Below are 191,131 nucleotides of genomic sequence, written 5' to 3'. Positions count from 1 at the left end.
CTTCTCCCAGACGACGGCCGGGGCCTTCCACGGCAAGGGCACCGGCGACCTCGTCGCCCGCGACGACTCGGACGGGCACCTGTACGAGTGGGCGGGGCGGGGAGACGGGTCCTTCGCGGCCAGGACCGACCTGACGGCCGGCTGGGGCGCGTTCTCCCAGACCACCGCCGGTGATTTCCGGGGGACGGGTCATGCGGATCTGATGGCGAGGGAGGACGCGACGGGCAACCTGTACATGTGGCGGGGTAACGGGGACGGTACTTTCGCCGGTCGTGTGCTCGTCACCGACGGGTGGGGTCCGTTCTCGCAGACGGTCGCCGGTGATTTCCGGGGGACGGGTCGTGCGGATCTGATGGCGAGGGAGGATGCGACGGGCAATCTGTACATGTGGCGGGGTAACGGGGACGGTACTTTCGCGGGCCGTGTGCTCGTCACCGACGGGTGGGGTCCGTTCTCGCAGACGGTCGCCGGTGATTTCCGGGGGACGGGGCACGCGGACCTGATGGCGAGGGAGGACGCGACGGGCAACCTGTACATGTGGCCCGGTAACGGGGACGGCACCTTCGCCGACCGGGTGCTCGTCACCGACGGGTGGGGTCCGTTCTCCCAGACGGTCGCCGGTGACTTCCGGGGCACCGGCCGCGCCGACCTCATCGCCCGCGACGACACCTACGGCGTCCTCGACGAATGGACGAACACGGGCGGAGCCTCCTTCTCCCGCGCCTTCCGGCTCACCGACGGCTGGTGACCGGCCGGTCGGCCCCGTCCAACTCCTCCGACTCGTCCTGCCCGGCCAATGCGCTTGCACGGGACCACCGTTCGCAGCGGCGGCCAACCGGGCGGGGCGGCTCGCCGACGGCGAGGAGGGCGGCCACCACCGCACCGACCCCGGCGCGGCGGTGGCCGCCCTACGCCCGACGTGGAACGGGTCGCCTCCCAGAGGAAGGCCCTGGCGGACCTCCAGAGCAAGGCGGGACGCGTCCTGTCCGGAGAGAACGCCGACCGCCTGGCCTCCGCCGTACAGCACCTGGTCGCCGTGCTGACCGCCGCCGGCATCGACTGGCGGCCGCCCGAGCCCCCGACGGGCGAGAGCAAGAACCTGGCCACGGCGGCCCTCAAGCCGAACGAGATCGGCGCGGTCCTCGCGCTGTTCGCCGGTGCCCGGGCCGAACCGAGTTGGTGATCGCCGACTGGTGCCGTACAGTCGGGACCACGACGCGGGGTGGAGCAGCTCGGTAGCTCGCTGGGCTCATAACCCAGAGGTCGCAGGTTCAAATCCTGTCCCCGCTACCACGAATGCCGAAGGGGCGGACACAGTCACGTGTCCGTCCCTTCGGCGTTCCTCGCGCTCTACTGAAGGCGCCGGTTCTTCGGTGCGCCAGCACGCCGGTTGACCTGTTGATCGGGGGATTCCAGCCGGTTCCGGACGCGGCGCCGGAGATTGCCGATGGCGAGACGCCGAGCCGCTCGGCCAGGTCGGTCGGCGAGTGATTGCCCCGGCCGAGCTCGTCGTTCCGGTAGGTGTCGCGGGCGATCGTTCCCAGGTCGACAATGGCCCACGTCGCCAGTACCCGGTAGCCCTCCCGCACCCGGAACTGGGCTTCGATCGCCCGGATTCCCGAGGGTGCGGCCGGCGGCGAACGGGGTTCCGGCGGCGTCGGGAGGCGCCGTGAGCGGGCGGTTGCGCTGGACGCTGCCGCCGCGACCGGGGAGGAAGCGGCGGCCGGCTCCCGTGCTCGGGCTGCGCGACATCGGCCGGTTCGCCGTGGCGGGTTGCGGGTACCGGTTGACCTGCTGCGGCGGGAAGAGTGCCCTCCCTCCGAGGGGCGGTGGCGAGGTGTGCCCCGGGCGGGCCGGGGCACACCTGCGGGAGTCCGGTGTCAGCAGGCCACCACGGTGGAGACGGTGGCGGTCGAGGCGGGCCAGCCGGGCTGGTTCACCGAGAAGGTGTTGCTGACGGTGGCGCCGCACGGGGCGCTGGAGAAGACGCTGCCGACCTGGTTCGAGCCGGCCTGGACGAGGACGGTCGGGTTGACGGGGGCGAGGGGGGCGCCGCCGACGACCGTGCCGGAGACGGCGAAGCCGACGGACTGGGGCTGCCAGGACGGGTCACCGGCCGTGGCCACCCCGTAGAAGCGGACCTGGTTGCCGGTCACCTCGACGCAGGCCCGGGTCAGCAGTGGACCGGGCGCGCCAGGGGTGCCGCAGGTCACGACCGCGCCGACCGGCCCGGCCGGCGCGGCGGCGGCCCCCTGGGCGGTGGCCAGGGTGGTCAGGGTCGCGGCGGCGGCAACGACGGCGATGACGGTGGTCTTCATGGGTGTCTCTCCTCGGGGCAGGGATAGGAGGATGGGCGGAATGTGAAATGTCACATTCCGCTGGTGCCAGCATGGCAGCCCCCCGCACCCTGGGGTGCGGCATCCGGGAAGAAGGCGACCTTCCGCGGGTATCGGCCACCGAATGACCGGAATGGCCTGTCGGTGATCGCGCAAACCCCTGGCCCGACCCGCCCGGGCGGCCGAACCCCCTACCGGGAAAGCAGGGTTCGGCGCCGACGGGTGCGGGGCACGTAGCCCTCTCGCACCCGCACTGCACCGCGGCCGGAGCGGGCGCCGGCGACGGCGGTAGCCGCCAGTGTTCAACTCTCTTGCTTAGGAAGGGACTTGCCGGCCGGGCTGGGCATCGCCTTGCGAGATCGCCGCGTACAAGTCCGCCGGCCGCTCGGTGCCCGGCCGGCTCGCGGCCAGCGCCGACCCCACCCCGTACGACGGCTAACTGCGCGGGTACATGGCCGCGGTGGGCGTCGCCCGCGGTAACGGCGGGGGAGTGGTGGTGGTGTGAGAGTCCCGTCGGATCGGCGCCGCCCCCACGGCCTGCCCGTCGTCCGGGAGCCGCCTGTCCAGACCGATGCCTGGGCATCGCGCTGCACCCGGTCCGGGTGAGGGTGGCATGAGGGGTCAGGGGTCGGACGGTGCCGGCCGTGTTCCCCCGGGATTTGCGAAGGCCGGGGCGCCGTCGAGGGCGGCGTGGCAGGATCGGCGGCACAGTCACGTTGAGGGAGGGTTTTGTGGCTCTGAGTCACGATGAGTGGGTGCTGCTGGAGGCCGTCGCTGCCGAGAGTTCGGGCTGGCTGGCCGGGGAGCTGCCCCTACAGCGCCGGATCGCGGAGCACGGGACCGTGCGCCGGCTCGTCGGAGCGAAGGTGTGCGAGTTCGCGAGTCCCGAACTGCTCGACGGTCTCGCCGTCGGCGAAGCCCGCCCGGCGTGGGCGGTTCGCGTAACCGGCCTGGGGCAGGACCTGCTGCGCTACCGGGCCCTGCGGGACCGTCCAGCCGAGCAGCCCGTCGTACCGGTGGACGACTGCGTGCCGGACACCACGATCAGCGTGCGTGCCTTCGACATGCCCCTTCTCCACGCCGTCCGCGAGGACGCGAAGGCCGGCCTCCTCCCTGGGGTCGACGCCGACCTGCTGGGCGCGGCGATCGCCAGGGCGCGGACCGTAGAGGGCTCCAGCCGGCGCAGCGTGGACGTCACCGAGGCAGAGCTCGCCGTGATCCTGAAGGTGTTCTATCTGGAGTCCCTGCGGGGCGGCGGTGCTGCTGGCTACCGGCACGTCCTGCGCTCGTCGCCTCTGGCAAACGCCTTGAGGCCCGATCCGTACCGCCCGGAGGCGACCGTTGTGCGGCCTCGCGCCGCTGATTCCGCCGCGCTGGCCCGCTAGGGCCGGGTGGGTTTCTCCGTGATGCCGATGCCGGTGGCGACCCGGGCGAGGACGTCTTCGGCCTGGTGGTCGCCGACGTAGGCCGGGACGGTGGTCGCCGCGTTCCGGACGGGTGTGCCCAGGTCCTCTCCCAGGCCCTTCGCGGTACCGCGGATGCCCGCAGGTCCGCTGGTCGGACCGGCGGGCACGGGTGGAATTCAAACAGAATGCCGGACCCTGTTGACCGTGGGACTGATGTTATTCGAGGCTTTTATTCGCCGATTCTAAACATTCGCACCGGTGTTTAAATTGCCGCTTCCTGTTTCTATTCTCCGGATATGGCGAACGGAGTTTTCCACACCGCGTACGGCATCGAGATCAACCTGACCATGCCCGACCTCGGCCATCCGGGTCGGCCCGGCCTGCTGGAGGAGGTCACCACCCCGATCGACCGGCGCGAGCGCGAGCTCCTGGAGTGCCTGGAGCACCACCGCGACGGCGCCTGCCAGGCCGAGGAGGACGGCCGGTCCCCGTGGATGACGATCCGCCGCCGGACGGTCGGCGGCCGCACCGTCTGGGTGGCCGCCCACCTGCCGGTGCGCCACACCCCCACCCCGGAGGAGAGCGCGAAGCACCAGGCGATGAAGGAGCGGATCGCCCGGGCCGCCGAACGCCACGGCCACCGGGCCGAGATCGGAGCCCGCGCGACCGACGGCCGGATCCGCACCGACGTCCTCGTCACCGGCGACGACGGCCGGCGGATCGGATGGGAGGCCCAGTACTCGCCGATCACCGCCGACACCGTCCGCCGCCGCTCCCGCGCGGCCGCCGAGCACGGGATCGTCCCGCTGTGGGTGACCGACACCGACCGCTCCGCCGTCGTCGAGCGGGCACCCTGGGCCCGGGTCGACGACTTCAGCTGGAAGGAGATCGCCTCCCCGCTCGCCATGGTGGTGCGCGCCGGGGTGCGGCACCTGCAGCAGTGGAAGTGCCTGCCGAGCAGCGTGCGGCCCTGCCCGGTCAACGGCAGCTCCTGCGGGCGCTTCCACGCCGAGTGGTTCCTGCCCGCGCTGTGCCTGCCCGCGAAGGCGCCCACCGAGGTCGACCAGCTCGTCGTCGCCAGCGCGGACGGCGAGTTCGTTCCGATGCGCATCCCCGACCAGCGCGACCCGCGCTCCGTCTCCCGGATGTGGGTGCCCGCAGTCGATCGGGACCGCTGGCACGACATGTTCGGCCCCGACGAGGACGAGGACTCCCCGGCCGAACCCGGGGCCGGGGACGCCGGCATCACCTACACCCGCCAGGAACTCGACGCGACCTGCCGCTACGGCGAGGAGACCTTCACCTTCAACGACCCCCGGCCCCGGCGCGGGAACTCCGCGGGCACCGGCCTGCACACCTTCGACGAGGTCCCCGAACGGCTGTTCACGGTGCCCCGGCAGGACCGCCGGCTCGACGCCACCGAGACCCAGCGCCGCGAAGCCGCCCTCGCCCACGGCTGCGAGCCCTGGCAGATCGGCCCGTGCGCCGGCTGCGGGACACCGATCCGCCGCTACGGCGACACCGGCGTCCACGCCTGCGAGGCCTGCCGGGCGAGGACTGCCCGACGGTGAGCACCAGGACCAGCACGGTCGGCTTCCACAGGACCGCCCGGGGACTCGGGGGCACGGGGCGGGCGGGGCGAGGCCGTCCCTCCGCCACCCGCCGCCCGGTACCACCAACCGGGCGGCCGGCCCCCTCGGACGGGCCGTAGTCGCCGCCGGTGCGGGCGACGCTCTCCCGGGCCCCGCGCCCGCCGAGCAGCGCGGCCCGGGTGGCGAAGTCCGGCAGCAGCAGGCGCAGCGCCCGGCGTCAGTACAGCGCGGTCAGCAGTCCTGCCCCGTCGGGCCCCGGCGGTGTGCCACCTGGCGCTGCCGCCGCGTTCAGGGGGTGTCGGCGGCGCAGCTCGCGCAGCAGTCGGTGTCCGGCGAGGGTGCGGGCCGGGGCGCAGAGCAGTCGAGTGGGAGTACGTGGTCGGTGACGGAGCGGTGCGGTATCCGTGAAGTTCGACCTCCCGATCCCCAGTAGCCATCGGACGATAGGGTTCCGTCCATGGAGTTCCAGGTCCTCGGCCCCGTGTCGGTCAGCGGGAGCGACGGGCCGTTGCCGCTCGGGCCCGCCAAGCGGCGCAGCCTGCTCGCGATGCTGTTGCTGCGGGCCAATGTCGCGGTCTCGGTCGACACGCTCACCGAGGCGCTGTGGGACGACGAACCTCCCCTGCACGCGCGCACCGTGATCCAGGGCCATGTCTCGCGCCTGCGGGCACTGTTGGCGGGCGTCGACGCATCGGCGTACGGCGTCGAGCTGAGCACGCGCGGCTCCGCGTACCACCTGGAACTGCCGGAGACGCTGCTCGACGCCCACCGCTTCGACGGCCTGGTGGCGCTCGCCCGCCGTGCCACCGACCCCGGTGACCGGGCCGCGCTGCTCACCGAGGCGCTCGCCCTGTGGCAGGGCCCCGCGCTGGCCGGCGCCTACCCGTCGCCGCTGCTGCGCTCCGCCGCGCACACCTTGGACGAGGCGCGGCTCGCCGCGGTCGAGCTGCTCGCCGACACGTACGTCGCGGGCGGCGAACACGAGCGCGCTGTCCAGCTGTTGCGGCCGGAGACCGGGGCCCATCCGCTGCGCGAGCCGCTGGCCGCCCGACTGGTCGAGGCGCTGCACCACGCGGGGCGTTCCTCGGAGGCCCTGGACGCCTACCACCGCGCCCGCCAGGTCCTCGCCGACCAGCTCGGCGCCCGCCCGGGCGCCGAGCTGACCGCCGCCTTCACCGTCGCTCTCGGCCCCGAAAGCGCCCCCGCGGTCCGGGCAGATGCGCCCCAACCCGTCCTGGAGTCAGTGCAGTTCCGGCCCAACCTGCTGCCCCGTACCCCGCGCGGATTCCACGGCCGCACCGTCGAGAGCGCCGCGCTGACCGCGGCCGCGGCCGGACCTGACGGGCCGGTCGTCGTGGTCACCGGGCCCGCCGGAGTCGGCAAGACCGCGCTGGCCGTGCGCTGGGCGGCCGACCGGCACTCCGACTTCCCCGACGGGACGCTCTACGCCGATCTGCGCGGGTTCAGCGACACCTCGGACCCCGAACCGGCCGAGCTGCTGCGGGAGTTCCTCGTCGCTCTCGGCGTTCCACCGCGCCGGATGCCCGAGTCGGCGGACGCCGCCGGTGCCCTGTTCCGCTCGCTCACCGCCGAACTGCGCCTGCTCGTCGTCCTCGACAACGCCCGTACCTCCGCCCAGGTGCGTCCGCTGCTGCCCACGGGACCCGGCTGCGTCACCGTCGTCACCAGCCGTGCCCGCCTCGCCGGTCTCGTCGCCTCCGACGCCGCCCGCGTCCTCGCCCTCGACGTCCTCGCCACCGACGACAGCGTGGCCCTGCTCACCCGTCTCCTCGGCGAGCACCGCACCGCCGCCGATCCCCAAGCGGCCCGGCGTACAGCCGAGTTGTGCGGCGGGCTGCCGCTCGCGCTGCGGGTCGCCGCCGCTCGGCTCGTGGAACTCCCCGCCCTCGGCCTCGCCTCCTTCGCCGACCGGCTCGCCGACGAGCGCCAGCGGCTCGAGCTGCTCGCCGCCGAAGACATCGGCGTCGCCTCCGCGCTGCGGCTCACCACCGCCCACCTCCCCGCCGACGCGGCGCAGCTGTTCACCGCGCTCGGCCATCACCCGGGCACGCACGTCGACCGGTTCAGCGCCGCCGCGCTCGCCGGCACGACCCCGCCGGACGCGGCCCGCGCCCTCGACTGCCTGGTCGCCGCGCACCTGCTCACCGAGACCGCCCCCGGCCGCTACGTCCTGCACGACCTGGTCCGGCTCTACGCGCGTGGCCAGAGCCGCGACCCGGCCGCCCGTGCCGCGGCCCGGCTGCGCCTGTACGACCACTGCGTGGCGACCGCGCTGTCCGCGTCCGAGGTCGCGGAACCTGGCGGGGAGCCCGCCTTCGTGCAGCCCGATGACTTTCAACAGCCGCCCGCAGTACGGGACTTCACCAGCCGGGAGGAGGCGATCGGCTGGTTCGCCGCGGAACGCGACGACCTCGCCCTGATCGCTGCCGCGGCCAGCGCCGAGGACCGGCCCGAGCGGGCCTGGCGGATCGCGGTGACCCAGTGGCCGCTCGTCGTCTGGCGGGTCCTCGCCGACTGGGCGCCCACCCTGGAGGCCGCCCTCGCCGACGCCCGCTCCTGCGCCGACCCCTATGCGGAGGCCCGCGTCCTGACCCTGCTCGGCTGGGTACTCGCCGAGGAGGGCCGCACCGCCGAGGCCGTCCGGCACCTGCGCGTCGCACCCGAACTCGCGGCCTGCGCAGGCGACGTACTCGGCGAGGCCACCGCCCTGGTCAACCTCGCCGCGGCCCTCCCCGACGACGAACCCGGCGCCGCCGAAACGGCCTGCACCCGAGCCCTCGCGCTCGCCACCGAGGCCGACGACGCACACACCCGGATGCTCGCGCTCCAGCACCTGGCCCGCATCCACCTCGGCGCGGGCCGCCACCGGCAGGCGTACGAGGCGGCCGAGGTGGCGCTCGGCCTCGGCCCGGAGCACGAGGCGGTCGCCCGGCGGGTGCTCCTGCGCACCTGGCAGGGCGAGGCGCTGGCCGGGCTCGGCGACACCGTGGCCGGGCGGCGCTGCCTCGCGCGGGCCGCGCTCGAGGCCGAGCGGACCGGCTACGACGCGGGCGCCGTCACCGCGCTCGATGCCCTGCTGCACATCGCCGACCAGGACGCACTGCCCGAACTGCGGCGCCGGCACGCGGCGGCACACGCCAGGATCCGGGCGCGTTAGCCAGGCGTTAGGACCGCCGCCGCGCTCGTTAGTGATCTGCCAGCGCGCCGCAACACCCTCGTTCCTGCAAGGGGAAGCGACCTCGTACAGGATCGCGACCCACGAACGAGAATCGGGGGAACCAGCCATGCGCACCACCACCCGTCCCACCCTGCTCGCCGTCGGCGCCGTCGCCGCGCTCGCCCTGTCCCTGACCGCCTGCAACGACGTCAGCGGCACGCAGGACAGTGGCGCCGCCGGCACCAGCGCGTCAGCAGCCGCCCCGTCGGGTTCCACCTCGGCGTCGGCGTCGGCGCCGGCTGCGGCCTCGGCATCGGCTGCGGCCTCGGCGCCGTCCGGGGGCAAGACGAGCACGAGCGGTGGAGGCAAGACGTCCTCCGGCGCCGGTAAGGGCGGCGTCACCGCGGCCTGCACGACCAAGAACACCTCGGTGGCGTTCCTCCAGTCCTCGGGCCACGCCAGTGACGCGCAGCCCGCCGCCGCGACCCTCAAGATCACCAACAGCTCGGGTGCCCCCTGCACCATCGTCGGCCCGACGACCGTGGTCGCCGCCGACGACCAGGGCAAGGCGAGCCCGGTCTCGGGGGACAACTCCACGGCCGGCTCGGCAGCGGTCGACATCCCGGCGGGCGCCGCGGTGGTGGCGGACGTGCTGTACAACGACGTGAACGGCGAGGGCACCGCGTCGGCCCGTTACACCTGCCCGGTGCAGGCGTCCCACGTCAAGGTCGCGCTGCCCAAGGACGCGGGCACCACGGTGAACGTCATGAAGGCGAACGGCTCGCCGGGCGGCGTCTTCAGCGTCTGCGGCACCGAATTCAAGGTCGGGGCCTTCGCGGCACGGTAGGGCCTGGCGCGGCCCCGTCCGTTCGCGCGATCCTCGGCATGACGGCGTGGATCAGGCGCCGGTGTAGGCAGGTGCAGGTGCCAGGCCGGGGCCGGCCTGCTCGTCGGGTGGCGGGGGAGAACCGGCGGGCCGTGCCGGCGTGATCGGCCGGCGACGTACGACAGGGACAGGGCGGGCGGGATGAGCGAGCACGGCCGACGACGGCCGCACCGCACGGTGGACCGGGTCGTGTGGATCCTGGAGGCCGCCGCGCGGGCTCCGGGCGGGGTGACCGTGGCCGAGTTGGCGCGGGCGGCCGGGGCGCCGGCGAGTTCGGTGCAGGACCTGGTCAACGGGCTCGTCGCGACGGGGTTCCTGCTGGAGCAGCGCCGGCGCTACCGGCTCGGGCCCGCCCCGCACGTCCTCAACCTCATCGCCGGCCGGGTCGTCCCGCGGATCGGCCAGGCCGAGCTCAACGAACTGAGCCGCGTCGCGGGTACCCCGGTGCTGCTCACGGTGCGGGTCGGGCTCGACGCCGTGCACCTGGCGCGCGGCGGCGAGGACGAGATCCCCCGCCTCCTGCCGCTGGCCGACGAGCACATGGCCCGGCCGCTCCTGCGCACCGCCGCGGGCCGTCTGCTGCTGGCCCTCACCGACGAGGCGGAGCGCCGCGGGCTGCTCGACGAGCTCGCCCGCCACGACCCCGAGGCGGTCGCCGAGTTCCGCCGCGCTCTTCCGGGGATCCGGGCGTCGCGGATCAGCCGCAGCGAGGGTCTGGCCGATCCCGAGGTCAGCGCGCTCGCGATCCCCGTCACCGACGGCCCCGTCGTCACGGGCGCCCTCGTCCTGACGCACCGGCGTCGTGGCCGCTCGGAGCGGCTGAGTCTGGACCGGGCGGCGGCCCGGCTCCTCGCGCACATCCAGGAGGGGCGGACGTGACGTCCGCACCGGTTCACGGATATCCGTGAACGCGGGCGCTCGTGCCGTGTCGGGAACGAACATCCCGGCATGACTTCGAACCCGCTGACCACGGCCGGGCCGACGCCTCCGCCGTCCACCGCCGAGATCGTCCTTTGGCTGCTGCACACGCTCGGCGACCCCGATCCGGCCCGGGGGGCCGAGGACGTCACCGTCGTCGGGGCGGATCCCCTGGTGCCCTCGGTGCACCGCCTCGCCGACGCCATGTCCGCCGCGATCGGTGTCTTCGGGCGGCAGACGGCGGCGGTCGGCGAACAGCGCGGCCACCCGCACCAGAGGGTCGAGGTGCAGGCCGGGGCCGCGATCGACCAGCTCATGGCGACGTACCACACGACGCTCTCGGGACGCCCGCTCCTCTCCCTCCTCGACGACCCGACCCTGCTCGGCAACAGCGACTTCTACCGGGCGCGCGACGGCCGGTGGATCTTCATCATCACCACCTATCCGCATCTGCGGGACGCGGTCCACTCCGTGCTGAGGTGCGGGCTCGACAAGGTGGGGATCGCGCAGGCCGTGGCCGGCTGGGACGCCTTCACGCTGGAGGAGGCCGTCTGCGCGCGGGGCGGCGTCGCCTGCGCGGTGCGCAGCCGGGACGAGTGGCTCGCGCACCCCGCGGGGCGGTACGTCGAGCAGCGCCCGGTCGTCGAGATCGAACGTGTCGGCGACGGACCGGTCCGGCCGCTGGAGCTGATCGGTGCGGCCGACGAGGCGCTCGCGGGCGTACGGGTGCTCGATCTCACCCATGTCATCGCAGGCCCCGTCGCGGCGCGGCTGCTCGCCCAGTTCGGCGCCGACGTGCTGCACCTGTCGCGTCCCGACCGCCCCGACCCGATCCCGATGATCGCGATGACCGGCGGCGGCAAGCGCAACGCCTACTGCGACCTGCGCGACGACCACGACCGTGCGGCCTTCCACGACGCGCTCCAGGACGCGGACGTCTTCGTCCACGCCTACCGGGGACTTGCCCGGCACGGGGCGTCGACCGAGGAACTCGTCCGGCGCCGCCCCGGACTCATCACCCTCGAATACCACGCCTGGGGCGCCGACGGTCCGTGGGGCGAGCGCGGCGGGTTCGACCAACTCGCCTGCTCGGCAACCGGATTCGCCATCGAGGAGTGGACCGACCGGCCGTCGCTGCCGCCGACGTACCTGCTCAACGACTACCTCGCCGCCTACCTCGGGGCCGCCGCCGTCGCAACCGTCCTGCGCCGGCGTGCGGCGGAGGGCGGCTCGTGGCGGATCCGCGTGACCCTGGCCGGGGTGTGCCACTGGGTGCGAGAACTCGGTCTGCTCGCGCGGGAGGACGTACTCGGCCTGCCCCGGCCCGGGCGCGCGCCGCTCGCCGCGCTGTCGACCACGGAGACGGACTTCGGCCCGCTCACCGAACCGGCGACACCGTTCGCGTACAGCGGGCGCACGGTCCCCCAGCCCGGCCGGCGGACCCCGCTCGGGTCCGCTGCGCTCCAGTGGCGCTAAGCCACTTCTACGCGACCAGCCCTGGCAACCGAAACCGCCGCCCCCTGCCGACCGATGCGGCGAGTCCTTTCGCATCCGCCTCGTCGGCGCCACGCGTCCGCCGCCGCCCGTACCGCACCACCGTTCACCCACCCCACCCGACACCCCAGGAGGCACAGCCCGATGTCCGAGCAGCCGAGCGGCCCGTCCGGCCGCCGGCGCCCCGGTCAGCGCCCACTGGGTCTCCGACCGGCAGGCCGGCCCGTCCGTCCTCCAGCACGGCACCGAGGAGCAGCGCCGCTTCTTCCTGCCCCGGATCGCCGCAGGGCAGTGCTTCTTCTCCATCGGCATGAGTGAGAAGAGCAGCGGCTCCGATCTCGCCTCGGTCGCCACCCGTGCCGAACGGACCGCCGACGGCTGGCGGTTGACCGGTACCAAGATGTGGACCGGCGGCGCTCACGTCAACGACTACGCCATCGTCCTCGCCCGCACCGATGAGGCCGAGGACAGGCACGCCGGCCTCAGCCAGTTCATCGTCGACCTGCGCGCCCCGGGCGTGCGGGTCGAGCCGATCCGGCTGATGAGCGGCGAGCACCGCTTCAACGCCCTCCACCTCGAAGGCGTCGACGTCCCCGACGGCATGCTGCTCGGGCAGCGGGGCGACGGCTGGAAGCAGGTCACCGGCGAACTCGCCTTCGAACGCAGCGGCCCCGAACGCTACCTGTCCACCTTCCCCCTGCTGGTCTCCCTGCTCCGCGAACTGGAGCGGCGCCCCGCGACAGCCGAACAGCTCACCCAGGTCGGCGTTCTGGCGGCGCGTCTGCACGGCATCCGCCGACTGTCCCTCGGTGTGGCCGCCGCCCTGGACACCGAAGCCTCGCCCGACACCCAGGCCGCCCTGGTCAAGGACCTCGGCACCCGCCTGGAGGGCACCCTGGTCGACACCGTCCGCAGCGTCCTGCCGACCACCGCCGACCCGCACGCCACCCCCGGCAGCCACCCGGAACTGCTCGCCTTCGCCCTGCTGCACAGCCCCGGCTACACGCTGCGCGGCGGCACCAACGAGATCCTTCGCGGCATCATCACTCGCGATCTGGAGCAGCACTGATGAACACCCACACGATCGACACCAGCACCCCCGTCATCTCCGCCGACGCCTACGACACCACCGCCTTCCACGCCGACGCGGACTCCATCGCCGCCGTCACCAACACGACCGCCCCGGACGCCGTGGCCCTCCCCGCCCCGGACGCCCCGACCGCCGAACTCCTCGCCGCCGCCCAGGAGGCAGGACGCCGCGCCGTCCCCGCCCCTCTCGCCGAGACCGCCCTGGTCGCCCGCCCGCTGCTGCGCCGGGTCGGTCTCCCCGTCCCCGACGGCCCGCTCAGCTACGCCATCGCGCCCGAGCTGACGATCCGCTACGCCCGTCCGGCCGCCTCCCCCGTCGGCTCGGCCGGCTGCCTGGGCGACGACGACACCCTGCTGGTCACCGGCACCCTGCGTCGCGTCCCCTGGGCCCGCACCGCCACCGCCGTCACCGTCCTGGCCGCCGCCCCCTCCGGACCCGTCCTGTTCACCCTCGCCCCCGACCGGGCCGTCCTCACCCCCGGCGGCAACCTCGCCGAGGAACCCCGCGACGACCTGCACCTCCCCGCTCTCGAGATCCCCGCCTCGCAGGTCCGCCGGATCTCCCCGGAACTGCTCGACGAGGCCCGGCTCCGCGCAGCCCTGGCCCGGGCCGCCCTGATCGCCGGAGCCGCCGAACGCTGCGTGGAACTGACGGTCGCCCACACCACCGCCCGCACCCAGTTCGGCCGTCCGCTCAGCCGCTTCCAGGCGGTCAAGCAGGAGGAGGCGCGGCTCATCGAGGAGGCCGCCCTGGTACGCGCCGCCGTCCAAGCCGCGGCCACCCCCCTGGACACCGGCGGGGTGGCCGCCCACTTCGCCGTCGCCGCCGCCAAGACCCAGGCATCCGCCTCGGCCGCCGAGATCGCCCGCATCGCCCACCAACTCCACGGCGCCATAGGCATCACCCGGCTCAACCCGCTCCACCTCGCCACCACCCGCCTGTGGTCCTGGCGTGACGAGGACGGCGACGAAACCACCTGGGCGCCCGCCCTGGCCCGGTCCGTCACCGCCGCCACCCTCTGGCCCACCCTCACCGCCACGCCCTGACCCCTCGCCCCGCGCCTGTCGTCATTCGCGGTGGTCGACAGGGTGGAGTGCCGCCCACGACTCGTCCCGTCTCCCCGTCGAGCACGGCGTCCGGGGCACCGCCGGAGTTGCCGACCAGCACCGGCAGGCCGGCCGCCGCCGCTTCCAGGAACACGATGCCGAGCCCCTCCACGGGGAGGGCGTTGTCGAAGGCGGCGGCGCCCGGGGTGGAGGACGTGTAGACGACGACGCCGTCCGGGGCGAAGCGTTCCGTCATCGCGTGGACGAAGGTCTTGATCCCTCCCTGTCGGGGCGGGAAGTCGTTGGTGACCACGAGTGTGCGCGGCACGGTTCAGGCCCGGCGGCCCAGTCGCCGGAGCAGGGCGTGGGTCCAGCGCAGTCGGCGTCGGGGGGCGTGACGGCCGGTGGGGTGTTGCCGGGGGACGGCGACGGTGCGCATGCGGTCTCCTGGATCGAGGGAATCCGGGCGGAGCCGGACCCAGCCGACCAGGACGAACGGCACCACGAGGTAGCCGAAGCGGGTGGCCGGGGCCAGACAGATGGCGAGGGCCAGCCCGAGGGCCAGCCGGTCGGAGGCGGCGACGACGGTCCGGGGCGGGTGGGTCAGGAGCGAGGTGCCCACCGCGGCCGCGGCCAGCGCCAGGAGGGCGAGGGCGAGCGCGCGGCCCCCGGGCACGTGGGCTGCCAGGAGATGACCGGGCAGCGGGCTGTCCGCGGGGGAGGCGGTGACGCCGGCGCCGGTGGGGAACAGCACCGTGTGCTCCAGGAGGGCATTCGGGGTCGCCAGTACGGACGGGATCACCACCGTCCCGGCGACGGCGACGGTGACGGCGAGGGCCCGCAGCGCCGCGCTCCGTCCCCGGACCGTCGCGAGCAGTACGAGCGCGACCGGGACGAGCGGCCAGGCCGTCCACTTCAAGGAGGCCGCCGCGCCCAGCGCCAGTCCGGTGCCGCCCGGCCGCCCGGTCCCGGCCAGCGCCAGCGCCAGGCACATCAGCGCGCTCACCGGCAGGTCCACCCCTCCGACGGCCAGTGGGAGGGCGACGGCGGGGAAAGCGGCGAGTGCCGCCAGCCCCACGCTTCCGCGACGCCCCGCGGTGATGCGGGCCGAGACGGCGATCACCGCGAGGAAGGACAGCGTGAACCACCAGCGCGCGTCGCCGGCGACCACGTCGCCCAGCAGCGCGTGTGGCAGGCCGAAGACCGCCATGCCGGGAAGGTAGGGGTTGTAGTCCGCGAGGGCGGCGGGCCGGTCGAGGTACGGAACGCCCGTGGACAGCAGTCGCTCACCCGAGCGCTGGACGACGTCGAGCTCCAGTTGCCCCTGGCCACGCAGGACCAGCAGGACCAGCGGGACCAGGACCGACCCGGCCGCGGCCACCTGGACCGCCCGGCGCCGCCACACCCCCTGCCCGAGTCCGCTGAGCAGTGCGGCCGCCAGGTACCCCCCGGCCGCGGTCGCGCCCCACACCCGGTGAGGGCCGAGGGTCGATGCCAGGCCCAGTCCTCCGGCGAAGAGCGCGCACAGCGTCCAGGCGACGACGGGCGGCAGCCGGTGTGCCCACCAGGCACCGGGCTCGGACGCGGTGGTGGAAACGGTGCGGTGCGTCAGCAGACGTGGTGCGCTCAACCGGCCCAGCCTCCTTGGTCGGGATGTGCACACCAGTCTCGGGATCCGGGAGGCCGGGATCGTCAAACCGGGATGCGATCCCGGGCGTCAACCCGTGGTATGACGCCGACCCCCGCTATCAACCCGTCAGTTGACGACGATCACCGTCCTCTCCCGCAGAATCGGGGCATGAGTCCCGTGTGGCGCTCCGCGTTCGCCCACCTGCAGGCCCGGAGCCGTTCGGCCGCGTTCCCGTATGCCACCGGGGTAGTACCCGCGGTGGTCGCGGTCGTCGAGATCACGTCCGCCGGCATCGGCTCCATGACGGTTCTGGTCACGGCGGCGTGCGCGGTGGCACCGTTGCCGTGGCGCCGCAGCACCCCCGGCTCGCGCTCGTCCCGATGGCGGGGTTCCTGTTCGACTTCCTCTTCCGCCCCGAGCTTCTGCTGTCCGTCGCACTCGCCGGTCTGATGAGCCTGTATGCCACGGCTCTCGACGACGACCCCGACGACACCGTGGCCGACCCGCACGGCACATCGCCGGCCCACCGCGACGACTACGACTTCGGCGCCGGCACGGACATGTTCTTCCAGGACACCGACGTCCTCATGCTCTACAGCTCCCGCTTCGACGGCATCGAGGACCCCGACGGCGACGCCAACCGGCAGCCCGGTGTGGGGGACCTGCGCGCGGGGGCGTGGTTCGAACCGTTCGGGAACGTCACGGCCCGCGACCCCCACCGGGGCTTCCGCCGCTGAACGGCCGGCCCTGTGCCCCGGCTCGGGGGTGCGGTGGACCCGGGCGCCGCACCCCCGATTGCGTAACGCGCGGGTCAGCGGGCGTTTCCGCGGGGCTTGAGGGGGAGGCCGGGGAGTTCGGGGGCGGGGAGGCGGTCGCCGGGGTAGCCCTGGACGGCGCCGAAGCGGTCGGTGGCGGCCTGCCACTCGTCGCGGGCCTGGACGATGTCCTCGTGGGATCGGCCGATGAAGTTCCACCACATGACGATCTGCTCCTCGAAGGGCGTGCCGCCGAGCAGGACCAGGCGGGCGTCGGTGTCGCCGGTGTTGGTGAGGGTGAGGGTGTCGCGGCCGGGGGCGGCGTAGCCGAGTTCGGCGGGGCGCAGCGGGGTGTCGAGGAGACGGACGTGTCCGCTGTCGACCAGCAGGCCGTGTTCGAAGGCGGGGTCGACGTCGAGGGTGACGGTGGCCCCGGGGTGCAGGGTCAGCTCGGCGCCGAGCAGCGGGGTGAAGGTGGGGACGGGGGAGGTGTCGCCGGCGAGGGTGCCGAGGAAGACCCGGGCCTCGCCGCCGTCCAGGGCGACGGGGGCGGGCACGTGGTGGTGGAAGTCGCGCCCGGTGTGCCGGTGCTCCTCGGGCAGGGCGACCCACAGCTGGACGCCGTGGAGGACGGTGGTGGCCGGGGTGGAGACCTCGGAGTGGGCGATGCCGCGGCCGGAGGTCATCAGGTTGACCTCGCCGGGCCGGACGTACGCGTGGACGCCGAGGCTGTCGCGGTGCTCGATCTCGCCGGTGAAGAGCCAGCTCACGGTCTGCAGTCCGGTGTGCGGGTGCGGGGCGACGTCCATGCCGCCGGTGCTGGTGACGTCGTCGGGCCCGTAGTGGTCGACGAAGCACCAGGCGCCGATCGTGCTGCGGGAGCGCTGGGGCAGGGTGCGGCGTACGGTCATCGCGCGCGGGCCGCCGAGCGGCACGTCCCGGGCGGGCAGGACCTCCACCCGCGGGTCGGCGGCGGGGGTGGCGGCGCGGTCGGTCTCGGCGGTGCTCACGGGGGGTCCCTCCCAGGTGCAATTAGTTCTATATTCAACTATCATGCCATGGCAGAGTGGCGCACGACAGCCTGATCAGCCTAAGGAGTCCAGGTGAGTGATGTGGCGGCGGTTCCGACGGACCGGCGGGTGTTCATCGACAAGCAGAGCCCCCAGGCGTACAAGGCGTTCCTGGCCGCCGCCGAGGCGGCGCGCGAGGTCGCGGCCGCGGCCGGACTGGACCGCCGGCTGATCGAGCTGGTCAACCTCCGGGTGTCGCAGATCAACGGCTGCGCCTACTGCCTGCACGTGCACACCAGGGCCGCGATCCGCGAGGGCGAGACCGCCCAGCGCCTGGGCGTGCTCGCGGCCTGGCGGGACACCGAGGTGTTCAGCGACCGCGAGCGCGCCGCGCTCGGGCTGGCCGAGGCGACCACCGCCCCGGCGGACGCGGCGCTCCAGGAGGCCGCGTACGGCGTGGCGCGCGAGGTGCTGAGCGACGAGGAGATCTCCGCGGCGGTCTGGGTGTCGATCGCCATCAACGCGTTCAACCGGGTGTCGATCCTGAGCAAGCACCCGGTCCGTCCGGCCCCGGCCCGGTAGCCGCGCGCGGTGGCGGCGCCGGCGGGGATGTACGCCTTCCGGTGGACGCCCTCCGTTGTCCGGTGTACGACCGGCTCCTCCCGGCGGGGGATGACGGACCGTCAACGGTGCGGCGAGGCTGGGCGACGAAGGCGAGGAGCTGCTCGCCGACTGCGAAGGTGGGTCGCATGGCACGTCGTACGTTTGTTTCCGCGCTGGTGGGGGCGGTCTGTCTGACACTGGCCGGGCCGGTGGTCTCCGCGGGTGCCGCCGGGGCCTCCGGGGCCGCCGACGCGCGGCCGGGCTCCGGCGACCCGAGGGCGGCGGCCCTGCGGGCGGTCACCGGTGCGGGCGCGGTCGGGGCGATCGCGGAGGTCAGGGACGGGAACGGGGTCTGGCGCGGAGCGTCCGGCGTCTCCGACCTGGCCACCGGCGCGCCGGTCCGCGCCGACGGGCGGTTCCGGGTCGGCAGCGTCACCAAGGTGTTCGTCTCCACCACGGTGCTCCAACTGGTCGGGGAGGGGCGGATCGGCCTGGACGAGCCGGTCGAGCGGTACCTGCCCGGGCTGGTCCCGAACGGCGACCACATCACCGTCCGTCAACTGCTCAGCCACCGCTCCGGGCTCTGGGACTCCACCAACGAGAAGGGCGGGGTGTTCCCCGACTGGACGGACGCGGCGGTCGTCCGGAACTGGCTGGACCAGGGCGGCCTGACCCGGCAGATCACCCCGGCCCAGGTGGTGGCGGCCTCGCTGGCGCACGCGCCCGACTTCCCGCCGGGCACCGGGTACGGCTACTCCAACGTCAACTACACCCTGCTCGGCATGATCATCGAGAAGGTGACCGGGCACGCCTACGCCCAGGAGGTCACCGCGCGCATCCTGCGCCCGCTCGGCCTCACCGACACGTACTTCCCGGGCACGGCCACCGGCATCCGGGGCCCGCACGCGCACGGCTACTGGACGGTGCCCGAGGGCCCCGGCCCGGCGGACCACAGCGACCGGGACGTGACGGTGGCGAGCGTCACCTGGGCGAACGCGGCCGGCGAGGCGGTCTCCACCCTCGGCGACCTGAACCGCTTCGACAAGGCCCTCCAAGGCGGCCGGTTGCTGCCGCCCGCGCTGCTGAAGGAGATGAACACGACGACCCCGATCGAGGTCGAGGGCGTGCCGAGCGGGCTGGGCTACGGGCTCGGGATGGCCAGCTGGCAGCTCTCCTGCGGTCCGATCTACGGGCACAACGGCTCGGTGTCCGGGTACAGCTCCGAGCTGTGGAGCTCGGGCGACCGGCAGGTGTCGATGTCCGTCACCCCGCGTGGTGGCGATGCGGAGCTCGTCGCGCAGATGCGGGCGGAGGTCGGCTTCCTGGAGCAGGCCTTCTGCGGCACCGGGAAGGCGACGGGCTCGGCGGTGCAGGGGCCGGCCGCCGTGATGCCGAAGCTGGGCTGACCGTCTGCCGCCACGTGGTTCCACCGCTCCGGCTCGTCCGCGCAGGTCCTCGACCGGCGTCGGCGGGTCGGAGCGGTGCGGTTTCCGCCGTGCGCCGTCCGGAAGCGCCCTGACTCGGGCCGCGCGGCGCGGTTCCGTCGGGTAGTCGTGGACGGGTGCGGCGCGGCGCGGCGCGGCGGGGCGAGGTCGGTGGGGAGGTGGCCGGCCCTGACGGTTTCCGTCAAGTCCCGGCCGGATCGGCCGTGGGCGTCGACACCGGTGCGGACGCAGGTGCGGACGCGGGCACGACAGCGCGGGCCAGGCGGCGCAGGGCCTGTTCGTCGTCGGAGCCTGGGACGGCGGTGTACACGGCGATCACCTCGTCCGGGTGTCCTGCGACGTAGAGGGCCTCGGCGGAGAGGCTGAGGCGGCCCACCGGCGGGCAGGCGAGCAGGAGCTTCGTGTGGTTGGTCTCCTGCACCACCTGCTCGTCCCAGAGTCGGCGGAACACCGCGCTGCGCGCACTCAGTTCGCCGATCTCCCGGGCGAGGCCGGGGTCGTGCGGCCACCTGCCGACCTCGGTGCGCAGATAGGCCACGGTCTCGCGGGCCTTCTCCTCCCAGTGCACGTACAGCCGCCGGGCGCGCGGGTCGGTGAAGACCAGCCGCCCAACGGTGCGGCGGTCCGGGCGGACACGGGAGAAGTCGGCGAACACGGCTGCCGCCAGCCCGTTCCAGGCCAGGATCGTGCCACCCCGGCCGACCAGGTAGGCAGGCGTGAGAACCATCGAGTCCAGCACGTGCTGCATGTTCGACCGCCGGTCCGTGGGGAGGGCGGCCTCCTCGATGCCGACCGGACGCGCAAGACTGCGCAGGTAGCGGCGTTCCCCCGGGCTGAGCCGTAGGACATCGGCCACCGCGGCGAGGACGGCGTCCGAGACCCGCGACGCCTGTCCTCGTTCCAGCCGCGTGTAGTGCTCCACGCTCATGGCCGCCAATGCGGCGACCTCCTCGCGGCGCAGGCCGGCCACTCTGCGGACGCCGTGGGCAGGTAATCCGACCTCCTCGGGGCGAAGCCGCGCCCGGCGGGAGACCAGGAAGTCACGAAGAGCTTCGGCGATGTCCATACCGACGATTGTCAGCATGCCCACCACGGTCCGCCCATACGCCCCGAGACCGACACCGTCCGGCGGGACTCCGACCGTAGCGGTACCCGACCCCTACGGCGGACGGCCCTACGGCGGACGGCCCGACGGCGCCGGGGCCGCGACCGGTCGCACAACCACGGCCGGTCCGCCAGGGCACACTCTGCCCTCCCTCGGGGGCGAGGCCGCGGCGCATCCTCGTCCTACGCCCTCCGGCCGGAGGGCGCAGGGGCGGCGGAACCCACGATCGGGGACGCACTCCTGCCTCGCATCACCCAGCCGGCACAGCCTCCTCGGCGAGGCCGGCCCACAGGAAGAGGAAACCAGCCATGGCCACCAGGACCACCACCGCACGCACCGGTAAGCGGCGCGCGGCCACCGCGCTCGCCGCACTCGTCGCGCTGGTCGGCATCACCGCGGGAACGGCGGGCACCGCCTCGGCGTCGGTCGCGCACAAGAAGTGCACCATCGAGGTCTGGTACGAGGACCACTGGGTCACCGTCTCGACCGCCTGCTGACACCTCCCCGGACCTGCGGCCCCGCCGTCCTCGGATCTCGGGCGGAAATCATCCGGGCGAGGTGGGGCCGCCGGTCCGGTCAGGGGGGACAAACAACACAGACCTTGGAGGTCGGCATGGCTCGGCAGGGGGCGCTTCGGCGCGGGTTCGGTGCGGTGGCGGTAGCCGCTGCGATGGCGATGGGCACGGTGACGGCGGCCGCGGCGGCCGATGTCCAGGGAGAGCACGGCGGCGGGCACGGTGCGACGCGGACCGCGATGGCGGACCTCGTCCGGGCCGAGAGCCTCCCCGGGACGATCGCGGGCGTCCGAGAGGGTGACGACAACTGGTCGGCGGCCGTCGGGACGGCCGACACCGCGACCGGACAGCCCCGGTCGCCCCGGGAGCGGTTCAGGATCGGCAGCGTGACGAAGACCTTCACCGCGACCGTGGTGCTCCAGCTCCAGGCCGAGGGCCGGCTCGACCTGGACGACACGGTGGAGAAGTGGCTGCCCGGCGTGCTGCAAGGGGTCGGGAAAAAGGGATCGGCGATCACGATCCGGCAGATCCTCGGGCACACCAGCGGACTGTTCTCCTTCGATCAGGATCCGCTGATGCTGAAGCGGCTCGCCTCCCCGGACTTCCTGAACCACCGCTACGACACCTACCGGCCCGAGGACCTGGTGCGGCTCGCGGTCCGCCACCCGCTGCTCTTCAAACCGGGGAAGCAGGTCAAGTACTCCAACACCGACTACCTCCTGGCCGGGATGATCATCGCCAAGGTGACCGGCCGCCCGTACGGCGAAGCGATCGAGCAGCGGATCATCCGACCGCTCGGCCTCTCCGCGACGAGCCTGCCCGGCACCGCGGTCGACCTGCCCCGGCCGCACGCGCTCGGCTACTCCAAGCTGTTCGGCGGCTCCACGACGCCAGTGGAGACCACCGAACTCAACCCCTCGTGGGCCGGGGCGGCCGGGGAAATGATCTCCACCACCGCTGATCTGACCAGCTTCTACTCCGCCCTGATGCGCGGACAGTTGCTGCCGAAGGCCGAGCTGGACGAGATGCTCCCCGCCACCGCCACCGGCGGCCCCGGGCTGGGTATCGGCGATGTGAAGCTCAGCTGTGGGATCACCCTCTGGGGCCACACGGGAGGCATCCACGGTTCGTCGACGGTGGCACTGACCACCCGGGACGGACGGCACGCGGCGGTGTTCAACACCAACGCCGACTGGGTGGACGGCGAACGCAAGCTCGCGGAGGCCGAGTTCTGCCACTGAGCAACGGGGCAGTCGGCGACGGGCAGTACTGCCGCGAGTACGTCGCCAGGCTCAGGACGGTGGCCGGGCTGGTGGCCGCGCTCCACCTCCCGTCCGCGATCTGACCGGCGGTCCGGCGGCCGGCGGCCGGCAGTCGGAGCCCCGCCCGCCCTCGACAACAGGGGGTCGGGCGGGCTACGGAGTTCCGGTGGGCGGCTCGGGTGCGTACGGTGATCCACACAGATCATCGGAGAGGGGTGCGCGCCATGGCGGGGACGGAACCGGGCTCGGAGACGGTGCTGACCACCGAACGACTGGTGGTGCGTCAGTGGACGGTGGCGGACCAGGAGCGCGCGTTCGACATCTACTCCCGCTGGGAGGTCGCTCAGTGGCTCGGCCGGACGCCGCGCGCCCTGGCCCACCCCGAGGAGGCCCGCCAGTACATCGAACACTGCCGTGAGCGCTCCACCGGCCCCCGGTACGGGGTCTGGGCGGTCGAACGGCGGGACACCGGCGTGGTCGCGGGAGCGGTCCTGCTGCTTCCCGTGCCGGACGGGGACGGCGAGGTCGAGATCGGCTGGCACCTCCACCCGGACAGCTGGGGCCGGGGCATCGCCACCGAGGCCGCCCGGGCCGTCCTGGCCAAGGGCTTCGCCGACGGCCTGACCGAGATCCGCGCCATCCTCGCCCCGGACAACACCCGGTCGGCGGCGGTCTGCCGGCGCCTCGGGATGACCAGTACCGGACTGACCGACCGCTGGTACGGCCGGGAGCTGGCGGAGTTCCGCATCGGCCCGGCCCAGGGCGGGCAGGCATGACAGCGGGGGGAGGAGCGGCGGACGTGACGCTCAACCTCTGGCGCCGCCCGCTTGATGAGGTGCCGGCCGAGGTGTGGGACCGGACCGAGCTGACCGTGCTCATCCTCGCCGAGACCGGCATCCGGGAACTCCCGCCCGGCATCGGTCGGTTGACCGGGCTGCGGATCCTCGACCTCGGGCACAACCGGCTCGCCGCGCTACCGGTCGAGCTCTGCGACCTCACCGGGCTCCGGGACTTCCTCTACCTTCACGACAACGCGCTGACCGCCCTGCCCGAGGAGCTCGGCCGGCTCACCGCGCTGCGCTACCTCAACGTCGGTGAGAACCGGCTCACCGAACTCCCCGCCACCATGGGCGAATTGGCCTCGCTGGTCGAGCTGCGCGCCCAGCAGAACCGGCTCACCGCCCTGCCGGAGTCGATCGGCGGACTCGGTGCGCTGCGTGAACTCTGGCTGCGCGGCAACGAGTTGACCGGACTGCCGGACTCGGTCGGCGGCCTCGTGGAGCTGCGCGAGCTGGAACTCCGGGAGAACGCCCTCACCGAACTGCCCGCCGTGCTCGCCGGGCTTCCCCGGCTGCGCCGCCTCGACCTGCGCGGCAACCGGATCACCGAACTGCCCGACTGGCTGGCCGACCCGGGGGCGCTGCCCGCGCTGGAGAAGCTGGACCTCCGGTGGAACGAGGTGCGGCCGTCGGCCCGGCTGCTGGTGGCGCTGGCCGCACGCGGGTGCGTCACGCTCTTCTGAGCCGCCGGGCCGGGATCCGGGCCCCGATCCCGCTTCGGAAAAGATCACCGTCGGCGGACCGGAGCTGTTACCGTGGAACGTATGAAGCGCGCTGCACTCGCCACGACGACGCCGGAGAGAGTCCCGGCGCGCTGACTGCTGACCTAGTCCGAAGCCCCGGGGCGAGTGCCCCGGGGCTTCGCCGTTTCCGGTCCCACTCGCCCGCAGACCGAGTGGAGACCACCATGCGTAACCAGCCCTCGCACGACAACGCGGCCCACGACCACCGCAAGCTCGGCCGTGAACTCGACCTCTTCGACACCGACCCGCTGATGGGCTCCGGCCTGCCGTACTGGCTCCCCGACGGCGCCGCGATCCGGCACTCCCTGGAGGAGTTCATCCGCGACCGCGAGCGCCGGGCCGGCTACCGCCACGTCTACTCCCCGGTGCTCGGCAAGCGCGAGCTGTACGAGATCTCCGGCCACTGGGCGCACTACCGCGAGGACATGTTCCCGCCCATGGAGCTGGGCTCCGAGGAGATGGTGCTGCGCCCCAGCCTCTGTCCGCACCATGCGCTGATCTACCGCTCACGCTCCCACAGCTACCGGGAACTGCCGCTGCGCATGGCCGAGTTGGGCGGCATGTACCGGTCCGAGCTGTCCGGGGTGCTGGGCGGGCTGACCAGGGTCCGGGCGATCCAGCTGAACGACGCCCACATCTTCTGCACCCCGGAGCAGGCGGCCGACGAGGCCGTCGCCGCACTGGAGCTGATCCGCGAGGCGCACCGGGCACTGGGCGTCGTCCCGGTCCGCTACCGGCTCTCGCTGCCCGGCGCGGGCGGCAAGTACGTCGCCGACCCGGCGCTCTGGGAGCGTGCCGTCGCCCTGCTCACCGAGGTGCTGGAGCGCTCCGGGGTGCCGTTCGAGGCGGCGGAGGGCGAGGCGGCGTTCTACGGTCCCAAGATCGACGTGCAGATCGCCGACGGCGCCGGGCGCGAGTTCACCCTCTCCACCGTGCAGATCGACTTCCACCAGCCCGAGCGGTTCAACCTGCACTACATCGGCGCGGACGGCGCCAAGCACCGCCCGGTGATGGTGCACCGCAGCGTGATCGGCAGCGTCGAGCGCGTGGTCGCCCACCTGATCGAGCTGTACGGGGGCGCGTTCCCGGCCTGGCTGGCACCCGTCCAGGTGGTGCTGCTGCCCGTCTCCGAGGCCGAACTGCCGCAGGCCGAGCGGTTCCGGCAGCGCTGCCTGGACCTCGGGCTGCGCGCCGAGGTCGCCGGTCCCGAGCACGGCAGCCTCGGCGCCCGGATCCGCGCGGCCCGGCTGGTGCCGTACCAGGCGGTGATCGGGGCGAAGGAGGCCGTCGACGACCGGGTCGCGCTGCGGCTGCGCGACGGCCGCCGGCTGGAGCCGCTGCCGGGCGAGGAGGCGTGGGCGCGGATCGGCGCGCTGGTGGCGGCGTGCGACGCGGAGCTGTGGCCGGAGGGCGCCTCCGGGCGGCCGGAGAGCTGATCGCCGGGGCGGCGGCCGGGAACGGGGAGGTGGCGGCCGTGATCGAGGGGGTGGCGGCCGTCGGCTCCGTCGGCCGCCGCGCCGGTGGCGTACGTACGACTAGTGCGGTGCACGGTGTGTCGGCCGGGCCGCGGGTGGCGGCCGCCCGTCGAATGGGCCGGGCGGCCGAGTTCACCGCCGCTGTCCCCACCCGTCCGGAGGTACCCCGATGCGCATTCCCCGCGGCCTCGCCGCTCCCGTCCTGGCCGGCTCGCTCGCCCTCGCCGGGGCGGTGGCCGCCACCCCGGCCGGCTCGGCCGAGCTGCGGCCGCTGCCCAGCCCCGCCGTCCAGTACTGCGCCGCCGTACTCGGGCACGTCCCGGGCGCCGATGCCGCTTCGCAGGCCCTCGGGCGGGCCTGCTCCTCGGACTACCGGGCCGAGCAACTCGCCCAGGCCGAACGTGACTTCGCGGCGTCCGGGCCGGCGGACCGGCCCTCGCTGCCGATGGAGTAGGCCGGGCCGGGGCGTTCCGTCGACCGGCCCGCGCCGCAGGAGTCCGAGGCCCCGCGCGGCGCGGGCCGGTCAGTAGGACTGGAGCTCGACCAGGCGGCCGTCCGGGTCGCGCAGATGGGCGCTGCGCAGGGTGGGGCCCCACTCCGGGCGGTCGGTCGCGGGTGCGAACGGGGTGCCGCCGTGGCGCAGGCAGAGATCGAGGGCGGCGTCCACGTCGGCCACCCGCAGGACCAGCATCGCGGCGTCCTGCGCGAGGGCGGCGGGCGCGGCGGGTGAGCCGGTGTGCCCGGGCGGCTCGGCGGCGCCGAGGGCGGCGGCCATCGCGGAGCGGTCGAAGAGGGCGAGCAGGGCCTGGTCGGCGAGGTCCCAGTTGGCGTACGGGCCCTCGGGCGAGCCCTTGACCAGGGTGGCGCCGGTGAGCGGCGGGAGGACGGCGCGGTAGAAGCCGAAGCACTCGGCGAAGCGGGTGGCGAGCAGGCGGGGGTACAGGGCGTCCACGGGCGAACTCCTGGCAAGGGGACGGAGGATGCTGATTAGTGGGTTGGCACCCACTATAGGGATGGACCCTAGACTGTCGCCATGGCCTCTGAGAACCCCCAGCCCGCCTCTGTGAACCCCCAGTCCGCCGCCGGGCTCCCCCCGACCCTGCTGGACCTCACCACCTACCTGCTCTCCCGGGTCGGCAAGGCGGCGCGCGGCCGGTTCGCCGAGCGGCTGGCCGAACGCGGCCTGCGGCTCTGGGACATGGCGGTGCTGGCCGCGCTCGCCGACTTCGGCCCGCAGGCCCAGCGGGACCTGGTGCGGCGGCTGGCCATCGACCCGAGCGACCTGGCCAAGGTCGCCGACCAGCTCGCCGCCGCCGGGTACGTCGAGCGCGCCAGGGACCAGGCCGACCGGCGGCGGGTCTCGGTCTCCGTCACCGACGCCGGACGGGCGCTGCTCGCCGAACTCGACGCGCAGGCGCGGGCGGTGCGGGACGAGGTGCTCGCGCCGCTGGACGCGGGGGAGCGGCGGACGCTGCAGGAGCTGCTGCTGCGGGTGCACCACGGGATGGGGGAGCGGCGCGGCGGCCTGTGAACAGCCGGTCGGCTTGACCGGCTCAGGCGGTGGGCTGACCCGGGCGGCGGGCACCGGCGAACTCGCCCGCCCAGCGCGGGACGTCGAGCACGTTCTCGACCCGGGCGACCAGGGTGCCGGTCCGCTCGGCGTGGATCATCGCGCCCTCGCCGACGTGGATCCCGACGTGGTGCAGGGGGGCGTCGGGGCGGGAGAAGAAGAGCAGGTCGCCCGGGGCGAGCGCGTCGCGCTCCACCGGGGCGCTGAGGTTGAACTGGGCGACGGTGTAGTGCCCGAGCTCCACGGTGCCGTGGCTGGCCCGGTACCAGCAGTAGAGCGACAGGCCGCTGCAGTCGAAGCCGACCGTCTTCTCGCCCATGCACACGCCGTTCAACCAGCCGTTGTCCTCGTCGCAGAAGCCGAGGCTCGCGCCCAGCCGGTCGCCGCCACCCCAGGCGTACGGCACGCCGAGCTGGCTCGCGGCCACGGCGGCGACCCGGCGGCCCAGCGCTGCGGCCGGCAGTGACCCGCCCGTCTCCGGCGGGGTGTCGGACGCCGCCTGGGCCGCCGGACCGAGCGCCGGGACGAGGCCCGCCCCGAGCGCGAGTCCGAGCATGCGGCGCCGACGGACTCCGGAAGCCTGGTCGCGGCCGGACGGTTGGGGCTCCATGGCGGTGCCTCCCGGGGCTGGAGGTGGATGAGCGCCCGGGGGCGTGGTCCCCGGGCGCAAGTACCAGGATGGCGCTCCGGCGGGCCGGTCCGCCATCCCCCGCAACGGTGAATCGTGGACGCAGGAGGCCCGGAACGGAAGGGAGTTCACCGGTTAAATGGTTTGACGGTCGCTCAGGAGAGGCCAACGATGGGCGCGAACGTTCGGTCGGGACCGTCGGAGGACCACATGAGCAGCGCCGTCAAACTGATCCGCACCACGCGGCTGACCAGGGCGGTGGACTACGCCTACGCGGCGGAGGTCGACGCCCCGGTCCGCTCGCTCTGGCTGGCCGGGGCCTGCCCGCTCGACGAGGAGGGCCGGACGGTCGCCGTCGGCGACTTCGAGGCCCAGGCCCACCAGGTGATGCGGAACCTGATAACCGTGCTGGAGGAGTCCGGCGCCTCCCTCACCGACATCGCCCGGACGACGGTCTACGTGGCCTCCGCCGACCAGGCGGACCTGGTGAAGGTGTGGAACGTCTACCGCGCCTACATGGGGGAGCACGACGCCCCGAGCACCCTGCTCGGCGTCGCCGTGCTCGGGTACCACGACCAGCTGGTGGAGGTGGAGGCCGTGGCCGTCCTGCCCTCCTGAGTCGTCCTCATCCGACCGGAGTCGACCGGTGCCGACCGGAGTCGACGGGGCCGGCGGGCCCCGACCAGCCGTCCCGGCGGAGGAGGGCCGCGGCGGCACCGGGGCGCCCGCGGCGTTGTCAGAGCGGCTTGGCAGGATGCTCCCCATGCTCCTGACCCGTTCCGACCAGCGCCGTGACGACCGGCCCGCGCCTCCCGACGTCCGGGGCGACTTCGAGGTCCACCTGACCGTGGAGCCCGGAGCCGCCGAGGCGCTGGCCGCGTGGGCGCGGGGCCACGACGTGAAGTTCACCCACATCCTGCTGGCCCGCGGTGCGGCGCCCTCGCAGCCGATGCTCACCCTGCGCGCCGACGGCACGCTGGCGGAGGTCGCCGCGGTGACGTCCCGGACGGCCGAGGGGCTGGCCCGAGCAGGGTTCACCGTCCTGCGGGCGAAGATCGAGGCAGCGCCGTGGGCACACGGCGTCCCGGCCTCGGACGAGGACGCCGTGCCGCACGGAGCCGGCCGGTACTTCGAACACCACGTCAAGCTGCTGCTCCCGGGCCCGGTGCCCGAGGCGGACCACGCGCGCCTCGCCACCCTCACCGAGCTGGCCGTCCGGCACGGTGCGCACCTGTCGCGCAATCCGCGCCGGGTGCGCGCGGACGGCCGGTACGAGTGGTTCGTGACCCAGCGGTGCCGCTCGGTGGGCCTGGACACCGCTGGCCGCCGGCTGGAGGCGCTGCTGCGGGACCTCGCCGCCGACGGCCGCGAGGTGGTGTCCGTGGAGCGTGAGTTCGTCGTCGTGGACAGCCACGAGGACCTGGACGCGGGATGGATCAGCGAGCACGGGCACGGCGCCCGGCCGTACGGAGACGGAAAAGGAGAGCAGGGATGACCGAGGGCAAGTCCCCGTCGCCGGTGGCGTGGGAGGAACTGCAGTGGGGGCCGTGGCAGAACGTGGTGCTGCCCAAGCGGCCGCCGTCGGAGGACGTCCGTGAGGACCGGGACCTGCCCAGGACCATCCGGCCGGTCGACGACGAGGCGGTCAGCCAGCAGCCGGTCTTCGACCCCGCCCTCGCCGGGTACGCCCGGGCCCTCCGGCCCAGCGAGCCGGCCTTCGCCGACCCGCGGCTCGCCGAACGCTGGCTCGCCGCGCGGCGCGAGGCGCTGGCCACCGTGCTCTCCGCCGTCGCCGACTCGCCGTGGGCCGACCACCTGGTGCTGCGCGGCAGCGTCCTGCTGCGCGCCTGGTACGGCGAGCAGGCGCGGGAGCCGGGCGACCTCGACTTCGTGGTCCGCCCGACGGACTGGGAGCTGGCCGACGAGCGCACTGGCCGGATGTTCCGGGAGCTCGCCGCCGGCGCCGAACGGCTCTCGGGCACCGTGCGGGTGCACGCCGACCAGGCGGTCAGCGACGAGATCTGGACCTACGACCGGGTGCCCGGGCGCCGGCTCGTCCTGCCGTGGACGGCCCCCGGTGTCCCGGGTGGGTCGGTCCAGCTCGACTTCGTCTTCACCGAGCACCTGCCCGTCCCGCCGCAGCCCTACCTGCTCCCCGGCGTCACCGGCCCGCTGCTCGGCGCCACGCCCGAGCTCTCCCTCGCCTGGAAGATCCTCTGGCTCGTCTCGGACATCCACCCGCAGGGCAAGGACCTGTACGACGCGGTCCTGCTCTCGCGCACCGCCGAGGTCCCCTACGAGCTGCTCCGGGAGGTCTTCACCCAGTCCGACCCGAACTGCCTGTACTGGCCGGTCTTCCCGGAGCAGATCACCGGACTCGACGTCGACTGGGACGAATTCGCCAAGGACTACCCGCAGTTCGCCGAACCCGTCGAGGAGTACCCCGCGCAGCTCCTCGCCCGGCTCCACCCGACCTTCGCCGACCACGGCGAGTACGCGCTGCGCGCCCGCTGGCTCGCCCCGCTGACCGAGGAGCTGCGGCAGACGCTGGCGGACGTCGGCATGGACGAGGTCCAGCGGCGGATGTCCGGACGCCGCATGCTCCCGGACAACACCCTGGTGATCACCGGCGAGCTGCTCGGCGGGGACCTCGACGGTGCCCACCGCATCGTCTCCGGCCACCTCGGCAGCCAGGTGGACCGGATGACCCACCAGCTCGCGGAGGCCGCCGACCGCTACGCCGCCGAACTCGCCGACGGCCACGGGACGGGAGGCGGTTCCGACAGCTGACACCCCGCCGCCACCGCCGCCTGACACCGCGCCGAGCCGTACGACCGACCGTCAGGACAGGCCGCCCGGCCGCCGGGGCCGCCGCACGGGACGCGGCCCCGGTACGGCCGGTACGGCGGCAAGGCCGGCGCGGCCCGCTCCGCGGTCAGTCGATGTAGCCGGCCGTGCGGTAGCCGCCGCGGGCGGTGCGGTCCACCTCGTCGGCGCCCCAGGTGTGCGGCACGGCCAGCTTCCAGCGGGCGCGCAGGACGGCGTGCTCCTCACGGTTCCTGGTCACGTACCACTGCCCCATGCGGCACCAGGCCAGCGGCTCGTCGGCCTCCGTGGCCACCGCCCGCACCAGCTGCGCCGCGTGCCGGGCCACCTCGCCCTCCAGCGCCTCCAGGTACTGGTTCATCCGGTAGGTGGCCTGGTCGCCGTGCTGGAACATGGCGTACTCGGAGCCGCCCGCCATGTGCAGCCGGCCGTGCTCCATGGCCACCTTGCCGCTGCGCACCACCTCGCCCTCCTGGGCCGTCCCGGCGATCCCGGCGTTGAGCCGGTCCAGCAGCTTGGCCTTCTCCGGGGTGGCCTCCGGGATCTGGCCGCCGCCCGTGCCGCCCTGCGCGGAGTAGACCTCGTGCAGGTCGTAGTCCCCGGTGTAGAGGTAGCGCTTCCAGTGCGGATCGGCCTTCAGCTGAGTCAGCGCCGGGCCGCCGTCCTGTGTCCGTAGGTCGATCGGCACGTACTGCTCGCCCCCGGGGCCGGTCTGCACGATGCCCAGGTCCAGGACGGACTGGGGCGGGCGGTCGATCCGGATGCCGGCCAGGCCCTGCTCGTTCCAGTGGCCGACGAAGCCGCTCAGGTCCTGGGCCTGCAGCCAGCGCAGCACCGTCGCCGGGTCGCCCTCGGCCTGCCCGGGCCCGGTGCCGTACTTCTTGCGGACGGAGGAGGGCTTGATGGACTTCTCCAGGATGGTGTGCGGCTTGGGCTTGGCGCCCTCCGCGATGCGCCGGATCGAGTGCTCCCCGGTCTCCCGCACGGCGATGGTGTACTTGTGCTTCCGGCACACTTCGGAGATGGCGGCCCAGTGGTCTTCCCACACGATGTTCCGCAGGTCGGCCGCCCGTCCGCCGGAGGCGGCCTGTCCGTCGGGCGTGGCGGCCTCGCAGATCCTCAGCACGTTGTTCTGGTCCAGCTGCACCCGGGGCCGGCGCGGGGCGGCCTGGTCGCCCGGTGCGCGCTGGAGTCCCACGGCCGCCCGGCGGTCGTCCCGGCCGGTGCCGTCCCGCTGCTCCGCGATCATGCGCGCCGTCGCCGCGTTGCCGACGGTGCGCTGCAGGGCCGCGGCGCCCCGCGCGGGCGCGTCCCCTTCGGAGCGTGCTCCGGTGCCGGGGCGCCGGGCCGGGCTCGCGTCGCGCTGAGGCTGCCCGGCCTTCTGCGGCTGTTCCCTCGAGTGCATGCTGCGACCTCCTCGGTCCCCTCCGTCCCTTTATACAAGGGGAGTTCGCCGATGTCGGAGGAAAGCTCAGACGGTGCCCTCCCGGTCCGCCGCCCCGGGCCCGGAGGGCCAACCGGTCGTGCACTCCAGGACCCGGCCGTCGGCCGTGCCGACGAGCAGGCGGCCGGGCCCGGTGGCGGTGAGCGCGGTCGGGACGACGGGGACACCGGCGACGGTCAGCCGGTGGCGCCGGCGGAGGGCGCCGGTGCGGAGGTCGAGGGCCAGGAGTTCGCCGTCGCGGTAGGCGACGTGGGCGGTGTCCGGGTCGGTGTCGAGGTCGAGGGCGACGTGGTCGGTCCGGAACACCCAGCGCGGCGTGCCGTCGGTGCCCGAGCGGCGGACGACGAAGGAGCCGCCGGGCTGCAGTCCGTGGCCGCTGTAGACGGTGCCGGCGTACACCAGGTCGCCGTCGGCGGTCTCCACGCCCGGGCCGGGGAAGTGCGTCTCCCCGGGCTCCCAGGAGAACGGGAACAGGGGTTGGAGGTCCGCCCCGTCGGGGGAGCGCACCGAGAGCACGTACGGCTCCGTCTCCCGACGGCCCGGCGGCGGGGCCTGGTTGACGTAGTCCCGGCTCCCGCGCCGGATCCGCAGGCGGTCGTGCACGTCGAGGTACGGGACGGTGCGGTGCCGGAGCAGCAGGCCGTCGGGGAGCGTGGTGCACCCGGGCTGCTCCGGGGCGTCGTCCTGGTCGCCCTCCTCGTCGTCCTCCTCGCGGGCGAGGGTGGCCAGGACCGCGCCGTCCGGTCGTTCCTCGACGGCGAGGACGTGCCGCCGGGGCTCCCAGTTGGGGCTCAGGGCGGAGAGCGCCCGGTGGGCCTCCTCGCGTCCGTCGGCCCGCGGGGCCGGGACCCGCGGGCCGGCCAGGTCGTCGAAGGTGAGCGAACGGGGCGCGGCGGTGCGCCAGTCGGGCCGACGTACGACGGCGACGTGGCCCTCGACGTGCGCCTTCCGGTCCTTCCAGTCGTCCGGCGGTGACATCAGCACGCGCAGGGCCTGGTCGTCGAGCCAGGTCAGTCCGAGGACCCTGCGGCCGAAGTCGTGCTCGATGAGCGAGGTGGTCGTGCCCGTCTCCCAGTCGAGCAGGAGCAGCTCGCCCTCGAAGAAGTAGCCGCCGTCGTACGCGCCGGTGCCGACGGCGAGAAGGGGCGCGGTGGGGTGGAAGGCCAGCGCGTGTACCGGGAAACGCGTCCGGAGCACGGCCCGGCAGCCGAGGTCCCCCGTGCCGTACACCCCCACCGCCGCGGTTCGGGCGAACGCGCGCTCGCCCGCGACGGCGAGCAGGCCGCGCGCCTCGTCGGGCACGGCGAGGACGGGGCGGCCGACCTCGGCGAACGGGCGGTCGCCGAGGACCCGGAGGACGCGGACGGGGTGGAGCGGGGAGGTCATGCGGAGATTCTCCCAGTCGGCGGCGACGGTCCCCGGGCGGGTCCAGCCGATCGGGGCGGCGGCCGCCGCAGCGTCAACGCCGATTGACGCCTACCATGCCCAGCGGGCCGTGTTTGCAAGGAAGTTGGCCGGTCCGCCCCTACCCTTGGGCCATGAAACAGCACATCGTCACGCTGGTCCTCGCGGGCCTCCTGCTCGGCATCGTCGCGTTCGGTGCCGGCTGGTTCGCGGCGGACTCCCGGCAGACCGCTCCGGCGCCGACCTACATCACGGTCACGCCGGAGCCGGTCGCCACTGGCGCGGTCTCGCCCCCGGCCTCGGCTGCCTCGGCCGGTAGCCGGTAGCGGGCGGTCGTTGTCCGGAGGCGGGGGCGGCCGTTACTGCCGGACCGCCCAGAACCGGTCGGCCATGTTGTCGTACGCGACCGACGCGGACAGTGACTCCGCCGGCTCCTTCCAGAGCATCTGCCACTGGCCGTCGCCCGGGTCGTTGTCCACGATCACCTCCAGGCCGCGTGCCGTGTTCACCCAGCTGCTCGCCTGGTCGCGGAAGCCGTAGTCGGTGAAGTACACGGCGGCGTCCTCGTGGAAGAGGTTGAACTGGAGCCGGCGGCCGCCCCAGTTCCGGTCGGAGTAGAAGCAGTAGTAGGACGGCTCGCTGACCGGGGTGGGGCAGTGCTTCCAGTCCGGGCTCCGGACGGTGCGGCGGCGGTGGTCGCCGCTCCACGGCGGCGCCTGCGCCTGCCCGGGCAGCGGGAGCACCAGCACCGCTCCGTCCGGGAAGGTGATCTCGTTGGCGGCGGTCTGCCGACCGCCCTTGCCCGCGGCGAGCTGGGCGTCCACCGCCTGCTGCAGCACGTCGCGGTCGCCGTCGCTCAGGGAGGTGATGATGGCTCTCTGGTCCCCGGCCTGGCTGGGCGCGGCGGCGGCCTGCGCCCCGAGGGGAGCGACCAGGAGCACGAGGGCCCCGGCGGTACGGACGAGGAGTCGGCGGACTCGAGAGTGCGTCATATGCCAAACGTAGCCGCGCACATACCGCCGGTAACCTTGCTTTCTCGATCAGACGGCGCGTACGCGGCAGCGGTGCGCCGGTGCGTACGCGCCCCCGGATCGGGCGTGCCCGCGACCCGCTACCCGTCACCCGCTACCTGCTACCCGCTACGCCTCGCCGAGCGGCCCCCGAGGAGCACGGTCGGCGGGGCCCGGCACGAGGGGCGCGGTGACGCGCTGGGTCGGGGCGGTGCTGTCGTTGTCGTCGCTGTCGTCGTCGTCCGAGTTCACCGAGGCGGTGATCGAGCCCGTCAGCGAGGAGGCCAGCCCGAGGAGCAGGAAGAGGACGAGCAGGCCGCGCGCGGCACCGCCCAGGACCAGCGGGCGGGTGGCCGAGATCGGGCCCGCAGGCTCGCTGCCCGGCTCGTCGCCGAACAGGCGCTTGGGGTAGGCGGACGAGATCATCGTCAGATAGGCGGTGTAGCGCACCCGGTAGCGCAGGATCGCGGCCGTCGCCTCGTACAGCGGCTGTGGCATCCGGCCGAGGACCAGCACCACCAGCCAGAGGACGAACGACACCGTCCACCACCCCGCGTACACCAGGCCCTGCACGATCGAGGCCGGGATGACCAGGATGATGCGGAACAGCACGGCCAGCCGGTTCAGCTCGCCCGGCCGCAGCTCGACCTGCACCGGGTACTCGGGCACCTCGAACCGGAACGGCGGATAGCGGTCCACGGTGAGCATCAGGTACGCGGTGACGCGGGTGTCGTACGGGACGAACACGGTGAGGTAGTCCGCCACGAAGTCGGGCAGCCGGCCGAGCACCAGCGCGCCGAACCAGCCGACGACGGTGACGAAGAACGCCACCACCGACAGCACCCAGACCACCACGAACTGGGGGATCAGCAGCAGCGCGCGCAGCAGCACCGTCCAGCGGTTCTGCGGGGCGGGCGCCGGCATGTCCAGCACCGGGAGCCACTCACGGCTGACGGGGGCGGGAGGAGCCTGCCACATCCGGGCCTCCACGGTCTCGGGACGACGGGACCCGGCCGTCGGGCGGCGACCGGGTGCCCTCCGAAGATCGCAGCACCCCGCCCGCGGCGCGCGCCACGCTGCGCCGGACGGGGCAGCCGCAGGAGCGGCGGGGATGCTCCAGCGGCTGTCAGGCGAGCTTCGCGCAGAGCGGTTCGGCGGAGCCGTGCCTGAGGGTCAGCGTCTTGTAGCCGGTGGAGCTGATGTCGATGGTGTAGACGCCGTCGACGAGGTAGAGGTCGCGGGGCAGGTTGCCGCCGTTCGGGCCGACGCCGAGCAGGACCGGGCCGTGGGCGTGCCAGGTCTGGGACCTGTCGGCGCGGTAGTCGACGACGGCCCGGCCACCGGCGTCCGCGACGTACGAGGCGCCCGTCGTCGTGTTGGTGATCCGCAGGACGAGGGCGCCCCGGAAGGCGGCGCGCCGCACGGTGGTGCCGTCGGGGGCGTACTCCAGCACCCGCCGCTGCCCCTCGTCGACGACGGGCTCCAGGTGCACGGGGAAGTCGCAGCGGGAGCCGGCCGGGAGGTCGGAGGCCGGCGTGGGCCACGCCTCCCACCCGCCCTGACCGGCGACGGCCCCGGGCGCGTCGGAGGAAGCGGCGGAGGCGGGCGGGACGGTAGCGGCGCCGGCCGGAGCGGCCGCCAGACCCGTGACGGCGGCCAGCGCCGTGGCCGCGGCAGTGAGCAGGATTCGTCGCATGATCGGTCCTCCTGGCGAGGTGTCGGACGTGCGGGGGCCCAGCCTGGCAGGCGCCCCCGACCGGATTCTCACCACGATCCCCGGGCCGCCGCCGCCCGAAGCCTCCCGCTGGGCGATCCGTGTCCCGAGCCAGTGCTCGCTCTCCGGTTGTTCACCCGTGGGGCAGGAGGGACGGCGTCAGGTCCATCGGTAAGCGTTTGACGACCTCCTCCTGGACGCGAGCGGCCGGCGGCGCCGGTGCGGGTTGGCGACCTGTGGGGTCCGTCGGGCCTTCTGGTTCGCCCGTGCCGGCCGTCGCCGGATCGCGGGCTTTCCGATGTCTTGACGAACCCATGACACTGGCGGACCATCAAGCTGGCGCGCGCCGAACCTCCTCCACCGTTCCGCCCCACACGGACCCCCACAGGAGGACAGTCATGCGACTGCCCCGCCGAGGGAAGCCCGCCGCGGCCACCGCCGTCCTGCTGGCCCTCGCCCTCGCCACCCCGATCACCGCCAGTGCCGCCGACGCCGGCACCCCCGCCCCGTTCACCGTCGGTGCCGCCGACAACGACGGCGCGCGGCAGTACCGGCTCGACGGCCCCCGCACCGTTGCCGAGCGCACCGCCGTCGCCGCGACCGGTGCCTCCGTCGACGCCGTCCTGCCCGACGCGGTGGTGGTCACCGCCACCCCCGCCGAGGCCGCCCGGCTGCGGACGCTCGGCTGGTCGCCCGTCGCGCTGCCCGGCCCCCGCTACGGCGACGGAGGCGGCGCGGGCCTGGCCGGGCCGGAGTACGACTTCCCGCCGGCCGACTCCGGCTACCACAACTACGCCGAGGCCACCGCCGACATCGACGCCGTCGTCGCCGCGCACCCGGACATCATGAGCAAGCGCGTCATCGGCACCTCCTACGAGGGCCGACCGATCGTCGCGGTGAAGATCAGCGACAACGTCGGCACCGACGAGGACGAGCCCGAGGTGCTGTTCACCGCCCACCAGCACGCCCGCGAGCACCTCACCGTCGAGATGGCGCTCTACCTGCTGCACGAGTTCGGCGACAAGTACGCCACCGACAGCCGCATCGCCAACGCCGTCAACAGCCGCGAGATCTGGGTGATCCCCGACCTCAACCCGGACGGCGGCGAGTACGACATCGCCACCGGCCGCTACCGCAGCTGGCGCAAGGACCGCCAGCCGAACTCCGGCAGCAACAGCGTCGGCACCGACCTCAACCGCAACTGGAACTACAAGTGGGGCTGCTGCGGCGGCTCCTCCGGCTCCACCTCCAACGAGACCTACCGGGGCAGCGCCCCGGAGTCCGCCAAGGAGACCAAGGTGGTCGCCGACTTCGTCCGCAGCCGGGTCGTCGGCGGCAAGCAGCAGATCACCGCCGCCATCGACTTCCACACCTACAGCGAACTGGTGCTCTGGCCGTTCGGCTGGACCACCGCCGAGACCGTCCCCGGCATGACCGCCGACGAGTACAACACCTTCGCCGCCATCGGCCGGGACATGGCCGGCACCAACGGCTACACGCCCGAGCAGTCCAGCGAGCTCTACATCACCGACGGCGCGATCGACGACTGGCTGTGGGGCGCCCAGCGGGTCTTCGCCTACACCTTCGAGATGTACCCCGGCCCGAACGGCAGCAGCGGCTTCTACCCGCCCGACGAGGTCATCGGCCGCGAGACCGCCCGCAACCGCGAAGCGGTCCTGCGTCTGGTGGAGACGGCCGACTGCGTCTACCGCGCGATCGGCAAGCAGCAGCAGTACTGCGGCGTCTCCGCCTGAGCAGCCGCCCTCGGCACGCGAGCTCCGGGTGCCACCGCCCGGCGCCGGCTGCGGGACCACCCCGCAGTCGGCGCCGGGCCGGCCATCTCCGTGAGGGAGCACACCGGTTGACCGATGACCCGGTGGCTGCATGACGCTTCCCCTCGCGGAACAGGCTCAGCCCCAGAACTCCCGCAGGGCGGCGTTGACGGCGGCTGGCTCCTGGGTGTGCGGGTAGTAGCCGGGCACCCGCAGGAGGCGGCCGTCGAGGGAGTCCGTGAGGGACTCGGCCACGGCCATGAGGGGGAGCCCCACGTGCTCGCGGTACGCGGCCGGCGCGTGCTCCCACGTTCCGCAGATCACCAGGACCGGCAGGGCGGCTCGCCGGATCGGCTCCAGCGGGATCCGCGCCTCCCAGACGGGCCGTTCCCCCATGGAGGTGGCGACGGCACGGAGCCGGCGCGGTGTGGGCTCGGGCATGGCCATCCCCAGGCCCTCGGTGGACGCCCGCAGGTACTGCTCCGGCGTGACGTCGTCCGGGATGCCCGGGGCGCCGTCGCGCACCCGGCCGAGGAGTTCGGCGACGACCGGGTGGTGCGCGGCGGCGGTGAAGGCGGAGGGCTGGACGAGGGTGAGGGAGCGGACCAGGTCGGGTCGGCGCGCGGCGGCGATGAGCGCGGCGACGGCGCCGTTGCCGTGCCCCACGAGGTGGGCGCCGCCGAACCCCGCGGCGGAGGCCCCGTCGCCGAGCAGCCCCTCGATGTCCTGGGCGTCGACGTCGAAGTCGCCGCGCGCGGTGTCCGGGCTGTCGCCGTAGCCCCGGCGGTCCATCAGGAGGAGCCGCCGGCTGTCCGCGAGGGGCCGCTGCCCGGCGAACCCGTACGCGGGGTCGCTGCCCCAGGTGAAGATGTTGTGGACGAAGAGGGCGGGGACGGCCGTCGGGGCCGCCGGGGCCTCCGAAGCTGTCGGGGCCCGGCCTCCGCCGACCCGGTCGCGGTCATCCCAGACGGTCACGTGCACGGCTGCCATGGGGCATCCTCCCGAAGCCGAGGAACGTCAACTCCCGTGAGCCTAGACCTCGATCCACTGTTGACGCCTGTGCCGGGGTGCCACGGGGCAGCGTGCCGTGCGGCGCGGGGAGGCGTGCGCGTGCGGTGGGCACTCGGCCAACCCGCCCGGCGTCCGGTAGATTCTGCGCCCGGTTGATCGGCACACGAAGTGGCCGGGTGCCGTGGGTTCGACGCAGGGGGGCGACGGGTGCGGAGCGGGGACGGGCGCGTGGGGGGTCTGCTGGAGTGCTGGCGGGCCGTTGAGTTGTTCAGTCCGCCGCCGATTCCGGAGGTGCCGCGGAAGCGTCGGGCGGGTCGCCCTCGGGCGTCGGACGCGGTCGTCGTCGATGTGACGCCGGTGGCCGGGCAGGCGGCGGTGCTGTTGCCGTGGGCGCCGGAGCACCCGGAGACGGCGGCGCGGCGGGCGCCGCGGGGGATGGTGTGGCGGCACGAGGTGTACGGCGGGGTGTACGACCTGGAGCTGCTGCGCCAGGCGATGATCGCCGTGCTGCCGGAGGGGACCGACCCCGATCCGGGGGTGCCGGACGAGGAGTTGGTGCTGTCGGGGCGGAGCGCGATGTTCGCGCTGGTCCTGGACGAGCACGGGCGGCCGGTCGAGGACACCTCGGTGGTCTCCGCGTGCGGCTGGGCGGCGGGTCGGCTGTTCGACCCGGGGCCGTCGGTGGCCGGGTGGCTGGACGGGTTCGAGGAGTTGGGGGAGGCGTTCGAGGTCGCGGTGGGGCGGCTGACCGCCACGCCGATTCCGTACGCGCCGGGGCCCTCGCCGCTGCCGAACCCGGTGACGGTGGGGGAGGAGGCCGTCCGCGGCTGGCGGCAACTGATCGCGGAGATCCTGGGCGGCGCGGCGGTGGCGGCGGTCGGTGCGCTGTTCGGCGAGGTCGCCGGGGCGGCGGTGCGCGGGGCGACGGAGCCGCTGGTGCGGCGCGTCGCGGACTGGTCGGCGGCCCGTCGTCCGGACGAGGAGAGCGCGACGGGGGAGCCCGCGCCCGTGCTGCCGGAGCCGCCCGCTGACGAAGTGGCGCAGGATACTGGCCCGCGCCCGGTCGGGCTCGCCGACCTGGTCGCCCTGACCGCCCAGATCGCCCACCTCTGCGGTGTCGAGGAGCACCTGGACCCGCGGGTGATCCGGGTCCGCAGCCGGCTGGTCCACCGCCCGCGCGACCCGAAGGCCAAGCCCGCCGCCGCGCAGCCGTTCCTCAACAGCCTGCTGCCGCCCGACCTGGCCCGGGTCCGCGCCGCGCTCGACGACGGCCTCGGCCCCGCGCTGGAGGCCTACCTGACCGGCCGCCGGGACATCCCGGTCGGCGCCCGCACCGATCTGCGCGAGGACCGGCTCACCGTCCTCGACGGCGTCCACCCGGCCCTCGTCCCCGCCGGGCGCTGGCCCGCCAAGGCGCGGTACCCGCTCGCGCTGAGCCAGCAGTTCGCGGTCGACCGCATGCTCGCCGACCGCACCGCCGCGGACGCCGACGCCGGCGGCCTGTTCTCCGTCAACGGCCCGCCCGGCACCGGCAAGACCACCATGCTGCGCGACCTCGTCGCCGCCCTCGTGGTCGAACGCGCCGCCGTGATGGCCGGCTACCGGCGGCCCGAGGAGGCGCTCGTCGGCCGCCCCTGGCGGGGCAAGGACCGCCAGGGCGTCCACGCGCGCTTCGTCTCCGCCCTCGACCCGCGGCTCACCGGCCGCGAGATCGTGGTGACCTCCTCGAACAACGGCGCCGTGGAGAACATCACCGCCGAACTGCCCGGCGCCGACGCCTTGGACGAGCACTGGCACGACGGCCCCGACCACTTCTCCGACCTCGCCTCCGCCCTGCTCGGCGGCGCCCCCGCCTGGGGGCTGGTCGCCGCCGTGCTCGGCAACAAGTCCAACCGGACGAGGTTCACCGAGCGCTTCTGGTGGGGCCGGCTGCCCGAGGACGAGACCGCCGCCCGCGACGCCGCCGGGCTCCCGCCGCTGCGCGGCATGAACGCCGTCCTCGGTGACTGGGTCCCGCCCAGCACGCCCAGACCGGCCCGCACCACGAGCGACCGTCGCGCCGCCCCGGGCACCGGTACGGCCGAGGCCACGACCGCACCCGCCGCCACACCCACCGTCCCCGCCACGCCCGCCGCCCCCGCCCAGCCCGTCCCCTCCTGGCCCGAGGCCGTCGCCGCCTTCAAGGCCGCCCAGGCCGAGGTCGAGCGCCTGCGCGCCGAACGCGTCCACCTCGCCGCCGCCCTGGCGGAGGCGGCCTCGGGCGAGGCCCAGCACCGCCTCGACGCCCTGCGCGCCGCCATCGCCCGCGCCGACGACCGCGCGGCGGCCGCCGAGGCCCGTCAGGCCGCCGCCGTCACGGCCGGCGAGACGGCCCGCACCGCCACCCGTGCCGCCGAGGCCGCCCACCGGACCGCGGTCGAGCACGTCCCCCGGGCCCGCGAGGCCCTCGCCGACGCCCGGGCCGCGCTGGCCGCCGCCCGCGAACACGCCGACGGGCACCGCCGGCAGGTCGACGTGCTGACGGCCCTGCACGACGAGCCGCCCGGCGCCCAGCCGGGCCTGCGCGCCGGGCTGCGCCGGCTGCTCCGGAGCGGCGCCGAACGCGAGGCCGCCGAGCAGCACCGCGAACAGAGCCGGGGCGAACTCCTCGCCCAACTCGTCCAGCAGCGCACCGTGTTGGAGGCCGCCCACGCCCACATCGCCCGCTGCGCCCAGGCGGAGGACGCCGCGGCCGGCCTGGACACCCGCTCCACCTCGGCCGTCATGGAGGCCGAGGCGGCCGCCGGCCGCGCCCGCGCCCAGGAGGCCGCCGCCCGAGCCGCGGAGTCCACGGCCCGTACGGACGCCGAGCGGGCCCGGCAGGAGGCGTGGGCCGCCCGGCGCGAACTGGAGGACGCCACCGCCGAACTCGGCGCCGCCCACCAGGCTCTGCGCGCGGCCGCCGCCGACCTCCCGTCCCTGCCCCTCGACTGGCCGCGGCTCCCCGACCACGAGCAGGAACTCGGCGCCCCCTGGGCCGACGAGGCCTGGAGCACCGCCCGCAGCGACCTGTTCCTGCGCGCCCTCGACCTGCACCGCGCCCTCGTCGCCAACACCGCGAAGCGGATCCGCGGCAACCTCCAGGTCCTGGTGGAGCTCATGGCCGGCAACAGCGGGCCCGTCCCCGAGGAGCAGGTCCTGCACGCCTGGCAGACCCTCTTCCTCCTCGTCCCCGTCGTCTCCACCACCTTCTCCTCCATCGGCAGCATGTTCGCCCGCCTCGGCCAGGGCTCCATCGGCTGGATCCTCGTCGACGAGGCCGGCCAGGCCACCCCGCAGGCCGCCGTCGGCGCCCTCTGGCGGGCCCGCCGCGCCGTCCTCGTCGGCGACCCGCTCCAGCTCGAACCCGTCGTCACCATGCCGACCGCCCTGCAGCGCCGACTCCTGCTCGCGTACGGGGTCGACGAGGAATGGCTGCCCTCGGCGACCTCCGCCCAGGCCGTCGCCGACCGCGTCAACCGCTACGGCACCTACCTGCCCGCGCCCACCGGCGCGGAGGAGGACACCGTCTGGGTCGGCTCACCGCTGCGCGTCCACCGCCGCTGCGAGGAGCCCATGTTCACCGTCAGCAACGAGGTCGCGTACGGCGGCCTCATGGTCCACGGCACCCACCCCCAGCCCTTCCCCGACCCCGACCACGACGGCCTCCTCCCCAGCCGCTGGCTCGACACCCCCGACCCCGACCGCCCCGCCGACGCCCCCTGGGGCGAGCGCGACCGCCGCGCCCTCACCTTCCTCCTGGGCCGCCTCGACCACCACGGCGTCACCGTGGAACGCCTGCGGATCATCGCCCCCTTCCGCGCCCTCGTCGCCGAGGCCCGCGAAACCTGCCGCACGCTCCCCGGCTGGACGGCCGAACTGCTCGACGAGCGCTGCGCCACCGTCCACAAGGCCCAGGGCAAGGAGGCCGACGTCGTGATCCTGCTCCTCGGCGCCGGCCGCCCCGGCGCCCGCGCCTGGGCCGCCGGCACCCCGCACCTCCTGAACGTCGCCGCCAGCCGCGCCAAACGCCGCCTCTACGTCATCGGCGACCGCGCCCTGTGGGCCCCGCTGCTCCACTTCGACGTCCTGGCCGCCGAAGTCCCCGCCTACGACCACGTCCACGACCGCGCCACCTGGCCCCTCGACGGCCCCGCCGGCTGACCCCGGCAGCTGCGGGGAGGAGACGGACGTGCGGGCGCGCGAGAAGTCGGATCGGCCGACTTCTCGCGCTGCCCCGGAACGCTCAGCGGTACCAGGTACGGATCGCGGCCGCGGTCTCCCGGACGTCGGCGTCGCCGGCCCGGATCCGGGCGGCCAGCTCGACGGCCTGCTTGGGCTCGGCGGTGACGATGACCCCGGAGGCGCTGAGGTAGGAGGCGGCGACCACGGCGGCGAAGTGCTCGTTGGCGGAGTCCAGCGCCGGGACGCGGATCAGCTGGTGCATCAGGGCTGCCGCGCGCTGGTGCGCGGCCCCGTACACCGGTACCTCCATGACGGTGTCGGCGTGCCGGGCGACGGCGGCGGCGAGGGTGCCGTAGTCGGTGACGTCCGGGTCGCTCGGCAGGAACTGGTGGGCGATGTCGAGCAGCCAGGCCCGGTCGATCCGGAGGATCACGCGGCGTCCGCCTCGGCGGCGCGGGTGCTCAGGGGATAAGGCCCGAACTCCTCCTCGAAGGCGGGCCCCCAGGTCTGGGCGAAGTGCGCCGCGGCGGTCAGGAACCGTTCCCTCCGCTCGTCCGCCTCCTCGGCCAGCACCTTGCGCGCGTAGTCCGGCAGGCTCATCCCGGCGGCCTCCGCGCGCTGCTCCAGGGCCTCGTGCACGGTGTCGTCCAGTCGGACGTTCAACTGCTTCATACCGGCGAGCGTAGCGACTGGTAGGGGGTGCTACAAGAGCAGGGCCCACAGCGGGCCCCCGCGCCCGGGTGTCAGAACACCGGGGGCCGCCCCAGTCGGGTCATCCGCCAGACCGTGGCCCAGCGCATCGGGCGGCGGGGTGGGCACGGGGTGCGGACGCCCTCCAGGAAGCCGGAGTACCAGGCGCGCAGTCCGGCGGCGGGTGGGTGGCGGGAGAGGGTGTACACCGACCGGGAGGCGAGGTACGGCGGGACCAGGACGGCGGGCAGTCGGCGTTTGGTCGGCCAGACGCGGTTGCGGGCCGTCAGCCGGTAGTAGGCGGCGTGCCGGGCGGGCTCGGTCCGGGGGTGCTGGAGCAGGAGGTCGGCCCGGTAGCGGATCGACCAGCCGGCGTCGAGGACGCGCCAGGCGAAGTCCGTCTCCTCGTGGGCCTAGAAGAACCGCGAGGGGAAGCCGCCGACCCGGTCGATGGCGCTCATCCGGATCGCGTGGCCGCCGCCCAGGAAGGTGGTCACCTCGCCGGAGCGCAGGGCACCGGAGGAGCCCGGGCGCGGGACGTGGCGGCGCTGGGTGTGCCCCGTCCCGTCGGCGACCCGGAAGCCGACGACGCCGAGGAGCCGCTCCCGCTCGAAGGCCTCCCGGACGAGCCGGAAGGTGTCGGTGCGGGGGAGCAGGCCGTCGTCGTCCAGGTTCACCACCACGTCCACGCCGCCGAGTTCGCGCAGTCGCCGGGCGCCGAGGTTGCGGCCGCCGGGGATGCCGAGGTTCTCCGGCAGTTCCACCGCGTCGACCCAGTCCGGGAGCGGCGGCAGCCGCACGCCCTGCCCGATCACCACGACCCGGGCGGCCTCGCCCTCCTGGGCTGCCACCGAGTCGAGGAGCGCGCCCAGCTCCCGGGGCCGGTCGCCCATCGTCAGTACCACCACGCCCAGCCTGAGGCCCATCCGCACCCGCTTCCGTCGAGGAATCCCGCAGATCCGGTGCAACGACCGGCCCGGGTCGGAGGTCACGTACGGATGGGAGCGAATGTTGGTACGAAGGCGAACGCCTGGAAGAAACCGTTCGTTCGGTATTTTGGGTGCGGGAGGCGGTGCGCCGGAGGTCGATCCACCGGGGCGGTGGGGCCTGACGGGGTGTGGGGAGGGGGAGTGGTTGGCGGGATTCCTCGGCATCGTCTTGTCGGTCGTGGGTGGGGCGAAGCTAAGATACGGGGTGTTTGGTTTTGTTTTCCGGGAGCTCAGGGCGGGGTGGTTTCGGTGGTACGGCAGGAACGGGCGCTCCGGACACGTCGGCTGATCCTGGAGGCGGCGGCCTCGGTCTTCGACGAGTTCGGGTACGAGGGCGCGACCATCGGCGAGGTGGTCTCCCGGGCCGGTGTGACGCGCGGTGCGGTGTATTTCCATTTCGCCTCGAAGCGCGATCTGGCGCAGGGCGTGGTGGAGGAGCAGTTCGTCCAGGACGGAGTTCCCGAACGGAGCTGCAAGCTCCAGGAGTTCGTGGACACCGGGATGGTGGTGGCGTACCTGATGCCGCGCGACCCGCTGCTCAGCGCGGGTGCCCGGCTGTCGCTCGGGCAGGACCTCTTCGACGATCTGGGCGGCGGCGCCATCCCCGGCTGGATCACCCGGTTCGAGACGCTGCTGGTCGCGGCCGGCGAGCGCGGCGAGCTGCTCCCGCACGTCGTGCCGGCGGACACCGCGTGGCTGCTCGTCGCCGCGTGGACGGGGGTGCAGATCCAGTCCCAGAAGCTCTGCGGCCGGGCCGACCTGGAGCTGCGGGTGTCCGCGCTGTACCAGCACCTGATGCCGAGCATCGCGGTGCCGGGCGTGCTCGGCTCGCTGCAGATGGGGCCGAACCGCGGTGCCCAGGTGGTGGCCGAGGCGGCGGCGGCCCGTGCGGCGGCGGAGGGCGACTCGAAGGGCGACTCGGAGGGCGGAGACCTCGACGGCGGTCCGGATGGTGCGGGCGGCGCCGTGCGCGCCGAGGTGCAGACGGAGGTCGGGGTGGGCTGACGGCGGCTCACCGCCCGACCCACCTGCGGGAATCCGGGTGGGCGAGGGCGGCGGGGGCGGGCGAATCGGCGGCGACGGGACCACGGGGGTCCGGCGCCGCCTTTGGTTTGCCCGGGCCCGGTCACGCGGCGCGGCGGTGGCACTGCCGAGGGTGGCGGGCCGCAACGTCCGCGCAAAACAAACAGCACGTTCGGTTTTGTATTGACAAACCGCGCGTCCTGTTTTTGACTGGTAGCAGTTGACCCAGGGTGTCGACCCGGGTGCCGGCCGTGGCCGTGGAGGCTGCGGCGTTCCGTGTGATTGGGGTGGTCATCGTGGAAATTCGGGTGCTCGGGGCGCTGGACGTCCGGGTGTGCGGGATATCGGTGGTGCCGTCGGCGCCGAAGCCGCGGCAGGTGCTGGGACTGCTGGCGCTGCGGGCGGACCAGGTGGTGTCGGCCGGGGTGCTGGCCGACGAGCTGTGGTCCGGCCGTCCGCCGCGCAGCGCACGCACCACCGTGCAGACGTACGTGCTCCAGCTGCGCGACCTCATCGACCGGGCGCTCGCGACGGCCGGTACGGCGCGGGGGGTGTCCTGCGCCAAGGACGTCCTGGTGACCTCGCCGGGCGGCTACATGCTCAACAGCGGCGGCGGACTGACGGACCTCCGGGAGTTCGAGCGCCTGGCCGGCACCGGCTACCGGGCGATGGACGCCGAGGACTACCCGGGGGCGGCCCGGCTGCTCGGCGAGGCGCTCGCGCTGTGGCGCGGGCCGGCCTTCGCGGACGTCCCGGTCGGCGGCCAACTCGCCGTCGAGGTCAGGCGGTTGGAGGAGACCCGGCTCTGCGCGCTGGACCAGCGGATCGAGGCCGACCTGCGCCTCGGCCGGCACCGCGTACTGCTCGCCGAACTCACCGTCCTGGTCGACCGCTACCGCACCCACGAGAGCCTGCACGGCCAGTACATGGTCGCGCTGCACCGCTCCGGCCGCCGGGGCGAGGCGTTGGAGGCGTACCAGCGCCTGCGGAACACCCTGGTGCGGGAGTTGGGCATGGAGCCCTCGGTCGGATTGCGGCGGCTCCAGCGCTCCATCCTGCTCGCCGGTCCCGAGCGTGTGTCCGAGCGCGGGTCGGAGCGTGCGGCGGATCGCGAGCCCGCCGGTGTGGCCGTCGGTGCGGCCGCCGGGCCGGAGGCGGCGGCCCGGTTCAGCCGGGCCGGCTGAACCGGCCGGTTGTCCGGGTCGTGGGCCGGGCCGTCCCGGTCGGTGTCGCATCGGCGGCACCGGCCGCGGACGGCCGTCGGAGGCCGGGGCGTCCGTCGTGGGGCGGCCGCGGTCTGGTCGGAACCTGCTTGTCGTTGTGAGGGGTTGTGGGACGGGTGGTCCAGGAGAGGTCGGAACGGACGCGCGGGCGGCTGGTGGAGGCGGGGGCGGCACTGTTCGACCGCCGCGGCTACGCCGGTGCCACCCTCGGCGAGATCGCCGCGGCCGCCGGGGTGACGAAGGGGGCGCTGTACTTCCACTTCGCCTCCAAGGAGGAGCTGGCCAGAGCGGTGTCCGTGCAGGCCGAACGCTCGCTGCGGTCGGCCTGCGTGGAGCTGCGCGCCGCGTCGTCCCCGCTCCAGGGGCTGATCGACGCGGGCTACTGGCTGGTCGAGGCCCTCGGGACGGACCCGGTGATCCGGGCGGCCTTCCGCCTGGGCCGGGAGGACGGCGGCTGGCAGGTTGCGCCGACCACGGCTGCGCCCGCCACGGTTGCGCCCGTACCCGCGACGACCAGGCCCGCCGCGGCCGACCCCGGGCAGCAGGCCTTCGCCGACATCCGCGGCTTCCACAGCGTCTGGGCCGGCGTCGTCCGCGACCTGCTGGCCGGCGCCCGCCGCGCGGGCGAGCTGCGCGACCGCTCGGGCGGCCTCGGCCCGGAGACCCTGGTGGTGGCCGCCGCCTGCGGCCTGGAGGTGGTGTTCGCCGACGGCTGCCCCGCCGGGGAGCGCGCCCGCCGGGTCGGCGCTCTCTGGGACTGGCTGCTGCCCTGCCTGGTGCCCCCGGGCCGGGGCGGCGGCTACCGCACCAGGCCGCCGGCCCCGCAGCCCGCCTGAACCCGGTCCGATCAGGGTGGCAGCCCCGGTCCGGACACGGAACCGCCCTCGGTGCCCGCAGGCACCGAGGGCGGTCCGTCGACCGGTGGACGGCGGGGATCAGGCGGTGATCGGGGCTGCTATGCCACGAACCGACCGGCGGCCGCGCGCCGCCGGGCCCGGTAGAACAGCGCCCCACCGAGGGTCACCAGCCCGCCCCCGGCCAGGCCGAGGACGGCGACCGGCGCTCCGGCCTGGGGCAGCTCGCCGCCGGGGCCGCCCTTCTGCGGCGGAATCGGATGGTGGCCCGGACGGCTCGGGCAGCCCTTGCCCCCGCCGCCCTTGTGGTCGTGCCCCTTCGGCGGGCAGGGCGCGACGGAGATGCAGAGCTCGACCGGCGGGCTCTGTACGGTCTGCCCCTGCGGGTCGCGGGCGGAGGCCTGGGCGGTGTTGGTGACGCTGCCCGCCTGCGCGTCCGCCTCCGTCACCGTGTACGTGCCGTGGCAGGTGGTGCTCTGCCCCGGGTCGAGGGTGGTCTGCTCGCAGGTCACCTGCCGGACGCGGTCGTCGCCGACGGTGAGGCCGGTCAGCGTGGTGCTCCCGGTGTTGGTGACGGTGTACGTGTAGGTGACGGTGTCGCCCGGGTACACCGTCCCGGCGGCGTCGGACCGCTTGGTGACGGCCAGCGAGGAGGTGGCGGTACCGACCGTCACCGTGGCCTGGACCGGCGCGCTCTGTACGGGCCGGCCCTGGGGGTCGGTGCCGTCGGCGTGGGCGGTGTTGGTGACGTGCCCCGCCTGGGCGTCGGCCGCCGTCACGGTGTACGTCCCGTGGCAGGTGGTGTTCTGGCCGGAGGCGAGGGTGGTCTGGTCGCAGGTGACGGACGAGACGTGGTCGTCGCTGACGGTGATGCTGTTGATCACCGTCATCCCGGAGTTGGTCACCGTGTAGGTGTAGTGCACCGTGTCACCGACCTGGAACGGGCCCGCGCTGTCGGCCTGCTTGGCGATGATGAGCGCGGACACCGGGGTGACGACGTCGACGGTGGCCTCGACGGGCGGGCTCTGCACGGGCTGGCCCTGGGGGTCGGTGCCGTTGGCGTGCGCCGTGTTGGTGATGTGCCCGGCCTGGGCGTCGGCCGCCGTCACGGTGTACGTCCCGTGGCAGGTGGTGTTCTGGCCGGGCTCCAGGGTCGTCCGGTCGCAGCTCACGGACGAGACGTGGTCGTCGGCCACGGTCAGGTCGTCGATCACCGTCGTCCCGGAGTTGGTCACCGTGTAGGTGTACGCGACGGTGTCGCCGACGTGGAACGGCCCGGCGCTGTCGGCCCGCTTCGTCAGGTCGAGCTTCGGGACGCCCGCCACCGGCAGCGTCACCTGGGCGATCGGGCTCTGCACCAGCTCGCCCAGCGGCCCGGTGCTGTCCGCCTGGGCCGTGTTGGTGACGTGGCCGAGCTGCTCGTCGGCGGCGGTCACCGTGTAGGTGCCGTGGCAGGTGGCGGCCTGCCCCGCGAGCAGGGTGGTGTGGTCGCAGGTCACGTTCTGGACGTGGTCGTCGGCCACGCTCACGTCGGTCAGCGTGGTCGTGCCGGTGTTGGTCACCGTGTAGGTGTAGGTGACGGTGTCCCCGGCGTGGACCGGACCAGGGGTGCCGGCCTGCTTCGTCAGGGAGATCGAGGACGGGCCGATCACCGTGACGGTGGCCTGGGCCTCCGCGGTGACCGGCCGGCCGTCCGAGGTCCCGTTGGCCGTGGCGTGGTTGAGGACCTTCCCGTCCTGGGCGTCGGCCGCCGTCACGACGTAGCTGCCGTGGCAGACCGTGCTGTCCCCGGGGCTGCCGGCCGGTGCCAGGACGGTGGAGTCGCAGGTGATCCCGGTGGCCTTGTCGTCCGTCACCGAGAGCGCCGTCACCGGGCTGCCGCCGGTGTTGGTGACCACGTAGCTGTACGGCACGGTGTCGCCGACGTGGAACGGCTCGGGCGCGTCGACGTGCTTGGTCAGCGTGATGCCCGGCGGCGCCACCACCGGCAGGGTGACCGTGTCGGGCGGCGACGTGACCGGGCCGACGTCGGTGGTTCCGGTGGCCTGGGCGGTGTTGGTCACGTGGCCCTGGGCGGCGTCCGCGGCGGTGACCAGGTACGTCGCCGTACACGTCACCGTCTCACCGGGCGCCAGGGTGCTCACCGGGCAGGTGACCGGCCCGACCGTCGGGTCGTTGACGGCCAGGTTGGTGATCGGCACGTTCCCCGAGTTGGTGACCACGAAGTCGTACGGGATCGGGGTGCCCACCGTCAGCAGCCCGGGCAGCGGCTCGTGCGGCTGCTTGACCAGGTTCAGCTCGGGCAGCGGCTGGTCGGTGTAGATCACCACGTTGCGGATCAGGTGGACGTCGGTGAACAGGCCGGTGGAGCCGGCGAAGCCGAACTTGTAGGTCGAGGGCACCGGTTCCGGTGCGGGGGTCTGGAGCACCTGGTGCGAGCCGGTGCCGTCGTTGAAGTCGACGGAGACCGTCAGCACCGGGGAGGGCGCCGGCGTCAGGTGCACGTTCACCCGGCGGCGCGAGGGCTCCAGCAGGGTCTGGGCCTCAGCTGGGGTCACCCCGGCCGGCAGCGTGGTGAGCGGGCCCTGGAGCTTGCCGGGCAGGGTGGAGGGCCACGGGCCGTTGGTGGTGAAGTTGCCGGTCGTCGCGGTGAGGAAGCAGTAGCCGGTGGTGCCGTCGCCGGGGCCGCGGACGGTGACCATGTTGGCGCCGGGCGCGGGCACGCGGAAGGACGTACCGGCGGGGGAGCGCTGGGAGCATCCGTTGCCGCGCTGCTCCCAGTCGCCGAAGTAGTTGCCGAGCACGTCGAGCCCGACGCCGAGGTAGCCGCGGTCGACGCCGGACAGGAAGCCGAGGTTCGGGTTGTCGTCGGGCAGCTTCTGGGCGTAGCCGAGGCTGCCGCCGAACGCGCCGGGGTGGGTGAGCGAGACGTCGCCGTTCACCAGGAAGAACGAGATGCCGTCGGCCGGGGTGTTCGGCGTGGTGCTGCCGTACTGCCACTGGTCGAAGGTCACGTCCAGGCCGTTGCCGGCGGGCAGGGCCTGGTCGAAGAGCACCGCGCCGCTCTGGTCGTTGCCGGAGTCGGTGATCCGCAGGTAGCCGAGCGGCGCGGAGTCCAGCGGCGGCACCGGGCCGGTCTCGGCGGCGGGGCAGCCGCCGAGCGGGTGGTCGCCCGGCCCGGGCTGGGCGGGGGCCGCGCCGGTGAGGCAGGCGGAGCCGACGGCGATGAAGCGCGAGTCGGTGGTGGCACCGGTGAAGGCCTCCTGGAGCAGGGGGGTGCCGGTGGCCCGGACCCGCTCCGGCAGCGGCGCGGCGGGGTGGTGCGCGGGCGTGACGGCCTGGGCGAGTGGGGCGAGCGGGGCGGCGAGGCCTGCGCCGAGCAAACCCAGCGTGGCCGCGGCGCTGATGAAGCGGGCCGTTCGGGCGCGAAGCCGTGACGCTCCGCGGGATTGTCTCGTCATAGCGTCACTATGGGTGGCCATCGCGATCCGCTACAAGCTGTGTACTGTCAGTGGAGCTATCGAATAGCTCGGATGAACGAGCGTGAGGCACGGCGCGCGCCAGGGCGGGTTCGGCGGGGCCGGTGGACATTGTTCGACCGTTCCCGACTGACGGTGCGGTAGGGTGGCCGACGCCGAGTATGACCGCGACTCAGGGAGGTGAGCCCCATTTACGGAATGTCCGAGCGGGTGCTCCCGGAGCGCGGCCGCGTGGGCGCCTCGCGCGCATAGCGCGAACGGCGCGCCGATGCGGTGTCGGCCCCCGCGGGAGCCCTGACGGAGTCGTCAGCTCTCCCGTCTTCCCCCAAGGGGTTTCTCTTGTCGGTCTTCTCCTCCGCCTCCCTCCGTTCCTCGGTGGTCTCCCGGCTGCGCGCCGCCGGGTGCGTGTTCGCCGAGGACGAGGCGCGGATCCTGCTCTCCGCCGCCGCCTCGCCCGCCGACCTGGCCGCCATGGTCCGCCTCCGTGCCGACGGGCGGCCGCTCGAACACGTCGTCGGCTGGGCCGAGTTCGCCGGTCTGCGGATCGCCGTCGACCCGGGCGTCTTCGTCCCGCGCCGCCGCAGCGAGTTCCTGGCCGCCGCCGCCACCGCGCTGACCGCCCCGGGTGCGGTGGTGCTCGACCTGTGCTGCGGCAGCGGCGCGCTGGGCGCCGCCGTGGCGGCCGCGGCCGCGCACCCGGTCGAGCTGTACGCGGCGGACATCGACCCGGGCGCGGTCCGCTGCGCCCGCCGCAACCTGGCCGGCGTCGCGGCGCGGGTCTTCGAGGGCGACCTGTTCGCCGCCGTCCCGGTGGAACTGCGCGGCCGGGTGGACGTGCTGATCGCCAACGTCCCGTACGTCCCGACCGGCGACCTCGGCCTGCTGCCGCCCGAGGCGCGGCTGCACGAGGCGCGGCCGGCGCTGGACGGCGGGGCGGACGGGCTGGACGTGCTGCGGCGGGTGGCCGCCGAGGCGCCGCGGTGGCTGGCGCCCGGCGGGTCGCTGCTGTTCGAGACCAGCGAGCGGCAGGTGTCGGCGGCCCTCGCGGTGACCGGGGCGGCCGGGCTGGCGGCCGTGGAGAGCCGGCAGGAGGACCTGGACGCCACCGTGGTCACGGCGACGCTGCGCTGACCGGCGGCGTCGGTCCGAGGCGCTGACCGGGTGCGTTGACCCGAAGCGCTGACCGGGTGCGTCGACTCGCTGCGCTGAACTCCCCGGCTCCAGAAGGGGTTTGCGGCCCGGCCACCGTTCCCCCGTGACGGTGGCCGGGCCGGGCGGGGCCGGTCAGATGCGGGTGCCGTACACGTGGTCGACCGGGATGGTGAGGAGCACCCGGCGGTCGGCGACCATGGTCTCGCGGTACTCCGTCCAGTCCGGGTGCTCGCCGGCGGCGCGTCGGTAGTAGTCCACCAGCGCCTCCACCTCCGGCCCCTCGGGGTCGGTGCCCGGCCCGGTCAGGGTGGCCACGCCCTCGGCGGTGGTCCAGGAGCGGCCGTCCGGCCCGGTCACCTCCAGGCTGACGCGCGGGTCCCGGCGCAGGTTGGCGGTCTTGGCCAGCCCGTCCCGGGTGGAGACCAGGATGGCGTTCGCCTCCCGGTCGTAGAACGGCATGACGGGGGAGAGCTGCGGCCGGCCGTCCGCCTTGATGGTGGCGAGGATGCCGAGGCGGCTCTGCGCGAGCAGCTCGTACGGGTCGAAAGGAGTGGCGGTCATGGGAGCATCATCGGCCTTCACACCGGTGTGAGGGCAAGGTCCGCCACGCGTGTTGGGCGAGGAGGCCGCGCATGGTGGCACGGGCCGGCGGGTCGGTACGGGATGTTCGGAAATCGGCCGTGGTGTCCGGTGCGAGCCGATAAGGTCGGTGGCGAGAACGGTGACGGTGTGTCAGTGTGCGTGCACCGTCCGAGCCGAGGGGAAACGCCGCACGATGGCACGCGTACGCAAGCAGGTGGAACTGCTGGAGTTCGCCGACGACCTCCACACCGACGACGTCTCCCCGCTGCGGGCCTTCCTGGCCGCCCGCATGAGTGAGCTGGTCGAGGCCCAACCCGAGGGCACCAGCGCCCGGTTGGCCGCCGCGCGACTGGCGGAGGTCACCGCCAGCGACTGCATCTTCCTCTCGGACGTCCTGGTGGCCTGGGAGGAGGTGGTCCTGGAGGGCCGCAAGGACGAGCCCGGCTGGACGCAGCGGATGCGCCAGGACGCCATGCTGTGGTGGAGGCGGCTGTGCGTGACGGCGGAGATGTTCGGCGACCACCCCGACCACCGCTCCCGCTGGCGCCCGCTGCGGTACATGAACCTCGCGCACGCGGAGCTCATCGCGGAGCTCACCGACGAGGCGGGCGGCGTGTACGGGGACGGGGCGCACCCGTGAGCCCGGACGGCTGGGGGCAGTGGCCGTAGGGCTGTCCCGCCACCCTCGCGGTTGTGTCGGTGGCGGCTGGTACGGTCCCGCGCATGAGCAATCGTGTGCCCTTCACGGGTGGGGAGAAGGAAAGCCTCCGGGCGGCGCTGGACCGGCACCGCGAGGCCGTGCTGTGGAAGCTGGAGGGGCTGGACGACGAGCAGCTGCGTCGTCCGATGACGCCCTCCGGGACCAACCTGCTGGGGATGGTGAAGCACCTCGGCGGTGCCGAACTCGGCTGGTTCCGGGGGACGTTCGGCCGGGAGATGGGCCCGCTGCCGTTCGACATCGAGGCCGATGACGACTCCGACATGCGGGTGGATCCCGGCGAGTCGACGGCGGACGTCCTGGCGTTCTACGCCCGGGCCAGGGCCGACGCCGACGAGACGATCGGGGAGCTCGCGCTGGACGACCTCGGCACCTCCTGGTTCGGCAACTCCGTCTCGTTGCGCTGGGTGCTGATCCATATGACCACGGAGACGGCGCGGCACGCCGGGCACATGGACATCCTGCGCGAGCTGATCGACGGCGGGACGGGGGACCACAAGCGGAGCTGAGGCCGACCCGGAGCCGGTACCGGCCGGAACTGACACTGGCCGGTGCCGGCTCCGACCGGTGCGTCCGCTCAGGCCGTCAGCTTCCGGACGGCCCGGTCCAGCGCCTCCGCCGTCCGCCGGACGTCCGCCCCGGTGGTGCGCCAGTTGCTGAACGCCGCGCGCAGGGCGGGCCGTCCGGCGTAGCGGGTGGGCGTCAGGAAGGCCTCGTCGGCCAGCTCGGCGGCGAGCGCGGCCAGCCGCTCCGGGGTCGGGTCCGCCGTCAGCGAGAAGCAGACGACGTTCAGCCGGACCGGGGCGAGCAGCTCCAGCCCGTCGATCCGCGCCACCTCCGCGCCGAGCGCCCGGGCGCCGGCGACGCAGCGCTCCACGATCTCCCGGTGCCCGGCGCGGCCGTACGCCCGCAGGGTGAACCAGGCGGCGAGGGCGCGCAGCCGGTGGGAGTTCTCCGGCGTGAGGTGGACGAGGTCCGGGTGCTCGCTCAGCGGGCCGAGGTAGGCGGCGGCGTTCTGGAAGACCCGGGCCTGGAGGTCCGGGCGGCGGGTGAACTGCACGGCGCTGTCGTACGGCACGTTGAGCCACTTGTGCAGGTCGACGCAGACCGAGTCGGCGAGGTCCAGCCCCGCGACCAGCTCCGCGTGCTCCGGGGACAGCGCGGCGAAGGCGCCGAACGCGGCGTCCACGTGCAGCCAGAACCCGTACCGTTCGCGCAGCGCGGCGATCGCGCGCAGGTCGTCGAAGTCGACGGTGTTGACCGTCCCGGCGTTGGCCACCACCACGCACGGCCCCGGGGCCTCCGCCAGCGCCCGCTCCAGCGCGGCCACGTCCACCGCCTCCCGTCCCGGCAGGACGGGCACCGTCCGCAGCGCCGTACGGCCCAGGCCGAGCACCGACAGCGCCTTGGCGACACTGGAGTGCGCACTGCCCGACAGCACCCGGACCGGCCCCAGCGCGCCGACCCCGTCCTCGGCGACGTCCACACCGAGCCGCTCGCCCAGCCACTCGCGGGCGATCGCCAGCCCCACCGTGTTCGACATCGTCGCGCCGCTCACGAAGGTGCCGCGGTGCGCCGCCGAGAGCCCGAACAGCTCGCCCAGCCAGCCGACCGTCTCCCGCTCCAGCTGCTGACCGGCCGGGTCCAGCGAGGAGTTGGAGTTCTGGTCCACGGCCGAGGTCAGCCAGTCGCCCGCGAGCGCCGCCGGCGTCGCCCCGCCGGTCACGAACCCGAAGTAGCGCGGCCCGGCGCTCGCCGAAAGCCGGGGCTCCCAGCGCTCCGTGAACTCCGTGAGCGCGGCGTGCGCCCCGCCGCCCTCCTCGGTGAGCGGGGCGACGGCGGGCGGCCCGGCCCGCTCGACCACGGGCCGTTCGTCGAGGCCCGCCAGGAAGGCGAGCGCGCGCTGCCGGGTCTCCTCCAGGATCTCGGGCAACCGGCCGAGGTCGGCGGCGAGTTCGGGGTGCATGGGGGCTCTCCGTTGATCGACTGTGCGGTGCGGCCGAGGCTAGCCGCCGGGGCGGACGGCGTCCCGGTCCAATCCGGTCCGGGTGGCCTGGAACGCGGCTTCGGGGAACATCGGTACAGCGGTGGCCGATGGAGGTCAGGCCGGAGCGCGGGTCCACGCGGGCGTCGGAGGGCCTGCGCTGGATGACGGCCCAGCGCATCGAGGTCTCCGGCGGCGCCCTCCTCTGAGCGACCGGGTGGTGTTCCCCGGGGCCGGAATGCGCGGGCGGTGGGGGAATTCACGCCGTGCGGCTCAAAATCACCCCGGTGGTGCAATTCCAGCCGATCCCTTGACCTCTCCCGATCCGTCGGACGATGATCACCGTGCACCGCGAGCGAATGAACGTTCCAATACCGGGCTGATTTCCGGTCCGAGACTTCAGGGAGGTGCGGGGCCGTGCGTTCCATCAGCGCTTCCACGACGGCGCCCGTGGCACGGGGGTGGGTTCCACTGCTCGGCCACCTGCCGCAACTCGCCGTCAAACGGGTGGAGTTCCTCCAGTCGATCCGGGCGCAGGGCGGCATCGTCAGGATATTCCTGGGCAATCGGCCGGTGTTCGTCCTGAACTCGCCCGAGGCCGTCCACGAGGTTCTCCTGACGCAGAGCCGGAAGTTCGGCAAAGGCCTGCTGTTCGACGTCGCACGGCCTTTCATTGGCAACGGCATCATCACCTCCGAGCACGACGTCCACCTCCGTCAACGGCGCGCGCTCCAGCCCGCGTTCCGCCGGGACACCATCGCCGGCGGCGTCGCCACGATGACCGGCATCGCCGAGGAACAGGTGTCCTCCTGGCGCCCCGGCGAGGTGATCGCCATGGACGTGGTGCTGCGGCGGACGGTCACGGCCATGCTCGTGGCCACCCTGTTCAGCACCGAACGCCCGGACGGCGCCCGGGCCGTCGCCGAACTGGGGGAGCGCGTCGCCGAGCACCTGAACACGGTGATGCGCGGGGTCCTCGTCGGCACCCTGCTGCCCGCTCCCCTCGCCTCCTCACCCGCACTGGGGCACCGCCGGTACCTGGCCGCGGCCACGGCGCTGCGCGAACTCGCGGACGCCGCCGTCCGGCAGGCCCGCCAGGACCCGGCCGACCGCGGCGACCTGCTGTCGATCATGTTCACCGCTACCCCGGGCAATCCGCGGGGGATGACCGACGTGGAGGCCCGCGACGAGCTGCTGTCCCTGCTCATGGCCGGTGCCGAGACCACGGCCACCACCCTGGCCTGGGCGCTCCACGAGATCGGACGGCGTCCCGAACTCACCGAGCGGATCAAGGCCGAGTGCGACGCCCTGCCCGCCGACGTCCCGCCCGGCGCGGCGACGCTCCCGTTCACCGAGCGGTTCCTCCGCGAGGTGCTCCGGCTGCACCAGCCCAGCTGGCTGCTGATGCGGCGCGCCCTGGGGCCCGTGCGGGTCTGCGGGGTCGACCTCCCGCAGGGGGCCGAGCTGATCTACAGCGCGCTGACGATGCACCGGGACCCGGCCCACTACCCGGACCCGCTGCGGTTCCACCCGGACCGGTGGCTCGACCGCCCCGAGAAGGACCTGCCGCCGGGCGCCTACGTCCCGTTCGCCCTGGGCAACCGGAGGTGCATCGGGGACCACTTCGCGATGACCGAGATGCTGGTCGTCCTGCGCGCGATCGTCTCCCGGTGGCGGCCGCGACCGGTGGCGGGCCATCAGGTCCGGCCGGTGGCCCACGCGCTGATCCGGCCCAACGCGCTGCCCATGCGCGTCTCACCCTGGCCGGGCGACTGAACCAGCCCCGTTCCGTACGGCTCCGATCCGTACGGCCCGGTTCCGCGCGGCTCCGTTCCGTACGGCTTCGTTCCGCGCTGCCCCGACCCTGACCCGGCCCCGTTCCTGTTCCCGTTCCCGGAGGTGCACCTCACCATGACAGCCACGGCGGAGACCCTCTCCCCGGGCCCGCAGGCCCCGGCCCCCGACCCGATCCCCTTCCCGAGCCGGACCAGCCCGGACTTCCGGGCCGCCCACGACCGCCACCTCGACTGGCCGCGGTCCTTCGGCTTCCTGGCCACGGACGCGGAGCGGGACCACCACCTCAAGGGCCAGTTCCCGCTGATCGCGGCCATGTTCTACCCGAACGCGACCGGGGCCGAACTGGACATCGGCGTCGACCAGCAGAGCTGGTACTTCCTGTTCGACGACGAGCTCGACGAACAGTGGGGCGGCACGCCCGAGCGGGTCCGCCACCTCGTCGGACTCGTCCAGGAGGGCGTCACCGGGCAGGCGTCCCCGCTGCCGCTGGCCGCCGCCTTCGCCGACATGCGGCGGCGCAGCTGCCACGGCATGCCGGAGGACTGGATCCGGCGCTCGGCGGCCCACTGGTCCTCGTACCTCGACCACCACGTCCACGAGGCGCGCAGCCGGCAGTCCGGTGCGCCGATGCCGTTGAGCACCTACCTGCGGGTCCGGCGCCACACCATCGGGGTGGCACCGGTCGTCGACCTCGCCGAGCGGCTGTCCTCCTGCGTCCTGCCCGACCACCTGTACGCGCTGCCGCACCTGTCCGTCATGCGCGAGATGACGAAGACCTTCATCATCTGCGACAACGACATCGTCTCCCTGGAGAAGGACGCGGCTCAGGGGGAGCGGAACAACCTGGTGCTCTGCCTGGAACGGGAGCACGGGCTCTCCCGGGCGGAGGCGCTCGACCGGGCCCTGCGCCGCCGCGGCGAAGCCCTGGAACTGTTCACCGGCGCCCACCGGGCCCTGCTCGCCGGCTCGGCGGCGGACCACCTCACCCCGGCCGAACGCGACCTGCTGCGGCGCTACTGCACCGAGGCGCTGCAGACCACCATCCGCGGCGCCCACGACTGGCACCACGCCTCCACCCGGTACCACGGCTAGTCCGACGCCTCCCCTTCCCCTTCCCTGTCGCGCGACCGCGCCCCCGGACCGATCCAGCTGAGGAGCCCGCACCATGCCCGATCACCGCTCGGCGTCCTTCGTCGCCTCCGAACGGGACCGGACCTGCCCGTTCGACCCGTCGCCGGACCTCCGCCGGATGCGCGAGGAGGACGGCCTGCCGCGGCTGCGGGTGACCCATCCGGTGCGCGGCGAGATCGACGCCGTCGTCATCACCCGGTACGGCGACGTCCGGGCCGCCTTCGCGGAGGAGCGCCTGGTGACGGGCAACGGCATCGACCCGGCACTTCCGCGCACCCTGTTCAACCACCCGGGCTTCCTGCCCGCGTACAGCGGCCCGGAGCACGCCCGGCTGCGCCGGATGCTCACCGGCAGCTTCACCGTCCGTCAGGTCGAGCGGCTGCGGCCCGCGATCGAGGCGATCGTCGCCGAGCACCTCGACGCCATGGTGGAGCAGGGGCCGGTCGTCGACCTGGTCGAGGCCTTCGCCCTGCCGATCCCCTCGGCGGCGATCTGCGAACTGCTCGACGTCCCGTACGGGACCAGGGCGATGTTCCAGCGCTGCTCCCAGGTGATCATGGACGGGACCGCCGAAGCAGGCCAACTGGTCGCCGCCTCCGACGAGTTGAACGCCGCCATGGCGGACATCGTCGCCCGCAACCGGGCCGCCCCCGGGGACGGCGTGCTGGGCGCGGTGGTGCGGCAGCACGGCGCGGAGCTCACCGACGCGGAGCTCATCGGCTTCGGCATCACCCTCCTGGTCGGGGGCCACGAGACCACCGCGACCCAGCTCGCCCTGAGCGTGCTGGCGCTGCTCCGCCACCCCGACCAGCTCGCCGCCCTGCGCGACGACCCCGCGGTCACCGGTACGGCGGTGGAGGAACTGCTGCGCCATCTCGCCATCCCCGCACCGCTCCTGCGCACCGCCGTGGCCGACGTCGAGGTCAACGGCCACCGGATCGCCGAGGGCGAGTACGTCCTGCTCTCCCCGCTGACCGCGAACCGCGACCCCGAGCTCGTCCCCGAACGGCCGGACGACCTCGACCTGCGCCGCCGCCCGGTCGCCCAGCTGTCCTTCGGCTTCGGCGCCCACCAGTGCCTTGGCCAGCAGCTGGCCCGGCTGGAACTGAAGGTGGCCCTGCCGGCCCTGCTGCGGCGCTTCCCGGCCCTGCGCCTCGCCGTTCCCGAGGCGGAGCTCCGCTTCCGAGAGGGGTCGACGGTCTACGGCGTCGAGGCGCTCCCGGTCACCTGGTGACGGGTCGGCGGGGTCTGCCGGGCCGGTGTCCGCACCCGGTGCTGGGGGCTCAGCGGGAGGCCGCGCGGGAGAGTTCGGCGCGGGGGAGTTCCGCGCGGCGGACGGCGGGGGAGGCGAGGGCGAGGGCGGCGCCGAGGCAGGAGAGGGCGCCGCAGCCGACGAAGACCGGGGCGGTGCCCCAGAGGCCGATGGCGGCGCCGACCACCGGGTAGCTGAGCGGGGCGAGGCCGACCAGGGTGAGCATCACGACGGAGGTGATCCGGCCCAGGTAGGCGGGGTCGGCGCTGGTCTGGATCAGGGTGCCGTTCAGGCTGCCGAAGACGCCCGCGCCCAGGCCGGTCAGGGCGGCCAGGACGGCGGCGGTCCACAGCTGCGGCACCAGCGCCATGGCGGCCGCGCCGATGCTGCCCGCCAGCAGGGTGACGGCCATGGTCAGACCGGCCCGGGGAATCCGCCCGACGACGGCGAGCAGCGCGGCACTCGCGGCGGCCCCGGCGCCGAAGCAGCCGACGATCCAGCCGTAGCCGGACGGACCCCAGCCGCGTTCGGCGTTGAGGAGGACCAAGCCGACGTTGAGGGTGCCGGTGAGGCCGAGTTCGCAGACGGCCCCGACGGCGACCAGCGGTCCGATCAGCGGGTGGCGGCGGATGTAGCGCAGCCCGTCGAGGAGTTCGGCGCGCGCGGTGCCGGGCCGGGGCGGGGTGCCGGCGCCGGACGGGGCGTCACCCGGAGGGGCTTCGAGCGGACTGATCCGGACGGAGAGCAGGAGCGGCAGGGAGAGCGCGAAGAGCAGCCCGGCGACGGCGAAGGCGGCGGCCGGTCCGCCCAGGCCCATGGCCAGGCCGCCGAGCGGCGGTCCGGCGATCTGGCCGAGGCGCACCGCAAGCGAGCGCAGGCCGGTGACCCGGGCCAGCTGGTCGGGGCTGGTGATCCGGGGCGGGAGGGCGCCGACGGCGGGGACGAACAGGGCGTCCACGGCGCCGAAGACGAGCGCCACCGCGACCAGCAGCCAGAGCGCGGGCGTGGTCAGCGCGATGGCGGCGGCCACCGAGAGGATGAGCAGACAGCGCACGGCGTCGCTGCCCAGCACCACCCGGCGCGGGTCGAGTCGGTCGGCCAGGACGCCGCCGCCGAGCATGAGCAGGGCGCGCGGGGCGGCGCCGGCGGCCATGACCAGGCCGACCTCGGCGGGGCCGGCGGACCGCTGGGCGGACCAGCCGAGGGCGGCGAAGTACACGCTGTCGCCGATCAGCGAGGCGGTGTAGGCGGTGAGCCAGCGCAGCACGTTGCCGTCGCGGTGGGCGGGCGGCGCGGCGGCCCGGCGGGAGAGGGGCGGTTCCGTGAGGACCATGGGGACTCCGGAGGTCGGGACACGGCGGCGCCGGCGGCCGGGGACCGGCCTGCGCCGGTGCTCGGGGCCGGCCTGTGCCGGCGTCAGGGGCGGAAGGGGAACCCGTACAGGTGGACGGACACGTGCTCGCGGCCCGCGGTGTCCCCGGCGGCCTTGGCGGCGTTGCCGCGCTCCCGCCAGCGTCGGGCGAGGGCCTGCAACTCCTCGCCCAGCTGGGCGAGTTCGTCGGGCCTGAGGTCGAGCAGCCACTCGGAGCTGAAGGCCGCGTCGGTCCACTCCCCGCCCCAGGCGGCGGTCTGGTCGAGGTAGGCGCGGTACTGGGCGACCCGGGAGTCGACCAGGCCCCTGGTCACGGTGCTGACGGCGGCCGCGCCCTCGGGCGTGCCGGCGAGGTCGGACGCGCGGAAGCCCCAGCCCTCCTCGGAGGCGACCTGCCACCACCGCTCCCGCCCGTCGGTGCTCCGGCCGCTCGCCGCGGTGACGAAGCCCTGCTCGGCGAGCTTGCGCAGGTGGTAGCTGACCAGCGACGGAGCCTGGTCGACCTGTTCGGCGAGCTGCGAGGCGGTCGCGCTCCCGGCGGCGAAGAGCAGGCGGTAGAGCTGCATCCGCAGCGGGTTGGTGAACGCCTTCAGGCGGGACAGGTCGGTGATCCGGTCGGGCCGGGGCTTCTCGGGCATGCGTCGACGATAGATCTGAAGGAAAAATTGCGCAATAAAAATTTCAGATCTTCATGTCGGATCGTCAGGACGGCTGCGGCTGTCAGTGAGAGGCGTCAACGGTCCTGTACCCGCCTGCCATTGTCGAAGCCGGTTCCGACGGGAGAGCCCCGATCAGGTCAGGAGTCCTGGACGAGCAGCCTGCCCTGGGCGCCGTCCTCGGACACGAAGGCGAACAACCTCGGCGACGAGCCGAGGTTGAGGTGGAAAGGCACCCAGTTCGAGTCCAGCTGCAGCAGCAGCCGCCAAGGGCCGCCTTCCGGCCACTCGTCGCCCTGGAAGAACAGCGGTGTTCCGCCGATCTTGTCGCCGTCCATCAGCTCGATGCAGCGGTCCCGGTCGGCGGAGGGCAGGGAGTCGAGTTCCTCGTCCGTCATGGAATCGGGCTCGTCGGCGGGGCGGAGGTCGACGGTGAACTCCACCTCCGACCCGTCGACTCCGTACAGCCCGGGGCCGGTCAGCAGTGGGCGCACCGGGCCGGCATAGCCGCCGCCCGGCTGCACGATCACCGCGTTCTCGCCGCCGTCGGGGTCGATGATGTCGGGGTCGAAGAAGTGCTCCTCGTGATCGGCGTGGGTGACGAACACGTAGGCGACCTTTCCGTCGCCGGCCGCTCCGATCACCGGGCCCAGCTCGATCTGACCGACGAACCGCATCGGCCGGTCCCATGCCGCGCTGATCGGCCACTGCGGGCCTGCCAGCCACACGGGCTGGCCGCCGAACTTGGTGGTCGGCGTGGAGATCGGCCGGCCGGTCGCGGAGAAGCCCTTGATGCGCTGTGTTCTCACCATGCCGGGCATCATGCCAAGTGACAGCGACATCACTGCCGCAGGTTGCCTGGCCCGCCGCCGCGGGGCCGTCGCCCGGGTCCCGGTGCTCACCGGCCGGGTGCCCGGCGGCCTGGTCCAGGCCCTGCTGAGCATCAACCGCGAGCCCGTCAGGTGAACGGGGCCGCGGTCATCGGGGCCCCGTACTCCTTCGCCGTCTCGACCATGCCCCGGCGTCGTCCCGCAGAGGCGAGTCCGAGGACAGGCCCTACGCCAGGCGCGCCGCGGCCAGGGCCAGGGCGCGGTCGAGTGCCGTGTCGGCGGCGCAGGGGACGTCGGGCTGGACGCCGACGCCCTCCCAGTTGGTGCCCGAGACCGGGTTGACCGCGCGGGCGAAGGGCACGCTGAGCTCCAGGTGCGGGTGCACCGTAAAGCCCTCGCGCGGGTGGGCGCCGCCGCGGGTGACCTCCCCGACGACCTCGGCGCGGCCGAGCTGCTGCAGGTCGTAGGCGAGTTCCTCGCCCCCGGAGAAGGTGTCCGCGCTCGTCAGCACGTAGATCGGCTTGGTGCCGCCGAAGCGGGCGCCGGGGACGAACGGGGGCGTCCAGGACTGCGCGCCCACCTCGTCCTTCCGCGAGAACATGGTGTTCAGGTGGGTGCGGCCGTCGAGCAGGTAGGCGCAGACGAAGGCGACCGTGTTCGGGTCGCCGCCGGTGTTGCGGCGCAGGTCCAGGATGAGGCCGCGGGCGGGGGCCACCAGGGAGAGCGCCGCGGTCAGCGGCGGTGCCGCCCAGTCCAGCGGGAACAGCTTGGGGCCGATCTCCAGGACCGCGACGCCGTGGTCGAGGAGTTCCACGCGGGGAACGCCGTTCAGGAAGGTGTCGAACTCCCTGCGCACCATGGCGAGTACCGCCGCGCCCGGCTCCGGCGGCACCGGCACGGCGTGGTACTTGAGGCCCAGGTGCAGGTCGCCGTTGACGGACCGCAGGTCCGCGGTGACCGCTTCGGACAGCTCCTCGGCGGATTCGGTCCGGTAGGCGCCCTCGGCGCTCCGGCGCCTCAGCAGGTCCGCCAGCTGCCCGGCGACGTCGGGGAAGACGTAGTTCTCACGGACCAGGTCGGCTATCGACTCGACGAGGGTGACGGTGTCCAGGGCGGACGGCGTTGTGGTGGAGGTCATGGAGAGGCAGTAGACCAGCGACTTGCCAAAGCGTCAACCGTACTTAACGCTTGATCAGATGAGTCACCGACCGGACGAGACCGTCCAGCAGATCAGCGCGCCGCTGCAGCACGCCGCGCTCGCCCACCCCCTGCGCCAACGCCTGCTCTTCGCCCTGAGCAGCCGTCCGTCGACGATCAGCCGGCTCGCCGCGCAGCTCGGGGCGAACAAGGGCAGCGTCTCGCACCACCTCAGGGTGCTGGGCGAGGCGGGGCTGGTCCAGGACGCGGGAACGCGACGGGTGCGCGGCGGCACCGAGAAGTACTACCGGCGGACCGCCGATCGCTTCTTCGTCGCCGAACCGCAGGTCGAGGGGACGGCCGCGCTGTTCGGCGCCGTCGCCCAGGAGTTGGACCGCTCGCCCGTCGACCACCTCCTGGCGCTGCGCCACCTCCGACTCAGCCCGGCTAAGGCGGCGAGGCTCGTCGAGGCGCTGGCCGGACTGGTCGACGAGACGGAGGAGGACGCGGAGGGCGAGCCGGTGTACGGCCTCCTGGTGACGCTCTACCAGCAGGCCGGGGTGTAGGGGCGGCCCGCTCAGGCCAGGAGGGGGCGAGGGGCCGGGGGGCCGTCAGCGCAGGGTGACCTCGCGGGGGCCGTTGAAGGGGGCCAGGGACAGGACGGTCTTCGGGGTGCGCAGCGCGTCGTGCTCGGAGAAGAGCCGGCGGACGGCGGGGAGGTCGACCGGGCCGACGGTCAGGTGGGCGACCTCGTCGTACGGGGCGTGGGGGGTGTTGGTGGAGCCGGTGCCCCAGGTGTCCCAGAGGAGGGTCTCGACCTTGTTCAGGGCCGCGAGGTCGAGCCGGGTGGAGTGGGCGACGAACCACTCGCCGTTGAGCGGGCCCTCCTCGGGCGGGTGGACGCCGAAGGAGCCGGCGGTGGACCGGTCGGCGCGGATCGTGCGCCAGGCCCGGCCGGCGACCAGGAAGCGGTCGCGCGGGACGTCCATCGGGTCGAAGTCCACCCGCCAGGCGGCGGCGACCTTCGGGTCGGCCAGCTGCGGGTCGGCGAGCAGCCAGCCGCGCCGGTCGTCCCAGTACTCGGTGGCCACGTGGTCGCAGTGGAAGCCGTCCGGGCCGAGGTAGCCGGCGAAGCCGCAGCGCAACCGGGCCGGTACGCCGACGTGGCGGAGGAAGGAGCAGAGCAGCAGCGCCAGGTCCCGGCAGACGCCGACGAAGCGGTCGGCGGGCGCGCGCGGGTGGTTGAGCGGGGCCGGGTCGCGGTCGGTGATCAGGTGCAGGATGTCGTCGAGGTAGCGGGTCTCGGCGTCGTGGTGGAGCCGGTTCGCCGGAATGGGGTGGTGGAACAGCCAGCCTTCGAGGCGGTGGATGATCAGGTCGCGGGCGATCCGGGCGAGGCGGCGCGGATCCTTGGGGAGGTCGGCGTAGCGGGGGAGGTGGGCGCCGGGGTCGGAGAAGGTGCTCTGCCCGAGGTAGAAGGCGGGGAAGTCGGCGGAGGGCACGGGGAACTCCCATGGGGCTTCGGCCGCATGATCGATGACTGGGCCGCTGGTCCTCACCGTGGCAAATTTCGGGGGCGATTGTCCAGAAGAGACCGATGGGCAGGGGTGGTTCGGCCCATCGGGGTGGTCGGGTCGGTCCAGCAGGTGGGGGTGGTCCAGGCGGGAGGGGTGGTCCAGGCAGGAGGGATGGTTCAGCGGGTCGGGGTGGGAGCGCCGCCGCCGTCGACGTGCTCGACCCGGACGCCGGGCAGGGCCCGGGACCAGGCCTTGGCGAGCGGGGCGAGCCGGGCGGCGGAGAGCGGGTCGGGGCCGAGGCCGATCGGGAGGTGGAAGCGGCCGTCGGCGGTCCGGTACGGGTGGGGCCAGGCGTGCAGCCGGGTGGCCCCGGCCTCCTCCAGGGCGGCCAGCAGGGCGCGGACGCGGCCCCGGGCGAGGCCGAGCGACTCCTCGTCGGCGCTGACCACGGCCCAGGCGGCGTGCCGGCGGTGCAGCGGGGGAGCGGCGAGCAGGGCGGGCCACGGGGGTTCGGCGGCACCGGGCGTCTGGGGTGCCTCGGGCGCGTTGGGAGCCTTGGAGGAGCTGGCGGCCTCGGTGGCCTCGGTGGTGAGTTCCCAGGCGCGGTAGAGCTCCTCGGTGAGCAGGTCACGGGTGTCGGCGCTGACCTGGGTGGTGCAGCTGCGGACCGGGGCGGAGGGGGTGAGGACGGTGAGCGGGCCGGAGGAGGGCGGCGTCGGACCACCCGTGAGGACGACGGGCCGGCGCCAGTCCCAGCCCGCCCAGGTCTCGGTGAAGCGCTGGAAGAGGTCGTCCTCGGGGCCGTCGGGCGCCTCCAGGACCGTCCGGGCGGCCAGCACCGACCAGGCGAGCGAGGGCAGTTGGCCGAAGGGTGCCGAGTCCAGGCCGCGCGCCCGCGCCCAGGCCTTGACCTGGCGGGCCAGTCGGATGAAGCGGGCGTGGCGGTCGCCGAGCGCCGCCAGGACCGCCTCGGCGTCCGTGACGGCGCTCAGCGCGACGGCCTCCGCCTCGCCCAACTCCCCACGGTGGTCTACGGCTTGGGCCGGATCGAGGGCGCCGGTGAAGACCACCACGAGGTCGACGGACAGGCCGTCGGCGGTCAGCCGGAGCCCCGGCACCCGGGCACCGCGGACCTCGCGCAGCCGCCGGGCCTCCGGCAGCGCGGCTGCAACCCGGGCGCGGACGGCGGGCAGATCGGCGGCGCCGGGCAGCGCCACCACCAGGTCCAGGTCGCCTCCGTCCAGCTGGCAGCCGAGCCGCCGGGAGCCGACGGTGTGCACCACGCCCTCGGGCAGGGCCGCCGCGATCCGGCGGGCCAACTCCGTTGCTGCTGAAGCGTGTTCGGGCGGCTCCGGGGCCGGTGAGGCGAGCGGTTGCTCGGGCACCGGCCGCACCTCGCCGGTCCCCAGTGAGACCACGGCGCGCGGCCGCATCGGCTCGGTGCCCCGGCGGGAGAGCACCACCAGCTCGCCGACCCGGGCCGAGGCCCCGGTCAGCCGGGCCGCGCAGTCGGCGGCCACCCGCTGCGGGGCGGCGCTGCGCCCGAGGCTCAGGTGCGGGGTGAAGCCCTCGGCCCGACCGCGGCAGCGCGGGAAGCGCCGTTCCAGCGCGTGCCGCAGCGCCGACCAGGGCGCGGCGGAGGCGGCGGCCGGGTCCAGCCAGACGGTGGCGTCCTCGCGGTGCCCGAAGGTGTGCACGCCCTCCAGCCGGGCGGTGAACGGCGCCACCTCGGCGGCGGCCGCGCCCAGCAGCGGCAGGGCGCGGTCGAACTCGGCCTCCGGGACGAAGCCGAACAGCAGGTTGACGTGCGGGGGCCAGCGGCGCACCTGCGGGTCGTACGCCTCGCGCAGGCGCTGGATCGGCGGCCAGAGCTCCTCGGGCGGCAGCCAGGCGACGGCGGTGCGGGCGGTGGGCGCGGCGTCGAGGGCCGCGGCTCCGTCGCCGTCGCCGCTTTCGAGGAGGAGGTCGACGGCCACGCCGTAGTGGTCGGAGGGCAGGAGCCCGTCCTCGTCCGGGCGGTCGCCGAGCAGGACGGCCGCGGTGGCGCGGGTGCCGTCGGTGCGGTGCAGGACGCGGTCCAGCCGGCCCGGTCGGCCGGTCAGCGAGGAGACCGCGGCGAGCGGGTTGGCCGTCGGGTCGAAGGTGGGGGTGTCGTCGCCCGGCCCGTGCACCTCGGCCCAGGCGTCCCGCAGGCCGAGCGCGGCGGCCGGGCCGGCCGGGCCGGAGCGGCCGTCGTTGAAGTCCCCGAGCAGCAGCAGCTCGCCCTCCACGCCCGCCAATCCCTCGGCGAGCCGGGCGAGTTCGGAGCGGCGGCGGTCGGCGCCGTCCGGGGAGTGGTCGCTGCTGAGGTGGACTGCGGCGACGGTCAGCGGAGCGCCGGAGGTCCGTACCGCGAGGGCCGTGACGGCCTTGTGCGGGCCCAGCGCGTGCCGCCCGGCCGCCAGCACCGGCAGCCGGCTGAGCAGCAGCAGGCCGTGGTCGTCGACCTCCGGCCCGAGCGGGTCGGCGCCGAGGGTGTACCCGGCGCGGACCCAGGGCGCTGTCAACAGCAGGGCGATCAGCTCCGGCTCGACCTCCTGGAGGGCGATGACGTCGGCGTCGGCGGCCGCCAGCGCGGCGAGCAGCAGCGGGCGGCGCCGGGCGGTGGCGATCCGGTCGGCGTCGTAGCGGTCCCACAGGGTGTTCCAGGTGACCACGCGCAGGCCGGTGGTCGTCGGGGTGCCCTCGGCGGTCTCGGTGGTCTCGCCGGTCCGGGCCGGCCGCCAGCCGCCGTCCGGGTGCCAGGCGTACGGGGTGGTCGCGGTGAAGAAGGGCGCGGGCAGGAGCGGCGGGTCGGTGCGGCGCCCGGCCTCGGTGCGGTCGAGCAGGTCCACGCCCGAGGCGCGGTCCCAGACCCGTACGCCGTCCGCCTCGACCCAGTGCACCCGGTGCCAGGGGATCTCGCCGGAGGCGGTGAAGGCCTCCAGCGGGACGCGCTCGGTGCGGTCGTCGCGGTGGCGCACGCCCAGGGAGAACCGCGCCGGGTCGAAGCGGGCGTCCCAGCGGATGCGCTGGCAGATCTGTTCGATGGGGCGCATCAGTCCTCCTGCTCGTCGAGCGTGCCCGCGGTGTCCTCCACGGTGCCACCGGGGCCGACGTACCAGGTGCGGTGCGCCTGGCCGGGGTAGGGCGGGCCGAAGCGGTGCAGCTGCGCGGTGAGCACCTGGCCGGGCACCGGGTTCGGGCGGACGGCGTTGCGGCGCAGCAGCTCCTCCTCGCCGACCACCAGCACCACCTGGGTGACCAGGGCGTCGCGGCGCTGGGCGACGGCGTGGACGTGGGACCGCTGCTGGCGGTTGAGCGAGGTGGCGTCCCAGACGGCGGTGGCGCCGGTGGATCCCGCAGGGTCACCGGTGGATTCTCCAGGGCCGGGGGCTGGTGCGGCGGCCAGGGCGGCGTCCAGCCGGGCCAGGCCCTCGCGCAGCACGTCGGCGTTGTCGCGCTGGTCGGCGCGCGAGCCCCGGGCGGCGCGCAGGTCGTCCAGGCTGATCCGGGCGGTCACGCCGGTGAGCCCGGCGGCGAAGCTGCTCTTTCCGCTGCCGGAGGGGCCGCACAGGTGGACCAGCCGGGGGAACCGGCCGTCGCGCCAGCGCCAGGTGGCCGCGACGGCCTCCTCGGCGGTGGCGATCCGGCCGAGGGCGTACGCCTCGCGGGCCTGGGCCCAGCAGCGGTCGGCGGCGTCGTGGTCCAGACCGGCCAGCGCCGTCCGCAGCTCGGCCCGCAGCCGGGCGAGCGGCGCCTCGGCGAGCAGCCCGGCGTCCTCGGCGTACAGCGCCGACCAGGCGACCTGCTCGTGCTCCGCCCGTCCGGGGGCGGCGGTCGCCGCGACGGCGTGCAGCACTCCGAGGTCGGCGGCCGCCGAGAGCCGGACCAGCCCGGCGCGGCGCTCCTCGTCCGGGTACGGGTGCTGGAGGGCGGGGTGCAGCCCGACCAGGTCGGCGACCCGCCGGGCCAGCGGCAGTCCGAGCGGCCCGGCCAGCAGCGGTGCCAGCGACTGGCGGCGGGCGGTGCGCAGCGCGGTGGCGAGCACGCCGGCCAGCCGAGCGTCCCCGCCCCGGCCCAGCTCGTCCAGCCGGGCCGACACCTCGGCCAACTCCTCCGGGGAGCAAGATAGTTCGGGTATGTCCAAGGCCGCCGCGAGGGCGGCCGGCTCGGGCAGCGCACCGGAGCGCACGGCCCAGAGCGCGGAGCCCGGGGCGAGCCCGTTCTCCACCACCGCGGCGTGCATCCAGTGGGTGTCGGTACGCACGTGCCGCGGGCGGACCCACTTGGCGACCCGCTCGCCGAACTCGGCCCGGGAGAAGCCCCGGACCGTCCGCACCACGTACCCCTCCTGCCGGTCGAGGTCCAACCGCAGGGCGCGCAGGGCCCGTTCGTCGTAGCGGCCGCGCCACAGCACCCGGGGGACGGGCACGCCGAGGCGGCGCAGGAAGCGGACGGTGTCGTCCCAGTCCAGGCAGTGGTCGCCGTCGAGGTCCCCGCCGTCGGTGCCGCCCGTCCAGACCGAGAAGCCGTAGAACCAGCTCTCCAGGTCGGTGTACGGGATCGAGTGCCGGGCGAACAGGTTCTCGCCGCAGATCCGCCAGCCGTCCGGGACGCGCGGGGCGATCCGGCTCTGGAGGCCCTTCACCCAGGCGCGGGAGGGGTGGTGGGCGGAGTCCAGCGAGCGGGCGTGCAGGCCGTCGCGGTAGAGCGTGGTGTTCTCGCCGTCGAGCTTCTCGGTGACGACGACCTCGGCACCGGCCAGCGCGGACAGGTCCCCGGCCCGTACGTCGTCCGCCGCGGCGCCCGGTGACCAGGGCAGATGCGGCGTCCGGGGGTAGTGCACACGCATGTCCGGCTCCCTGGGCGTTCTTGATCAGGCGGACACTGTAGGAGCCGCCACGGGCGCCGGGCCACCGATTAAACGGGGCCTGGCGGTCGCGGAGCGGCGTGGACGACACGCGGGCAGGAACGTCCCTGCACCCCCGCGCCGCCGCCCCGGGGTGCAATGGGCGCCACCTGGCACACCGTCAACAGGGGAGGCCGACAGGTGGAGACGACGACGAGGGACGCGGACCCGGTCCGGGTCCTGGACGTGACGAGCGCCGACTACCGCCGGGCGTTCGAACTGTTCCTGGCCGGGACGGACGAGAAGCCGATCACCCACGCCCGGCTGAGCGAGATCGTGGCCACCCTGCCGCACCGCCGGGTCCTGCTCGACCTCGGCGCGGGCGACGGCCGCACCACCGCCCACCTGAGCCGCTCCTTCGACCGCACGATCGCGGTGGAACCCAGCGCCGCGATGCGCGAGAAGCTGGGTGTGGCCTGCCCCGACGCCCTCGTCCTCCCGGAACCGCTCGACCGGGTCCACCCGCCCGAGCAGGCCGACCTCGTCCACCTCTCCCACGTGCTCTACTACGTGCCCGAGGCGGACTGGTTCGGCACCGTCAGCCGCGCCCTGGACTGGACGGCCCCCGGCGGCACCCTCCTGGTCGTGCTCCAGAACCCGGAGAGCCCGTGCATGCGGATGGCCGCGCACTTCACCGGCGTCCGCTACGACCTCGCCCCGCTCGCCGACCGCCTGCACGAGCGGCACCCGGAGCACGACTACGCCCTCGAAACCCTCGACCTCCACTACCGCGCGCCCGACCTCGCCGAGGCGGTGGACGTCGCCGAGTTCATGGTCAACGTCGCCGACCTGGCCACCCTCGACCCCCGCCCCTCCCGCGCGGCCCTGGCCGCCTACGTCCAGGAGCACTTCGCCCTTCCCGGCGGCGGCTACGGCATCGGCCACACCCAGGACATGCTCGTCATCCGCCGGGCCGACCGGGTCTGAGTCGCTCCCCCCCTCTGCCCTCTCCCGGCAGCCCTCGTGTGTGACGATCACTGCGGGCAGAACGACCCGCGCGGCGGGTGGCGCCGCGACACCACGGGAGACCCCGCATGGCCGACCACTATCCGTACCGCATGGCGACCAGGAGCGGGGACCTGACGGTGATCTGGCGGCCCGGCGAGGGCGACGCACCCGATGAGCTCCTCGTCGACGACCTCGGAGGACTCCTCGTCTTCCGGGACATCGAAACGCTGCGGGACCACTGTGACCGCAACGGCCGGGAGCTCGTCTGGGAGGGCGAGGGCACGCTCGATCTGGCCGCCGTACGGCGATGGGTCGAGCACCCCGAGCCCGGCCCGGTGCCGGCAGGACTGCTGCTGGAGGCGTGGAACTTCTTCGAAGACCTCGCCCACAGCGTGACGGCCGGCCCGCCCCTTCCCTCCCAGGGGCCGGTCCACGACAGCGCCTACGAGAAGGTCTTCGGCGGCGACACCCTCGAACCGGCCGCCGACGAGGAAGCCCTGACGGACGAGGAGACCGCGGCCGTACGTGGACTCCTGCGAGCCGGGCTGGACCTCTGGGAGGACGCCGTGCGTCGGTCCGGCGCCGGCTGACCGGTGGGGTGGTGGTGGGCCGCTCAGGGCCGTCCGGAGGGCGCGTCGAGCACCGCGATGCCCGTCGGGGTGGCGACGTGGGCGGCCGTCTGGCGGTCCCGGTGGGTGGCGATCAGGCCCGCGTTGCGCAGCGTCGTGGCGTGCTCGCTGGCGCTGGCCATGGAGATGCCGACGAGCGCGGCGAGCTGCCGGGTCGAGCAGCCCGGGTGATTGGCGACGGCGCCGAGCACCGCAGCCCGGGTGTGGCCCAGCAGGGATCCGACGGCGCCGACCGCCGGCGGCGACTCCCGATGGCCGCCGGACGGGAGGGCCGGGAACAGCGGCGTGGCCGCACCCTCCTGGAGCCGGGCCACCGGATAGGTGAGGACGGGCTGCGGTACCGCGTCGAGGTTGACGATCGGGGCCTCGACGGCGAACACCGACGGCTGGAGCAGCATCCCCTGCCCGGCCAGGTGTACGTCGGCGTCCAGACCGGAGACCGTCGCGATCTCCAGCACGGGCGCCCGCCAGCGGACCCGCCGCGGGTTGACGCGCGCGAGCAGCGCCTCGACGCCGCCGCCGAGCAGCTGGCGGGACCGCACCGCCGCGTCGGCCGCCGTCAAGGCCTCGACCTCCCGCCAGTGCGGGACGAGGGCGTGGCCGGCCACGTGCTCCAGGCTGTCGCACAACTGCCGTAGCAGCAGCGGGTCGTCGGGCAGCCGGCGGGCCCACGAGGGCAGGGGCTGGTGCCTGGCCGTGTTCTCCAGGCTGGCCCGTACGCGGCTCCGGGGTGTGGCACGGATCTGTTCGATCAGCTCGGCGGGCGTCGCGGCGTTCGCGCCGCTCAGGAAGTCGGTGATCCGCCCGCGCGAGGGCATGAGGGCGAGGACCATGCGCGAGGCGGGCTGCAGGGCGGACAGGGTGCGGTGGCGCCAGGCCCCGAGCCGTACCGGCTGGGTGCGCTCCTGCAGCTGCCGTGCCGCGGTGCTCAGCTCGATGCAGGGCGCCGGTCCGTCGGCGACGCGGGTCCGCGCGAGGTCCTCCATGGTGAAGTGGATGCGTAACGGCACGTCGTCGCCCTCTCCCCAAGCCCGACCGGCGCCTCCGCCGGTGCTGCCGTCCTCCTGCGCTCGACGGCCATCCTCGTCGAGGGCGGGCACGCGGGCCAGTAGGGGGACGGGCCGGAACCGGGACCGGGTCGCCGGCCCCGAACGGTTGATCAGGTGCTGTGCCGTCAGGCGACCGGCCCAGTTCCGCGAGCGCCCAGGAGGCCGGACTGGTGAGCTGTACCGGGAGTCCGCGGCCCGACCGGCCTCCCGCCGCCCCTGGAGGAGGAATCCGTGCCGGACCCGACGACGTCCTACGCCGACCTGCGCGCCCTGGTGATCAACTGCACCCTGAAGCGCTCCCCGGAGCGCAGCCACACCCAGGGACTGATCGACGTCAGCACCGGCATCCTGGAACGCCAGGGTGTCGCGGTCGACGTCCTGCGGGCGGTGGACATCGACATCGCCACGGGCGTCTGGCCTGACATGACGGAACATGGCTGGGAGACCGACGAGTGGCCCGTCATCTACTCCCAGGTGATGGCCGCCGACATCCTCACCCTGGCGGGGCCGGTCTGGCTCGGCGACAACTCCTCCGTCATGAAGAAGGTCATCGAGCGGCTCTACGCCTGCTCCTCGATCCTCAACTCCGAAGGCCAGTACGCCTACTACGGCCGGGTCGGCGGCTGCCTGATCACCGGCAACGAGGACGGCGCCAAGCACTGCGCGATGAACGTCCTCTACAGCCTCCAGCACCTCGGCTACACCATCCCGCCCCAGGCCGACGCCGGCTGGGTCGGCGAGGCCGGCCCCGGACCGTCCTACCTGGACCCCGGCTCCGGCGGCCCCGAGAACGACTTCACCAACCGCAACACCACCTTCATGACCTGGAACCAGCTCCACCTGGCCCGCATGCTCAAGGACGCCGGCGGCATCCCGGCCCACGGCAACCAGCGCTCCGAATGGGACGCCGGCTGCCGCTTCGACTTCGAGAACCCCGAGCACCGCTGAGCCGCCTGTCCGGGAAGGGCGACATCGTCGTGTTCTCCGATGGTCGGTGTGCAGTGACACGAGTGCTAGGTTCGTCGGTGCCGTGGACTCGGGAGCCCACCGTCGATCCGACGCCTGATCGTTGGCTGCAGCCGGTTCGGCAGCGTTCCGGACCGGCCGACCTCAGGTGGAGTCGAGGGCTGATCGGCTGGCAGGTTCGGATGACGAGGGGCCCGCGCGGAACGCGCGGTGGTGGCCTGGACATGCTCGACGGTCGGGGCGCTCGCGAATGTGTACTCGCGAGCGGCGGCGACGTGGCACGGATGGCCTGGAACGCGGTGGGGTTCTCGGCGTAGGCGGTCTGGAGCGCGCTCGCGGTTCGGGTGATCCGGTCGAGGTCGTCGCAGGCCGGGACGTGGCCGGGCCGGGCCGGGCGACTACATGCAGACGGTCCTGGTGTACGGCAGTTGAGTTGGACACCACGACGAGGTGGGCCCGCAGCCTGTGATTCGCTATGCGAAGGGCAGTGGGTTCTCGACCGGGAGACGGACCGAAGCCTTCTCCAGCTCGTCGACGGGCCGGCCCCAGGCTTCCTCGATCATCGTGTTCGCGCTGTTGAGGCGGGGGTATAGGGCTGACTTCCAGGGCGCCGGTGGTATAGCTGGGTTGATGGTAGCCAGTGCCGTGCAGAGCGGTCCTGTCGGATCCAAAGGACGAGCAGGACCGCTCTGGGCTTATCGATCGTTTCAGAAGGATCTTTGGAGTCGTCGGAGGCAGATGATGCGGGCGGCGAGTTCGAGTGTGGCCAGACGCCGGCCTTGGTCCAGTCCCGAAGCTGGCGCCAGGCAGTCACCCCTGAGCAGCCCACGGCGTCCGCGGGAACGTCGTGTCAGACGACACCGGTTCGCAGTAGGTACATCACACCCGCGAGTGCTGTCCGGTCCGGAACGCGCAGTTGCCGGGGATGGCGCCGGCGCCGCTCGGGAGGGGGTGGCAGCAGCGGAGCCACACCCTCCCACAGATCGTCCGGAACAAGATCAGCACGCACCTGGCTGCCCTGCCGACCAAGACCGCCCGAGCTCAAAACCTTGAGCCGAAGTGATTCTGAAACGATCAGTTAGTGCGCAGAGAAGAGCTGGTGGAGTGGCACCACTGCCAACGCCCCGGTCGGCACCGCGTCGATCAGCCAGGTGGTGCCCCCGGCGTAGCGGCATTCGAGGCCGTGGGCGGCCGGGTCGTGGACCGACAGTAGTACGGCGGGACCGTGTCGCCGTCCGGCGAGAAGCGCCGTTCGAGGATGGGTAGTGAGGTGGACGGCCTTGCGTGCCATCGGCCGAAGGCCCTGGCGGAGTTGGAAGATGTCGCGCAGGTTCACCGATGCTGTGGCGTGGTACAGGACGCCGTCCGGTGTCCCGACTGCGTGGTCGTCGGGTGCGGTCGTGGTGTGGCCGTAGCGAGCGCGGATCAGGTCGTCCCAGACTTCGAAGCGCGGCTCGTCCAAGGCCTGGGCGACGGCCAGTACCTCTGCGGACGACGCGGGTTGCCCGGTCTCCGAGAGGGCGGACAGGAGGTCGTCGAGTCGAGCCCAGCCCTGAGGGTTCGTCGGCAGGTGCGGGTTGTGACGCAGTTGGTAGGCAAGAGCCTTGCTGATTCGCCGTTTGCGTCCGAGGTTGAGCTCCCGCAGTGGCGCGCCCCCTGGGGCGCCGCGCCGTTCAGCCCAGGCGTCGCGCAGGGAGACGGCCACCTCGTGGACGGATCCCCACTCCGGGTGGGCGCTGATCTCGTCCAGCAAGGCCTCGCCGTGCCGACGGAGCGCGGGGTCGCCCGTTCGATCCGTCAGACAGCGCACCGCCCTGACGACAAGGGAGGCGCGATAGACGGCCCAGATCCGTTTGACCTCCGCATCATCGTACGGCTCACCCGTGCACTCGCGCAGCGCTTCGACGTAGCTTTCGAACACTTCACGGCGAAGGTCCCAGGACCCGGGTGACAGGGCTGGCACGTCGTCCGTCAGCTGGGCCAGTTCACACCCGACCGGTTCGTGGCCTGTTGCCTCCAGGTCGATGGCGACGATCTTTCCGTTGTCGGTGACGAGCCAGTTGAATGCGTGTGCGTCCCGACGGGGAAGTGTGGGTGCGTCGGCCAGCAGCGCCCACCAGCTGTCGAAGGCCTGGTCGACAAGTTTGTCCGCGCCTTTGGGGAAGACGTCGCGGAGCCACATCCGCACCCGACCGCGCACCTTGGCACGCACCTTGGTGGGCTTGGCATCGCCTGGCCGGGGAGCGGCGTGGATGTAGGCGAGGAAGGAGGCCGCCTGCTTGAGCAGGTCCGCGGATGCGTCTTCAGTCTCGGGGGAGAGCAGCTCGGCGAGTACCTTTCCGTGCTCGAACCTTCGGACGGTGATCACGTTCACGCTGGATGCGAGGCCGGAACGGCTGCTCAGCTTGTCCGCGTCCAGGGTGGTGATCAGGTCACTGGTGCGGAAGCGGGTGCTGGCGCCCACGCGGTCGAGCGTGGTCTGTACGGCCTGCGCTGTACGGGTGTCGCGTTCGACGTTGTCCGTGTGCGTGGGCTTGAAGACCAGGGTCGACGAGGCGAAACCCAGGTGGTCCTCGACGGTGACTACATTGCTGCGGCCGCCGAGGTTGCGCCGGGTCACGTCTGGGCTGGTCATTGCGCGGGTGGCCGCCCGAGTGTAGTAGAAACCCGAGTCACCGTGGGCGAGTGCATGGACCCAGGAGGCGGGATCCGAGACGAGGCCAGTCAGACGGGCTTCCAGCGTGGCACGGTCGGCGGGACTGACACTCCGCCGGAGTTCGGCCTCCCGGCCCAGGACGACCAGGGGCACACATGTCGACGGGTCGTCGGCAGCCTCCCGCACGAGCCGTACCACCCCCTCGGTCCAGTACTGGGGCGAGGCGCTCAGCGCCGCCACATGGAGCAGATCGTCGGCGTACCGCATCCGGCTCGGGGTGTCCGTCAGGGCGGTACCAGCCGTGCGGCCCTCCAGGAGGTCGAGGACCGTACGGCGCAGTTCGAGCCGGGTCGGGGTCGGGTGCTCGACGAACTGTGCGCACGCTCGGTGCCAGTCGGCGAGAAGACGCCTGATCAGCGGCTCTCCTGAGCTGTTGAACCGCTCTGTCAGGGCTCCGAGGACCAGCACCGGGAACGACGATGCCGGGGCCCCAGCAGCGACGAACCGCTGTACCTGCTGTTCGAACCCGAACTGGCTCGGCAGGCCCCGCAGCGCGAGCTGGACGGTCGCCGATTCGGGTACCGCGCGTGCCTGGGCGACGATGGTCAGCAGGAGTGTGTGGCGTATGGCCTCCCCACTGACGAAGTTTCGGATGACGTCTAGGGTGGCGACAGCCTGATCAAGGTAGTGAGCGGTCCGTTCGTCCATTGGGCGCCCGTCGGCCAGCCGCAGCCACGCCTCGGCGACGTGCAGCCGCCAGGCAGCGCTCTTCTCGGCGTCGGTGAACTCCCGGTGCGCCTCGATGATCTGGCCCAGGTACCTGCGGTCGCCAGTACTGTCGTGCAGGCGGAGGAAGCCTTCCAGCAGGTACGGCACGGCGTCGGTGACCTTGTTGCCCTCCTCGATCGAGCGTCGGATCAGCCCGACGGACCGCGACAGCTCGGCCGTGCCGACTGGTTCGAACCTGCTGAGCAGCACCGCGCCCTGGCCGAGTCGTCCGCTGAACTGGTGGCGGGCGTTCGCGCTGGTCAACTCGCTGTCGCTCACCACGGCGTCCAGGTACACCTCGGCCAGACGCAGCGCGCGTGAGAACACCGTGGGCCGCTGCCAGGTCACGTCAAGCGCGTGCTGGTGCAGCTTGGTGCCGATCCGCTGCCGGACCACGTGGAGCGTCTTCGCGAAGTGCATTCCGGGTGGAAGCCCCTGCGACGTCGCGGCCGGCCGACAGAAGCCGTGCTCGAACACCAGCAGCTCGAGTAGCGGACGGCTGTCATCGCCGAGGAACTCCTGCCAGAGTTCGAAGATCCGGCGGGCCGGCGTCTGCAGGTTCACGATGGTCGACACCCACGGTGCTCCGCGGAATTGGATCCACTCGGAGAGCGTTTCGTCGAGCGAGCACCCGAGCCAGTGCAGAAGGGTGACGAGCTCGGGACAGTGCTTCTCCAGCGCGAGGCGGATCTCCGCCTCGGAGAGGCCAGACACCGGAGGCGGCGTCCGGCGTGCAAGGTCCAGCGGCGTGACTCTTTTATCCACGTTCACCCGGGGAGTCTAATCGGTTCTCCTGACAGATCGTCGGATGGGCTGCAGGTCCTCGGCCAGTGAGCGCGCTGGCGGTCAACACCGCCGATCAGGAAGCATGTTGACGGCTTGGGCCGGTCGGTGAAGCTTGAGGAATCCGTCGGTTCCGGTAGAAGGGGCGTCCTGGTATGCGCGTTAGCTTGTGCCCGACCTCGTACGCGCGAGCTCTGGGCGTCGGGCTGCTTCGGGCAGGACCCTGTGGTGTTCACATGAGAGCGTGTTCGCCGGGCGCGAGGCGGAGCCCGCGGCGCTGCAGGTGACACTGTGCATCAGCTACAGGCCGTACGGTCGTTGCCGGGCCCGCCAGAACCACGGTGACCGTACAGCGGAGCTGTTTCGCCGTGGGCGAGGGCGCTCGTTGCCAGCCCGGGCCGGAGGGGTCATCGGCGAGTGGCTTGCCGCACGCTGTGACGTGGATCGGCGGCCAGTAGTTCCAACACAGTCCGCACATCGTCCGGCGAGCATGCGGACGCGCGCATCGCTGCCGCTGCCAGGGTGCGGCGTACCCGGAAGTCGTCGTCGTGAGCAAGACGTAGAACCGTACTCCGGTGGAGTCCTGGTCTGAGCATGCACAGAATCGCGCTGGCCTCGCGCACGGCGGAGTCGCCATGCGTGGACAGCAAGTCGACATCTACATGCTCGGTGGTCTCCTCCGGAAGTCGCGCGAACACCGAAGCTGCCGCACGAACCTCGGCCGGGTCATCGCTGCGGAGCAGACCCACCGCTCGCTTCGCAACCCAGGCATGCTCTTCATCGGTTGTTGCGGCCGCCCCAGCGAGTTGAAGTCCGTGCCCCTTCAGTGAGGCCGACCCTAGGCTGATCTTGAAGGAGCTGAGACGGTGCGCTTTGCCGGTGAATTTGTCCTGAGCGCTTCCGTTGCGATCACCGACGACGAAGCTCCTGCTGGCCAGGAATACATCGCGCTTCACCGGCTTGCTCTGCTGCGTCACGAGATTACGAAGTGCCGTCAGAGCATCCTGCCTCGTCGAAGCTGTCTCCCGGTTGTCCTCGGCGATCGTCTGCAGCTTGGCGAGGCAGGCCTTCTGGTCCTCAACGCCAAGGCTGCAGACCAGATAAGAGTCAGTGACGATCGCGGTACCGAATTCGGTGCGGCAGGGATCAGGCTCGGGTCGATCCAGAATTCGATCACGTGCCTGCTCTGCCTGCTGGTGCGCCGACAGATGCTCCGGATTGAGCTCGTGGCGGATGACGCCTGCGAGATAGTGGCCGCGTGCGTCCAGTCCGAGTGCACGGACGTGGAGCGCGGTTCGCTGGTCGTCAGTCAGTGAGATGCTTTCGTCCCCTAGCCGATGGGCAGAGCTGTCCATTCGCTCCACTCCCAACGAGCTCAGGACACGATCGTCTAGCGTGATTGCGACAGCTTTCTCCACGCCGAGATCGGCAAGGTCGAGAAGGCGGGAGAGTGCTTCCATCGCCACGTTTGGGTGGGCCAAGGCGATCTCAAGGCAAGCGGCGGCGTGTTCGTCATCCGTCACCTGAAAATGGTTCGGCTCGCGAGGTACGTCAGGAGAGAGCAGCTCGAGTAGGGTGCGAGCCTGTTCCGGTGTGCCGCGTCCGGCAAGGGCGCAGGCAGTCTTCGCAGCCTGCGTGGTGAGGGCGAGGATCGGGGAATCCGTGAGCTCACCGCGTCGGCCGCGGGAGGCGAGCTCGGTGAGTTCCTCCAGTAGCACCGGGGCCGAATCGTCGTCGACCAGGTCCACTTGGGCTGAGACGAGGACGGCACGGGCACGCAGCTCCCACCAGGGCCCTTGGCTGAGGGTCTGCACCGCGAGAAGCCGGTCCCCGGCCGCAGCGGCCAATTCCTTCACCTTCGCGGTGTCGCCCGCTCGCTGGTAGTACGTCGCGGCGAGAGCCGGTTCGGAGCTCTCTGCATAGCGGTCGCCGAGGAACGAGAGGGCCGAGAACTCGTCCGACCAGCTTCCGGTCACCACGCTCTCAGTGAGCCACCTCCGACCCGCGTGCACGGCCTCGACGGGTCTTTCGGCCACCAGAGCGGACATCGCCCGTTCCCGAGGATCGCGCACGTGGTCGAGCAGACGAGCTGTCGCGGTTCCCCGGAGAGCCTGCGCGAGGCGGTGCTCCTCGTCGATCTCCGTGGTCAAAGGGCCGTACTGGACGTTGAGTGCACGAATGGCGTAAAGCCAGTCTGCAGCTTCTTCGGAAAGTCCGGCCAGAATGGCGTCGGAGACGGCCTCGCGCCAGTACTCCAAAGCCTCCTCGGCTCGTGCACCTAGCGCCAGACGCCGAGCTTCACGCGCATAGATCAACGCCCGGTGACGGCCTCCAACCTTACGGAGCCGGGCTGATCGCAGAAGCGCAAGCCGCTCGTCGGTGTTGTACTCAGCCCGCACGAGCCGAAGGCGGAGCGAAATCTCCTCCGCGCCGGCCCCCAGGCCAGCCCCTTCCTGGATCTGGCTCACAGCACGACGGAGGAGCGGATCCAGACTCTCGACCTGATCGGGTTCGGTGGCCAGCGTGGCCTCGGCGAGGTTCAGGACCAGGAACGGCCGGTACCCGTCCTCCTTCGGATGCTCGTCGTTGAGAACAGCACGCAGATGCGAGGACTCTCCGAACGGATGCCCGTCGTGCTGGATCGCGGCGTTGACCAACCAGATGTCGCGCTGTACCAAGGGGGCCTGTACCAGGTCCATCTCGGTCGCCGTTCGGGACAACTCCTGCAGCACGTGGAGAAGCCGCCTCGCCTCGTACCAGTCCGCGTGGTGAAGTGCGACCGCGGCCAGCTTAGCAGCAAGCCCAGCCGCCTCTTCCAGCTGTCCCGCCGTTCTGAGCGCGTCGAGCTGTCGACCGGTCAGCGCCATCGCGTGCCCCCGGAAACCGGCCTCGGTGAAGCGAGAGGCCAAGAGTCCGTATAGTCGGGCGGCTTCGGCTGGCTCAGCTGTCTGCTTTGTCTCAGCTTCCCGGAGAAGCGGTTTCACATCCTCCGTGTTCAGCGGGCCGAGAAGGATGCGGTCGGCCTGCGCCTGCCGATCAGGAGGAGGCGCCGGAACGCCGGGTAGAGGCGCCGCTGTGGAGAACACCGCTGCCGTCTCACGAGTCCAGAACCGGGCGACGACATCACCCTGGTAGCGTAGGTACTCGTTGATCTGTTCGGCCCCCCAGAGATCCAGATCGAGATCCGGATGCTCCGTCCGCAGGGTCGCAAGTTCCTCCGCGACCTGTGTGGCCAGGGTCGGGGCGGAGGTCGCAACGATGAGGCGGTCGGCACCGAACGGCCGCACACCACTGGCAAACAGCTTGACTGCTGCACGCAGGTCGGTCGCTGTGAACCGTTGGTAGTCCTTGCACTGGACTACGGTGTAACTTCCGTCGGGTTCACGCCCTGCGAGATCGATGCCGTGCTGCGCCTGCCCCTGCACCCCGTAACGGCGGAACCTGGTTTCACGCAGACCGCGGGCACCCTGCACAACCGCCAACAAGAGTTTCTCGAAGCGGTCCCACCCGATTCTCAGGCTGAGGTCCTCCCCTGGTGGCACGTTGCCTGGAGTCCCGGGGGCCGGCGGCATCCGGAGGTTGGGGTCAGCGGAGATCCGACTCCACTGGTCCACGACCGCGTCGGTTGCATGTTCAGCTTCCTTCATATCAACCTCGACTCCCAGGCGCTATCCATCACCGGTGTCCAATTGTCGCAAGCTGGTTGCGCCAGGCACGGCACCAGGGACCACGTCAACAAGCTGACCGAGCTGACCGCGCCGGACCTGCTGGGCGCAGTCCTCAGGGCGGTGGTATCCGACGAGCATGTCGGACGCCTCGTCTGGGCCACGCTCTACCAGTGGGTCGATACGAGCAGCAGTGCGCCCGTCGTGGTGTCCACCTGCCGCCTCGTCCTGGCCGACCCCGAGGCGAGCTCCGCCGTCGCGAAGATGGCGGTGGTCCGGTTGCGGCGGGTGGCCCAAAGAACCGCTGACCCGGCCGTACGGCAGAGCGTGCTCACGGCTTTCGAGGAGCTCGCCCGCCAGCCTGCCGGCCAGGCACGGCTGGCCACCGAGGTTCGGAGCTGGCAGCAGGCGAAGGGCTCGTCCTGGAGTGGGATCCTGGCCTTCCTCGCCCTGATGTCGGTGGACGGCCCGGGGTTGCCGTGGTTGCTCCTGGGCGACCCGCCGGAGATAGATGTGCATCGGGCCTTGGCAGAGCGGCAGGCTCGGATGCAGTGCGCGCCCGACGAGGTCGAGTAACTCCTCCAGCGCCATCTCCAGGAGACGGAGGTCCGTCGGCCTGAGCCGTAGAGACGGGTCTCCATCCCGGACGGACGGCGTTGGGGTCATGTCAGGCGGACACGGTTGGCGGAGGCTCATTGGTTGCGTCCTGTTGCCTGCGGCAATTGGGACGCAGTCACGAGCGTCCGAACGCCCGGACAGGGAAGGGCGTTGGACCTGTCCGACATAGTGGCTGGTCAAATAGGGTGCCAGAGTGTTCCGCCGATCTGGCTCGGCGACAACTCCTCCGTCATGAAGAAGGTCATCGAGCGGCTCTACGCCTGCTCCTCGATCCTCAACTCCGAGGGCCAGTACGCCTACTACGGCCGGGTCGGCGGCTGCCTGATCACCGGCAACGAGGACGGCGCCAAGCACTGCGCGATGAACGTCCTCTACAGCCTCCAGCACCTCGGCTACACGATCCCGCCCCAGGCCGACGCCGGCTGGGTGGGGGAGGCGGGCCCCGGACCGTCCTACCTGGACCCCGGTTCGGGCGGCCCGGAGAACGACTTCACCAACCGCAACACCACCTTCATGACCTGGAACCAGCTCCACCTGGCCCGCATGCTCAAGGACGCCGGCGGCATCCCGGCCCACGGCAACCAGCGCTCCGAGTGGGACGCCGGCTGCCGCTTCGACTTCGAGAACCCCGAGCACCGCTGAACCGCCGTCCACGGCTCGGCCGCGCGGAACGCGTGCGGGGTAGGCCCTCGTGGGGCGAACGATCCTCGCCGTCGTGAAAACGTCCTCAGCACAGCCGATGCAACCGCACCCGGGCCCGATCCTCGCATGGTTTGAACTGCGGCTTCGTGCTCCGGCCGGCATCGACCCCATGAGGACGAGCCCCGCGCTGTGCGCCGGCGCGGGGTAGCGGGCTCCCTGCCGCACCGGGAGCACGGGAAGTCGACCGGTCCGACGTCCCGTGCCCCCGCACGAACGGGCAAGGCAGGGCGAGGCGGCCGGCGGAGCGGATCCGCCGGACGTGGAGCCGGTAAGGTGCGCCGCCACCCCCGCCGATGGGCGGGGTGGGACCCGGGAGTACGGTGCCGGGCGAGGGTGGGAGCGGGAGTGCGGTCCCCGTTCCGGTGGGTGACGCCGGGTGACGGGTGGGCTCTGTAGCGTCGGGGGCGTGACCTGGTGGTTCGTCCGCCGTCACCGTCGACTCCCGTTTCCCGTGCCGCCCCGTGGGGCCGCTGTCCAAGGAGCCTGCCCATGGCCGATCGTCACTTCCTCCACCGCTTCGACTCCTCCGCTGCCCCCGGCGACGGCGGGCCGGGGTACGGGCCGGCCCGGTGGGGCCGGCAGGAGGCGGCAATGGTGGACAACGGAGGGGCGGGTCTGTCCCGGCGGCGGGTGCTGACGGCGGGGGCGCTGGCCGGGGCCACGCTCCTGGGTACCGGTCTGTCGGGGGGCAGGGCGTCGGCCGCGTCAGCTCCGGCGATCTTCTACTCGCCGCACCAGGACGACGAGGCGCTGGGTCTGGCCGGGTCGATCCTGGAGCACAAGGCGGCCGGACGGCCCGTGTACCTGGTGCTGGTGACACGGGGTGAGAACGACGGGCTGGCGAGGCGGATGAACACCGATCCCTGTCCGATGACCACAGAGGACCGCCGGCATCCGTGCGTGGCCCGCGGCCACCACGGGCTGAACTGGCCGACCATACCTGCGAGCGCCAGTGACAGCGTGATCGTGCCCGCCCGGACCGCCGAGTTCATGGCCTCGGCGGCCCGCCTCGGCGTCGACAAGGTGATCAACCTCAAGCTCCCCGACTCCGCGTGGGGCGGGGACGACGCCTTCAAGAAGTTCACCAGCACGGTCAAGTCGAAGATCGCGTCCATCGCGGATCAGTACCCGGGCGCCTCGCACAAGTTCACCGCGGGCTGGCTGGAGGTCAGCGCGACCCACAAGGCGATCACCGACGCGGCCGTGCAGCTGGCGAGGGAGGGCAAGCTCACCGATGTGCGCTTCAACTTCGTCTACGCCTACGACCACGAGCTCCCCGACCGCAGCAGGGGCGCCGCCTACGTGTTGAACATCCCCGACGCCCACATGAAGACCAAGCTCAAGGCCATCGCCTGCTACAACAGCTGGGATCCGTCCAAGAACCTCTACGCGCTCGGCTACCACAGCGTCCCGGAGAAGCTGGAGGGCGCAGCGGCCGACCCGCACGAGTACGTCTTCGCCCTCCCCAACAACAAGTACCAGTACGGGGACATCGGCCTCGAGGACGGCCCCTACGGTGCCAAGCCGCAGTGGGGGTGGTCCTGACGGGGCCGCCGGGCGCGGTCCGGCGCCCGGGACGGTCGGTCGCCGACCGCCCCGGGCGGTTCGTTTCCTGACCGCCGGTCGGGACTGCGAGGTGATGATCGCCGACCCCGGTCGGACGCACTGTCGCACCCTCGACGAGGCCCGCGCCGTGCTGGGGTCCGCCTGGCTCTTCGCCGGGCTCTACCTGTGTCACGAGCGGTGTTGCAGACTCAGTGGCGGATCCAGCCCGGGATCCCCCCTTCGGCGTTGCGGCCCTTCTCCAGGAACGCGATGTTGCGGTAGAGGTGCATTCCGGCCAGGGACGGACCGACTCCGCCGGTGGTCTTCAACGGCTGCTCCTCGTAGTGCAGGTCGTCGACGAGCCGTTTGACGAGGCCGAGCGTGGTGCTGTCGCACGCCTCCGGGTCCTCGTTTCCGCCGAAGCCCGGGGCGTAGGAGGTCCACAGGTCCTCGATGACGTAGAGGCCTCCGGCGCGGACGTGGGGGAACAGCGCCCGGAATGTTGTCCTGACGTGTTCGTTGATATGACTTCCGTCGTCGATGACGATATCGAACGGACCGTGCTGTTCGGCGATTTCGATCATCTGGGCGGGGTCGCTCTGATCCGCCTTCAGTGTGTGCAGGCGCTGTTGATCGAGGCCGCTCTTGTCGTACAGGTCGACGCCGAATACCAGACCGCGCGGGAAGTAGTGTTTCCACATCTTCAATGACCCGCCACCCAGGGTGGGGTGGTCGTATCCGCCGATTCCGATTTCGAGCACTCGGACGGGTTGGTCGCGCAGCTGACGCAGGTGGCGTTCGTACAGTGCGGCGAACCAGTGCAGGCCGCCCCACTTGTCCGAGTCGTGGCGCAGGGCCAGCCGGGCGAGTCCGGGGTGGTCGGAGGAGCAGCCGGTGAGGATGGTACTGGCCGCCGCCATGATCGAGCCGAGCGGGCGAACACCCTCCACTGTCATGGACTCCGGGACGAACCGCAGCTCGGTCCGTCGGTTCGCCGGCCCGCCGGGCGCGAATGGCCCGAACAACTCCCTTGCCAGGTCGAGCACATCGTATTCGATGCGGAAGAGTGCGGCCGGGCCGTCCGCACCGTGCAGGCCGACCGGTCGACCGGCTTGGACGAGAAAGGAGGTGCTGACCCGCTCCTCGCCGCGCGTGACGTCCAGGACGACGGTGACCGGATCGGCGTTGCCCGGTGGATCGCAGCGGAACAGGATCTCGTCGACCAACACGGCCGTGAGGTCGGCCAGTTCGAAGGAGTGGACGACGGAGTGCAGGGAGCGGGTGTCGTCTCCGGCCAGCCTGAGACATTCGATGGGTGTGGCCGAATCGACTTTCCTGTCCGCCATGGGATCCGAGAATGTGCTCATCACATGAAATCCCTTTGTCCGAACTCTGTTGGAATGACCGTCGCGTGACACGTTCTCGTGTCCGTTGCTTCCGGTCAAGCTCCCCCGGAATGCGCGTGCCAGGAAATCCGGTGCGATCGGTCCCGGGGTGACGGTCCCGGCCCGGCGTACTTGAATACGGTGCGGCCGAGCTGGACAATCCCAACGAATCACGCCGAATTCGGCGGTCCTCGATGCCTCCAGCCGGTTAGGAGCACTTCGTGCGCATCTTGTTCGTGGTGGCACCCGGGGTCGGCCACCTCATGCCCGCGGTGCCCACCATGTGGGCGGCGCAGTCGGCCGGCCACGAGGTACTCGTGGCCGCGACCGGACCGAGCCTGGACATGGCCGCGCGTTCGGGCCTGGCCGCCGTGGACGTATCCGACGGCGACGCCGCCGACGCCTACCACCGGCTCGGTGTCCGGGTCACGAAGAACCGGCCGGACCGGTACGACCTGTCCGACGCCTGGCGCCGGTTCACCGGTGCGGCGGACCGGCCGGGCCCGACGGCCGCCGATCGGCCGGACCCCGCGCGCGAGGACGTCGCCGCCCTGGTCCTCGGGGTGGGAGGCCGGATGGTGGACGGCACCGTGGACCTGATCCGCCGGTGGCGCGCGGACCTCCTGGTCTTCACGACCTTCCTGGCCGGCGGTCAGCTCGCCGCCGAGGCCACCGGAATCCCCTGTGTGATGCACGGGATCGGGCTGCCCTACCCGTCCTTCGCCGCGGTGCTGAGCGCGCTGGAGGACGTGCGGGCACGCCACGGGATCACCGGTGCGCTCACCGGTCCGGTGGCGACGGTCGACCTGTGCCCGGAGAGCCTGCGCCCTCCGGACGCCAAGGCCGGATGGCCGATGCGGTACGTGCCGTACAACGGCGGTGCCGTGCTTCCCGACTGGGTGAGCGCCGCGCCGCGGCGCCCACGCATCTGCGTCACCTGGGGATCGGTGCTTCCCGCGGTCGGTGGAACCCCGGTCCTGCGGGACGTGGTCGACGCGCTGGCCGCCGAGGACGCCGAGGTCGTCCTCACCACGGGCGGGGCGGATCTGTCCGGCCTGGGGCCGCTCCCGCCGAACCTCCGTGCCGTCGACTGGGCGCCGCTCAGCGCTCTGCTGCCCAGCTGCGCCGCCGTCGTCCATCACGGCGGGTCGGGCACCACCTTCACCGCACTCGCCAACGGGGTGCCGCAGCTGGTCCTGCCCCAGGTGGCGGATCAGCCGGTGAACGCACAAGCGGTGGTGGAGCGGGGGGTGGGGGTGGCGTTCCCCGACCGGGACATCGACCCCGCGGCACTCGCCGACGGCATCCGCCGCGCACTGACCGACCGGCGGATCCGAGAGGCCTGCCGGCAGGTCCGGGAGGAGATCAAGGCCATGCCCGGCCCCGAGCAGGTCGTCCGGCAGCTGGTCGAGGCCGCGTCATGACCCGCACCGGACCCGGCCCGGTCGGCGCCCCGACCTCGGCACCGGCCGGCGACGCCCCCGCGGGCGCGGCGGCCGGCCCCGGCTGGCCCGCGATCGAACCGCTGCTGCGCGCGGCGGCCGACGAGCACCGGCTGGCGCGGGCCGTCGCCGACCTCGGGCTCGACCGGGTCGCGGAGGTCGTCGTCGAGGAACTGGCCGTGCGGTGCGATCCGGTGCCGGTGGACGGCGCCGCGCACCTCGCCTTCGAGCTCACGTCGGGCGGTGAACGGGCCTGTCGCCTCCTCACCGTCGACCGCGACGGGCTGACCTCGAAGCGGGACGGCTGGCAGGCGGCGCCGGTGCGGATCACCCATGACGCCGTCGACCTCCTGCGCGGCCTCTACGGCCCCGGCACCGATCGTCGGACCAGTCGGCGGGTCACCACCTGCGCCGAGCTGAATGCTCCAAACCCGGCCCCCGGTGGGCTCACCGCGATCGTCCGCGAACGCCAGCGGCTGGCGGTCGCGGTCCAGGCGGTCGTGGCCGCCTGCCAACGGCACCCGGTCGACCTCGGCGGGCTCTCGACCCGGTTCGGCTCGGACAAGTGGGCCGACCTCCACTGGTACACCCAGCACTACGAGCGGCACTTCGCCCGCTTCCGGAACGCGCCGGTCCGAGTGCTGGAGATCGGGATCGGCGGCTACGACGCACCCGACCAGGGCGGCGCGTCACTGCGCATGTGGCAGCGCTACTTCCCGGCGGGACTGGTCCTCGGGCTCGACATCGTCCCCAAACCCGGTGTTCGGGGCCCCCGCATCGCCACCGCCGTCGGGGACCAGGGCGACCCCGGACTCCTGGACGACCTCGGCCGTCGGTTCGGGCCGTTCGACATCGTCATCGACGACGGCAGTCACCTCAATGCCCATGTGCGAGCCTCCTTCACCGCCCTGTTCCCGCACGTGCGGCCAGGCGGGCTGTACGTCGTCGAGGATCTCCAGACCGCCTACTGGCCCGGTTACGGCGGCACCGCCGGCCCCGTCGCCGGGCCCGGAACCTCGGTCGGCCTGCTCAAGCAGCTCGTCGACGGCCTGCACCACCGGGAGTGGGTGCCACCGGCGGCAGCGCCCGGACCGTCCTACGCCGACCGGCATGCCGTGGCTCTGACGGTCTACCACAACCTCGCCTTCGTCGAGAAGGGCGTCAACTCCGAGGAGGGCGCTCCCGACTTCATCGACCGCGGGTGGTCCGCACCACCAGCGTGACGTCCGCCAAGCCCTCCGGACCGATCCAGACCGATCCGATCCAGACCGATCCGGACCAGAACCGACCTGCCAGGGAGACAGCCAGTGGATGACTGCGACAGTGACGGGCACCTCTACCTGGACCTCATGAAGAAGGTCCTGACCAATGTCATCTACCAGGACGGTGGGCTCACTCCGGACGGACCGACCGGCTACCAGGCCGAGGAGCGGCACGGAGGGTTGGACTGGCCCGCTGCCGCGCACACGATGATCGGAAGGGAGCGGCTGGACAACCTGCACGACTGCCTGGAGCGGGTCGTCGCGGACGGCGTCGACGGCGATCTCATCGAGACCGGCGTCTGGCGCGGCGGGGCCTGCATCTTCATGCGTGCCTTCCTGAAGGCGCACGGCATCACCGACCGCCGCGTGTGGGTGGCCGACTCCTTCACCGGCATCCCCGAGGTGGGCGCGGACGGGCACCCCCTGGACCGCGAACTGGCCCTGCACGAGGCCAACGGGGTACTCGGCGTGCCCGAGGAGGAGGTGGCGGAGAACTTCCGCCGCTACGGGCTGCTGGACGACCACGTCACCTTCCTCCCGGGCCGGTTCCGGGACAGCCTGCCCCAGGCGCCGGTCGAGAAGCTGGCACTGCTCCGGCTCGACGGCGACCTCTACGAATCCACCTGGGACGCCCTGACCCACCTGTACCCCAGGCTGTCCACCGGAGGGTTCGTGATCATCGACGACTACGTCATCCCGGCGTGCCGGGCCGCTGTGCACGACTTCCGTGAGGAGCAGCGGATCGACGACCCGATCCGACGGATCGACGTCTGCGGCGCGTACTGGCGGCGGAGCCTGTGATCGCGGTCCCGGCGGAAGCCGTCACGGTCCACCCGCTCAACGAGCAGTCGCGGGAGATCCTCGACACCGGTGAGGCCGCGGTGTTCGGACTGAGCCCGTTCAACGGGTTCTACCGGCCCGCGACCGTCGAGACCCTGCTGGCCTGGGCCGCCGGAAGGTTTCGGCACGTCGAAGCCGTCCTGCCCGGCTACGAGACGGCCTTCGGCCTCATCGCCTGCGGGCGGGCACCCCGGGAGGCCGCACAGAGCGCGACCCGGGCCGTGCGCAGGATGCGCGCGGCGGCACGGCGCGCCCTCCACGCCTCCGGCCCGAACCCGCACGACCGGGTCAACAGCTGGACCCGGCTCATCAACCGGAAGCGCTACCGCGAGCTGCGCGCGCAGGTCGAAGACGCCTTCCGCTCGGACGGCCGGTTACGGGAACTGTGCCGGGAAGCGTCCCGCGGCTACCTCATGACGGTCCTCGGCGGCGAACCGACCCCGGCGCAGATCGAACTCAACCTCGGCTACGTCCTCGCCGAACTCCCGCTCGTCCTGGACCTGCCCGGCATCACGGGGACCCGGACCGCCCTCCTCCTCTACAACCGTCCCTGGCCCTTGCAGCTCGCCCTGTGGAACGGCGAGGTCCCGGCCCTGGCGCCGGCGCCGGGCCACGGCTTCGCCACCATCGCACTGGCCGTCGAGCCGGCCGTGGCACCGGCCGTCGAGCAGGCCGCGCCGCCGAACGCCGGTACCAGAGGAGCCCAGTCGTGACCCTGTCGGACACCGACATCCTCCAGTGGCCGCTGCCCGCGGGGGAGCACGGGACCCCGCCGCCGCTGTACGCCACGCTGCGGCGGGAGCGCCCGGTCTGCCCGCTGCGCATGCCCAGTGGGCAGACCACCTGGCTGCTGACCCGCCACGACGACATCACCGGAGTCCTGACCGACCCGCGCTTCTCCAGGGACCTGGTCTACCCGGGCGCGCCGCGACTGATCGGTGAGGACTTCAACTCCGTGCCCGGGGGCATCTTCAACCTGGACCCGCCCCGGCACACCCGGGTGCGGCAGATCCTCAACCCGCTGTTCAACCGGCGAGCCGCCGAACGGTACTCCACCGCCATCGCGGCGCACGCCGAGGACCTGCTGACGGCGATGGCCGCGGGAAGCAACCCCGCGGATCTGGTCAGCGCCTACACGGCTCCCCTCGCTCTTCGGGTCAGCTGCGGGCTGCTCCGCATCCCGGCGGACCGGCGCCAGGCGCTGCACGGCTGCTTCCGTGAGCAGACCAGCCAGAACGCCGACCGGACGGACGTCTCGGCCGCCACCGAGCAGATCGGCGCGCTGGCCGCCGAGATCGTCGCGGACAAGTGGTCCGCCCCCGACCCGACCGAACCGATCGGCGCCCTGATCGCGGCCCGCCAGGCCGACGAGATCACCTCCGACGAGCTGCACGGCACCGTCAGCTACCTGCTCGTCACCGGGATCGAACCGCTCGTCTCCTCGGCGTCCACGGGCATCGTCACCCTGCTCAGGCACCCCGAGGAGCTGCAGAGCGTCCTCGAAGACCCGCGGCTGTGGCCCGCCGTCGTGGAGGAGGTCCTGCGGTTCCACCACAACGGCTACCTGTCCAACCCGCGAGTCGCGTTGGAGGACACCGAGATCCGCGGCGTGCCGATCCGCGCGGGGGAGTCGGTCGTCACGCCGATGATCGCGGCGACCTGGGACCCGGATCACTACAAGCACCCCCACCGGTTCAACATCCACCGCCGTACGGACGGATCGAGGACCTTCGGCGCCGGCCCGCACTTCTGCCTGGGCGCCTCACTGGCCCGGGCGCACCTGCGGATCGCTTTCGAAGCACTCTTCACCCGGTTCCCGAGGCTCATCCTCGCGATCGACGCGGACGAACTCCCCTGGGACGAGGACAACCTGTTCACCCGCCCGCTCGTCCTGCCGGTCGCCTGGTGAGGGGGGCGACAGCGCACGGGCCGGGGTCGGCGGACGACCAGCGCGTCGTGCGGGTTCGAGCGGACCGCGACCGGCTCGGTCACGGTCCGCTCGGAGGCCCTGGGCGGGGGAGGGCGTAGCACCGATGCCGCACCACGGCCCGGCGTCCGGGGCCCGCATCGCGCAGTGCGCGGCGCGGGCCCCGGACGGTGAGGCGGGCCCGGGATCAGGCGAAGGTGTTGGTGGACCAGATGGCGTTGCCGATGCCTTCGCCGCCGTCGGCCTTGTAGACGACGAGGTTGCCGTCGTCCTGGAGCTTCAGGAAGGCGCCCGCCGACCAGAAGGTGCCGGAGGCCCAGAGGCTGCGGCTGCCGTCCGCGGAGTAGACGACGGCGTTGCCGTCGGGCTGGATCCGGAGGAAGGCGTTGCCGTTGCCGGCGGTGTTGCTGTGCCACAGGACCGCGTTGTCGCTCAGGCGGTAGAGGATGAGGTCACCGTCCCACTGCATGGCCAGGCGGGTGGTCTTCGCGTACACCTGCTGGCCGGCCACGAGCTGGGTGCCGGAGCGGAAGGTGGTGGCGCTCCAGACGGTGTTGGCGACCGTCTCGGCGGCGTTCTTCTTGTAGAGCGCGAAGGTGCCGTCGTCCTGGAGCTTGAGGAACGCGCCGCTCTGGCCCCAGGTGTTGGAGCCCCACAGGGCGCCGGTGCCGGCGGCCGGGTTGCCGTCGCTCTTGTAGAGGACGAAGTTGCCGTCCGTCTGCACGTACGCCCACGCCCCCTTGTTCCCGGAGGTGTTGGTGTTCCAGGTGGGCTCGGCGTCGGCGCGGCGGTAGCGGACCAGGTTGCCGTCCGCCTGCATCTCGACCACGGCGGTCTGCGACTGGAACCACTGACCGGGCTTGATCTTGGTGTCGCTGTTCAGCTTCTGGTCCAGGCGGATGGTGCCGGCGGACCACAGGACGGAGCTGCCGTCGGCCTTGACCATGGCCACGTTGCCGTCGTTCCGGAGCTTGAGGAACGCGCCGTTCTGGCCCCAGGTGCCGGAGGCCCACAGGGCGCCGGTGCCGGCGGCCGGGTTGCCGTCGCTCTTGTAGACGACGAGGTTGCCGTCCGGCTGGATGTACGCCCAGGCGCCGTTGTTGCCCGAAGTCCCGCTCGACCACAGGATCCCGTTGTCGACCTGCTTGTGGGTGACGACCAGGTCGCCGTCCGGCCGCATGGTCAGCTTCAGGTCCGCGCCGACGATCGACTGCCCGGAGGTCAGCTTGGTGTCCGACTTGACCGACACGCCGCCGGCGGCCACGGTCGAGGAGACCCATCCGCCGAGGTCGTCGACGCGGGTGGCGGTCGCGCCGGTGCGGGTCTCGGTGGCCGGGGTGTCGAGGCAGCCGCCCTGCCAGGAGCGGGAGGCGACGGCGACGAGTTCGGCCTTGCCGCCCGTCTCGCGGATCGTGGGGGCGCCGGTGTCGCCCTTGCAGACCGCCGCGCCGCCGGTGCCGGTGACGCTGATGCCGGTCGCGCTCACGGTGCCGAGGGTGAAGGAGCCGGTGTGGGGCTTCAGCGGGGCCCACTCGTCCTTGGTGCGGCCGTACCCGGCCACCCGCAGGTTCTCTCCCGAGGTGGGGGCGGTCGTGGCGAACGCCGGCGGGGTGATGCCGTCCACGGCGGTGGCCAGGCGGGCCATCACCAGGTCGCGCTCCTGCCGCGGCACCAGCTCGGCCACGTCGGCGGACTTGGCGCCCACCGTGACGGTCGTCTTCCACTTCGGCGCGCCGGCCGCCAGCGCCTGCGGCTGAGCGGGGTCGTCGGAGAAGCAGGACGCGGCGGTCAGCACCCAGTAGTGGTCCACCAGCGTGCCGGTGCAGCCGCGCAGGGCGTCGCCGACGACGATCCGGGCGGTGTAGGCGTACGAGCCGTCGGCGGCGGCGTCGCCGGTCACCGCGCCGGCCGGGGTGAAGGAGGTCATCGTGCCGGCGGCCGCGGCCGCGGCCGCTACCAGCACGCCCGCTCGTCGGGAGCGGGGCGAGGAGTTGCGAGGCATGAACAGGGTTCCCAACGATAAGAGGTGAATTCGGGTAGCGATCGGTCCGACGTGGTCCGGCGGGTTTCCCGCCGGCGTCTTCGCCGACGATCGCGAAGCGCTGTCCTGGAGCGCGGAGGGCCTGCGGGGCAGGTCAGCGGTGAGGCTGACCCGGCAGTTCGGGCCCGTGGTCGCAGAGGCCGGGGACGAGTGAGCCGCCCGCGTCCGACGGAGTCCGCGATCGTGCGGCCTCTGATGGGCCGCCAGGCCGTCGCCCTGCACCCGCTCGGCGGCCTGGAGCGGTACGAGCGGCAGGCCTGCAGCCGGCTCGCCGGCCTGTGCGGCCGGTGGCCCACCGCCGAGCGACGGCAGCCGGTTGCCGAGGAACTCGCAGCGCAGGCACGGCCGTTCGGCGTCCTGGCGCTCGGAGTCCCGCTGTGCGGCCCCAGTGGACTTCGTGGCGTCGGCCGCCGTCTGCGGGGTGGACGCGGAGGGCGTTCGCACCGCTCGCGGGCCGCGGCGATGCGGGCCGCTCGGATGGTTCGGGTCCCGCTGGTCCCGGTCCCGCCACTCGCGCGGCGGGGCCGGGGCCGGGGGATCAGGCGTGCGTCAAACCGCCTGATCGGAGCCTCACTTGGAGGTGGTGAGCTCCAGCAGGGTGAACGGGCGCTGCTGCGGGTCGGTGAGCTCGCCGACCTTGTTCCAGGTGTTCGGCTTCAGGTCGTGGATCTTGGTCTCGGTGCCGTTCACCATGACCACGTGGACGGAGTAGTCGGAGGTGGAGACGGCGTAGGTCGACGGCAGCTCCAGGCTGAGCCGACCGGACGTGCCGGTGGTGGTGAAGCAGAAGCGGCCGCCGCCGACCTTGTCGGTCTCCGCCATGTTCCGGGCGTCGACCTCCAGCAGGCCCGGGGCGCAGGGCACGAGGACGATGTGGCCGTCACCGCTCTTCAGCCGGATGCCACGGTCCGCGAAGATCTGGTCCGCGCCGGGGTAGGCGAAGTCCTCCACGGCCGGCGGCGGAGTGTCGTCGGCGGTCAGCGCCTTCGGAGCGGCGGCGGTGCCGCCGGGCGCGGCGGCGCTGCGGTCAGCCGCGACGGCGCCCACGATGCCGGACACCGCGACCGTGCCGGCGACCGCGCCGACGATGACCATCTTGGTGATGGAACGCATGAATAAAACCCCCTGATTAGCCGTCAATTGCTGCTGGTTCGCAGCGGACCTGCCGAGTCGGTGCACGTACCGGCAACCTGGTCGAATGGCGTTTCCGGCCACCCCCGGCCACCCCCGGCCCCGACCGGCACCATTGCTATCACGAGCGGGTCGACTTCCGGAAGATCGTTTCCCGCTTCGGAAGCATCTGGAATTCCACTATGTTCGCATACGGTCTATATGGCCGGGGAGAAGGTTGTCGCGGGCGGGTGAGCCGTGGACCGAGCCGCTACCGGGTGGTCCAGATCGCCGCGGTCCCGAAGACGACCAAGGACACGAAGACCTGCGCCATCATGGCGGGCGGCCACGTGTTGTCCTCCGACTCGCCCCTCTCCTTCGCCTCCATCAGGCGCTGCGCGAACTTCCTGCGGTGGCCGACCATTCCCACCGGGAAGGCCACCACCGCGAACGAGTACATGGCGAGCACCGCGGCCGCGTCCATGTGCTTCGCGTAGTAGCTGCCGAGGCCGAAGACCACCATCGCGGCCGGCGCCAGCGCCATGCTGATCCGGTGCGTGCGCGTGGGCATTCCCGGTACCAGGACCGCCCAGAACACCGCGGTCGCCAGAATCGCGAGCCACCACCACGAAACGACACCAAGCCCCAACGGATACACCGCACACCCCCCTCGTTCCGGCTGTGGAGCCCGCGTCGGACGCGGGCTCCACAGCCACTGTTCTGTCACGGCCATTCGAACACGGCCGATCACTCACTGCCTAGCGATCACGTGATCAGTCGTCGCTCGAGAACCAGCTGACGACGGACGAGACGGCACTGTGTCCGGCCTTCACCAGCCTCTCGCCGACCTTCTCGGTCACCTTCACGCCGAACTTGGCCGCTTCCGCCGCGCCCTTCTCGATCGCGCCGACCACTCGGCCACCGATCAGGGAGAGGCCGACGGATGCCACCGAGCCGATGAACTTGTCGCTGCTGAAGCCGTAGCCGATCCCGGTGTACAGGGCCGAAGCCACACCCGTCACCAGCGAGAACGTGCCGACGGCGGCCGCGAAGGGCTGACCACCCGGAATGAGCATCAGGCCGGCCGCGACGAACCCGCTCCAGGTGCTGACACTGCCCAGGAAGTCTCCGTAGTCCTTGAACAGCTGCTTGTCGTCCTTCGGCGGAGAGCCCGGAGCGGGCTTCTCGGGAGCCGGAGCCGGAGTGGTCACCTTGTCGTTGGCCGGCGTGTTCACCGGGTCGACGTGGTTGGCCTCGTTGGCCTTCGCCTGGGCCGCCGCGGCGGCGGCAGCGGCGGCCTGCTCCTGCGCCCGCTTCTGGGCGGCGATGGCGTGGGCGTCGCTCGCGGCCTGCGACGCCGTGGCGGCGTCCTTGCCCGCCGCGCTCGCGCTGGCCGCGGCCTGCGCCGCCGAGGCCCTCGCGCTCGCCGCCGAGTTCACGGCCTGGTTCGCGGAGGTGGTCGCCTGGGTGGCCGAGTAGTTGGCCTGCCGGTTGGCCGTCTGCGCGGTCGCCGCCGCACTCTTGGCCTTCTGCGCCGAAGCGGCGGCGGCTGCCGCGGAGGCGTCGGCGGCGGCGGACTTGGCCTTGGCGTCGTCCGCGTACCCCTTCGCCTGCTGGGCCGACTGCCCTGCCAGGCTCGCCCAGTGCGCGGCCTCATCCGACGCGTGGCGCGCGTCCGCGGCGATCTGGTACGCCCGCTGGGCGCTCTCGCTCGCGGTGGCCGCGTCCTTCGCGGCGTTGGCGATCATGCTCAGCACGGACGACACGTGCGCGTCGGTGTCCGCGTCCTTCTGCGCCGCCGTGAACTGGGTCTTGCGGACGAACTCGTGCTGCATCCAGGCCGGTCCGGCCAGGGCGACCGCGCCCGCGGCCTTCACGTTGGGCCCGCCGCCGTCCGTGGCGACCACCACGGCCACCCGGTCGTCCTCGGCCAGGGCCTTGGCGTAGCCGTTGGACAGGAAGGCGGCCAGGACCGACACCCGGCCGTCGGCCAGTGCGGCGCCGCCGTCCCGCTGGACGGCCTTGCCGCCGTCCGAGACCAGGGAGACGGTCCGCACCCGCAGGTCCTCGGCCTGGGCCTGGAGCGCCCCGCCGCTGAGGAACTTCTCGACCGCGGTCGGGTCGGTGCTCTCCAGCGTCTTCTGCGCCTCGGTCGCCAGCTTGGCGTTCGCGATGCTCGTGACGGCCAGGATCTTCTCCCGGTCGTCGAGCTGCAGGCTGCGCTGGTAGTCCGACTTGGCCCAGGACACCACGGCCTCGTCGGTGCCGGAGAGCGCGGCCTGCGCCGACGCCCGGGTCCAGGAGCCGGTGGACTTCAGCAGGTTGACCGCGGCCTTGCGGCCGGCCTGGGCGGCCGTCGCCGTGGCGGTTCCGGTCGCCGCGGCCTGCTTGACCAGGTCCTTCGTCGCGGCGTCCTGCGAGGCGGCCTCGGTCTGCTGCTGGTTGAAGTCCGCCTGGGTGGCCTGATCGTCCTTCAGCAGCAGGTCGGCCTGGGTGACACCGAGCTGCTTGTCCGACTCCAGCTGCACGGCCTCGGCGTCACGGGCCAGCTTCTCGAGCGTCTGGGCCTTCGCCACCGCCGAGGCCGCGGTCTCGGCGGCGACAGCGGCGGCGTCCGCGTGCTGCCCCGCGATCTTCGCCCAGTCCTGGGCCTGGCCCGCGGCGGCGGCCGCGGCGTCGGCTGCCGCGGCGGCCTTCTCCGCGTGGTCGGCGGTGCGGTTGGCCAGATCCTTGGCCTCGCCCGCCGCGGCGGCGGCCGCGGTGGCGAGGTTCTGGGCGCGGGTCGCGGCCGTGCTGGCCGCGTTGGCCGCGTTGCGGGCGGTGGTGGCCGCGTTGCGGGCGCGGGCCGCCTGCTCGGTGGCCTGGCCGGCGGAACCGGCCGCCTGGGCGCTGGCCTCGGCGGCAGCGGCGGCGTTGTTGGCGGCGCGGGCCGCGGCGGAGCCGGCCTGGCCTGCCCGGGCGCTCGCGTCGGCGGCGGACGAGGCGGCCGACGCCGCGTCCCGCGCACCGGCGGCGGCGTTGCGCGCCAGCACAGCGGCGTCGCTCGCCGCCTTGGCCTGGGACCGGTCGCCCGCGGCGGCGGCAGCGGCGTTGTACGCGCGGCTGGCGGCCTGGCCGGCGGCGGCCGCGGCCGAAGCGGCCGAACGCGCCGCCGTGGCAGCCGTCTTGGCTGCCGCCACCGCCGTGTTGGAGGCGTCGATCGCGGTCTTCGCGGCCTCCGCCGCACCCTGGGCGGCCTCGGCGGCCCGGTTGGCCGCGGCGCCCGTCTTCTCGGCGTCGTCCTTGGTCTTGGCAGCCTCGTCCGCGGCCGTCAGCGCGGCCTGCTTGGCCGTCTCGGCGGCCTTCTCGGCCCGGGCGCCCGCCTCCTGGGCGGCGGCCGTCTCCTCCAGGGCCCGCTTGGTGGCGTCCTTCGCGGTCTGGGCGAGCTGCTTGACGTCGAGCGTCTCCTGGTCCCTCGCCTGGGCGAGGAGCTGGCCGTTCTCCAGGAACCCGCGGATGTCGGCGGGTGTGCCGCTGAGCGCCCGGCCGGCCTGCTTGGTGAACTCCGGGCCGGTGTAGACGTCCATCAGTCGCAGGACGGCGACCCGGTCGTCCTCCTCCTGCGCCTTGAACCGGCCGGTGGTCAGGAAGGCGTCCATGGCCTCGGCGGTGCCGTCGCCGAGCGCCTTGGTCCCGGCCGTGCGGACGGCGACGTCGGCGCCGTCGACGATGGTGACGATCGCCGCCCGGCGGTCGTCCATCATCGGGTTCTGCCAGCCGCTGGTGACGAACGCGTGGAGGTCGGCGTCCGACCCGCTCAGCGCCTTCGTCGCGGCGTCGCGCACGCCCTTGCCGGTGCTGCTCAGCATCTTGATGACGGCGAAGCGCTCGTCCGACGCCTGAGCACGGCTCAGCGTGCTGGTCAAGAACGTGGTGATGTCGGCGTCCGAGCCGACCAGTGCCCGTGCGGCCGCGTCCTTCACCGCGGTGCCGCCGCCCTGCCAGGCTTCGACCACCTGCGCGCGGTAGTTGGCCGGCAGCGGCTCCGGGGCCGTGTCGGACGGAAGTGCTTGGGCGACCGTCGTCCCCATGACGGTCGCGGCCAGCATCATGGCCGTGGCGGACAGGATCCTGGCGCGTGAGCGCCGTGCCGACCCTGCCCTCATTGGCGAGTTCGCCATTTCCCCCTCTTCTTCCCCAATCTCCTGGCCCGTCAGGGCCAGTGTTCACCAGGACAGTTGTCCTGATGCCGCAGGAATCCTAATGCCGGAGAAGGCGGATCGACGGGGCGGAATGATTTTGTCTGGATCGCATGCCAACTGGCTGAATCCCCGTCGGTTTCGGCCACCGATCGCATAGGCCTGCAATGGATTCACCCAAACGGCGGCAAAGGACCGGTTCATCACCCTCGTCCGGTTCACGTACATCCCCCCTGCGCCCCGAATGTCAGAGTGACTGACCGTCAGTATGGCGGCCAGTCACTGAAAGTGATGGCAGGATAGGGATTTGCCAAACCAGGAAAAATACAGGAAGGGCACAGGAAGAACACAGGAAGAGTGCCGCTCCGGGGGCGCGAGCATCCGATCCACCGGGGAGCAGCGAACACCACCGTGGTGTTCGCCGAAGCTCGCGAGGTTGCTGAAGGTTTCCGGGGTCGAGTCGATCGGTGCGCCGGCCGCTGTTCCGGAGAAAGGGCGACGGCCGGGCGCGGTGGCGCATCAACTAGCGCACGCCGATGGGTATTTCGGCGGGGTGTCGTCCTGCTGGGCGGGCGGGAATCCGTCATCACGCACCTGTGTTTCCGTGATCACGTGGTCATCCGAGGGTGGTGTGTCGATCCTTGGGTTCGCCACCGTTTGCCGTGAGGGAAGCGGTTCGCCGGCGTGCGATCGACGCCTTCCAGGCCGCCACCGCACTGGCCTGCTTCCTCCACGTTCCCGATCTCGCCGCGCGCTTCTCGAAGGAGGACCGCGGCGGCGGGTGGCGGCTCCCCGAGAACCCGGCGCCGACGGGCGCGGTCCGAGAGGGCGGCATGTGGCGTGAGGGAACGTGTGGGATCGCCGCAGCTCGGCTGTCCACGGAGGCGGTCACCCGGCGGAGTGGAGAATGGGCGAATCCCGGGCGGGGGCGCTCCGGCGGGCAGTACGGTGCCCGCATGACCGTGCTCGTCCGCCGTCGTCACATCGACTTCGGCCGCATCCACTCCACAGGCTGTCCGGTCATCGTCTGATCGCCCGTTCCAGCCGCCCGGCCGTGTCGTTCCGTTGCGCTCTTCCGTTGCGCTCCGTTCCGAACGGCACCGCCGTGGCGGCCGTCGTTCGCTGCCGCCGCGAGGGTCGGCCGTCGCCCCGGTCGACGGACCCTCCGAGCGGCGCTCCGGACGCATCCGGCGGGACGCGCTCACCCGCTGCTCCGTGCCGCCCGCTCCGTGCTGCCCGCAGCACGCACCCGCGGGTGGGACGGGGCGCTCCCGCGCGTCCCGGCCGACCACGATCCGACCGCACCGAGAGGACAGCCGTCCACCATGACCGACACCGCCACCGACCACTACCTGCGCAACAACGCCGACTACGCCGCGGCCTTCGACGGGCCGCTCCCGCTCCCGCCGGCCCGTCGCACGGCCGTCCTGGCCTGCATGGACGCCCGGCTCAACGTGTACGGCGCGCTCGGCCTCGCCGAAGGCGACTCGCACGTGATCCGCAACGCCGGCGGGGTGGCCACCGACGACGCCATCCGCTCGCTGGCGATCAGCCAGCGGCTGCTCGGGACCCGGGAGATCATCCTCATCCACCACACCGACTGCGGCATGCTCACCTTCGGCGACGACGCCTTCCGCGAGTCGATCCGGGAGGAGACCGGCGTCAAGCCCCCGTGGGCCGCCGAGGCCTTCGCCGACCTGGAGACGGACGTGCGCCAGTCGGCCGCCCGGATCCGCACCAGTCCCTTCGTCCCGCACACGGACGCCGTGCGCGGCTTCGTCCTCGACGTCGCGACCGGCCTCCTCAAGGAGGTCGTGCTCTGACCTGACGGCGTCCCGGTGCGGCGGTCGGACGGGGCCGCCGCACCGGGGCCCGGCCGGCCCGTACGGGAGAGTCGAGGGCGGCGCCGGCCGTCGACTACCCTCCCCCCTCGTGGACGATCACCCCGATTCCCGGACCCTGCGCGTCTTCGTGGCGCTCGCCCCGCCCGACGACGCCAAGGACGAACTGGCCAGGGCCCTGCGACCCGCCTATGCCGGCTACCCGCGGCTGCGGTGGAACCGGATCGAGGACTGGCACATCACCCTGGCCTTCCTCGGCGAACAGTCGTCCGCGGCGGTGCCGCTGCTGCGGTCGGCGCTGGCCGCCGCGGCCCCGTCGCGCCCCGCCCTGCGGCTGGGCCTGCGCGGCGGCGGCTACTTCGACCAGCGGCTGCTGTGGACCGGCGTCGACGGTGACCTGGAGGGACTGCACCGGCTCGCCGCCGACGTCCGGGACCTCGCCAGGTCCTGCGGGATCGACTTCAGGGAGCGGCCGCTGAACCCCCATCTCACCCTGGCCCGCTCCCGCCGCGACGACTCCGTCAGCGTGCCGCTGGCGGCGGCCGGGCTCACGGGGTTCGTGGGCCGGCCGTGGCGGACCGAACGCCTCCACCTCGTCGGCAGCAACATCGGTCGCGGCCCCGGGCCGATCCACTACCGCGACATCGAGGCGTGGCGGCTCGGCATCGCCGCGGCCCCGGCCTGAGGCGCCCGGGGGGCCGGGTGCCCGTACCGGTCGACGGGTACGTGCCTACGGGTACAGCTCCGTTCGATGTCGCACGGTTTTCCGCCGTCCGTGATCGATCGACGGATGTGACATCGGCCACACGCGTGCCGGCCGTCGGTCGGCCCTCGTTCGCAACACGCCGATCCGCAGGTCGAATTCGCGACTCGGAGTCCCCGGCGCGCCGGGTGGGCGTCCGAAACGATCTCGCTGCTGACGGTGGATTGGCCCTAGCCTGCCGGGCATGTCCCAGAACACGAACATCCCCGGTTTCCCCGGGGGGCCGACCGCTGCGGTCGGCGACTCCGCCAAGGTGCAGCGCCAGGTACGGCAGCAGGCGGGCGTCGGACCGGTCTACGGTGGCGGCGGCACCCTCTTCTCCGAGCCCGTCCTGGTGGTGAACCAGAAGGCCAAGCTGATCGAGCTGACCAACGAGTACTCGGTCTTCGACCAGCAGGGCGCCACGCTGGGCTCGGTGGTCCAGGTCGGCCAGAGCGGCCTGCGCAAGGTGGTACGGCTGCTCTTCTCCATCGACCAGTACCTGACCCACAAGCTGGAGATCCGCGACGCGCAGGGCACCCCGGTGCTGCTGCTGACCCGTCCGGCGAAGTTCATCAAGTCGCGGGTGATCGTGCAGCGTCCGGACGGCCAGGAGGTCGGCCAGATCGTTCAGCAGAACGCCATCGGGAAGATCAACTTCTCGCTGGAGGTCGGCGGTCAGAAGGTCGGCGCGATCAAGGCCGAGAACTGGCGGGCCTGGAACTTCTCCATCGTCGACGGCACGGACACCGAGATCGCCCGGATCACCAAGACCTGGGAGGGTCTGGCGAAGACGATGTTCACCACGGCCGACAACTACGTTCTCCAGATCCACCGTCCGCTCCCCGACCCGCTGCTCAGCCTGGTCGTGGCGACCGCGCTGACCGTGGACACCGCGCTGAAGCAGGACGCCCGCGGCCTCGGATAGCCGCGAACCGGGGAAACCGGGGACTGACGGGCAGGCCGCCCGAGCGTTGCGGGCGGCCTGCCCGTCCCCGGGTTCCGGGTGGTCCCCGGTGCGTGCACTCCGGGCGGGAGGCACCCGTAGGCGATGCCCGGGGGCGGGCCGCCCCCCGACTCAGACGAAGGCGATGACGAGCAGGACGGCCGCCAGCAGGAGAACGACCGTCAGCGCCGGGGCGCCGGTACGCCCGCCGGCCTCGGAGGTGACGGCGATCAGCGAGACGGCGGGGACCGCCAGCGAGAGGAAGACCGCCAGCCACCTGACGGTACCGATGGGAACCCCGGCGACCATGGCCCCCCAGACGGTCGTGAACATCACCGCGAGCCAGCCCGTCGCGGTCAGCGCCGCCCAGGTCGCACGCGCGGTCCACCGCTCGACCGGGTCGGCCGAGCGGAAGTTGGTACGGGTCATCGTGAAGATCCGGGTCAAGTTCGCCACCTGAGCATCCTTTCGAACAACGCGGCCGGGCACCAGCGACGGAAGCACACGGCGACCCGGCGTCCGGGGGTGCGGGTGACGTCGCGTCGGGCCAGGTCGGCGTGGACCCTCGCCGGCGCGGCCGTGGGGGTCCACGCCCGTGGTCAGCGGGTGACGCTCCAGACCAGGCTGCGGGTCAGCGCCGGGGTCAGGGCCGGGTCGATGACGGCCGAGGTGGGGTCGTTCGCCACGGCCTTGAGCTCGTGGGCCGCGGGCTTGGAGCCGGTGGGGCCGAGGTCGGAGACGGCGATCGACTTGTGGTCGCGCAGGGCCGTCACCTCCTTGCCGTCGAGGTACCAGCGCAGCTTGGTGCCGGAGACCGGGAGGTCGACGGTGAGGTGGTCGGTCGCGGTCAGGCGGGTGGTGACCGGCGTGCTGCTGGAGAGGGTGGAGGCGTGCCGGTAGAAGCCGGCGATCATCGCCTCGCGGCCGGGGAGGTTGAACTCCCGCCCGAGGGAGCGCATCACGGAGTTGTCGGTCGGCCGGTTGAGGCCGGTCGGGTAGTTGCTGCCACCCTGGTACGCGCCGACGGTGCCGCCGTCGGGCGAGGTCTTCCCGAGCCAGCGGTACCACTTGGCCTTGTCCTGGCGCATCCGGTCGGCGCTCAGGGTGGTGATGTTGGGCTGCGGGGGCTCCGCGCCCTGGTAGGGCCCCGCCCCGTCGGCCCAGTACTCGTCCGCGAGCTTGCCCAGCGAGTGGCCGGTCTCGTGCACCGCTATCTGGCCGGACGCGCTGTTGCCGCCCGCGACGGTGGCGATGCCCTCGTACCCGAGCGGCGACTGGGTGCTGCCGTAGCCGGCGCCGCCGTACTTGGCGGTGTTGGCGACGACGATCACGAGGTCGGCCTGCGGGGCCTTGGCGGCGTAGGTGTCGACGGCCTTGATGTCCACGCACAGCAGCCGCTCGATGGAGTTGCACCAGAAGCGCGAGCCGAGGGCGGTCTTGCGGACGGTGTCCTGCTTCGGGTCGCCGGAGACGCCCGACTGGGCGGAGACCGCGCCCACGGCCCACACGTTGAACAGCTTGCGGTAGGTGGCGTAGGGCTCGACGGCGCTGATGTCCTTCCACTTCGCCGCGGCGTCCTTGCGGAACTTGTCCTGCTCCGAGGCCGTGTAGCCGTCGCCGATCATGACCACGTCCAGCTTGCTGTCCGTGCTCCCGTTGTTGACGATCTTCGTCACGGTGCCGTCCGCCGCGGCGCCGGCCGCGTTCATGACCGGCGCGCCGACGAAGGGGGAGGCGGCAGGGACCTTGGTCCGGCTGATGGCACCGTCCTCGGCGAAGACCTCCACGTCCTGGACCCCCGGGGAGACGGTGACGGAGGCCGGGTCGACCGGGTCGGACGGAGCGGCGACCGCCGGGCCGACGCCGACGGCGAGAGCCGCTAGTGTCATGGCGCCGGCCAGGGTGACCGAGGTGAACCTGCTGGTGCGCAAGAGGGTTTCTCCGAAATCTATGGGCGGCGAAAAGTGGTGGAGCGCGGGGGAGCGCGGCCCCGTGGCGTGCTGCCGCCGCACTCCGCCAACACGGCTGCACGGAGCCGGAACTGACGAGGTGACACTGTCGGGTGGTCACCTCATCGGTGGATACGGCCCGCTGCCCACGAACGGTTCACACGGGCTGTCGCCGTCTCGCCGGTGAGCGAGCTCCTGGCGGCTTCGGGATCATCTCGTCGTCTGCCGGCGCGTTCCGGGGGCCGGCCCGTTCTCCGGGGAGTCACCGGCGGGCGGGTGCCCGCTGAGTCAGGAGGACGGCGGCGGCCAGGGCGGCGACCGCGGCGGCGAAGACGGTGGTGGCGGTGCGCAGTCCGACGGCGCCGATCAGCGCGCCGACGCCTACCGCCGGGAGGGCCAGCATGGTGTACAGGGCGGCGAAGAAGGCCGAGACGGTACGGCTGCGGGTCCCGGGCGGGGTGCGCGCGCCGATGAGCGCGATCCCGTGGCCGACCGCGACGCCGGTCGCCAGGCCGACCGTCAGCGCCGCGCCGAGCAGCGGCAGGAGGGAGGAGGCCGCCACGGCGGCGGCGATCAGCCCGGCCGCGACGATCAGCCCGGCGCACGCCGCGGGCAGGGCGGCGCGCCCCAGTCGTGCGGCCAGGAGCTGGCCCGTGCCGGTGCAGGCGAAAGCGAGGGAGACGGTTGCCGCGGTGGCCAGGAGGTCGTGGAGGTGCGCGACTTCGGCCAGGAACAGCCCGGTCACCGCGGTGAGCACGCCGAGGACGGCGAATCCCGCGCCCGCGGCGAGCGCGGCGTGCCGGAACTCCCTGCGGATGGCGGTCGGCACACGGGGCGTGCGGGCGACCGAACCGGTTCCCCGCTCCCTCGGCGTCACGGTCTCCGGGGCCACGGCGAGTGCGGCCAGGGCTGCCGTCAGCAGGGCTGCGGCGGCGACCCAGACGGCTCGCAGCGGCCAGCCGGTGGTGTCGGCGAGCAGGGCCGCGAGCAGCGGGCCGCAGGCCAGGCCGCCCATGTTCGCGGCGAGGGCCAGCCGCCCGGCACGGAACCGGCCGTCGGCGGGCGCCAGTTCGGCCAGGTGGGCGGTGGCGGTCCCGGTGATGAGCGCGGCGGCCAGCCCGGACAGCACCCGTCCGACCAGGAGGGCGGCCAGGTTCTCGGCGAGCAGGAACACGACGGCGGCCGCCAGGGCGGTGAGCAGCGCCGCGGCGGCGACCGGACGGCGGCCGTACCGGTCGGAGAGCCCGCCGAGCGCCAGTAGTCCCGCGACCACGGCCAGCGCGTAGACCGCGAAGGCCACGGTCACGGCCAGCGGTGAGAAACCGAAGGCGCGCTCGTACAGCGGGTAGAGCGGGGTGGGCACCGTCGTCCCGGCCGTGACGGCCCAGAAGGCGCCGGCGACCGCCCAGGTGCCGATCCGCCGTCTGCTGCCCGGGGCGCCCGCCCCGGGAGTGGCGGCGGGCGCGGCGGCGGGCGCGGTCGGCGGGGCGGGTATCGGGGAGGCGTGGGGGTCCACGTGCGGGGTTCCTTCCGCGTGGGCGTTCCGGGAACGGGAAGGGTCAGTGGGCCTGGAGGAGTGCGGCTCGGCGCAGCCAGTACCGCCAGCCGGCGTCGATCTGGCTGTCGGGCCAGGCCACCGCGTCCTTCTCCAGGCATTCCTGATGGCCGGTCCAGTGCCGGAGCTCGCCCGCGGCGCGGGCGGTGAGCTGGGTCCGGCAGGCCCGTTCGAGCAGGATCGCGTACATGACCGCGTGGGGGGTGTCCCGACCGACCGCCGCCAGGCCGTGTCCGGGCATCAGGCAGGCGCGGGCGCCGCCGAGGTCGGCCGCGAGCGCGCGGCCCAGCCCGGGGGTGCGGACGAGGTTGTCGGTGGCGGTGTACCGGGGCAGGCCGTGTTCGGCGAAGACGACGGCGTCGTGGCTGAGCGCACGGAGCGGTTCACCGAGCGCGCTGAAGGCGTTGACCGTCGGGGAGTGGGTGTGGACGCTGGCGCGCACGTCGGGACGGGCCCGCATGAGTTCGGTGTGGAGGTGGTGTTCGAGGTGGACGCGTCCGGTTCCCGCCAACCGCTCGCCGGTCCACGAGACGAGCAGGACGCGCTCGGGGGTGATCTCCTCCAGGCCCCAGCCGGCCGACTTCATCCACACGCCGCGGCCGTCCGGGTCGCGGACCGCCAGGTGTCCCCACACCATGTCACCGTGCCCGGCGGCGGCCAGCGCCCGGCTGCCCAGTGCGACCAGCTCGACCGGGTTGTCCATCGTGTCGTCCGTCATGGGTGGTGCTCCTTGATGTCGTGTCCGGGATGTCGTGTCCGGGCCCGTTCTCGGGCTGCTGTGGCCGCCGTCTCCCCTCGTACGCGGGGGGTTTCGGACCGTGCGTCCGGGGCGTCCGGGGCTGCATCCTGCGGCGGTGCTCACGACCCTAGGAGCGGTCGCGGATTGCGACCAGTGAAAAGAATGCAAGTGCTATTTTCACTTGGTGAAAGTCACGTCCCTCGACCTCAACCTCCTCGTCATCCTCGACGCCGTACTGGAGGAGGGCAGCGTCACCGCGGCGGCCCGCCGGCTGGACCTGTCGGCACCGGCCGTCAGCAGGGCCCTGGGCCGGCTGCGGACCGCCTTCGGCGATCCCCTGCTGGTGCGCTCCAGCCGCGGACTGAAGCCGACCGCGCACGCGCTGGCGCTGCGTCCGCGGGTACGAGCCCTGGTCGAGGACGCCCGGAACCTGCTGGGGCCCGCGGAGGAGGACGCGCCGGCCGCCTGGTGCCGCAGCTTCACCGTTCTGGCGCCCGAGGACCTGATCGGGTGCTTCGGTACGGACCTGCTGGCCCTCGTGCGCGCCGAAGCCCCCGGCGTCCAGCTGCGCTTCCTCGGCGAAGGGCGGGCGGCCGACGAAGGCGCGGCGGTGCGCGAGGGCATCGCGGATGTCGCGATCGCGGTCAACGCCTCCAAGGAGGCCGACCTCCGCTCGGAAGGGCTGGTCCGCGAGCCGCTGCTCGGCGTGGTCCGCGCCGGTCACCCGCTGAGCAGCGGCGAGGTCACGGCGGCCCGCTTCGCGGCGTGGGAGCACGTCGTGGTCTCCCGTCACGGCCGCCTGCGCACCGCGGTCGACAGGCTGCTGGAGGCCGAGGGCGTGCGGCGTACCGTCGCGGCCTCCGTGCCCGGCTTCACCACGGCGCTGCGCCTGGTAGCCGCCGGCGACCTGGTCGGGATCGTGCCGGCAGCCCTGGCCGGCCGTCTGGCCGACCCGCTCGAACTGGTCACCTTCCCGGTGCCGTTGGACGCGAAGCCGCTGCGCGTCAGCATGCTGTGGCACCCTCGCCACGACGACGACCCGGCCCACCGCTGGCTGCGTGCCCGCGTCCGCGAAGCGGCTGGCCGGCGGACTGCCCCGTGACGCGCGCCGCCCCGCCCGTCCGCACGGGGCGCGGACGGGCGGGGCGGTCAAGTGCCATGGCACGGACAGGCCCTGGACCTGCGGCAGGCTGCCGGCGACGGTGAGGCCGAGGGCGCGTTCCTCGGCATGGTCCGGCGCCGTGACGGGCCCTCGGTCCCCGTCACGGCGCTGCTTCCTGATCCGGAAAGATCCCGGGGAAGGCCCGGGGCGGCGTCAGTAGATGAGGACGTCCCAGTGGCTGCCCTCGTTGCAGTACAGGTTGCCCGACGCGGCCTGCCACTGCGGGTAGCCGTCGCCCCGGAGGCCGATGTAGGTGAAGCTGTTCTGGACGTAGCTGTCGATGCAGGAGCTGCGGGCGATGTCGACCTTGTAGCCGTTGTAGTGGCTGTAGGTGCCGGAGGCGTGGCCGACCTCGGTGCCGCCCGTGATGTTGATGGCGCAGCCGCTGGCCTGCTTGAGGGTGATGACGGCGCTGACGGTGCCCGAGTTGATCTGGTCGAACGAGGTGCAGGTGGAGTTGGACCTGGTGGTGCAGCCCCCGCTGGAACTCCACGTGATGCCGGCGCCGCTGAACTGGCCGGCGGCCGCGGACTGCGACAGCTTGGTGCCGCTGGCGCTGGCCGTGGGCGCCGAGAGGGCGAGGCCGGCCAGGGCCAGGGCGACGACGGTGGCTGCGGTGCGTGGCTTCATCTGCATCTCCCGGTGAGGATGGTGTGCATCCGACTCGACCCCCGCCCTCCTGCCGCGCCTCGCTGGGAGGGCGGGAGGTCCGGCGCCGGGCCGACGGAAACGGCCCGGACGTAGGGGTCGTACGCAGTGCTGTGACGCGACAGTGCTCCGGCACGAGGGCCGACCGATCCCTCCGGCGCCACCGCCTGCCGCTCCCGGGTTACGGGGGCGACGGGCTTCGGGCGCCGGCATCGGACCAGGATGCCCCATCGTTGTCTATGCGAGTAGACCCCGGGCTGTGAATTTCGCGTGACCGGGAGCGGCCTTCAGTGCGTCGAAACGCTCAGGCGAGCGGTCCGGCGAGCGGTCCGGCGGAGTACGGTGTCGCGGCGGCTTCGGACGGGACCGCCGACGGCGAGGAGGCCGACGGGCGGCTGCCGCAAGTGCCCGCGGAGTACAGGGCGTTGGAGGTCCTCAGCATCGCGGCATGGTCCGACAGGTCGTACCGGTTGATCGAGGTGGCGAACTGCCGCTTGCCGGTGACCTCGCCGACCAGCAGGGTGTTGTAGCCGGGGATGCCGCCGTCGTGTCCCCAGAACTCGCCGCAGGGCGTGGACAGCCGCTGGAGCCCGAGGCCGTAGCCGGCGGCCGCGTTCGGGCCGCTGGTGTCCTTCATCGCGGTGAGTTCGGCCGGGCCGAGCAGCTGCCCGCCGAGCAGGGCGGCGATGAAGCGGGTGAGGTCCGCGGTGGTGGAGATGCCCGCCCCGGCGGCGGACGCCATCGACGGGTTGAGCAGCGTCACGTCGGCGGGGCCGGTGGGGAGCTTGTAGTAGCCGTGCGCGTGGGAGCCGGGGATGAAGGGCGAGTAGAGGGGCATCGAGGTGCCCGTCAGGCCCAGCGGCCGGATGATGCGGCGGTCCACCTCCTGCGCCCAACTGCGCCCGGTGAGGCGCTCGATGATCATGCTGATGAGCACGTAGTCGGTGTTGGAGTAGTGCCAGCCCTGACCGGGGGCGAAGTACGGCGGGTACGTGTTGGCGATGTCCACGAGCTGCTGCGGCCGGTAGGACGTCCAGCGCCCACCCGCCAGCCACTGCCGCAGCGTCTCCTCGTTGCTCGCGTCGAACGCCGGGTCCTCGGTGAAGTCGTGGATGCCGCTGGTGTGGTTGAGCAGTTGGCGCACGGTGATGCCGGTGCCGTTCGGCACCACGCCCGGCAGGCGGCTCTCGACGGAGTCGTCGAGGCCGATCCGGTGTTCCGCGACCAGTTGGAGGACCACCGTCGCGACGAAGGTCTTGGTGACGCTGCCGATCCGGAACCGGCCGTCCGGATCGGCGGGCGCACCGGTGGCCAGGTCGGCCACGCCGGCCGCACCCTTCCAGACCGTGGAGCCGTTCTCCCGGACGCGGGCCAGCGTCGCCGCCGCCCCGCCTTCCCGCACCATGGCCCGGACCACCGCGTCCAGGGCCGCCCCGTCCGCCGTCCGCTCACCGCCCGCCGCCGCCACCCGGTGGGGCGCCGCCGGGGCGCCCGCCGCGCCGGCGGCCGGGGCCAAGGCCGCCAGCAGGCCCGCACCGGCGAGTGCGACGACCGCCGACCGCCCGACCGGGCGCCGCCACTGCCTCCCCTTCGAGCCGAGTCTCCCGCGCCTCGGATCCGCCGTCCCGTCCGCCATGCCGTCCTCCCGAAGTCGACCGACCGGATGCGATCAACACCCGTCACAACAAAGACAATTGACAGAGTGTCAGTCGGCAGCGTTACGAGGCGTCCACCTCAGGTCCGGAGCATCTCCGCCCCGGGACCCATCTTCCCGCCCGGAGGACTCCGCCTCAGGTCGAAGGCCGCCCCCGACGGATCCCTGAGGCCTCGGTGGATCGAGTGGCCGGCAGCCGGGATAGGGGCTGGCGCACGCCGTCCACCTCGCCCTGGTGGTTCACCCTCACGGGTGAACTACGGGCCCATCCGGCCCTGTGACCAAGCCGGGGCCGGGGAGGCGCCGAAGGCCGGGAGGAAGCGGTCCGGCATTCGGCCGGGCCGACGAGCCGAGACGGGACATGATGGCCAGCGAGCACATCGACACCCGGCTGCTGGAAGAACTCGCCGAGCAGTCAGAGGACTTGAACAGTGACGCGCTGCGGGTCACCCGCACCGCGCTGACCGACTTCGAGCAGGGCGCCGAGCCCGCGCGCCGCTGGTGGCAGCGTGGCACGGCGCTCGCGGGCCTGGCGGGAGCGGTCGGCCTGGCCGGCCTGACCCGGGCGGCGGCCTCCCCGTCGGCGACGGCCTCCGGGGACGACATCCGGGCGCTGCAGACCGCCGCGTCGATCGAGAACCTGGCCGTGGCCGTCTACCGGGCCGCCGCGGGCCTGCCGTTCATCAAGGACGGCAACCGGACGGTGGCCGCGTTCATCGCCAGGACCACCGAGCAGCACCAGGCCCACGCCAAGGCCTTCAACACCGCCGCGACCGCCGCCGGCGGCAAGGCGCAGAACGACCCCGACCCGAAGTACAAGGCCGTCGTCGACCAGGCGCTGCCCACCCTCAGGACCCCGGCGGACGTGGTGAAGCTCGCCATCACCCTGGAGGACGTCGCCGCGCAGACCTACACCAGGAACGTCGGCCAGGTGGGCAGCGCGGACCTGCGCAGGCTCTTCGCCTCCGTCGCCCCGGTCGAGGCCCAGCACCGCGCCGTCCTGCTGGCCGTGCAGGCGCTGCTGGCAGGCGACGCCGCCGACCTGGTGACCATCCCGGTCGACCCGGCGAAGCTGCCCGCCGCGGCCGGAAGCGTGGGCTTCCCCGACGCCTTCCAGACGACCGAGAACGCCTCCCCGATCGCCGAAGGGGCTGTGAAGTGACTGCCGACCGTACCTGGGAGCCCGCCGTCGGCGAGGCCGAACTCACCCGTCTGACCCGGGAGATGAACGAGGCCCACCGGGCAACCCTCCCGGCCATGCGGGCGACCGCCCGCGAGCTGGTCGCGGACATCCGCGCCACCGGGCGGGTCGACGTGGGCCGCCGCCGCTTCCTGCTCGGAGCGGGCGGGGCCGCCGCCGGCCTCGTCCTGACCGCGTGCTCCAGCAGCCGGAGCCGCACCAACCCCGTCCCCGGCAGCGGAGCCTCCACCACGCCGGCTTCGGCCCAGGCGTCCGGGAGGTACACCGGCGATCTGAAGGTGGTGGCCCTGGCCACCGCGCTGGAGAACCAGGCCGTCGGTGCCTACCAGGCCGCACTCGACGCCGCGAAGGCCGGCAGGCTCGGTGCCGTCCCCCCGGCGGTGGCGACGTTCGTGACCGCCGCGATGGCCCAGCACGCCGACCACGCCAAGGCCTGGAACGCCGTCCTCACCGGTGCCGGCCTGCCCGCGATCACCGACGTGCCGCTCTCCAACCAGCCGGAGACGCTGGCCGCGCTGGGCAAGGTCGCCTCCGTCGGCGACGTTGCCGAGCTCGCCCTCCGACTGGAGGACCAGGCGGCCCAGACGTACCTCTTCGCGGCCTACAACGTCGCCAGCCCCGCCGGCATCGCCACCGCTGCCGGTATCGCCCCCGTCGAGGCCATGCACGCCGCGATCCTCAACTTCGTGCTCGGCCGGTACCCCGTTCCGGACGACTTCCTGCCCACCGACAAGGCCGCCGCGCCCACCCTGCTCACCGTCTGACCCCCCAGCAGGCGCGCGCCCGGCGATCCGGACCGACACCCCCCGGCCCCGGCGGGCGCGCGCCCCATCCCGACCGACGCCGATCGACCGGTCCTGCCCGCCGCTCGGCCCAGGAGGCCCTCATGCATTGCTACCGTTCGCACGGCAGGCCCGGACGGTCGCAGCCGGCCGGATCCGACAACGGCCGCGGAAGGAGGCGGGGGTGAGCTCCGTCGTGTACCTTCCCGCTCCCCGCTTCCGCGGCCCGGATCTGAAGGAACTGGTCGCCAGGACGGCGTTCGGCGACCAGGAGGCGTTCGCCCGGCTGTACGACGCGGTGGCCGGCCCGGTGCTGGGCCTCGTGCTGCGGGTGCTGCGGGATCCGGCGCAGTCGGAGGAGGTCACCCAGGAGGTGATGTTCGAGCTGTGGCGCACCGCGGACCGGTACGAGCCGCAGCGCGGCGAGGTGATGGCCTGGGTGCTGACGGTGGCCCACCGACGCGCGGTGGACCGGGTCCGGGCCGCGCAGGCCGCCACCGACCGGGACCAGAGGGCGGCCGCCCGGGCACGTGTTCCCGCGTTCGACGAGGTCGTCGAGCAGGTCGAGGGCCGGCTGGAGCGCGAGCAGGTCCGCCGATGCCTGCGGTCGCTGACGGAACTGCAGCGTGAATCGGTCACCCTGGCGTACTACCGGGGGCACACCTACCCCGAGGTCGCCCAGCTGTTGGGCATCCCGCTCGGCACCGTCAAGACCCGGATGCGGGACGGCCTGATCCGCCTGCGCGACTGCCTGGGAGTGGGATCATGAATGCGGTACCCGATGCGCACACCCTCACCGGTGCGTACGCGGCGGACGCGTTGCCGGACGGGGACCGCGTCGCGTTCGAGCGCCACCTCGCCCAGTGCCCGGCCTGCGCGCGGGAGGTCTCCGAGTTCCAGGTGACCCTGGCGCGGCTCGGGGCCGCCGAATCGGTGGAGCCGCCGCAGGAGCTCAAGGCACGGGTGATGCGAGGCATCGGCCACGTCCGCCAGCTCCGGTCGACGGCCGGGCCCGCGGCGGCGCGACCGCGGTACACGTCGCGCCTGGCACGGCAGTGGCCCAGGGTGCTGCTGGCGGCGTGCCTGGCCCTGGCCGCGGGGGCCGGTGCCATCGCGGTGCGACAGCACGGCGAGGCGGGCCTGGCCCAGGCCCAGGCGAGCCGGCTGCGCGACCAGCAGGCGGCCGTCGCGAGCCTGCTGTCCGCTCCGGATGCACGAACCTCCACCGCGGTCTCCGGCCCGGCCGCCGCCACCGTGGTGTGGTCGGCCGGCCGCGGGCAGGCCGCGTTCCTCGTCACCGGCATGCCCGTCCCGCCGCGAGGGCGTGCCTACGAGCTGTGGTTCGACGATGGCGGCACGATGAGGCCGGCCGGCCTGCTGCGGGCCGGCGACGGGCAGTTGCTGCTCACCGGGAGCATTGGCGGCGCCGGCGGGGTCGGCGTGACCGAGGAACCGTCCGGCGGATCGGACCACCCCACCGGGCGGCCCCTCATGATGCTGCCGCTCGCCTGATGACACCCCGATGGGTGCCGGAGGCCCCGTGACATCAAAACGTAACGCTTCCGTGGAAAGTCGCCGGGCGTAAAGTCTTCCCCAACTCCTGCTAAATCTGGCATGTTTCCCTCAATTCCCGTGCGATCCCCCTCACGCACGGTCTGAATCGGAGGATACGTGTCACCCCTGATATCCCGGCGGCTCGGCCGCCCGGCCGCAGCCCTCGCCGTGCTCTCGGCCATGGCGCTCGCCACCCCCACCGCGTTCGCGACCGCCGCCACCACGACCACCACCCCCACCGTCCCCGGCGCCGTCTCCGTGCCCGCGGCACAAGCGCCCGCCACGCAGGCCCCCGCCGCCCAGGCCCCCGCCGTTCCCGCCGCCGCGGGCGGCGCGGCGGGCTGGGCCGCCGGCACCCGCGCCTACCTGGTGATCAGCGCCCCCGCCGACATCGCCGCAGCCAAGGCCGCCGTCGCCGCCAAGGGCGGTACGGTCTTCTCGAGTTACGACCAGATCGGCGTCATCGTCGCCCACTCCACCAGCGCCGGCTTCGCCGCCGCGCTGCGCACCGTCACCGGCATCCAGCAGGTCGGCGCGACCCGCACCTCCGACGTGCCGGCCGACGCCTACAGCCCGGCGCTGCCCGCCAACCCGGCGCAGGCGACCACCACGCTCACCGAGTCCAACCGCTGGGACATGACGCAGATCAAGGCCGACCAGGCCTGGAGCGTCAGCACCGGCTCGCCGTCCGTCAAGGTCGGCGTGCTCGACACCGGCGTGGACGACCAGCACCAGGACCTCGCGCCGAACTTCGACGCCGCCGACTCGGTCTCCTGCGCCTACGGCAAGCCCGACGCCCGCACCGGCGCCTGGCGGGACGTGGACACCCACGGCACCCACGTCGCCGGCACCATCGCGGCCGCGAAGAACGGCAAGGGCGTCATCGGTGTCGCACCGGGCGTGAAGATCGCCTCGGTCCGGATCGCCGAGCCGACCAGCACCCTGTTCTACGCCGAGAACACCGTCTGCGGCTTCGTCTGGGCCGGCGACCACGGTTTCAAGGTCACCAACAACAGCTACTACACCGACCCCTGGCAGTTCAACTGCCCGAACGACCTCGACCAGGCGGCCATCATCGAGGGCGTCAAGCGCGCCCAGGAGTACGCCGAGGGCAAGGGCTCGCTGCAGGTCGCGGCGGCCGGCAACGCCAACTACGACCTGGCCAACAAGACCACCGACACCGAGAGCCCGAACGACTCCACCAAGGTCACCCGGACGATCACCAACGCCTGCATCGACATCCCCACCGAACTCCCCGGCGTGGTGACCGTCGCGGCCACGGGCAGCGGCAGCGGCAAGGCCTCCTACTCCAACTTCGGCCGGGGCGTCATCGACGTCGCGGCGCCCGGCGGTGACGGTGCCACCGGCGTCTACTCGACCCTGCCCGGCGGCAAGTACGGCACCAAGAGCGGCACTTCGATGGCCTCCCCGCACGTCACCGGGGTGGCCGCGCTGATCGCGAGCGCGAACCCCTCGCTCACCCCGGCCGACATCCGGGCCCGGCTGGCGAGCCAGGCCAACGACCTGGCCTGCCCCGCCTCCGACAGCCGCTGCACCGGCACCACCGCCAACAACTCCTTCTTCGGCGAGGGCCAGGTCGACGCGCTGAAGGCGGTCGGCGGCGCCACCCAGCCCACCGGCACGTACTTCGAGAACACCGCCGACGTGGCGATCCCCGACAACACCACGGTGGAGAGCCCGATCACCGTCACCGGCGTCACCGGCAACGCCCCGGCGACGCTCAAGGTCGGCGTGGACATCAAGCACACCTACCGCGGCGACCTCGTTATCTCCCTGGTCGCGCCCGACGGCACGGTCTACCTCCTGGAGGACTTCCCGAACAGCGACAGCACCGACAACGTCGCCAAGACCTACACCGTCAACGCCTCCGCGAGCGCGGCGAACGGCACCTGGAAGCTCCGCGTGAAGGACGGCGCCTCCGGCGACACCGGCACGATCGACGCCTGGAACCTCACCTTCTGATCCCGCGGTTCCGCCCGGCCGACCGACGCCCGAGCGCGTCGGTCGGCCGGGAGCGTGCGCAGGCCGCCGACCACCACCGGGGCGGGCGGCTCACCAGGCCCTGCTCCTATCTGCCGTCCTCGTCGGCCTCGTCGGCGTCGGGCGCCAGGCCGACCTCCTCGCGGTCCTCCTCGGTGCGCTCCTCGAGCTCGGCCTCGTCGGGGCGTCGCGGCAGGCCGCGGCCGTGGCCGGTGTCGGGGTCGCCCTCGACGTCCTTGTTCGACTTGTGGTGCGACATGGTTCCTCCTGGGCCGGACGGCCCGCGGGCGGGTTCGCTGTTCTTCCCCCTCCTATCACCGCCCCTGGTCCGGCAGTCCGCAAGTCGGCTGGTAGGCCCGCGGCCGCGGGGCGGGACCGGTAGCCGGTGCGGAACCGGGTCGGCCCCAGAGCTCCCGCAGGATGGCGTTGACGGCGGCGAGTCCCTGGGCGTGCGGCCTCCGCCGGCCCGGTCGCGGTCGTCCCACACGGTGACGTGCACGGCTGCCACGGGGCATCCTCCCGAAGCCGAGGAAGATCAACTCCCCTGAGGGCAGGATTCGGTGGTCAGCTCGACATCGACCGTGTCGAGCGGGGGCGGTGTCCGGGCGTCACGGTGCCTCCGCGCCGCTGCCGCGGGAGGTGGCGGCGACCAGGTCGCGGGCGATCCGGGCGGCGCCGTCCGCCTGTCGGGCGGGGGTGGCGGTCGGCCGGGCCCGGGTGCCGGACGGGCCGTTGAGGGCTTCGGCCAGGGCCCGGGCGATGGCGTGCTCCTCGGCGTCGGCGACCACCACATTGGGGCTGTCGGCGGCCTTGAGGTGGACGCGCTGGTCGTCGAAGTCGCGGACGCCGGGGACGGCCACCACCGGCACGCCGGAACGGACCAGTTCCTGCACGGTGTTGTACCCGGCGTGGGTGATCGCGGCGTCGGCGTGCCGGTACACGTCGTACGACGGCCCCAGGTACGGGCGGACCCGCACCGGCCCGGGCAGGCCGGGTGGCACGAGGACGGCTCCGTCGAAGTGCGGGCCGGTGAGCACCAGGACGTCGACGCCGGCGGGGCGTCCGCGCGTGAACGCGCGGATGCCGTGCAGCGCGGCCGTGAGGAAGCCGGGCGCGTCGTCGTGCCCGCCGCCGCCGGCCACCACCGCGACCCGGAGGGCGCGGGTGTCCTGGGGCCAGGGCGACCGGTCGTCGAGCAGCGGCCGGACGACGTGGGGCACCCCCAGCACGCGCACCCCGTGGACGGTCTCCTCCGGTCCGGGCTCGCCCAGCAGGTAGATCGTGCCGATGGCGGGCGTGTGGCGGGAGACCCAGTGGGGCGGGTCGGGGCGGTTGCGCTGGAAGCGGTGCACCAGGAACTGGGGGCAGCCCAGTCGGGCGGCCTGGTCGTACAGTTCCCGCTGCACCGTCACGTCGTGCAGCACCACGTCGTCCGGTCGCAGCACCCAGGCGACCATGGCCCGGGCGAGACCGTGGTCCACCGCGGGGCCGGTCCCGTGCAGTGGCTCGCCGACCAGGCTGTCGGCGTCGGTGGGCAGGACGGTCTGGGCGAAGCCGTAGTCCTCGATCAGCCGTTGGGGCCGTTCGGTCAGCAGCAGGGAGTCCCGGCCCAGCCCGCGCAGTTCGCGGTGGACGGCGATCTGGCGGGAGACGTGGCCCAGCCCCCGGCCCCAGGTGAAGGAGACCACACGGCCGTTCACGGCTTCAGCCGCCGATCATCGACATGCTGCGGTCGGGCCGGACGAAGTCGGGGTGGTTGATCTTGTGTCCGGGCCACTTGTGCCAGAGCGCCTCGCGGACCAGCCGTTCCAGTTCGGCGTCGTCGGCACCGGAGCGGAGCGCGGTGCGCAGGTCGGTCTCCTCCAGCGCGAACAGGCAGACGCGGAAGGCGCCTTCGGCCGTGGTCCGCATGCGGTTGCAGCTGTCGCAGAAGGGCTTCGTCACCGAGGGGATGAAGCCCAGGACCCCCGGGGCCCCGTCGGCGAAGCGGAAGGAGGTGGCCGGCTGCGGCGCGTCCTGGACGACGGGGGCCAGGTCGTAGGCCGCGGAGACCGCCGCCAGCGTCTCGGCGGCCGGGACGACCTTCTCCCGCTCCCAGGTCCGCTCCGCGTCCAGCGGCATGTACTCGATGAAGCGCACGTCGTAGCCGCCTTCCCGCGCCAGGCGGGCGAAGTCGACGGCCTCGTCCTCGTTGCTGCCGCGGATCACCACACAGTTGATCTTGATTGGGTCGAATCCGGCCTCGCGGGCCGCCTCCAGCCCCGCGGTCACCTTGTCGAAGGCGTCCCGACGGGTCATCTCGGCGTAGCGGTGCCTCATCAGGGAGTCGCAGGACACCGTGATCCTGCGCAGCCCCGCCTCCCGCAAGGGGCGGGCCAGACGGTCCAGCAGCAGCCCGTTGGTGGTGATGGAGACGTCCACCCCCTCCAGCGCGCACACCCGGGCCACGATCTCGGGCAGTTCCCGGCGGACGGTCGGCTCCCCGCCGGTGATCTTGAAGTCGCGCACCCCGAGGGAGTGGAAGAGCCGGGCGAGCCGGTCGATCTCGTCGACGGTGAGGAGCTCCTCCTTCTCCAGCCAGGGCAGCCCCTCGGCCGGCATGCAGTAGGTGCACCGCAGATTGCACTTGTCGATCACGGAGATCCGGAGGTCGCCGCCGACCCGGCCGAACGTGTCGATGAGCGGGCCGCCGGTCGGAGCGGGTCCCGGATTGCGCCAGTCAGCCTTGGGCTTGGTCATGTCGGTCGGTCCTTCGGTCGGTGGAGCCGGTGCGTGCGGGGAGCAGCTCCTCGAAGCGCGCCAGCACCTGGTCGGGGTTCAGCTCGGAGGTGTCGAGGTGGTGGACGGGGATCCGCGGGGCGAGCTCCTCGGCCACGTCCTCGAAGCACTGGGCCACCAGGGACACGTAGGAGCTGGTGAACGAGCGCTCCAGGACGCGGTCGCGGCGGCGCAGCCGGCGCATCAGCACGTCGGTACGGGCGGTCAGGTGGACCACCGCCTCGGGCGGCGGCAGCGCGGAGGTGATCAGGTGGTGGTAGCGGTAGTACGTCTCGTACTGCTGGGCGTTCAGGGCGCCGCTCAGCCGGAGCGCCTTGGCGTAGGCCAGCGAGCTGTGCACGTCCTGGTCCATGACGCCGCTCTCGCCGGTGCGGAGGTTCTGCAGGACCCGCAGCAGCAGGGTCTCCATCTGGCAGAAGAACCCCGAGGTGTCGTCCCCGCGCAGGTAGCGGGTCAGGTAGTTGTCCGGGCCCGGGCCCGGGCCCCGGTCCCGGTCCCGGTCCCGGTCCCGGTCCCGGTCCCGGTCCCGGCGCACCGGGACGATGTCCCGCACGTGCTCGGTGTCCGGGGCGCGGGCGGTGTGCCGCTTCAGCAGGGTGCTCTTGCCGACGGCGGGCGGGCCGATGACCACCACGCGGGCCGCTCCGTCCCTGCGCCACAGCGCGGGGACCGGATCGATCAGCCGCCGCGCCTCGTCCTCGATCTCGGCCACGGCACGGATCCCGCCGTCGTCCGCGGCGTCGTCGGGGCGGTGCCGCAGCAACTCGCCGACGCAGTACGCGGATGCCGCGTCGAGTCCAAGGCCCTCCCCGGTACCGGACTGCGGCGGGCTCCAGCGCAGGTCCGGGCCGGGTGCGGTACGCCGGGAGGCGCCCGCGTACCGGTGGACGAACACCCGCAGGTCGTGGGGCGCTTCCCCGTGGGGGCCGGGCGGGAGGTGGAGTTCGGTGAGGTAGCGCAGCCGGGTCGGGGCCACGCGTTGGCGGCAGGCGTGGCGGGCCACGTCCGCGGCGGTCTCCCGAGCGGTGCTGCCCGGCGACACGACGGCCCAGGGCAGGCCGGGCCGCTCGTCGGCCGACCGCGGTTCGGTGAGCAGGACCCGGTCCTGCCCGTCGAGGATGACGCACGCGGCGCGGAGGTGGTCCGGGCGGTGCCGGGGCGGTAGTTCGGAGAGCATCACGGTCCTTGAGGTCGGTCGGAAGCGGCCGGGGGCGGTCGGGGTCAGCCGGTGCCGGCCGGTGGCGGCCCGGTCCTCGGGTACGCCCGGCGGGCCAGTTCCGCGAGGGCGAGCAGGGCGACCCGCTCCGCGAAGGCGACCGGGTCCACGGCCCGCCCGGCCTTCCGCACGGTCTCCCGGGGCGGCAGCAGCCAGGAGAACCGCACGTCACCGCCGAGCAGTGCGTGCAGGACGGCGTCCGGTGGCGGCGACGGGCGGGACAGCGCCGCCCGCACGCGGAAGTCGGGCTGTTCCACTGCCGGGTCCTCCGGCCCGGGGGCGGCCTCGACCAGACCGTGGAGCCGGCACCCGGGCGACTCCTGGAGGACCAGGGCCCGCCGGCCGTCGGACGGCCCCTCCAGCGGGGGCACGCCGAGCCACCAGCAGCGCTCGGCTCCCCCGGTCACGGCGGGGTCGGGACCGACCTGGCCGAGCAGTTCGCCGTCCCAGCCCCGGCGGGCCAGGTCGGCACGGAGCCGCTCGGCCGAGACGGGGAACAGCGAGGCCGCACGCCACCGGGGCACCCGCACCCCCGGGGGAAGCGCCGCGGCTACCCGCCACCGGCGGACGGGAGAGCGCTCGATGTTCGCCAGCAACCGCCGGTAGGAGGAGTCCGGGAACCGCACCCCGCCACCGAGGTGGGGTTGGGCGTCCAGCAGGCTCGTGAGCACGAGCAGCCCCACGCCGTCGTCCGGCCCGGGCCCGGGCGCGGGCCACTCGCCGCGCCCGAGCACGCCGAGGTAGTGCGTGCGACCGGCGTCGGTGAACGTCCCGGACGCGGCGGACGGGTCCTCGCCCCGCGCCAGGCAGCGGGCGACGCGCGGCCAGAACCGGGGCGGCTGCTCCCCGGCCCGCGGCTGCGGCCGGACGACCGGGGGAAGGGTACGGGCCGGCGGCGCGGAGGGCGGAAGCACCGGAAGCACCGGACGGTCCGGGAGCCGGGCGTCGAGCTCGTGGTCCAGTTCCACCAGTGCCGAACCGAGCCGGGCGCGCAGCAGGATCGCGAACAGCCCGGTGCCCGACAGCATCACCGCCCCGGTGGCGGGGACCGGGTCATGCCGGCTGGTGACGACGGCGGGGCCGGCGTCGGGATCGGCCGCCGGCCCGGGCCGCACCTCGCGCAGCCGCCCGCCGTACTGCGCCGCGGAGTAGCCCAGGCGCCCGTCGAGCAGGTCGTCCAGATCCCGGACGGAGACCGCCAGTTCGACGTCCGGCACGCTCGCCGACGGCAGGGCGGACAGCGTGCCGTCGACGCCCAGCCGTACGGTCCGCTCCGCGAGCGGCTCCGCGCCGGCGCCCACCGTGACGAAGCGGTACGCGGTGGCGCGGAGCCGGCCCCGGGCGGCCGCCGCGAGCTCGGGCAGGCCGGGTACCGTCACCCGGCCGGAGGGGGCGTCAGCCCCGGGAAGCCCCGGGAGCCCGGGGAACACCCGGTCCAGTGCCGCCGCTCCGCTGTGGCCGTCCGGCGCGCTCCGGCCGTCCCCGGCGGCGGGACCGGGGCCCGCGGCCAGCCGGCCGATCCAGCTTCCCGGACGGTAGCTGCGGTCGCGCGGCTCGTCGGTGGCCCGCACCCACTCCACGGCGGCCTCCTCCCACCGCACGGTCCCTCCCGCCACGGTGAGCCGGTCTCCCGGGCCGGGGCGCAGCACCCGGCGGTCCGGGTCGTCCGCGCGCAGCGCCCGGTCGACCAGCCGGGGCGGTACGGGAAACTTGTGCCCGTTGAGCCAGGCCGCTTCGCCCAGCCCGTACTGCCCCTCCGGCAGCGGGACCACGTGTGCGGGGCGGACCTGTGCCATCAGCGCCGTCAGCGGGTCGGACCAGTCCGGGTCCACTCCGGGTGGGACGCCCTCCACACTGCGGGTCTCCTCGATCGGCTGGCAGGGAGCCAGCAGGACGTCCGGCGGTGGTCCGTCGGCGAGCAGCCGCCGCACCCACGCGGGCGTGACCAGGCTGTCGACCATGTGCCAGACGAAGGCGTCCCGGGTGCGGACCGAGAGCCCGTGCTCGGGGACGGCCATCGTCGAGGGCGTCCAGGTCAGTTCGACGCCCCGGCGCGGGCTGAACGCCGTCCAGTCGCGCACCACGACGGTGTCGCGGAAGCCCAGCCGGCGGAGGGCGTGCGCGATCCTCGGGTCGTCGGGGTGCAGGACCGGCAGCGCCCGGTCGAGCCGGGCCAGGGAGGCGAGGTCGAAGTGGTCGCGATGGGAGTGGGAGATCCACACCGCGTCGGGCCGGGGCAGCGCGTGCGGCAGGACGCGTCGAGCGGGGGCGAAGCCGAGGAGGCCGCCCCGGTAGCTGTCGTGCAGGTGGGGGTCGCAGAGCAGGGTGAAGGCGTCCGCCCGGATCAGGACCGTCGCGTGTCCGCCGAGCTCTAGCGCGACCGGCATGCCGCGCTCTTCAGGGAGGCGGCCAGGCCGCGGAACGCCCGCCCCCGGCAGTACAGCCGGGCCTTCTCGGCCGCGGTCATCTGGCCGAGCGTGCGTCCGTCGCCGTCGTCGGGCACGAACACGGTGTCGTAGCCGAACCCGCGGTCGCCGAGCGGGCGTTCGGTGATCCGGCCCCGGGCGACTCCTTCGCTGACCACCCGCCGTCCGTCCGGGTAGCAGAGCAGCGCCACGGTGCGCACCCGGGCTCCCCGGCCCGGGGCGGCGACACCCGCCATCTCGGCGAGCACCTTGGCCACGTTCGCGGCGTCGCCCGCGCCCTCGCCGGCGTAGCGGGCCGAGAACAGCCCGGGAGCGAGGCCCAGGGCGTCCACCTCCATCACGGTGTCGTCGGCCACCGCGGGCAGGCGGGTCGCGAGGGCCACCGCGGAGGCCTTGAGGTAGGCGTTCTCCTCGACCGTCGTCCCGTCCTCGACGGTCTCGGGAAGCCACCCGGGCCGGGGCAGCAACTCCAGGACCCCGTGGAGCAGTTCGACGATCTCGGCGGCCTTGCGGGGATTGCCGGTCGCCAGTACGGCGTGCATCATGCGGGCGTCCCGTCCACGTGCCGGGAAGGGGCCCGGTCGTCCCTGCGCCCCGGCAGCACCTCGGGTTCCGACCTGCTGTGGCCCATGGCGAGGTAGCCGCCGTCGACCGGCAGGTCGGCGCCGGTGATGAACGACGCGCCGGGCCCGCAGAGGAACAGCACGACGGCCGCGACCTCCTCCGGCTGCCCCACCCGCCGCAGGATGTGGTGGTCGCCGAGCACGGGCCCCCAGCGCGCCCGGTCGCCGCCGGTCATCCGGTCGGTCTCCGGGGTCCAGATCAGGCCCGGCGAGACGCTGTTGACCCGGATGCCGTCGTCCGCCAGGTCGAGCGCCTGGCAGCGGGTCAGCGCGAGCAGCGCCCCCTTGCCGGCGCTGTACGTCCACTGGCGGGGCTGGGCGATGTGCCCCGAGACGGACGCGACGTTGACCACCGAGGCCCCTCGCGCCCTGCGCAGCACGGGGGCCAGCGCCGACGTCATCATCGCGCTGCCCTTGACGTTCACGCCCAGGCTCCGGTCCCAGTCCGCGGGGCCGGCGCCCTCGCCGAGGGCCAGGAAGCTCGCCGCGCAGTTGACCAGCGACCGGACCGGCAGCGCCGTCCCCTCGGCCGCCCGCGCGGCCTCCAGGCAGTCCGCGTGCCGCGAGATGTCGCCCACCACCACGGAGGCCGCCGGGCCGAGTTCTCCGGCGACCCGGCGCAGCCCGTCGGAGTCCCGGTCCACCAGGACGGCGTGGGCTCCCGCGCCGACGAAGGCGTGGGCGACGGCGCGACCGATGCCCGACGCGCTTCCGGTGATCACACAGGTCGTGTCCGCGAGACCCGGACGAGGTGCGGAACGAGGCTTCGCGGGGTCGGGGTGAGGGTGGGGCGCCATGTCCCGCCTCCTCGGCTTGGAGCGACGGCGATCAGTCGTCGGACGAACCACCTACCTGTGACTTATGGTGCACGTGGCGATACGCACCGCAACCCAGCCCCCTCGCCTTCCCTGCCCGCCCCGCCCGCCGCCTGCCGGAGGAACGCCCGTGCACCCGCCCGTGACGACCGGATTCCCGGTGCCTCCCGAGGACCGCCGGCCCCCGCCGCGCACCGGCCGGACGCGAGCCCATTGGGAGGCTGCCGCCGACCGCCCGCCGGAGGCTCTGCAGCCCCTCACCCGCCCGGGCGGGGCCGCGGTGAACCCGCCCGGCACGCCCCGGTCGGTCGTCGGAGGTCCGGATGTCCTCCCCGGGTGAGCTCTTCGCCTCCGGCGCGTCGCACTACGCCCGCTACCAGCCGCGGTACCCGCGGGAGCTCTTCGACTTCCTCGCCGAGGCCTTCGGGCTGAACGGGACCCAGACGGCCCTCGACCTCGGATGCGGACCAGGCATCCTCGCCCTCCCGCTGTCCCGGCTGGTCGCCCACGTCATCGCCGTGGACCCGGAACCGGGCATGCTCGAAGAAGGCCGGTCGATCGCCGAACGGCAGAACGTCGGCACCATCCGGTGGAGGCGGGGAGACTCCTCGGACCTGCGCGCGCTGGGCCTTCCCCCGCTGGACCTCTGCGTCATGGGCAGGTCGTTCCACTGGATGTCCCGCGAGCAGGTCCTCGCCGACCTCGACGGCCTCGTCAACCCTCGGGGCGGCGTGGTCATCGTCGCCACGGAACCGACCGGGACGGCGTGGTCGCGCGCCGTGGACGAGGTACGGGAGGCGTACCGCACGCTCCCCGGCGGCGGAGACGACGGCTCCCGCCCGGAACAGGAGGAGTCGAACCGCGAGATCCTCCGTCGCTCCCCCTTCCCCCGCGTCACGGCCGCGCACTGGACGTACCGCATCGACCGCACCCTCGACGAGGTCATCGGCCTCCAGTTCTCGCACTCCTCCTTCACCCCCGCCCGGCTCGGCGGCCGGAAGGACGCCTTCGAACGGGACCTGCGGACGGCGCTGGCCGGCATCAGCCCGGACGGCCGCTTCGAACAGACCGTCCGTACCGAGGCGTTGACCGCGACGCGGCGGCATCGAGGCCTCCGCCCCGGGTAGGTTCTGTCATGAGCGGAGCCGTACGACCAGTGCGGTGCCGCCCGGGAGACCGGGCGGGGGACGCCCGGACGGTGCCGGTCCGGCCGGAACCGGTCGTCGAGGTCGCCTTCGACGGCCTCCGGCGCGGCCCCCGCCGGGCCGGCCCGGCGGTTCGCCCGGGCGGTGCGCTGCCGGCCGGACAGGAGCGCCGCCGAGGCCGACACAGTGGCCTCCGTACGGGAGTTGGCCACCGCCGAAGGCTTGTGAGGCCGTCCGCGCGGCCGGGTCCGCCGACTCTTCCGATGAAGTACCGCGGGTTGAACGCATTGTGCGGCCATGGGGGTTCACGCACAGGGGCCGATTCAGCCGTTCTCGGTCCGGCCACCGTACCCGTCCGTAAGCGGACCGGCGACGGCTAGTTTGACCGTGACAACGAGAGGCGGCCGCCGGGCAGCCGGCGCCGCCCTGGCGAAAGGTGCCCGACATGCAGGTGAGCGTCGACCGGGACCGTTGCTGCAGCTCCGGCATGTGCGTGACGAACGCCCCCGCGGTCTTCGACCAGGACGAACGGGACAGTCTGGTGAGACTCCGTCAGACCGTCCTGCTGCCCGAGCAGTTCGACGACGTCAGACTCGCCTCCGAGCTCTGCCCGGGCCGGGCGATCACCGTCACCGGGGACGAGCCCGCGCGGACCGGGGCCTGACGGACCCCCGCCGCAGGCCGCCGGGAACCCTCCCGGGCCCCGAACCCCACGAGAACACCCGCGACGTGAGGAGACCCCCGCCGTGACCACCGCACCCACCACCCCCGTCCTCCCACTGCCGGCCCGGCACTCCGGCGGCTGCCCGTTCGGCCCGCCGCCCGCGTACCCCGAGGCCGCCGCCGCCGGGCCGGTGACCAGGGCCGTGCTGCCCGACGGCGACCTCTGCTGGCTGGTCACCGGCATCGCCGAGGTCCGCACCGTACTGTCCGACCGCCGGTTCAGTGCCGACATACGCCACCCGACCTTCCCGCTGCTGATCGCCGGCGCTCGCGAGCTGATCACCGACAATCCGGACTTCCTGCGGCTCGACGACCCCGAGCACGCCCGCCAGCGCCGCATGCTCACCGGGGAGTTCCTGGTCAAGCGGGTGGAGGCGCTGCGCCCGGAGATCCAGCGGATCGTGGACGGGGCACTGGACCGGATGACCGAGGGCCGGACCACGGCCGACCTGGTCACCGACTTCGCGCTGCCGGTGCCCTCGCTGGTGATCTGCCTGCTGCTCGGCGTGCCGTACGAGGACCACGACCGCTTCCAGCGCCTGAGCCGCACGATGCTCAACCGGGAGAGCACCGTGGAGCAGCTCCGGGAGGCCCAGGAGGAGGTCCATGACTACCTGCGCGACCTGACGGCCCGCAAGCGCGCACAGCCGGAGGACGACGTCCTCAGCCGACTCGCGGCGCGGGACGACCTGACCCCGGTCGACGTGGCCGCCATGGGCGTACTGCTGCTGGTCGCCGGGCACGAGACGACCGCGAACATGATCGCGCTGTCGACCGCGCTGCTGCTGGACCACCCCGAGCAGATCCCCGGCCTGGCCGACCCGGCCACCCTGCCGGGCGCGGTGGAGGAGCTGTTGCGGCTGCTGACCATCGTGCACACCGGCCTGCCCCGGGTGGCGCTGGAGGACGTGGAGCTGGGCGGCGTCACCGTCCGGGCCGGGGAGGGCGTGATGGCGATGCTCTCCACCGCCAACCGGGACGAGGCGGCGTTCGGCGGCGCCGGCCACCGGGCGACGGACGAGCTGGACGTGTACCGGGACGCCCGGCGGCACCTGGCGTTCGGCTTCGGCGTGCACCAGTGCCTGGGCCAGCCGCTGGCCCGCGCCGAACTCCAGATCGCCCTGGAGACGCTGTTCCGCCGGCTGCCCGGGCTGCGGCCGGCCGGCGAGCGCGAGTTCCGTACCGAGTCGTTCATCTACGGGATGCGGTCACTGCCCGTGACCTGGTGAGCGGGGCCCGAGGGAGAACTCTCACCGGAGTACCGGCCGGATCCCTGGCTAGTTGAGGTGGGGGAACGGCTCGTCCGGGACCGGCACGCCGAGGAACGGGGCGAGCCGTTCGTACCCCTCGCCCCCGACGACGTCGAGGACGAGCAGGTCGTCGGCCCGGTCCGCGAAGTACCGGGCCACCTCGGCGACATGCCGCCGGTACACCCCGCGGAACCGCTCCGCGTGGAACGCGTGGCAGCCGTACACCGCGGCCCGCAGGAAGCGCTGGAGGTCGCTTTCGAGACGGACGTCCCGGCCGTCGCCCCGGTCCGGCAGCGGTCGTTCCCAGTGCGTCCGGCAGGACCGCAGCCAGCTCTCCTCCTCGCGGACGGTCAGCACGAACCTGCTGCCCGGCCAGGCGAGGTCGAGGTCCTGGTAGTACGGCACGACGGTGATGTCGGTGAGGCCGTCGTGCGATTCGAGCAGCGGGAACCGCGCGCTGCCGGCCAGCAGCGTCCGGTAGGTGGCCCCGTCGACCGGGTAGTGGACGACGTCGAATCCCAGGACGCCCAGGGCCGCGGTCAGGGAGCGCGTGCCCGTGCGCGTCAGACCGAGGCCGAAGACCTTCGGCGGGCGCGGGCGGCCGCCGTCGCGCTCGGACGGGACCGGCTGGAAGCGCTCGGAGGGGACCGGCTGGAAGGAGGATGCGCTCACATGGGAACCCAACGACGCGGAGCCCGGCGGGGGTACGGAGCCGCCCGGCATCGTGTCGTCACGGCGCCGGCCTCGTTCTAGCGGGTGTGAACGATCCGTCCCGCCCCGTCGCCTCCCGCGAGGGCCTCCCCGGGGCCACGGTCTGGCTGACCGGCCTGCCCAGCGCCGGCAAGTCGACGATCGCGTGGGCCCTCGCCGCGCAACTGCGGGCCGAGGCCCGCCGGATCGAGGTGCTGGACGGGGACGAGATGCGCGGCCTGCTCTCGGCCGGCCTCGGCTTCTCCCGGGCCGACCGGGACACCAACGTCCAGCGGGTGGGCCTGGTGGCCGAGTTGCTCGCCCGCAACGGCGTCCTCACGCTGGTGCCGGTCATCGCCCCGTACGAGCAGGCCCGCGAGGCGGTGCGCAGGCGGCACGAGAAGTCGGGGACGGCGTACCTGGAGGTCCATGTCGCGGCGCCGGTCGAGGTCTGCGCCCGGCGCGACGTCAAGGGCCTCTACGCGCGGCAGCGCGAGGGGCTGCTCACCGGCCTGACCGGGGTGGACGACCCGTACGAGGAACCGGAGCGGCCGGACCTGAGGCTGGACACGGACCGGCAGAGCGAGGCCGAGTCGGTCAGGGCGCTGCGCGCGCTCCTGACCGACCGGGGACTGTGCGCGCCGTGACGGCCGGCGGCGCTCCGGCCGACGGACCGGGCACGGGCCCGCCCGGCCTCTCCCAGCTCGACCTGCTGGAGTCGGACGCCGTGCAGATCATCCGGGAGGCGGTGGGCGAGTGCGGGCGGCCCGTGCTGCTCTTCTCCGGCGGCAAGGACTCCATCGTCCTGCTGCACCTGGCACGCAAGGCGTTCGGCCCCGCGCCGCTGCCCTTCCCGCTGCTCCACGTCGACACCGGGCACAACTTCCCGGAGGTCCTCGCCCACCGGGACAGCCTGGTCGCCGCCCACGGGCTGCGCCTGCACGTCGTCTCCGTCCAGGAGTTCATCGACGACGGGCGGCTGCGGGAGCGGCCCGACGGCAGCCGCAACGTGCTGCAGAGCGTCCCGCTGACGGCCGCGATCGAGCGGCACGGGTTCGACGCGGTGTTCGGCGGGGCCCGCCGGGACGAGGACCGGGCCCGGGCCAAGGAGCGGGTGTTCTCGGTCCGCGACGGGTCCGGCGGCTGGGACCCGGGGCGCCAGCGTCCCGAGCTCTGGCGGCTCTACAACGCCCGGTGCGGCCCCGGCGAACACCTCCGGGTCTTCCCGCTGTCCGACTGGACCGAGTTCGACGTCTGGCAGTACATCGAGCGCGAGGGCATCGGCCTCCCCGCGCTCTACTACGCCCACCGGCGGACGGTGTTCGCCCGCGCGGGCATGTGGCTCACCCCCGGTGCCTGGGGCGGCCCGGGGGAGGGCGAGCGGCTGGAGACCCGGCTGGTCCGCTACCGCACGGTCGGCGACATGTCCTGCACCGGAGCCGTCGAATCGGACGCGACGACCCCGGCCCAGGTCATCGCGGAACTCGCGGCCTGCCGCTCGACGGAGCGCGGCGCCACCCGTGCGGACGACCGGCTCTCCGAGGCGGCGATGGAGGACCGCAAGCGGGAGGGGTACTTCTGACGAACGCCCGCCGCTGCCCCCGGGCCCCCGGGCCCCCGGGCCTCCGGGCCCGGGGGCAGCGGCAGGCGCGCCCCTGGTCGTCGCCGGGCTCCGGGTCCGGCGGCGGGAGCGGCGGTCGTTCAGCGGTTGACCGCCCGCATCCCGTCCTCGTCGTAGCGCTCGCCCGCGACCTCGGGCAGCTCGGCCTCGATGCGGGCCAGGTCCTCGGCGGTCAGCTCGACGTCGACCGCGCCCGCGTTCTGCTCCAGGTAGCTGCGGCGCTTGGTGCCCGGGATCGGCACGAGGTGCTCGCCGCGGGCCAGGACCCAGGCGATCGCCAGCTGGGCCGGGGTGACCTGCTTCTCCGCGGCGATCTCCTTCACCTTCCCGGCGAGCCGGAGGTTGGCCGCCAGGTTGGCCTCGGTGAAGCGCGGGTTGGTGCGGCGGAAGTCGTCCTTGTCGAGCTCGTCCGGGGAGCTGAAGCGGCCCGCGAGGAAGCCGCGGCCGAGCGGGGAGTACGGCACGAAACCGATCCCGAGCTCCCGGCAGGTGGGGAGGACCTCGGCCTCCACGTCCCGGCTCCAGAGCGAGTACTCGCTCTGGACGGCGGTGACCGGGTGGACGGCGTCGGCGCGGCGGATGGTCTCGGCGCTCGCCTCGCTCAGTCCGATGTACCGCACCTTTCCCTCGGCGACCAGTTCGCCGAGCGCGCCGACGGTCTCCTCGATGGGCACCTCCGGGTCGACCCGGTGCTGGTAGTACAGGTCGATGCGGTCGGTGCCGAGCCGCGCGAGCGAGCCGTGGACGGAACCGCGGACGTGCTCGGCCGAGCCGTCCTGGCGGCCCACGGTCGACATGTCGCCCGGAACGGCGCCGTCCATGCGGTAGTTGAACTTGGTGGCGATCACGTACTCGTCACGGTGTCCCCGGACGGCCTCGCCGACCAGGGACTCGTTGGTGAGCGGCCCGTAGACCTGCGCCGTGTCGAGGAACGTGATGCCGAGGTCCAGGGCGTGCCGGATGGTCGCGACGGCCTCGTCCTGGTCGGCGGTGCCGTAGAAGGCGGACATCCCCATGCAGCCGAGGCCGATGGCCGACACCTGGAGGTCCCGCAGACTGCGCTGTTGCATGTGACGTGCCAGCCCTTCGTCCCGATCTTCCCGCGGCCCGACGCCTTCCGGCGCCCCGGTCCGGGTGACCGGTCGGCCTCGTCTTCCGGAGAGGACCTTACGGTGCCGGGGCCTTCCGGCGGCGGACCGGCACGGCCGGGTGGGGGACGCTTGTACGGTGCCGCGCCGCGACGACTTCCGCGGTCACGGCCCCGGCTACGCGGACAGCGGCCCCGCGCCCGGGCCGGGCGGTGTCCCGTCCTCGGCCGCCGCCAACGCGCCGCGCGCCGCGAGGAGTTCCCGGAGCCGCTGGTGGGGGAGTGCGGGGGAGCGGTGGCCGTCGCGGCCGGTCGTCTCCTCGGCGGTGACCAGGGCGTTCAGCACCGCCTCCTCCACGGCCTGGACGACGGCCTCGTAGAAGGGGTCGATCCGGCCCCAGGGGACGAACCGCAGGGTGTCGTAGTCGGTGTCGCCGGGCTCGCCCCGGGGGAAGGAGCTGCCCAGCGCGCCCGGGTTGGCGGTGGAGAAGGCGAGGAAGACGTCGCCGGAGAAGTGGCCCCCGCTGGTGCCGGTCCGGGCCAGGCCCAGCGGCACCCGGCGGGCCAGTGCCTTGCACTGGCCGGGCAGCAGCGGCGCGTCCGTGCCGATCACGACGATCACCGAGCCGGCCCCGCCGGGGGCGAACCAGTCGTCGTCCTCCATCGGGTTGTCCGCCGACAGCTCCCGCCCGACCGGGACGCCGCAGACCACGAGTTCGCGCCGGTCGCCGAAGTTGGCCTGGACGAAGGCGCCCACGGTGTAGTCGGCGGAGCCGTAGCGGACGACCCGGCTGGCGGTGCCGGAACCGCCCTTGAAGCCGTAGCAGTTCATCCCGGTGCCGCCGCCGACGCAGCCCTCCTCGACCGGCCCGGCCGCCGCCGACTCGATCGCGGCGATCGCGTGCTCGGCGCGGACGTGCGGTCCGTTGATGTCGTTGAGGTAGCCGTCCCAGGTCTCGGCGACCACCGGCAGCAGCCACTGCCGGGCCAGGTCGGGCCGGTGGGTGGCGGTCCAGTCGACGACGCCCCGGTGCACGGTGCCGACGGCGTGGGTGTTGGTCACCATGACCGGGCCGTTGAGCGCGCCGGTCTCCTCGATCCAGGTCGTCCCGGTCATCTCGCCGTTGCCGTTCAGCGCGTACCAGCCGGCCGCGCACGGCGTGCCCACGCCCTCGCGTCCGCGCGGGAGCACCGCGGTGACGCCGGTGCGGACGTGCTCGCCCTCGACGAGCGTGGTGTAGCCGATCCGCACGCCGGGGACGTCGGTCAGGGCGTTGGCGGGGCCGGGGGTGCCGTCCAGGAGCAGGCCGAGGGCACGGGCCCGGGGGCGTCCGGACGGGGTGGAGAGCGTGGTCATGTGGATCCTTCCTCGCGGGGCAGGGCAGGGGCTGGGGCGCGGGAGGTCAGTCGCGGGGGCGCGCGGCCGGGCCGTCCACCGCCCGGTCGGGGCGCAGGTCCGGGCAGCCGGTCGCCGTCCGGGCGTAGCCGAGCAGCAGCTCCAGCGAGCGCTCGGGGGTGAGCGAGGCGTTGCGGGAGACGATGTGCAGGCCGTAGCCGTCCTCCAGGACGACCAGGTTGGCGGCGAGGTCGAGGGCCGGCCCGGTGGGCTCGAAGTGGCCCTGGGCCCGGCCGATCTCCAGGATGCTCGCGTAGAGGGCGACCTGACGGTCGAACAGGCTCTGCGCGAGTGCGGAGTAGACCGGGTTGTCGTGCGTGGCCGAGCTGAACTCGTACAGCACCAGGGCGAGTTCGTCGTCAGGGCCGTCCGGGAGGCCGAGCCGGGCGCAGGCCACGAGCTTGTCGCGGGCGTCCGGCAGCGCGGCCGCGACGGCGCTGCGGCTGGTGAAGAAGCGGTCGGCGGCGCGCTGGTAGACCTGCTGGAGCAGCTCGCCGATGTCGCTGAAGTAGTAGCTGACCGAGCCCCGGGCGACGCCGGCGGCGTCCGCGATGTCGGCGACGCGCAGTTGCGCCAGGCCATGCCGTCCGACGGCCTCGGTGGCCGCGAGGACCAGCTGTTCGCGGCGGGCGGCCTGGTTCTTTGCTCGGGCCATCGCATTCCTTGTCACTGATGTCGGATCACGTCGTACCTCTTGACGTGGAACTATCGCAGAACTTTGACTTCTGTGCCAAAGAACTCCGACGAAGTTTCATGGACTCGGAAGGAGCACGATGGCCGATCCCCGCGCCACCGACCCCGCCACCGTAGATTCTGGCTCCGACGGCCCGGGCTCCGCGCCGTCGGCCGGCTACGCCCAGGACCTCTCCCGCTCGCTCAGCCTGCGCGAGAACATGCTGATCACCCTCTCCTCGGTGACCCCGGCCTCCAGCGTGTTCATCGTGATGCCGGCGGTGATCCGGGGCCTCGGCGGCGCGGCGGCCGTGGCCTTCGCCCTCGCGGCGGCGGTCGGCGTGCTGATGGCGCTCTGCTACGCGGAGCTGTCCAGCGCCTTCCCGGTCACCGGGGGCGAGTACGCCTTCGCGGCGCGCACCCTCGGTCGGTCCACCGGGTTCGCGCTGTTCGCGCTCAGCCTGCTCGGCGGGGTGCTGGTCACCGCCGTCATCGCCCTCGGCACCGGCAGCTACCTGGGCGTGCTCTGGAGCGTGCTGGACGGGAAGGGGACCGGGCTGGCGGTGATCGCGCTGGCCTCGCTGGTCGCGGTGCTCGACATCCGCACCAACGCCTGGGTCACCGGGGTCTTCCTGCTCCTGGAGCTGGCGGCGGTCGCGGTGCTGGCCGTGCTCGGCTTCGTCCACGTCGACCAGCCGGTCTCGGTGCTGTGGACCCCGCAGGCGCTCGGCGGCGCCGGCGGCGACGTGCTGGTCGGGGCGTCCTGGGGGCTGGTCGCCTCGTTCACGACCACCGCGATCTTCGCCTACAACGGCTACGGCACCGCCGTGTACTTCGCGGAGGAGACCAGGCGGGCGTCCTCGATCGGCCGGGTGGTGCTCTGGTCGCTGGGGATCACCGTCGCCGCCGAGTGCCTGCCGCTGGTCGGGGTGCTGCTGGGCGCGCCGAGCATGAGCGGACTGATGTCGGCGGCCTCGCCGATGAGCTACTTCCTGCTGGAGCGGGCCGGCTCCACCGTCAACACGGTGGTCAGCCTGGGCATCGCCGTCGCCGTCGTCAACGCGGTCATCGCGATCATGCTGCAGAGCGGACGGCTGCTCTTCTCCTCGGCCCGCGACCGGGCCTGGCCGGACCGGGTCGGCGCCCCGCTCGCCTCCGTCCACCCCCGGCTGCGCACGCCCCTCGCGGCGACCCTGACCATGGGCGTGGCCACGCTGCTGGTCGGCTGGCTCGTCTCGCTCGACACGCTGATCCTGGCCACCGGCTCGACCCTGGTCGTGGTCTACGTCCTGGTCGCGCTGTCGGCGCTGTCCGGCCGGATCAGGGGGACCACCGCCACGGCCCCCTACCGGATGCGCGGCTGGCCGTACGTCCCGCTGGGCGTCGTCGCGATCATGCTCTACGTCGGCTACGAGTCGGTGCGGGCCGACTGGCGCCCGATCGCCATCGCGGTCGGGATGACGGCCGTCGGCTACGCCTACTACTACGCCTACCTCCACCCCCGCCGCGCCGACCGCTGGACCATGCCCGACCCGGTCCGGGAGGAGGACGGCGGCGCCACCGGCTGAGGCCCCGGGCGGGTTCCGCCGGGGCCGGGACCGGCACCGGGGCGCGCGGCAGCGGCGCCGAGGCCCTCCGCGGTGACGTACCGCGGAGGGCCCGTGCGGGTTCAGCAGCCCAGGTGGTCGCCCGGCACGGTGCCGAGCAGCTGGGTGAAGCGCTGGTAGGCGTCGATCCGGCTCTGCACCTGCGCGGGGTTGCCGCCGTTGCACTCCAGCGAGCCGTTGATGCTGCGGATCGTCTCGCCGAAGCCGTAGCCGTTGACGATCGCGTTGTGCGGGGTCATGGTGCCCGGCCCGTTCTGGGTGTTCCAGTACCAGAGCGCGGTCTTCCAGGCGACGGCCGGGTCGGTCTGCACCAGGTTGGGGTTGCGCAGCAGGTCGATGCCGAGAGCGTCGCCGGCCGCCTTGTAGTTGAAGTTCCAGCTCAGCTGGATCGGGCCGCGCCCGTAGTACGCGGACTGCCCGGCCGGGCAGCCGTACGGCTGTGAAGTGTCGCAGTAGTGGGGGTAGTTGGCGGTGTTCTGCTCGACCACGTAGACCAGGGCGCCGGTCTCGTGGTTGACGTTGGCCAGGAAGGCCGCGGCCTCCTGCCTGCGGACGGTGTCGCTGCCGGTGGCCGCGAAGGCGGGGTAGGCGGCGAGGGCGTCGATCAGGCCCTGGTAGGTGTAGAAGGCGTTCCGGTTCGGGAACATCTGGTTGAACTGGGCCTGGCTGACCGGGAATCCGCCCGGGTTCGGGGTGCCGGTGGACGTCGGCGTGGCGGTCGGGCTCGGGCCGGTGCCGCAGCCGCCCTGGTCGGACCAGACGCCGGAGCCGCCGGTGCTGGGCGGCTCGTTCTGGGTCCACCACTTGGCGAGCCAGTTGTGGCCGTTGTAGGAGACGGCGGCGCCGCCGGTGTAGACGGCCGAGGAGCTCCAGGGCGTGGCGCAGACGGCGGCGCTGGCGTTGGTCGCGGGCAGCAGCAGGAGCACCGTCAGTGCTGTGGCGACGGCGGAGAGCAGTGCGAGCAGGCGTTTCGTGGACACTTGATCACCCCTTGTGCGGTGTGGGGCCGCACGGTCGTGGAGGTAGGGACGTCGGGGCAGGGGAGCCGGGCCCCGCGGGGTGGGGGCACGTCGTGGGGGACGGGCCGACCGGGGTGCGGGCCGGTGCGGGGCTGCCCCAGACTCAAGCGGAGTGGTCTATACCTGTCAAGGGGTTCCGGGCAAAAGACCCGCCCGCGAGCGGCGCGGTGGGCGGCGCCGGGGCGGCGGGGCGTGCGGAGGCCGGCCCGGGTGGTCACAGGTCCGCGAGGTCCGCGAGGTTGGCGATCAGGTCGGCGAGTCCGGCGTCCAGCGGGATCAGCGGGCGCCATCCGGTCGCGGCGCGGAACCGCGAGGAGTCCGCGACGGTGCTCCGCAGGTCGGTCGGCAGCGCGTGCTCCGGCGGGGGGACGGAGACCACCGGCACGGCGGGACGGCCGGTCCGCACCGCGACGCCGTCGGCGATCGCCCGGAAGACCCGCCCGAGCGGCTCCCCGTGCCCGGTGCCGAGCACCCAGTGCCGGCCGGCGACCGCGTCGGGCCGGTCCAGGGCGGCCAGGAAGGCCCGCCCGGTGTCGTCGACGTGGAGCAGGTCGCGCCGTACGGAGCCGTCGTGCCACATCGTCAGCGGCTCCCCGGCCAGGGCGCGGCGCACCATCGTCGCCAGCACCCCCCGGTCGCCCCGCCCCGCCGGTGCGCCGCGGCCGTAGACCGTCGGCAGCCGCAGACAGGCGCCGCGCACCGCGCCCTCGGCCGTGGCGGCCAGCAACTCCCGTTCCGCCGCCGCCTTCTGGCGGTCGTACGGGCTGGCCGGGGCGTCGGGCGCGGACTCGTCGACCGGGATCGGCGCGTCCGGCCCGGCCTGCGAGGTCGAACCGGCGAACAGGACGACCACGGGGGCGCCGCCGCGCCGTGCGCGCTCCTGCCGGAGGGCCGGCAGGAGCGAGCTCATCACGCCGGCGTTGGTCCGCCCCAGGGCCTCCTCGGGCTGGCCGGTGCCGCGCCACCCCGCGCCGTGCGAGACCAGGTGGACGACCGCGTCGGATCCGGCGACGGCGGCCCGGAGGGCCTCGGGGTCCGTCACGTCGGCGGCGACCACCTCGACCTCGGCCCGCCCGGCGGGCGGCACGGCGACCGCCCCCCGGGCCACCGCGCGCAGCCGGAGCGGCCGTTGGGCGAGCGCCCCGAGGACGACGGAGCCGACGAAGCCCGAGGCGCCCAGCACGGTGACGCGGGGGCGGCGCGCCGCCGCGGCGGGGCCGCTCACGCCGCGCCGGCGCCCGCGCCAGCGCCCTCGTCGGGGCCCGCGCCGGGCGCCGTGGACCGCCGGTACAGGGCCTGCCAGTAGTAGCTCCACGGGACGGCCCCGCCGTCGGCGACGGTCTCCCAGTGCGGCCCGGGGCGGTAGGACGAAAGGAACTTCGGCGCCAGCGCCTCGACGGCGCGGCTGTCGTGGATGTCGAGGACGTCCCGCAGCAGCCCGGTCGCCAGGGCCATCCGGACGACCTCCTCGCCCTGGGCGTGGTTGTCCAGCTCCTTCTCCAGGTACTTGCCGACCGGGTTGTTCACGTAGAGCGCCGCGCACCGGCGGTCGACCAGGTCGAGGTAGTTGAGCACCGTCCCGGGCGGCATCTCCGCGAACGAGTCGATGTTGAGGCAGAGTTCGAAGCGGCTCCCGCCGAGGGCCCGGTCCAGGTCGTCCGTGTCGTCGACCGGGACGAACCTGACGCGCGCGAAGTCCTCGGGGGCGAGCACCCTGCCGAGGTACGCCCGCGACAGCGAGAGCACGCGGGCCAGGTCGACGATGCAGTACTCCTCGACGCGGTGGTTGGCGAAGATCGCGTGGCAGGTCCGGCCGTAGCCGGCGCCGATCTCCAGGACGCGGGCGCCGTCCAGCGGGAGGTGGCGGGAGATGAAGTCCAGTTCGTGGACGGCGAGCAGGTAGTCCATGCAGACCCGGTCGCCGTCGTGGGTCACGGTGATGGGCGAGCCGAGTTCGCGGCCGCGGATCCGGCGCAGGCGGGACCGGTTCTCCGGCGTGAGCCGCGTGGCGAGTTCGAAGATGAGCGCCTTGAGGTAGCGGACGCCGTTGACCTGCGGATCCCAGAGGGCGAGCTTGAAGTTCACCGGCTCGGACTTGAAGGATCCGAGCTCGGCCACGCCCTGCTCGGTCACCTTGACGGAGTTGTTGTATTCCCACAGTGCGCTGGGGGCGTACCTGTCATCCATGGCTGCCGATGCTAGGAGGACCGGCCGACGGGGGCTTCCTCGATCGTGCTGTTCCCGGCCGGCCCGGCCGTCCGCCGCCCCCGCCGCCCCGAACACAGCACTCCGCGAGAAGTGCGGCCGTCCGCCGCGGTGCCAGAATCACCGGGATTCGTCCGAGCTCGGAGGGCCCGTTGCGCGTACTGTTCGTCACCGCACCGTTCCGCTCGCACCTCTACGTGCAGACGCCGCTCGCCTGGGCGCTGCGCACGGCCGGCCACGAGGTCCGGGTCGCCTGCTCGCCCCGCCTGACCGAGGACGTGGTCCGCACCGGGCTCACGCCCGTGCCGATCGGCGAGGAGGTCGACCTCGGGGACCTGATGGCGCGGTCGGAGCCGGAGCGCGCCCCGGCGGCGCCGGCCGGGGGCCGGAAGTCGCACCAGAGCGACTACCCCCTCGGCGACCCGACCGCCGAGCTGGCCTCCAACGCGGCCGGCTGGCGGACGCTGTTCAACCCCGACTCGTCCTTCGACGACCTGGTCGCGTTCGCCGAGCTGTGGCGCCCCGACCTCGTCGTCTCCGACACCTTCGTCCTCTCGGGCGCGCCCGCCGCCCGCCGGGTCGGGGCGGCGCACGCCCGCATGCTGTTCGGCGCGGACGGGCTCGGCCAGCTGCGCACCGCCTGCCGCGCGCAGTGGCGGGCGCAGGGCTCCGACTGGGACGGCGTCGATCCGCTGCGGGAGTGGCTGGAACCGGTGTTCGGCCGGTTCGGCGTGGAGTTCGACGAGGAGGCGGTCCTCGGGCAGTGGACGGTCTTCCCGATGCCCACCTGGGTCTGGCGCCCGGCCGGGATCCCGTACGTCCCGATGCGGCACGTCCCGTTCAACGGCCCGAGCGCCACGCCGTCCTGGGTGTACCGGCGCCCGGAGCGGCGGCGGGTCTGCTTCACCCTCGGACTGGCGCACCGGGAGGGCCGCGGCCACGGGGTGTCCGCCTCGCCGCGCGAGGTCTTCGAGGCCATCGCGGACCTCGACGTCGAGGTGGTCGCGACCCTCGCCCCCGGTCAACTCCCGCCGGGGCTCCGCGTTCCCGACAACGTGCGGGTGGTCGACTTCGTCCCGCTCAACGACCTCCTGCCCACCTGCGCGGCCGTCATCCACAGCGGCGGGGCGGGGGCCTTCGCGGCCGCCGTCGAACACGCCGTCCCGCAGCTGATCGTGCCCAACGTGTACTGGAGCGAGAAGTGGTGGGGGCCGGTGGCGATGGCCTCCGGGCTGGAGGAGCAGGGCGCCGGCCGCTACGTCGCCGACGCCGACGGGCTGACCGGCGAGCTGCTCCGCTCCGAGCTGCGGCGGGTCCTGGAGGACCCGGCCTTCCGGGAGGGCGCCGCGCGGGTGTCCGCGCAGTCGGCCGCCCTGCCGAGCCCGCACGACCTCGTCCCGGTCCTGGAGGGGCTCACCGCCAAGCACCGCTACCCGGCCTGACCCCCGCACCGGCCCGCCGGGCCGCCCCGTCCCCGCACCGGCCCGCCCCGGGGCCGACGGCTCACCGCCGGGCCGGGCCGCCCCGGGACCCGCCCGGCTGACGGACCCGCTCCGCCTGCGCCAGCAGGTAGCGCCGCTCGGGGTCGCTCTCGGTGCGCCGCGCCGCGGCCTCGTAGGCGGCCCCGGCCTCGGCGGGGCGGTCCGCGAGTTCCAGCAGATGGGCCCGGACGGTGTCGACCCGGTGGTTCTGCGCCAGCGCGGGGTCGTCCGCGACCTCGGCGAGCACCTCCAGCCCGGCGAGCGGGCCGTGGACCATGGCCGTCGCCACCGAACGGCTGAGCGTGACCACCGGGCTCGGCGCGATGCGCTCCAGGATGCGGTACAGCATCAGGATCTGCGGCCAGTCCGTCTCCGCGACGCCGGGCGCCTCCGCGTGCAGGGCGGCGATCGCGGCCTGCAAGCGGTACGGGCCGGGCCCGAAGCGTTCGAGGGTCCGGGCCACCAGGGCGACCCCCTCCGCGATCGCGTCCCGGTCCCACCGGGTCCGGTCCTGGTCGGCGAGCGGGACGAGCGCGCCGTCCGGTGCGGAGCGGGCGTCCCGCCGGGCCTCGGTCAGCAGCATCAGCGCGAGCAGCCCCGCCACCTCGCCCTCCTGCGGCAGGGCGCGGTGCAGGTCGCGGACCAGGCGCAGCGCCCACGCCGTCAGGTCCGGGCGCACCACGTTCGACCCGCTGGACGCGGTGTGCCCCTCGTTGAAGATCAGGTACAGCACCTGGAGGACCACCTGCACCCGCGCGGCGCCCTCCTCGCCGACGGGCATCCGGAACCCGCCCCCGACCTCCTTCACCCGCTGCTTCGCCCGCCGGATCCGCTGGCTCATGGTGGCCTCCGGCACCAGGAAGGCACGGGCGATCTCCGCGGTGGTCAGCCCGCCGACCGCACGGAGCGTCAGCGCGGCCTGGGCCTGCGGCGAGAGCTCGGGGTGGCAGCAGAGGAACAGCAGGCGCAGGGTGTCGTCGGTGTCGCCCGGGCCGGCCTCGTCGGCCGGGGGGACGGCCGGCTCGCCGGCGGCCGACCGGGCCACCACCACGGCCTCGCGCCGGTGCCGGGCGCTCTCGCTGCGGATCACGTCCTGGAGGCGGCGGGTGGCGACGGTGAGGAGCCAGGCGACCGGGTCGTCCGGCACCCCGTCCCGCGGCCACTGCACGACCGCGGCGAGCTGCGCCTCCTGCATGGCGTCCTCGCAGTGGTCGAACTGCGTGGGGTGGCGGCGGGTGAGCAGGCCGAGCGCGCGCGGCGCCGACCGGCGCAGCAGTTCCTCGACGACGACCGCCACCCGGACCTCCCCAGCGTTGCGGTCCAGGCTAGCCGATCACCGCCCTCCGGACCCGGCCCGCCGGCACTCCCGGTAGTCGGGCAGCAGCCCGGCGGAGCGGGCCTCGGCGAGCGACGGCGCGTCCCGGTCGCGCGCCGAGAGGAGCGTCCGGGACGCCTCGGGGACGGGCAGGGCCAGCGCGGGGTCGAACGGCGACAGCGCCAGCTCGTTGCGTGGGACGTACTCCTGTGACAGCAGGTAGGACACGACGGTGTCGTCCTCCAGCGCGAGGAACAGGTGCCCCACGCCCACGGGCAGGTACACGGCGCGGTACCGGTCCGGGCCGAGCTCGACGGAGTCCCACCGCCCGAAGGTCGGGGACCCGACCCGCAGGTCGACGACGACGTCCAGGGCCCGCCCGCGCGGGCACGTCACGTACTTCTCGCAGCCGGGCGGGGTGGCCGTGTAGTGCACCCCGCGGAGCACCCCGCTCCGCGACCGGCTGTGGCTGGCCTGTCGGACGGCGAACAGCGTCCTCCCGGTGGCCGCGCGGAAGTCCGCTTCCTGGTAGCCGGACAGGAACTCCCCCCGGTCGTCGGGGAAGACGCGCGGGGTGAACTCCAGCGCGCCCTCGACCGCCAACTCCCGTACGTCCATGGCACTCCTCTCCTCGCGGTCCGGCCGGGGAAGGGCGTTCCCCGGCCGGGTGGGCCGCGGTCAGTCGACGCGTACCTCGGGGACGTAGCGGATCCACCGGCCGCCGGCCTCGCGGAACGCGGTCTCCTTGGCCATGATCTCGTCCGCGTGGTTCCAGGCGAAGAGCAGCGCACAGTCCGGGTACGGGTCGGCGAACGCCTCGGCGGGGCGCACCGGGATGTGCGTTCCGGGGGTCAGGCGGCCCTGCTTGGCCGGGGTGGTGTCGCAGACGAAGGAGACCAGGTCGGGGCCGATGCCGCAGTAGTTGGCGACCGTCGCGCTCTTGGCGGTCGCGCCGTAGGCCACCACGGTGCGGCCCTCGTCGCGGAGCCGGGTGAGCAGCGCGAGCAGGTCGTCCCGGACCGCCGCCACGGCGTCGGCGAAGCCGCGCAGGGTGTCCGGGGCCGCGAGCCGCCGCTCCTCCTCGTGGGCGAGCAGCTCGCCCACGGCCGGCGAGGGGCGCCGGGTGCCGGGCCGGGCGAGGGTGTACCTGATCTCCCCGCCGTGCACCGGCAGTCGGCGGACGTCGACGAGCTCGAAGCCGAAGCGTTCGGCCATCGCGTGGACGGAGCGCGCGGTGAAGAGGTAGAAGTGCTCGTCGTAGATCTGGTCGAAGGAGGTCTTCTCGACGACGTCGCCGAAGTACGGGTCCTCGAAGACGAAGACGCCGTCGGGCGCGAGCAGCGCGTCGACGCCGCGGAAGACGGACTCCAGGTAGGGGATGTGACAGATGGTGTTGGCCGCGTAGATCACGTCGGCGGGGCCCTCCGCGCGCCGGACGTCGGCGGCGGTCGCCTCCTCGAAGAAGTCGCCGCGCACCCGCACGCCGGCTGCGCGCGCGACCTCGGCGACCTTGCGGGAGGGTTCGAAGCCGAGGTGGCGGACGCCGGCCTCGCCGACGGTCCGGAGCATCACCCCGTCGTTGCAGCCGATCTCGACGGCGAAGGCGCCGTCGCGGGCCAGTTCCGAGGCCAGGAACTCGCCGGCGGTGCGGGCGAAGTGCTCGCGCATCACGGCCGACCCGGACGAGTAGTACGGGTAGTCCTCGTGGAACATCCGCTCCCTGGGCACCTCGTCGACCAGCTGCACCATGGTGCAGGCGGTGCAGCGGGCGACCCGGAGCCGGTAGAAGAACTCGTCGGCGACGGGCGTCCGCGCCGGGAAGGCGTCGGAGAGCGGTTGGCGGCCGAGGTCGAGGAACTCCTCGGTCGCCGCGCCGCAGATCCGGCACGGGTGCGGTGGGGTGGGCGGGGCGGGCGGCGCGGTGTCGATCCGGTCGGTCATCGTCGGGCCTCCATCGTCATCGTCGTCGGCACGGCTGCGGCTGCGGGCTCGGGGGAGCGGGAGGTCAGAGCCCGGCCAGGACCTCGCGCAGGGCCTCGATCACCCGGTCCTGGAGGTCCGGGGGCAGCGAGGGGTACATCGGCAGCGAGAAGATCTCGCCGGCGAGCCGCTCGGTCACGGGCAGCTCGCCCTCGCCCACGCCGAGGTGGCGGAACCCCTTCATGGTGTGGACGGGCCACGGGTAGCTGATGTTCAGGGCGATGTCGTGCCGGAGCAGCTCCTTCAGGACGAGGTCGCGCCGCGGGTGGCGCACCACGTAGAGGTAGTGGACGTGCTCGTTGCCGGGCGTGGTCCGGGGCAGCACCAGGCCGTCGGGGGCGGCGAGGTCGGAGAGCGCCTCCTCGTACCGGCGCGCCACGCTCCGGCGGCCCTCGATGTACGCGTCCAGGCGGGTCAGTTTGCGCCGGAGGATCTCGGCCTGCACCTCGTCCAGCCGGCTGTTGTGGCCGGGGGTGTCGACGACGTAGTAGGTCTCCTCCATCCCGTAGTAGCGCAGCCGCCGCAGCGCGCGGTCGGTGTCCGGGTCGCGGGTGACCACGGCCCCGCCGTCGCCGTACGCGCCCAGCACCTTGGTCGGGTAGAACGAGAAGGCGCCGGCGTCGCCCATGGTGCCGGCCGTCCGGCCGCGGTGGCGTGCCCCGTGCGCCTGGGCGCAGTCCTCCAGGACCGCCAGGCCGTGTTCGCGCGCCACCCGGAGCACCGCGTCCATGTCGACGCACTGGCCGTAGAGGTGGACGGGGACGATCGCCCTGGTGCGGTCGGTGACGGCCGCCTCGAGCAGGTCGGTGTCCATCAGGCAGTCGTCCTCGCGCACGTCGACGAAGACGGGCACCGCCCCCACGGCGTCGATCGCGACCACGGTCGGGGCGGCCGTGTTGGACACCGTGACGACCTCGTCGCCCGGCCCGACGCCGAGCGCTTCGAGCCCGAGGACGATGGCGTTGGTGCCGTTGTCGACCCCGACGCAGTGGTCCAGCCCGTGCCAGGCGGCGAACTCCGCCTCGAAGCCGCGCACGCTCGCGCCGAGCACCAGCTGCCCGGAGCCGAACACCGTCTCGACGGCGTCGAGCAGGTCCTCGCGTTCGTTCCGGTACTCCGGAAGGTAGTCCCATACCCGCGTTGTCATCTGCGCCCTCCTCGGTGGGTCAGCGCCGCCCGGCGGGGCGGGCGGCGCGGGTGCTCATGTAGTCGTCGTCCCGGTCGATGCGCAGCGCCCGCGCACTGAGGTGGTCGACGGCGTCGGGGTAGGTGTAGGGCTGCATGAACCACCCGGCCCGGACGTCCCGGTAGAGCCGGGCCAGGCTCGAACTCCCGGCGTACGAGGCGCCGCCGACGATGGTGAGGCAGTCGTTGACGATGTCGGGCGCGAGCCGGTTGAGCGTCAGCTTCGCGCACTGGAACGCCGTCATCATCCGGGGGCCGCGCACGGCCGGATCGGGCACGCCGGCGGTCAGCGCGTCGGCCTCGGCCAGGGCCGCGGCGGTGGTGGCGCGCGCCGCGTACAGGCGGGCCTCGACCTCGGCGACGAGCGTGCGGACGGCGGCGGGCGCGCCGGGGCGCTCCCGCTGCCACTCCACGGCGGCGTCCCGCGCGGCCCGGGCGACGCCCAGGTAGATGCCGAGCATGGTGATCGAGCTGACGGTCTGCCCGGCCAGCGCGGCGTCGCCGCGTTCCCCGACCGGGCCCCGCACCAGCACGTCGGCGTCCGGTACGGGGCACCGGTCGAAGGCGATGTCCCAGGTGCCGGAGGCGCGCATCCCGAGGCCGTCCCAGGTGTCCAGGACGGTCAGGCCGGGGGTGCCGAGGGCGACGAGGGGCGCCGCGAGGCAGGTGCGGCCGTCCGCCTCGACCAGGGCGTAGGCGAAGAAGTGGGTGGCCACCGGGGCCATGCTCACCAGCGTCTTGCGGCCGGAGAGCAGCCAGCCGCCGGAGCCGTCCGACTCCAGCCGCGTCACGGTGCCCGGGGGGTCCTTGACGGCGCCGCACACCCGCGCCTCGCCGGTCGCCATGGCGCGCAGCACCCGCTCGGCGAGCGCCGCCGCCTCCGGCTTGCCGTTGCGCCACTCGTACGCCAGCGTCAGGCCCCGGCTGAACTGGACGTGCAGGGCGAGCGCCGTCGAGGCGTCGGCCCGGGCCACCTCCTGGAGCGCCAGGGCGACGTCGTGGAGGCGGTCCACGCCGAGCCCGCCGAGCTCCGCCGGGACGGTGCCGCCGAGCACGCCGGCGCGTGCGAAGCGTTCGAAGACCTCGACCGGGAAGGTGCCGGTCCGGTCCCGTACGTCGGCGTCGGCGCGGATCGCCGGCACCTGCTCGGAGACGAGGCCGAGCAGCCTGCGGCCCGCCTCGCTGACCGGCGCGGACAGGTCCGGGCGCGCGGCCTCGTTCGCGGCCTCCGTCAGCACAGTTCGCCTCCCGTTTCGTTCCGGCCGGTCATCGCGCTCGCACCGGCGGTTCAGAGGTACTGGGTGTTCGGCGCCTGGCCGCACAGCAGCCGGCCGTAGAGTTCCAGGTTGGTGTTCGGGTGCATGACGGCGTGCAGGTGGAGGGTCCGGACGTCCCGCTCGATCCGCTGGATCGGCACGTCCAGGTAGACCGAGGACGCCCCGCTCGCGGTGGCCAGGATGTCCACCGCCTCCTTGACGCGCGCGCAGACCGCGCCGGTCTCCAGGCGGGCCAGGGCGCGCTCCTCCAGCGTCCAGGGCTCGGCGGCGGCGTTCTTCGCGTCGACGAGGTCCGCGAGGCGGTAGCAGTGGAACTCCGCCTCGTCGATCTTCACCGCGGCCTCCGCGACCTGGAGGTGGGTCAGCGGCGCCTCGCGCTGGTCGGTGTAGTCGGTGTAGGTGATCCGCCGGTCGGGGAGGCGCTCGAAGAAGGCGTCCTTCGCGGCGATCGCGAGGCCGAGGGCGGTCGCGCTCACCGTCGCGCAGGCCGTCGGCATGATCGGGGCCCGGTAGATCTCCGAGCCGGCGTTGCTGCCCGCCCCGCCGCCGCCGATCATGACCGGCTCCATCGGGATGTAGCGCTCCGCGGGGACGAAGACGTCCCGCGCGACCGTGGTGACGCTGCCGGAGCCGCGCAGCCCCACGGTGTGCCAGTCGTCGACCACCTCCAGGTCGGAGACCGGGATCAGCGTCATGATGGGCCGGGGGGCCGCGTCGGGGGTGAGCAGGACCGCCGCGTTGGTGTCCCAGGTGCTGTGCTGGACGCCGCTGTTGAACTTCCAGGAGCCGTTGACGAGGATGCCGCCGTCGACCGGGACGGCGGTGGCCGTCGGGCTGATGATGCCGCTGACCAGGGCGTCCGGGGAGGCGAGGACCCGGTCCTGCACCTCGTCCGGGAAGAGAGCGGCGACCCAGGCGCTGATCGACCAGACGCCGGCCGTCCAGGACGCGGCGCCGTCGGCGCGGGCCAGCTCCACCAGGAGCTCGGCCTGGGTGCGCATGTCGACCTCGAAACCGCCGAGGCGCCTGGGGATCCGGGTGCGGAGCAGGCCGGCGTCCGCCAGGACCGAGACGGTCTCCTTCGACAGGCGCCGGTTCTCGTCGCCCCAGGGCGCGTTGTTCCTCAGGACCGGCGCCACCTCGCGCGCCCGGCGGAGGATCTCGGCGCGGTCGGGGACGGCGGTCGTTGCGGTGGTGTCCGTCATGACGTGCTCTCCCTGGTGAAGGACGGGGCAGCGGAATTCGGGGCATGGCGGGGGCGGGTCCGCCGGTCGCGCGGTGGCGGTCCCGCACCCCGTGGACGGCGTCGCGGGGGGATCGGAGCCGGTGGGATCAGAGTCGGACGGCGCGCGTGGTCAGCGCCGAGAGCAGGGTGCGGGCCTGGACGTTCACCCGCCCGCCGCGGGTCACCAGCGCGGAGAGCTGACCAGGCGTCACCCAGCAGTACCCGGGCGGTGGTTGGGACGGCGCCTGCGCTCCGTCCGCCTCCACGATGGCGTAGCGGCTCACCGCGTTCAGGAAGCGGCCGCCCTCCTCGGAGTGGAGGGCCGAGTAGCGGACGCGGGAGGGCGCGGCGGTCTCGACGACGTCCAGGAAGTGGTGGCGGGGCCCGCGGGGGCGGCCGCGATGGTGCTCCGGGGTGCACTGCACCGTCGGCGCGAGTTCCGCGATCTCCTGGAAGCCGACCTCCACGCCGGCCCGGGCCAGCAGGTGCGGCACGCCCGAGAAGTACCGCAGCACGAAGGCGCTCAGCCCCAGCCGTACGGGTTCGACCAGCGGCTGCGTCCACTGGGCCACCTCGCGGCTGCCCGCCTCGACGGCCACCGCGACCACGCGGAAGTGGCGGTCCGGCACCCGGCGGATCGCGTGCGCGGTCCGCACCCAGCCCCCGGTGTCGCGCAGCGGGACGCGCCGCACCCGCAGCGAGCGGCGGGCCCGCTCCGCGGCCAGCCAGCCCTCGATGTGCTCCACGGAGATCAGCCCGCTCGCTCCCGAGGCGGGGAGGGGGAGGCAGGAGAGCACCGTGCGGGCGTCCATGTTGACGAGGTTGTCGCGGTGCAGCAGCGCGGCGATCCGGTCGAGGGTCAGCCAGCGGAAGTTCTCGGCGACCGGCACCTCCTCGTCGACCAGCACGATCGTGTTCCGGTTGAACTTCCGGTTGAACCAGTCGCCGTGCTCGGACTGCAGCACGTCCGCGACGGGACGCCCCCGGGACGGATCGAGGAAGTACTCCAGGTAGGCGACCGGCGCGCCCTTGTGCACGCCGGTGTAGTTGCTGTGGGTCGCCTGCACGGTGGGGGAGAGCTGGACGATGTTGGGGTTGCCCGGCTCCATCTTCGCCTGCATCAGGTAGTGGCGCACCCCGCCGAAGTCCTTGGCGATGATCCCCAGGATGCCGACCTCGGGCTGGTCGATGATGGGCTGGCGCCAGGTCGGCACCGGGCCGTCGGCCGTCTCCACCTCGACGCCCTGGATCGAGAAGAAGCGCCCGCTGTCGTGCACCAGGTCGCCGGTGTCCGGGGCGAAGGACCACCCGCGGAGCCGGTCGAACGGGATGCGCTCGACCCGGAAGCGGTCGGCCCGCACCCGGGCGGACAGCCAGTGCGCTATCTCGTCGGCCGAGGCGCCCGGACCGTCCCGGCCCGGTGCCGCGACGGGGCGCCGGGTGAGGGCCGGAAGCCGGGTTCCGATGCCTCCACGAACCGTACCGATGGTGCTCAACTCCACGTCCTTTCAGGGGAATCGGCTGTCACGGGAATCGGCGCGGAGGTCACCCCGGGGGGCCGGCCCCGGCCGGGCGGCGCGAACCGCCCGGCCGGAACGCGCTAGGACGGGAGTTCCACCGACATCGCGTGGCGGAAGACGTTCCCGGGGTCGTACCGCTTCTTGACCGCCTGCAGCCGGGCGTAGTTGTCCCGGTAGTACAGCGTCGTCCAGGAGACCCCGGAGTCGTTCAGCTTCGGGTCCAGCAGGTCGACGTCGGGGTAGTTGATGTAGCTCCCGGAGTTCCGCTCGTCCGGGAGCGGGACGCCGCCGGTGGCGGCGTAGACGTCGCGGTAGAAGGAGCGGACCCAGTCGAGGTGCTCGGCGCCCGAGCCCCCCTCCCAGTTCCCGGTGGAGTAGACGGCCTTCACGATCGCGTCCCGCTGGGCCGTGGCGGTGGCGTCGGCGGGCAGCGCGTTGACCTGGCCGCCGAACCCGGAGAGGCCGAGGTTCGCGGCCGGGTTGTGGTAGTCGGTGCTGCTCAGGTACCTCCAGATGACCGCTATCTGCTCGTCCGTGTACCCCTTGCGGAGGTCCCCGGCCTTGTGCTTGTAGTTCCCGGACGGCTCGTAGGGCCAGTTCTGCGGGGACATCCAGGGGATGACCTGGTCGGTGTCGATCACGGGCGTGGCGCCGACCCCGGCGGTGAGGAAGTCGACATGGGTGTTCAGTCGCTCCGACGCGCCCGGGAGCGCGTCGTCGATGACGGAGATCAGGCCGAGCATGCCCCCCGAGCGGTGGAAGAGCTGGAGGACCCCCCAGATGTCGCAGGCCGGCGTGCCGGGCTCGCTGTTCCGCTCGTACCAGGTGCCGTAGTTGCGGATCAGTGTGCCGAACGACGCCTCGTCCATGCCGTCCCAGGAGTACATCACCGTCCGCCGGCGCGCGTTGCCGGGGGCCTTCGGCAGCAGGTCCGCCGGCCGGTCGGAGCGCACGCCCCGGCTGCGCAGCCAGAACCGGGTGACGACGCCGAAGCTGCCGCCCCCGCCGCCGGCGTGCGCCCACCACAGGTCCCGGTTCGGGTCGCCCTCCTCGCGGGTGGCGACGACGGTGCGGGCCCTGCCCTTCTCGTCGACGACCACCACCTCCACCGCGTACAGGTGGTCCGCCACCAGGCCGTCCCGGCGGGAGAGGTGGCCGTAGCCGCCGCCCGTCAGGTGCCCGCCGATCGCGACGTCCATACAGGCCCCGGCCGGCAGGGTGACGCCCCACTCCTTGAAGAGGGTGCGGTAGACGTGCCCGAGCGTGGCGCCCGGACCGATCGCGAAGGCCCGGCGCTCCGGGTCGTGGCGGACCTCGTCCAGCAGCGACAGGTCGATCAGCGTCTCGACCTCCGGAGCGAAGGTGAAGCCCTCGAAGCAGTGGCCGCCGCTGCGCACCCCGATCCGCTTCCCGGCCCGCACCGCCTCCTCGACGACGGCGACGACCTGCTTGGTGCCGTGCACCACGCGCACCGAGTCGGGGCGGCCGACGAACCGTTGGTTGTGGCCGATGGTCAGGCTGCTGTACCGGGTGTCCTCGGGGCGGACGACCGTCCCGTCGGCCCGGGCCGGGGCGAGACCTCCGGGATCCGTCACATCACTCACGTACTACCTCCGGAAACAGTGGGCGGAGTTGTCTCCCCGGCGGCTCTCGGCGAAGCCTCCGCACGTGGGCGCGGACCGGCGCGGTGACCGGGGCGGCCACGCGGCGGCACGTCGAGGCCCGGGGGTTCGTTCGACGAACTCCGTCAGCGTACAGGTGAGTTGACGAACCATGAGATCGACCTGATCGGACCCCGGACGCTGCGGACCCGACCGGTCCCCGACACCGTCCAGCACAGCCGTCCCTCCTCGCCCGTCGCCCCGATCGGCTCCAGACGCATCGTCGTCCGTCGCAGCGGCCCCTGTCTTCTCGTGGATTGCGCAGGAGGGACAGCAAGCCGGGAGGTGCCGTCCGGCCGCTCGGTTTGTGAAGCTGGCGGCCATTCGTCACCCGGGCGGGGAAGGACACCCATGGCTCAGCAGACCGACAGCACCGCCACCGCCGCGCTCCCCGAGTCCGGCCGGCGCCGCGACTCCGGCGGGCGGGACGAGTCCGGCGGAGGGGGCGCGGACGGCGGGCGGGGCGCGGGGCGGGCCTCCGCCCGCCGGTGGGCCGCGCTGCTCGCCCTGCTCGTCGGGCTCTTCCTCGTCGACGAGCTCCCGCCCTACCTGCGCTTCGATCCGGCGAAGGCGCGCATCAACCTGGACCCCCAGGTCCCGTGGCACTACGCGGTCCTGGTGGCGCACATCGCCTTCGGGTCGATCGCGCTGGTCACCGTCGTGCTCCAGCTGTGGCCCGGGCTGCGGCGGACCCGCCCGCGGGTGCACCGGCTCAGCGGCCGGCTCTACGTGTACGCCGGCGCCCTGCCCTGTGCCGTCACCGCGCTGGTGATCATGCCGCTGATGCCCGAGTGGCGCGGCGACATCGGGATCGCGCTCCAGGCGCTGCTGTGGATCGCGACCACGGTGGCCGGGACGGTGGCGGCCCGCCGGCACCGCTGGGCCGAGCACCGCCGGTGGATGCTGCGGAGCTTCGCGCTCGCCGCCGGCGTGCTGTGGGGCCGCGCCATGGTCGACGTCATGGTCCACACGGGAGCGCCCGTCCCGCTCGACTACCTGTTCGAGGTCGCGCGCTGGCTCGGCTGGATGGTCAACCTCGTCCTCGTGCAGCTCTGGCTGGACCGGAAGCCGCGGCGACGGCTCCCGGTGTCCGCCTGAGGGAAGGGCCGCCGGGCCCCTCCGGTCACGCCTCCGGCCCCACCATGGGCCTGATCTCCACCCGGGCCAGCCGGGCGTCGGGAATGCGGGCGGCGATCTCCGCCGCCCGCTCCATGCCGTCGCAGTCGACGATGTCGTAGCCCGCCAGGTGCTCCTTGACCTCGGCGAACGGACCGTCCACGACCTGCACCGCGCCGTTGCGGACCCGCACCGCCCGGCTCCGCTCCGGGGGAGCCAGCACCGAGCCGCCGACCCACTCCCCGGACGCCTCCAGTTCGCCGATCAGCGCCGCGTGCTCGGGGCCGAGCGAGGCCCGCTCCGCCTCCGTGAGCGCCTCCCACACCACCGGGTCGCTGTAGATCAGCAGCATGTACTTCACGCACGTCCTCCGCGGCCTGTTCCGGAACTTCGTGGACGACGATAGCGAAGCGGATGTCGGATCGCAGGCCGCGGCTCCGACCCCGGGGTGACGGACGCCCTCCGGGGGCGGTCCCGTCCCGTACAACCCGACTCTGGAGGACGTACCCATGACCTCGCCGACGACCGCGGCCTCCCCGCCGCGAGCGGGGCGCCGCGAGTGGACGGGCCTGGCGGTTCTCGCCCTGCCCACACTCCTGCTCGCGCTGGATCTCAGCGTGACCTACCTGGCGCTGCCCAGCCTGACCGACGACCTCGGGGCCGGCGCCACCGAGCAGCTGTGGATCACCGACGTGTACGGCTTCCTGACGGCCGGCTTCCTGGTCACCATGGGCACGCTGGGTGACCGCGTCGGCCGCCGCAAGCTGCTGCTGTACGGCGCGGTGGCCTTCGGGATCGCCTCGGCGGTGGCCGCCTGGTCGACCAGCCCGGGCATGCTGATCGCGGCGCGCGCCGCGATGGGCGTCGCCGGGGCCACCCTGATGCCCTCCACGCTCGCGCTGATCAGCAACATGTTCCAGGACCCGCGGCAGCGCGGCATGGCCTTCGCGGTGTGGATGAGCTGCTTCATGGGCGGCGCGGCCGCCGGGCCGGTCATCGGCGGCGCGCTGCTCAGCCACTTCTGGTGGGGCTCGGTCTTCCTGCTGGCCATCCCGGTGATGGTGCTGCTGCTGGCCGTCGGCCCGGTGTTCCTGCCCGAGTACCGCTCCCCGCAGGTCCGCGGCGCGGACCCGCTGAGCGTCGCCCTGTCCCTGCTGGCGATGCTTCCCCTGGTCTACGGCATCAAGGACATGGCCCGGGACGGGGTCCAGCCGCTGGGCGCGGCCGCGGCCGTCGCCGGCCTGGCCTTCGGGGCCGTGTTCGTGGCGCGGCAGCGCCGGCTCGCCGACCCGCTCCTCGACGTCCGGCTCTTCAAGCGGCTCGCGTTCACCGCGGCGCTGGTGATCCTGATGCTCGGCGTGGCCACCCAGGGCGGGGTGATGTTCCTGATCAGCCGGTACCTGCAGTCGGTCGAGGGGTTCACCCCGCTGCACGCGGGCCTGTGGCTCGTCCCGTCCTCGCTGGCGATGGTGGTCGGGAGCATGCTGGCGCCGCTCGCCGCACGCCGGTTCACCCCCCGGGTGGTGATCGCCGCCGGCATGGGCCTCGCCGCGGTCGGCTTCGCGCTGCTCGCGGTCCTGGACACCTCGGACGGGCTGTCCCAGCTGGTGGGCGGCATCATCCTGGTCTTCCTCGGGATCGGGTTCGTGGGCGCGCTCGGCCAGGACCTCGTGGTGGGTTCCGTGCCCCCCGCGAACGCCGGGGCGGCGGCGGCGCTCTCGCAGACCAGCGGCGACTTCGGCATCTCGCTGGGGGTGGCCGCGCTGGGAAGCATAGGAGCCGCCGTCTACGGTGCCCGGATGGACGGCTTCAGCCCGTCCGGGGCCCCGGCCGGCGCGCTCCCCGACGTCCGGCAGAGCGTCGAGGCCGCCGCGCAGGAGGCCGGGCGGCTGTCCGGGGACGCGGGCGCGCGCCTGCTCGAGCACGCGCGCGACGCGTTCACCTCGGGCCTGAACGCCGCCGCCGTGGTCAGTGCCGTCCTGGTCGCCGCCCTCGGTGTGCTGGCGCTCGGCGCGCTCGGGTCGCGCTCCGCGGCCGGGGCGGTGTCCCCGGCGGCGGAGGAGTCGCCCGCACCGACGGCCACGGCCGTGGAATGACCCGCCGCAGCAGAGCGCCGCGGAACACCGCGGCCCGGAACACCGCCGTACGTAACACGGCAGTACGGAACACCGCAGTACGGAACACCGCACCGCACGAGAGGAAGAACGGCACCATGGACACGGAACCGCAGTCGGAGCTCCCCCGGGTCGTCGGGCGGGAGGAGTGGCTCGCCGCCCGCCGGGAGTTCCTGGTCAGGGAGAAGGAGTTCACGCACGCCCGGGAGGCGCTGAGCGCCGAGCGCAGGCGGCTCCCGATGGTCCGGGTCGAGGAGGACTACGTCTTCGAGGGCCCCGACGGCAAGGCGTCCCTGGCCGACCTCTTCGAGGGGCGCCGGCAACTGATCGTCCATCACGTGATGTTCGACCCGGAGTGGGAGGAGGGCTGCCCCAGCTGCCGGTTCCAGATCCGGGAGATCGGGTACCTGCCGCACCTGCACGAGCGGGACACCACGCTGGTGCTGGTCTCCCGCGCGCCGCAGGAGAAGATCCGCCGGTACAAGGAGCGGATGGGCTGGGACATCCCGTACTACTCGTCATACGGGAGCCGCTTCAACTACGACTTCCACGCCACGCTGGACGAGTCCGTGACCCCGCTCCTGATCAACTTCCGGACCAGGGAGGAGCACGAGGCCGCCGTCGGCCCCTGGGACATCTGGGGCCACGAACTCCCCGCGGTCAGCGTCTTCCTGCGGGACGGCGAGGAGGTCTACCACACCTACTCGACCTTCTCGCGCGGGCTGGACATCCTCCTCGCCGTCCACAACTACCTGGACCTGACGCCGTTGGGCCGCCAGTTGGGATGACCGCGCCGGTGCGCCGCCGGCCCCGCGTCACGGACGCGGGGCCGGCGGCGCCGGAGCGGAACCGGTCAGAAGACGTCGAAGTAGTCCCCGATCCACAGCCCCCGGCCGGCGTCCACCGTCCGCAGGTCCGAGGCGCGGTAGTCGGCGAGCCGGATGCAGCGGAAGTCGAAGCTCACCCGGGTCGAGTCGGTGTCGTTCACCTTGTTCCCGTGGTTCCAGCCGACCGCGTCGAAGACCAGCAGCTGCCCCACGTCGAGTTCGGTCGCCGCGTAGTCCTCCGACCCCTGCTCCCGCTCGACCCACACGGAGTTGGTCCCCCAGGCCCGGGTCAGCGGCAGCCAGAAGTTCACCTCGCCGTCGGCGTGGTGGTAGTCGCCGTCCTTGTGGAACTCGCCGACCGCGACATTTCCCGGGAAATGGATCCGGAAGGTGGGAACGCGCTGGAAGCAGAACTCGTCGGTGCCGAGCACGTCCGGCACGAAGGATTTCACGAAGCCGCGGTACAGGTCCCGGAGCCTGGGCTCGAACTCCCGGTAGAAGGCGGCGTGGAACTCCGTGGACTGGTCGGTCCGCCAGGTGAGCAGCTCCATCGGGGCGTCCGGCCGCAACGCGCTCAGGTCCTCGGTCCGGTAGATCGACCGCACCGCCGCGGCGAAGTCGAACACGGCCGGATCGTACTCGTAGGTCTTCGGCTGCATGCTCTCCCACACTCCCCGAATTCTCCTGGCGGATGGCGGACAATGCCTCCTGTTCGAGAAGCTAGCGCAGCGGCCCTTCTCCACCAAGACGTTCCGAACGGCAAGAGCACGACGGGAGAAAGCGGTCCGGAAGGAGTTCGGGTGCCCGGCGCCGGACTATTCCGGCCCCGCCGCGTCCACCACCGGCACCACCTCCTCCCGCAGCCGCCGGGCCGAGGCCGCCACCGATCCGGCGGCGGCCTCCCGGGTGTCGCCGACACCGACCATCAGCCCCACCAGCTGCGCCTCCAGCAGGCGGTCGGCGTCGCAGGGCTCGATCAGGTAGCCGCCGAGCTCCAGGACGACCAGGCCGTGCACCGCCGACCACATCTGGTGCGCCACCAGTTCCGGGTCCGCCGGGCGGAACCGGCCCGCCCCGACGCACCGGGCCGCGCACTCGGTCACACCGGCCAGCGTGTAGCGGCCGTACTGGCGGTCCTCCTCGTCGAGCGAGAACCCGGCCAGCGAGGAACCGCCGAACATCACCGCGTACAGGTGGGGGTTGGCCAGCGCGTTGCACCGGTAGGCACGGCCCAGCAGCGCGAGGTCGCACACCGGGTCGTCACTGGGCCGCACCTGGGTGAAGTGCTGCTGGAGCCGGGCGAACCCCTCGTGGACGATGGCCCGCGCCAGCCCGCGCATTCCGTTGAAGTGGGTGTACAGGGCCATCGTCGAGGTGCCGACCTCGCTCGCGATGCGGCGGGTGGACAGTGCCTGCGGCCCCTCCTCCGCCAGCAGCCGGGCGGCGATGGTCACCAGCCCCGGGCGGGCACGGGGATCCGAGCGACGCGGACTCATGTCCCCAGTCAACCAAAACGCCGTGGTGCCGGAACCGGTCGCGGGTCCACAACTCCCGATCCCAGCACACTGCGAGAAGCGGCCCTCAGGACGCCCGGCGTAGCTTCCCAGTCACCCGGCGCGACCGCCGCCCCCGACCGAAAGGCCGCCCCGTGTTCTCCAGACCCCTCGGCGCCGCGATGCTCCTGTACGCGGGCAGCGCGATCGTGCTGGTCTCCTCCGCACTGGCCTTCCACCACGCCTTCGCCATGGACCCCGCGATGCCGATGCCGATGCCGATGGAGATGGCGCACGCCCCGGCCGACGCCGGACGGAAGCTCAGCGGCATGCCGCTGGCGGAGATGCCGGAGATGTTCACCGCCTTCGCCGGACTGCTGCTCGTGGTGGCCGGCGCCGCCCTGCGCGGACGGCCGCGCTCGGCCCCGACCGAACTCCGTGCGGGCCGGCGCGGCCGGCTGCTGATCGCCGTCATCGGTACGGCCGCCCTGACCGTCGACATCAGCAAGACCTCCACGCTGGGCTTCGTCATCCCCGGCATGCGGGCCGACTACGGCCTCGACCCCCGGACGGCCTCCCTGCTGGCGGTCTGCGGACTGACCGGGACGGCGGCCGGGGCACTGCTGTTCGGCGTGCTCACCGACCGGATCGGGCGCCGCAGCTCCTACCTGATCGCCACCCTCGGCTTCACCGCCACGAGCATGTGCGGCTCGATGCCCTCCTTCCGTGGGAACCTGCTGATGTGCGGGCTGATGGGTCTGGCGGTCGGCGGCCTCGCCCCGCTGCTGATCACCCTGCTCACCGAGGCGGTCGGCGGGCGGGTCCGCGGCTCGGTGGTGGTGGCGCTCTCCGTCGTCGCCACCGCCGTCGGCTACCTGATCGCCGCCGGCTCGGCCCTGTGGCTGGAGCCGGTGTTCGGCTGGCGGATCCTCTGGCTGATCGGCGCCCCCACCGGCGCCGTGCTGGCCGTGCTGACGCCCTTCGTTCCCGACTACGTGGCGCTCTCCGCCCCGGCGGCGCGGAGCGCAGCGGTCCCGCGGCGGGACTCACGGTCCGCGCGGGCCCTCACCCACGGCCTGCAGCGGGCGTTCGCCACCCTGATCGGCCTGCTCACCTTCGGCCTCACCACCTGGGTGCCGAGCCTGGCCCGGATCGGCGGTGTGCCGGTGCGCACCGCGAACCTGATGCTGACCGTGGCGGCGGTGGTGATGGTCCCGTGCGCCCTGCTGCTGATGCTGGGCTACCGCCGGTTCGGCCCGACCAGCATGGCGGCGGGCCTGGCCACCGTCACCGCCGTGCTGCTGCTGGCGCTCACCGCCAGCGGCGCGGTGGCGCAGGTGGGCTGGATCTGCGCGGGCGCGCTGGTGGCGGCGCTGTTCTCGGTGAACTCGATGGCCGCGATCTTCCTGCCGATCGCGGCCGACCTGGCCGATCCGGAACGGCGCGGCCGGACCACCGGCTGGGTCTCCTTCTTCAACCGGCTGGGCGGCCTGTGCGGGCCGCTGCTGCTGGCGGGCCTGGTGTCCTCGGCCTCCGACGTCCTGCTGGCGGTCTCCGTGCTGGCGCTGCTGTGCGGCGCGGCCGCCTGGTACATCAGCCGCCGGAGCCGGCTCGCGGCCCCGGCGCTCGGCGCGGCGTCCGAGTGACGGGGCGCGGGTGACAGGGGCGCGGGTGACGGGGGCGAGGGTGCGGCCGGTGGCAGAGCACGGGCGGAGAAGCCCGCCGATCTCCGGGAGCAGATACTGGATTCGCCCAACTCGCCATGGTTCGAGGCGGATTGGGAGTGCGCCGGGCATCCGGCCGGTTCCGCTCAACGGAAGGAAGAGGCATGGTCGACCGACAGGACGTGATCTCCGCGCTGGTGCTGGACGGCGAGGCCGTCGACGCGCTGGTGGCGAACCTGCCCGAAGCCGACTGGGCACGCCCCACGCCGGCCCCCGGCTGGACCGTCGCCCATCAGGTCGCCCACCTCACGGCCACCTTCAGGCTGGCCGGACTCGCGGCGGGCGACCCCGAGGCCTTCCGGGCGGTCGCCGCCGGCATCGGGCAGGACATGGACGGCGCGGTGCAGCAGGCCCTCAAGCCCTACCTGGCGAAGGCGCCGAAGCTCCTGCTGGAGAGCTGGCAGACCGAGCGCCGGGCCGCCGAGGAGGCCCTGGCGGCCGTTCCGGCGGACCGGCCGCTGCCGTGGCTGGTCCGCCCGCTGACGGCCCCCGTGCTCGCCGCCGCCGGCATGATGGAACTGTTCGGCCACGGCCAGGACATCGCCGACGCGCTCGGGGAGCGCCGCGAGCACACCGACCGGATCCGCTACCTGGTCGAGTTCGCCGTCCGCACCTGGGACTTCGGCTACCAGGCCCGCGGGCTCACGCCGCCGGAGACAACGTTCCGTTTCGAGATCACCGCTCCGTCGGGCGCCCGGTGGGAGTTCGGCCCCGCCGACGCGGAGCAGCGCGTCAGCGGACCCGCCGTCGACTTCTGCCTGCTGGTGACCAGGCGCCGGCACCGCGACGACCTCGCCCTGACGGCCCGTGGCGAGGACGCCGAGGCCTGGCTCGACCTCGCCCAGGCCTACCGCGGCCCGGCCGGTCCGGGCCGCACGCCCGGCCAGTTCCGGTCGACCGGGCACTGACCGGGCACTGACCGCAAGCGCCACCGGGTCCGCGGCACCGGGCGGGGGTGCCGCGGACCCGCGCGCACGCGCGCTCCGGGCGAAGGCCGACAGCGCGGCGGCGCACCAGCACGGGGACCGCCACCCGTCCCACACCCGACAGAAGGGACCGTCATGGGCACCCGTACCGACGAATGCGCCGTGGTTCTCGGCGGAAGCATCGCAGGCCTGCTGGCAGCGAGGGTGCTCGCCGAGTCCTATCCCCGGGTCGTCGTCGTCGAACGCGACCGGATCCTCGGCGTCCGCGGGCCGCGGCGCGGCGTCCCGCACGGCAACCACGCCCACGGGCTGGTCGCCCGCGGCCACCAGATCATGGAGTCGCTGTTCCCCGGCCTCACCGACGAACTGGTCGCCGCCGGGGTGCGGCCCGGCGACTTCAGCGCCGACATCCGCTGGTACTTCAACGGGCTGCGGCTGCGGCCGGCGCACACCGGCCTGCCGTCCGTACCCGCCACCCGGCCGGTGCTCGAACACCACCTGCGCGAGCGGGTACGGGCGCTGCCGGAGGTGACGTTCCTGGAGGAACACGACGTCATCGCCCCGGTGACCGACACCACCAGGCGCCGGGTCACCGGGGTCCGGGTGCAGCGGCGCGCCCCCGGGAGCACGGAGCGCACGCTCTCCGCGCACCTGGTCGTCGACACCACCGGCCGCGGCTCGCGCACCCCGCGCTGGCTGGCCGACCTCGGGTACGAGGCGCCCCCCGAGGAGCGGATCGAGATCGACCTGGCGTACACCACCCGCCACTACCGCCTCAAGGGGGATCCGTTCGGCAGCGACATCGCCATCATCCCCGCCGCCACGCCCTCGCACCCGCGCGGGGCCTTCTTCTACCGGGTGCCCGGCGAGGACAACCGGGTGGAGCTGTCGGTGACCGGGATCGTGGGCGACCACCCGCCCGTCGACCCCGAGGGGTTCCACGCCTTCGTCCGCTCGCTGCCCGTCCCCGAGATCCACGAGGCGATCCGCGACGCCGAACCGCTCGACGAGCCCCTGCGGTTCCGCTTCCCGGCCAGTGTCCGCAGGGACTACCACCGGCTGGAGCGCTTCCCCGCCGGGCTGGTCGTCCTGGGCGACGCGGTGTGCAGCTTCAACCCGGCCTACGCCCAGGGCATGACCTCCGCCGCGCTGCAGGCCCTGGTGCTGCGGCGGCACACCGCGGGGCGGCGGCTGCCGAACCCCCGGGCCTACTTCCGCGACGTCGCGCGGGAGATCCGGGCCCCCTGGTCCTTCGCCGCGGTGACCGACCTGGGCTACCCGGGCGTCGCGGGCCGCCGCACCCCGCAGACCCATCTGGTCAACCGCTACGCCGCGCTGGCCCAGCGGGCGGCGGTCCACGATCCCCGGATCACCGAGGCACTGGTGCGGATCGCCGGACTGGTGGCCACCCCGCAGTCGCTGATGCGCCCGCGCACCCTGCTGCGGGTGCTGCGCGCCGCCCGCCGACCCGTCCCGCCTCCGGCCGGCGCCCACGCGGGCGCTCCGGAGCTCTCCGGCCGGAACTGAGCCGTCGGCGGCCGATCGGAACGGGCCGCCCGCCGGAACAGCCGCGCCCGCCGGTACGGCCGCCCGCCGGAACGGCCGCGCCCGGCACCGGACCCCCGGTGCCGGGCGACTCCGTGGACGGTCCGCTCAGCGGACCCGACGCGCGAACTCCCGGACGTCGTCGACGAACAGCCCGGGCTGCTCCAGGGCGGCGAAGTGCCCGCCGCGGTCGAACTCGGACCAGTGGGCGAGGGTCGGGAGGATCCGTTCCGCCCAGCGCCGGATCGGCCGGACCGCGTCCTCGGGGAACACCGCCACCCCGACCGGTGCGGACAGCGGCCAGGGGCCGGCCCAGGTGCGGAGGAAGTCGGCGTCCAGCCGGTTGGACTCGTAGTAGAGCTGGGCGCTGGAGCCGGCGGAGGCGGTGAACCAGTAGATCGCCACGTCGGTCAGCAGCCGGTCCCGGTCGACGACGTCCTCGGGAACCGTCCCGGCCGCCGTCCACTCCATGAACTTCTCGACGATCCAGGCGAGTTGGCCCACCGGCGAATCGGTCAGGCCGTACGCGAGGGTCTGCGGCCGGGTGGACTGGATCTTCCGCCAGCCGGCCCCGTCCTGCTCGAAGTACCCGGCGAACTCCAGCCGGGCCCGGTCCGCCGGGTCCAGCCGCGCGAACTCGGCCGGGTCCTGCGGCGGGAAGGTGGCGAGCATGTTGAGGTGGACGCCGGCCACGTGCTCCGGGTCGGCCAGGCCCAGCTGCAGCGAGACCGGCATGCCCCAGTCGCCGCCCTGGACGAGGTACCGGTCGTAGCCGAGCCGGCGCATCAGCTCGGCCCAGGCCCGGGCGACCCGGGCGGTGTCCCAGCCGGCCTCCCGGGGGTGGCCGGAGAAGCCGTAGCCGGGCAGCGAGGGTATGACCAGGTGGAACGCGTCGGCGGGATCGCCGCCGTGGGCCCGCGGATCGGTCAGCGGGCCGATCACGTCCAGGAACTCCGCCACCGAGCCGGGCCAGCCGTGGGTGACGACCAGCGGCAGGGCGTCCGGCTCGGGCGAGCGGACGTGCAGGAAGTGGACGTCCACGCCGTCGACTTCGGTCAGGAACTGCGGGAAGGAGTTGAGGTGCGCCTCGGCCTTGCGCCAGTCGAAGCCGGTGCGCCAGTACTCGGCCAGTTCCTTCAGGTAGCCGAGCGGCACGCCGCGCCGCCAGCCGGCGCCGGGGACTTCGCCGGGCCAGCGGGTGGCCGCGAGCCGGCGGTCCAGGTCGTCGAGGGCTTCTTGCGGGATGTCGATACGGAAGGGACGCATCCGAGTCCTCTCAGCGGGACCGTGCGCCGACCCGGGCCGGCGCCGGAGGGGTGGCGGCCGGCGTACCGGCCGGTCCGTGCGGGGGTGCCGCAGCCGTACGGCACCGTCCTGCACGGCACTGTACCGGCCGCGCGGCGCCCCGGAGCGTCGATCGGCCGGGCCGCCGGGGGAGGGCCGGCGGTCGGTGCGGAGCCGGGGCCGCCGCGCGCTCTCCGGCGGGGAGAGCGGGCGACGGCCCCTCGGCTCCGACTCCGGGCTCAGGCGGCGACGGGGGTGTTCTGGTACGAGGCGATCCGCCAGTCGGCGCCCTGCCTGGCCAGCACCCAGGTCGCCCGGATCGCCCGCTCGGGCGTCACCTCGGTGTCCCCGGGGGCCAGTACGCCGCCCTTGGTGACCAGGACGGCCACGTCGTCGGCCAGCGGGCGGACCGACTGCGGCTCACCGGTGACCTGGGTGCCCTTGAACGGGCCGGCGAACGCCTGCGCCATGAAGGCGCGGATCTGCTCGCGGCCGGTCAGGTAGACGTCCCCGGGCAGGATCAGCGTCGCGTCGTCGGTGAAGACCGCGGCGAAGCCGTCGGCGTCGTGCCGTGCCCAGGCCGCGATGATGAGTTCCGGGACGGCGCGCAGCGCGGCGACGTCGGCGGCGGTGGGCGGGGGAGTGGCGGACATGGCTCTCTCCTTATCCGGCGGTTCCCGGCCGCGATCACCACGGCCCGGTGACGGCCAGCGTCACACCGGGCCGTCGGCCGCCGCATCTTCCCGATTGCGCTGGGCGGCCGCCCCGCCGCCCGGCGGGGGGACGCCGCAAGCCGGGAGATGCGGGCGCCCCGCGCGGGTGCCAGCCTCGACAGGGCCGGTCAACGGCCCTGGCCCCGCTGCCGCGTGGCCCCGCGACCCGGCGACTCCGTGACTCCGCCCGCGCCCCGCTCCGACCGCCTGGAGGCTTCCGTGTCACTCCCCGCCCCCGTCGTCATCGACCGAGCCGGACGTGACATCCACGCGGAGGGCGCCCGGATCCGGGCGAACGGCCCGGTCGCCCGGATCGAACTGCCCGGTGGCGTACCGGCCTGGTCGATCACCGGCCAGGACGTCGCCCGGCTGGCCCTGGCCGACCACCGCCTGTCCAAGGACCCGCGCCGGCACTGGGCGGCGTTCGCCGAGGGCCGGATCGGCGCGGACTTCCCGCTCATCGGCTGGGTGCTGATGGACAACCTCACCACCCGCTACGGCGCCGACCACACCCGGCTGCGGCGGCTGACCGCCGGCGCCTTCACCCCGCGCCGGGTCGAGGCGATGCGGGCCGAGGTGGAGAAGGCCGTCGAGGAGCTGCTGGACGACCTCGGCCGCCTCGCGCCCGGCGAGGTGGTCGACCTCAAGGCCCGCTTCGCCCATCCGATGCCGGCCCGGGTGATCTGCGACCTGTTCGGCGTGCCGGCCGGGGACCGTGAGCGGATGCTGCGCGGCGGCGAGGTGAACGTCGACACCACCATCACGCCGGAGGAGTCCGCGGCCAACGTCGAGCGGTGGCACCGGGAGATGCTGGAGTTCGTCGAGGGCAAGCGCCGCGACCCCGGGGACGATCTGACCAGCGACCTGGTCCGGGCCCAGGCAGAGGACGGATCCCGGCTGAGCGACTCCGAACTGGTCGGCACCCTGCACCTGCTGCTCGCCACCGGGACCGAGCCGGTGATGAACCTGCTCGCCAACACCGTCCGGGCCGTGCTCACCCACCCCGACCAGCGGGCGCTGCTCCGGTCCGGCGCGGTGGGCTGGGCGGAGGTGATCGAGGAGAGCCTGCGCGCCGAGGCGCCGGTCGCGCACCTGCCGTTCCGCTTCGCGGTGGAGGACATCGAGCTCGGCGGGGTCACCATCGCCAAGGGGGAGCCCGTCCTGATCAACTTCGCGGCGGCGGGCCGCGACCGCGCCGTCCACGGGGAGGACGCCGACGCCTTCGACGCCACCCGGGCGAACAAGGAGCACCTCTCCTTCGGCCACGGCGTCTACCGCTGCATCGGCATGCCGCTGGCCCGGATGGAGGCCGAGACCGCCCTCGCCGCGCTGTTCCGGCGCTTCCCCGACCTCGAACTCGCCGTACCCGCTGAGGAGTTGGCACCGCAGGCCACCTTCATCATGAACGGTGTCCAGACCCTCCCGGTCCGGCTCGGGCCGCGGAGCAGTTGACAGGAAAGGTGGTTCGGCCGATGTGGGCAGCCGTCGTACCCGAGGCCAAGGCGCGCTGGGAGCTTCGCGAGATCCCCACCCCGAGGCCCGGTCCCGGCCAGGTGCTGATCCGGGTCCACGCCTGCGGGGTCTGCCACAACGACCTGCTGGTCAGTCAGGGCGTGTTCCCCTTCCCGGCGTTCGCTCCGGTGGTGGTCGGACACGAGGCCGCCGGCGAGGTCGTCGAGGTCGGCGCCGGGGTGACCGGCCGCCGGGTCGGCGACCGGGTCGGCGCCACCTGGGTGCAGGCGACCTGCGGCCGGTGCGCGTACTGCCGGCTCAACCTCCCGCTCTCCGGGCAGTCCGGGATGAACTGCCCGGAGGCCGTGATGAGCGGCCTCACCGTGCAAGGAGGACACGCGGAGTACGTCGCGGTGGCGGCCGCGAGCACCGTGCTGCTACCGGACGCCGTCCCGTACGAGACCGCCGCCCCCGTGCTGTGCGCGGGCTACACCGCGTGGAGCGCGCTGCGCGCCGCCGATCCCGGACCGGGTGAACGGGTCGCGGTGCTCGGGATCGGCGGACTCGGCCACCTCGCCGTGCAGTTCGCCCGGGCCGGCGGCTTCGAGACCGTGGCCGTCACCAGCTCGCCGGACAAGCACCGGCTGGCCCGGACCCTGGGCGCGGACCACGTGGTCGCCGACGGTGACGGGCTGCGGGCGATCGGCGGCGCCGACGTCGTCCTGGTGACCGGCACCTCCTACCGGGCCGCCGCCGGGGCCCTCCAGGGGCTGCGGCCGAACGGCCGGATGGTGCTGGCCACCATCGACCCGGTCGAGCCCTTCGCCATCCCGCCGACCAGCCCGTTCTGGGCGCAGCGCCAGCAGGTGATCGGCGCCACCCACAACGGCCTCGACCGGCTCACCGAGGCCCTCGACCTGGTCGCGTCCGGGGCGGTCACGCCGCTGGTCGAGACCTTCCCCAAGGAGCGGGTCGCCGAGGCGCTGGACCGGGTCGAGCGGGGTGAGGCGCGCTTCCGCGCGGTCGTCACGTACGCCTGACCGGTGAACCGGTGAACCGGCGGACGGGAGAAGCCATTCCCCCCCGGAGGTCATCCCTTGAGTTCTGGAAGCGCCCTTCCGCGGCACGTGCGCGGGAGGGCGCTTCGTCGTGCGGTCGCGGGCCGGCCGATGTTCCCGGCGGCGGCCGCAATTCCTCCCGCTGAGCAACGGGGAAGTAGCGATTCCGAGTGCTTTGCGTACATCCTCGTACAGTAGACCCGCGCGTGACGTGCCTATCGCCGGCGCATTTCGGGTCGTGAATTCCGTCATCCCGAACCGTCCTGCCAGCAGGGGGTTTTGGCCGCGTCCTGCACTCGGCGCGGGCACGGGGTCGTATTCGATCCGTCGAGAGGGGAACCCGGTGGCGTACCGTGAACGAATCCGCAGACTGATTCCAGGCCTGGTGGTGATAATGGTGGCCACCTCGCTGTTCTTCGCCGTACGGACCTCGGTCGCGGCGGCCGGGGCGGAGGAGGTCGCGAAGCAGTACGGCTTCAAGGAACTGCCCATCGCGATGCCGCCCGGCTACGAGCAGCGGCCGATGCGGACGGTCCGGACCGTCAACCCGGCCTACCAGAAGATCCGTTCGTGGATCTCCTCGGTCGGGGCCAGCATCGCGATCAACGACCTGACCGGGCACGGCGTGGCCGACGGCATGTGCATCGTCGACACCAGGACCGACAGCGTGATCGTGACGTACACCCCGACCGCCCGGCCGGCCGACCGCTTCACGCCCTTCGTGCTGGACGGCAGGCCGCTGCCGATGGACGACACCATGGCGCCCACCGGCTGCACGCCCGGCGACTTCAACGGCGACGGCCGGATGGACCTGCTGGTGACGTACTGGGGCCGCACGCCGATCCTGTTCATGGCCAGGTCGGACGCCACGACCCCCGCCGCGGCCTCCTACGTGCCGCGCGAGCTGGTGCCCTCGGAGTCGCTGGACGGGAAGTACCACGGCCCGCGCTGGAACACCGACGCGGACTACGTCGGCGACATCGACGGCAGCGGGCGCCCGTCGATCGTGATCGGCAACTACTTCCCCGACTCCGACGTGCTCGACCCGAACGGGCTGAACAACGTCGTGATGAACGACTCGCTGTCCAGCGCCAAGAACGCCGGCGGCGACCACGTGCTGCGCTGGCAGCAGAGCACCGCGGGGACGGAGCCCACCGCGTCGTACGTGGAGGAGAAGGGCGCGATCCCCTACGACGCGTCGACCGGGTGGACGCTGGCCATCTCGGGCGCCGACCTGACCGGTGACGGACTGCCCGAGCTGTACATCGCCAACGACTTCGGACACGGGCACCTGCTCTACAACCGGTCCACGCCCGGGCACATCGAGTTCAGCGAGGCCAAGGGCGAGCGCACGCCGACCACGCCCAAGTCCTTCGTCCTCGGGAACGGCTCGTTCAAGGGCATGGGCGTCGACTTCGGCGACATCGGCCGCAACGGCGACTTCGACATGATGGTCAGCAACATCACCGTCGCCTGGGGCCTGGAGGAGAGCAACTTCCTCTGGATCAACAAGGCCAAGGACGAGGCCGACATGCGCCGCAAGCTCGCCGCCGGCATCGCCCCGTTCACCCAGGAGGCCCAGGAGCACGGCATGGCCTGGACCGGGTGGGGCTGGGACACCAAGATGGGCGACTTCCTCAACAGCGGCGACCTCGCGGTGCTCCAGGCCACCGGCTTCGTCAAGGGGAAGATCGACCGCTGGCCGTGGCTCCAGGAGATGGCCATGACCAACGACGACCTGCTGTCCAACCCCGCGATGTGGCCCAACGTCCAGCCCGGCGACGACATCGCCGGGGACGAGGCGATCGCCTTCTACGCCAAGACCCCCGACGGCCCGTACGTGAACATCAGCTCCCGGCTGGGCATCGCCGTGCCGACGCCGACCCGCGGCCTCGCCACCGGCGACACCACGGGCACCGGCCGGCTGGACTTCGCGGTGGCCCGCCAGTGGGGGCCGCCCGCCTTCTACGCCAACACCGCGCCGGCGCTGGGCAGTCAGCTGAACCTGCGGCTCTACCGGCCGACCGGTGAGGGCGCCGCGGGCCAGGGCCTGGTGAACACCGGGGCGCCCGCGTACGACGCCACCGTGCGGGTCACCACCCCGACCGGCACCCAGATCTCCCGGCTCGACGGCGGGGGCGGCCACGGCGGCTTCCGCAGCTTCGACGTGCGCTTCGGCCTCGGCGCCCACCAGGGGCCGGTCACCGTCGACCTGAGGTGGCGGGACGCCGCCGGGGGACTGCACGAGAAGAGCGAGCAGCTCAGCCCCGGCACGCACACGCTCGTGCTGACCGACCAGGTCCAGGAGGTCCCGAACCGATGAGCGCGAGCGTGCAACCCCGAGCCGGCGGCGCCCCGGCGGCCGCACCGGCCGCCCCCGCGAAGCCGAAGGACCCCCGGTACCTCGCCCTGCGGAACTTCGCCCTCTCGATCAGCGTGTTCAACATCTTCGGCTACACCCTGCTCGGCTTCGAGCAGCCCTGGCTGTGGCCGTTCGTCGCGGTGTTCACCGCCTACGCCTGCGAGATCGCCTTCGAGCTGATCAGCGCCTGGGCCCAGCGCCGCGCCCCCCGCTTCCGCGGGAACGGGTTCCGCGGCGTGTACGAGTTCCTGCTGCCGGCCCACATCACGGCGCTCGCGGTCAACATGCTGACCTACGGCAACAACCAGCTGCTGCCGATCGTCTTCGGCGTGGTCATCGGCGTCGGCGGCAAGCACGCCCTGCAGGCACCGATCGCCGGCCGGATGCGGCACTTCATGAACCCGTCCAACTTCGGGATCACGATGTCGCTGGTGTGCTTCGGCTCGTGGTTCAGCATCGCGCCGCCCTACGAGTTCACGGAGAACGCGAACACCTTCTTCCGGGTGATGATCCCGCTGATCATCGCCACGGCGGGAACCGTGATCAACGCGCTGCTCACCAAGCGGACCCCACTGATCGTCGGCTGGCTCGGCGCGTTCGCCATCCAGGCGTTCCTCCGGCACTGGATCTGGGACGTCGCGCTGTTCTCCGCGCTCGGCCCGATGACGGGTGTCGCCTTCGTGCTGTTCACCAACTACATGATCAGCGACCCGGGCACGACGCCGGTGAAGGGCCGGGCCCAGTTCGTGTTCGGCAGCTCGGTCGCCTTCGTGTACGCGATCCTGATGGTGTTCAACGTCGTCTACACCCTGTTCTTCGCCACCACGCTGGTCTGCGCCCTGCGCGGGCTCGGGTGGTGGGTCGTGCACCTGCGCCAGCGCTCCCGGCGGGCGGACGCCGCCGCCGGGGCGTCCGGGGGCGGAACGGCCGTCCAGCCGCAGCAGAGCCAGGTCGGGGCGGCCGTGGCGTGAGGCCGCGGCCGGTCCGCCGCACCACGACCGCCGCGTGACACCGTGACCCCTCCGTGGCGCCGCCCGCTCGGGCGGCGCCACGGAGCCGTTCCGCGGTCCGGGCGCTACCGCGCGGCGACGGCGGCCTCCACGGGCCGCTCCGGCGGCCGGAACGGCCCCCAGGTGAACGCGGGCAGCCAGGCCTCCGGCGCGGTGCTCCAGGCCAGGCCGGAGACCTGCCCGACCGTCCGCCGGCCGGTGAGCGAACGGAGCAGGTCGTGGCGGTGCCCCTGGAGGACGGCGGCCGGCTCGCCGTCACCGGCCTGCCACTCGGCGCCCGCCGTCCGGATGCGCAGCGCCGGAAGCCCGTGGGAGCGCACCGAGTTGGCGAAGCCCCGGACGACCAGGTCCAGGGCCGAGGGGTACGACGGCTGGTCCGCGACCACCGGCGCCCGGAGCGCGCCGCGCAGGTCGAGCTCGTGGGTGAACGCGTCCATCATCATCATGGTGTGCCGCAGCTGCGGCGTGTCCGAGAGCACCCGCTCCACCGGGCCGTCCAACCGCGACCACTCCTCGAGCAGGCCGGCCAGGCCGGTGCCGGACTCGGCGTGCGGCACCTCCCACAGGTTGCCGGGCACGTCGGCGGCCACCGTCCGGCAGACCTCGACCAGGTGGCCGAGCAGGTCCAGGACGGTCCACCCGGGACAGGCGGGGACCGGGACGCCGGCCGCCCCGGGCCGGGCGGCGAGCAGCAGTTCGGTGATGTTCCGCCGGGACCGGCGGTAGGCCACCCAGTCGGGCGCCCGGTCCCAGAGCGGCTCGGGCGGGGCCTCGTCCTGCTGGTGACGCGTGTTCATGCGCGCACTCCTTCGATGGGACGGCCTGGACGGGGAACGGACCCGACGGCGCCGGGGACCAGCTCCCGCACGGCCCCATTCCACCGCGCCGCCGGGGATTTCGACAACACGGTCCGCGGCACCCCCGGGCGCGGTTTCCGAGGCCTTTCGACGGCCTGGCCGAGGAAACCTCAGGTGAGGAAAGGCCGCTTGGTGAAAGGGAGTTCGGGTAGCGACGGTCGTCCGGCCGAAAAGAACGCAACCGCGGAGATGCGGCCGCCCCCGCCGCCCCCGGAGCATGGAGGGGCCGTCATTCAGGACGCTGGGCTGGGAGGGATCGTGCCGACGACCTTCGGATCACTGCGCCGACTGGTGCTGACACCGTCACTGGCCTCGGTGGCCTTCGCCGGAAGGGGCTTCCCGGTGACCCCCACGGCCGCCACCGAACGCCTGGAGGCGGTGCCCCAGGCGGTGGTCTGCGGCTTCGAGTGGGGCATCGACGCCCGCAACCAGTGGGAGGTCGAGCGCCGGCTGCGCCTGGTCGACCCGGAGCAGCGCGGATTCGCCTACGAGGGCGCCACGATGGCCTTCACCGTCCTGGACGCGACGGGCCGGGGCAGCCGCACCCGCGACCTGCTGGCCGGGCCGGGGCAGCCGCACATCTTCCTGGCGTACATCGGCATCGGCTTCGCCATGGCGCGCCTGCCGCGGCCGCTGTGGCGCAAGGTGCTGCCGGACCTGGCCGGGACGCCGTACCACCCGACGATGAGCTGGCTGGCGGTCGACGGGTACGGCTTCGACCTCGCCTACTTCGGCACCCGGCGCTGGGTGGACGAGCAGCGCGAGGTGAAGCCGTACCCGTGGCAGGGCGCGCCGGAGTACTTCCGGCGGGCCGTCGACCAGGGCATCGGACGGGCGCTGTGGTTCATCCACGGCGGGGTGCCGGAGCAGGTGGCCGTCGCGGTGCGGAGGTTCCGCGCCGACCGGCGGGCCGACCTGTGGAGCGGGGTGGGACTGGCCGCGACCTTCGCCGGCGGCGCCACGGCGGACGGCCTGGCCGTCCTGCGCGGGGAGGCGGGGGAGCACCGGGCGGAGCTCGCCCAGGGGTCGGTGTTCGCCGCGAAGGCGCGCGCGTACGCGGGCTTCGTGCCCGCGCACTGCGAGGCCGCCGCCACGGCCCTGACCGGCCTGTCGGTCGACGGGGCCGCGAAGCTGGCCGACGACTGCGCGGTGGACGAGCCCGCCGCGGCCGGCCGAGCCCCGGGCGCCGCCGCCGGACCGCCGGCGTACGAGCTGTGGCGGGCCAACGTGCGGACGCACTTCCGCACCGCCGGGCAGCCGGACCGGCCCCGGCCGCCCGCGGCGGCCCCCGCGAACTGAGCAGGTGCGGAGAAGCCCCGCCGGAGCCGGCCGGGCACCATCCGCGTGGCAGCACACCGACGTGAGGAAGACCTGAGAGGAGAATGGCGTGCCCAGTGCATGGCGAACGCTCCGACGACGCGTTCTCACCCCGAGCACCTCGGAGACCCTACTGGAGAAGCGCGGCTTCCACCGGAAGTCACCGGACGCCCAGCACCTGCTGGAGTCGGTCGGCGGGCGGTTCCTGGAGGGCTACGCGTACGCGATGGAGGCCCGGGACCCGGCGGCGGCGGAGCTCCGCCTGGAGGGCGTTCCGGCCCCGTTCCGCGGCTTCGCCTACGAGGGCGCCGGCATGGGCTTCGCCGTGCTCGACGGGCTGCCGCTGTCCGGCCGCGGCTCGGTGGGGCGCTTCCTCGCCGGGCGGGGCGCGGACCACGTCTACATGGTCTACGTCGGGATCGGCTGGGCGATGGCCCGGCTGCCGAGGTTCCGCTGGCCGGACGTCGACGGGCTCGACCCGCTGCTGCGCTGGCTCGTGCTCGACGGGTACGGGTTCCACCAGGCGTACTTCCGTACCGCCCGGTACGTCCACGAGCAGTACCGCGAGCCGGCCTTCCCCTGGCCGGCCGGTGACACGCCGTCGTACGCCGGCCACGCGATCGACCAGGGCATCGGCCGGGCCCTGTGGTTCGTCGGCGGCACCGACGCGGACCTGGTCGCGACCATGATCGAGAAGTTCCCGGAGTCCCGGTGGTCCGACCTCTACAGCGGGGCCGGACTGGCGGCCACCTACGCCGGGGGCGCGGACGAGGCGGAGCTGCGGGCGTTCCGGGACCGGGCCGGACCGCACCGGGCCATCGTCGCGCAGGGCAGCGCGTTCGCGGCCGAGGCCCGGCTGCGGGCCGGCCTGCTGGTCCCGCACACGGAACTGGCCACCCGGGTCCTCTGCGGCATGGGACCGGAGGAGGCGGCCAGGGTCACCCGGGACATCCGGCCGGCCGGGCCGGTGCCGGGCGCGCTGCCCGCGTACGAGGTGTGGCGCCGGGCCGTCGCCGACCGCCTGGCGAACGACGGGGGGTGCTAGCCGTGCCCGCGACCCGCCGGGTGCCGCCAGGACCGCCGCGCCGGGCCGCCCCGGTCCTGCTGCGCAGGCTGGTGGGGGACCGGCTGGAGCTGATGCGCTCCGCCGCGCGGGAGTACGGCGACGCGGTCCGGATCTCCATCGGCCCCAAGACGCTCTACTTCTTCAACCACCCCGAGCACGCCAAGCACGTGCTCGCGGACAACGCGGCCAACTACCACAAGGGAATCGGCCTGGTGCAGGCCCGACGGGCCCTCGGCAACGGCCTGTTGACCAGCGAGGGCGAGCTCTGGCGCAAGCAGCGCCGGCAGATCCAGCCCGCCTTCCAGCACAAGCGGATCGCCCGGCAGGCCGGGGTCGTCGCGGAGGAGGCGGTCAAGCTGGTCGGCCGGCTGCGGGCGCACGAGGGCGGCGGGCCCGTCGACGTGGTCCACGAGGTGACGGCGCTCACCCTCGGGGTGCTCGGCCGCACGTTGCTGGACGTCGACCTCGGCGCCTTCGAGGCGGTCGGCCACGACTTCGAGGCCGTGCAGGACCAGGCGATGTTCGACATGGTCACCATGGGCGCGGTGCCCGCCTGGGTGCCGCTCGCCAAGCAGCTGCGCTTCCGGCGGGCCCGGCAGGACCTGCAGCGGGTGGTCGACCGGCTGGTCGCGGACCGGACCGCCCGCGACGGCGGGCGGAGCACGGGCGACGACGCGCTGTCCCGGCTGATCACGGCCACCGCGGAGGAGCCCGACCCGCGGGTCGGCCGGCAGCGGATGCGCGACGAACTGGTCACCCTGCTGCTCGCCGGCCACGAGACCACGGCGAGCACCCTCGGCTGGACCTTCCACCTGATCGACCGGCACCCCGAGGTGCGGGAGCGGCTGCACGCCGAGGCCGTCGAGGTGCTCGGCGACCGGCTGCCCGAGTTCGAGGACCTGCACCGCCTCCGGTACACCTCCAGGGTGGTGGACGAGGTCATGCGGCTCTACCCGCCGGTGTGGATCCTCCCGCGGCAGGCGCAGGCGGACGACGAGGTGGGCGGCTACCACGTGCCGGCCGGCGCCGACGTCCTGATCTGCCCGTACACCCTGCACCGCCACCCCCACTTCTGGGACGCGCCAGAGCAGTTCGACCCGGAGCGCTTCGACCCGGACCGGGCCACGGACCGGCCGCGCTACGCCTACATCCCGTTCGGGGCGGGGCCGCGCTTCTGCGTCGGCAACCACCTCGGGCTGCTGGAGGCCGTCTTCACGATCGCCGTGGTGGCCCGGGACCTCCGGCTGGTCAAGGTGCCCGGCCACCGGGTGACGCCCGAGCCGATGCTGTCGCTGCGGGTGGCGGGCGGCCTGCCGATGACCGTGCACCCGGCCGGCTGAGGCACACCCTCCGTCGCGGCCCGGATCCCCCCGCAGAGGACCTCCGCGGGGGGATCCGGGCCGTAAGGACCTCGCCGTCCTGTCGGGCCTTCACTGTCCTGTCCTCGCCTGTACTGTCCGGGCCGGGGCCGGCGGCGGCTCAGGCGCTGTCGGCCCGGGGGGCCTCGGCGACCTGGGACAGCTCGTTGAACGCCGTCGACCGTACGTCCAGCAGCGCCAGCAGGACCGGTGGGTCCAGGGCCCGGATCGGGCGCAGCCGCAGTTCCATCGGCAGCAGCGGCACGTCCGGCCGCACCTCGATCGGTCCGACCGATCCCACCGAGACCTCGCCGTCGCCGGTCAGCACCTCGTCGAAGGAGACGGGGACGGAGTGCGCCAGCAGGTACCAGGTGCCGCTCGGCACCCGGTCGAGCAGGAAGGCCCCGGGGCGGGGGAGGACGCAACAGGCGGCCGGCCGTCCCTCCGGGATCCGGGTCGGGAAGAGTCCGACGAACACCCGGCCGAGGTCCCCCGCGACCGAGGCCCGGATCTCGCCCCGGAACGTCGAGAGTTCCGCGCCGCGGCCCCGGCCGTGTAAGTCGACCTCGATCCGGGGAGTGAAGCCCCGGAGCTGACGGAACATCGTGGGGGAGGCGCCGACGCTGCTGGTGAACCGGGAGCTGAACGTGCCGACGCTGTTGTACCCGACCCGGTGGCTGATCTCCGTCACGGTGAACGTCGTCTCGATGAGGAGGCGTTTCGCGGTCTCCAGGCGTATGGCGGAGAGGAATCGCCGTGGCGAGACCCCGGTCATCCGTTGGAACTCACGGGAGAAATGGAATTTGCTGTACATGGCCGCCTGCGCCATATCGTCTATGGTCAGCAGCTCGCCGATGTTCTCGTGCATGGTCTCGATGGCCCGGGTCACGGCTTGCTCGATGGCAGATTTCATGATCGACTCCAGGTTCTCTGCTGTACATGCGAATGAACAGAAATTCCGCCCGTGCGATGGTCGGGTACGAAAGTCGCGGCCGTGGTTTCCGGGCCGGCGGTCAGAGAGGCCATGGCATGCGAAGGCGTCCCCCGCCGGAAAGGGGAGGACGAAAGGGGGCCGCCGCCATAACGAGAGACGACGTTATCAGTTGGTGCATGACAAGTGCAATGGCGCGTTGGCACATTCCGTTGGCATGTCTGAAAGTTGGGATGCCGGGGGGGTTCGTATGTTTGAACCCGATTGTCAAGGGCGATTGCCGGAACGGGCGGGATCGGGTGCGCACCACTGCCGACCCGCGGTGGGGGATGGTGCGCTCACGGGTCAACGCCGCCGCGCGGCCGCCGGGTTGAGGCCGCCGAAGCCGATCAACGCTCCTCAGCAACGCAGGAGATGCGGAGGTGGAGGTATTGCCCGGACGATGCCAAAGTCGCGTATGCGAATCGGGGTCGGCCGGTGCGTCGGGCCCGTTTTTTCGACGACCACCTGAGGAGATGCCGGTGGGCTCGCGTATCCCAGATCAGCAGGATTACCGCACCATGACGCTCGAGGCGTTCGCGGACACGATCGTCCCGGGGGAGAAGCGCTCCCCCGACGACCAGGCCGTGGCCGGCGCCTCGACCGGAGGCGGCGCGGTGCAGGCAGGCGCCATCGAACTGCTGGAGACGCCCGCGACCGGGCTCTCGAACGCCCTGGACGACTACGAGCAGGCGCTCAACCGCCACGCCCGCGCCTACGCGGAGGAGCACGGCCTGCCGCTCGACGACGCGGTGCCGCCGTTCGTCGCCCTTCCGTTCGCGGACCGGACCGGCCTGGTGCGGACGCTGACCGGCCCGGACCACCCGGAGCGCGAACTGTGGGTCCTGCTGGCGCTGTTCAGCAACATGGCCTACGACACCGCCGCCCACCTGCACACCGCGGACGCGATCGCGGCGGGCCACCCCGGTCTCACGGCGATGGGGTTCATGGACCCGGACGCCGACGGCCTGTGGCGGTTCTCCGACTTCTCGTACCGGCGGCAGCTGGCCGAACCCCACCCGGGCACCACGTCCACAGGGAGCCCCGCATGACGAGCACCGAGAGCACCGACGTCCTGATCGTCGGCAGCGGCTTCGGCGGCGCCATCGCCGCCTACCACCTGGCGGCCGGCGGCGCGCGGGTCACCGTGCTGGAGCGCGGCCCGTGGCTGGAGGCGCCCGACTTCGAGCACGACTTCCTGCTCGGGTCCTCGTACACCCGCATCTTCGACTTCGTGGTCGGCGACGGCATGAGCCTGCTCGGCGGGAACTGCGTCGGCGGCGGCAGCGTGGTGTACTTCGCCGCGATGCCGCGCGCGCCCCGGTTCGCCTTCGAGCGCCGCGGCGGCATCGGCCGCCGGATGTGGCCGGCGGCCATCACCAGGGACACCCTCGACCCCTGGTACGACCGGGTGGCCGAGGCGCTGCCGATCACCCAGCAGGACTGGAACGACGTCACCTACGCGGGCGGCCTGTTCGCCGCCGCCTGCGACCACGCGGGGCGCACCGCCAACCCCGTCCCGGCCGCCATCGACCGGGCGAAGTGCACCAACTGCAACTGGATGATGTCCGGTTGCCGCTTCGACGCGAAGCGGTCGCTGCTGCTGAACTACCTGCCCGCCGCCCTCGCGCACGGGGCCGAGATCCGGCCGTTGCACGAGGTGCAGCGGCTCTCCCGGACGGACGGCGGCGGCTACCGGGTGCACTACGACGTCGTCGACGACACCGACTACCGGGTGCACGTCGGCAGCGGCACGATCGACGCGAAGATCGTCGTGCTCGCGGCCGGCGCCGGCGCCACCCCGGTGATCCTCCAGCGCTCCGAGGCGGACCTCGGCACGATGCCCTCCGCCGTCGGCCGCTACTTCTCCGGCAACGGGGAGCGCCTCAACACGGCCGTCGTCGACGAGGACCGGGCCCGCGACCTGCTCGGGCTCAAGCGCTCCGACGGCCTGGCGTTCAGGGCCAACCAGATCGGCAAGGGGCCGGTCGTGGCGAGCTGGGACAACCTCGACGGCTCGCTCCCGGAGCACTCGCGGTTCTCCCTGGAACAGCTCTACTTCCCGCCCGGGTTCGGCACCATCCTGGCGCAGGTGCCCGACGCGACCGGCCCCGGCTGGTTCGGCGTGGAGAAGAAGGAGATGGTCCGGCGGTGGCAGTCCTGGCTGACCGTCTTCACCATGGTCGAGGACGACAACGAAGGCGTCTTCGGCCCGCCGCCGGCCACCGGCAACGCGGACCGGATCTCCCAGCAGATGCTCGGGCGCGGACCGATCAGGTACCGGCCGACCGAGAACACCCTGCGCGGCTGGGCCGAGTCGGACGCCGTGGTGAAGGACATCCTGGAGCGCGACGGCCTGGCCCGCGTCATGCCGTGGACCAACGACCTGGTCGGCGCGTACACCGTGCACCCGCTGGCGTCCTGCCGGATCGGCGACGACCCGGGGACCTCGGCGCTCGACGACCGGCACGAACTCCGCGACCACCCGGGCATCTTCGTCACCGACGGCTCCGCCGTCCCGGGAGCGCTCACCGTCAACCCCGCGCTGACCATCTCCGCGCTCGCCGAACGCGCGGTCCCCGGCATCGTGCGCGCAGCGCGGGAGCGCGGCGTGAACGTCCGGTACGGCGCGCCTTCGCCGGACGGCGGGACCAGCGGACGGCGCGGGGTGCGGACGCAACTGCCCGGCCTGACGCGCCCGTAGTGCGCCACGGCGACAGATCGAGCCAGAGAGGAGGAGACCGATGGTGATACCGCTGCTGCGGCCGGCCCTGCGGCCGCTGGCGCAGATCCGCCGGGTCGCCCCGGTCCGCCCGGCCGACGCGGGGAAGGAGGTGGCCCGGGTCTACGCCGAGGTCGAGCGGGAGTTCGGCCTGCTCGCACCGCCGATCGGCCTGCACGCGCCCTCGCCGGCGGTGCTCGCCGCCTCGTGGGTGATGCTCCGGGAGACCCTGCTCGCCGCCGGGCGGGTCGACCGGGCGCTCAAGGAGGCGGTGGCCGTCGCCGTGTCGGAGGCCAACGCCTGCCCGTTCTGCACGGAGGTGCACGGCGCGACGCTGGCCGCGCTGCGGCCCGGACCGGGGGCGTCCGCCGGGGCCCGGGCGGCGGCGGGGAGGGAGCGGGAGGTGGCCGACTGGCTCCGGGAGACCGGGGACGGCGCGGGCGGCCGGGGTGCGCGACCGCCGTTCCCCGCGGACCGGGTGCCCGAACTGGTCGGCGTGGCGGTCACCTTCCACTACCTGAACCGCATGGTCAACCTGTTCCTGGAGGAGAGCCCGCTCCCGGCCGGCCTCCCGGCGCCCGCGCGGTCGGCGGCGACGGCCGTGCTCGGCCGGCTGATGCGCCGCAGCGCGCGCGGCACCCCGCCGGCCGGCGCCTCGCTGGACCTGCTGCCCTCCGCGCCGCTGCCGGCGGACCTGCGGTGGGCGGCGGGCACCCCGAGCATCGCCGGCGCGTTCGCGCGGGCCGCCGCCGCGATCGACGAGGCGGGGGCCCGCTCGGTGCCGGACGGCGTCCGGCGGCTGGTGACGGCCGGGCTCGCCGGGTGGGACGGCGGGCCGCCCGGGACCGGCCGCGCCTGGGTCGAGGACGAGGTGTCGGCCCTGCCCGAGGAGCAGCGCCCGGCGGGCCGGCTGGCGCTGCTGGTCGCCAAGGCCTCGTACCGGGTCGACGACGGTCTCGTCGCCGAGTTCCGGCGCGGCCGGCCCGGCGACGCCGCGCTGGTCGAGCTCGCCTCCTGGGCCGCCCTGGCGGCGGCCCGGGAGCTGGGCGCCAGGCTGGGGGAGCGCGCTCTGACGGGCGGTCACGGCTGACACCGAATCCGCCCGCGGCACTCCGGACGCACCGAGGCCCCCGCCCCGCGGCGGGGGCCCCGGTGCGTTCACGGCCGTCGGCTCCGGTGGGCCGCGCGGAATATCACGGCGTTATGGAATGCGAACGCGGGGAAATAACGCCGTTATTGAAAGAGCGCGACCCGCGCGGGTGGTAAAGCAAACTCGGAGAAGGCATTTTCCCGGCCTTGGTCGCACGCTTGACCGATGGGTGGACTGCCGGGTTGGCGAAGGGATTCGCCGTCAATTCATCTCCATGGGTGGTGGATACATGAGCAGTGAACGGATCGCAATCGTGGGAATCGGCCTCCGCTATCCGGACGCCAATTCCCCGGGCGAGTTGTGGGACAACGTACTGGGCGGCCGCCGGGCCTTCCGGAGGCTGCCGGACGAGCGGATGAACCAGGCGGACTACTGGTCGGCGGACCGCACCGCGCCCGACCGGTACTACGCGACCAAGGCCGCCGTCCTCCGGGACTACAGCTTCGACCGGGTCGGGTACAGCGTCGCCGGCAGCACGTACCGGGCGACCGACCTGACCCACTGGCTGGCCCTCGACGTGGCCGCCGAGGCGCTCGCCGACGCCGGGTTCCCGGACGGCACGGGCCTGCCGCGGCAGGCCACCGGCGTGGTGGTCGGCAACAGCCTCACCGGGGAGTTCTCGCGCGCCAACACCATGCGGCTGCGCTGGCCCTACGTGCGCCGGACGGTGGCCGCCGCCCTGGCGGGCAAGGGCTGGTCCGAGGGCGACGTCGCCGCCTTCCTCGGGGAGCTGGAGCCGCAGTACAAGGCGCCCTTCCCGCCGATCGACGAGGACTCGCTGGCGGGCGGCCTCGCCAACACCATCGCCGGGCGGATCTGCAACCACTTCGACCTGCGCGGAGGCGGGTACACCGTCGACGGCGCCTGCTCCTCCTCCCTGCTGTCCGTGGTCACGGCCGCCGGGGCGCTCTGCGACGGCGACCTGGACGTGGCCGTCGCCGGCGGGGTCGACCTGTCCATCGACCCGTTCGAGGTGATCGGCTTCGCCAAGACCGGCGCGCTGGCCACCGGGGAGATGAAGGTCTACGACCGGGACTCCAACGGCTTCTGGCCCGGCGAGGGCTCCGGCATGCTGGTGCTGATGCGCGAGCGGGACGCGGTGGCGCAGGGGCGGCGGATCTACGCGAGCATCAGCGGCTGGGGGGTCTCCTCGGACGGCAGGGGCGGCATCACCCGGCCCGAGGCGGGCGGCCACCGGCTGGCACTGGACCGCGCCTACCGGCGGGCGGGCTACGGGGTCGAGACGGTCTCGTACTTCGAGGGCCACGGCACCGGCACGGCCCTCGGCGACGCGACCGAGATCGAGGCGCTGTCCTCCGCGCGCCGCGCCGCCGACCCGACGGCCCGACCGGCCGCGCTCGGGACGGTCAAGGGGAACTTCGGGCACACCAAGGCCGCGGCGGGCGTGGCCGGCCTGATCAAGGCCGCCCTCGCCGTACACCACCAGGTGATCCCCCCGGCGACCGGCCACCACGACCCGCACCCCGGCCTGCTCGGCGAGACGGCGGCCATGTACGTGCCGGGCCGGGCCGAGCTCTGGCCGGCCGACCAGCCGGTCCGGGCGGGCGTGTCGGCCATGGGCTTCGGCGGGATCAACACCCACGTCGCGGTCGCCGAGGGCCCCGGGCGTACCCGGCGCGAGGCGCTCGACGAGCGCACCACCCGGCTGGTCGCCGGACGCCAGGACGCCGAACTGCTGCTGCTGGACGGCGCGGACCCGGCCGCGCTGCGCGCGGAGCTGGGCCCACTGCTCGACCTGGTGCCCCGACTGGCCCAGGCCGAACTCGCGGACCTGGCCGGAACGCTGGCCGAGCGGCTCTCCGGCGCCCCGGTCCGGGCCGCCGTCGTCGCGACCTCGCCGGACGACGCCGCGCGGGCCCTCGAACGGCTGGCCGCGCTGCTCGACTCGGGCGCGCGGGAGGCGTTCTCGGCCGCCGAGGGGGTCTTCCTCGGCCGGGCGCGGACCGCGCCCCGGATCGTCTACCTCTTCCCCGGGCAGGGCTCGGGACACGGCGCCGTCGGCGCGATCCGGCGCCGGTTCGCCACCGCGGAGGAGGTGTTCGGCGCGGCCGGACCGCCCGCCGGTGCGGACCAGGTCGCCACCGAGGTGGCCCAGCCGCGCATCGTCACCGGTTCGCTGGCCGCCCTCCGGGTGCTGGACGGACTGGGCATCCGGGCCGGGGCCGCGGTCGGGCACAGCCTGGGCGAGCTGACGGCGCTGCACTGGGCCGGGGCGATGAGCGAGGAGCAACTGGTGCGCCTCGCCACGGTCCGCGGCCGGGTGATGGCGCGGGCGAGCCTCGGCGGCGGCGCGATGGCCGGCCTGGCGGCGACCCCGGAGCGGACCGCCCGGCTGTCGGACGGATCGGACGTCGTCGTCGCGGGCTACAACGGCCCCCGGCAGACCGTCGTCTCCGGCCCCGCCGGGGCGGTCGACGAGGTCTGCCGCCGGGCGGCGGCCGAGGGCGTCACGGCGACCAGGCTGCGGGTGTCGCACGCCTTCCACTCGCCGCTGGTCGAGCCGGCCGCGGCCGCGATGGCGGCCGAACTGGCCGGGTTCGAGCTCCGCCCGCCGGTCCGCCCGGTCGCCTCCACGGTCACCGGCCGGCTGCTGGACCCGACCGCCGACCTGCGGGAGCTGCTGCGCGCCCAGGTGCTGCTCCCGGTCCGGTTCCACGAGGCCGCCGAGGCCGCGGCCGCCGACGCCGACCTGGTGGTGGAGGTCGGCCCCGGCCGGGTGCTGTCCGGCCTGCTGGCGGAGATCGCGCCGGACCTCGCGGTGCTGGCGGTCGACACCGACAGCGCCTCGCTCGGCCCGCTGCTCAGGGTCGTCGGCGCCGCCTACGTGCTCGGTGCGCCGGTGCGGACCGCGGCCCTGTTCGGCGACCGCCTGGTCCGGCCGCTGCCGCCGGAGAGCGAGCCCACCTTCCTGGCCAGCCCCTGCGAGGCGGCTCCGGCCATCGGCGCGGCCCTGGTGGCGCGGGCCGGCGGGGCGGACGACGGGGCGGAGGACGGAGCGGACGGCGCCGAGCGGTCCGGGCGTCCGGCGGGCGCGGACACCGGCACGGGCCCGGTCTCCACCCTGGAGCTGCTGCGCCGGCTCGCGGCCGAGCGGGTCGAGCTGCCGCTGGACTCCGTCACCGCGCGGACCCACCCGATGGACGACCTGCACCTGAGCTCCATCACGGTCGGCCAGATCGTCAACGACGTCACCCGGGCGCTGGGCCAGCCCGCGCTCGCCGCCACGACCGGCTTCGCGACCGTACGGCTGGGCGAACTCGCCGAGCTGATCGACCGGTTGGCGGACACCTCGCAGGCCGGGGCGGAGCCGGCGGGCGAGGTCCCCGGGGTGGCCCCGTGGGTGCGCCCCTTCGCGGTCGAGCACGTGGCGGCTCCCCTGCCGGCCGGGCCGCACCCCGGCTCCCGGGCGTCCGATCCCCGGGCCGCGGCCGACGACTGGACGGTCTTCGCCACGCCGAGCCACCCGCTGGCCGCACCGCTGCGCACCGCGCTCGCCGCGGCGGGCCTCGGGGACGGCGTCCTGCTCTGCCTCCCGGACGAGTGCGGCGCGCGGGACACGGAGCTCTTCCTGACCGCCGCACGAGCCGTCCTGGCCGCCCCCGAGGGCACCAGGCTGGTCGTGGTCCAGCACCGCCTCGGGGCCGCGGGCCTGGCGAAGACCCTGCACCTGGAACACCCGTCCGTCCCGACCACGGTGGTCGAGCTGCCCGACACCGCCCCCGAGGGGGCCGCCCGCGACGAGGCGGTGGCCCGCGTGGTCGCCGAGGCTGCCGCCACGGCCGGCTTCGCGGAGGTCCGCTACCAGCGGGACGGCCGCCGCACCGTCCCGGTGCTCCGCCCCCTGCCGCGCCGCCCGGTGGCGGAGGGGGAGTCACCGCTCGACGCGCGGGACGTCCTCCTGGTCACCGGCGGCGGCAAGGGCATCACCGCCGAGTGCGCCCTGGCGGTCGCCCGGGACTCCGGGGCGGCCCTGGCCCTGATCGGCCGCGCCGACCCGGCCGCCGACCGCGAACTCGCCGGGAACCTGGCCAGGATGGACGCCGCCCGCCTGCGCTACCGCTACGCCCGGGCAGACGTGACCTCGCCCGAGGAGGTCGCCGCCGCCGTGGGCCGGCTGGAGCGCGAACTCGGCCCGGTCACCGCGGTGCTGCACGGCGCCGGCCGCAACGAGCCGGCCGCCCTGGACGCGCTGACCGCCGAGGACTTCCGGCGGACCCTGGCGCCCAAGACCGACGGCCTGGCGGCGGTGCTGGCGGCCGTCGACCCGGACCGCCTGAAGCTGCTGGTCACCTTCGGCTCGATCATCGGCCGGGCCGGGCTCCGCGGCGAGGCCCACTACGCCACCGCCAACGACTGGATGACCGAGCTGACCCTCCGCTTCCGGGACCGGCACCCGCGGGCCCGGGCGATCGCCCTGGAGTGGTCGGTCTGGTCGGGCGCGGGGATGGGCGAACGGCTCGGCGTCGTCGAGGCGCTGATCCGGGAGGGCATCACGCCGATCTCCACCGAGGACGGGATCCGGGTGCTCCGCGAGGTGCTCGCGGACCCCTCGGCCGGCCCCGTCCTGGTGGTGAGCGGACGGGCCGGCGGCCTGCCCACCCTGGCCACGGTCCAGCGCGAACTGCCGCTGACCAGGTTCGTGGAGCGGGTGGTCGCCCACCACCCGGAGATCGAGCTGATCACCGAGGCCGAGCTGTCCGAGGGCAGCGACCCGTACCTGACCGACCACCGGCTCCAGGGCGACCTGCTCTTCCCGGCCGTCCTGGGAATGGAGGCGATGGCCCAGGTGGCCGCCGCGGTGAGCGGGCACCAGGGCTCGCCGCTGCTGGAGGACGTCGAGTTCCGCCGCCCCGTGGTGGTCCGCCCGGGCGGCTCGACCACCATCCGGATCGCCGCGCTGGTGCAGGCCCCCGGGACGGTCGACGTGGTGCTGCGCAGCGAGGACACCGGCTTCACGGCTGACCACTTCCGGGCGAGGCTGCGCTACCCCCGGCCCGAACCGCCCGGCACACCGCTGCCGCTCGGGTCCGGCCTGCCGACGGTGCCGGTCGACCCGGTGACCGAGCTGTACGGCGGCGTGCTGTTCCAGGGCAAGCGGTTCCAGCGCCTGCTGGAGTACCGGCGGGCGAGCGCCCGGCACGCCCTGGCGGAGATCTCCACCGCCGCCCAGGCGCCCTGGTTCGCCGCCTTCCTGCCGCAGGAGCAGCAGTTGGCCGACCCGGGCACCCGGGACGCGATGATGCACGCCATCCAGTGCTGCGTGCCGGACGCCATCCTGCTGCCGCAGAGCATCGAGCGGCTCTGGCTGGCCGACCGGGCGGACCAGGACACCGGGTTCGTGGTGCTCGACGCCCGGGAGCGCTCCCAGGACGGGGACCGCTACGTCTACGACCTCGTCGTGCGCACGCCCTCCGGAGCGGTGGTCGAGCACTGGCAGGGGCTGACCCTGGTCGCCGTGCGCCGGCGCGACGGCGCCGGCCCGTGGGTGCCCGCGATGCTCGGCTCGTACCTGGAACGCAGCCTGGAACGGGTCCTGGGCGGCAGCCGCGCGGTGGTCGTCGAACCCGCCGCGGACGGCGACGCCGGGCACCGCGACCGTCGGGCCCGCACCGCGACCGCCGTCGGTCGGGCGCTGGGCCGGCCGGTGGAGCTGAACCACCGGCCGGACGGCAGGCCCGAACTCGGCGGCGGGCCGGGGCTCGAGGGCTGGACGGTGTCGGCCTCGCACGACGGCGGCCTGACCCTGGCGGTGGTGGGCCGGGGGCGCCTCGCCTGCGACGCCGAGTCCGTCCTGGAACGGACCCCCGAGGACTGGGACGCGCTGCTTGGCCCCGGCCAACACGCCCTGCGGGACCTGCTGGCGGCCGAGGCCGCCGAGGCCCCGGAGGTGGCCGGCACCAGGGTCTGGAGCGCCCTGGAGTGCCTGCGCAAGTCCGGTGCGACCACGCAGGCGCTGACCCTCGACCGCGTCCACCCGGACGGCTGGGCCGTCCTGTCCGCCGGCGACGCCGCCGTCGCCACCTGGGTGACCACCGTCAACGGACGGCCCGGGCCGGTCGTCTTCGCCGTACTCGCCGGAAAGGAGAACTGATGTCGGGCTACTACGAGCTGCGCCACACCGTGGGGTTCGAGGAGACCAACCTCGTCGGCAACGTCTACTACGTGAACTACCTGCGCTGGCAGGGGCGTTGCCGGGAGATGTTCCTCAAGGAGAAGGCGCCCGGGGTGCTCGCCGAGCTGCGGGAGGACCTGAAGCTGTTCACCCTCAAGGTGGAGTGCGAGTTCTTCGCCGAGATCACCGCGTTCGACGAGCTGTCGGTCCGGATGCGGCTGGAGGAACTGACCCGGACCCAGGTCCAGTTCAGCTTCGACTACCTGCGGATCGACGGCGGTCAGGGGAGCCCGGTCGCCCGCGGCCGCCAGCGGATCGCGTGCATGCGCGGGCCGAACACGGCGACCGTCCCGGCCCCGGTGCCGGAGGAGCTGCGCCGGGCCCTGGCGCCGTACGCCGAGGACGCGGTGGCCGCCCGGGTCCTGGCGGCGCCGGCCCCGCCCGGCCGGCCGGTGGGCACGGGGAGGGCGCGGTGAGCGACAACGGCCGCGCCCTGGTCGACGACCCGTCACCGTCCACGACCTCGCCGTCCTCCCGGCACGCCGCCGTTCCACCGGACGCGCTGCGCGAGACGATGGCCCGGTTCGCCACCGGGATCACGGTGCTGACCACCGGTGGCGAGCACGTCCACGGGATGACCGCCAACGCGTTCAGCTCGGTGTCGCTGGAGCCGCCGCTGGTGCTCTGTTGCGTCGCCCGCACCGCGACGATGCACCGGGCGATCACGGCGACCGGGTCCTTCGCGGTCTCCGTCCTGGGGGCCGAACAGGAGCCGCTGGCACGGTACTTCGCGGGCCGCGGCCGACCGCGCGGCGCCGCCCAGTTCCACGGCGTCGACTGGCGGCCCGGCCCGTTCACCGGCGCCCCGCTGCTGTCGGGCTCGCTCGCCTGGCTGGAGTGCAAGCTGGCCGCGCAGTACGACGGCGGCGACCACTCGGTCTTCCTCGGCAGCGTGCTCGGGTCGGGCTGGACGGAGGGCCGGCAGGCGCTGCTGTTCTACGGCGGAGGCTTCCACCGGGGCGTCGGCGGTGCCGGCGACGGGACCGGCTGAGCGGAGGGGTGGTCCGATGTTGGTGAGCGTGACCGGCGGCACCGGGTTCGTCGGCATCCACTCGGTCGCGGCGATGGTCCGGGGCGGGCACCGGGTGCGGATGCTGGTGCGCGACCCGGCCCGCGCGGAACGGGCCCTCGCCCTGCTGGAGGTGGACCCGGGCGCCGTCGACCTGGTCGTCGGGGACGTGACGGACGAGGGCGGAGCGGCCCGCGCGGTGCGCGGCGCCGACGCCGCCCTGCACGCGGCCTCGGTGTACTCCTTCGACAGCCGGCGGTACGCGGCCATGCGCCGGACCAACGAGCGGGGGACCGACCTGGTGCTGGCCGCGGCCCGCCGGTCGGGCGCCGATCCGGTCATCCACGTGTCGAGCATCGTCGCGCTGCTGCCGACCCGCCGGCGGCCGCTCCGGGAGGACTCCCCGGTCGGCCGCCCCCGGGAGACGTACATGGCCACCAAGGCCGCCGCCGAGCGCGTCGCCCGCCGCCACCAGCGGGACGGCGCACCGGTGGTGATCAGCTACCCGCCCGCGCTGCTCGGCCCGCTGGATCCGGGGCCGGGCGACCAGAACACCCGGCTGCGCAACACCCTGCGCGGGCTGATGCCGGTCTGGCCGCTCGGCGGCTTCCCGGTCGGCGACGTCCGCGACACCGCGCGGCTGCACGCCCGACTGCTGACCGCGCCGAGGACGGGCCTCGACCGCCACTTCGCCCCGGGCCGCCAACTGGCCACCCGGGAGTACGTGCGGACCCTGCGGGAGGTCACCGGGCGGCGGCTGCCCGCGGTCTTCCTGCCCGCCCGCGCCATGCTGCCGGTCGGCGCCCTGGCCACCCTGGTGCAGCGCGGCTGGCCCTGGCACATCCCCGCGGAGTACGGCGCCGTCTACACCTGCGCCTGCGCGGCTCCCGTCCACCCGGCCGCGAGCACCTGCGGACTGCTGCCGAGGCCGATCGCGGAGACCATGGCCGACACGGTGCGCTGGCTCCGTACCGAGGGACTCCTGACGGACCGGCAGGCGGGCCTCCTGGCGGACGGGAAGGGCAGGTGAGGGGCCCGGCTCCCCGGGGGTGAGGCGCGCCGGGGGCGGCTCCGGCTCGGGGGAGGGGGCGCGTGCGAGGCCGCCGCGCCCCCGCGCGCCGTACGGGATAGCCGCCGGTGTGCGCGGTGGCCCGGGGCCGGGGGTATCGGGAAGGGGATACCGGATGATCACGGGAGGTTCCATGAGCGAGCAGGACGTGCCGCCGATCTCGATCTTCTACCGTCGCGACGGGTTCGACCCGGGCCCGGCCCTGGGCGAGGCCCAGCGCGGGGACCCGGCCCGGCGGGTCCGGGACTTCTGGCTGCACCGGGTCGGCGAGTACCGGCTCGTCACCCGGCACGCCGACGTACGGCGCGTCCTGGCCGACCAGGAGACCTTCGCGATGTACGACCCGGAACGCGCCCCGGTCCTGCCGAACGAACTCCTCAACATGGACCCGCCGGAGCACACGCGGCTGCGCCACGTGCTGACGCCGGAGTTCACCGGGAAACGGATCCGCTCCCTGGAGCCGATGATCCGCGCCCTGGTCGGCGAACTGCTCGACGCCATGGAGGCGCGGGGGCCCGCGGCGGACCTGATGGACGCCTTCGCCCTCCCGCTGCCGCTCGGGGTGATCTGCGCGATGCTCGGCGTCCCCGACCCGGACCAGGGGGACTTCCACCGCTGGTCCCGGACCACGCTGGACCTCGGGCTCCCCATGGAGGAACGGCTCGCGGCCGGCCGGGAGTCGCACGCGTACGTGGCCTCCCTGGTGGCGGAGAAGCGGCGCAGCCCGGACGACGGGATGATCGGCATGCTCGTCCGGGAGCACGGCGGCGCGGTGTCGGACTCCGAACTGGTCGGGGTCTGCGAGCTGCTGCTGCTCGCCGGCCACGTCACGGTGTCCAACACGATCGGCCTGGGCGTGCTCGCCCTGCTGTCGCACCCGGAGCAGGCCGACCGGCTGCGCGACGCGCCCGAGGGCGATCCGGTGGTCGACGCCGCCGTCGAGGAACTGCTGCGGTACCTGTCCGTGTCCAGCACCGCGCTGGCCCGGACGGCGCGGTGCGACACCGAGATCGGCGGCGTGCCGGTCAAGGCCGGCGAGCAGGTCGTCTGCCAGCTGCCGGTGGCCAACCGGGACCCGGCGCTCGGCGCCGGGATGGACCGCCTGGACATCGGACGCGAGCCCGTGTCGCACCTGACCTTCGGGCACGGCCCGCACCACTGCCTCGGCGCACCGCTGGCCCGCGCCGAACTGCGGATCGCGCTGCCCGCGCTGCTGCGGCGACTGCCCGGCCTCGCGCTCGCGTGCCCCGCCGAAGAGGTGCCCTACCGGGTCAACAACGAGGTCTACGGGCTGCACGCACTGCCCGTCACCTGGTGACGGCGGCCCTCGGCCGGTGAAGGGGGCCCCGGCACGTCCCGCCGGCTACGGGGCCCTCCTCCGCAACGCCTTCCGCACGGCCGTCGCCAGGCCGTCCGCCACTCCCCGGGACCGGGACCGGGACCGGGACCGGGAGCGGGGCCGGGACGCCGGTGGCTCGGGCCAGGGAGCCCCCGACGCCGTGAAGTCGTAGGCGGTCTCGGCGTGCTCGGTCTGGTCGATGCCGACCACCTCGACCTCCTCGGCGACCCGGAAGCCGATGGTCCCCTGGATCGCCCGGCCGAGCAGCCAGGAGAGCACGAAGGAGTAGCAGGCGACCACCACGACTCCGACCGCCTGCTTGCCGAGCTGCCCGAAGCCGCCGCCGTAGAACAGGCCCCTGGCGCTCTCGCCGACGTGCCCGGTGGCGAGCAGGCCGATCAGCAGCGAGCCGATCGCCCCGCCGACCGCGTGCACGCCGACCACGTCGAGCGAGTCGTCGAAGCCCAGCCGGTACTTGAGGCTGACCGCCGCCGCGCAGACCGCGCCGGCGACCAGCCCGATCACGATGGAACCGAGCACCGAGACCGACCCGCAGGCCGGGGTGATGGCGACCAGTCCGGCCACCGCGCCGGAGGCCGCGCCCAGCGAGGTGAAGGCGCCGTTCCTCGCCCGTACGTAGGCCAGCCAGCCGAGCATCGCGGCGGCGGTGGCGATCTGGGTGTTCAGGAACGCCGCGCCGGCGACGCCGTTGGCGGCCAGCGCCGAGCCCGCGTTGAAGCCGAACCAGCCGAACCAGAGCAGCCCGGAGCCGAGCATCACCAGCGGCAGGCTGTGCGGGCGCATCGGGTGCTTCCGGAAACCGACCCGCTTGTCCAGTACCAGGCAGAGCGCCAGGCCCGCGACCCCGGCGTTGACGTGCACCGCGGTGCCGCCGGCGAAGTCGATCACGCCCACCCGGTCGACCAGCCAGCCGCCGTGCCCGTTGTCGGTGCTGAACACCCAGTGCGCGACCGGGAAGTACACCACCGTGGCCCAGACCGTGACGAACAGCGTCCAGGCGGTGAACCTGGCGCGGTCCGCGATCGCGCCGCTGACCAGCGCCGGGGTGATCACCGCGAACATCAGCTGGAACACGGCGAACACGGTGACCGGGATCGAGCCGTGCAGCTCGTCCCGCCCGATGCCGCGCATCCCCAGGTGGTCGAGATTGCCGATCAGGCCGTGGAAGGCGTCGGAGCCGAAGCTGAGCGAGTAGCCGTAGAGCACCCACAGCACGCTGACGATCGCCAGCACGACGAAGCACATCGACAGCATGTTCAGCGTGCTCTTGGCCCTGACCATGCCCCCGTAGAAGAAGGCCAGCCCTGGGGTCATCAGCATGACCAGGGCCGCACTGATGAGCACGAAGGCGGTGTCGCCCGCACTGAAACCGGCCGGCATCGGTGGCTGGCTCAGCCGAGCCGGGTGCCGGTGCTCCGGTGGACCGCCGTCCTCCCGGACGGCCCGGGGTGGCCGCGCACCCGGAGCCGCCGGGCACGGCGGTCGCGAGCAGGGTGAAGGTGCGTACTCATCGCGAAGCTCCTCGGAATCTCCTGCGGGCGGCCCCCTGCTCCACCGGAATGCTAAGGCGGCTCCTCGATCGGTGCCCGCTGGGGGAACCCGCGGCGGTAGGCGGGCGGAGAACGGTCCGGTGGGCGAACGCGTGGTGTACTGCTGCGATGAGTGCTGAGTACGAGCTCGGTCGGGTCGTCGCCAGTCGTGAGCTGGTCTTCACCGCTGCGGACGGCACGCGGGTGCCGGTGCTGTTGGAGGTCGGGGTGCCGTCCCGCGATCCGGAGGGGCCGGACTGGTACTGCCCGTACCGGATCACCGGGCACCCCGGCATCGCCGACCGCGTGACGGCGATCTTCGGCATCGACTCGCTGCAGGCGCTGCAGCTCGCCCTCACCTGCCTCCCCGACGAGTTGAGCGACGCGGCCGGGCTGACCTTCCTGGGCGGGACGGACCTGATGCTGGGGAGCGGGGGTCCGTGAGGGCGGAAGCCTGACGGATCGGGGGCCGGGCCCGGGCGGTCAGGACGGTACGGCCGCCGAGGAGGCGACGGCGGCGGCGAAGTCGGGGTGCACGCCGAGCTGGGCGAGCATGACGCTGAGCCCGACGTAGCAGTTGAACTCCTTGACCTTCCCGTTCTCGACGTACCAGAAGTCGGCGGTGGGGATGCTGAGCCGGGCGCCGGGCGCCCGGACGGTGCCGGCGGGCGTCTCGAAGGGGCCGGTGACGGTGCCCTCGATCGTCAGCTCGACGGCGACCACGTCGCCGATGACGTGGACCCGGTGGAGTTCGCGGTGGATGTCGGGTGCCAGGGCTGCCATGAAGACGACCTGGTCGCCGAGGTGTTCGCCGCGGTAGCTCTCGCCCGCGACGACGTTGTTGAACACCCCGTCCTCGGCGAACTTGTCGATGAAGCCCGGTACGTCGAGGACGTGGCCCTCGGCCGCGTGGTAGGCGGCCCGCACCACGGCTTCCGCGTCGGTGGTCATCGCACTTCCCCTTCCATGAAAGCAATCAAATGCTTGCTTGAAATTATGGGAGCGTCATGGCGAGTGGTCAAGCATTTGCTTGAATGGTTCTGGTCGGACGGGGGTCCGTGCAGGTCAGCCGGGGTACGGCTGCCCGTGGAACGCGCCGGTCAGGACGGGCAGCAGCTGCCGCTCGATCCGTTCGGCGGGCTCGCTGGCCAGCTCGGCGCCGATGGGGGCCAGGGCGAGCCAGTTCAGCAGGCCGGCGGCGCAGCGGGTGCGGAAGACGAGTTCCCGCTCGTCGGTTCCGGGCAGGTTGGCCGTCAGCACGCGGACCGCGTCCTGACGAGCCTGTTCGAACTTGCCGCTCAGGCGGTCCCAGCCCTGGGGCGGGTCGATGCCGACCCGGGCGACGGTGCGCATCACGGCCAGTTCCGGTCCGCCGGCGGCCAGTGCCCTGATCATCGGCCGGGCGAACGCCGCCGCCAGCTCCTGGAGGGTCGCGTCGGGGCCGAGCGGGTCGAGCGCCTGGATCTGGGCGTCCAGGTACCGCTCCAGCGCCTGCTCGATCGCGGCGTCGCAGAGCGCCCTCAGCGAACCGAAGTGGTAGCTGACCGCGGCGACGTTGGCCCCGGCCCGGTCGGTGACGTCGCGGAGCTTCACGCCGTCCTGGCCGCGTTCCGCCAGGAGGTCCAGGGCGGCGGCCAGCAGGCCGTCCCGGGTGCGCCGGCCGGTCTCCCGGCGCTGGTCCGTCTTCTCTGCCCGTGCCATGGTCCGGACTCAAGCAGGGGCTCGCGATGATTGTCAAGCGACTGATTGAGTTCCTGCCGCCCGGGCCCGGCCGTACCCCCTACAGCGTGGCGGGTTGGGGTTGGGTGGGGACGACGATGACGGTGGTGGTGTCGGCGGTCAGGGCCGTGGTGAACTCCCGTTCCAGGTCCTCGGTCGTCTCTACGTCGACGGCGTGGCAGCCGAAGCCGCGGGCGAGTGAGGCGATGTCGAGGCCGGGGAGGTCGAGTGCGGGGACGCCGGGGGTGTCCTCCAGCCGGGCGAAGGACTTGAGGATCGCGTACTCGTGGTTGCGCATGACCACGTAGACGATCGGGAGGCGGTGCCGGGCCGCGGTGTAGAGGGCCTGGACGCAGTACTGGAAGGAGCCGTCGCCGATCAGGCCGACCACCGGGCGGCGTACTCCGCGCTCCCGGTCGGCGAGCGCGATGCCCACGGCGGCGGGGACGGCCCAGCCGATGCCGCCGCTGGCCGTGGAGAAGAAGGATCCGGGGCGGGTGGTGGGCAGCCATTCGAGCTGCTGGGCCATGGTCGAGGTGGACTCGTTGACGATGACGGCGTCCGGTGGGCGGACCCGGCTCAGGGCGGCGTAGACGGCGGGCGGGGGGAGCGGGAGGGTCGGGGAGGCCGGCAGGACCCGGGGCCGGGGCATCGGGTCGGGGGCGGTGCGGGCCGTGCCCTCCTGGACCAGGTCCAGCAGCTCTTCGAGGGCCAGCCGGGGGTCGCCGAGCAGGCTGTCGCCGGCCCGTGCGGTGGCGGCGGCGTGCGGGTCGCCGGTGAGCTGGAGCAGGGCGGTGCCGGTGGGGAGGTAGTCGCCCGGTACGTACGGGTAGTAGCGGAAGACCTCCGCGCCGATCACGGCGACCAGGTCGTGTCCGGTCAGGCGTTCGCCGACGGCCTTGACCGACAGGCCCAGCGGGCCGGCGTAGAGCGGGTGGTCCTCCGGGAAGGAGGTGCGCTCCGCGAGCGGGGGGCCGTAGACGGTGGCGCGCAGCTTCTCGGCCAGGGTGACGGCCGCGTCCCAGCCGCCGCCGCGGTCGACCTCGGGTCCGAAGACGAGTGCGGGCCGGCGGGCGGCGGAGAGGCGTTCGGCGAAGGCCCGCAGCCGTGCGGGGTCGGGGGCCACCCGGTGGCTGACCGTCCGCACCCGGGTGAAGGCGGACAGCGGCTGCTTCCAGTCGTCCAGCGGGATCGACAGGTAGACCGGCCCGGCGGGCGGCTGGAGCGCGTGCGCGTAGGCGCGCATGACGGCCTCGGGAACGTCCTCGGCGCGGGCCGGTTCGTAGGACCACTTCACCGAGGGCAGCGGCAGCAGGGTCGCCTCGCGGTTGGCGAGGTACGGCTCGCCGATCAGCAGGTCCCGGTGCTGCTGGCCGGAGGTGACGATCAGGGGCGTGTGCGCGTGGGAGGCCGACACCAGGTTGCCCATGGCGTTGCCGGTGCCGGCCGAGGAGTGCAGGTTGACCAGTGCGGGGCGGCCGGTGACCTGGGCGAAGGCGTCGGCCATGGTGATCGCGGAGGCCTCCTGGAGCGCCAGGACGTAGCGGAAGTCCGCGGGGAAGTCCTGGAGGAAGGGCTCCTCGGTGGAGCCCGGATTGCCGAAGACCGTGGTGAGTCCGAGCGTGCGCAGCAGGTCGTACGTCACGGTGCGGACGGTGGATCGCTCGGCCATGGGGGCCACCGGCTTTCCCTCGGGGACGTCGGGGCGATTCGGCTCCGGCCGTCGCACGGCCCGACACCAGCAGGAGAGCACCGGCCCCGAGGGCCCCGCAACCGGACGGGCGGGTGCGGGGCCCTCGGGGCCGGACGGATCCGGCTACTTCGCGAGGAAGGTCAGGAGGGCGGTGTTGACCTCTTCGGCGTGGGTCCACAGCAGGCCGTGCGGTGCGCCCTCGATCTCCACGTACTCGGCGGAGGGCAGGGCCCGGTGGAACGGGCGGGCGGTGCTGTCGATGGGCAGGATGCGGTCGCCGGTGCCGTGCAGGATCAGGGCCGGCACGTCGATGCGGGGGATGTCGGCGCGGAAGTCGGTGTACCAGGTGGAGGGTGCCGCGGCGGCGGCGTACCAGCCGCCGGCCGCCGCGACGTTCCAGCTGTTGCGGACGGCCTCCTCGCTGATCCGGGTGCCGAGGTTCTCGTCGAGGTTGTAGAAGTCCTGGTAGAAGGCGGTGTAGTAGGCGTACCGGTCGGCCTTCACAGCAGCCACGATGCCGTCGAAGAAGTCCTTCGGGGCCGCGCCGTCCGGGTTGTCGTCGGTCTTGAGGAGGTAGGGCTCCAGCGAGCCGAGGAAGGCCACCTTGGCGACGCGGCCGGAGCCGTACGCGGACACGTAGCGGGCGACCTCCCCGGTGCCCATCGAGAAGCCGACCAGGACGGCGTCCCGCAGGTCGAGGGTCTCCAGCAGGGTGTGCAGGTCGGCGGCGAAGGTGTCGTAGTCGTAGCCGGTGGTGGGCTGGGAGGAGCGGCCGAAGCCGCGGCGGTCGTAGGTGACGACCCGGTGGCCGGCGTCCAGCAGTGCGGCGCTCTGCCGTTCCCAGGAGTGCCCGTCCAGCGGGAACCCGTGGATGAGGACGACCGGCTGCCCGGAGCCGTGGTCCTCGTAGTAGAGCTCGACGGGGGCGGAGTTCTCCTGGCCGACGGTGACGAAAGGCATGGGCGCTTCCTTTCTCTCGGGCAGCGTCAGGGCTGCGGTGGGTCACACGCTAGGGCGTGTCTGACAATTGGCGTCGGATCAGCGCGCGGCGTTGGGGTGCGTGC

General features: G+C 73.5%; 159 protein-coding genes, 1 tRNA gene and 3 pseudogenes. 88 read left to right on the top strand and 75 right to left on the bottom strand.

Going from position 1 to position 191,131, the window contains the following annotated elements; translation table 11 throughout:
* The 3 genes from AMK13_RS17120 to AMK13_RS17110 form a co-directional block, all read left to right on the top strand.
* Nucleotides 1–748 (top strand): FG-GAP-like repeat-containing protein (locus AMK13_RS17120; RefSeq protein ID WP_143204555.1); only part of this gene is annotated, 748 nt, incomplete at its 5' end.
* 171 nt (nucleotides 749–919) lie between these two features.
* Nucleotides 920–1,183 carry a hypothetical protein gene (locus AMK13_RS17115; RefSeq protein ID WP_074002931.1) on the top strand — a complete coding sequence of 88 codons (264 nt, stop codon included), beginning with the start codon at nucleotides 920–922 and terminating at the stop codon, nucleotides 1,181–1,183.
* Nucleotides 1,184–1,216: 33 nt separating this feature from the next.
* Nucleotides 1,217–1,293 (top strand) — tRNA-Met (locus AMK13_RS17110).
* Nucleotides 1,294–1,880: 587 nt separating this feature from the next.
* On the opposite strand, the gene AMK13_RS17105 is transcribed toward AMK13_RS17110, so the two are convergent.
* Nucleotides 1,881–2,318 carry a hypothetical protein gene (locus AMK13_RS17105; RefSeq protein ID WP_074002930.1) on the bottom strand — a complete coding sequence of 146 codons (438 nt, stop codon included), beginning with the start codon at nucleotides 2,316–2,318 and terminating at the stop codon, nucleotides 1,881–1,883.
* A gap of 773 nt (nucleotides 2,319–3,091) precedes the next feature.
* Between AMK13_RS17105 and AMK13_RS17100 the strand changes: the two genes are divergently transcribed.
* The gene (locus AMK13_RS17100) at nucleotides 3,092–3,721 is read left to right on the top strand and encodes a hypothetical protein (protein ID WP_143204554.1); all 630 of its coding nucleotides are present in this window, start codon (nucleotides 3,092–3,094) and stop codon (nucleotides 3,719–3,721) included.
* Here AMK13_RS17100 and AMK13_RS17095 read toward each other — a convergent pair.
* Complete coding sequence (locus AMK13_RS17095) at nucleotides 3,718–3,909, bottom strand: hypothetical protein (protein ID WP_074002928.1); 192 nt, start codon at nucleotides 3,907–3,909, stop codon at nucleotides 3,718–3,720. The two genes, AMK13_RS17100 and AMK13_RS17095, sit on opposite strands and share 4 nt — an antisense overlap.
* A 129-nt stretch (nucleotides 3,910–4,038) precedes the next feature.
* On the opposite strand from AMK13_RS17095, the gene AMK13_RS17090 reads away from it, so the two are divergent.
* The 7 genes from AMK13_RS17090 to AMK13_RS45940 all read left to right on the top strand — a co-directional run bounded on the left by AMK13_RS17090 (nucleotide 4,039) and on the right by AMK13_RS45940 (nucleotide 13,946).
* The gene (locus tag AMK13_RS17090; protein WP_074002927.1) at nucleotides 4,039–5,313 is read left to right on the top strand and encodes a competence protein CoiA family protein; all 1,275 of its coding nucleotides are present in this window, start codon (nucleotides 4,039–4,041) and stop codon (nucleotides 5,311–5,313) included.
* Nucleotides 5,314–5,791: 478 nt separating this feature from the next.
* Nucleotides 5,792–8,512 (top strand): AfsR/SARP family transcriptional regulator, encoded by a 2,721-nt coding sequence (locus AMK13_RS17085; RefSeq protein WP_074002926.1) that lies wholly within the window; start codon nucleotides 5,792–5,794, stop codon nucleotides 8,510–8,512.
* Nucleotides 8,513–8,639: 127 nt separating this feature from the next.
* Nucleotides 8,640–9,359: a DUF4232 domain-containing protein gene (locus AMK13_RS17080; protein ID WP_074002925.1), complete on the top strand. Its 720-nt coding sequence runs from the start codon at nucleotides 8,640–8,642 to the stop codon at nucleotides 9,357–9,359.
* A gap of 180 nt (nucleotides 9,360–9,539) precedes the next feature.
* Nucleotides 9,540–10,277 carry a helix-turn-helix domain-containing protein gene (locus AMK13_RS17075; protein ID WP_074002924.1) on the top strand — a complete coding sequence of 246 codons (738 nt, stop codon included), beginning with the start codon at nucleotides 9,540–9,542 and terminating at the stop codon, nucleotides 10,275–10,277.
* A gap of 69 nt (nucleotides 10,278–10,346) precedes the next feature.
* Nucleotides 10,347–11,792: a CoA transferase gene (locus AMK13_RS17070; RefSeq protein WP_074002923.1), complete on the top strand. Its 1,446-nt coding sequence runs from the start codon at nucleotides 10,347–10,349 to the stop codon at nucleotides 11,790–11,792.
* 328 nt (nucleotides 11,793–12,120) lie between these two features.
* Entirely contained in the window at nucleotides 12,121–12,879 is a 759-nt protein-coding gene (locus AMK13_RS17065) for an acyl-CoA dehydrogenase family protein (protein WP_241852915.1), read from the top strand.
* A complete protein-coding gene (locus AMK13_RS45940) occupies nucleotides 12,879–13,946 on the top strand; it encodes an acyl-CoA dehydrogenase family protein (RefSeq protein ID WP_049650607.1) in 1,068 nt (355 codons plus the stop codon). The genes AMK13_RS17065 and AMK13_RS45940 overlap by 1 nt, the downstream gene beginning before the upstream one ends.
* On the opposite strand, the gene AMK13_RS45935 is transcribed toward AMK13_RS45940, so the two are convergent.
* Together AMK13_RS45935 and AMK13_RS17050 are read right to left on the bottom strand one after the other, a co-directional pair.
* Nucleotides 13,930–14,202, bottom strand: a complete 273-nt coding sequence (locus AMK13_RS45935; protein ID WP_380719132.1) for a glycosyltransferase — start codon at nucleotides 14,200–14,202, stop codon at nucleotides 13,930–13,932. The two genes, AMK13_RS45940 and AMK13_RS45935, sit on opposite strands and share 17 nt — an antisense overlap.
* 75 nt (nucleotides 14,203–14,277) lie before the next feature.
* Nucleotides 14,278–15,576 (bottom strand): glycosyltransferase 87 family protein, encoded by a 1,299-nt coding sequence (locus AMK13_RS17050; RefSeq protein WP_074002921.1) that lies wholly within the window; start codon nucleotides 15,574–15,576, stop codon nucleotides 14,278–14,280.
* Between the two features lie 344 nt (nucleotides 15,577–15,920).
* Between AMK13_RS17050 and AMK13_RS17045 the strand changes: the two genes are divergently transcribed.
* Nucleotides 15,921–16,313 (top strand): hypothetical protein, encoded by a 393-nt coding sequence (locus AMK13_RS17045; RefSeq protein WP_074002920.1) that lies wholly within the window; start codon nucleotides 15,921–15,923, stop codon nucleotides 16,311–16,313.
* A gap of 74 nt (nucleotides 16,314–16,387) precedes the next feature.
* Here the strand turns inward: AMK13_RS17045 and AMK13_RS17040 are convergent, their stop codons facing one another.
* Nucleotides 16,388–17,341, bottom strand: a complete 954-nt coding sequence (locus AMK13_RS17040; RefSeq protein WP_074002919.1) for a pirin family protein — start codon at nucleotides 17,339–17,341, stop codon at nucleotides 16,388–16,390.
* 93 nt (nucleotides 17,342–17,434) lie between these two features.
* On the opposite strand from AMK13_RS17040, the gene AMK13_RS17035 reads away from it, so the two are divergent.
* Nucleotides 17,435–17,923: a carboxymuconolactone decarboxylase family protein gene (locus tag AMK13_RS17035; protein ID WP_074002918.1), complete on the top strand. Its 489-nt coding sequence runs from the start codon at nucleotides 17,435–17,437 to the stop codon at nucleotides 17,921–17,923.
* A 167-nt stretch (nucleotides 17,924–18,090) separates the two neighbouring features.
* Entirely contained in the window at nucleotides 18,091–19,350 is a 1,260-nt protein-coding gene (locus AMK13_RS17030) for a serine hydrolase domain-containing protein (RefSeq protein ID WP_074002917.1), read from the top strand.
* Between the two features lie 220 nt (nucleotides 19,351–19,570).
* On the opposite strand, the gene AMK13_RS17025 is transcribed toward AMK13_RS17030, so the two are convergent.
* Nucleotides 19,571–20,473: a helix-turn-helix domain-containing protein gene (locus tag AMK13_RS17025; protein ID WP_079272206.1), complete on the bottom strand. Its 903-nt coding sequence runs from the start codon at nucleotides 20,471–20,473 to the stop codon at nucleotides 19,571–19,573.
* A 329-nt stretch (nucleotides 20,474–20,802) separates the two neighbouring features.
* On the opposite strand from AMK13_RS17025, the gene AMK13_RS17020 reads away from it, so the two are divergent.
* The 6 genes from AMK13_RS17020 to AMK13_RS16995 all read left to right on the top strand — a co-directional run bounded on the left by AMK13_RS17020 (nucleotide 20,803) and on the right by AMK13_RS16995 (nucleotide 25,782).
* Complete coding sequence (locus AMK13_RS17020; protein ID WP_074002916.1) at nucleotides 20,803–20,991, top strand: hypothetical protein; 189 nt, start codon at nucleotides 20,803–20,805, stop codon at nucleotides 20,989–20,991.
* Nucleotides 20,992–21,146: 155 nt separating this feature from the next.
* Complete coding sequence (locus AMK13_RS17015) at nucleotides 21,147–22,250, top strand: serine hydrolase domain-containing protein (RefSeq protein WP_241852914.1); 1,104 nt, start codon at nucleotides 21,147–21,149, stop codon at nucleotides 22,248–22,250.
* 245 nt (nucleotides 22,251–22,495) lie between these two features.
* The gene (locus AMK13_RS17010; RefSeq protein ID WP_049650601.1) at nucleotides 22,496–23,047 is read left to right on the top strand and encodes a GNAT family N-acetyltransferase; all 552 of its coding nucleotides are present in this window, start codon (nucleotides 22,496–22,498) and stop codon (nucleotides 23,045–23,047) included.
* A 23-nt stretch (nucleotides 23,048–23,070) separates the two neighbouring features.
* Entirely contained in the window at nucleotides 23,071–23,793 is a 723-nt protein-coding gene (locus AMK13_RS17005) for a leucine-rich repeat domain-containing protein (protein ID WP_338016299.1), read from the top strand.
* Nucleotides 23,794–24,017: 224 nt separating this feature from the next.
* Nucleotides 24,018–25,289, top strand: a complete 1,272-nt coding sequence (gene thrS, locus AMK13_RS17000; RefSeq protein ID WP_074002913.1) for a threonine--tRNA ligase — start codon at nucleotides 24,018–24,020, stop codon at nucleotides 25,287–25,289.
* Nucleotides 25,290–25,497: 208 nt separating this feature from the next.
* Nucleotides 25,498–25,782 (top strand): hypothetical protein, encoded by a 285-nt coding sequence (locus AMK13_RS16995; protein WP_074002912.1) that lies wholly within the window; start codon nucleotides 25,498–25,500, stop codon nucleotides 25,780–25,782.
* A 69-nt stretch (nucleotides 25,783–25,851) separates the two neighbouring features.
* Here the strand turns inward: AMK13_RS16995 and AMK13_RS16990 are convergent, their stop codons facing one another.
* On the bottom strand, nucleotides 25,852–26,280 hold the full coding sequence (locus AMK13_RS16990) for a VOC family protein (RefSeq protein ID WP_074002911.1): 429 nt from the start codon (nucleotides 26,278–26,280) through the stop codon (nucleotides 25,852–25,854).
* 81 nt (nucleotides 26,281–26,361) lie between these two features.
* On the opposite strand from AMK13_RS16990, the gene AMK13_RS16985 reads away from it, so the two are divergent.
* Nucleotides 26,362–26,859, top strand: coding sequence for a MarR family winged helix-turn-helix transcriptional regulator (locus AMK13_RS16985; RefSeq protein WP_074002910.1), 498 nt, complete (start codon nucleotides 26,362–26,364; stop codon nucleotides 26,857–26,859).
* Nucleotides 26,860–26,881: 22 nt separating this feature from the next.
* Here AMK13_RS16985 and AMK13_RS16980 read toward each other — a convergent pair whose 3' ends face one another.
* A complete protein-coding gene (locus AMK13_RS16980) occupies nucleotides 26,882–27,508 on the bottom strand; it encodes a C40 family peptidase (protein WP_158077710.1) in 627 nt (208 codons plus the stop codon).
* Nucleotides 27,509–27,736: 228 nt separating this feature from the next.
* On the opposite strand from AMK13_RS16980, the gene AMK13_RS16975 reads away from it, so the two are divergent.
* From AMK13_RS16975 to AMK13_RS16965, 3 genes are all read left to right on the top strand, one after another.
* On the top strand, nucleotides 27,737–28,144 hold the full coding sequence (locus tag AMK13_RS16975) for a RidA family protein (protein ID WP_049652920.1): 408 nt from the start codon (nucleotides 27,737–27,739) through the stop codon (nucleotides 28,142–28,144).
* A 145-nt stretch (nucleotides 28,145–28,289) separates the two neighbouring features.
* Nucleotides 28,290–29,021, top strand: a complete 732-nt coding sequence (locus AMK13_RS16970) for a hypothetical protein (protein WP_074002908.1) — start codon at nucleotides 28,290–28,292, stop codon at nucleotides 29,019–29,021.
* Entirely contained in the window at nucleotides 29,018–30,316 is a 1,299-nt protein-coding gene (locus tag AMK13_RS16965; RefSeq protein ID WP_074002907.1) for a nucleotidyl transferase AbiEii/AbiGii toxin family protein, read from the top strand. Before AMK13_RS16970 ends, AMK13_RS16965 begins: the two co-directional genes overlap by 4 nt.
* 145 nt (nucleotides 30,317–30,461) lie before the next feature.
* On the opposite strand, the gene AMK13_RS16960 is transcribed toward AMK13_RS16965, so the two are convergent.
* Nucleotides 30,462–31,757, bottom strand: a complete 1,296-nt coding sequence (locus AMK13_RS16960) for a hypothetical protein (protein ID WP_074002906.1) — start codon at nucleotides 31,755–31,757, stop codon at nucleotides 30,462–30,464.
* Nucleotides 31,758–31,823: 66 nt separating this feature from the next.
* Nucleotides 31,824–33,182, bottom strand: a complete 1,359-nt coding sequence (locus AMK13_RS42870) for a hypothetical protein (protein WP_074002905.1) — start codon at nucleotides 33,180–33,182, stop codon at nucleotides 31,824–31,826.
* Nucleotides 33,183–33,334: 152 nt separating this feature from the next.
* Here AMK13_RS42870 and AMK13_RS16950 point away from each other — a divergent pair, with 152 nt between their 5' ends.
* A complete protein-coding gene (locus AMK13_RS16950) occupies nucleotides 33,335–33,526 on the top strand; it encodes a hypothetical protein (protein ID WP_049652898.1) in 192 nt (63 codons plus the stop codon).
* A 33-nt stretch (nucleotides 33,527–33,559) separates the two neighbouring features.
* Here the strand turns inward: AMK13_RS16950 and AMK13_RS16945 are convergent, their stop codons facing one another.
* The 3 genes from AMK13_RS16945 to AMK13_RS16935 form a co-directional block, all read right to left on the bottom strand.
* Nucleotides 33,560–34,192, bottom strand: coding sequence for a peptidase inhibitor family I36 protein (locus AMK13_RS16945; RefSeq protein ID WP_079272205.1), 633 nt, complete (start codon nucleotides 34,190–34,192; stop codon nucleotides 33,560–33,562).
* A gap of 147 nt (nucleotides 34,193–34,339) precedes the next feature.
* Nucleotides 34,340–35,188 carry a DUF4389 domain-containing protein gene (locus AMK13_RS16940; protein WP_074002903.1) on the bottom strand — a complete coding sequence of 283 codons (849 nt, stop codon included), beginning with the start codon at nucleotides 35,186–35,188 and terminating at the stop codon, nucleotides 34,340–34,342.
* Nucleotides 35,189–35,336: 148 nt separating this feature from the next.
* Nucleotides 35,337–35,906, bottom strand: coding sequence for a hypothetical protein (locus AMK13_RS16935; protein ID WP_074002902.1), 570 nt, complete (start codon nucleotides 35,904–35,906; stop codon nucleotides 35,337–35,339).
* Between the two features lie 416 nt (nucleotides 35,907–36,322).
* Between AMK13_RS16935 and AMK13_RS16930 the strand changes: the two genes are divergently transcribed.
* Complete coding sequence (locus AMK13_RS16930; protein ID WP_074002901.1) at nucleotides 36,323–37,678, top strand: M14 family metallopeptidase; 1,356 nt, start codon at nucleotides 36,323–36,325, stop codon at nucleotides 37,676–37,678.
* 156 nt (nucleotides 37,679–37,834) lie between these two features.
* On the opposite strand, the gene AMK13_RS16925 is transcribed toward AMK13_RS16930, so the two are convergent.
* On the bottom strand, nucleotides 37,835–38,686 hold the full coding sequence (locus tag AMK13_RS16925; RefSeq protein ID WP_074002900.1) for an alpha/beta fold hydrolase: 852 nt from the start codon (nucleotides 38,684–38,686) through the stop codon (nucleotides 37,835–37,837).
* Between the two features lie 378 nt (nucleotides 38,687–39,064).
* On the opposite strand from AMK13_RS16925, the gene AMK13_RS45930 reads away from it, so the two are divergent.
* On the top strand, nucleotides 39,065–42,889 hold the full coding sequence (locus AMK13_RS45930; RefSeq protein WP_074002899.1) for a DEAD/DEAH box helicase: 3,825 nt from the start codon (nucleotides 39,065–39,067) through the stop codon (nucleotides 42,887–42,889).
* 82 nt (nucleotides 42,890–42,971) lie between these two features.
* On the opposite strand, the gene AMK13_RS16915 is transcribed toward AMK13_RS45930, so the two are convergent.
* From AMK13_RS16915 to AMK13_RS41880, 3 genes and pseudogenes are all read right to left on the bottom strand, one after another.
* Nucleotides 42,972–43,343 (bottom strand): fic family toxin-antitoxin system, toxin component, encoded by a 372-nt coding sequence (locus AMK13_RS16915; RefSeq protein ID WP_074002898.1) that lies wholly within the window; start codon nucleotides 43,341–43,343, stop codon nucleotides 42,972–42,974.
* The gene (locus tag AMK13_RS16910; protein ID WP_143204553.1) at nucleotides 43,340–43,582 is read right to left on the bottom strand and encodes a plasmid mobilization protein; all 243 of its coding nucleotides are present in this window, start codon (nucleotides 43,580–43,582) and stop codon (nucleotides 43,340–43,342) included. Before AMK13_RS16910 ends, AMK13_RS16915 begins: the two co-directional genes overlap by 4 nt.
* A 71-nt stretch (nucleotides 43,583–43,653) precedes the next feature.
* Nucleotides 43,654–44,526 (bottom strand): annotated as a pseudogene (locus tag AMK13_RS41880) (glycosyltransferase family 2 protein).
* 312 nt (nucleotides 44,527–44,838) lie between these two features.
* Between AMK13_RS41880 and AMK13_RS16900 the strand changes: the two are divergent.
* From AMK13_RS16900 to AMK13_RS45925, 3 genes are all read left to right on the top strand, one after another.
* Nucleotides 44,839–45,594: a ScbR family autoregulator-binding transcription factor gene (locus AMK13_RS16900; RefSeq protein WP_079272201.1), complete on the top strand. Its 756-nt coding sequence runs from the start codon at nucleotides 44,839–44,841 to the stop codon at nucleotides 45,592–45,594.
* A 314-nt stretch (nucleotides 45,595–45,908) separates the two neighbouring features.
* A complete protein-coding gene (locus AMK13_RS16895; RefSeq protein ID WP_079272222.1) occupies nucleotides 45,909–46,796 on the top strand; it encodes an AfsR/SARP family transcriptional regulator in 888 nt (295 codons plus the stop codon).
* 155 nt (nucleotides 46,797–46,951) lie between these two features.
* Nucleotides 46,952–47,671 carry a ScbR family autoregulator-binding transcription factor gene (locus AMK13_RS45925; protein WP_074002897.1) on the top strand — a complete coding sequence of 240 codons (720 nt, stop codon included), beginning with the start codon at nucleotides 46,952–46,954 and terminating at the stop codon, nucleotides 47,669–47,671.
* Nucleotides 47,672–47,790: 119 nt separating this feature from the next.
* Here AMK13_RS45925 and AMK13_RS16885 read toward each other — a convergent pair whose 3' ends face one another.
* Complete coding sequence (locus tag AMK13_RS16885) at nucleotides 47,791–51,150, bottom strand: DUF7507 domain-containing protein (protein ID WP_143204552.1); 3,360 nt, start codon at nucleotides 51,148–51,150, stop codon at nucleotides 47,791–47,793.
* A gap of 357 nt (nucleotides 51,151–51,507) precedes the next feature.
* Between AMK13_RS16885 and AMK13_RS16880 the strand changes: the two genes are divergently transcribed.
* Nucleotides 51,508–52,299, top strand: a complete 792-nt coding sequence (locus AMK13_RS16880; protein WP_074002895.1) for a putative protein N(5)-glutamine methyltransferase — start codon at nucleotides 51,508–51,510, stop codon at nucleotides 52,297–52,299.
* A gap of 153 nt (nucleotides 52,300–52,452) precedes the next feature.
* Here the strand turns inward: AMK13_RS16880 and AMK13_RS16875 are convergent, their stop codons facing one another.
* Nucleotides 52,453–52,881, bottom strand: a complete 429-nt coding sequence (locus tag AMK13_RS16875; protein ID WP_049652970.1) for a PPOX class F420-dependent oxidoreductase — start codon at nucleotides 52,879–52,881, stop codon at nucleotides 52,453–52,455.
* Between the two features lie 214 nt (nucleotides 52,882–53,095).
* Between AMK13_RS16875 and AMK13_RS16870 the strand changes: the two genes are divergently transcribed.
* Both AMK13_RS16870 and AMK13_RS16865 read left to right on the top strand, forming a co-directional pair.
* Nucleotides 53,096–53,542, top strand: a complete 447-nt coding sequence (locus AMK13_RS16870) for a hypothetical protein (protein WP_074002894.1) — start codon at nucleotides 53,096–53,098, stop codon at nucleotides 53,540–53,542.
* 83 nt (nucleotides 53,543–53,625) lie between these two features.
* On the top strand, nucleotides 53,626–54,129 hold the full coding sequence (locus tag AMK13_RS16865; protein WP_074002893.1) for a DinB family protein: 504 nt from the start codon (nucleotides 53,626–53,628) through the stop codon (nucleotides 54,127–54,129).
* Between the two features lie 68 nt (nucleotides 54,130–54,197).
* On the opposite strand, the gene AMK13_RS16860 is transcribed toward AMK13_RS16865, so the two are convergent.
* The gene (locus tag AMK13_RS16860) at nucleotides 54,198–55,586 is read right to left on the bottom strand and encodes a pyridoxal phosphate-dependent decarboxylase family protein (RefSeq protein ID WP_074002892.1); all 1,389 of its coding nucleotides are present in this window, start codon (nucleotides 55,584–55,586) and stop codon (nucleotides 54,198–54,200) included.
* 435 nt (nucleotides 55,587–56,021) lie between these two features.
* Between AMK13_RS16860 and AMK13_RS16855 the strand changes: the two genes are divergently transcribed.
* From AMK13_RS16855 to AMK13_RS16845, 3 genes are all read left to right on the top strand, one after another.
* A complete protein-coding gene (locus tag AMK13_RS16855) occupies nucleotides 56,022–57,380 on the top strand; it encodes a cytochrome P450 (protein ID WP_079272199.1) in 1,359 nt (452 codons plus the stop codon).
* A 135-nt stretch (nucleotides 57,381–57,515) separates the two neighbouring features.
* A complete protein-coding gene (locus tag AMK13_RS43515) occupies nucleotides 57,516–58,493 on the top strand; it encodes a terpene synthase family protein (RefSeq protein ID WP_074002891.1) in 978 nt (325 codons plus the stop codon).
* Between the two features lie 73 nt (nucleotides 58,494–58,566).
* Entirely contained in the window at nucleotides 58,567–59,766 is a 1,200-nt protein-coding gene (locus AMK13_RS16845) for a cytochrome P450 (RefSeq protein WP_074002890.1), read from the top strand.
* A gap of 49 nt (nucleotides 59,767–59,815) precedes the next feature.
* On the opposite strand, the gene AMK13_RS16840 is transcribed toward AMK13_RS16845, so the two are convergent.
* The 3 genes from AMK13_RS16840 to AMK13_RS16830 form a co-directional block, all read right to left on the bottom strand.
* Entirely contained in the window at nucleotides 59,816–61,117 is a 1,302-nt protein-coding gene (locus tag AMK13_RS16840; RefSeq protein ID WP_074002889.1) for an MFS transporter, read from the bottom strand.
* Between the two features lie 83 nt (nucleotides 61,118–61,200).
* Nucleotides 61,201–61,794, bottom strand: a complete 594-nt coding sequence (locus tag AMK13_RS16835) for a helix-turn-helix domain-containing protein (protein WP_074002888.1) — start codon at nucleotides 61,792–61,794, stop codon at nucleotides 61,201–61,203.
* 158 nt (nucleotides 61,795–61,952) lie between these two features.
* Entirely contained in the window at nucleotides 61,953–62,624 is a 672-nt protein-coding gene (locus AMK13_RS16830; RefSeq protein WP_079272198.1) for a hypothetical protein, read from the bottom strand.
* A gap of 10 nt (nucleotides 62,625–62,634) precedes the next feature.
* On the opposite strand from AMK13_RS16830, the gene AMK13_RS43510 reads away from it, so the two are divergent.
* Entirely contained in the window at nucleotides 62,635–62,778 is a 144-nt protein-coding gene (locus AMK13_RS43510) for a hypothetical protein (RefSeq protein ID WP_158077709.1), read from the top strand.
* 90 nt (nucleotides 62,779–62,868) lie between these two features.
* On the opposite strand, the gene AMK13_RS16825 is transcribed toward AMK13_RS43510, so the two are convergent.
* Complete coding sequence (locus tag AMK13_RS16825; protein ID WP_074002886.1) at nucleotides 62,869–63,780, bottom strand: S41 family peptidase; 912 nt, start codon at nucleotides 63,778–63,780, stop codon at nucleotides 62,869–62,871.
* Nucleotides 63,781–63,838: 58 nt separating this feature from the next.
* Here AMK13_RS16825 and AMK13_RS16820 point away from each other — a divergent pair, with 58 nt between their 5' ends.
* Nucleotides 63,839–64,345, top strand: coding sequence for an ArsR/SmtB family transcription factor (locus AMK13_RS16820; RefSeq protein WP_074002885.1), 507 nt, complete (start codon nucleotides 63,839–63,841; stop codon nucleotides 64,343–64,345).
* A gap of 45 nt (nucleotides 64,346–64,390) precedes the next feature.
* Here AMK13_RS16820 and AMK13_RS16815 read toward each other — a convergent pair whose 3' ends face one another.
* From AMK13_RS16815 to AMK13_RS16805, 3 genes are all read right to left on the bottom strand, one after another.
* Nucleotides 64,391–65,281 carry a transglutaminase-like domain-containing protein gene (locus tag AMK13_RS16815; protein WP_074002884.1) on the bottom strand — a complete coding sequence of 297 codons (891 nt, stop codon included), beginning with the start codon at nucleotides 65,279–65,281 and terminating at the stop codon, nucleotides 64,391–64,393.
* A gap of 191 nt (nucleotides 65,282–65,472) precedes the next feature.
* Nucleotides 65,473–68,373: a poly(A) polymerase gene (locus AMK13_RS16810; RefSeq protein ID WP_074002883.1), complete on the bottom strand. Its 2,901-nt coding sequence runs from the start codon at nucleotides 68,371–68,373 to the stop codon at nucleotides 65,473–65,475.
* On the bottom strand, nucleotides 68,373–70,169 hold the full coding sequence (locus AMK13_RS16805; RefSeq protein WP_074002882.1) for an RNA ligase family protein: 1,797 nt from the start codon (nucleotides 70,167–70,169) through the stop codon (nucleotides 68,373–68,375). Before AMK13_RS16805 ends, AMK13_RS16810 begins: the two co-directional genes overlap by 1 nt.
* Nucleotides 70,170–70,367: 198 nt before the next feature.
* Between AMK13_RS16805 and AMK13_RS16800 the strand changes: the two genes are divergently transcribed.
* Entirely contained in the window at nucleotides 70,368–71,153 is a 786-nt protein-coding gene (locus tag AMK13_RS16800) for a class I SAM-dependent methyltransferase (protein WP_074002881.1), read from the top strand.
* Between the two features lie 107 nt (nucleotides 71,154–71,260).
* A complete protein-coding gene (locus tag AMK13_RS16795; RefSeq protein WP_074002880.1) occupies nucleotides 71,261–71,764 on the top strand; it encodes a hypothetical protein in 504 nt (167 codons plus the stop codon).
* A gap of 23 nt (nucleotides 71,765–71,787) precedes the next feature.
* Here the strand turns inward: AMK13_RS16795 and AMK13_RS16790 are convergent, their stop codons facing one another.
* Nucleotides 71,788–72,813: a DUF5937 family protein gene (locus AMK13_RS16790; protein WP_107418754.1), complete on the bottom strand. Its 1,026-nt coding sequence runs from the start codon at nucleotides 72,811–72,813 to the stop codon at nucleotides 71,788–71,790.
* Nucleotides 72,814–73,083: 270 nt separating this feature from the next.
* Here AMK13_RS16790 and AMK13_RS16785 point away from each other — a divergent pair, with 270 nt between their 5' ends.
* A complete protein-coding gene (locus tag AMK13_RS16785) occupies nucleotides 73,084–73,800 on the top strand; it encodes a flavodoxin family protein (protein WP_079272196.1) in 717 nt (238 codons plus the stop codon).
* A 1,096-nt stretch (nucleotides 73,801–74,896) separates the two neighbouring features.
* Here AMK13_RS16785 and AMK13_RS16775 read toward each other — a convergent pair.
* Together AMK13_RS16775 and AMK13_RS44890 are read right to left on the bottom strand one after the other, a co-directional pair.
* Nucleotides 74,897–78,013 carry an RNA 2'-phosphotransferase gene (locus AMK13_RS16775; protein WP_241852913.1) on the bottom strand — a complete coding sequence of 1,039 codons (3,117 nt, stop codon included), beginning with the start codon at nucleotides 78,011–78,013 and terminating at the stop codon, nucleotides 74,897–74,899.
* Between the two features lie 419 nt (nucleotides 78,014–78,432).
* On the bottom strand, nucleotides 78,433–81,672 hold the full coding sequence (locus tag AMK13_RS44890; RefSeq protein ID WP_241852912.1) for a hypothetical protein: 3,240 nt from the start codon (nucleotides 81,670–81,672) through the stop codon (nucleotides 78,433–78,435).
* Between AMK13_RS44890 and AMK13_RS16765 the strand changes: the two genes are divergently transcribed.
* From AMK13_RS16765 to AMK13_RS16755, 3 genes and pseudogenes are all read left to right on the top strand, one after another.
* The gene (locus AMK13_RS16765) at nucleotides 81,655–82,266 is read left to right on the top strand and encodes a hypothetical protein (protein ID WP_074002879.1); all 612 of its coding nucleotides are present in this window, start codon (nucleotides 81,655–81,657) and stop codon (nucleotides 82,264–82,266) included. The two genes, AMK13_RS44890 and AMK13_RS16765, sit on opposite strands and share 18 nt — an antisense overlap.
* Before the next feature lie 243 nt (nucleotides 82,267–82,509).
* Nucleotides 82,510–82,950 (top strand): annotated as a pseudogene (locus AMK13_RS16760) (flavodoxin family protein); the annotation flags it as partial.
* Between the two features lie 549 nt (nucleotides 82,951–83,499).
* Nucleotides 83,500–84,555: a PIG-L deacetylase family protein gene (locus tag AMK13_RS16755; protein ID WP_074002878.1), complete on the top strand. Its 1,056-nt coding sequence runs from the start codon at nucleotides 83,500–83,502 to the stop codon at nucleotides 84,553–84,555.
* A gap of 209 nt (nucleotides 84,556–84,764) precedes the next feature.
* On the opposite strand, the gene AMK13_RS16750 is transcribed toward AMK13_RS16755, so the two are convergent.
* Nucleotides 84,765–85,922: a class I SAM-dependent methyltransferase gene (locus AMK13_RS16750; protein WP_107418753.1), complete on the bottom strand. Its 1,158-nt coding sequence runs from the start codon at nucleotides 85,920–85,922 to the stop codon at nucleotides 84,765–84,767.
* A 239-nt stretch (nucleotides 85,923–86,161) separates the two neighbouring features.
* On the opposite strand from AMK13_RS16750, the gene AMK13_RS16745 reads away from it, so the two are divergent.
* From AMK13_RS16745 to AMK13_RS16725, 5 genes are all read left to right on the top strand, one after another.
* Nucleotides 86,162–87,364, top strand: a complete 1,203-nt coding sequence (locus tag AMK13_RS16745) for a nucleotide disphospho-sugar-binding domain-containing protein (RefSeq protein ID WP_074002877.1) — start codon at nucleotides 86,162–86,164, stop codon at nucleotides 87,362–87,364.
* Entirely contained in the window at nucleotides 87,361–88,605 is a 1,245-nt protein-coding gene (locus AMK13_RS43505) for a class I SAM-dependent methyltransferase (protein WP_079272194.1), read from the top strand. Before AMK13_RS16745 ends, AMK13_RS43505 begins: the two co-directional genes overlap by 4 nt.
* An 84-nt stretch (nucleotides 88,606–88,689) precedes the next feature.
* Complete coding sequence (locus tag AMK13_RS16735) at nucleotides 88,690–89,445, top strand: TylF/MycF family methyltransferase (protein ID WP_241852911.1); 756 nt, start codon at nucleotides 88,690–88,692, stop codon at nucleotides 89,443–89,445.
* A complete protein-coding gene (locus AMK13_RS16730) occupies nucleotides 89,442–90,197 on the top strand; it encodes a tRNA-dependent cyclodipeptide synthase (RefSeq protein ID WP_074002875.1) in 756 nt (251 codons plus the stop codon). The genes AMK13_RS16735 and AMK13_RS16730 overlap by 4 nt, the downstream gene beginning before the upstream one ends.
* The gene (locus tag AMK13_RS16725; protein ID WP_074002874.1) at nucleotides 90,194–91,393 is read left to right on the top strand and encodes a cytochrome P450; all 1,200 of its coding nucleotides are present in this window, start codon (nucleotides 90,194–90,196) and stop codon (nucleotides 91,391–91,393) included. The genes AMK13_RS16730 and AMK13_RS16725 overlap by 4 nt, the downstream gene beginning before the upstream one ends.
* Before the next feature lie 205 nt (nucleotides 91,394–91,598).
* On the opposite strand, the gene AMK13_RS45920 is transcribed toward AMK13_RS16725, so the two are convergent.
* The 4 genes from AMK13_RS45920 to AMK13_RS16705 form a co-directional block, all read right to left on the bottom strand.
* A complete protein-coding gene (locus tag AMK13_RS45920; RefSeq protein ID WP_079272192.1) occupies nucleotides 91,599–93,413 on the bottom strand; it encodes a trypsin-like serine protease in 1,815 nt (604 codons plus the stop codon).
* Nucleotides 93,414–94,022: 609 nt separating this feature from the next.
* Nucleotides 94,023–94,565, bottom strand: a complete 543-nt coding sequence (locus AMK13_RS16715; protein WP_241852910.1) for a hypothetical protein — start codon at nucleotides 94,563–94,565, stop codon at nucleotides 94,023–94,025.
* Between the two features lie 268 nt (nucleotides 94,566–94,833).
* Nucleotides 94,834–95,133 carry a hypothetical protein gene (locus AMK13_RS16710; protein ID WP_143204551.1) on the bottom strand — a complete coding sequence of 100 codons (300 nt, stop codon included), beginning with the start codon at nucleotides 95,131–95,133 and terminating at the stop codon, nucleotides 94,834–94,836.
* Between the two features lie 202 nt (nucleotides 95,134–95,335).
* Complete coding sequence (locus AMK13_RS16705) at nucleotides 95,336–98,653, bottom strand: ALF repeat-containing protein (protein ID WP_158077708.1); 3,318 nt, start codon at nucleotides 98,651–98,653, stop codon at nucleotides 95,336–95,338.
* 1,412 nt (nucleotides 98,654–100,065) lie between these two features.
* On the opposite strand from AMK13_RS16705, the gene AMK13_RS16695 reads away from it, so the two are divergent.
* The 3 genes from AMK13_RS16695 (at nucleotide 100,066) to AMK13_RS16685 (ending at nucleotide 102,251) form a co-directional block, all read left to right on the top strand.
* Nucleotides 100,066–100,563 carry a beta-class carbonic anhydrase gene (locus AMK13_RS16695; RefSeq protein ID WP_074002869.1) on the top strand — a complete coding sequence of 166 codons (498 nt, stop codon included), beginning with the start codon at nucleotides 100,066–100,068 and terminating at the stop codon, nucleotides 100,561–100,563.
* Nucleotides 100,564–100,672: 109 nt separating this feature from the next.
* A complete protein-coding gene (gene thpR, locus AMK13_RS16690; protein ID WP_074002868.1) occupies nucleotides 100,673–101,266 on the top strand; it encodes an RNA 2',3'-cyclic phosphodiesterase in 594 nt (197 codons plus the stop codon).
* Nucleotides 101,267–101,528: 262 nt separating this feature from the next.
* Nucleotides 101,529–102,251 carry an LURP-one-related/scramblase family protein gene (locus AMK13_RS16685; RefSeq protein ID WP_079272189.1) on the top strand — a complete coding sequence of 241 codons (723 nt, stop codon included), beginning with the start codon at nucleotides 101,529–101,531 and terminating at the stop codon, nucleotides 102,249–102,251.
* A gap of 150 nt (nucleotides 102,252–102,401) precedes the next feature.
* Here the strand turns inward: AMK13_RS16685 and AMK13_RS16680 are convergent, their stop codons facing one another.
* The 4 genes from AMK13_RS16680 to AMK13_RS16665 form a co-directional block, all read right to left on the bottom strand.
* The gene (locus AMK13_RS16680; RefSeq protein ID WP_074002867.1) at nucleotides 102,402–102,725 is read right to left on the bottom strand and encodes a hypothetical protein; all 324 of its coding nucleotides are present in this window, start codon (nucleotides 102,723–102,725) and stop codon (nucleotides 102,402–102,404) included.
* Nucleotides 102,726–102,868: 143 nt separating this feature from the next.
* A complete protein-coding gene (locus tag AMK13_RS16675; RefSeq protein WP_241852909.1) occupies nucleotides 102,869–104,200 on the bottom strand; it encodes a M64 family metallopeptidase in 1,332 nt (443 codons plus the stop codon).
* 280 nt (nucleotides 104,201–104,480) lie between these two features.
* Nucleotides 104,481–105,734, bottom strand: coding sequence for an MFS transporter (locus tag AMK13_RS16670; protein ID WP_241852908.1), 1,254 nt, complete (start codon nucleotides 105,732–105,734; stop codon nucleotides 104,481–104,483).
* A 43-nt stretch (nucleotides 105,735–105,777) separates the two neighbouring features.
* Entirely contained in the window at nucleotides 105,778–106,491 is a 714-nt protein-coding gene (locus tag AMK13_RS16665) for a class II aldolase/adducin family protein (protein ID WP_074002866.1), read from the bottom strand.
* Nucleotides 106,492–106,696: 205 nt separating this feature from the next.
* On the opposite strand from AMK13_RS16665, the gene AMK13_RS16660 reads away from it, so the two are divergent.
* Nucleotides 106,697–107,614, top strand: a complete 918-nt coding sequence (locus tag AMK13_RS16660; RefSeq protein WP_074002865.1) for a LysR family transcriptional regulator — start codon at nucleotides 106,697–106,699, stop codon at nucleotides 107,612–107,614.
* Between the two features lie 213 nt (nucleotides 107,615–107,827).
* Here AMK13_RS16660 and AMK13_RS16655 read toward each other — a convergent pair whose 3' ends face one another.
* Entirely contained in the window at nucleotides 107,828–108,310 is a 483-nt protein-coding gene (locus tag AMK13_RS16655) for a hypothetical protein (RefSeq protein WP_380719956.1), read from the bottom strand.
* A gap of 316 nt (nucleotides 108,311–108,626) precedes the next feature.
* Nucleotides 108,627–109,958 (bottom strand): serine hydrolase domain-containing protein, encoded by a 1,332-nt coding sequence (locus tag AMK13_RS16650; RefSeq protein WP_079272187.1) that lies wholly within the window; start codon nucleotides 109,956–109,958, stop codon nucleotides 108,627–108,629.
* 379 nt (nucleotides 109,959–110,337) lie between these two features.
* Here AMK13_RS16650 and AMK13_RS16645 point away from each other — a divergent pair, with 379 nt between their 5' ends.
* The 5 genes from AMK13_RS16645 to AMK13_RS16625 all read left to right on the top strand — a co-directional run bounded on the left by AMK13_RS16645 (nucleotide 110,338) and on the right by AMK13_RS16625 (nucleotide 115,496).
* Nucleotides 110,338–111,138, top strand: a complete 801-nt coding sequence (locus AMK13_RS16645) for a ferritin-like domain-containing protein (protein WP_074002863.1) — start codon at nucleotides 110,338–110,340, stop codon at nucleotides 111,136–111,138.
* Nucleotides 111,135–111,941: a ferritin-like domain-containing protein gene (locus tag AMK13_RS16640; RefSeq protein WP_274538687.1), complete on the top strand. Its 807-nt coding sequence runs from the start codon at nucleotides 111,135–111,137 to the stop codon at nucleotides 111,939–111,941. Before AMK13_RS16645 ends, AMK13_RS16640 begins: the two co-directional genes overlap by 4 nt.
* Before the next feature lie 202 nt (nucleotides 111,942–112,143).
* Nucleotides 112,144–112,728: an ECF RNA polymerase sigma factor SigK gene (gene sigK / locus AMK13_RS16635; protein WP_074002862.1), complete on the top strand. Its 585-nt coding sequence runs from the start codon at nucleotides 112,144–112,146 to the stop codon at nucleotides 112,726–112,728.
* Nucleotides 112,725–113,471 carry an anti-sigma factor gene (locus AMK13_RS16630; RefSeq protein ID WP_074002861.1) on the top strand — a complete coding sequence of 249 codons (747 nt, stop codon included), beginning with the start codon at nucleotides 112,725–112,727 and terminating at the stop codon, nucleotides 113,469–113,471. Before sigK ends, AMK13_RS16630 begins: the two co-directional genes overlap by 4 nt.
* 222 nt (nucleotides 113,472–113,693) lie before the next feature.
* Nucleotides 113,694–115,496 carry a S8 family serine peptidase gene (locus tag AMK13_RS16625; protein WP_079272220.1) on the top strand — a complete coding sequence of 601 codons (1,803 nt, stop codon included), beginning with the start codon at nucleotides 113,694–113,696 and terminating at the stop codon, nucleotides 115,494–115,496.
* A 106-nt stretch (nucleotides 115,497–115,602) separates the two neighbouring features.
* Here AMK13_RS16625 and AMK13_RS44080 read toward each other — a convergent pair whose 3' ends face one another.
* The 7 genes from AMK13_RS44080 to AMK13_RS16595 form a co-directional block, all read right to left on the bottom strand.
* Nucleotides 115,603–115,773: a hypothetical protein gene (locus AMK13_RS44080; protein WP_181970411.1), complete on the bottom strand. Its 171-nt coding sequence runs from the start codon at nucleotides 115,771–115,773 to the stop codon at nucleotides 115,603–115,605.
* 349 nt (nucleotides 115,774–116,122) lie between these two features.
* Complete coding sequence (locus AMK13_RS16620; protein ID WP_074002860.1) at nucleotides 116,123–117,214, bottom strand: glycosyltransferase; 1,092 nt, start codon at nucleotides 117,212–117,214, stop codon at nucleotides 116,123–116,125.
* Between the two features lie 4 nt (nucleotides 117,215–117,218).
* Entirely contained in the window at nucleotides 117,219–118,253 is a 1,035-nt protein-coding gene (moaA, locus tag AMK13_RS16615; RefSeq protein WP_049657070.1) for a GTP 3',8-cyclase MoaA, read from the bottom strand.
* The gene (locus tag AMK13_RS16610; protein WP_074002859.1) at nucleotides 118,234–119,469 is read right to left on the bottom strand and encodes a deoxynucleoside kinase; all 1,236 of its coding nucleotides are present in this window, start codon (nucleotides 119,467–119,469) and stop codon (nucleotides 118,234–118,236) included. The genes moaA and AMK13_RS16610 overlap by 20 nt, the downstream gene beginning before the upstream one ends.
* 44 nt (nucleotides 119,470–119,513) lie before the next feature.
* Nucleotides 119,514–121,895, bottom strand: a complete 2,382-nt coding sequence (locus tag AMK13_RS45915; RefSeq protein WP_074002858.1) for an MBL fold metallo-hydrolase — start codon at nucleotides 121,893–121,895, stop codon at nucleotides 119,514–119,516.
* Complete coding sequence (locus AMK13_RS16600) at nucleotides 121,880–122,479, bottom strand: non-canonical purine NTP pyrophosphatase (protein WP_074002857.1); 600 nt, start codon at nucleotides 122,477–122,479, stop codon at nucleotides 121,880–121,882. The genes AMK13_RS45915 and AMK13_RS16600 overlap by 16 nt, the downstream gene beginning before the upstream one ends.
* Complete coding sequence (locus tag AMK13_RS16595; protein WP_074002856.1) at nucleotides 122,476–123,279, bottom strand: SDR family oxidoreductase; 804 nt, start codon at nucleotides 123,277–123,279, stop codon at nucleotides 122,476–122,478. The genes AMK13_RS16600 and AMK13_RS16595 overlap by 4 nt, the downstream gene beginning before the upstream one ends.
* Before the next feature lie 416 nt (nucleotides 123,280–123,695).
* Here AMK13_RS16595 and AMK13_RS16590 point away from each other — a divergent pair, with 416 nt between their 5' ends.
* From AMK13_RS16590 to AMK13_RS16580, 4 genes and pseudogenes are all read left to right on the top strand, one after another.
* Nucleotides 123,696–124,499: a class I SAM-dependent methyltransferase gene (locus AMK13_RS16590; RefSeq protein WP_074002855.1), complete on the top strand. Its 804-nt coding sequence runs from the start codon at nucleotides 123,696–123,698 to the stop codon at nucleotides 124,497–124,499.
* Nucleotides 124,500–124,558: 59 nt separating this feature from the next.
* Nucleotides 124,559–124,745: pseudogene (locus tag AMK13_RS46425) on the top strand (ATP-dependent DNA ligase); the annotation flags it as partial.
* Nucleotides 124,746–124,962: 217 nt separating this feature from the next.
* Entirely contained in the window at nucleotides 124,963–125,181 is a 219-nt protein-coding gene (locus AMK13_RS16585) for a ferredoxin (RefSeq protein ID WP_049653036.1), read from the top strand.
* An 82-nt stretch (nucleotides 125,182–125,263) separates the two neighbouring features.
* Nucleotides 125,264–126,469 (top strand): cytochrome P450, encoded by a 1,206-nt coding sequence (locus AMK13_RS16580; RefSeq protein ID WP_074002854.1) that lies wholly within the window; start codon nucleotides 125,264–125,266, stop codon nucleotides 126,467–126,469.
* 48 nt (nucleotides 126,470–126,517) lie between these two features.
* Here AMK13_RS16580 and AMK13_RS16575 read toward each other — a convergent pair whose 3' ends face one another.
* Entirely contained in the window at nucleotides 126,518–127,162 is a 645-nt protein-coding gene (locus AMK13_RS16575) for a sulfotransferase family protein (RefSeq protein ID WP_074002853.1), read from the bottom strand.
* Between the two features lie 86 nt (nucleotides 127,163–127,248).
* Between AMK13_RS16575 and cysC the strand changes: the two genes are divergently transcribed.
* A complete protein-coding gene (gene cysC, locus AMK13_RS16570) occupies nucleotides 127,249–127,827 on the top strand; it encodes an adenylyl-sulfate kinase (protein WP_049653039.1) in 579 nt (192 codons plus the stop codon).
* Nucleotides 127,824–128,762, top strand: a complete 939-nt coding sequence (cysD, locus tag AMK13_RS16565; RefSeq protein ID WP_074002961.1) for a sulfate adenylyltransferase subunit CysD — start codon at nucleotides 127,824–127,826, stop codon at nucleotides 128,760–128,762. Before cysC ends, cysD begins: the two co-directional genes overlap by 4 nt.
* Nucleotides 128,763–128,881: 119 nt before the next feature.
* Here cysD and AMK13_RS16560 read toward each other — a convergent pair whose 3' ends face one another.
* From AMK13_RS16560 to AMK13_RS16550, 3 genes are all read right to left on the bottom strand, one after another.
* Nucleotides 128,882–129,871 (bottom strand): aldo/keto reductase, encoded by a 990-nt coding sequence (locus tag AMK13_RS16560; RefSeq protein ID WP_074002852.1) that lies wholly within the window; start codon nucleotides 129,869–129,871, stop codon nucleotides 128,882–128,884.
* Between the two features lie 195 nt (nucleotides 129,872–130,066).
* On the bottom strand, nucleotides 130,067–131,245 hold the full coding sequence (locus tag AMK13_RS16555) for a DmpA family aminopeptidase (protein WP_079272183.1): 1,179 nt from the start codon (nucleotides 131,243–131,245) through the stop codon (nucleotides 130,067–130,069).
* A 46-nt stretch (nucleotides 131,246–131,291) separates the two neighbouring features.
* The gene (locus AMK13_RS16550) at nucleotides 131,292–131,939 is read right to left on the bottom strand and encodes a TetR/AcrR family transcriptional regulator (protein ID WP_074002851.1); all 648 of its coding nucleotides are present in this window, start codon (nucleotides 131,937–131,939) and stop codon (nucleotides 131,292–131,294) included.
* Between the two features lie 118 nt (nucleotides 131,940–132,057).
* Here AMK13_RS16550 and AMK13_RS16545 point away from each other — a divergent pair, with 118 nt between their 5' ends.
* Nucleotides 132,058–133,524 (top strand): APC family permease, encoded by a 1,467-nt coding sequence (locus AMK13_RS16545; protein WP_074002850.1) that lies wholly within the window; start codon nucleotides 132,058–132,060, stop codon nucleotides 133,522–133,524.
* A gap of 101 nt (nucleotides 133,525–133,625) precedes the next feature.
* Here the strand turns inward: AMK13_RS16545 and AMK13_RS16540 are convergent, their stop codons facing one another.
* The 3 genes from AMK13_RS16540 to AMK13_RS16530 all read right to left on the bottom strand — a co-directional run bounded on the left by AMK13_RS16540 (nucleotide 133,626) and on the right by AMK13_RS16530 (nucleotide 136,769).
* Nucleotides 133,626–134,543: a glycoside hydrolase family 19 protein gene (locus AMK13_RS16540; protein WP_074002849.1), complete on the bottom strand. Its 918-nt coding sequence runs from the start codon at nucleotides 134,541–134,543 to the stop codon at nucleotides 133,626–133,628.
* A gap of 253 nt (nucleotides 134,544–134,796) precedes the next feature.
* On the bottom strand, nucleotides 134,797–135,807 hold the full coding sequence (locus AMK13_RS16535) for an NAD-dependent epimerase/dehydratase family protein (RefSeq protein ID WP_074002848.1): 1,011 nt from the start codon (nucleotides 135,805–135,807) through the stop codon (nucleotides 134,797–134,799).
* Nucleotides 135,804–136,769, bottom strand: a complete 966-nt coding sequence (locus tag AMK13_RS16530) for a putative sugar O-methyltransferase (RefSeq protein WP_074002847.1) — start codon at nucleotides 136,767–136,769, stop codon at nucleotides 135,804–135,806. The genes AMK13_RS16535 and AMK13_RS16530 overlap by 4 nt, the downstream gene beginning before the upstream one ends.
* A 170-nt stretch (nucleotides 136,770–136,939) precedes the next feature.
* Between AMK13_RS16530 and AMK13_RS16525 the strand changes: the two genes are divergently transcribed.
* Nucleotides 136,940–138,229, top strand: coding sequence for an activator-dependent family glycosyltransferase (locus AMK13_RS16525; RefSeq protein ID WP_074002846.1), 1,290 nt, complete (start codon nucleotides 136,940–136,942; stop codon nucleotides 138,227–138,229).
* Between the two features lie 61 nt (nucleotides 138,230–138,290).
* On the opposite strand, the gene AMK13_RS16520 is transcribed toward AMK13_RS16525, so the two are convergent.
* The 8 genes from AMK13_RS16520 to AMK13_RS16485 form a co-directional block, all read right to left on the bottom strand.
* A complete protein-coding gene (locus AMK13_RS16520) occupies nucleotides 138,291–139,565 on the bottom strand; it encodes an RNA polymerase sigma factor (protein ID WP_049650259.1) in 1,275 nt (424 codons plus the stop codon).
* Nucleotides 139,566–139,601: 36 nt separating this feature from the next.
* Nucleotides 139,602–140,201 (bottom strand): dTDP-4-dehydrorhamnose 3,5-epimerase family protein, encoded by a 600-nt coding sequence (locus AMK13_RS16515; protein WP_074002845.1) that lies wholly within the window; start codon nucleotides 140,199–140,201, stop codon nucleotides 139,602–139,604.
* A gap of 60 nt (nucleotides 140,202–140,261) precedes the next feature.
* Entirely contained in the window at nucleotides 140,262–141,524 is a 1,263-nt protein-coding gene (locus AMK13_RS16510) for a class I SAM-dependent methyltransferase (RefSeq protein ID WP_074002844.1), read from the bottom strand.
* A 64-nt stretch (nucleotides 141,525–141,588) separates the two neighbouring features.
* Nucleotides 141,589–142,710 (bottom strand): DegT/DnrJ/EryC1/StrS family aminotransferase, encoded by a 1,122-nt coding sequence (locus AMK13_RS16505; protein WP_074002843.1) that lies wholly within the window; start codon nucleotides 142,708–142,710, stop codon nucleotides 141,589–141,591.
* A gap of 19 nt (nucleotides 142,711–142,729) precedes the next feature.
* The gene (locus tag AMK13_RS16500; protein ID WP_074002842.1) at nucleotides 142,730–143,986 is read right to left on the bottom strand and encodes an acyl-CoA dehydrogenase family protein; all 1,257 of its coding nucleotides are present in this window, start codon (nucleotides 143,984–143,986) and stop codon (nucleotides 142,730–142,732) included.
* 50 nt (nucleotides 143,987–144,036) lie between these two features.
* Nucleotides 144,037–145,230, bottom strand: coding sequence for an acyl-CoA dehydrogenase family protein (locus AMK13_RS16495; protein WP_049650264.1), 1,194 nt, complete (start codon nucleotides 145,228–145,230; stop codon nucleotides 144,037–144,039).
* 127 nt (nucleotides 145,231–145,357) lie between these two features.
* Nucleotides 145,358–146,716, bottom strand: coding sequence for an NDP-hexose 2,3-dehydratase family protein (locus AMK13_RS16490; RefSeq protein WP_074002960.1), 1,359 nt, complete (start codon nucleotides 146,714–146,716; stop codon nucleotides 145,358–145,360).
* A 134-nt stretch (nucleotides 146,717–146,850) separates the two neighbouring features.
* Nucleotides 146,851–148,374, bottom strand: a complete 1,524-nt coding sequence (locus AMK13_RS16485) for an FAD-dependent oxidoreductase (protein WP_241852904.1) — start codon at nucleotides 148,372–148,374, stop codon at nucleotides 146,851–146,853.
* 408 nt (nucleotides 148,375–148,782) lie between these two features.
* Here AMK13_RS16485 and AMK13_RS16480 point away from each other — a divergent pair, with 408 nt between their 5' ends.
* Entirely contained in the window at nucleotides 148,783–149,529 is a 747-nt protein-coding gene (locus tag AMK13_RS16480) for a DUF2306 domain-containing protein (protein WP_074002840.1), read from the top strand.
* Nucleotides 149,530–149,554: 25 nt separating this feature from the next.
* Here AMK13_RS16480 and AMK13_RS16475 read toward each other — a convergent pair whose 3' ends face one another.
* Nucleotides 149,555–149,899, bottom strand: coding sequence for a YciI family protein (locus tag AMK13_RS16475; RefSeq protein ID WP_234348258.1), 345 nt, complete (start codon nucleotides 149,897–149,899; stop codon nucleotides 149,555–149,557).
* Nucleotides 149,900–150,056: 157 nt separating this feature from the next.
* Between AMK13_RS16475 and AMK13_RS16470 the strand changes: the two genes are divergently transcribed.
* Together AMK13_RS16470 and AMK13_RS16465 are read left to right on the top strand one after the other, a co-directional pair.
* Nucleotides 150,057–151,643: an MFS transporter gene (locus AMK13_RS16470; RefSeq protein ID WP_074002839.1), complete on the top strand. Its 1,587-nt coding sequence runs from the start codon at nucleotides 150,057–150,059 to the stop codon at nucleotides 151,641–151,643.
* 116 nt (nucleotides 151,644–151,759) lie between these two features.
* Nucleotides 151,760–152,449 (top strand): DUF899 domain-containing protein, encoded by a 690-nt coding sequence (locus tag AMK13_RS16465; RefSeq protein ID WP_049650269.1) that lies wholly within the window; start codon nucleotides 151,760–151,762, stop codon nucleotides 152,447–152,449.
* A gap of 65 nt (nucleotides 152,450–152,514) precedes the next feature.
* On the opposite strand, the gene AMK13_RS16460 is transcribed toward AMK13_RS16465, so the two are convergent.
* The gene (locus tag AMK13_RS16460) at nucleotides 152,515–153,147 is read right to left on the bottom strand and encodes a streptomycin biosynthesis protein StrG (protein WP_241852903.1); all 633 of its coding nucleotides are present in this window, start codon (nucleotides 153,145–153,147) and stop codon (nucleotides 152,515–152,517) included.
* A 156-nt stretch (nucleotides 153,148–153,303) separates the two neighbouring features.
* Nucleotides 153,304–153,984: a TetR/AcrR family transcriptional regulator gene (locus AMK13_RS45910; RefSeq protein WP_049650271.1), complete on the bottom strand. Its 681-nt coding sequence runs from the start codon at nucleotides 153,982–153,984 to the stop codon at nucleotides 153,304–153,306.
* 152 nt (nucleotides 153,985–154,136) lie between these two features.
* On the opposite strand from AMK13_RS45910, the gene AMK13_RS16450 reads away from it, so the two are divergent.
* From AMK13_RS16450 to AMK13_RS16440, 3 genes are all read left to right on the top strand, one after another.
* Nucleotides 154,137–155,627, top strand: a complete 1,491-nt coding sequence (locus tag AMK13_RS16450) for an MFS transporter (protein ID WP_241852902.1) — start codon at nucleotides 154,137–154,139, stop codon at nucleotides 155,625–155,627.
* A gap of 182 nt (nucleotides 155,628–155,809) precedes the next feature.
* Nucleotides 155,810–156,613, top strand: coding sequence for a TIGR03084 family metal-binding protein (locus AMK13_RS16445; protein ID WP_074002837.1), 804 nt, complete (start codon nucleotides 155,810–155,812; stop codon nucleotides 156,611–156,613).
* Nucleotides 156,614–156,766: 153 nt separating this feature from the next.
* The gene (locus AMK13_RS16440) at nucleotides 156,767–158,158 is read left to right on the top strand and encodes an FAD-dependent oxidoreductase (RefSeq protein WP_074002836.1); all 1,392 of its coding nucleotides are present in this window, start codon (nucleotides 156,767–156,769) and stop codon (nucleotides 158,156–158,158) included.
* Nucleotides 158,159–158,284: 126 nt separating this feature from the next.
* On the opposite strand, the gene AMK13_RS16435 is transcribed toward AMK13_RS16440, so the two are convergent.
* The gene (locus tag AMK13_RS16435; protein ID WP_049650274.1) at nucleotides 158,285–159,442 is read right to left on the bottom strand and encodes an epoxide hydrolase family protein; all 1,158 of its coding nucleotides are present in this window, start codon (nucleotides 159,440–159,442) and stop codon (nucleotides 158,285–158,287) included.
* A 257-nt stretch (nucleotides 159,443–159,699) separates the two neighbouring features.
* Complete coding sequence (locus AMK13_RS16430; RefSeq protein WP_074002835.1) at nucleotides 159,700–160,113, bottom strand: SgcJ/EcaC family oxidoreductase; 414 nt, start codon at nucleotides 160,111–160,113, stop codon at nucleotides 159,700–159,702.
* A 279-nt stretch (nucleotides 160,114–160,392) separates the two neighbouring features.
* Between AMK13_RS16430 and AMK13_RS16425 the strand changes: the two genes are divergently transcribed.
* The 4 genes from AMK13_RS16425 (at nucleotide 160,393) to AMK13_RS16410 (ending at nucleotide 166,016) form a co-directional block, all read left to right on the top strand.
* The gene (locus AMK13_RS16425; RefSeq protein WP_074002834.1) at nucleotides 160,393–161,625 is read left to right on the top strand and encodes a cytochrome P450 family protein; all 1,233 of its coding nucleotides are present in this window, start codon (nucleotides 160,393–160,395) and stop codon (nucleotides 161,623–161,625) included.
* A 20-nt stretch (nucleotides 161,626–161,645) separates the two neighbouring features.
* A complete protein-coding gene (locus tag AMK13_RS16420; protein WP_074002833.1) occupies nucleotides 161,646–162,665 on the top strand; it encodes an alcohol dehydrogenase catalytic domain-containing protein in 1,020 nt (339 codons plus the stop codon).
* Between the two features lie 412 nt (nucleotides 162,666–163,077).
* Nucleotides 163,078–165,006 carry a CRTAC1 family protein gene (locus AMK13_RS16415; RefSeq protein WP_198959370.1) on the top strand — a complete coding sequence of 643 codons (1,929 nt, stop codon included), beginning with the start codon at nucleotides 163,078–163,080 and terminating at the stop codon, nucleotides 165,004–165,006.
* Nucleotides 165,003–166,016, top strand: coding sequence for an enediyne biosynthesis protein (locus AMK13_RS16410; protein ID WP_074002832.1), 1,014 nt, complete (start codon nucleotides 165,003–165,005; stop codon nucleotides 166,014–166,016). The genes AMK13_RS16415 and AMK13_RS16410 overlap by 4 nt, the downstream gene beginning before the upstream one ends.
* Nucleotides 166,017–166,120: 104 nt before the next feature.
* On the opposite strand, the gene AMK13_RS16405 is transcribed toward AMK13_RS16410, so the two are convergent.
* Entirely contained in the window at nucleotides 166,121–166,852 is a 732-nt protein-coding gene (locus AMK13_RS16405) for a maleylpyruvate isomerase family mycothiol-dependent enzyme (protein ID WP_074002831.1), read from the bottom strand.
* A 318-nt stretch (nucleotides 166,853–167,170) separates the two neighbouring features.
* Here AMK13_RS16405 and AMK13_RS16400 point away from each other — a divergent pair, with 318 nt between their 5' ends.
* The 3 genes from AMK13_RS16400 (at nucleotide 167,171) to AMK13_RS16390 (ending at nucleotide 170,635) form a co-directional block, all read left to right on the top strand.
* The gene (locus AMK13_RS16400; protein ID WP_074002830.1) at nucleotides 167,171–168,211 is read left to right on the top strand and encodes a DUF1702 family protein; all 1,041 of its coding nucleotides are present in this window, start codon (nucleotides 167,171–167,173) and stop codon (nucleotides 168,209–168,211) included.
* 88 nt (nucleotides 168,212–168,299) lie between these two features.
* Nucleotides 168,300–169,274, top strand: a complete 975-nt coding sequence (locus AMK13_RS16395) for a DUF1702 family protein (protein ID WP_074002829.1) — start codon at nucleotides 168,300–168,302, stop codon at nucleotides 169,272–169,274.
* 2 nt (nucleotides 169,275–169,276) lie between these two features.
* Nucleotides 169,277–170,635 carry a cytochrome P450 gene (locus tag AMK13_RS16390; RefSeq protein ID WP_274538686.1) on the top strand — a complete coding sequence of 453 codons (1,359 nt, stop codon included), beginning with the start codon at nucleotides 169,277–169,279 and terminating at the stop codon, nucleotides 170,633–170,635.
* A 139-nt stretch (nucleotides 170,636–170,774) separates the two neighbouring features.
* Here AMK13_RS16390 and AMK13_RS16385 read toward each other — a convergent pair whose 3' ends face one another.
* Nucleotides 170,775–171,566: a helix-turn-helix transcriptional regulator gene (locus tag AMK13_RS16385; RefSeq protein WP_234348608.1), complete on the bottom strand. Its 792-nt coding sequence runs from the start codon at nucleotides 171,564–171,566 to the stop codon at nucleotides 170,775–170,777.
* Between the two features lie 578 nt (nucleotides 171,567–172,144).
* On the opposite strand from AMK13_RS16385, the gene AMK13_RS16380 reads away from it, so the two are divergent.
* The 8 genes from AMK13_RS16380 (at nucleotide 172,145) to AMK13_RS16345 (ending at nucleotide 185,084) form a co-directional block, all read left to right on the top strand.
* Entirely contained in the window at nucleotides 172,145–172,675 is a 531-nt protein-coding gene (locus AMK13_RS16380; protein ID WP_241852901.1) for a DUF5987 family protein, read from the top strand.
* Nucleotides 172,672–174,327 (top strand): FAD-dependent oxidoreductase, encoded by a 1,656-nt coding sequence (locus tag AMK13_RS16375; protein ID WP_074002826.1) that lies wholly within the window; start codon nucleotides 172,672–172,674, stop codon nucleotides 174,325–174,327. The genes AMK13_RS16380 and AMK13_RS16375 overlap by 4 nt, the downstream gene beginning before the upstream one ends.
* Nucleotides 174,328–174,367: 40 nt before the next feature.
* Entirely contained in the window at nucleotides 174,368–175,435 is a 1,068-nt protein-coding gene (locus tag AMK13_RS16370; protein WP_074002825.1) for a carboxymuconolactone decarboxylase family protein, read from the top strand.
* Nucleotides 175,436–175,724: 289 nt separating this feature from the next.
* The gene (locus tag AMK13_RS16365) at nucleotides 175,725–181,607 is read left to right on the top strand and encodes a type I polyketide synthase (protein ID WP_074002824.1); all 5,883 of its coding nucleotides are present in this window, start codon (nucleotides 175,725–175,727) and stop codon (nucleotides 181,605–181,607) included.
* Nucleotides 181,607–182,104 carry an acyl-CoA thioesterase gene (locus tag AMK13_RS16360; protein ID WP_074002823.1) on the top strand — a complete coding sequence of 166 codons (498 nt, stop codon included), beginning with the start codon at nucleotides 181,607–181,609 and terminating at the stop codon, nucleotides 182,102–182,104. Before AMK13_RS16365 ends, AMK13_RS16360 begins: the two co-directional genes overlap by 1 nt.
* A gap of 98 nt (nucleotides 182,105–182,202) precedes the next feature.
* Nucleotides 182,203–182,679 (top strand): flavin reductase family protein, encoded by a 477-nt coding sequence (locus AMK13_RS16355; protein ID WP_053112049.1) that lies wholly within the window; start codon nucleotides 182,203–182,205, stop codon nucleotides 182,677–182,679.
* A 16-nt stretch (nucleotides 182,680–182,695) separates the two neighbouring features.
* Nucleotides 182,696–183,727 (top strand): NAD-dependent epimerase/dehydratase family protein, encoded by a 1,032-nt coding sequence (locus AMK13_RS16350; protein ID WP_074002822.1) that lies wholly within the window; start codon nucleotides 182,696–182,698, stop codon nucleotides 183,725–183,727.
* Between the two features lie 172 nt (nucleotides 183,728–183,899).
* On the top strand, nucleotides 183,900–185,084 hold the full coding sequence (locus AMK13_RS16345) for a cytochrome P450 (RefSeq protein WP_079272181.1): 1,185 nt from the start codon (nucleotides 183,900–183,902) through the stop codon (nucleotides 185,082–185,084).
* 45 nt (nucleotides 185,085–185,129) lie between these two features.
* Here the strand turns inward: AMK13_RS16345 and AMK13_RS16340 are convergent, their stop codons facing one another.
* Nucleotides 185,130–186,506 (bottom strand): ammonium transporter, encoded by a 1,377-nt coding sequence (locus AMK13_RS16340; RefSeq protein ID WP_079272180.1) that lies wholly within the window; start codon nucleotides 186,504–186,506, stop codon nucleotides 185,130–185,132.
* Nucleotides 186,507–186,784: 278 nt separating this feature from the next.
* Here AMK13_RS16340 and AMK13_RS16335 point away from each other — a divergent pair, with 278 nt between their 5' ends.
* The gene (locus tag AMK13_RS16335) at nucleotides 186,785–187,099 is read left to right on the top strand and encodes a DUF6968 family protein (protein WP_074002820.1); all 315 of its coding nucleotides are present in this window, start codon (nucleotides 186,785–186,787) and stop codon (nucleotides 187,097–187,099) included.
* Nucleotides 187,100–187,138: 39 nt separating this feature from the next.
* On the opposite strand, the gene AMK13_RS16330 is transcribed toward AMK13_RS16335, so the two are convergent.
* The 4 genes from AMK13_RS16330 to AMK13_RS16315 all read right to left on the bottom strand — a co-directional run bounded on the left by AMK13_RS16330 (nucleotide 187,139) and on the right by AMK13_RS16315 (nucleotide 191,027).
* The gene (locus tag AMK13_RS16330; protein WP_074002819.1) at nucleotides 187,139–187,606 is read right to left on the bottom strand and encodes a nuclear transport factor 2 family protein; all 468 of its coding nucleotides are present in this window, start codon (nucleotides 187,604–187,606) and stop codon (nucleotides 187,139–187,141) included.
* Nucleotides 187,607–187,720: 114 nt separating this feature from the next.
* Nucleotides 187,721–188,356, bottom strand: a complete 636-nt coding sequence (locus AMK13_RS16325; protein WP_079272179.1) for a TetR/AcrR family transcriptional regulator — start codon at nucleotides 188,354–188,356, stop codon at nucleotides 187,721–187,723.
* A gap of 79 nt (nucleotides 188,357–188,435) precedes the next feature.
* Entirely contained in the window at nucleotides 188,436–190,046 is a 1,611-nt protein-coding gene (gene mdlC / locus AMK13_RS16320; protein WP_074002818.1) for a benzoylformate decarboxylase, read from the bottom strand.
* Nucleotides 190,047–190,190: 144 nt separating this feature from the next.
* Nucleotides 190,191–191,027 (bottom strand): alpha/beta fold hydrolase, encoded by an 837-nt coding sequence (locus tag AMK13_RS16315; protein WP_074002817.1) that lies wholly within the window; start codon nucleotides 191,025–191,027, stop codon nucleotides 190,191–190,193.
* Nucleotides 191,028–191,131: the final 104 nt, after the last annotated feature.

Origin of the sequence: Streptomyces sp. CB02056 (assembly GCF_001905545.1) — a bacterium.
GTDB lineage: Bacteria > Actinomycetota > Actinomycetes > Streptomycetales > Streptomycetaceae > Kitasatospora.
Note: the sequence above shows the minus strand (reverse complement) of the source record. Positions and strands in the feature narration are given on the sequence as shown.

Excerpts from the sequence above, each read along its gene's own strand:
- AMK13_RS17105 (WP_074002930.1), bottom strand. The coding sequence starts at position 2,318 with ATGAAGACCACCGTCATCGCCGTCGTTGCCGCCGCCGCGACCCTGACC.
- AMK13_RS17090 (WP_074002927.1), top strand. The coding sequence starts at position 4,039 with ATGGCGAACGGAGTTTTCCACACCGCGTACGGCATCGAGATCAACCTG.
- AMK13_RS17085 (WP_074002926.1), top strand. The coding sequence starts at position 5,792 with ATGGAGTTCCAGGTCCTCGGCCCCGTGTCGGTCAGCGGGAGCGACGGG.
- AMK13_RS17080 (WP_074002925.1), top strand. The coding sequence starts at position 8,640 with ATGCGCACCACCACCCGTCCCACCCTGCTCGCCGTCGGCGCCGTCGCC.
- AMK13_RS17075 (WP_074002924.1), top strand. The coding sequence starts at position 9,540 with ATGAGCGAGCACGGCCGACGACGGCCGCACCGCACGGTGGACCGGGTC.
- AMK13_RS17070 (WP_074002923.1), top strand. The coding sequence starts at position 10,347 with ATGACTTCGAACCCGCTGACCACGGCCGGGCCGACGCCTCCGCCGTCC.
- AMK13_RS17065 (WP_241852915.1), top strand. The coding sequence starts at position 12,121 with ATGAGTGAGAAGAGCAGCGGCTCCGATCTCGCCTCGGTCGCCACCCGT.
- AMK13_RS45940 (WP_049650607.1), top strand. The coding sequence starts at position 12,879 with ATGAACACCCACACGATCGACACCAGCACCCCCGTCATCTCCGCCGAC.
- AMK13_RS45935 (WP_380719132.1), bottom strand. The coding sequence starts at position 14,202 with ATGACGGAACGCTTCGCCCCGGACGGCGTCGTCGTCTACACGTCCTCC.
- AMK13_RS17030 (WP_074002917.1), top strand. The coding sequence starts at position 18,091 with ATGGCACGTCGTACGTTTGTTTCCGCGCTGGTGGGGGCGGTCTGTCTG.
- AMK13_RS17025 (WP_079272206.1), bottom strand. The coding sequence starts at position 20,473 with ATGCTGACAATCGTCGGTATGGACATCGCCGAAGCTCTTCGTGACTTC.
- AMK13_RS17020 (WP_074002916.1), top strand. The coding sequence starts at position 20,803 with ATGGCCACCAGGACCACCACCGCACGCACCGGTAAGCGGCGCGCGGCC.
- AMK13_RS17010 (WP_049650601.1), top strand. The coding sequence starts at position 22,496 with ATGGCGGGGACGGAACCGGGCTCGGAGACGGTGCTGACCACCGAACGA.
- thrS (WP_074002913.1), top strand. The coding sequence starts at position 24,018 with ATGCGTAACCAGCCCTCGCACGACAACGCGGCCCACGACCACCGCAAG.
- AMK13_RS16995 (WP_074002912.1), top strand. The coding sequence starts at position 25,498 with ATGCGCATTCCCCGCGGCCTCGCCGCTCCCGTCCTGGCCGGCTCGCTC.
- AMK13_RS16985 (WP_074002910.1), top strand. The coding sequence starts at position 26,362 with ATGGCCTCTGAGAACCCCCAGCCCGCCTCTGTGAACCCCCAGTCCGCC.
- AMK13_RS16980 (WP_158077710.1), bottom strand. The coding sequence starts at position 27,508 with ATGGAGCCCCAACCGTCCGGCCGCGACCAGGCTTCCGGAGTCCGTCGG.
- AMK13_RS16975 (WP_049652920.1), top strand. The coding sequence starts at position 27,737 with ATGAGCAGCGCCGTCAAACTGATCCGCACCACGCGGCTGACCAGGGCG.
- AMK13_RS16970 (WP_074002908.1), top strand. The coding sequence starts at position 28,290 with ATGCTCCTGACCCGTTCCGACCAGCGCCGTGACGACCGGCCCGCGCCT.
- AMK13_RS16965 (WP_074002907.1), top strand. The coding sequence starts at position 29,018 with ATGACCGAGGGCAAGTCCCCGTCGCCGGTGGCGTGGGAGGAACTGCAG.
- AMK13_RS16960 (WP_074002906.1), bottom strand. The coding sequence starts at position 31,757 with ATGCACTCGAGGGAACAGCCGCAGAAGGCCGGGCAGCCTCAGCGCGAC.
- AMK13_RS42870 (WP_074002905.1), bottom strand. The coding sequence starts at position 33,182 with ATGACCTCCCCGCTCCACCCCGTCCGCGTCCTCCGGGTCCTCGGCGAC.
- AMK13_RS16950 (WP_049652898.1), top strand. The coding sequence starts at position 33,335 with ATGAAACAGCACATCGTCACGCTGGTCCTCGCGGGCCTCCTGCTCGGC.
- AMK13_RS16945 (WP_079272205.1), bottom strand. The coding sequence starts at position 34,192 with ATGACGCACTCTCGAGTCCGCCGACTCCTCGTCCGTACCGCCGGGGCC.
- AMK13_RS16940 (WP_074002903.1), bottom strand. The coding sequence starts at position 35,188 with ATGTGGCAGGCTCCTCCCGCCCCCGTCAGCCGTGAGTGGCTCCCGGTG.
- AMK13_RS16935 (WP_074002902.1), bottom strand. The coding sequence starts at position 35,906 with ATGCGACGAATCCTGCTCACTGCCGCGGCCACGGCGCTGGCCGCCGTC.
- AMK13_RS16930 (WP_074002901.1), top strand. The coding sequence starts at position 36,323 with ATGCGACTGCCCCGCCGAGGGAAGCCCGCCGCGGCCACCGCCGTCCTG.
- AMK13_RS16925 (WP_074002900.1), bottom strand. The coding sequence starts at position 38,686 with ATGGCAGCCGTGCACGTGACCGTCTGGGATGACCGCGACCGGGTCGGC.
- AMK13_RS16910 (WP_143204553.1), bottom strand. The coding sequence starts at position 43,582 with ATGAAGCAGTTGAACGTCCGACTGGACGACACCGTGCACGAGGCCCTG.
- AMK13_RS16885 (WP_143204552.1), bottom strand. The coding sequence starts at position 51,150 with ATGACGAGACAATCCCGCGGAGCGTCACGGCTTCGCGCCCGAACGGCC.
- AMK13_RS16875 (WP_049652970.1), bottom strand. The coding sequence starts at position 52,881 with ATGACCGCCACTCCTTTCGACCCGTACGAGCTGCTCGCGCAGAGCCGC.
- AMK13_RS16870 (WP_074002894.1), top strand. The coding sequence starts at position 53,096 with ATGGCACGCGTACGCAAGCAGGTGGAACTGCTGGAGTTCGCCGACGAC.
- AMK13_RS16865 (WP_074002893.1), top strand. The coding sequence starts at position 53,626 with ATGAGCAATCGTGTGCCCTTCACGGGTGGGGAGAAGGAAAGCCTCCGG.
- AMK13_RS16860 (WP_074002892.1), bottom strand. The coding sequence starts at position 55,586 with ATGCACCCCGAACTCGCCGCCGACCTCGGCCGGTTGCCCGAGATCCTG.
- AMK13_RS43515 (WP_074002891.1), top strand. The coding sequence starts at position 57,516 with ATGACAGCCACGGCGGAGACCCTCTCCCCGGGCCCGCAGGCCCCGGCC.
- AMK13_RS16845 (WP_074002890.1), top strand. The coding sequence starts at position 58,567 with ATGCCCGATCACCGCTCGGCGTCCTTCGTCGCCTCCGAACGGGACCGG.
- AMK13_RS16840 (WP_074002889.1), bottom strand. The coding sequence starts at position 61,117 with ATGGTCCTCACGGAACCGCCCCTCTCCCGCCGGGCCGCCGCGCCGCCC.
- AMK13_RS16835 (WP_074002888.1), bottom strand. The coding sequence starts at position 61,794 with ATGCCCGAGAAGCCCCGGCCCGACCGGATCACCGACCTGTCCCGCCTG.
- AMK13_RS16830 (WP_079272198.1), bottom strand. The coding sequence starts at position 62,624 with ATGGTGAGAACACAGCGCATCAAGGGCTTCTCCGCGACCGGCCGGCCG.
- AMK13_RS43510 (WP_158077709.1), top strand. The coding sequence starts at position 62,635 with ATGCCAAGTGACAGCGACATCACTGCCGCAGGTTGCCTGGCCCGCCGC.
- AMK13_RS16825 (WP_074002886.1), bottom strand. The coding sequence starts at position 63,780 with ATGACCTCCACCACAACGCCGTCCGCCCTGGACACCGTCACCCTCGTC.
- AMK13_RS16820 (WP_074002885.1), top strand. The coding sequence starts at position 63,839 with ATGAGTCACCGACCGGACGAGACCGTCCAGCAGATCAGCGCGCCGCTG.
- AMK13_RS16810 (WP_074002883.1), bottom strand. The coding sequence starts at position 68,373 with ATGCGCCCCATCGAACAGATCTGCCAGCGCATCCGCTGGGACGCCCGC.
- AMK13_RS16805 (WP_074002882.1), bottom strand. The coding sequence starts at position 70,169 with ATGCGTGTGCACTACCCCCGGACGCCGCATCTGCCCTGGTCACCGGGC.
- AMK13_RS16795 (WP_074002880.1), top strand. The coding sequence starts at position 71,261 with ATGGCCGACCACTATCCGTACCGCATGGCGACCAGGAGCGGGGACCTG.
- AMK13_RS16765 (WP_074002879.1), top strand. The coding sequence starts at position 81,655 with ATGTTCAGCTTCCTTCATATCAACCTCGACTCCCAGGCGCTATCCATC.
- AMK13_RS44890 (WP_241852912.1), bottom strand. The coding sequence starts at position 81,672 with ATGAAGGAAGCTGAACATGCAACCGACGCGGTCGTGGACCAGTGGAGT.
- AMK13_RS16755 (WP_074002878.1), top strand. The coding sequence starts at position 83,500 with ATGGCCGATCGTCACTTCCTCCACCGCTTCGACTCCTCCGCTGCCCCC.
- AMK13_RS16750 (WP_107418753.1), bottom strand. The coding sequence starts at position 85,922 with ATGAGCACATTCTCGGATCCCATGGCGGACAGGAAAGTCGATTCGGCC.
- AMK13_RS43505 (WP_079272194.1), top strand. The coding sequence starts at position 87,361 with ATGACCCGCACCGGACCCGGCCCGGTCGGCGCCCCGACCTCGGCACCG.
- AMK13_RS45920 (WP_079272192.1), bottom strand. The coding sequence starts at position 93,413 with ATGCCTCGCAACTCCTCGCCCCGCTCCCGACGAGCGGGCGTGCTGGTA.
- AMK13_RS16715 (WP_241852910.1), bottom strand. The coding sequence starts at position 94,565 with ATGCGTTCCATCACCAAGATGGTCATCGTCGGCGCGGTCGCCGGCACG.
- AMK13_RS16710 (WP_143204551.1), bottom strand. The coding sequence starts at position 95,133 with ATGCCCACGCGCACGCACCGGATCAGCATGGCGCTGGCGCCGGCCGCG.
- AMK13_RS16705 (WP_158077708.1), bottom strand. The coding sequence starts at position 98,653 with ATGATGCTGGCCGCGACCGTCATGGGGACGACGGTCGCCCAAGCACTT.
- AMK13_RS16695 (WP_074002869.1), top strand. The coding sequence starts at position 100,066 with ATGACCGACACCGCCACCGACCACTACCTGCGCAACAACGCCGACTAC.
- AMK13_RS16685 (WP_079272189.1), top strand. The coding sequence starts at position 101,529 with ATGTCCCAGAACACGAACATCCCCGGTTTCCCCGGGGGGCCGACCGCT.
- AMK13_RS16665 (WP_074002866.1), bottom strand. The coding sequence starts at position 106,491 with ATGACGGACGACACGATGGACAACCCGGTCGAGCTGGTCGCACTGGGC.
- AMK13_RS16655 (WP_380719956.1), bottom strand. The coding sequence starts at position 108,310 with ATGCAGATGAAGCCACGCACCGCAGCCACCGTCGTCGCCCTGGCCCTG.
- AMK13_RS16650 (WP_079272187.1), bottom strand. The coding sequence starts at position 109,958 with ATGGCGGACGGGACGGCGGATCCGAGGCGCGGGAGACTCGGCTCGAAG.
- AMK13_RS16645 (WP_074002863.1), top strand. The coding sequence starts at position 110,338 with ATGATGGCCAGCGAGCACATCGACACCCGGCTGCTGGAAGAACTCGCC.
- AMK13_RS16630 (WP_074002861.1), top strand. The coding sequence starts at position 112,725 with ATGAATGCGGTACCCGATGCGCACACCCTCACCGGTGCGTACGCGGCG.
- AMK13_RS16625 (WP_079272220.1), top strand. The coding sequence starts at position 113,694 with ATGGCGCTCGCCACCCCCACCGCGTTCGCGACCGCCGCCACCACGACC.
- AMK13_RS44080 (WP_181970411.1), bottom strand. The coding sequence starts at position 115,773 with ATGTCGCACCACAAGTCGAACAAGGACGTCGAGGGCGACCCCGACACC.
- moaA (WP_049657070.1), bottom strand. The coding sequence starts at position 118,253 with ATGACCAAGCCCAAGGCTGACTGGCGCAATCCGGGACCCGCTCCGACC.
- AMK13_RS16610 (WP_074002859.1), bottom strand. The coding sequence starts at position 119,469 with ATGCTCTCCGAACTACCGCCCCGGCACCGCCCGGACCACCTCCGCGCC.
- AMK13_RS45915 (WP_074002858.1), bottom strand. The coding sequence starts at position 121,895 with ATGCCGGTCGCGCTAGAGCTCGGCGGACACGCGACGGTCCTGATCCGG.
- AMK13_RS16600 (WP_074002857.1), bottom strand. The coding sequence starts at position 122,479 with ATGATGCACGCCGTACTGGCGACCGGCAATCCCCGCAAGGCCGCCGAG.
- AMK13_RS16590 (WP_074002855.1), top strand. The coding sequence starts at position 123,696 with ATGTCCTCCCCGGGTGAGCTCTTCGCCTCCGGCGCGTCGCACTACGCC.
- AMK13_RS16585 (WP_049653036.1), top strand. The coding sequence starts at position 124,963 with ATGCAGGTGAGCGTCGACCGGGACCGTTGCTGCAGCTCCGGCATGTGC.
- AMK13_RS16560 (WP_074002852.1), bottom strand. The coding sequence starts at position 129,871 with ATGCAACAGCGCAGTCTGCGGGACCTCCAGGTGTCGGCCATCGGCCTC.
- AMK13_RS16555 (WP_079272183.1), bottom strand. The coding sequence starts at position 131,245 with ATGACCACGCTCTCCACCCCGTCCGGACGCCCCCGGGCCCGTGCCCTC.
- AMK13_RS16550 (WP_074002851.1), bottom strand. The coding sequence starts at position 131,939 with ATGGCCCGAGCAAAGAACCAGGCCGCCCGCCGCGAACAGCTGGTCCTC.
- AMK13_RS16545 (WP_074002850.1), top strand. The coding sequence starts at position 132,058 with ATGGCCGATCCCCGCGCCACCGACCCCGCCACCGTAGATTCTGGCTCC.
- AMK13_RS16530 (WP_074002847.1), bottom strand. The coding sequence starts at position 136,769 with ATGGATGACAGGTACGCCCCCAGCGCACTGTGGGAATACAACAACTCC.
- AMK13_RS16515 (WP_074002845.1), bottom strand. The coding sequence starts at position 140,201 with ATGGACGTACGGGAGTTGGCGGTCGAGGGCGCGCTGGAGTTCACCCCG.
- AMK13_RS16510 (WP_074002844.1), bottom strand. The coding sequence starts at position 141,524 with ATGACCGACCGGATCGACACCGCGCCGCCCGCCCCGCCCACCCCACCG.
- AMK13_RS16505 (WP_074002843.1), bottom strand. The coding sequence starts at position 142,710 with ATGACAACGCGGGTATGGGACTACCTTCCGGAGTACCGGAACGAACGC.
- AMK13_RS16495 (WP_049650264.1), bottom strand. The coding sequence starts at position 145,230 with ATGACGGACACCACCGCAACGACCGCCGTCCCCGACCGCGCCGAGATC.
- AMK13_RS16480 (WP_074002840.1), top strand. The coding sequence starts at position 148,783 with ATGGCTCAGCAGACCGACAGCACCGCCACCGCCGCGCTCCCCGAGTCC.
- AMK13_RS16475 (WP_234348258.1), bottom strand. The coding sequence starts at position 149,899 with ATGCTGCTGATCTACAGCGACCCGGTGGTGTGGGAGGCGCTCACGGAG.
- AMK13_RS16470 (WP_074002839.1), top strand. The coding sequence starts at position 150,057 with ATGACCTCGCCGACGACCGCGGCCTCCCCGCCGCGAGCGGGGCGCCGC.
- AMK13_RS16465 (WP_049650269.1), top strand. The coding sequence starts at position 151,760 with ATGGACACGGAACCGCAGTCGGAGCTCCCCCGGGTCGTCGGGCGGGAG.
- AMK13_RS16460 (WP_241852903.1), bottom strand. The coding sequence starts at position 153,147 with ATGCAGCCGAAGACCTACGAGTACGATCCGGCCGTGTTCGACTTCGCC.
- AMK13_RS45910 (WP_049650271.1), bottom strand. The coding sequence starts at position 153,984 with ATGAGTCCGCGTCGCTCGGATCCCCGTGCCCGCCCGGGGCTGGTGACC.
- AMK13_RS16445 (WP_074002837.1), top strand. The coding sequence starts at position 155,810 with ATGGTCGACCGACAGGACGTGATCTCCGCGCTGGTGCTGGACGGCGAG.
- AMK13_RS16440 (WP_074002836.1), top strand. The coding sequence starts at position 156,767 with ATGGGCACCCGTACCGACGAATGCGCCGTGGTTCTCGGCGGAAGCATC.
- AMK13_RS16435 (WP_049650274.1), bottom strand. The coding sequence starts at position 159,442 with ATGCGTCCCTTCCGTATCGACATCCCGCAAGAAGCCCTCGACGACCTG.
- AMK13_RS16430 (WP_074002835.1), bottom strand. The coding sequence starts at position 160,113 with ATGTCCGCCACTCCCCCGCCCACCGCCGCCGACGTCGCCGCGCTGCGC.
- AMK13_RS16420 (WP_074002833.1), top strand. The coding sequence starts at position 161,646 with ATGTGGGCAGCCGTCGTACCCGAGGCCAAGGCGCGCTGGGAGCTTCGC.
- AMK13_RS16415 (WP_198959370.1), top strand. The coding sequence starts at position 163,078 with ATGGTGGCCACCTCGCTGTTCTTCGCCGTACGGACCTCGGTCGCGGCG.
- AMK13_RS16410 (WP_074002832.1), top strand. The coding sequence starts at position 165,003 with ATGAGCGCGAGCGTGCAACCCCGAGCCGGCGGCGCCCCGGCGGCCGCA.
- AMK13_RS16405 (WP_074002831.1), bottom strand. The coding sequence starts at position 166,852 with ATGAACACGCGTCACCAGCAGGACGAGGCCCCGCCCGAGCCGCTCTGG.
- AMK13_RS16385 (WP_234348608.1), bottom strand. The coding sequence starts at position 171,566 with ATGAAATCTGCCATCGAGCAAGCCGTGACCCGGGCCATCGAGACCATG.
- AMK13_RS16380 (WP_241852901.1), top strand. The coding sequence starts at position 172,145 with ATGACGCTCGAGGCGTTCGCGGACACGATCGTCCCGGGGGAGAAGCGC.
- AMK13_RS16375 (WP_074002826.1), top strand. The coding sequence starts at position 172,672 with ATGACGAGCACCGAGAGCACCGACGTCCTGATCGTCGGCAGCGGCTTC.
- AMK13_RS16370 (WP_074002825.1), top strand. The coding sequence starts at position 174,368 with ATGGTGATACCGCTGCTGCGGCCGGCCCTGCGGCCGCTGGCGCAGATC.
- AMK13_RS16365 (WP_074002824.1), top strand. The coding sequence starts at position 175,725 with ATGAGCAGTGAACGGATCGCAATCGTGGGAATCGGCCTCCGCTATCCG.
- AMK13_RS16360 (WP_074002823.1), top strand. The coding sequence starts at position 181,607 with ATGTCGGGCTACTACGAGCTGCGCCACACCGTGGGGTTCGAGGAGACC.
- AMK13_RS16355 (WP_053112049.1), top strand. The coding sequence starts at position 182,203 with ATGGCCCGGTTCGCCACCGGGATCACGGTGCTGACCACCGGTGGCGAG.
- AMK13_RS16350 (WP_074002822.1), top strand. The coding sequence starts at position 182,696 with ATGTTGGTGAGCGTGACCGGCGGCACCGGGTTCGTCGGCATCCACTCG.
- AMK13_RS16345 (WP_079272181.1), top strand. The coding sequence starts at position 183,900 with ATGAGCGAGCAGGACGTGCCGCCGATCTCGATCTTCTACCGTCGCGAC.
- AMK13_RS16340 (WP_079272180.1), bottom strand. The coding sequence starts at position 186,506 with ATGCCGGCCGGTTTCAGTGCGGGCGACACCGCCTTCGTGCTCATCAGT.
- AMK13_RS16335 (WP_074002820.1), top strand. The coding sequence starts at position 186,785 with ATGAGTGCTGAGTACGAGCTCGGTCGGGTCGTCGCCAGTCGTGAGCTG.
- AMK13_RS16330 (WP_074002819.1), bottom strand. The coding sequence starts at position 187,606 with ATGACCACCGACGCGGAAGCCGTGGTGCGGGCCGCCTACCACGCGGCC.
- AMK13_RS16325 (WP_079272179.1), bottom strand. The coding sequence starts at position 188,356 with ATGGCACGGGCAGAGAAGACGGACCAGCGCCGGGAGACCGGCCGGCGC.
- mdlC (WP_074002818.1), bottom strand. The coding sequence starts at position 190,046 with ATGGCCGAGCGATCCACCGTCCGCACCGTGACGTACGACCTGCTGCGC.
- AMK13_RS16315 (WP_074002817.1), bottom strand. The coding sequence starts at position 191,027 with ATGCCTTTCGTCACCGTCGGCCAGGAGAACTCCGCCCCCGTCGAGCTC.